The sequence below is a fragment of the Anaerococcus nagyae genome (genome assembly GCF_040364225.1).
Classification (GTDB): Bacteria; Bacillota; Clostridia; order Tissierellales; family Peptoniphilaceae; genus Anaerococcus; species Anaerococcus nagyae.
Map to the genome: position 1 here is coordinate 1,153,431 of NZ_AP031484.1, position 230,686 is coordinate 1,384,116.

Consider the following 230,686-nt stretch of genomic DNA (forward strand, 5'->3'; position numbering starts at 1 on the left):
CTGTCATAGATAGATGTTCACTTGATTTTTCTAAACTCATCTCAAGGCTTACCTGATTTAGCTTAGTAAGATTATTTTCTATATATTTTTTTAATAGTCTATGAACTATAAGGTCTGGATAACGCCTAATAGGACTTGTAAAGTGAGTGTAAAACTCTGTAGAAAGTCCGAAGTGTATATCACGTTTTTTGCTATATTTTGCTTTGTGCATAGTACGAAGCATGAGTAAATTTATGATATTCTCTTCATCTTCTCCTTCTACCTCTTCTAAGATCCTTTGAAAATCTTTAGGATATAGTTCATTTCCTCTAATATTATATCCCATAGTATTTAAAGCACGCTTAAAATTATCTAGTTTTTCAGTAGATGGTTTTTCGTGTATACGGTATATAAAAGGAAAATCCATATAACCAAATAATGTAGCTACTGTTTCATTAGCTGCTAGCATGAATTCTTCTATCATCTTATTACCAGATCCACGTTCATGGACTGATATATTAAGTACTTTACCATCTTCTCTTACGTCTATCTGGCTCTCAGTAAAATTAAAGTCTATAGCTCCTCTTTCTTCACGTTTTCTTCTTAAAATCTTATGAAGTTCATCAAATAATAAAAGTTTTTCTTTTAATAATTCATCATCATAAACAGTTTCATCATTATGATCAATAAAGTTATTTACATCGTCATAGACTAATCTATGGTCTGAATTTATGACCGCCTTATAGAAATCATTAGCAATAACCTTTCCTTTTCCATCTATAGTCATTTTTAATGATAAAGTTAGTCTATCCACATTAGGATTCAGTGAGCAGATTCCATTAGAAAGTTCTTTTGGAAGCATTGGGATTACAACATTATATAAATATGTTGAATTCCCCCTGTCATAGGCATCATTATCTAGGCTTCTTCCTTTTTTTACATAATGGGATACATCCGCTATATGGACGTATAAATCATAGTTGTTACCATTTTTCTCTATTGATATTGCATCATCAAAATCCTTAGAGTCTCTTCCATCTATAGTAACGGTAAATAAATCTCTAAAATCTGTACGATTTTTATAATCATCTGGATTAACTTCTTTATCTATATATAAAACTTCTTTTTTGGTTTCTTTCGAAAATTGATAAGGTACACCATGTTGTGCAACAAGCGAGTATACATCAACATTATTATCATTTTTATGTCCAATTATCTCAACAATTCTACCTTCTGGCTTGCCTTTTTTGGGATAATTAATAATTTCAACTACGACCTTATCCTTATTCTTTGCTCCATGAGATAATTTTTTTTCTATATAAATATCTTGAGTCATTGATTTATTATCTGCTATAACAAAACCAAAACCTTTTGACTCTTGAAAAGTACCTACTACTCTTGTGTTTCCACGTTCTATAATTTCTACAACACGTCCTTCTGCGTTGCGACCTTTTTCTTCCTTTTTAGTAATTTCGATGCGAACCTTATCATTATCAAAGGCGCCTTTGAGCTTATCTTTGCCAATGTATACATCATTAAAATCTTTATTATCTGAAATAAAAAAACCATAACCACCTTGAGCTAATGAAATTTTTCCTAGTAAAGATGTTTCTTCTAAGCTTAATGGCATAATTCTCTTCTTATGGGAAATGCGGATTTTATTTTCCTTTTCTAACTCTTTAAGTTCATCGACTATAGCAGATTTTGTGTATTTGTCAGCTTTCATATAATTTTCAAGATCTTTAATTGTCATTGGTTCATAGTTTTCATCGTAAATAATATTTAACATTAGTTCTTTTAGGTTCATCTCTTATCCTTTTCTCTAATAAAAAAGAGGCTAGAGTTATATCTATAGCCTCTTACATAACTGCAAGCATTATAATACTAGCTAAAAATAGTAGTACTCCTCCTGCAATTACAACTTTATCTAACATTTCGTTTTTAGTTCTATGAGCACTTCTACCAAACACGTTTGTTTCTTGTCCAGTAAGTGTTCCTAGTCCTTCAGTTTTTGGATCTTGCATTGTAACAGCTACAATTATTATAGCAGATGCAATCATCAAAAGTACTGCAAAGAAATTTTCCATCAAGACACCTCCGTTTTCATCACTCATTATAATACCACAGAAAATGTCATTTAGCAATTACCCTATAGATTAAGCTGTTATTATATTACCCATCTTTCTCAAATGAAATAAATAATTCCTTTCAAAAGAAAAAAACGGAGCCTTTAACCCCGTTTTTTTTACTTACCATCAACTTATTTATTAATATTATAAAATGCATCTAATCCTTTAAATTCTGCATTTTCCCAAAGTTCATCTTCAATTCTTAATAATTGATTATATTTAGCTACTCTATCTGTTCTTGATGGAGCACCTGTTTTGATTTGTCCAGCATTAACAGCTACTACAAGATCTGCTATAGTAACATCTTCTGTTTCACCAGATCTATGAGAAACTACTGCTGTATATCCAGCTTGCTTAGCCATTTCAATAGCATTAAGTGTCTCTGTAAGAGATCCTATTTGGTTAACTTTTACAAGTATTGAGTTTGCTACATTTTCTTTGATACCTTTTTCAAGTCTTTGTGTATTTGTTACAAATAAATCATCACCTACAAGTTGAACTCTATCTCCAAGTCTTTCAGTAAGTTTGGACCATCCTTCCCAATCATTTTCGTCAAGTCCATCTTCTATTGAAATGATTGGGTATTTTTCTACAAGGCTTTCTAACCAGTCTATCATTTCTTCTTCTGTGTAAACTGTTCCTTCACCTTCTAAATGATATTTACCATCTTCTTTATTGTAAAATTCACTTGAAGCGCAGTCCATAGCTATATATACATCTTTTCCTGGTTCATATCCAGCTTTTTTGATGGCTTCTACTATAATTTCTAGAGCTTCTTCGTTTGATTTAAGATTTGGAGCAAATCCACCTTCATCACCTACAGCTGTATTGTATCCTTTTTCTTTTAATACTTTTTTAAGGTTATGGAATACTTCTGTACCTATTTGTAGAGCATTTGCAAAGCTATCAGCTCCTAGTGGGAAGATCATAAATTCTTGAATGTCCACTGAGTTATCAGCATGTTCTCCACCGTTTAAAATATTCATCATTGGAGTTGGAAGAAGTTTTGCATTTGGCCCACCAAGATAAGCATAAAGTGGAAGTCCTAATTCATCTGCTGCAGCTTTTGCTACTGCTAAAGAAACTCCAAGGATAGCATTTGCTCCTAAATTTCCTTTGTTTTCTGTTCCGTCTAGTTCTAGCATTCTATTATCTATGCCTACTTGATCAGTAACATCATATACTAAGATTAGTTCATCAGCTATTTTTTCATTAACATTATCTACTGCTTGGATTACTGATTTTCCTAAGAAATAATCTTCGTTATTATCTCTAAGTTCTACAGCTTCCCATTCACCTGTTGATGCACCTGATGGTACTGAAGCACGACCAAAACCGCCAAGTTCTGTTTCTACTTCAACTTCTACTGTTGGATTTCCTCTTGAATCTAGGATTTGTCTTGCATATACACTTGTAATTAAACTCATTATTAATCTCCTTTATATATAAATATTATTTACTAACTATTTTCTATGATTTACTAAATCGGCAAAATCATCAGCTTTAAGACTTGCACCACCTACTAAAGCGCCATCAATATTTTCTTTTGCCATTAATTCTTTAACATTAGCTGGTTTTACTGAACCACCATATTGTATGCGTACTGCTTCTGCTGCATCTTCAGAATATAATTCAGCTATTAGATTTCGGATAAATGCACACATAGCTTCTGCATCTTCAGCGCTTGCAGTTTTTCCTGTTCCTATAGCCCAGATTGGTTCATAGGCAATTATAAGTTTTTTGATATCTTCTTCACTCACATCAGCTAAATCAGCTGTTAATTGTGCTTTTACCTTTTCTTCTTGCTTATTAGCTTCTCTTTCTTCAAGAGATTCACCACAGCAAAGTATAGGTGTTAAATCATGGCTAAATGCTGATAAAACTTTTTCATTAATTAGTTTATCATCTTCACCAAAAATATCACGACGTTCGGAATGACCTAAGATAACATAGTCTGCACCGATATCTGTTAGCATTAGTGGAGAGATCTCTCCTGTAAATGCACCAGATTCTTCATAGTACATATTTTCTCCACCAAAATTTATATCTGTTCCTTCTAGAAGTTCAGCAGCAATTGGTAAATCAACAGCTGGCGTACAAACACCTGCTTCTACTTCTTGGTCTAAGTCTTTTTCTTTGATTTCTTCTAGTAAACTTTTAGCTTCGCTTACTGTCATATTCATTTTCCAGTTTCCAACTATTACTGGTTTGCGCATAATAACTCCTTACTTATCTTCAATTGCAGAAATGCCTGGTAGATCTTTACCTTCTAAAAATTCTAGACTTGCTCCTCCACCAGTTGATACGTGAGTGATCTTATCTTTTAGTCCTGCCATTTCAATAGCTAAAGCTGAGTCTCCCCCTCCTACAATAGTAGTAGCTTCTGATTCTGCTAGAGCTTTAGCAACTTCATTTGTACCATTTGAGAATTCTTTGATTTCAAATACTCCCATAGGTCCATTCCAAACAACTGTTTTTGCATCTTTAATTTTCTCAGCAAATATTTGAGCAGTTTTTGGACCTATATCTAATGCTTCTTTATCAGCTGGGATATTGTCAATGTCTACAATTTCAGTTTCTACTCCAGATTCTATTTCATCAGCTATTACTGCATCAACTGGTAATAAAATTTCTACATTATTAGCTTTTGCTTTTTCAATTAATTCGAGTGATAAGTCCATCTTATCTTCCTCAAGTAAAGATTTCCCTATTTCTTTTCCTTGTGCCTTAAGGAATGTATAAGCCATACCTCCACCAATTAGTATAGTATCAACTTTACCTATAAGATTTTCTATTACACCTATCTTATCAGATACTTTTGCTCCACCAAGAATTGAAACAAAAGGATGTTCTGGGGCCTCTAGGGCCTTTCCCATAACATCAATTTCTTTTTCTATTAAAAATCCTACAGCAGATGGAAGAATACTTGCAACACCTACATTTGATGAGTGGGATCTATGGCTAGTACCAAAGGCATCATTTACATATAAGTCAGCTAGTGAAGCTAATTGTTTTGAGAATTCTTCATCATTTTTAGTTTCCCCAGCTACAAATCGTGTATTTTCAAGAAGTGCTACTTCACCATCTTTTAATTCGTTTACTTCTTCTTTTACTTTTTCATCAACTACTTCTGGAGATGGGATGAAGTGGAATTTTTCTCCATAATGATTTTCTAACCAATCAGCAACTGGTTTTAGGGCAAAGTCTGGATTTGCTTCTCCTTTTGGTCTACCCAAGTGACTCATTAAAATAACTTTAGCATTATTTTCTAATAAGTAATCTATAGTTGGTAAAGCTGCCTTAATTCTTGTATCATCAGCTATTTCACCTTTATTTTCTTTTGAAAGAGGAACGTTAAAATCTACTCTTACAAGAACTTTTTTACCATTAACATCTAAATCTTTTACTGTTTTCTTATTCATAATTCTCCTTAAAAATAAAAGGGCAAGAGATAAATATCTCTGCCCCTATACTATCTCTTAAAGGTTAGCTAAATAATCTAGTGTTCTAACAAGGTTAGATACATAACCTGCTTCATTATCATACCAAGCAACTGTTTTAACGATTTGTGTATCGCCATTTTCAACAACTTTTGTAAGTTGAGAATCAAATACAGATCCTGCTGGGTATCCTACAATATCACTTGATACAACATCTTCTGTTTCGTAAGCAAATGCATCATTTGAGTAATTTTTCATTGCTTCGTTAACTTCTTCAACAGAAACTTTCTTTTCAAGGATTGAGTAAAGTTCTGTAACAGAGCCAGTAATTACTGGAACTCTTAATGCTGTACCATCAATTTTACCATCAACTTCTGGTAATACTTTACCTACTGCCTTAGCAGCTCCTGTTGAAGCTGGGATTGTATTTTGTGCTGCTGCACGTCCCCCTCTAAGGTCTTTTTTAGTTGCTGGTGTATCTTGGATAGCTTGTGTTGCTGTGTAAGCGTGGATTGTTGACATTTGACCTGTAACAAAACCAAATTCTTTATTTAATACGTTTACCATTGGTGCTAAACAGTTTGTTGTACAGCTTGCTGCTGATACTACTGTTTCAGAGCCATCAAGTGTTTCATGGTTTACACCGTAAACGATAGTTTTCATCTCGCCTTTGCCTGGAGCTGAAATAAGAACTTTTTTAGCACCTGCTTTAATGTGAGCTTCTGCTTTTTCTTTTTGTGTGAAAAGTCCAGTACATTCAAGTACAACATCTACTCCTAGATCTCCCCAAGGTAGGTCTTCTGGATTTCTTTCAGCAAAGATTTTTATTTCTTTACCATTTACTTTAAATCCATCTTCTGTTTCTTCAAAGTCTCCATTAAATCTTCCTTGTGCTGTATCATATTTAAATGCATAAGCAAGGCCGTGTTTGTCAATTAGGTCGTTAATAGCTACTACTTCAATATCGTCTTGTACTTCAGCTATTCTTCTAAGTGTAAGACGTCCGATTCTACCGAATCCGTTGATTGCTACTTTTGTTGTCATTATTCCTCCTAAAAGTTTTCTACAATTACATTTAACTATACGTTAGTAATTTGTCAAGGTATGCTACCACGCTTGTCCTTCAAGGTATCTATTAGCTACCACTGCAGCGATGCACCCATCTCCAGCGGCTGTTACCATTTGTCTTACAGACTTTTCACGGGTATCCCCAATGGCAAATACACCTTCGATGTTAGTTTTCATATCATCGTTAGTAACTATATACCCATAATTCATATCAAGCTTACCTTCAAATATTTTTGTTTGTGGTATATATCCTACAAATATAAATACCCCAATTGGGTTATTATTATCACTTTTTAATTCTGTTAGCTCACCAGTCTTAACATTTTCTACAACAACTGATTTTGCTTCTTTATCACCTTTGATTTCATGAACTACAGAATCTAATACAAGTTTAACTTTTCCGTTAGCTTTTATTTTATCCACAACCACTTGACTTGCTCTAAATTGGTCACGTCTGTGAATTATAGTGACAGATTTTGCAAATTTAGTTAGATATAGGGCTTCTTCTAAAGCACTATCTCCTCCACCTACTACAAAAATATCTAGACCCATAAAGAATGGACCGTCACAAGTTGCACAATATGAAACTCCCATATTAGCAAATTCTTCCTCGCCTTTTACGTCAAGTTTTCTATGATCTGCTCCGGTAGATACTATAATTACTTTTGCTTCTAAAGTTTTACCATCTTCTGTATAAACTTTTTTAATTTCTCCTTCTAAGTTAACTTCTATTACATTTGTTGTTAAGAATTCACAGTATTCCTTAGCTTGATCATACATTCTATCTGATAAACCCATTCCAGTGGCTTCTTCCATTGATCCCGGATAATTTTCTACTGTTGCAGTTGTTGCTATTTGTCCACCTGGTATATTTTTTTCTATTATTAGAGTGTTCAGTTTTGAACGGCCTGCATAAAGACCTGCTGTAAGTCCTGCTGGACCTGCTCCTAAAATTATAATATCGTACATTTATTCTCCTAAAAATTAAAATTATTTTGTCTTAAAGCTTCATATAAGACTATAGTTACAGAATTAGCTAAATTTAAAGATCTGTCTATCTTTTTAGTCATTGGAATAGTAATGATTTTTTCATTATATTTATCAAGAATAGCTTGATTTATTCCTTCTTTTTCTCTACCAAAAATTAAATAATCTCCATCCTTAAATTCTACATCAGAATATTTTTTGTCAGTACCTGTTTCTACTAAGTAAAAATTTTTATCTTTTATAAATTCCAAAAACTCATCCATACTATCGTGAATGGTAAGATTTACTTTATTCCAATAATCAATACCTGCTTTTTTTAGTGCTTTATCTGAAAAATCAAATTTAAATGGCCTAACAAGATGAAGATTGGATTCTGTCAATACACTAGTTCTACCAATATTTCCTACATTTCCTGGATATTCTGGGGATAATAAAACTATATTAAACATTTGGATTTTCCTTATTATATTCTAATATTATATTTGCGGCTTCGCTTATTCCTGTACTATTATTATCAGACACTTTATAAGAAGCTATTTTTTTAACTTCATCATTAGCATTGCCCATAGCAAAACCTAAATGAGATTTACTTATCATTGGTAAATCATTGAATGAATCTCCAATTGCAGCTACTTCGTTTACTTTTATACCCAAAAAATCAGCCAACTCTAAGATACCATTCCACTTATTAACAGCAGGCTCCATAATTTCTACTGATCCCCAACCTGATGAGGTAATATATAATCTATCTTTAAACTCATTTTCAATTATTTTAACTGATTTTTCTTCTCCATAAGGATGTTTTGCTAAGCATCCTATTAAAATTTTTGTTGCATTATGATCTTTTTGCTTTAACGTTTTGTAAGGATCTTCAGATATATTTATATTACATTGATAATTTAATCCATAATCTGTATCCCTTTTTAAATGTTCAAGTCTATCAAAATCTAAAGAATTTGAATAAAATGTATCCTCATCATAAAAATGATAAACAAATTTATGATTTTCACAAAAATCTATTATTTCTTTAAGATGCTTATCTTCTAAAGGATGAGTACTTAGAACTTTTTTGCTATTTACTTTTATAATAGCACCATTGTTTGCAATCATCGGATTATCTGTTTGAAGTATATCATTGTTAACTTTAAGAGAAGTCACTACTCTACCGCTACAAAGAACTGTCTTTACGCCAGATTCATTTAATTTTCTTATTGCCTCAATACTTGATTCATTTATCCTATCCTTAGAATTTAGCAAAGTACCATCCATATCTATGGCAAAAAGTTTAATCATTATTACTCCTATAATATAAGCAAAGCTTACTTAGTTTACACTCAGAACATTTTGGACTACGAGCCTTACAAATAGCTCTACCATGGCTTATTAATTGCTTGTGAGTGAGATTCCATCTTTCTTCTTCTACATTCTTTTCTAATTGTTTTTCAGTTTTAGTTACATTATCTGCATCAGCTAGACCTAGCCTATTTGATACACGAAATGCATGGGTATCTACTGGAAAAGCTGGTATATCAAAAGCATTTGCTAAGACAACATTAGCAGTCTTTACCCCTACACCTGGTAGTTTTATGAGTTCCTTTTTTTCCTTTGGGACTTCTCCGTTATATTCATCTAAAAGGATTTGACTTGTGGCTTTTATATTTTTCGCTTTATTTTTGTATATACCTATAGACTTTATCCAATTTTCCAAGTCTTTTATGTCCATTTTAGCAAAGTCTTCTGGAGTATTAGCTTCTTTAAAAAGTTTGCTTGTAACTAAATTTACTCTTACGTCAGTGCTTTGAGCTGAAAGCATGGTTGCTATGAGTCCTTCAAAAGGCGTTTCAAATTCCAACATATTTTCTGAAGGATCCTTATACATATCATCTAAAATATCTAAAACTTCTTTTATTTCTTCTTTTTTTAAAATATTATCACCTTATCCTTTATTAGGACTATACTATATATTTGTATAAAAAAATAAGTAATAATGGTATAATAAGTTCTTAGATATGAGGTGATTGAATGTTTAATTTAAAGAAAAAAAATTTAAAAGAACTTGATTTAATTTTGCTTTTTGCAACTTTAATTTTAAGTATCTATGGTCTAATTGTATTGTATTCGGCTCAAGGAGGAGATTTTTCAGCTATTAAAACGCAAATAGCTTCAACAGTGATTGGCTTTATATTAATAGCTGTACTTTGTACAATGGATCTTGATGTAATAAAAAAATCTTGGAAAGTAATTTATGCTATAAGTCTAGCTCTTTTAGTGATGACACTATTTTTGGGACGTGGACTGGATGAATGGGGAGCCAAATCTTGGGTTTATATAGGATCATTTTCCATCCAACCTTCAGAAATTGTAAAGGTTGGTTTGATATTTTCTTTTGCAGCCTACATTGATAAGTATAAGGATAAGCTAAATGAACCTCTTATTCTTTTAAGAGTGTTAATATTTGCTGCAATACCTGTTGGTCTTATTTTATTACAACCTGACTTTGGTACAGCAATGGTTTATCTTTTCTTCGTTGCTGCTATGCTTTTTGTAGCAGGAATTTCTTGGAAATGGATAGGGTTATTTGCAGTAATTGGACTTGTAGGAGGATATATACTTTTGACTAATCTTTCTGGCTTTAGAGCTGATAGAATTCAAAACTTCCTAAATCCTTCACGTGATATTTCAGGATCAAACTGGCAACAATATCAAGGTATGATAGCCATAGGATCTGGAATGCTTAATGGACGAGGATTTCTAAAAGGTAGTCAGTCTCAATACGGATATATCCCTGAAAAAGAAACAGATTTTATTTTTTCTGTTTTAGCTGAAGAACTAGGGTTTATTGGTGCTATAATTCTTGTAATATTGTTTACCATTATAATTATTAGATTAGTAATGATAGCCCGTAAATCTAATAATACTTTTATAACTATTATGGTAACAGGTGTAGCAGCAATGCTTTTCATACATATATTTGAAAACATTGGTATGACTATAGGAATCATGCCCGTAACAGGTATTCCACTTCCACTATTATCTTCTGGAGGTACTTTCCAATTAATTTGTTTGATTCTAATAGGTCTAGCCTTAACAGCCTCTATGCAAAAATCATATAGGGATCCAGACTTGTTGGATTATGAAACTATGAACGTTATTGATCCTAAATTAGTAAGTAACAGTAAAAAACTTGCTAACAAAAGTCAAGTTTAACTGAAATTAATTAGGTTATTCTGCCATATGGTAATTTAAATTAGAACATAGCAGCATGATCTGTTACAAAAATATGAATAGTTATCATCCCTTCATTAGAAGAAGTTCTCCTAGGAAATTATTTATATAGCCTGCCATCTCGTGGAGAGAAAATTTCTGTATAGGTTCTTCTAATGATTTTGGGACGATTCATTCATTCTACAATAGCCCCATTAATATTTTTTATTCTTATAATCTTTCTAATTAATTTAATAATCTTCATTTTTAAAAATTTCTAGAACTATATGATCTTAGTTTTTGGACGGATATTTTAACTATAAAACATACTAATCTTTCATTGTACAAAAATAGTGCAAGATAGGACTCACTTCCTTTTCTTACACTATGTGGTCATTTACTATCTATCAAAGGGCTATAAAAAAATAATAAAATATAAAATTATCTTTCAAACCACTCTTTCATAGTTCTCATAACTTTTCTAAGTTCATCTTCACTTATTACATAAGGCACCATGGAATAAATATACTTTATAAAAGGTCTTGCAAATACTCCTCTTTTATAAGCAAATTCTTGAAAACCACGAATGTCTTTTTCATCTTTTACTTCAATACAAACGCATCCACCCATAACCCTTACTTCTTCTATCTTAGGATGTGTGAATCCAGCCATCTCTTCTCTTTGTATCTCTTCTATTCTCTTTATTTTTTCCATAAAATTTTCTTCTTCAAAAATTTCTATTCCACTAATTGCTACTGAACAAGCTAATGGGTTTGCCATAAATGTTGGACCATGCATAAGCGCATGAGTTGGATTGTCGTCGTAAAAGGCATCAAAAACTTTTTTATTTGCAACTGTAGCTGCATGACCAATGTAACCTCCAGTTAGTGCCTTTCCTAAACAAATTATATCTGGCAAAACTAAATCTGCCACAAATCTATTTCCCGTTCTACCAAAACCTGTTGCTACTTCATCAAAAATTAAAAGTACATTATACTCATCACAAAGCTCTCTGGCTCTTTCTAAGAAGGAAATATCATACATCCTCATTCCACCAGCTCCTTGAAGGAGTGGTTCAACTATAAATGAATTTAATCTATCCCCATATTTTTCAAAAGCATCTTCTAATGCATCAATTTCTGTTGGTATATGAACTACATATTTGCTTTTTCCATATGCCTTTAAAACAAAATGATAGTCTTCATCATCTCCCACTTCCATAGTTTTAAAAGTATCTCCATGATAAGCGTTTTTTAGCGCAAGGACCATAGTTCGATTTTCTTCACCTTTATTCATATAAAATTGAAGTGCCATTTTAAGAGCTACTTCAACTGCAACAGATCCAGAGTCAGAAAAGAAAGGGTAATCTAAATCTCCAGGCAAAAATTCTTTTAATTTATTAGAAAGAGTTTCTACAGGTTCATGAGTAATTCCACCAAGCATGACATGAGAAAATTTATTTACTTGATTTATAATTGATTCATTTAATCTTTCATTTTTATAACCATAGATATTACTCCACCATGAAGAAACAGAGTCTATCATTTTGTTATCTTCTGTGTAAAGATAAACTCCCTTAGCATCAACAACTTTGTAGGGATCTTTCATTGTTTTCAATTGTTCATAAGGATACCAAATCATAATAACTCCTATTCATAAATTCTCTTTAAATCTTCGACATCGATGTCAAGGTCTTTATCATTCTTTTTAACACAGGCAATAACCTTTGATCCCGTCATGTATTCGCACATTTTTATATTGTCTTCTTGCAATAAATCTCCTGTTATAAAGTTATTAAAAATTATTCCTTTTAAATCTATATTATTTTCTTTCATATAAAAAGCTGTTAGTACAACATCATTTATAGTTCCAAGTCCTGCATCTGCTACTATAACACAAGAAAGATTAGATTTTTTTATAAAGTCTTCTAAAAATATTTTTTCCTCATCAAAGCGAAGAGGACATAAAATCCCACCTGAACCTTCTAAAGTTATATAATCATATTTATTTTTAAGCTTTTCAAAATTTTCTATTACTACATCTAAATCAACTGGATTTCCTTCTATTTGTGATGCCAAATGAGGTGATACTGCCTTCTCATAAATGTAAGGGCTCATTGTATCTAAAGACTGTTCAATATTTGCAAAATCTTTTATAAATTTTGCATCACCTGGAATAAGCTGACCTTTTTCATCTCTTTCATTCCCACTCATTGCCGCCTTATAGTATCCTGATTTTAAATTAGCTTCAGCTAATTTTTTTACCATAAGACCTGCCACATAAGTCTTTCCTATTTCAGTTCCAGTTCCTGTTACAAAAACGTTTTTACTCAATTTTTCCTCCTTTTAATTAAATCCTTTGTTTACCATTGGAATAAGTCTTTTACCAAGTATTGCCCCCAAGATACAAAGAAGAATATCTCCTGGTATTGCAAGTATAAAGCAATATAAAATAAGTGCCTTTACTCCAATTGGCGATCCTAAATAAAAATTACTAATTAAGTAATAATAAATCATCCCAATAGCATAAAGTATAAAAAGACCTGCAAAGTTTGCAATAAGAAGTCTTTTCATACTTGGATTTTTTTCTTTATTAGCAATCTTCCCTGTAACATAAGTCGAAAATACAAAACCTATTATGTACCCAAAACTTGGTTTAAAAACGTATCCAATTCCGCCGCCCTCAGTAAATACAGGAATACCTATAAGACCTAATATTATGTAAACGATTACAGAAGTGGCGCCAAGTTTTGGTCCTAATAATAATCCTGCAAGCATTGTAAATAATAGTTGCAGTGTGAATGGCAAAACTGGAATTGGTATTCTTATAAAAGTTCCAACAATAATTAATGCTACAAACAAAGAGCACAAAACTAAATCTCTTACTTTTGAAATTTTCAAATATTTCCTCCATAGTTATTATTTTGAACATTTACCTTAAATAAGCTATCATCAAAAAGTAGTTTTGTCAACTCATTATTCATTTAGGTCCATTATTTGCAAAAAAAAGAGAGCAAAATACTGCTAATTAATCAGCAGCATTTTTTTGATCTCTAATTTTTTTATCCTTAACCATCTTAGTTTTTGAAAATTCTTCTCTTTCTTTTTCTTCAATCAAAGCAGAAATTGTTTTTATTCTTTCCTCTGTCTTGGGAATTTGAACTTTTTCCAGAGAGTTTACTTTCTTACTTGTCTTTTTTATTTGTCTATCAAGGTTATTAATTGTAGTATCAAGCTCTGCAAGCTTATAAATTTTATCTTTAAGTTCATTAAACGATAACAAAGCTACATCAAACGCCTCATTTGTTTCATAAAATGAATAAGATAAATTTAATTTAGATGGCTCAAAATTTATGTTATAAATTTTTGTTTGCATAAATTCATCTTCTTGCAAACTTATACTATTATCTACTGGTACAATTCTTGATATGTCATCAAGTTTCGATTCCCCCATAGTAATCATAGCGCGTTTAAAATTTTTGCTAACTTTTTCTATTGTTTCATTTACTTCTTCATTTAAGTCATCCCTTTGTTTTATTTTGCTATCATGCGCTTGAATGAGTGCTTTTCTAGACTTATCTAGTATATCTAACCCACCCTGCAATAAGCTTAGATGATCTTTTGCAGCAATTAAATTGGCCTTGGTAGGAGCTGTAGATTTTATTTCCATAATTAATTACCTATGAATTTATCAAGATTTTCTGGACTTACCCTATGAAGTTCTGTTCTTGGTAAGATTTTTAGGATTTCCCAACCTAAATCTAAACTTTCCTCAAGTTCTCGATTTTCAGTAGGTTGTTGGGATAAAAATCTTTTTTCAAATTCATCACCAAATTCAAGATACTTTTTATCTATATCTGACAGATCATCTTCACCAACTATCTGAGCAATATTTCTAACTTCTCCAACATGAGAATATGATTCATAAATTTGGTTCATCAAGTCTTCATGGTCTGCTCTTGTATATCCTTCACCAATACCATCTTTCATAAGCCTTGAAAGTGATGGTAAAACATTTATTGGTGGGTAAATTCCTTTGTTGTATAAAGATCTATCAATTACTATCTGTCCTTCAGTAATATAACCTGTGAGATCTGGTACTGGGTGAGTAATATCATCGTTAGGCATTGTTAAAATTGGTATAAGTGTTACCGATCCATCTACATCTCTAATCATACCAGCCCTTTCATATAAAGTAGCAAGATCAGAATACAAGTATCCTGGATACCCCTTACGGGAAGGGACTTCTTGTCTAATTGAAGATACTTCACGCAAAGCTTCTGAATATGATGTCATATCTGTAATTATTACTAAAACATGGTATCCTTTTTCATAAGCTAAATATTCTGCGGCAGTTAGGGCGCATTTTGGAGCTATAAGTCTTTCCATAATTGGACTATCTGCTAGGTTTTGATACATAACAACCTTGTCACGTACACCTGCTTTATTAAAAGCGTCTTCAAAAAACATAGCTTCGTCTTTTTTAATTCCCATAGCAGCAAAAACAAAAGCAAAGTCTTCATCAGTTTTAAGTTTTGCTTGTCTTACTATTTGGGCTGCAATTTGATTATGTGATAAACCATATCCGGAAAATATTGGTAATTTTTGTCCACGAATTAGAGTTGTTAGCGTATCTATCGCTGATATTCCCGTTTGTATAAAGTCTCTTGGATACTCACGAGCAACTGGATTTAGTGGCTCACCTTCAACTGAATAATTTTTTTCAGAATAGATTTCTCCACCATTATCTATTGGGCGAGCAAGCCCGTCAAATGTACGACCCAAAATCTTTTCATTAAGTGGGATTGCAAGAGGTTTTTCCTCAAAACTTATTACTATATCATCAAGAGAAAAGTCTTGTGTATTACCAAAAACCTCAATTGATATAGTTTCATCATCTATTTTAACAACTTGTCCTACAAAATCCATTCCTAAAGCGTGAACAGAAACAACGGCATTATAAGTTACATCTGCTACATTTTCTATTTCAATAATTGAGGATTCGATTCTTTTAACTTTTGTATATTCTTTACGCATTAATTTCGCCTCCTCCAAGACCTAGGAAATGTGATTCAAGTTTATTGTTTAAAACTGTAAATTTATCTAAATCATCATTTTTTATATTATATTTCATTTGAGTAATATCATTAATTATTTTAGGATCATACACTTTATTATATGGAATACCATTTTTAATTGCTTCATCTGATTTATGATAATAATTCTCTATTACTTTTAACATTTTTATTTGTTTTTCTAGTGGCACATATTTATCAGTATCGTTGTAAGCGTTCTGTTGCAAAAATCCTACTCTAATTAATTCTGCAACATCAAGAATATTTCTTTGACTATCAGATAGGGCATCTTTACCTACTAACATTAATATTGAGCTAACTTCTTCTTCTTGTAATAAGACATTCATTAACTCATTGCGTACACCAATTATATCTTCACCAGTTTCTTCTTGGTAATATGATCTAATGGTATCCACATAATTTGAGTATGAAGTCATCCAGTTAATAGCTGGATAATGACGTGAGTATGCTAATTTTCTATCTAAGCCTAAAAATACATTTACAGCCCTTCTGGTATTTTCGGTTACTGGTTCTGAGAAATCTCCTCCAGATGGTGAAACAGCTCCTATAAGTGTTACTGATCCATCAGATCCATTTAAGTTTGTAAAATATCCTGCTCTTTCATAAAATTGAGATAATCTAGATCCTAGATAAGCTGGGTAGCCTTCTTCTGCTGGGATTTCCTCCAAACGTCCAGAAATTTCACGTAAGGCTTCTGCCCATCTTGATGTTGAATCAGCCATTAAAGCTACGTGATAACCCATATCTCTAAAATACTCAGCAATAGTAATTCCAGTATAAATAGAAGCTTCACGAGCAGCTACTGGCATATTTGATGTATTTGCTATAAGGATTGTTCTTTCCATCAAACCGTAACCAGTATTTGGATCTATAAGTTCTGGGAATTCTTCAAGTACTTGGGTCATTTCGTTACCACGTTCACCACAACCTATGTAGATAATAATATCTGCATCTGCATACTGAGCAAATTGGTGTTGAAGCATAGTTTTCCCAGTACCAAATCCTCCCGGAATAGCTACTGTACCACCTTTTGCAACTGGAAAAAATACATCTAATACTCTTTGTCCTGTATTAAGTAAAAGCTCTAATGGTCTTACTTTTTTTACTGGACGTGGATTTCTAACTGGCCAGTATTGATATAGCTTAAGCTCCTCAATACCTTCATTGGTTTTTACTTTAACTATAGTATCTTCTAGTTTATAAGTGCCTGATGCTTTTACCTCACTAATAGTTCCATCAACAGTACTCATTAACCTATGCTCGATAGTTTTTGTTTCCTTGATAGTAGCATAAATATCGCCAACATGAATGGATTCACCATCTTTAACTTTTATATCAACATCCCATTCTTTTTCTTCATCAAGATTTGTAAAACCAATACCTGATGGTATAAAGGCTCCATTCTCATCCATTATTTTTTCAAGTGGTCTTTCTATACCATCAAACATATTCTTTAAAAGACCTGGACCAAGTCTGACGGAAAGCGGTCTGTGTGTAGATATAATAGGTTCATTTGCTCGAAGTCCAGAAGTATCTTCATAAACTTCTATAGTAGCAAAATCACCATCTACCGAGATTACTTCACCGATAAGTTTAAGGTCACCGACACTTACCATTTCACGAATTTTAAGATCACCAGCATTTTTTGCGATTACTACTGGTCCATTTATTGTTTTAATTGTTGGATTCATTAAAACTCTCTTTCTCAAACAGATTATATAAAGTTCTTCCTATATCATATTTTTCTTCCTCAATTTTTTTTAGGTAGGTGTAATTATATTGGTAGGATCCATCAATGGATTTTAATATAAAACCACCTATATATTTTTCATCTAAGTGACCTAAATGAGGATAGGATATAAGATTCATATCTTCTTTTCTTACTAAGATTTCAAAATTATCACTAGATTCATTTAATTCCTCTAATTTTTTTTCTATGTTAGTAGATAAAGAATTTTTATACTCATCTGTTTTTGTATATTCTATCAATTTCTCTTTTATTTCACCCACTAATTCATTGAGTAAGAATTCCTTGTGGGCATAAAAGTTTGTCTTTTGTTCTTCTTCAAGTTTTGCTATTCTTTCATTTCCACGAATAGTGGCAAAGCTTTTACGAGATTCTAGAGTATTCTTTAAATCTTTTTCAAGTTTTTGTTTCTTTTCTTCTATTTGTTGACTATTTATATTAGTAGAATTGTATAATTGTTCTTCACTTCTTGCTTTTTCTTCATCCCAAACCATCTTTCTAAAGGTTGAGAGTTTTGCATTTAAATCTAGCATATTACCTCCAATTAACCGTCTATGACTACTATCAAAGGAATACTTTCGCTTTCCCTATGAGCCCTAACTTCTTTTTCTATCCAAGACTTGGTGGTTGTTGTAAGTATTAAAACAGCAAGATTTTCATCTTTTATGGATGCTCTAAACTCCTCATCCATCTCTTCTGGATTATTTACTAGGCTTCCTTCAATAGACCCAAGTCTAAACATTACTATAAGACTTGGGTCATTAGTTAATATTTTTGCCTTCATTTTATGCGTTTAAGATTAATATTGAGATAATAACACCAAAGATAGCAATACCTTCTGCTAGACCTACAAAGATTATTGTACGTCCAAGTATTGATTGATCTTCAGAAATAGCACCTAAAGCTGCTGAACCTACTGTACCTACAGCATAACCAGTACCTATAGTTGCAAGTCCTGTTGATAATGCTGCACCAATATATCTAAGTCCATCTACATTGCTTGCAGTACTTCCTGCTGCTACAGCTGCGTCAGTTGCTGCTGCTTTTGTATTTGATGGTAGAAGTAAAACTAAAATCATAGCCATTACTGGCACAAAAGTTGATAAGTTTATTCTAAGTGCTTTTTTAATCTTATCTTTTGATGGATCTTCATTTGTTTTTAGTAGGTATAAACCTGAGTAAATTGTAATAACTACAACTGCTAATGCTAACATTCCTATTTTTAATATCATATTCTTTTCCTCTCTAATTAATTTTCTTTAGTTCTAATTGGTCTAAATAATCGACCGTTTCCTTCATAATACTTGCTGAACATTTCATAAAATTCTAGTCTTAATCCTTGAATGAATACTATCATTCCTTCAAGACCTATTATTAATAGGTTACCTAGAAGTAAGATTACTCCACCCCAGAATCCACCAGCAAGATTCGCCATAACCTCAAAAGCCATATATAAACCAACGTGGTTTATAGCAAAAGCTCCAACTCTTGTAAAAGATACAAGATTTGAAAATACTGATAAAAGTGCTTCTATAATTGAAAATGAACTTTCTATATAGTAATCGCTCTTATTTGAATCGTAAAGTCTTTTTGATCCTGTAATCTTTCTTGCAATTGGTTGCTTAAATACCATCATTATTATTGAAAGTATAAGCATAACAGTACCAATAGGCATTGGTATCGGACTTTTATTTACAAGATTCAGTACTATTATGATAAATGAAATCATCATCATAAGTCCTGCAAGTCCTTCTTTACCAAAGATACCTTCTTCTATATTATTTTGTTTGCTAACCTTATTATAAATGCCTATGATATATGAAATTACCATAAGACTTACACCAAATACAACTGAGGCGATAAGAACAGTCATTACATTATCAAATGGTTTTATAAGTAGGGCAGGAATTAAATCTTCCTTACCAAAAAATGAACCATACATCAGTCCAAAAACAGATGCAGATATCCCTATTCTTTTAAGAAGAGCGCCATAGGTTTTATTTTTCTTAGAAATATAAAAACCTAAAGCTAAAAACACTAATCCCTGACCTAAATCTCCAAACATTAGTCCATACAAGAGCATATAAGTTATTGCAAAAAATGGAGTTGGATCAACTTCATCATAATTGGGAGCTCCATACATATTTACTAAATATTCAAAAGGTCTAAATAAAGGATTATTTTTTAACCTTGTTGGTGGTTGTTCATTGACTGTTTCAACATCACGAGTTGTCACAGTTGTATCTTTATATTCATTCTCTAAAGATTCAAACTCTTTTAGCTCAGATTCTGGAACCCATCCTGATAAGTAAAAATAGTCATCCCCTTTAGCCATCTTTGTCTTTAGCTGATCAGACTTTTTAGTATAATCTAGAGAATATGATAGATTGCCTAAGACATCTTCATATTGGCTATTAATAGCATCAATTTGCTTATTAATCTCACTTAACTCATCTGAGGTTTTCTTAGACTCTTCATTTATTTTTGAGATTACAAAGTCTTCTGGAAGTTCTTTATCGACAAAACCTAGAGTGTTTATAGATCTTGATACATCTTTTTTTACCTTTTCTGGATAAACCAATAAGTAATTTTCTTTTCCTGAAGAAGATTTCTTATCTTTTTTACGTTTATGTTTTTTATTATTTTCTACTTGTTTACTTTCACTAGCTATTTTAGTATTTGGATATTTTTTAGATAAGTCTTCAATAACATTTAAATCAGATTCTGGAACCTGAGCTGAAAAATAAAAATACTTATCACCAAATGCCATGCTATTTTCATAGACGCTAGCTTCTTTGCTAAAATTTAAGTTATAGGATAGATTATCTATTACATCATTATATCTTTGTTTTAAATCATCAATTTTTTGATTTATAGCATTAAGCTTTTCATTATTTTCAACGATTTGACTTTCAATATCATATTCTTTGATATTTTCTGGTAACTCATTGTCAATAAATCCTAGTGAATTTATAGTTCTATTTATATCTTTTTTTACGTTTTTAGCGTATACAAGTAGATAATCTTCTCCATTATTTAGTCTAATATCATCATTTTGTGTGAATTCTTGATTATCTGCCATTACTTTAAATTTTCCTTAATTACTATTATCATCGATTAAATAACCGACAATTTTGTTAACAACATCATCTTTATATTTTTTATAGATATTATCCATATAGTTTATCCTTGATTGATAATCGGCATTAATTGTATTTGCTTTATCATTAGATTCATTCATAATATCATTATAAATTTTATTAGATTGCTCATGTGTTTTTTTACTGTAATCTTGGTCTAAACTCAAAGAGACATTTCTAGTATTATTTTTTTCATTCTCAAGAATATTATCTGTTTGAGTTTTTAGTTTATAAGTAGCTTCATCAAGGGAATAGATTTCATCAAGTGCATTTAAACTTGCTCTATCTACATTTCCATCTAAATGGATTATTAATGATGGTATATTATCATAATTATTTTTCAGTATAAACCTACCATCTTCTGTTACTGAACCATATCTATAATCGAAATATTTCAAATCTTGAATTTTTTCAATATCAATATCATGTTCTTTAAGAGCGTCAATATTTTCTTTATAAATATTAAGCTTTTTAGATTTTTCTTCTAATTCTTGTTTTTTTGCTAATAAAGTTTCAAGCTCATCATAGAGGGCATTTACCCTTTCATGATCCACAAGTTTTCCATTTGGATTATCGGATACATTTAAAGAATTTTTTAATTCCTCTAGTTTTTCTACATAGCCATCTTCGTTTCTGTCAAATCCTGATAATTTATTGATATCTTCAGCAATATCAACATTTTCAGCACTAGCTGTAATGTTAAAAGTCCTATTAGTAACTTGGTTAAAGGCATCAACTGGTTCAATGTCTCCAATTTTTATTACATCTTCTAAAAAGCTGTCCAAATTATTCAGGTCTGATATCATATTTACCAGATACATTTTTTCAACTGCCATTATTACCTCACTATCAAATATTCCATGCGTTCGTCAGCTGTAAAACTATCATCTAGTTCTAACAATGATTCTATATTCTCTCCACTAATAAAAATTATATTCATAGCTGAAATTACATAAAGGATATCTGATCTTTGTCGGGTTATTTCACCTCTATAAAGCTTCAGTTCTCTCTTACGCACTTCTTTATGAATACGGCCATTATTATCAAAAAGAGTCCTATACTTGCTTGATTTCATTTTCTTTAAGAAATCTTCTTTAGATAAAAGAGATAATTCCTTAAGTCTTTGACCATTAAAGGTATTGCCACCTTCTATCAAATAATTAAATATATCACTATCATTTAAATTATAATAGGATTTTAACCTATAAAGCATCTCAAAGTTTAATAAATTTATCTCCTCACCCAAAAAGTTTTCAATAAGTTTTCGCTCTTTGAGTGGAAATTTTTTAGCAAGTTTAAGTAAACTCCTGTAATAAAACTTCATCAATGCATTTGATGATAAAAAAATTACAGAATCCTTCTCCATATTTTTATTTAAATATGGCACTAATGTTCGGTAGTATCTACTATTTTTATTCTTTTCAATAAAAGTTTCCAAGTTCATACTTGGATCTAAATTAAAGTTTTTTGCTAATGGGTTAGATGAAAAGTTTATATAATTTCGCTCAAAATTTTTATTTACTAAAGATTCTATTATCTCTTGTAAAAATAGTATTTCATATTTTGAAAAATAAAGATTGAAAAAATCACTTTCTAATCCCTTTAAGAAATAATCTATACTTTTTAGTTCTTTATACATATTTCTAAAGTTACTATCTTCTAAGCTTTTCTTATCCATCTTATTATCTATTGATGGATATTTTTTAGATAATATATCAATCTTTTTGGATAAATCACTTTCATTAGCAAGACTTATATAAAGATCATTATCCGGAATTTTACCCATTTTTGCTTTTGATTTTACTAATACATCTCTCATTTATCGCCTCTTTTCTCCTATAACATTAAGATAATAACACTATCAAGATAACAATTAAAGGATAATAAATAATGTATATTTTTTATAATCTAATTGATTATTGGTTAACTAAATCTCCTGATATAGTAAATGAAGTATTGTCTGTTATTTTAACCTTAACAATCTCACCAATAAGTTCTTTTGGAGCCTTTACATGAACCAATTTAAAAGTATCTGTCCTACCTGTCAAAACACTTGAATCATTCTTAGACTCTGATTCTAATAATACATCAACAATACGCCCAATGTATTCTTTATTTTTTTCGTTAAAGGTTGGATATAGTTCATCTAAAAGTCTTTGGAATCTATCTTGAACAATTTTATCATCTATAATTGGGTAGGTAGCTGCAACTGTTTTTGGCCTTGGTGAATATTTAAAGGTGAAAGCTGAGTCAAATCCTACCTTACGGCAAGCTTGAAGAGTCTTTTGAAAATCTTCTTCTGTTTCTGTAGGAAATCCTACAATAATATCAGTTGATAAAGCTATGCCTGGAATCTCTTCCTTTAATTTATTTGCCCTTTCTAGGTATTTTTCAATCGTATAGTGTCTATTCATTTTTTTAAGAACACTATTAGAACCAGATTGCATAGGTAAATGGAAATAATTGCATACATTATCATTATCACGGATAACATCAATTAATTCATCTGATAAATCTTTAGGATGACTTGAAGTAAATCTTATTCTTTCTACTCCAGGAATTTTCGCCACACGAGCTAGAAGTTCAGGAAAAGTGAAATCATAATTTGCCTTATTACCATAGGAATTAACATTTTGTCCTAAAAGGGTGATTTCTTTAAATCCTTGATCTACTAGATATTCAACTTCTTCTATAATGGTGTATGGACGTCTAGATTCTTCACGCCCTCTAGATTCTGGAACTATACAATAAGTACAATAATTATCACATCCACGCATTATATTTACATAGGCTTGAAAATCATTAGTAGTATTATATTTTTCAAAATCATCTTTTACATCATCTGTAGATATATCAATTACTCTTTCATTTGTTTCCAAATATCTAAATATTAAATCAGCAAGAGAGTTTATATTCTTGGTACCAAAAATTATATCTACTTCTGGATGTTTGTCTATTATTACACCTCTAGCTGTTGTAGTTTGCATCATACAGCCAGATACAGCAATTATTTTCTCTGGATTTTCTTTCTTTAATTTTTTAAGAGAAGATACCTGACCATATAACTTTAGCTCAGCATTCTCACGAACTAAGCAAGTATTAAAAAGTATAAAGTCTGCATCTTCTCTATTACTTGTATAAGTATAACCTAGATCTTCTAAGATATAAGAAATTCTCTCAGAATCATGTTCATTCATCTGACAACCGAAAGTTGTTATATTATATTTCTTACCCTCAAAATAATCTTTATATTTTTCTTTTTGTAAATTTTGCATATGTCCTCACTTAAAAAAAGAAGATGACCGAAATCATCTTCTTTATTTTTTTGTTATTATAGATATTAATATTCTGTTTCTTCTTCATCAGAATTACTAGCTGCTTGATCTTCATCTTCAGAATCTAATGTAACTATATCTTCATCAACTTTTTCCTCAGTATTTTCTGCTGAATCAAAGTCATCAATAACATTGTCAACTTCAGAATCATCTGAAATTAGATCGCCACCTTGTTCGAATAAAGCTTGTTCTAGTAAATTACCAAGATTATTATTTAAATCATCATCAGAACTGAAGTTTTGAGAATTATTTCTTTCAGATTTTCTTCTTTGTCTATTTTCATTTCTTCTGTTGTTATTGTTTTCTCTTCTTGGTTTTCTTTCTGGTCTTTCTGGAGCTTCTTCAAGTTGTTTGATTGATAAACCAATTTTTTCTTCTTCTTTATCTAAGGAAATGATTTTAACTTGAATTTCATCTCCAATGTTTAATTCGTCAGATGGTTTTTCAACGTGATCCCAAGAAATCTCTGATACATGAACTAATCCTTCAACACCATCCGCAACTTCTACGAAAGCACCAAAGTCTAATAAATTAACAACCTTGCCTGTTACAATATCACCAATTTCATGTTCATTTACAAATGAATCGAATGGTTTATCTAATAGTTGTTTACGACCAAGTGAGATTCTATTTTTCTCTTTGTTAAGTTTAAGTATCTTAACTTCGATTTTATCTCCAACGTTTAAAACATCTGATGGTACTTCTACTCTTGTCCATGCAATATCAGATACGTGTAATAATCCGTCAAGACCATTTACTTCTACAAAGGCACCAAAGTCTGTAAGTCTTGCAACTTCTCCTTCGATTACTTGTCCTTCTTCAAGTTCATCCCATCTATCTTCTAACTCATCTTCAAGAACATCTTTACGAGATAAAACTAATCTATTTTTACGTTCATCAATTGAAACAATTTTAAGGTCCCAAGTTTCTCCAACAAATTTCTTGAAGTTTTTAACAAAATATGTAGCTACTTGACTAGCTGGTATAAATCCGCTTATTCCATTAACATCAACTGTAAGTCCGCCTTTGTTAAATCCTGAAACTGTACCTTCTACTAATTCATCATTTTCATATTTATTAAGAAGTTCTTTCCAGCTTTTCATGCCTTGAACTCTTCTTGTTGATAATGCTACATTACCTTCACCGTCATCTAGTTTGATAACATACACATCAATATCAGTTCCAACTTCAAAATGATCTTTAGGATTTTCGCTTTCTTCTTCTGTCATTTCGTCAAGTTTTATGATTCCGTCTGCACGATATTGTATATCAACAAAAACCTCATCATCTTTCACATCGATTACTGTTCCTGTCACAATATCTTTTGGATAGATTTTCTTTAAACTATCTTCAAGACTATTCATAAAATCTTCTTTTGTAAATTCGTCCATCTTTCTAACTACCTCCTCAATAATCTCATCAGGTGTTGACGCACCAGCGATTATTCCAATTTTATTAAATTCAGAGAGCTTTTGCAAAGGTAGATCTTTAACAGTCTCAATCCTAAAAACATTTTTATTATACTTACTTGCTACTTGATATAGCTTGTTAGTATTAGAACTATTAAAACCACCAACTACAATCATGCAATCTACCTCTTTAGATAAGTCTTTTGCAGAATCTTGTCTAAGCTTTGTAGCATTGCATATTGTGTTTTCTATTACTACACTACCACTATTTCCTTTGAGCGTATTTGCAATATTGTAGTAAAAATCCTTTCTATTTGTAGTTTGGCTTACCACATAGATAGGTTTTTCACTTTTAACATTTTTTGCTTCAGTCTCATCTGTAACTATTATACCATTTTTTAAATAAGAGTCCATAGCTTTTATCTCTGGATGCTCTCTATCACCTACTATTACAACTTGGTACCCTTCATCTTCTTTTTGTCTTATCTTTTTATATATATTATTTAAGACTGGACAAGTTGCATCTAGAATTTCATTATTATTTTCTATAAGCGCTTTTTTAAAGTCTGCACTTTCTCCATGGGCTCTTATAACTATCAACGAATCTTTGATATCTAGAGCTTTTTTCTTAGTTATTAGCTTAAGTCCTTGTTTTTCATAAGACTTTACAAGTTGCGGATTGTGAATTAAGGGGCCTACTGTATATTTTTCTTTATTACTTTCAAGTGCTTCGTTTGCTAGATCAACCGACCTACTTACTCCAAAACAAAAGCCCGAATTATCTGCTATAATTATCTCCATTTATATCACTTCCTAACTTAACCTAGATTGATATATCCCTTTATATATTTCATCAGTAATATCTTTCATAGCTTCTTTTGATTTTAGGGATAGGTATTGATCAATTTTTATTGGTTTATTTATCTTTATAATTGTTTTTTGGAACGGCTTATATGATGAAATAATTTCTATTGGCACTAAATCACATTTTGCCTTTAGTGCTATATATGATACTCCTTCTTTGAGATTAGAACGTGAAATTTCATCTACTCTAGTGCCTTCTGGGAATATTCCTAGAGTCTGATTATCATTAACCAATCCAATAGCATATTTCATTGATTTTAAATCTCTACCTTCTCTATTTATAGGAAAGACACCTAGTTTTCTTAAAAAACCTCCTAGTAATGGATTAGTAAATAGTTCTTTTTTACCCATAAATCTAATAGGCCAGGTCATCATTATTGCAATAAATACCGGATCCCAATTTGACCAGTGATTGGCACATAAAATAAATCCATTATCTTCTGGTAAGTTTTCTGTACCTCTTAGCTCTAGTCTAAATAGAGGTCTTATAAAGACCTTAACAAATACTCTTAAAAATCTATACAACATCATCTTTTTCCATATTATCTAATATAGTTTTTACAGTTTCTTCAATTGTCTGATTTGAATTATCTATTTCTATGGCATCATCTGCTTTTTTAAGAGGAGATATAGCGCGAGTAGAATCATACAAGTCTCTTTGAATTATCGCTTGCTCTAATTCATCAATACTAAGCCCTGACTCATTTTGAAAAAAGCGCCTAATTGCTCTTTGATGAGTATTTGCTGTCAAATAAAATTTATACTTTGCATTCGGAAATACTACTGTACCTATATCTCTTCCATCAAGAACAAAGGATTTTTCATTAGCAATTTCTCTTTGCATTTCAACTAGTCTTTGTCTAACTAATCCATTGGCAGAAACCCAAGATACATTTTTTGTGACAAGGTCAGTTCTAATATCCCCTTCTACATTTTCTCCATTAATATAGATGTTATTTTCTATAAAATCTATATTAATGTCATCTAAAACTTCTGATATTTTGCAATCACTAGCATCTTCTTTAATATTATTATCTAAAAAATACTTAGTAACTGCCCTATACATGGATCCTGTGTTTAAATATTCTATTTTTAATATCTCTGCTAATTTTACAGAAATTGTTGACTTACCTGAACCACTTGGTCCATCTATTGCTAAAATATAAGTCATATCTTCTCCTTAATTGCTTTTGCTGCAGCAAATCCAGTAGTAAAGGCTATTTGCAAATTAAAACCACCTGTTAAGCCATCGACATCTAAAACTTCCCCTATAAAATAAAGATTAGGAACTAATTTTGATTCCATTGTCTTGGGGTTTATTTCTTTTACACAAATCCCTCCACGAGTAATTGTTGCAGTATTATATCCACCAAATTTATCAAAATATAGACTAAAATCTTTTATATTTTCAATTATAGTTAACCTTTCTTCCTTAGTAATCTGACCTGTCTTTTTATCGTCTCTTATTCTTGCTCTAGATAAGATAGGCTTTATTAGAGCTTGAGCAAGTAATCCTTTTAAAATATTTGAAATATCTTTATTTGGATTTTTATCAAATATTTCTATCAATTCTAAATCTAAATCGTAAAAGTTCTTTTCTACCAAGTCAATACTTACTTCAAAAACTTTTTTATCAACTATAAAAGAAGATAAGCTTAAAATAGCAGGTCCAGTCAAAAAGTTTTTGCTTATCAATACTGATCCATGTTGACTAAACACACCCTCATTAGTTTTTGCACTTATCTTAACATTATCTAAATTTAAAGCTTTGATATGATCTAAATCTTTGTCCTTAAAAAATATGGGTACAAGCGATGGATAAGTTTTATCTATCTTATGTCCAAAATTTTTTGCAAAAATATAGCCATCTCCACTAGAGCCAGTATTTGGATAAGAAAGAGCTCCTGTAGCTATTATAAGATATTCGAATTCATATGTTCTATCTTCAGTACTAACTTTAAAAATCTTATCTTTTTTAATATCTACAACCCTAGCTTCACTAATAAGTTTTACATTTTTCTCCATTAATTCTTTTTCGAAAAATTTAACTATATCTGAAGATCTTTGGCTTTTGGGAAATACTCTTCCATTTTCTTCAGTAAATAATTCTATGCCATGACTTTGATAAAAGTCCATAGTTGAATAATTATCGTGCATAGAAAATGAAGAAAACATGAATTTCTTATTTCTAACTATATTATCTAAAAATTCATCATAAAACATTGCATTGGTAATATTACATCTACCATTGCCAGTCATCAAAAGCTTTTTACCTATACTATCATTTTTCTCAAGTAGAGTTATATCTGTACTCTCATTTGCTAAATTAAGAGCAGCATATAGACCACTGGCCCCTGCTCCTATTATTCCTATTTTTTTCATATGCTATAAAAACTTTACCATAAAAAAAGAAATATATACCTACTTCTTTATTAAATTAACAAATTCCATATCTTTTTTATTAAATTTCTGATAATTGCCAAGTTTTAAATCTGTAAGTTTTATAGATCCAATTCTAACTCTTTTAAGATCTATTACTTTTGATCCAAAAACATCAAACATTCTTCTTATTTGACGATTATAGCCTTGACTTATTAAAACTTTATAAGTATTATTTCCTATAAAATATAAATCAGACTCATTAGTAAACTCACCGTTTCCTATATAAAGTCCTGATTTAAATTCTTGGCATTGTTGTTTTGTTAGCAACTTTGTAACTCTTACGATATATTCTTTCTCCACCTTAAAACTTGGATGTACTAGGCAGTTACTAAAGTCACCATCATTTGTTATTATCAAAAGTCCATGACTATCCTTATCAAGTCTTCCAGCTGCAAAAAATTTTTCATTAATATTCATTAAATTATTTAAGTCTTTTCTATTATGCGGATCAAAATTGCTTGTAATATATCCAATAGGTTTATTTAATTTATAATAAAAATAATCTTCTAATTTTAATATTTTTCCATTAATGCTTACTATATCATTATCACCTACATCATAGCCTAGTTTAGTTAATATATTTCCGTTGATTTTAACTTCTCCCCTATTAATAAGCTCATCAGCCTTTCTTCTAGATGTGTAACCAGATTTTGCAATATATTTATTGATCCTCATATAGATTATCCTCTGCTTCCTTAATCTCTGGCAATTCTGATAAGTCTTTTATATCGAAATATTTCAAAAATAAATCTGTAGTTATATAGATTATAGGCTTTCCTATCTTATCTAATCTACCATTTTCTTTAATAAGACCACGATCCAATAGATTATCTATTGTTGATTGGGATCTAACCCCTCTTATCTTATCTATCTCAGCACGTGTTATAGGTTGCTTATAAGCAATAATTGATAGGGTCTCTAAAGCTGATGTGGAAAGTTTTTTTTCTGATGATTTTATTAAATTAGTAAAATACTTATCATGTTCAGCTCTAGTTGTAAACTGATAGGAATTATTAAATTTCTTAATCAATAGTCCACTATCACCGTTTTCTCTTTCATCAATCATTTCCAAAAGAGCAGCTTTTATTTGATTTTTATTTGCATCTACAATAATCTTAGATAAATCTTCTATATCTATCGGTTCACCCCAGACATAAAAAATCTCTTCAATTACTCCTTTTAGGTAAGCATTATCCATTTATAGACTGACCCCTCTTTTTTATATGAAACTTATTACCTTCTTTTTGCTCTAAATAAATTTCTTTTAGTTTAAATAATTCTAATAGTGCCAAAAAACTAGCTATACATTCAGATTTACTGTGAATTTCATTTGTAATCAAATCAAGTCTTAAATCACCTTTTATATCTAAAGCTTTTCTATAAGAACTTAGATAATCATTGACATCTGGTGTCTTTATTTGAGATATTACATTTCTATGTACCTCTTCTTTTTCTAATTTTTTTAATAACTTCTCAAATTGGCTAGCAAGTAGAACAACATCTTTACTGATGAATTCTTCTTCACTTTCAAATTGTGAAAGATCCTCAGCATATTTGCTATGTATTTTCCTAGCTTCTAATTCTAGTTTTTTAAAATCATCTTGAACTGATTTTATTTTCTTGTATTCTATTAGATATGTTAATAAATCTTCTTCAAGGTTATTATCATCTTCATCTTTTGGTAAAAGCTTTGAAGATTTAATACTTAAAAGTATGGAAGCTATATAAATAAAGCTTGAAATATCCTCTAAAGAAGTATCAAGCTTTTCTATCTCTAGCAGGTAATCATTAGTAATATCTTCAAGCTTTATATCATAAATATCAATCTTTTGTTTTTCAATAAGTTTTAATAACAAATCAAAAGGGCCTTGATAGCCCTCTAGTTCAATGTTTAAATTCATTTGCTTTCATGCATAACTGCATATTGTATTGCAATTATAGTTTTTGCATCAGTTATTTCTCCATTTAAAACTTTGTTGTAAAGTTCATCTATCGGATAAGATTTTGCCTCTAAATCCTCATCTTCATCTAAATCAAGCTTTGATTCCCTTAAGTCTTTTGCCAGGAAAAATGAAAGCTTATCATTAGTAAAACCAGGTGATGAGTGCATAGTGAATAAAAAGTCGCAAGTTTCTGGGTAAAATCCTACTTCTTCTTGCAATTCACGACGGGCAGTCTCAATTGGAGTTTCATTAGCATCTATTAGTCCTGCTGGTATTTCAAGCATAACTTGATCTACTGCTTTTCTATATTGGCTTACCATCCATAATTTATCTTCTCCATCATAAGCAATAATTCCAACACCTTTTTGGTGGTCAACTATTTCTCTCTTGGAATATTTTTTATTTTGAAGCTCTACAGTATCAACTCTAAGTTTTAAAATTTTGCCATCATATATTGTATCCGACTTTATAGATGTTTCGTAAAATTTATCTTCGCTCATTTCTTAATTCCTCCGCCATAGTTAACATTTCACTTGCTGAATTTATAGTAATATCAGTAATATTTACACCACCAATTAATCTAGCAATTTCGTTAGTACGATTATCTTCTTCAATTTTTTCAGTAGAAGATATTGTATAATCTCCCACATCTCTTTTTGATATAAGTATATGGTTACTAGCAAGAGAAGCTATTTGTGGTAAGTGGCTTATCGATATCACTTGTCTTCTCTTAGATAAGTCAAGAATCTTCTCTCCAACTATTTGTGCTGTCCTACCAGAAATACCAGTGTCTATTTCATCAAATATCATAGTATCAACATTATCAAAGTCAGCAAATATTTCTTTAAATGCTAGCATAATTCTAGATATTTCACCACCCGATGCTGTCTTTGTAAGGGATTTTAATGCCTCTCCCTTGTTAGTTCTTATGAGAAAATCTACTTCATCAATTCCTGTAGTATCTACAGCATCTTTTTTGTTGAATTCTATTTTAAAAAGTCCATTTTTGATATTTAGATCTTTTATAGATTTATTAATCTTTTCTTCTATAATTTTACTTTTATTTACCCTAATTTCATGAAGTTTATTAGCATTTTCTTCTAATTTTTTATCAAGATCGCTTAAAATATTATCCAAATTATCTCTTAGATCTTCAATTTCGTCAAGTTCCTTACTTCTTTTCGAAATCGTATCATAATATGTCATTATATCATCAATTGTTGCACCATACTTGCGTTTAAGATTAAAAATATGCTCCATCAAATCTTCTAATTCTTGACTGCGTTCTGGATCTCCTACTAAAGTTTCCTCATAGATATCCATATCAGAATATATATCATTTAGTTCATCATTTATGGCAGATAACCTATCATAAAACTCACTAACTTTTTGATCAAAATTTGAGTAAGAAGATAATTCACTCATACTGGTGCTTATCATATTAGATATAGAATTTACATCATAATCACTATTATCTATTATTCCTTTTGCTGTTTCAATGGATTCTCTTAAAGCATTAATATTATTAAGTTTCTTGTATTCTTCGTCTATATCTTCTTCATTTACAGAAAGTAAATCAACCTGTTCAATCTCATCTATTTGATACTTTATGAGATCTCTCTCTCTTTGAATCTCCTCTTCAGATAGATTTAGATTATTATACTTGACTAAATAATCATTTTTTTGATTCACTAAAGCTTTGACCATCTTTTTTAAATCTTGAGTTTTTTTATCATTAGAATAGTTATCTATAAAATAAATGTAATTCGCCTTATTCATAAAGGCATTAGAGTCTCCTTGATTATATATATCTAATAAAATCGGTGAAATTTCTCTTAATATCGTAAGATTTGCTATCCTACCGTTAATCCTTAGTGTTGATGATTTTTTTGATATAGTTCTACTTACAATTAGTTTATTATCATCTTCATCAAATACTACATTATTGTTTTCAAGTATTCTTTTAGTTTTAGGATTAAGCTTAAAAACTCCTTCTATTAATGTTTTTTCTGCAAATCTGCCTACTATATCCTTGTCAGCTCTTTTCCCTAATAATAAATTAATGGCTTCAAGTATAAGAGATTTTCCTGAACCAGTTTCTCCCGTTAATACATTAAAACCATCTTCAAAATATATGTGATTTCTTTTAATAATAACAAAGTTATCAATAAAGAGCTCGGCTAGCATTATCTGACCATACCTCTTATATCTTCTATTAATTCATCTAATTTTTCAAAATCTTTAGGTGTTATAAATATTGTATCAATGCCTGTTACTATTCCACCAATGTTTTTAAGCTTAGAGTTTGTTATGTATTGGCCACAAACTGTTGCACAATATGAAATAGTTTTTATGACACATAGTTGAGCAGATTTCTCTACTGATAATACAGACTCCTTAAAAATCTTCTCCATTCTTTCATTAAGTGTATCATAAACTGTATCTACAACCGTATATTTATACTCATAATCATCTGCCTGAACTTTTGAAATTCTAAGTTCCTTGATGTCTCTAGAAATTGTAGCTTGTGTTGCATTTACCCCATGATCTCTGAGCATTTCAGAAAGTTGACTTTGAGTTTTCACTTCGTTATTTTGAATAATATCAAGAATTAGTCTTTGTCTAGTATATTTTTTCATAATTAATCCTCAATCTTCACGTACTGATAGATAATCTATTAGATATAAAAGAAAATCATTATCAGAAAATTCTTTTATAGTATTTTTTGCAAATAAGTTAATTTTATCTAAAAGTTCTCTAGCTTCATCATTATTCATAATATTTAGGATATTTAATTCATCTTTATAAGCATCTTCTAATAAATCATCCTGAATTTGATAGGCAAGTCCTAAATTATAAGCATAATCACAAAGTTTAACAATCTTTTCATCAGCTAAATTACATACAAGACCAGCACCTACTATAGAGGCCTTGAATAAATCAGCTGTTTTCTTATCATAAACATTTAATAAGTAAGACTTATCATAAATATTATCTCTTCTAAGATCTAGAACTTGTCCTTCTATCATTCCCTTATATCCAGTATGATCAAATAGATATTTACTTGCTTTTATGTATGAACTATCTTTTAGAGATAGCTCAAATAAAAGAGTTGAAGCCTCATTTAAAAGAGCATCCCCTGTTAAAATTCCTATGTCTTCACCAAACTTTATATGTAACGATGCTTTGCCACGCCTAACATTATCATCATCCATAGCTGGTAAATCATCATGTACTAAGGAATATGCATGGATCATCTCAAGACTTAGGGCAAATAATATATCATCACTAGTTGGACTTTTCCCTAACATTCTTAAAGTTTCTAAATATAAATTCGCTCTAATTCTTTTTCCAGAATCAAGAGCATAGACCAAAGGCTCATATAACCTATATGACTTATCAAAAGTTTGGCTAACTATAGAATCTATTAATTTTTTATTTTCTGCTAAAATTTCTTTAAATTCGGTACTATTCATTGCCTGTAATCACTTCAACTTTAGCTTTATACTCACCAAGTTGATCCTTAAGTTGTTTATAAAGTTCATTAGCTTGTTGATAAATTCTAATGCTCTCATCTAAATTATCTTTGTTTTCTTCAAGATCTTCTAAAAGCTCTTCCATTTTTTTATAATTATCTTCAAATGACTTATCCATCGCTAATAATAGCCTTTATCCTTCCATCGCTAAATTCTATTTCTACTAAATTACCAGTTTCAAGAGAATATTTGCTAAATATTTTATTTCCAGAAATATCCTTAATAATAATGCTCTTCTTTTTAGTTTCAATTAAGTTCTTAATGAGCTTCAATCTCTTTTCAGTAAAGTCAAGTTTAGTTTCCATATCTTTATAGTTAGATAACAAGATTTTGTCTAAGTTATTTTTAAGATTATCTATATCCCTAAGCTTATCATCTACTTTTAACTCTGGATTTAAAACCTTTATATTCTTTTCTATTGCATTTAATCTTAATTCATTTATATTAATTTGATTTCTTATAATATCTCTCATAGAATCAAGAATTTTTTCGCTTTCTTTTTCAATATTAGAATAGTTTGCAATTATATAAGAACCTGCTTCTGTAGGAGTTTGTAAAGATAAATCTGCTACTAAATCTAACAAAGTTGTATCTATCTTATGACCTATAGCTGAAATAACTGGAGTGTTTGCCTGATATACTGTTTCTATAATCTCCTTATTATTGAAAGCTCCTAAATCTTCACTAGATCCACCACCACGTGTTATAACTATTACATCTAATTTAAGATCGTCAAGTTTTTTTATAGCATCGACTATTAACTCAATTGACTGGCTACCTTGGACTTTTACAGCAGCTAATTTAATACTTATATCGTTTGGCTTTTGATTAATAACCGATAAAAAATCTACTATAGCAGCTCCGTCTTTTGATGTGATTAAACCTATCTTTTTAGGAAAAGTAGGTATTGCTTTCTTATTTTCAAAATCAAAATAGCCGCGCTCTTTAAAATCCTTTTTCATTTTAAGAAACTCAGCATACTCTTCTGATAAACCAACTTCTTCTATATTACTTGTTACAATAACAATTTTTGACGAGTAATTATTTAAAAATAAATTTCCTTTAACGATTACATCGATACCTTCGTTAAAAGAAAATTCTATATCCTTATCTTCATAGTAATAAATAACACAATCAATTACATCACTATCTTCTTTAAGGGAAAAATATAAGTGATTGTGACTATATCTAATATTTGCTAAACTTCCTTTAATATAAACCCTTGATAGTATTGGATCATGCTTAATATTTGTTTTGAAATATTCATTAAACTGTTTTACAGAAAGCGCTTTTATCATTAGGATCTTACAATCTTTCCTAAAACTGAATTTATCATCTGATAGTCTTTTTCATCTGAGTAAATTTTAGTTAATTCTACAGCTTCATTTATAGAAACAGATACTGGTATGTCCATATATCTCATCTCATTTATACTTAAAAACAATATTGCCTTTTCTACTCTTGATAATCGTTTATATCTATTATTCAAAGTATTTTTTAATGTTTCCTCTATAGCTTCGTAATTTTCATTATAGGAAATTATGGATTCCTTGATAAATTCTTCACCTGTTAAATCATGATTTTCAAGGGTCTTTTCAACATCTTCTATTCTGTTGATACTATCTTCATAGATTAATTTAAAGACCCATTCTCTTTGTTCACTTCTTTTCATTAGATCTCAATCTTTGGTATAGATACATTTACTCTAGCTACTTCTATTCCTGTCATAGATTCTATAACTCTAATAACATTTTCTTGGATATTTTTTACAGTTTTTCTAACATTTACATTTTTATCAAGATTAACTGTAAGGTCAATATGAAGTCTCCCATCATAATTATTAACTACAGCCTTTGGGCTATTAGCTTTCTGATTATGCTTATTTTGATCTGAATTTATACCATAAACTCCATTAACCTCTTCACTTGCTCTAATAGCAAGTTGGTCTAAGATGTCATTGGCAATTTTTACTTGACCATTTCTAAATGTATTAGCCATTAGTATCTCCTTAAACTCTGGATAAGTAATCTCCAGTTCTTGTATCAATTTTTATAGTGTCACCTTCATTAACAAACACTGGAACATTTATAACAGCCCCTGTTTCTACTGTTGCTGGTTTTGTTACATTAGTAGCTGTATCTCCTTTTATACCTGGTTCTGTTTCAGTAACTACTAGTTCTACAAAATTTGGTGCATCAACACTAAATGGTTTACCCTCGTAGAATTTGATTTGAACATTATCATTTTCTTTTACATATTTAATAGCCTCTTCTACTGCTTCATATTCAATGCCAATTTGTTCAAAACTTTCTGGGTCCATGAAATAATATAATTGACCATCATTGTATAAATATTGCATTTCTTTTGTAGATATTACAGCATTTTCAAATTTTTCATTAGGGTTAAATGTTACATCTTTTGTTCCACCACCCATAACTGATCTTATTTTTGCACGTACAAAAGCTGCACCCTTTCCTGGTTTAACGTGTTGGAAATCAATTACTTGATATACATCATTATCATATACAAAAGTAACACCTTTTCTTAAATCATTTGCAGATATCATAAATCCTCCTAAAGTTTTCTATTGATTATTATACCATAATATAAATTATAATAAAAATCATAATAATGGTAAAGAGAACTTTTTATAACCTTTAGAAAATAGAGCTTTTGGGGTATAAATTTATTATGAAAAAATTAGGAATTATCTCAGAATTCAATCCATTTCACAATGGTCATGAATATTTATTAGAAAAGTCAAAAGAAAAAACTAAGGCAGAAATCGCTATAAGTCTTATGAGTGGAGATTATGTTCAAAGAGGAGAAGCCGCTATAATTGATAAATTTAGTAGAGCGGATGCTGCCATGAAAGCAGGTTTTGATATGGTTGTAGAAATGCCTAATTATATTAGTTTGCAATCTGCAGAATATTTTGCTTTAGGATCTGTTAAAATTTTAAATAAATTAGATATAGATTATCTATGCTTTGGTATAGAAAATGAGGAGCCTGATGATTTTTTAAAAAAAGCTTATATATTAATTGATAAAAAAGATGAACTTGATGTTCTTACTAAAAAAAATTTAAATAATAGTTCATTTACAAAAGCACGTTATAATGCTACAGTTGAAATTTTAGGAGATAATAACTTTATAACATCAAATAATATCCTAGCTTTAGAATATATTAGAGCTATAGAAAAAATAAATTCAAAAGTTAAAGCTATTCCTATAAAAAGAATTTCGTCTGCTAACAAGGATATAAAATTAAATAACTCTAAGATCTCATCATCTACAGCTATAAGAAAATATATTTTTGATTCTTATAAAGACCATGTTCCTAGTTATTCCTATGAGTTAATTGAAAAAAGTAAAGAAATTTATGGTTTAGCAAATATGAATTATTATTACGATTTATTTAAATTTCTGATATTAATTGAACATAGACTCATGGATGATATTATAGGTTATGAAAATGGCATAGATAACTATTTAGAAAAAATAGCTATAAAAAACTGCTCTTTTAACAATTTTATTAAAGAAGCCACAACTAAAAGATATACTTCATCAAGGATAAAAAGATTAATGCTTAATTATATATTAGAAAATAAAATTTGCTTTAACAAATACGATCTTGATTTTTATAAAGTACTGGCTTTTAATAAAAAATCAGAATATATCCTAAAAAATGCAAAGGCAAAGGCCATCATCAGAAAGAAAGATTCTTACAATTTGTCTAAAACAGATAAAATAGTTTTCTCAAGAATGATAGATGCATCCAATCTATATAATTTGAGTACAGGACGTAATTTATATGAGGATTTCACAAAAAAAATAAGACGCTATTAGTATTTCTAAGAGCGTCTTTCAAAGTTATCTAGATTCAAGAATATTTCTTCTATTTTTTTCTAGCTGTTGAGCTAATTGACTGAAGTTTTCTGAAGATGATGAGAATAGTTTATCAATATATTCATAAGATTGTTGTCTAATCTTATTTGCTTCAGTAGCAGCTTCTTGTAAAATTCTATCAGCTTCTGTGCGAGCTTGTAAAGTAATTTCATGTTCTGAAATCATCTTTTGATATTGAACCTTAGCTTGTTCTTTGAAGTTTTGAATTTCTTTTTCAGCTTGTGCCAACCTTTGATCAGCTTCTGAGTTAGCTTCACCAATAATTCTATCTTTTTCTTGGTAAGTCCATTCCGCTTGTTTTATTTCTTGTGGTAAAGAATCTTTCATTTCGTTAAGAATTTCATAAATTTCATCTGGATCTACCGATACCTTTCTAGAAAATGGAACAGCACTAGCCTCATCCATAACATCTTCCATCTCATTTATTAATTCTGTTATTGTACTTGCCATTTGATTTCCCCCTTAGTAGTTGTATTTCTCTTTAATTTTATTTTCTACATTTTTACTTACAAAAGGTGATATCTCACCTTTAAAACTTGCTACTTCTTTGACACCACTTGAGCTTATGAACGAATAATTAGAATTAGCTAATAAAAATATTGTTTCAAGACCTTCATATAGACAAGCATTTATTCTAGCTATATTTTTTTCATATTCATAATCAGCTATAAGTCTAAGTCCTCTTGCTATTACTTTGCAATCTTCTTCTTTTGCAAAATTTACCAAAAGACCATCAAATGATTTTATTGTTACATGGGTTAGCTTATTTTCCTTAATCTCAACTCTAAGCATTTCTTCTCTTTCCTTAAGAGAAAACAAAGATTTTTTATCTTCATTTATGAGAATTGCTACTATAACTTCATCATACATACTATCCAACCTTTGAATAATATCAAGATGACCATAAGTTAGTGGATCAAAACTTCCTGGATATATTACTTTCATTTTATATAAATCTTAATTATCTTCCTTCCATATGTTTTTTCTTTATATAGATAAAAATCATATTTTTCACTAAAATTTAATTCTCTATCTGATTCTGTTATTACTATACCTTCCTCATTTAACAATTCATAATCTAATATGAGTCTAAGACTATGGTCTATGAAATCTTTATCATAAGGAGGATCTAAAAATACATAGTCGAATTTTATATCTTTATCTCTATAAGTCTCTAAGGCTAATTTATAATCAAGTTTGTTAAGTATGTAATTATCATCTTTAATTTTGGCAAGATTTGCCTTTAATACCCTAAAACTAGAATTATCTATTTCATTAAAGCATACAAGCTTTAAACCCCTAGATAAGAATTCTATACCAATTTGTCCACTGCCTGAAAAAAGATCTAAGGCAGTAGAATCTTTTTTTATTGGATATAGCATATCAAATATAGCTTCTTTTACTTTATTATCCGTAGGTCTAGTATTTTTATGTTTTGGGGCATCTAAATTAAAACCCTTATATTTTCCTGCAACAACTCTCATTAGTTTAATATTATCCTTCTATCATATGTGAAAAATTTTTCTATATAAGAGAAATTAACTCCCTTATAATCATTATCCTTAAGAAATTGAAAAATTTCAAAACTTTTTTCTATCTCTTCACTTGTCATTGACATATATTCTACTTGGTCTAAATTTTTACCATGTTGGATTGATGATAAAATCTTACCACCACCTCTAAGCTCAAAATCTTTTTTTGCTATCTCAAATCCATTGTCATTATTAACTAAAATATTAAGCTTAGCATCTTCTTTTATATTTTGGGCCACTAAATAGCAATAAGATTCGTAAGGTCCACGTCCTACTCTGCCTCTTAGCTGATGGAGAGATGATAAGCCAAAGTTATTTGCATTATATATAACCATGGTATTTGCATTAGCTACATCAATACCTACTTCAATAACAGTTGTTGAAATAAGTATGTCTACTCTTCCAGCACTAAAGTCCTTTAATGTTTTTTCTTTATCTGTAGCTTTCAAATTGCCGTGAAGCCTTTTTATATTTTTGTTTTTAAAACGTGTTTTATAACGTTTGTATAATTTTTCTACACTATTATCATCATCTGCATCTATATTATTAGAAACTATATATACTTGTCTACCACTGTCTAAATTAAAAGATATCTCATTAAATAATATTTCTTCTCTATTTTTAGCAATAACTTTTGTTACAATAGGTTTTCTACCCCTTGGTAGCTCATTTATTATAGATAAATCTAGTATTTGAGCAAGTCTTAGAGAAATAGTTCTTGGAATTGGAGTAGCAGTCATTGTTAGATAATTCACTGACTCTGCTTTAGCACCTAATGCCTGCCTTTGTCCGACTCCAAATCTGTGCTGCTCATCATTAACTACAAATCTCAAATCTTTAAAACTTACATCATCTTGAATAAGAGCGTGAGTGCCTATTACTATATCAATATCTCCCCTTGCTATACTCTTTTTAAGATCAGCTTTATCTTTAACTGACCCAGTAAGAAGAGCTGCTTTCAATCCAAATGACTCTATAAAAGCTAAATTTTTCTCAAATTGTTGATTTGCCAAAACTTCGGTAGGAACCATCATTGCTGATTGGTAACCGTTTAGACCAAATATTATCATAACAATTAAAGCTATTATCGTTTTCCCTGAACCTACATCTCCTATCAAGAGTCTATTCATGATTATTTCATCTGAAGCATCTTTTAGTATTTCATTTAAGGAAATAAACTGAGATCTTGTAAGTGTAAAGTCTAGCTTTGCTAGGATATTATCTAAATTGTAGTTTAATCTTAGTTCTTGTCTTCTTTGAAGCTTTTTATCTATAAAGTCAATATAAATTAATTCCCTTACAAAATCATTTATTTTAAGTTCTGATTTAGCCTTTATGAGGCTTTTTCTATCCTTTGGAAAATGAACTTCTTTTAAATTATCATACTTACTAGATTGAGAGAACTTCTCTAGCAATTCTTTGTCAAATATTTCTTCTTTGCTATCATAATTCTCTAAAGCTTTTTCTATAAAATCAGATATTTGTTTTTGATTTATACCAGATGTTAGGGAATATATTGCAATTATGTTTCCTATTATACTTTCATCTTTTTTACAAAAAATAGGATTAACCGCTTCATATACTTCCTTATTTTTATTAATCTTTGTATAGAATTTATAGGTATTTGACATAGACAGCTTTTGATGTGAAAATCTATCATTAAACCATAAAATTTTTATCTTTTGATTTGAGTCTTTTTCAAAAGCATAAAGATAAGTTATTATGCCATTTTTCGTTCGAACTTGATAAGACTTGCTGACTATTTCCCATTCAAAATAGTATTTAATATCAGGATTAGCTTTGCTAACTATCATCCTATGAGTTCTATCTTCAAAACTTGTTGGATAATAATTGTATAAGTCACTTACAGTATAAATACCTAGCTTATTAAGTAATTCTTCTTTTTTAGGTCCTATTCCCTTTAAGTCTATTAGTTTCATTATTCCAATGTGATTGTGTAATAATAAACTGGTTGACCACCATAAACTAGATCAACATCAATATCCTTATGTCTTTTACTAAGCTTTTTAACTACATCTTTAGCTTCCTTTTTATCTACTTCTTGTCCGTAGTAAACAGTGACTAAAGAAATAGCTCTATCTTCTTCTAAAGCTCTATCAACAATTTTTAAAACCGAATTTTCAATTTTGCTTTCAGATGCAATTATATTACCATCCAAAATACTAAGGTAGTCATCTTTTTTGATTTCTACACCTCCAACAGATGTATCTCTAATAGAAGTAGAAATCTCTCCAACATGGATATCCTCTATAGCTTCCTTCATGGATTCTGTATTTTCTTCAAGACTACTTTCATAATCAAATTCTAACATAGCAGCAAAAGTTTCTGGTATAGATCTTGTTTCAATAACTACTGCATTTTTATCTGTTAGTTCTGTTGCTTGCTTAGCACTCATGATTATATTTTTATTGTTAGGGAATATTATTATATTTTCAGCATTAACTTTTTCTAAAGAATTATAAATATCCTCAGTTGATGGATTCATTGTTTGACCACCTGAAATAATCTGATCGATATTCATACTTTTAAGTATTGCATCATATCCGTCGCCTCTGCTAACAGCTATAAATCCATACCTTTTAGCTTCTTGTTTTTTCTTTGCTTTTATAGAACTAAGGTCAGGTTTTAGATTTGTAAGCTCAGCATGAAGGATTACTCCATATTCTGTAAGCATTTGTATTAATCCGCTAATATTATCTGTTTTAAGTTTTGCCCTTAAAACTTCATCTTCAAATGACTCTTCAATATCATCAGCTATTGTATCAAGTGATTTTTTTACAGTTTTATAAGATTCATCAGTTGTAGCCAACTCAAAACTAAATTCATAAGCAAGATCTTTTTTATCTTCTTTAGTGGCTGGTATAATTTCTCCTAGCTTGATATCACTATTTAAGGCAGAAAAAGCACCTCTTAACAAGACTATTAATCCTTGTCCACCTGAATCTACTACACCCGCCTCTTTTAATACTGGCAATTGATTTGGTGTATTATCAAGAGCTTTTTGACCTGCACTAATAATTTCATATAAATATTGATCAAGTTCAATATCATTTTTGTATATTTCATTAGCTTTATCAGTCATTTTTTGACTAACTGTAAGTATAGTTCCTTCAGTAGGCTTCATAACAGCCTTATACGCAGTTTTATTAGCTATATTAAATATTTCAGGAATATCCGATAAATCTATAATACTTTTACCTTTAATAGCCTTTGATAAACCTCTTACTAATTGAGAAAGAATAACTCCTGAGTTACCGCGAGCGCCCATCAAAGTTCCTTGCGATAGAGCTTTTGCAATTTCATCAGCACTTGTACCATTTAACTGATTTACCTTATCAACACCTGATTTCATTGTCATGGTCATATTTGTGCCTGTATCGCCATCAGGAACTGGAAATACATTCAGTTCATTTACCATTTCTTTATTTTCATTTAACAATTCATAAGCTCCATGAATCATCTGTTGAAGCTTATTTGCATCGATTTGTCTCATAAACACCTACTTATTAATTCCTTGCACTAAAATATTCACATCTGATACCCTAACATATAAAGACTTCTCTAACTTATATTTCACATTGTCTATAATATTTTGGGCAACTACTGCTATTCTTACCCCATAAAGAATAAAAATAGAAATATTTATACTTAAAGTTCCATCATCATTTCTAATTATTTCTACACCCTTAGACATATTATCCAGTCTTAAGAGTTCATATATATCATCTTTTGTAGAACGAGATGCAAGGCCAACTACACCGTATGATTCCATAACAGTAGCTGCAACTATATTTGCAATCACTGAATCATCGATTGTGACTTTGCCATAATGGTTTACATATTTAATAGCCATATTTCCTCCCTATAGTAAAACTATATACTTTTATTAGTTTATTATACCATAAAGACTTTACTTTAGTCATAATAAATCTGGACATAAAAAAATCGCCAAAATCAATTGGCGATTTTTATTAAATATTCTTATTTTCCAGCAAGTCTCTTATATGTGTTATATCTCTCATTAGCAGCTTTTTCTGCCTCAGCATATAATTCATCTGCTGTTTCTGGGAATGATCTCTTAAGTGAAGAGTATCTTACCTCACCTTGTAAGAATTCTTGGAATGATTCTGTTGGTTCTTTGGAATCTAATTGGAATGGATTTTTGCCCTCGTCAGCAAGTCTTGGGTCAAATCTCCATAAGTGCCAGTAACCAGCTTCAACAGCTTGTTTTTCTCTAAATTGAGATTTACCCATACCAACTCTGATACCGTGGTTAATACATGGTGCGTATGCGATTATTAGAGATGGTCCATCATAGCTTTCAGCTTCTTTGATAGCTTTTAATGTTTGGTTTTGGTTAGCACCCATAGCAACTTGTGCTACATAGATATATCCATAAGATGTCATCATTAAACCAAGATCTTTTTTACGTACTTTCTTACCAGATGCAGCAAATTGTGCTACTGCTGATAATGGAGTAGATTTAGAACTTTGTCCACCTGTATTTGAATATACTTCTGTATCGAATACTAAGATATTGATGTTTTCACCACTTGCTAATACATGATCTACACCACCAAATCCGATATCATAGCTCCATCCGTCACCACCGAAGATCCACATAGATTTTTTGATCATGTAATCTTTAAGTGTAAGAATTTTCTTAACTAAATCAGAAGCTTCTTCATTATCAACTTTTTCATCTTGAAGATTTAAGATCTTAGCTGTAGCTTCTTTAGAAGCATTAACATCTTCTTTTCCTTCAATCCACATCTTGAATGCTTCATTATATGGAGATTCAATGTTAAGTTCTAAGAATTTGTTCATATAGTTTTCAAGTAGGTATTTATTTGATTCTGCTGCAAGTTTCATACCGTATCCGTATTCAGCTGCATCTTCAAATAATGAGTTACCCCAAGCTGGACCCTTACCTGATTGAAGGTTCTTTGTATATGACATAGCTGGTGCACTTGCTCCCCAAATTGATGAACAACCTGTAGCATTTGCAATATACATTCTGTCACCGAATAATTGAGTTACTAATTTAGCATATGGTGTTTCACCACATCCTGCACAAGCACCTGAGAATTGAAGTAATGGTTGTTTGAATTGGCTTCCTTTAAGGTTTTTATCATCCATTACATCTTCTTTGTATCCAACTTCTTCATGAGCATATGCCCAATTTTCTTTTTGTTCTTCAACTTGATCTTCAAAAGGTTTCATGATAAGAGCTTTATTTGGAGCTGGACAGATGTCAGCACAGTTTCCACAACCAGTACAGTCTAATGGAGAAACTTGAATTCTAAATTCATATTCATCCATACCCTTGCCGATAGCTTTTTTAGTATTGAAGTTTTCTGGAGCGTTAGCTTTTTCGTCTTCAGTTACTAAGAATGGTCTAATTACAGCGTGTGGACAAACAAATGAACATTGGTTACATTGGATGCAGTTATCCATTTGCCATTCTGGTACATTAAGAGCTATACCACGTTTTTCATATTCTGTTGTACCTGATGGGAATTCACCATTTTCAAGATCAAGATCTGTGAAAGCTGATACTGGAATATCATCTTCTTTTTGTTCTATCATTGGTCTTAAAATATTTTTAACAAATTCAGAAACTTCTCCGTTTTCTTCTTTTGCTTCGTCTTGCGCATTAGCCCATTCAGCAGGTATTTCTATTTTCTTAGCTGCAGTAAGTCCTGCATCTACAGCTGAATAATTCATGTTTACAATGTCATCACCTTTGTGACCATATGATTTAACGATAGAGTCTTTTAAGTATCCTACTGCATCATCAATTGGAAGTACTTGTGAAAGGTTGAAGAAAGCTGCTTGCATAATCATGTTTGTTCTTGAACCAAGTCCTAAATCTTGAGCAATATGTGATGCGTCAATAATGTAGAAATTGATATCATGTTCAGCCATATATCTTTTCATATTAGCTGGAATGTGTTGGTCTAATTCGTCTTCACTCCATACGCAGTTAAGTAAGAATGTACCACCATCTTTAAGTCCTGCTAATAAGTCATATTGATTAACGTATGCTTGTTTAGAACATGACATAAAATCAGCTTCATCTAGTAAGTATGTTGATCTGATTGGATCTTTACCAAATCTTAAGTGAGATACTGTTAAACCACCTGATTTTTTAGAGTCATAATCAAAGTATCCTTGAGCATACATGTCTGTATTATCACCAATGATTTTGATAGCTTGTTTATTAGCACCAACAGTACCGTCAGATCCGAATCCCCAGAACTTACATCTTGTTGTTCCTTCTTGACGTACTTTGAAATCATCTCTTTCCAAAGATGTATTTGTAACATCATCGTTAATAGCAAGTGTGAATCCTTCTTTAGTATCAGCTTTTGCTAAATTATCAAATACTGCTTTAACGTCAGCTGGAATTGTGTCCTTACCAGCAAGTCCGTAAACACCACTAAAGATTTCTGGAGCATTTTCTTGTCTGTAGAATGCTGATTTAACGTCTAAGTGTAGAGGTTGTCCTTCAGCACCTTTTTCTTTTGTTCTATCAAGAACAGCTATTTTCTTAACTGATTGAGGAATAGCTTTTAATAAATGTTCAGTTGAGAATGGTCTATATAAGTGAACTTCTACTAAACCTACTTTTTGTCCTTCTTCTAATAAAACATCAATTGTTTCACGAGCTGCTTGGCAGAATGAACCCATAGCTACTATGATATTTTCTGCATCATCAGCACCGTAGTAGTTGAATAATTCATAATTTGTACCAATTAAATCATTGATTTGGTGCATATAATCTTCAACTATACCAATCATATCTGTATAAGCTGGGTTAGAAGCAACATATCTTTGGAAATAAGTATTCTTTTCTGCTGTACCCATGTGTTTTGGTCTTTCTGGATTTAATGAATTATTTTTGAATTCATCAACAGCATCATAGTCTACTAAATCTTTAAGTGTGTCATAATCCCAAACTTCGATTTTTTGAATTTCGTGACTTGTTCTAAACCCATCGAAGAAGTTAATGAATGGAAGACGTCCCTTTATAGCTGCTAAGTGAGCTACTGGAGATAAGTCCATTACTTCTTGAACAGAGTTTGAGCAAAGCATAGCACAACCTGTTTGTCTAGCTGCCATAACGTCTGAGTGGTCGCCATAGATAGAAAGTGATTGAGTAGCTACAGTTCTTGCTGCAACATGGAATACACCTGGTAATCTTTCACCAGCGACTTTATACATATTAGGTATCATTAATAATAATCCTTGGCTGGCTGTATATGTAGTAGTAAGTGCTCCTGCTGCAAGTGAACCGTGAACAGCTGCTGCTGCACCTGCTTCAGATTGTAGCTCTTTTACCATTACTTCTCTATCAAAAACATTTTTACGTCCATTTGATGACCAAACATCAACAGACTCTGGCATTGGTGAAGATGGTGTGATTGGGTAAATAGTTGCAACATCAGTAAATGCATATGATACGTGAGCTGCAGCTGTATTACCGTCCATAGTCTTCATTGCTCTAGTAATTGTCATTTAGACCTCCTAAAATAATTATAAGTAATTATCGTTAACACTAATTTAAGTATAATGAAGATTTATAAGAAAGTCAAGGGTAGTTGTTAAAATATATATTATTTCTTAAAAAAGAGAATTTTTATAAAAGTAACGATTGTTAAATTACAAATAAAAAAACAATGACCTATTCGAAGTCATCGCTTTTCTCTACTAATTCTTTGTGAAATATATTATTTGTCATAGCACGAGCCGCATTATAGCCGAAGTTTTTCTCTCTTTGATTCATAGCTGCAACTTCGACAATCATAGCTAAATTTCTTCCAGCCCTTACAGGCACTACTATGTGTGGAACTTTTACATCTAATAATTCTATATAATGATCATCAAGTCCTAATCTATCGTACTCAAAGTCTGATTTCCATTGTTCTAGCTCTATTACAAGTTCAATTTGACTAGTATGTTTTACAGAACCTGTCCCATATAATCTTCTAACATTTACTATACCTAAACCTCTTATTTCCATATAGTGTCTGATATTATCTGGCGCTGTACCCATTAGTTTATTATCCATAGCCATAATGTCTACCATGTCATCAGCTACTAGTCTATGTCCTCTATTTACAAGATCTAATGCTGTTTCACTTTTACCAACTGATGATTTCCCCATAATGAGAACACCTATACCAAAAACTTCAAGAAGCTCTCCGTGAACATTGCTTCTTGGGGCCAATTGATATTCAAGTTCATAAGATATACCAGATATAAGTTTAGTAGTTTTTTCTGGTGATCTTAGAAGAGTCTTATCATAATAATCTGCTAGGTCTAAAATATCTTGATTTAATTCTGCATTATAAGAGAATATAACGGCTGGGATATTATAAGATAATATCCCTCTAAATCTCTCATATTGAAGCTTACTATCAAGTCCTGTTAGATAAGTATATTCTACAGATCCAATAATTTGTAATCTTAAATACGGAAAATCTTCTAGGTAGCCAGCCAATTGCAGACCAGGTCTATTTACATCAGCACTGGATAAGGTAATGTCATAATAATTGCTGGATTGATGGACAATTTCAAGACCTAAATTTTCTACTACTGTGTGTAACTTGATCTCTTTGTTGGTTTCGCCTCTTAAAACCTCTTTTTGAATAACATCACTCTTTACTTCGCTTTCTGTAACGCCATCATCCATTATTTCCTGATTTTTATTTTTATCGTCCATAAATTCTCCTTATCCTTTTAGTCTAAAATATTTATATATTTCTAAGGCTTGTGATTTTCCGACTAGGGGAACTTCCATTAGCTCTTCTACACTAGCTTTCTTAATATTTGTAATAGTTTTAAAATGCTTATAAAGATTTATTCTAGTTTTTTCTCCAACACCTTTTATATTATCAAGCTCTGATTTTTGCATTGTCTTCTGCATTAATTTTCTATGATAATTTATGGCGAATCTATGGGCTTCTTCTTGAATTTCATAGATCAACTTATAAACCGGATCGCGCCTATTTATAGGTATTTCACAACCTTGATAAATTATTGCACGGGTAGTATGCTTATCGTCTTTAACAAGACCTGCTATTTCAATATTTAAATTAAACTCTTTTAATATTTCTTTTGCTGAAGATACTTGTCCCTTGCCACCATCCATAAGGATAAGATCTGGAAGTTTGCCAAAGCCTGTAAGGATATTTCCTGCTTCTTTTTCCTTAAGGCCATTTTTTAATCTACGAGTTAATACTTCTTTTAGAGATCCGTAATCATTTGGTCCTTCTATAGTTTTTATCTTAAACTTCCTATATTCTTTTGGATTTGGATGTCCATCTTCAAATACTACCATAGAGCCTACTGACTGAACTCCAGATGTATTAGATATATCATAAGCTTCTATCCTATTTATCTTAGATATATTTAAAATCTCTTTTAATTGATTTATACCAGCAGACTTTTTTCGATTCTTCTTTTCTATGCGTTTTTCATATTTTATTCGCATATCATTGGCATTAGTTAAAGCCATATTTACTAAATCTTTCTTTCGACCAAGTTTTGTCTGATGAATAGTAACCTTAGTACCTCGTTTTTGATTTAAAAACTCATTTATGGTTCCTATATCTTCTGGCATAATTTCTAGTAGTACTTCTTTTGGAACATACATTATATCAAGATAAAACTGTTTAATAAAAGAGCCTATTATATCCTTATCAGTTTCTACAAAATCATTTTTGATAATAAAATGTTGGCGATCTACAATTTTTCCTTCTCTCATGAAAAATACTTGCATGACTATGACGCTAGTGCCTTTGCTCATAGCTATGATATCCATATCATCACCACCGGTTTCTGTAACTTTTTGACGTTCAGAAATAGTGGATAGTGCTCTATAATAGTCTCTATATTTAGAGGCCATCTCAAAATTAAGCTCACTACTTGCTTGATTCATCTTATCTAGCACCCAGTCTGGAATCTTATCTGACTTATTTTCTAAAAATAATTTAACATCCTCTATATTCTCCATATATCTTTGCTCATCTTCTTTTTTAATACATGGTGCATTACATTTTTTTATGAAATAATTTAAGCAAGGTCTATCTAGGGTTGCTCCCTTATCAAAGTCTAGATTGCAAGTTCTAAACTGATAGTATAAGTGAAACAAATCTATAGAATCGTTTACTGCATAGGCATCTGGATAAGGTCCAAAATAAAGGGCCTTATCATTATAAACTTGTCTTACCTTTAATATTCTCGGATATTTTTCATTAGTTATTTTTATATAAGGATATTGCTTATCATCTCTAAGTACGATATTGTATTTAGGCCTATTTTTCTTAATAAGATTAGATTCTAGAACTAAAGCCTCGACTTCATTTTCTACTATTATATATTCAAAATGATCAATATGGGAAACCATGGCAAGAACCTTGGCTCCCTTGTTTTTGTTATTATCAAAATACTGGCGGACTCTTTTTTTTAAATTAATAGCCTTTCCTACATATATAATCTCATCGCTAGCATTTCTCATTATATAAACGCCAGGTAAATCTGGTAGTTCTTTTAGTTTGTCCTTTACTTCTTGAGTGGTCAAATTTCTTTACAACTCTCTTTCAAATATTCTAAATCTGAGCCTTCTAAGTGTGGTGCTAAAAGTTGTTCACATTTAGCATTGTAATCATTTATCCAGTCTATTTCTTCCAAAGTTAACATTTCTGTTTTTATTGGTCTAGTATCTATTGGAACATATGTTAAGTTCTCAAACTCTAAAAACTTGCCAAATTCGTTATCAAAAGCATGACGAACAAAAGTTTCACTTTCTATTCTTATACCATGACTACCTGCTATATAAAGTCCAGGCTCATTAGATGTCATCATCCCCTCTATAAATTCAACATCACTTGTAGCTGAAATTCTTTGTGGCCCTTCATGAACTGTTAGTAAATAGCCTACGCCATGACCTGTACCATGAAAGAAATCTTTGCCCGCTTTCCATAATGGGTATTTAGCAATTGCATCTAATCTTTGGCCCGTAGTTTTATTTTTAAACTTAGCTAAAAATAAGGAGATATGAGATTTTAAAACTAAAGTATAGTCAGTTTTTTCATCTTCAGTAAGTCTGCCTAAAGCAAGAGTACGAGTAATATCTGTAGTGCCTTCTTTATAATGTGCTCCTGAATCAATTAAGATAAGCCCTTCATTTTCAATTGTTTTTGAGCCTACATTAGATGGTGCATAGTGAACAATTGCCGCATTATCCTTATAACCTATGATTGATTCAAAGGATTCTTCTACAAAGCTTTTGTTCTCTGCTCTAAGCTCATGAAGTTTTTTGCTAGCTACATACTCATTCAAGGTTCCTGTAGTAGATCCTATTTCTAACCAGTTAAAGAATTTTACTAGGCTAACGCCATCTATAATATAAGCTTTCTTAGTATTTTCTATTTCTTTATCATTTTTGACAGCTTTCATATTTGTTGTGATATTTCTATCTGTAGAAATTTTTACATTTGCATTTATAGAATCATAAATTGCTACATTTGTTCTTTCTGGATCTAAGAATATCCTATTTTTGCCAGGTATATCTTTTAATAATGTAAAGATATATTCATATGAATGCACTTTTATATTATTTTCTGATAAATAATCTTTCACTTCTCCATCTAGTTTTGCTTGATCAATACATAAATGAGCTTGATCATGAGAAATTAGCATATAAGATAACACTACTGGATTGTAGTCGATATCATTCGCTCTTATATTAAGAGTCCAACAAATATCTTCAACTGCACCTATAAAATAATAATCATAAGCATTTTTTGCCATTTCCTCGCGTATGCGACTAAGTTTAGAAGATGTAGATTCACCTGCATATTCTTCACCTAAAATCCAAACTTTATCATCTCTTAAGGATGGTCTATCAGTCCATAAAGTTGAAATATAGTCAACATCTGAAACAAGAGTTCTAGATCCCATAGACTCACTTAAACTTTTATACTCTTTTACTGAAAATAAATTGCCATTAAATGCAATTTTGCCAAATTCACTAACACTTTGATCTAGGTATTCTTCTATGGTAGGATAGTCATCCTCACCCATTTTCATAAGTTCAAATTCCGAATGAGCTAATTCTTTTTCAGCTTGTAAGAAATATCTAGAATCCGTCCAAAGTTTAGCTTCATTCATAGTAATTACAGCAGTACCAGCAGAACCAGTAAATCCAGAAATAAATTCTCTTTCTTTGTAATGATCTGCCAAATATTCTGATTGATGTGGATCTGATGTTGGTATTATGTAGGCATCAATTTTTCTATCCGCCATTAAATTTCTTAAATCTTCAAGTCTTTGATTAATATTCATTTAAACTCCTTAAGTCTATATAACTATAAAAAGCGCTGAGGAAAATCTCCTTGATTCCTAGATTTTACAACAGCTCATTTACTTATTTACTATAACTATACCTATTTATAAAGTATTTTTGTAGCGTATCTAATGATTGATTTTTACTTCAAATCAATTATAATTAATACAGTTATGTAAAATTTTTAAAGGGGTGAGTATTTAGATGAAACTTGGAATAGTAGGTTTGCCAAACGTTGGTAAATCAACATTATTTAATGCAATAACAAAAGCTGGTGCACTTATTGCCAATTATCCATTTGCGACAATCGATCCAAATGTCGGCCTTGTAAATGTCCCAGATGAACGACTAAACGTATTGGCGAAAATGAGTGAATCAAAAAAAATAGTTCCAGCTGTAATTGAATTTTATGATATAGCTGGTCTTGTAAGGGGGGCTTCAAAGGGTGAAGGACTAGGCAATCAATTCTTATCAAATATTAGAGAAACAGATGCTATAGTAGAAGTTTTAAGATGTTTTGATGATCCTAATGTTACCCATGTTGATGGATCAGTCGATCCAATTCGTGATATTGAGACCATCAACCTTGAGCTTATATTTGCAGATCTTGAAATGATTGATAAGGTCTTAGAAAAACGAAGAAAAGTTGCTCGTAATGACAAGGATGTAGCCAAAGAAGTTGCAGTTTTAGATAAAGTCAAAACAGTACTTGAAGAAGGAAAATCTGCTAGAATCCTAAAATTAAATAACGAAGAGAAAAAACTCCTACGTTCTTATCAACTACTTTCAACAAAACCAATAATTTATGTATGCAATGTAAATGAGGAAGATGCCGCTAATAATGGTGAAACTAACCAATATGTTAAGACTGTTCGAGACTTTGCAGCTAGTGAAAATGCAGAAGTATCAATAGTATCTGCAAAAATTGAACAAGAAATCTCAGAACTTGAATCAAATGAAGAAAAGAAAGATTTTTTAGAGATGTTAGGTCTTGATGAATCTGGCACCGACAAAGTAATAAAAGATTCCTATAAAACGCTAAATCTAATTTCTTTTTTAACTACAGGAGAAATGGAAACCCGTGCTTGGACAATCACAGATGGCACTAGAGCCGTAGATGCAGCAGGTAAAATTCACACTGATATATCTCGTGGTTTTATAAAAGCTGAAATCGTATCGTATGAAGACCTCGTAGAATCTGGATCTATAAATGGTGCGCGCGAAAAAGGACTCCTTCGTATGGAAGGTAAAGACTATATCATGAAAGATGGCGATGTAGTTAATTTTAGATTTAATGTATAAGGGTATATAATGAAAAAGCAAGGAAGACTAATAGTCCATACAGGCTCCATGTTTTCAGGCAAAACAACATCCCTATGGCGCGAGCTATATAGGATGAAGATTGCAAATTATAAGATTGCTGCCTTTAAACCAGCAGTTGATAATAGAGATGATGAGAAAAAAATAGTATCGCACGATAATCTAGAATTGGATGCTATAAAAGTTGCTGATTTAAATGCGGTACGAGACTATGCTAATAAAAATGAATTAGATGCTATTGGAATAGATGAACTCCAATTTTTCCCAAATGATCCAACAGAAGTAATAGATATATTTAATGAACTTATGAAAAGTAATATAACAATTGTAGTATCAGGCCTTGATATGGATTATAAAACCAGACCATTTGAAATAATAAAGGAGATAATGCCTATAGCAGATGAACTTATAAAGCACCATGCAATTTGTGCAAATTGCGGTGAGGACGCTTGGGCTTCATATAGGAAGTCTACAGATGAATCTAGAATCCAAATAGGTTCTAAAGATAAGTACGAACCTTTATGTAGACAATGCTATAATCAAAAAATGAGCGAAAGAGAAAAAACCAAAAATCAAATTTCACTAGAGGGCTTAGATAACTAGTCCTCTATATTTTAAAAAATAAAATAAATAAGGATGATAAAATGAAAGTTGCTTTAGTTTACGCAGAATACCAAAATATGACAGAAGAAATAAGTAAAGTAAACCCAAGTGCAGATATTACCATGAAAAATATGTTAATGTCAATAACAGAAGCCTTAGAATCCAATAATCACGAAGTTTTCCCAATAGCTGCCAATATAGATATGATGAGAAATATTACGGAGATTGAAGATTTGGATGTGATTTTCATTCATTACGATCCTCTAGAAAATCTTAAGCTTCAAGGAAACGTTTTTGCTTCCATAGAATTGCTTGGCATACCTTTTGTAGGAAGTGGGATGCTTGCCCAAGCCATTTCCTTATCAAAGAAAACTTCAAGTATGATCTTACAATCTCAAGGACTTCCAGTTGTAAAATCACAAGCTTTGTATACCAGAAATGAAGAAATAAATAAAGAACTTTTGAAATCTTTCCCACTTTTTGTAAAACCAGAAGCAGAAGCAGTTTCTGTAGGGATCAATAGAGATTCTTATGTTGAGGATGAAAAATCTTTAAAAAATACTTTAAACAGGATATTCGATGAAGTAAACCCTCCAATAATAGTTGAAGAATTCCTACCTGGTAGGGAGTTTACTGTAGGTATCTTAGATAATATGGGGGATATAAGAGCCTTAGAAATCACTGAAATGACTTTTAAAGAAGAAAACAAAGCAAACTTTAGGACTAAAGATGCAGTTAAAAATAAGTGGACCATAAGAACTACTCCAGCAAATATTGATAAAAATTTAGAAAAAGAAATAAAAGACCTTGCTATAAAATCATTTAACGCTCTAAATTGTGAAACATATGCTAGGGTGGATATAAGGCTTAATAAAGAAGGTCATCCTTACATAATGGAAGTAAACACTATGCCAGGACTTTCTAAAGGCTTATCACCTTATGTTCTTGAAGCAGAAGCATCAGGAATGAGCTATGATAAATTAATGGACATTTTAGTAAAATCTACCTATGATAAGGGTGTAGCTATGAAAAAACTTGGAAGAGGTAAATTCTAATTATTAAATTAAAAAAGATCTTAAGAAATAAATAAACTGACCAAGTAAGTTAATACTAAGATTAACTTCTAAAAATCAGTCCTTAACTTCTTAGGATCTTTTTAAATACTAATCAACTTTATATTTTCGTCTATAAATTCTTTATCAAAAATATTATTATAGGTGTCAAAGTAATCATTTATACCTGCATCTTTAGTAGTAGACATTAGCTCCATTTCGATACCAAAGTAGTCTACTTTATCTTCCAAAACTTTAAAACCATTTCTAATATAAAAAGCTTTTCTTCTATTTCTTAAATGATAATCATCAGAATCTTTTAGATCTGTACTTTCTATTTCTATCATCAAGTCCTTATAAGTATTTTTTAATAAGTTCAATGACTTGCTACCTAATCCTTTAGATCTTAAGTCAGGTTCTATAGCAAAATAGGATAAAAGATGGACATTATCACTAAAATAAATCACAGCAAATCCAATATCTCTATTATCATCGCTTATATTAACTATATCTATTAATCCATCTTCTTTTAAGCTATATAAATCAGCTAGATCTATTCTCTCATCTTCTGGGAAAGATTTTATATAAAGAGTTTCGAAATATTGTTTTCCCGAAGCCTTACTGATATCTAATAAATCCAAAATATCTCCTAATTAGAATTTATAATTTTCTATGAACTCTATATCATCTTCAGTTAATGCATATTTACTTTGATCTGTTATAATCTCTGGCCCATCTTCATGAATTATAAGTTGATGTTCAAATTGTGCACAAGTTGATCCATCCTGAGTGCGAGCTACCCAACCATTGTCATCGAGTTTCATTGGCCACTTACCGCTTGCAATCATTGGCTCAATTGTAAATACCATTCCTGCTTGTATACGTTGTCCGTGATTAGCTTTTCCATAATGAGGCACCTGTGGATCCTCATGCATTTCTTTACCTATACCATGACCTATAAAATCACGAATAACAGAAAAGTTATTTTCCACTTCTGCATACTCTTGGATAGCATGACCTATATCACCAATTCTATTGCCTGGCACTGCTTGATCAATTGATTTATTTAATGATTCTAAAGTAACATCCATAAGTTTTTGATCGCGATCTGATAATTCTCCTATGGCATATGACCAGCAAGAATCAGCAAGTCCCCCATTGTATTCAATAACATTATCAATCGATACAAGATCACCTTCTTTTAGGACATAATCTCCTGGAAAACCATGGCAAATCTCATCATTAACTGATATACAAAGTGTATAAGGAAATCCTCCATAGCCTAACTGTGCTGGGATAGCCCCTTTATGATCAACTATAAATCTATTAGCAAAATCATCTAATTGCTTGGTAGTTATTCCAGCTCTTATTACTTTTTTAATAGCTAAATGAGTTTGACATAGTATTTCAGCTGCCTGTCTCATCTTTTCAAAATCTTTTTCTGTATATAATCTTATCATTGTAACCTCTCAACTAAAAAAGGCGCATAAGCGCCTATGTTTACATCTTTGTCATACCGATATATGTGTATTTATCTGAACCAATCTTTGGTTCAACTTCAAATCCTAATGGCATTGCATAAGCCTTGCTTAATTCATCTATATAATACATCATTATACCTGCATCTATTAAATTTACATCTCCCTTATAGTCCTCTATATAAAGAGATAATTCATCATCTACTATTAGAAATCTCCAAGGTTGAGCATTATTAGTGGATGGTGCAAATTTTGCATAATTGAATATTTCGTTTAATCCTCTTTGTTCAAGGTCTTCATCAGTAGCTGGTGTATCAAAATCGCCTAAAAATACTAAATCTTCTGTAGCACCTCTATCGATGTAGGAATGTTCACGTCTTTCATCATCTAAAGGATATCCAACTGCTAGAAGTATATTTATATCACCTTCTGAATAGTTAAAGGCATTTTGTTTTACAACTTCATCAACTTCACTTACTGTTATCCAGCAAGTACCAAGACCTAGTTTATGAAGTTTTGTGATAATTTCTTCTACTCCATAAGCACCTTTTACGATTGTAGCAGGATCGTTATTACGAGCATCAAGCGCTATATAAGCTGGAGCCTTGATCATTACACCTCTATAACCTGCAACTCCATTTAGAGCCTTATATACTGATTCTCCATCTGTATTTAGTAGAAATGCTAGATTTTCCCTACCTAATTTTTCTGCTTCATCATTTACAATTTCATAAACTTTTTTAGCAATAGCTTCATCTAATTTTTCGTCTTTATAGTCTCTAGTAGAAGTTCTAAACTTCAATAGGTTTTTTGTATCCATTGTTACCCCCGTATATGTATTCTATAAACATCATACCATATTTTTATAAATTTTTGTATGGTATGATAATTATATGAAACTAACAGAAAAACAATTCCAAGCAGCAAATCACATAAATGGACCGTGTCTAGTACTAGCCGTACCTGGAGCTGGTAAAACAACAATGCTTTTGAAAAGAATTAATATACTAGAAAAATATATAGATCCATCTCATATTCTTTCTCTAACCTTTTCTAAAACTCAGGCTAATGATATGAAAATAAGATACAATGGTCTTAAGACAAACTTTATGACTATCCATGCCTTTTGCTATCTTATAATAAGAAACTATTATAAAAAGAAAAATCGCAGAATAAAAATATTAGAAAGTGATGATCTATACAATAAATATAACTTAATAAAACAAATTTATTTAAACATAAACGGTAAAATTATTTCTTCTGAAGATCTTGATGACTTCTTTAGTCATGTTGGCTATATGAAAAATTCTATGGATGATATTTCATACCTTAAAAACTCTCAAATAAAAAATATAGAAAAAGTTTATATAGCATATGAGAAATTTAAAAAAGAAAATTTCTATATAGATTTTGATGATATGCAAGTTATCGCCCTAAAACTCCTAAATGAAGATAATCGTTTATTAAGATCTGTTAAAAGCAAGTATAAATATATTCAACTTGATGAAGGACAGGATACTTCTCTTATACAATTTAAAATTCTAGAAAAAATAGTTTATCCGGAAAATAACCTTATGGTAGTAGCAGATGATGATCAATCTATTTATTCCTTTAGAGCAGCAAATCCAGATTACTTGCTAAATTTCAAAAAAATATATCCTGATTCTAAAATACTTACTATGGATGAAAATCATAGATCTCAAGCAAATATAGTAATTGGATCAAAAAATTTCATTAATCAAAATCAAAATAGATTTAAAAAAGACCTATATACCAACCATCCAGCTACTACACCCATTAGACTTGCTAGATTAAAAAATAGCAAAGATGCTTATAAGTATATAATTAGTCATTTAGACTCAAATAAAAAAACAGCTATTTTGTATAGAAATAATATTTCTTCATTAAATATGGTAAGCTTTTTATTGAAAGATAACCGAGATTTTTCTATAAACAATGGATCCTATGATTTTTTTGATTCGAAAATCCTAAAAGATATTATCAATATAATTAGTTTTAGTGAAGATTTTGATGATGTAGAATTATTTTCTAATATTTACTATATGATTAAAACGTACCTAAACCGAGAGGATATAGAAAAACTTAATCAAAAGCCAATTAACTACGATATATTTGACTATCTACATGAGATTGTCGATGATGAAAAGTCTTATAATCTAATGAGAAAAGAAAAAGAATTTAAATACTTAAGAAAGCTAAATTTGGATAAAAAAATAGCCTATATTTACTCAAATATGGGTTATAGAGATTATATAAAAGTTTTTTCTAATAAATACTATGAAGTAATTATAAATAAAGCCTTGTATGTAGAAAGTCTTATAAACTTTACTAAAGGTTTAAAAGATCTTGATCAATTTTATGAAAAAAAGTTAATATTCGAAAAGATTCTAAATAAAAGAAATGATTCTAATCTTATATTATCAACTATCCACAAATCAAAAGGCTTAGAATATGATGATGTATTTGTAATAGATTTAATAGAGAATGAATTTCCTATGCTTCTAGATATGAATGATAATTATATGAGAATAGAAGAAGAAAGACGAATGTTTTATGTTGCTATGACTAGAGCTCGTTCTAATCTTTATCTTTTGAGTCTAAAAAATAGAAATGGGATGAAAGTAAAAGCTTCCATTTTTTATGAAGATATTAAAAATCAATAATTTGGGTATATATAATTTAGATTAGATGATGAAACATAAAGGAGATTACAATGAAAAAAATTGCAATTTTAGTTGAAAATAATTTTGAAGAATCAGAATTAATCTATCCTTATCATAGATTTAGAGAAGATTATGAAGTAACACTATTAGGTAGTGAAGCTGATACAGAATATACAGGAAAAGCTGGTGGTTGGACTATAGAATCTGACAAAGCTTCTAGTGAAGTTAGTGCATCCGATTTTGATGCAGTATATATACCAGGTGGGTATTCTCCAGATGCGATGAGACAAAATAAAGATACAGTTAAATTTGTAAAAGAAATGCACGAAGCAGACAAAATAGTAGCAGCTGTATGCCATGGTCCATGGGTATTAGCAGAAGCTGGCATACTTGATGGAGTAAAAGCAACATCAGTCTCAACAATTTCTACAGATATTAAAAATGCAGGTGCAAACTGGGTAGACGAAGAATGTGTAGTTGATAATAATATCATAACTGCAAGAACACCAGTGGATCTACCTGTTCATGTTACAACAGTAGTTAAAGAACTTGGTAAGTAATACAAATAATTATGGTGCTGCTGTAAATTAATAGATATCCATCGTTCCATCATTGGGTGTCCTATTAGAAAGTTTGATATTTAGCCCGCTGACTCATAGAGTCCAAACTTTTGATAGGATGTTCCAATTATTTTGGAACAATTTATTTGTCTCTAAAACTCCCTATTTTTTTCTTTATAATGTTTTTTTATATCATCTTATAAAATTATGAGATACGAACTCCCAACTTTAGCTATATTTTTGTAAATTGATTATATAAATAATAATATAAATGTTATAATAAAGTTATGAAAAGAAATTATAATTTAGACAAGTTCCGTGGATTTACAATTATTTCCATGGTTTTATTTCACTTAATGTATAATATAAATTTTTACTGGAAAATTTCTTGGTATGATGGAACACTTTTTAATAAAATATGGCAGCTATCTATAGCCTGCTCATTTTTTATCATATCAGGAATTACCTCTAATTTTTTAAGCTCAGAAAAAAATATAAATAGAGGATTAATTACATCTTTGATTGGATTTGCTATAAGTCTTACTACCTATTTTTTTGCTCCCGAGCAAATGATTGTTTGGGGAGTACTCAATGGACTTGGCGCATCAATGCTTATAACAGGGATTTTGCAAAGGCATCTTGATTTTGATTTTAAATACTTCTTTATATTTTTAGTGATCTTTATATTTACTTATAATATACCAGAAAGAAGTTTATATACTTATAACTTTTTTAAAAATCTCTATGATAGTAATTTAGCCATACTTGGTTTCCCTGGAAGTAATTTTGCCTCAAGTGATTATTTCCCTATGATTCCTTGGATATTTATATATTTATCAGGTTTTTCTTTAGGGAAGTTTTTAATTTCAAATAACTTTTATTATAAATACGGTAAGGATAATTGGCTGGCAAAAATTGGCAGACATGCTATGATCATATACTTAACACACCAAGTTGTTCTCTACCCTATTGTTACTTTAGTATATAAGCTCACTATATAAATTTAGATACTATAAAAAAGCCGGGTATGTAAAATGACCCAGCTTTTATTTGATGCTTATTGTGTATTCTTCTGCTATAATAGGATTAATGTTTAATATTTCCTTTATAGCTTTATCTGTTTGTTGACTAGCTTGTTTTAGCAATCCCTTTTTTACAGCTTCTTTTTCTACCTTTGCTTCCTCTTCTTTTCTAAAGTTGGTATAATCTTCAAGTTCCATAGGATTAAATACCGAGTTTTTTTCATCAAATATCATTATAGAATCTTCATCTATATCATGACTTAAAATCTTAGCATCTGGTAGCTTAATGGTAATAATCTTATTATTCTCATCTACACTTGCATTCGCTTGATCAAGATCTACCCCTGCATTTATATCACCTTCATAGGTATATAAGAAACTTTTAGTTGTAAATGGAAGTTTGATTCCTTGAAATTGTTGACTACTTTCAAATGAAGCTACATTTTTATAATGGTATTTTAAAGTTGTAAGTTCTTTTACTTCTTTTAGGGAAGATTCTACGATATCCGATGTGATCTCGTCATTTTCTTCCACTGCAAACTTATCTTTTATTAAAAATCCAAAAATACCAGCTATAGCAGTTACTATAAGGGCTGCTATAAGTCCCTGAAGAAAACCATTCTTTCTTTTAGTCATATTAATTCCTTTATTTATGTTTTGATAATATTATACAGTAAATATAAATAAATTAAAGTCCATGTTAAATAAAATTAAGTTTCTTTACTTATAACTTTTCTTTAATACAGATAAATTAAACTAATATATATAATAAATTTATCTAGAAATGATTTATCTAAACTTAGCTTTTGCATAATAAATAGGCTTATTTCTATCTCTCCATTTTTTCTCATATTCGGTTACTATCGATTCTTCTTCTAAAAGATCATAATTCTTGTACAAAATTTCCATGCCAAAATCTTCATAGTATTTTAAAGAATCATCAAAAAATCCTCTATCATCTGTTTTTTGCTCAACTATTCCTCCATCTTTCATAATAATCTTATATCTTTCTAAAAATCTAGGATGGCTCAAACGTCTTTTGTGGTGTTTTGTCTTTGGCCAAGGAGTTGAAAAATTTATGTAAATATGATCTATCTCATTTTCTCCAAAAGTTTCTGTTAATTCCTCTCCATAATCTACTAAACCTATTACATTCTCTAACTTTTCTTCTTCAATTTTTCTACTAGCTATAACAAAAGCATTAGTATTCATTTCAAGTGCTATGAAGTTAATTCCTGGATTTCTCTTTGCCATCTCCACTATGAAATCACCCTTTCCTGCACCTATTTCTAAGTGGATTGGATTTTCATTATTAAATACTTCACACCACTTATCTTTCATATCCCTAGGATAGAAAAATATTTTATCATTCCCTTTCATTTCTGGAATAGCATTTGGTTTAAATCTTAATCTCATAATTCTCCTTACAAAAAACTGGCAATTATTAATTGCCAGACGTATAGCTTACTTTACTTTTCTTATTGTTTTTATCAATTATATATCCAATTACAAAACCAATCAATGCTAACAAGATCCAACCAAATCCCAAATCAAATCCTGGTAAAAATCTCTTAGGCAAGGCTAAAGTTTTGCTAACTAATAAGCTATCGGCTAAACCATAAGGTAAATTTGATAAAAGATCAAAAAATGCAGCTATTATTGTAAATATAAGGGTCCATTTGTATATATTATGGTTTTTACCTATCTTTAATGAAAATAGAGATAGTATTATAAGAACTATACAAATAGGATATAAGAACATTAATACTGGAACCGATAATGATATTATCGTATTAAGTCCTAGATTTGCTATCAAAAATGAAACTATAGCAAAAATCACACAGTATTTCTCATAGGAAATATCAAATTTTAAAAGCTGGTTAAACATTTCTGAACAGGCAGATATTAGACCAATAGCTGTTTTAAGACAGGCTATAAATACTATTAAACTAAACAAAATGTGGCCATATTTACCTAAATAATGATTACTAATAGCGGCTAAAACCAAGGCTCCATTTTCTTTAATATCCATAATAGATGTTGATGCCGAGCCCATTATAGCAAGAGATGAATAAACAAGACTCATAGCAATTAGACAGATAAGACCTGCTTTTAACGTTTCATTAGCAATATATTTAGGCTCCTTTACACCAAGTTCTTTTATAGCTGCTATTATTATTATAGCAAAAGCAAGAGATGCGGGAGCATCAAGGGTATTATATCCATCTATAATTCCTATAGTAAATGGACTTTGTTGATACTTTTCTATTGGCGGTATTGATTTTGTTGGACCCATTGGATTTACTATAGACATTATAAGTAATATAGCTAATAAAATCAAAAAAATTGGTGTCATATACTTACCGATTGTATTTATAAGATTTCCTTTTTTTAAGGAAAAATACAAGGCTAAGCTAAAAAATACTACAGAAAATACTAAGAGCATAGCTTTATCGCTTACATTTGTAAGACCTTTGAGTCCAATTTCATATGACACAGTAGCAGTACGAGGAATTGCAAAGCCAGGGCCTATTGTTATATATAATAATACAGTTAAAAAATACGCAAATTTTTTGCTAGCGGGCCTTGCAAGTTCAAATAATGATTCGCTATCACTCATTGCAGCTGCGGTAACACCAATAATAGGTAAACCAACACCTGATATTAAAAAGCCTACAATCACAGGATTTAGATTATATCCAGATTGTTGACCCAATTCTAGAGGAAATATTAAATTTCCAGCCCCAAAAAATAATCCGAATAATAATGATCCCACTAATAAAACTTCTCTAAAGTTTAACTTCTTTTTCATAAATTCTCCTTTAATATTTGAATAATTATATCAAAAAAAGAAAAAAAACACAAAAAGAAGACATAGGCCTTCTCAAAATTCTTCATATATTTTCTCTTCGATTAGTTTAGCTATCTTTGTGAAACCCTCAAGCTCTATATCAGTAAATCTATTTTTTATAGGAGAATCTAAATCTAGGACTCCATAAACTTTCTCTTCATTGAAAAGTGGAAGTACAAGCTCACTTTCTGATTGACTATCACAAGCTATATGATCAGTAAACTCATGGACATCATCAACCTTTATAGTTTTCTTATTACAAAATGCTTTTGCACAAACTCCTTTATCTAAGCTAAGTCTTGTGCAAGCAGGGAGTCCTTGAAAAGGCCCTAAGATAAGCTCATCTTCTTTATAAAAATAAAATCCAGCCCAGTTTAGATCTCTTATGGAACCCATAATAAAAGCTGATATATTACTCATCAAAGCTAATTTATCACTCTCATCATCTAATTGTATTTTTATAAAATTTATTAACTCATCCATACGTTTTCTATCATCTAAATTTACTAAGCCTTTTAACTCAAAAGTCATCAGTTCTCCTTGTTGTTTTTACCTAATTTATCTATTATTTCCTTATTTTCTATAATAGTATCTCTAATAATCCCATCTAAGAAATTATTTAAGGCATTTTGCCCATATGAATCTACTAAATAAGTCTTTAAATCATGAATCAGCTCAAATCTATTTATCCCATTAGGATTTTCTATAACTTTTACATCAGTTATAACTTCTGGCTTATTTTGACTATCCTCTGTAGGAGCAAGCTTGGTATTTACTATTTCAAACTCTGCTCTCTTATATCTTACCTTCACAGGACTGCCTTCTTGATTTAGTATTATTTTTAAATTATCATTTATCTTTAGTTCCCTATCATCTGGATAAGTATCTATTAGACCTCTTATCTTTTCGTAAGTTTTTTCATTATAAAAGAACGAATTAAGTGCATCTTTATCCTTTTTAATAAGTCCCTTTAGTTCATTTGTAGATTTTTCTAAATCTTTTATATTTTCTGATACTATTTCATCTCGCGTTTTTTCTTTATTAGTAAATGGATGACTTATTACAAAATGATAAGCAATAACTAATATTATTAGATATATTATATAACGCGTTATGTTAAATTTATATCTTTTTTTCATAAACTTTCTATATATTTCTTTACATCTGGTCCTACAAAAATTTCTCCCTCATCAGTGAAGAGTATTGGTCTTTTTACAAGCATCCCATCAGTTGATAAAAGATCATAAGCCTCATCTAAACTCATATCATTTACCTTATCTTTTAAATTATTTTCTCTATAAATCTTACCAGAAGTATTAAAGAACCTTTTTATTGGTAATCCTGTTTTTTCATGCCAAGATTTAAGTTCACTTGATTTTGGATTATCTTCTTTTATATCACGATAATCATAAGAAATACCTTTTTCTTCTAACATTTTCTCTACGCCCTTACAGGTAGTACATTTTTTATAACAAATTAATTTCATATTATCCTCCTCATTTTTTTAATTAATAAAGCGGGTATTAGATGTCTACCCACTTTTATCTTCTATAATTCATCTAAATTATCATGATATGAAGGATGTAGGTATTGACCACGACCCTTAGTCTTCTTTCCATAACTAATAGCATTTGTCGGACAAGCATGCAAGCACCTTAGACAAAGTAAACATGATTCTTTTACCCAAGTAGGTCTATCCATAGTTATCTTAATTGTATCTACTGGACAATCTCTAGCACAGATTCCACAAGATATACATGCATTGCTTACCTTAAATTTATCAGTTAATCTAAACTTCCCATAGGCTGATTGAACTGCACTAGCAATGGCTTTTGGTAATTTTGATTCAACAAAATCACCTATAGCTCCACTATCAAGCTTTTGCTTTATATTTAATATTTCTCTATCGGCTTGTTTATTAATTCGGTTTATCTTTTCTTTGTCATTTACGTCTGTTAAAAGAAGAAATGCATCTGGCATTTTTATTGAAAAGCTTGCTTCTAGCTCCATTCCCTTTTTTATAAATATATCCCTTAGCTCTTTGCTACTAAAACCTGTAGAGCCACCACAAGTTCCTATGTAAAATGTATAAGGATGACTAGTATAGTTTATAATTAAATTTTCCAAAAAAACTTTTAAATTTTCTGGAAGTCCTCCTGCATAAGTTGGAGCTAATATTCCAAGCCTATCATTTTTTCCTAAATTAATTTCTTTTATCTTATCTGCATTATCTATTGCAATTATTTCTTCATCTTCATAGGCAATTTCTTCTACTAAATGCTTAGTATTGCCTGTTGCTGAAAAATATATTAGCATATTAAATCCTTTCTATGTAATAATCAGTTATTTCTATTGGATATTTTATCTCTATTCGATTAACTAACTTTTCAAGAATAGTTTTAGCTTTATCATTATCATTTGATATGGTTACAAATCCTAAATGGGCAAAATTTCTCATATCATTATCTGTAAGCCCTGCAGACGATATCTTAAGAGAATTTCTAGCATAATCTATGATTGATCTGATAACTTCCCTCTTAATCTTTGAGGCTAAAACTACAATCAATTTTAAATTTTATATCTAATAAATATATATACATCAAATATCCTAACTATGTAATTCATCTTTTTTTAAAGCTGTAATAAAAAATAACGCCATATTGCTTATATTGATAATAAATTTAAATATTTCATCAAGCTCTAATAAATACGACTAGTAATTATTATAATTAATAATCAAAAATTTGCCAATATAAATATTAGAAAATTATTTAAAAGAATTTTTATATTATTTTTTTATTTAAATATTTTAAATAAAAATAAAGTAAGCCCTAAGGACTTACATAATAATTATATATAGTATTTAACTAAGAAAATGATACTATTTTGATATATTACTTAATAATATCTGTGCTACTTTTCTAGCTGATTGAGGGTTTTGACCAGTAATTAATCTACCATCTTTTATTACATATTCTGTAAAAGGCAAATATTGATTAAAACTTGCTCCTCTTCTACGAGCTTCATTTTCAGTTAAAAATGGAAGCTTATTAAACTTTCCTCCTAATATTTCTTCAGCATTAGTAAAACCTGTGACATTTTTGTCTTTAATAAAATATCCACCTTTCATATCTAATAGATTTAGTATCCCTGCTAGTCCATGGCAAACTGTAGCTATGTAGCCTCCATGATTATAAATATATGAGGCTAGGACTTGTACATTATAATCATGAGGATAATCCCAAAGTACACCATGTCCGCCAGCATAATAAATGGCTATATATTCACTGGGGTTTATTTGATCTGGTCTTAGAGAATTTGTTAAAGCACGATTTTTAAAATCAAAACTTTCCATAATCTCTATATCACGTTTTTTCACATATTTCTTTTCTAGACTTCGCGGATCTAATGGAACTTTTCCTCCTTTGGAGCTTACATAATCAATCTCATAACTAAAATTTACTTCGTCTATAAATTCGGTAGCTTCACTCAGCCACAAACCTGTTTTTTCAAAACCATTTTCATATCTGGATCTATTTGTAAGAACCATTAAAATTTTATTTTTCATAATATTCCTCTATAATTATAATAACCATTTTATTGACTTTTATAACCTATAAAAGTATTTTTAAACATTTAATTACTCGAAAAAAAGAGGACCATAAGGTCCTCAATCATCTAAAATACTTGTATAATAGAAGGATATTATAGAAGAAATTATTCGTTAATTTCTATTGTTTCGTTTTCTTCTGGAGCTTCTGGAATTTCTTCTGTATTTTTAGTTTCTTCTTCTGTTGCTTCAGAAGTTTCCTCTGCTTCTTCTTCAGATTCTTCAGGAGTTTTTTCTGCTTCTCCTGTTTCTTCTGGCTCTTCCACATCAGTAGTATCTAAATTTTCAAGATCAACAAGATCAGAATCCTCTTCCTTTGTTACATCTTTATCGTTGAATTCTGGATCTATAGTTTCTTCTTCAGTAGGATTTTCTACTTTACCAATTGTAAAGTTATCTAAGAAATTTTGTAGTTTAGCTTGTGCAGCAGTGATTTCTCCAACGGTAACTCTAGCTTGGTTTTTAGTATGAACTGCTTCTTTGATAGCTTTATTTAATTCAGCTTTTTGATCTTCTGTAAGATCTTTATTTCTTCTAAGTTTTCTAGCTTCTTCTATTAAATTAGCAAGAGGCTTTTTAACATATATTGTAGCAACGTCTTGCGCAGTAATATCTGCTGATTCTTTTGCAGTTTCTATAGCTTTTTGTAATTTCTCGCTAGCTTTTGCTATTTTTTCATTACTTGCATATGGATCAACCATAACTAATGCTGCTTTTGTTATTTCAACTCCTATATCAACATGAGCTTTCTTAGTTTTATTTTGAATATCTTTAATTGAAAATCTGATTGCTTCAATTGTATCAGAAGCTAGTTCTACTCTTGGGCCTGCTTTTGAAGGATCAAGATTTTTAAGAGTTCCGATAATTTTATCTAAAGCTTTAAGGTAACCACCTTTACCTGGAACAGGTAAATTATTTACAATTTTCTTTAATGATTCAGCTCTATCTATAACATCTTTGATTTTTTCTGGATTTATTGCACTTGGATCAATTTGTGTTACAGCATAATTAGATGTTGCTACATCTTCTGCACTAGCTGATGCTACTGCTGGAGCTAGAGAAGATAATACAAATGATGCTGATAGTGTTAGTCCTAATAATTTTGTTTTTGTGTTTTTCATAATATTTCCCCCTTGTGTTTATGTTATATGTCCTTGTCGATTATTATGATAACACATACTGAAAATATTAAAATACACATTTTTGTGGTTACTTATTAAATATAATATATTGAATTTTAAAATTAAAATACTTCTCATATTTTATAACTATTGTATGCATCTATAAAATCCTTGAAAGCTAGTATTTATAGCAAATATATATGAGTAAAATTTATAATTAAAATTTTATTTTAAAAAATATAAAACAAAATCTATATAATTCTAGAGATAAGAACAATAATTAGAAATGTAGATTTTAATAATGCTATGAGAAAACTATAGTTATGAGATCAATATAGGTGAAATAAATTAAAAAGAAATTATGTATTTTAGATGTTAATTGACAAGTTTATAAAATAAGCTATCTTACTATAATTCCATACCTTACATAAAAAAAGGTGCTGGTGCAGAATGAATAAATCGTCCCAATATAATTAGAAGAACATCTATGGAAATTTTACCTCCATGAGCTTGCAGGCTATGTAAAAAATTTCTTAAGAGAAACTTCTGATGGTGGGACGATAATTATTCACAGTTTTGCAACAGCCCCTTTTATTATTTTTTATTTTCTTTATATGAATGTAAATGATATTCTTTTTCTCTGTGCCATACAGGATCTTCTATTCCTTCATCAAGTTGTCTCTTATAGTCATTAAGTACCATTCTAACATCCTTAAATAATAGGAATAAGGAAATTACGTTGATAATTACAACTATACCAACAAATACATCTATGAATCCCCATACAAGTTCTAGATCCATTTGTGTAGCTACAATAAACATGATAAATGCAATAATCCTATAAATCCAAAGTGGGACTTTATATTTTTCCTTAAAGATAAGAATTATATTACTTTCACCATAGAATAAATCAGCTATAAGAGTTGTAAAACCAAACATTAGCATAGCAAAAAATACTAACCATCTACCAGGTATTCCCATTATAGTTTGGAAAGCATCTTGAACTAAAACAATTCCATCACCATTAGCTGGATCGCCAACAACTCCTGTCAAAAGTAGGGAAAAAGCTGACAATGAACAAATAATAATTGTTGTTACAAAGGTACCAAACATACCTAAAAATCCTTGTTCAGCAGGATGTTTAACATCAGCAGCTGCATGCATGATACCAGCTATACCATTCCCAGCATCATTTGAAAATAATCCACGAGCAACACCATGTCTAAAGGCATCCATAACTGTATGGCCTATAATACCACCAACGGCTGCTTGAGCAGTAAAAGCACTTTTAAATATAAGGCCAATAACCGCTGGAAACTTTGTTATATTTGTTATAACTATTATCAAAACTACAAGTACATAAGCGCCAGCCATTACTGGAACTACTCTTGAAGAGAAGTTTGTAAGTCTTTTAACACCACCAATAGTAATGATTGCAGCAGCTATAGCCACAACTATACCAGGCCAAATTGGATTGGCATCTACAACTCCTGTAAACGCTTGACTGATAGAGTTAGATTGCATAAAGGCTATACATAAGCCTACACCTATTATGTAGAAGAATGCTGTTATTACGGCAAAAACTCTTGAATGAAGACCATTTTGTACGTAATAAGCAGGACCTCCTCTGTATGTACCATCATCTAATTTCACTCTATATAATTGTCCTAAAACAGTTTCAGCAAATGTGATGATCATTCCCAAAAGAGCTGTAATCCACATCCAAAAAATAGCACCAGGTCCACCATAAGCTATAGCTGAGGCTACCCCTACTAAAGAACCTGTACCAACCTGTCCACCAACTGCAGTTGCAAGTGCTGCAAAACCACTGACACCTTCAGAACTTTTTAAGTTTTTTCTTAAAACTTTCTTAATTTGTCCAGAATATTTAAATTGTGGAAATCCAAGTCTTAATGAATAGTACAGTCCTACCGCAAGTAAAACGTAGCCAATGACATGGGACCACAAAAAATCTGCTGCATTAAGCAAATATTGCATATAATTCCTCCTAACTTAATCTTATATGAAATACTTACCTATTATATAAAATTTTTTTAATTATTGCAAGTAATAAAAAAGATTGTGCTAATATATTGCAAAGATTTACAAATATATAACAATTGTTATAAGGGTAATAAATTATATAGTATATATTTTATTATTATCTGCTGGCTTATTTTTAACTTTTATTTAATAACAATGATAATAAGAAAGATTTATAATTTGCCCATTTCAACCAAATCTAGTTAGCGCAGAAACCACACGAGATCTCTACGTTCATTCGCTTACGCTCATACTAAAACTCGTTTGCAAAGCAAACTTTTCCGTGCTCTCGCACTAGTTTTAGGGATGAATGTAGTAAATCAAGCTACATTCATCTAGTCGAGATGGAAAATCCTAACTCATTTCGACCGAACGTAGTGAGCGGAGAAATCCCACGGGATAGCTCAATACATTCATTTCTTCACCTAGTTGAGATTAGGATAGCTTAATTTTAAATTACTAATGAATTATATGATTATACTATTTCAACCGAATGCAGTGAGCGCAAAGCCACACTAGATCTCTCCATGCGCTCATTTCATTCGCTTAGTCGAGATGGTGAACCATAACCCATTTAGACTGGAGCGCAACGTAGTGTAGCGGAATGGAGAAGTCCCAAGAGATCTCTCAGTGCGCTTATTTCATTCGCACTAGTTTTAGAGATGAATGTAGCAAATCAAGCTACATTCATCTAGTCGATATGGGAAAGCATAACCCATTTCGACCGGACGTAGTGAGTGGAGAAATCTCATGGGCTGTAGCTTAATTAGTCTAAATCTTCACCATTGCTAGCTATAACTTTTTTGTACCAATCAAATGATTTCTTCTTAGATCTATCTAAGCTTCCATTTCCATAATCATCACGGTCTACATAAATAAATCCATAGCGTTTGCTCATTTCTCCAGTTCCAGCTGAAACTAGGTCTATAGGTCCCCAAGTTGTATAGCCAAGTAAATCTACGCCATCAACTTCTACAGCATCTTTCATATTTTTAATATGATCTCTTAGATAAGCTATCCTATAATCATCCTCAACATATCCATTTTCATTAGGAGTATCCTTGGCACCTAGACCATTTTCTACTACAAATAATGGCTTTTGATATCTATCCCATATTTCATTTATAGTTGTCCTAAATCCCAGCGGGTCTATTTGCCAACCCCATTCAGTTTTTCCAAGATATGGATTATCAACAGTATCTACAAGATTAGATTCATCAAAGTTAGATGCGTCTGATGAAATAGTTCTAGTTGTATAGTAAGAGAAAGATATAAAGTCAACTGTGTTCTCTCGTAAGATTTTTTCATCTTCTTCATGCATTTCTGGCATTATTCCTGACAACTCATATTCTTTTAGTTTATATGATGGATAGTAACCTCTTGATTGAACATCAACGAAGAAGTAATTATCACGATTATATTTTTGTGCTGCAAATACATCCTCAGGCTTACATGTTGCTGGATAGTATGTACCTGCTGCTAGCATACATCCGATTTTTATTTCCGGATCAATCTCATGGGCGATCTTAGTTGCATAAGCACTTGCCAATAGTTCATGATGAATTGCCTGAGCACGTACCTTATTTATATCTTCTCCTTCTTCAAAATATAATCCTGCTCCCATAAATGATGCTGCAAGTATTACATTTATCTCATTAAATGTTAAATAATATTTCACCTTTCCTTTAAATCTAGTAAAAATAGCTGTAACTAAATTTTGATAGAAATCTACAATTTTTCTATTTCTCCATCCACCATATTCGTGAACTAAGTGCATTGGGAAATCAAAATGAGTTATAGTTATAAGTGGCTCAATATTATATTTATGACATTCATCTATCAAATTTTCATAAAACTTAAGTCCAGCTTCATTAGGCTTACTCTCATCTCCATTAGGAAAAATCCTTGTCCAAGCTATAGAAAATCTATAAACTTTAAAACCCATTTCTGCAAAAAGAGCTATATCTTCCTTATATCTGTGATACATATCTATAGAATTTTTAGCAGGATAAAAATGTTCTTTATCAAAGTCAAACATCTTTTTTTGACCTGTAATTATAGCTTGCCTATCGTCACCAACAGGACAAAGATCTACATTAGCAAGCCCTCTACCATCTTCATCAAAAGCACCTTCACATTGGTTAGCAGCAGTAGCGCCTCCCCATAAAAAATCTTTTCTAAAAGCCATATTTTCTCCTTATATTTCTTATCTAAAGTTTAATCTTATTCTATTATTTTATCTTGATCTTTATCATCAACTATCTTGACCTCATCGTTTTCTTCATCAACAACTACATTTTCAACGGACACATCATTAGCGGCAGCTAATTCTTCTCTATATAGTTCATTGTCACGTTTTTTAAAGAATGGATAGTATATCAATCCAGCTACAGCAGCACATATTAATGATAAAATTATAGCCTTCCAGTCACCACCTGTTGCTATAAAACCTCCAATACCTACAGGCGTTGGCCATGGTTGTTGGGCTATTATAGGGTGAATCATTCCAAGTTTAAATGCCCAATAAGCAATTGACATTGAAGCAATTGGTGCTAATACAAAAGGTATAGCAAAGTATGGATTATAAACTATAGGCAAGCCAAATATGATTGGTTCATTGATATTAAATATTGCTGGTACAAATGATGCTTTCCCAAGCATCTTAAATTGCTCAGACTTTGACATGAAAGCCAGCATAAAGATAAATACTAAAGTTGATCCAGATCCACCTATAGTAACAAAGGCGTTGTTAAACTCTCCAGCAAAAGGAAAAGCTGCTCCTTCTGCATTTTGTTGCATATTATATAAAACTACTGGTGTAAGTAATGATGTAATAATAGTAGCTCCATGAATACCAACAAGCCATAGTGCTTGCATTAAGAAGTAGATAATAATTAATCCTCCCCAACTTCCAGCAATTTTTGTAACAAATCCAAAAGGTACTGCTATAACCTTAAATATATCTGTACCAGCTTTAATTAATAAGCCATTTATAATCATTACTATCAAAGCCAAGAAAAAAGCTGGCAATAAAGCTGTAAATGAGTTTGCAACTCCATCTGGAACGGCATCTGGCATTTTTATAATAATATTTTTTTCTACACAAAACTTATATAAATTTACCGCAAACCACGAAATAATAATAGCTGTAAATATACCAATAGCACCTAATCTCAAAGGTGCTGCTCCAATCTCCCAACCACTTATGATATTATTATCAAGATCAGTTAGATAGTGTAATCCATCTGTATTTGAAAATTGTGGAACAAGCATAAAATACGCAAAAACTGATAAGAGCATTCCTGTAATAGGATTTAAGTCCATATCTTCTTCATCTGCAATTATTTTCGTGTATTCATAAGGTATTACCACCAAAAAGTACAAAGCTATAATAGCCATAGTCGCATTATAAGCAAGCATATAAATATCATTTACTTTTATAAGAGTAGCATCATAAAACCCTTGTAACGGAGTTATAACTGTTGGTAATACATTAAGTACTAAAAACATAGATCCTACAATAGAAAAGGTAATTGTTGCCATGCCAGCTGCAGTAATTGCCCTAACAAGTCTATAATTTGACAATTTTGTTAGAGGACCCATTAAATATTTTTCTAAAAATTCAAACATATTTTCCTCTTTTATTTATTTTTATATTCTTCGATTTTCTTATAAGTTTTATCGGTCATGTTCTTTATTCTGTAAACTCGATAAAAACATAAAACAACAAGAACTATAAGTAAAGATAAAAATATCAAAGCGAAATTTTTGCTAGTTAGATATGGGAAAATCTTTTTATAATTATTTCCTGCTATTATCAAAGTTATCACTAGTAAAATTATATCCAGCAATAATATATAATATGATTTAATCAATCTTCCATCATTTCTAAATTGAATTGCATTATACATCTCAGAATTCACTAATATTTGACTAATTCCAACAATAATAGGAATTAATAAGTCTAAATCTCTATTAGCCAAAAAGCTACTAATAAACCAATACAAGGATAAAAAAAAGACTATTGTTGTAAAATATCTTAAAAAAGTGTACCTACTTATTGTAAGAGATTTTATGACTTGTTCTTGTTGTTTTTTCTTTTCAAATGGTTTCATCCTAATCAATATTGTCTAAAACTAGTTTTCCCATTTTTTCTATACCAGTTGGAATAGGAGCATAGGCATCAAATCCAACTTGAACTATATTTTTTCCAGTTTTATTAGCTTTTGCTTCAAATTCCTTATATCTCATTCTAATTTGTGGACTTATTAATATAAGATCATATTCATCTGATTGAAATGGCTTATCACCAGCAGCTACAGTTGTAGCCTCAATATCTATATCATGACCATTTTCTTTAAGCCAAGTGGTAGTTTTCTTTGCCATTACTGAGCTGCTCATTCCTGCGTTACAAATTATAAGTGCTTTTTTCATATTATTTCTCCTCCAATTTTTCTAATTTCTTATATACATTCATAAATCTTTTTGCATTATCCATAGCCATTGTTGCCATTGTTAGGTGATCTTGTGAGTGAACTAATATTATATTAACTTCACTACTTTCTCCATTAGCTTCTGCTGTTAACAAATCTGTTTGTATCTTGTGACATTGTAAAAATTCTTGATTTGCTTTATCTAAAAGTTCGTTAGCTTTATCAAATTTACAATTTTCTATTGCATCCATTGCTTCACTTGAAAGCGATCTGGATTCTCCCGCGTGGACAATTATTTTAAAAGCAGTTTCATAAATCTGTTCATTATCCATTCTTATTTATTCCCTCCTAAAAAAACATTCATAAATTCAACTTTATCTTTACTATTGCAAGCTTTTTCTATTAAAATATCATCATTTAAAAATTCAGATAACTTTTCATAGTAAAAGCTCATATCTCCTATTTCTTTTCCAACAAAAAGTGAATATATTAACTTCACATCATCGTCATTCCACTTGACACTTTTTTGGGGGATTAAGATTATAGAAAAACTTTCTGTATCAACCTGTTCTAAAATATGTGGGACTGCTACATTTTTATAGGATGTAAAAGCCATTTTTTCACGTTTTTTATATTGTTTTTTTATATTTTCTTTACTTATGTCAAGGTCTTTACTTGCAAGTTCTGATAGTATATCTAAGGCATGGTCCATATCATTTACCTCTACATCTTTTATGAATATGGAATTTTTAAATATTTTGTTGATTTCATCCATAGCATCTACATTTATGATGTCATCTATATTATCGAAATCTTTTTGTTTAAAAATTATATCCACATACACTATAGGAGTTTTAGTATTACTCTTTATATCTACTGAAGAAACTATAAAATCAAATTTATCTAGGTTATATAGGTCGATATTACTTAAATCTGTAAGTGTTAATGTATTGATCTCTTCTTTATATTTTTTTTCTATTTGTGCTTTCATCATCTGAGCTGATGAATTTCCTGAACCACAAACTACTAAAATATCCCTTTTTTGCTTATAATTGTTATCCATAGCACTAGCGATATGAAGTGCTAGATAACCAACCTCATCATCACTTAGTCTTGTGTGATATCTAATATTTATAGGACTTGCTGCAATTGTTGCAAGCATAAAAGCAACCTGATTGTCTTTGATATCCTTAAGTATAGGATTTTTCATAGTTAATCCATACCTTATACGTTCTATAAGTGGACCCAAATGCAGAGAAAGTGCAAAGAATAAATCTATATTTGATCTAAAGTCATATTTAGTAACTTTATATATCTCATCTATCATAATCTGAGCTAATTCAGATATTTCTGGCGAAACTTTTTCAAAGTTTGTCACTGAGTTCTTTGTTATCAAGTGCATAGTTAGATAAAGAATCTCGTCTTGCGGAAATTCTATATCAAGCTTTTCATTAAGCTCTGATACTACTAAATTCGCTATGTTAAATTCTTCATAAGTTACAACTCTTTGAGATAAATCATCAGTAAGTTCTATATACTGACCTTCCCTTATTCTAAGTATTGATATATAAATATGGACTACTAGATTTTTAAAGTTTGCATATGTTATATAAAATGATTCAGGAAATTTTATGCCATCTATAATTTCTTGTATTCTTATAAATAATTCTTTTTCCTCATCATTTCTAAAAATTTCTGGATCTTCTCCAATTTCATTTCTAATTGCAAGCCTTATATCTTTTTCATCTCCAGCTACTTTCATTCCATAATAAGGTTTACTAATCAATCTTATATTGTAAACTTCAAGAAGCTCTCTAACCTTTTTGATATCCTTGTTTATTTGAGAAAGTGATACATAAAACATATCAGCAATTTCTTGTTGCTTAATATAAGAGTTGGAAAATAATAGTAACTTCAAAATACTTTCAATCCTCAAATCCTTATTTGCATTTTCTTGATGAAAATATGCATATTTAAACCAGTCATGCCTTAAAAAATCCTTGAACTTATCTTCGTCTAATATAGTAAACTGATATCCTTTTCCAGTCTCAGAATTTATTATCGCCCCCTTTTCTCTGATATAAGAGTTTAATATATTTATTTCCTTTTGAATAGTCTTAGAGCTAAGCTCTAAACACCTTCCTATTTCTTCAGAGCTATGAAATTTATAATCTGCAGTTAAAAAATCAAAAATCTCTTTTGTTCTAGTTTCAATCATATCATCATCCTTTAGTAATATTATATATAACCTGATTTAAAGCTCTACACAAACATTTTCCTTAAATCTTTGTAAATTGTTGTGAGAAGTTTATTGTAATCATCCAGCTATAATTGGAACTTCAAATTTTAACTATGAACTTATACTTATATAAACTATATTATAATAGAATGAATATCCTGATAACTATTTTATTAATCATAATTTATTGGTTGAAATAAAAAATCTGAGATTAGACTGTTGCAAAAATATAAACTTAACTATTTAGACCGAATGTAGTTAGCAGAGAAGTCCAAAGAGATCTCTCCATGCATTCGCTTACGCTCATTTAGTCGAGATGGAAATCATAGCACATTTCGACCGAAGCGGAACGAAGTGCAGCAAAATGGATAAGTCTTATGGGATCTCTTCATGCATTCGTTTCACGTATTTAGTCGAGATGGTAAATCATAACCCATTTCGACCGAACGCAGTGAGCGGAGAAATCCCTTGAGATCTCTCCATACCTTCGCTTACACCTATTTAGTCGAGATTGGATGTAGTGTAATTTTAATTTTAATATATAAGTGGTTTTATTTCTTTTTCCATCCAATTTGAGTCTTTAAAAACTGATCTTCCTACTCCAACTAAATCACATACATTGCGATTTAAAATGTCTTCTACGTCATTACCAGTCTTAACTCCACCTGTTAATATAACTGGAACTTCTACTGCATCATAGATAGGTTTGGATAAAAAGTCAAAGAATCCTGCAGATTTATCGTCAATAAGAAACATACACATTCCTCCAGAAATATCTAATACATCTACTCCGGCTTTTTCAAATGCCTTAGCTGCATAAACTGAGTCTTCTTGTGATAATCCGCCGTCCATATTATCGCCTGCACCTAATCTTAAAAATATTGGATAATCCTCGCCAACTTTTTGTTTAATTTTTTTTATTATTTCTAGATGAATTCTAATTCTTCCCTCAACATCTCCACTATATTCGTCAGCTCTCTTATTAGTAAGTGGTGATAAGAATTGATTTAGTAGATATCCATGAGCAGAGTGGATCTCAACTCCAACAAAGCCAGCTTCTTTTGCACGATAAGCTGCATTTACAAATTTATCTTCTATTTCTTTTATTTCTTCAATGCTAAGCTCTCTTGCTAATGCAGCATTTTCTTTAGATGGATTTTTTACTCTAGATGGAGCAACTGGACCTTGCCCTATGACATCTTCATTTGTAGAGCTACCTGCATGAGAAATTTGTACTATTGCATGTGTTCCATTGTTTTGAATAATTTCTGCAAGTTTTTTTAGACCATCAATACAATAATCATCTGCTATTGATACTTAATTATGACTTGCTTTGCCAATAGGATCAACAAAGTTATGTTCTACTATAACTGTGGAAAAGAGCTTATTACTAGTTTTTTCTTGATAATAATCAAGTAGGTCATCAGAAACATGACCCATGTCATCAGCTTTTGAGGTTGCCATAGGCGGCATAATAATTCTATTTTTAAAACTTATATTTTTAGTTTTTATTTCTTCAGATAATTTCATCTATACCTCTACTTTCATTTTTTATATCAATATTGGTTTAGTAAATTGCTATTTAATTTCTTATAATATGAGTATACCAAAGTGATATTGTTTGATAAATCCCTATAAAATAACCCCTAAAGAAGTATCTCCACTCACTTTTGTTCGGTTGAATTGCTTGAATAAAAATTAATATTTTCGTTGACTATTATCCATTTTAAAATTTATATTATAATATATGATAAATATAAAAAAGCAAACTCTGTTAATCTTGAGTTTGCTCTTTAAATATTGTTGAATTTTCTAGATAGTCGTTGGGATATTTTTCTAATAAGTCTTTTAAGTAGTTTAAAGGAACACTTTTATCTAGCTTAGCATCTTATACTGGTCTAATATTCCTAAAAACTCTTTTCTTTCTTCTTTACTAGCCATTTATTTTTTTCAATATTTCTGGAACTTGATCTAAAGTATGAATGGTGTAGTCTAGTTTTACGTCTAGGTGATTTTTCTTTGCGTGTGGATTGTACCAAATATTTTTTATGCCAGCATTATTAGCTCCACGCATATCTGATGTTAGAGAATCTCCTATTAGTATATATTCATCTCTTTTACTTGATCCTATATCTTCAAATACTAGATCAAAAAATTCTTTATATGGTTTATCATAGCCTAAATTTTCAGATATGAAGACTTTCTTAAATATCTTATCTAATCCAGAATTAACTACCTTAGCATCTTGGGCAATCTTTGATCCATTGGTTACTGCATATTGGTCATAATCTTTATTTAGATATCCTACAGTATCCCAAGCTTTGTCATTAAAGAATATTTGTCTACCTACTTCTTGTTGAAAGTATAGATTAAAGTCATCTATCATTTGATCATCATAGTTGATATTGTAGAAATCGAAAAACTCCCTAAATCTATCTCCTAGTATTTGCTTGCGAGTCATCTCTCCTCGCTCTAATCTCTTCCAATATTTATCATTAATTACTTTATAAGCTGCTAGTGCATTATCATCTTTTATATCTAAATTAAATTTAGAAAATCCATTAGTCATAGCGGCTTTTTCTGCTAAGTCAAAGCTTAGTAATGTATTATCTATATCCCATAATATATATTTAATCATTATAAATCACTTTTACCTATTATCTCCTTAAGAAGTCTCGTTGACTCATCCATTCTCTCTTTTTCTGTATCAGTTAATGGAACTTCTATAACCCATTTAGCTCCATCTTTTCCTATAACTGTAGGAACACCAACATATAAATCCTTGACTCCATATTCACCATATAGATATGAAGATGTTGAATACACGGAGTTTTCATCATTTATAATAGCTTTTACTAGCCTTGTTATAGCCATACCTATACCATAAAATGTTGCTCCCTTCTTCTCGATTATTTCATAAGCAGCATTTTTGGATTTTTCAAAGGTATCTAGTAGTGCCATCTCATCTATCTCACTTTGACTTTTTACCCATTCATAGATTGGAAGTCCACCTATATTTGTATGAGACCACACTGGGAATTCAGTATCTCCGTGTTCTCCAAGTATAAAGGCATCTACACTCCTTGGATCTATGCCTATTAATCCTGCAATTTCCTTTTTAAATCTTGAGGAATCTAAGGTAGTACCAGTTCCTATAATTTTACTAGCTGGAAATCCTGAATATTTCCATGTTGCATAGCTAAGAACATCTACAGGATTGGTCGCAACTACAAATATGCCATCAAAACCACTTGCTACTACATTTTTTATCATACCTTTGAAAATAGCTAAATTTTTTTCTACAAGATCCAATCTAGTCTCTCCAGCTTTTTGAGCAAGTCCTGCCGTAATTACAACTACTTCTGCATCTTTGCAGTCACTGTAGCTTGCCTTGTATATATATTTAGGCGAAGTAAAACTTATAGCATCTGATAAATCCATAACTTCTCCTTCGACCTTTTTTTCGTTTATATCAATGATGCCTAGCTCACGTCCTACGCCCAAGATTGTTGAAGCATAAGCAAATGATGAACCTACTGCACCATCACCTATTAAAATAATTTTACTATCTTTCATAATAACTCCTTATAGTTAAATTAACTTACAAGTATATTGTACTGGATTACTATGAATTGGTAAGTATTATCTTAAATTAAAATGATATTTTAAATATAAGTGCTAGTAGAGTTAGAAGTATAGATATAGGCACATATACATATTTCCCAAGTCTATACCATCTTTCTTTATATTTATGTTTGCTATTAAGATTGATTTCTTTTAATAATAGATCTTTTTTAAGTACATAAAACCAAGTTATAGCACCAATAGATGCGCCTATTGGAATGATATATATGGAAATTATATCCATGTAAGGTCCAAAATTATCAATTGTTTCTAAATTAATACCTAGCAAAAACACTGCTAATCCTAGTATTATAAATACTGCCTTTCTAGATAAATGTCTGTATCTATTTGTGATTGATTCTGCCATAACCTCTAGCATATTTTGTAGAGAGGATATACCTGCGAATACTACCGCTAGATATAATAGTATGGCAAAAATTCTACCAAATTTTATGTTATTTAAAATAGTAGGGAGGGTTACAAATAGTAATGATGGTCCACCTACTTCTTTCATAGCAAAAACACTTACGGCTGGAATTATAACAAATGATGATATCAAGCCAGCTAATGTATCAAAAATACCTGTTTGTATAGATGAGCTAACTATATCTTCATCTTTGCTAATATATGCACCAACTACTATCATACCTGATCCTGTAATAGATAGGGAAAAGAATGCTTGTCCCATAGAGTCCAATATAGTCTTCATATTTAGAGTCTTTGGGTCGTATAGAAACATATTCTTATAACCTTCTATAGAATTAGGCAATGAGCCTACCTTAATAGCTAGTATTAAAAATAAGACAAAAAAAGTAGGCATCATTATTTTATTAGTCTTCTCAATTGATGATGCTCCTCCAAAACATGTTAGTATAGTAATTATAATTATAATAGCATGATAAGGTATGACTGAGTGAGGAACACTTGCAAAACTATCAAACCAAGCTTGTGATTGTTGGGTAAATATTTCTCCTGTAAGTGAATCTATAAAACCCTTTAGTACATAAGCAACAATTACTGAATAGCCAATAGCTATTAGAAATGTACCCATCAAGGGAATAAAACCTACAACTCTTCCTATCTTGGTATTTTGATTACGGGTCTTATATGAATATTCATAAGCCCCCAATGTACCAGTTTTGGCAAGTCTTCCTATAGCAAATTCGGAAGATAAGCCAACTACAGAAAAAATTACTGAAAATAATATGTAAAATATTAAAAAAACTAGACCACCTGATTGAAATTTATAAGGAAAACCCCATATATTTGCCATTCCCACTGCAGAACCTACTGCAGAAAGAATAAGCCCTAGTTTAGATGAAAATTCTTTGTTCATAATTTACTCCTTTAAAGTGACATTGATTAACAAAAGAATTATATCATATTTTCCTTATTTTCCCAAAATTTCATATGTTTTATAAAGGATCTATTTCATGACAATATATCATTAATTATTCTCTTTAGATCAACTATATTTTTTTCTTCAAACCAAGGATTTTTCTTAAGCCAACCTATAGTTAGAGGACTTGGGTGGACTATTGGAAAATATTTTGGCAAATATTCTTTATAATTTTTGACAGTTTCTGTAAGATTTTTCTTAAAATCTTTGCCTAAATAATATTTTTGAGCATAGGCACCAATTAATATAGTTAGTTCAATTTCAGGCATTGTTTTTAATATTTTTTCGTGATAATCATCTGCAATAAATTTTCTTGGAGCCTTATCTCCTTGCTTTGCCTTTCCAGGATAATATAAATCCATTGGAACTATGGCTATTTTTTTGGAATAAAATGTATTTTTATCAACACCCATCCATTTTCTTAACTTTTCTCCAGATTTATCATTAAATGGTATACCTGTTTCTTCTACTATTCTACCTGGTGCTTGACCAATGAGGAGTATTCTTGCTTTAGGATCCGCCTGCAAAATCGGATCAATTCCCCTATCTGTATATGATTTATTTCTAGGATCATTTTTCATTTGTTCTATAACTTCATTTAAATCCATTCTTACTCCTTTTTTATGATAAAATTATAATCAGATAAATTTAATAAAGAGGCTATCGCAATAGCCCCTCATACAATTATTTAGTATATTTTTTTTTGATTTCTTTGATATAAGTATCATCGCTAAAGTAATCTATGCCCATGACTTTCTTAACTTCCTCTATCTTTGCTCTGCCAACTTTTCTTGCTTCTTGTGTTCCTTTTTCTAATATTTCTAAAACCTGGTCTAAGTTTTGTTCATAGTAAGCTCTTTTTTCTCTAATCGGCGCGAGCTCTTCTTCTAAAACTTTGATTAGGAATTTCTTGCATTTAACATCTCCTAGGCCACCTTTTTGGTAATGCACCTTAAGTTCATTAAGATTTTTATATTCTGGTAAGTATTTTTCAAAGTGACTTTCATTTGAAAATACATCTAAATAAGTAAATACTATATTTCCTTCTACCTTACCAGGATCATCTATGTTTATATGATCTGGATCTGTATACATAGACATTACTTTTTTCTTTACAGTAGCCTTATCATCTGCAAGATAGATAGCATTACCTAAAGACTTGCTCATCTTAGCTGCCCCATCTATACCAGGCATTCTACGTGCTTGCTTATTTTCCGGGAGTATTGCATGAGGCTCTGTGAAAATCTCTCCATAGATATTATTAAATGATCTTGCAAGCTCTCGAGTCTGCTCTAACATTGGTTCTTGGTCTACACCAACTGGAATAATATTTGCATCAAATAGTAATATATCAGCTGCTTGGCTTACGGGATAGATCAAAAATCCTGCTGGAAGACTTGTTTCAAAGTTGCGTAGTTTAATCTCAGACTTTACTGTTGGATTTCGTTCCAGTCTAGAAAGTGTAACTAGATTTAAAAAGTAAAATGTAAGCTCTGTAAGTTCTTCTACTTGTGATTGAACAAATATATTTACCTTTTCTGGATCTATTCCACAGCTTAGATAATCTAGTGCTACTTCAATAAGATTTTCTCTAATTTTTGCTGGATTATCAAAATTATCTGTAAGTGCTTGGCTATCAGCAATCATGACATACATCTTTTCATAATCACTTTCATTTTGCATCTTTACTCTATTTTTTAAACTTCCAACATAATGACCTAGATGAAGTCTACCTGTTGGTCTATCACCAGTTAATATGATTTTTTTATCTTCCACAATATACTCCTATAAAAAATGAGGGAATATTATTTCCCTCTAATTATCTTTATTACTTTCTGCCAGGTAAGCATCAATAAATCCTTGGATATCGCCATCCATTACTGCTTCCACATTACCTATTTCATAGTTTGTTCTATGATCTTTTACTAGGGTATAAGGTTGGAAAACATAGGATCTAATTTGGCTTCCCCAAGCAATTTGACTATACTTACCTTGGATATCCTCGATTTTTTCTCTCTGCTCTTCTTCTTTGATTTGGATAAGCTTTGATAAAAGTAATTTCATAGCATTATCTTTATTTTGCATCTGGCTACGTTCTGCTTGAGAACTTGCTACTACCCCTGTTGGGATATGGGTAATTCTTACCGCAGAATCAGTCTTATTTACGTGCTGGCCCCCTGCTCCACTTGCTCTATAAGTATCTATTCTTAGGTCTGATGGATCTATTTCTACCTCAGTATCATCTGGAAGTTCTGGGAATATATCAATAGATACAAATGATGTATGCCTACGTGCTCCACTATCAAATGGTGATATACGAACAAGCCTATGGACTCCTTTTTCTCCTTTAAGATAGCCATAAGCATAAGCTCCACTTACTTTAAGAGTAGCAGATTTGATACCACCTGCTTCTTCATTATTGATATCAGTGACTTCATATTTGAATCCATTATGTTCAAAATATCTAGTATACATACGTAAGAGCATATCAGCCCAATCAGTTGCTTCTAAGCCACCAGCTCCTGCATTTATTGACATATAGGCATTATTTTTATCATATTCTCCATCAAGTTGGGTTCTAAGTTTCATTGATGAAACGTCTTTTGTAAGTTTTTCTAAATCTTTTTCAACTTGATTTAAGATATCTATTTCTGGGTTCTCACTCATTTCAACTAAATCAATCATGTCAGTATTATCAGATAAGCTATTCATAATATCATTATATTTACCTAACTCATCTTTTTTGTTTGATAAATCTGCCATAATTTTTTGAGCTTTTTCACTATCATTCCAAAAGTCAGGAGCAAAGGTACTCTTTTCAAGTTCCTTTACTTCTTCTTCTAAGCTAGTTGGGTCAAAGAGAGTCTCCGATTAGTTTCATAGTGTCGGTTAATTCTTCAATTTTTTCTCTTAATTGATAAATTTCTGCCATATTATTTCTTTACATTGCTTTTCTTTGCTTCACGTTCTAATCTTCTACGTTCAGCACGATTTAAGCCTTCTGTTTGATTATCTTCACTTGCATTTAGTGTATCTACTGCATCCGTGCCATCATCAGATGGTTGTGATTCATTTTGTGGGAATAGCACTTGCTTTCTTTGAATATTTTGTCTGATTTCTACATTCATCATGTATCTAACAGTCTCTTCTTGGATAGCTTTTGTCATTTCCTCATACATGTCGAATCCTTGATTTGTATAAGCACGAACTGGATCCTCATTACCCATTGCACGAACACCAATTTCTTTTCTCATTTGATCCATTGCATCTATATGATCCATCCATTTTTGATCTATTACTCGAAGCATGATTACTCTTTCTACTTCTCTCATGTTTTCTGAACCAAATTGGGCTTGCTTATCTTCATATTTTGCAAGTGTAGCTTCTGTTATATAGTCAATTAAATCTTGTTGACTATAATCATTTATATTTTCAAAGTGAAGTTGAGTTACAGGTATACCTAAACTATTTAAATGGTTAAGTAGAGCTACCATTTCCCAATTTTCTGGTTTTACTTGTGGATTAGTAAATGAATATACAGAATCTTCTATAACTTCTTTGATCATACCAATAATTGTTTCTTTCATGTCATGACCATATAAAACATCTTGTCTTTCATTATAGATAATTGTTCTTTGCTTATTCATAACATCATCGTATTGAAGGACTCTCTTACGAGTCGCAAAGTTGTTTGCTTCTACTCTTGTTTGAGCCTTTTCTACTGACCTACTTACCATCTTAGATACTATAGGTTCGTCTTCATCAAAGTTTGCATTTGCTATGAATTTTGCTACTTGTTCTCCGCCATTAAGTCTTATAAGGTCATCTTCAAGAGATATAAAGAATCTTGAGTGTCCTGGATCTCCTTGACGACCTGAACGACCTCTTAACTGGTTATCTATACGACGTGACTCGTGACGTTCAGAACCTATTATATATAGGCCACCTGCTTCTTTAACTTTTTCTGCTTCTTCTTTTACACCTGGTCTAATGAGATCTTTATAGTGTCTGAATTTCTTGCGAGCTTCTAAGATTTCTTCGTTATCTGTTTCAGCATATGAATCTACTTCTTCAAGCAACTCATCACTCATGCCTTCTCTTTTTAGTCTTTGCTTGGCCATATCATCAACATTACCACCAAGCATAATGTCAGTACCACGACCTGCCATGTTTGTAGCTATTGTAACAGCTCCTAAGCGACCTGCTTCGGCAACTATAGCAGCTTCTCTTTCGTGATTTTTGGCATTTAGGACTGTATGCTTGATACCTGCTTTTTTAAGAGCTTGTGATAATCTTTCACTGGCTTCGATAGAAATTGTACCTATTAGTATTGGTTGTCCTGTTGGATGTATCCTATTAATTTCATCAATTATAGCATGGTATTTACCATTTTCATTGATATATACATAGTCAACATCATCTACCCTTTGTATAGGTTTATTTGTGGGTATTTCTACAACATCTAAGTTATAAATTTCATCGAACTCTTCTTCTTCTGTTTTTGCAGTACCAGTCATGCCTGATAACTTGTCATACATTCTAAAATAATTTTGGAAAGTAATTGTAGCAAGTGTTTTACTTTCTGCCTTAACTTCTACACCTTCTTTAGCTTCTATAGCTTGGTGAAGACCATCAGAAAAACGACGACCTTGCATTATACGACCTGTAAACTCATCTACAATTTCTACCTCGCCATTATTTACTACATAATCAATATCCTTATGCATAGTTGTGTTTGCTTTAAGAGCATTGTTTATATAGTGAGATAATTCTAGGTTAGCTGAATCTGATAAGTTCTCTATATCAAAGAATTTTTCTGCTTTTGCTGTTCCTTTCTCTGTAAGATTAGATGTTTTTCTTTTTTGGTCTACAAGAAAATCTACATCTTCTACCTTAAACTCTCTATCAAAAGGATCAATTTCTGCATCTTCGTTTGGATCTAGAATTCTACCTTCTAGAGTTTGGATAAATTCATTTGCTTGACTATAGGTATCAGTAGACTCATCGCCTTGACCTGAAATTATAAGTGGTGTACGAGCTTCATCTATAAGAATTGAGTCAACCTCATCAACTATGGAATAGTTTAATCCACGTTGTACCATATCATCCTTATAGATAACCATGTTATCTCTTAAGTAGTCAAAACCAAATTGATTATTAGTACCATAGGTAATATCAGCAGCATAGTTCTCTTTTCTTTCACTATTTGTAAGTCCATAAACTATACATCCAACTTTCATACCGAGGAATGTGAAAATCTTACCCATCCACTCTTGGTCACGCTTAGCTAGATAGTCATTTACTGTAACTATGTGAACTCCCTTACCAGTAAGAGCATTCAAATAAGCAGGGCAGGTTTCAACAAGTGTCTTACCTTCACCAGTTCTCATTTCTGCTATCTGACCATTATGTAGAACAATACCCCCAAGTAATTGAACTGGATAATGTTTCATTCCTAAAACTCTATCACTAGCTTCACGAACAGTCGCAAAAGCTTCAGGAAGTAAGTCGTCTAAACTTTCACCTTGATCTAACCTTTGTCTAAATTCATTAGTTTTATCTTGTAATTCACTATCACTTAGTTGCTGCATTGACTCATCAAGAGCTAGGATTTTATCAACTATTTTCTGATTGTTGTCTATTTCCTTTTCACTAAATGATTTAAATAATTTAAATCTTGCCAAATTATTCACCTTCCAATTCTCTTAATTATTCGATAATCTTTTGATAATTAAGTTTTACCACTATTATATTAAAGTATATTAACTTTTTTGTAAACAATAAAATGAGTGGCCTTTGTTTTAATTCGAAATTTAATTTACTTAACATATAAAAAACGCAGAAGACTTAGTCACTTAAGACTCTGCGTTTCACTTAAGTATGTTTATAACTTTCTTTAGATAATAGTACCTTTATAAAGATAAATTTTCAAACAAAAAGAGCCTAAGCAAGTTAAACTTATTATATTAATATAATAAGTTTAACTTCCACTAGACTCTTATATATTATCTAGATGGAATTATTAATCCATAGTCTCCCTTACGTCTCTTATAAACAACCCTTACACCCATATCTTCTTGGTCATAGTATACGAAAAAATCATGGCCTAAAAGCTCCATCTGCATAACCGCTTCTTCTGTACTCATAGGTTTTAGAGAGATCTCCTTAGTCCTAGCTATATTTATATCAGAATCATATGAGTCATCTATGCCATATTCATTATCAAATGATTCATTAAAGTTTTCAAATTTTATAGAATCTTGATTTCTATCTTTTATAAGTCTTGTCTTATGCTTTCTGATTTGTCTTACTAAAGCATCTATAGTTCTATCAATGGCATTTGGATAAGACTCATCACTAGCCTCTGCCCTAAGTATAGGTCCTTTGTTTAAAAACATTGTAGCTTCAACTTGATAGTCATTGCCCTCTTTAGAAAATAGAAGATTTACTTCTTGTTCACCTGAAAAGTATTTATCTAATCTGTCATACTTTCTCTCTGCTTCGTACTTAATATCATCAGTAATATTAATATTTTTACCTCTAAGATTAATCTTCATAAAATCATCTCCTCTTTTCTTTTTATATAGATACCCTAAACCGTAATTATGCAAACGTATGCAATTTAAAATATTTATAAAATAATGTATAATTAGATTAATAATTGGAGGAAACTATGAGCAAAACAAAGATTAAAGATATTTTAGCCTATGACTTTTTATCAGAACTTCATATTTCTGATGATGGAAATAAGCTAGCCTATAAAAAAACTAACGCTAATTATGATAATAATAAATACGAATCTGACCTTTGGATTTATGACACTAATGATAATAAAAATTATCCTGTGACCAACCAAAAGAATGCCTCTATTTTTACTTTTAATAAAGATTCTAATTTTATATATAAAGTAAAATCAGAGGAAGATAAAGACATTTTTAACATAATTGATGGTCCTGGCGTAGGAAAAAAAGCCTTTGAAATTAAAAAAGATGTTTCTTCTATAAAATGGCTTAAAAAAGATTTATTCCTAGTAAGAGCAAGCGAAAAAAAATCTAAAGAAGAAAAAGACAAAGAAAAAGAAAATAAATATTTTGAGGAGTTAACTAGCCTACCATTTTGGAACAACGGCAGTAGTTATGTAAAAGATCATAAGGGTGCTTATTATTTATATAATAATGCTAAGAATGAACTTAAAAAAATTACAAATTTTGATCTATATAATGATATATATAGCATTGATCTAAATAAAGATAATAGCAAAGCTATTTATATAAGAACTAGGTATGATAAAAATAAAGTAATGGAACTTTATGAAGACCTAATACTTTTAGATATCAAAACAGGTAAAGAAAAAATCATAATAGAAAATAGTTTCTCTTACTTTACTGCAAATTTCATAGAAAATAAGATTATCTTCGTAGCTACGGATATGAAAAAAGGTGGAGTCAATGAAGATTCTTTTATATATGTATGCGATTATGATGGTAACTACGAAAAGATAACTGATAAAAATTTTGATATGGCCTTTGGCAACAGCCTAGGAACTGATGTACGATTTGGTGGTAGCAATACTTTTACTGTAGAAAATAATAGATTATATTTTGTAGTGACAGAAAAAGAAACTACTAAGCTTTATTCTATTGACATCAATGGTAATCTTAAAAAAGAAATCAATGCAGAAGTTGAAGATTTTGCCATCAAAAATAATGAACTTTACTATCTAAGCATGGAAAAAGATACTTTAAGTCAATTAAAGAAAAAAGATTCAGATGAAATTCTTCTAGAAAATAAAATCGAAACTAAACTAGGCAAAATAGAAACTTTTGAATTTGAATCCAATGGTGATAATTTAATTGGATTTGTACTTTTACCTACTAACTTTGATAAGAGCAAAAAATATCCTACCATTCTAAGCGTACATGGTGGACCAAAGACTGAATTTAGTCATATTTTCCACCACGAACATCAAGTCCTTGCCAATGATGGATATATAGTTATCTATACCAATCCTCATGGATCAAGTGGTAATGGAGTTAAGTTCTCTGATATAAGAGGAAGATACGGAGAGGTAGACTATAATGATCTTATGAAATTTGTAGATATTGCTATAGAAAAATATCCACAAATAGATAATAAGAACCTAGGAGTCTACGGAGGCTCTTATGGTGGATTTATGACTAACTGGATTATAGGACATACTGATAGATTTAAGGCTGCCTGTTCCCAAAGATCCATATCAAATTGGACAAGTTTTTATGGAGTAAGTGATATCGGGTATTATTTTGGATTAGATCAAACAAATGCCAATCCGTGGGATTCTTTAGAAAAAATGTGGGATCAGTCTCCTATAAAATATGCTGATAAGGCTAAAACACCAACCCTATTTATTCATTCAGATGAAGACTATCGCTGTCCACTTGAACAAGGCTTGCAAATGTATAATAAGCTAAAGCTAAATGGAGTTGATACAAAAATGTACGTATTTCACGGCGAAAACCACGAACTATCTAGATCTGGTAAACCACACGCTAGAATAAAGAGACTAAAAGAAATTAAAAAATGGTTTGATGGATATTTAAAATAATGAAAATTGAAACAAAAGTAAAATTTAAAAAGACTGCCAGTAATATGGTCTATAGATTTAAAAATCATGAAATTACTAATAATTCTGCAGCCTTGTCTTTCTACTTTTTACAAGCATCCATTCCTTTATTGATGGTGCTTGTAACAGTAGGTTCTAAGGTTTTAGAAAATAATGTAAATGCTATTTACTCCTTGATAGATTTTTTACCATCCTCGTCTCAAGATATGGTAAAGTGGGTTATAGACACTATGTTTGTTAATACAAGCTCTGCATCAATAACAGTAATAACTGTTTTATTTGCTTTATGGTCAGCTACTAAAGGTATAAATAATCTTATGACATCCATAAATAAAGCTTATGGTTTACAAGGTGAAACTAAATATGTAAAACAAAGACTTTTATCAATACTCTATACATTAATTTTTGTAGCATTTATAGTATTTATTCTTGTATCTCAAATTTATGGACCAAGTATCTTAACCTTTATAAATGATAAAGTACTAACACGACTTTCTGATAGAGCCTTTGGTGGAATTTTTGATAAAATTCTAAAAACTCTAAAGTCACCTTTATTTAGACTAACAGTAATCCTAGTACCTATACTAATAATGTCTTTAGTTTTTGGAATTTTTTATAAATTTGCACCAAATAATAAAGAAGATAGAATCCCATTCAAAGAAGCTGTTTATGGAGGTATATTTGCAACAGTTACTATTTATATAGCTACATTTATATACTCATTTTTCTTAAATAACTTCTCTAGACAATCAGTAGTATATGGAGCTTTAGCTGGTATACTTGCCTTATTTATCTGGCTTAATTTAGTTTCAACTATACTTATCTTAGGAGCTGAGCTAATTGATGCTGTTAGAGAAAACTATGAAATAGATTCACAAGAAGAAATTATAGAATTTGAAAAATCTAATAAGTCGTTTAAAGAAACAGTTGAAAGTACAATAGAAGGTCAGGAAATGAAAAAATCAATTGATAGTCCAAAAAGAAATAAAAAGTCATTTAGAAAAGAATTTAGAAATAAAAGATACCATATGGATCCTAATAAGAAAAATATGGCAGACTATTCAATATTTACTAAATTTTTAAACTCATATCTATTTAAAAAAGCTGATTCTATATTTATCTATGTTTCAGTTGCAGATGAGGTAGATACCCTAGAAATAATAAAAAAATCGCTAGAACTAGGTAAAAAAGTCTATGTGCCTTATATAACTAATAGAGAAAATTTTGAAATGAGACCGGTTAGAATTTATAACATAGATAATTTAGAGCTTGGAGAATATAACATACCAACATCTTATAGTATGGAATTTGAAGACAATCCAGATATTTCAATCATACCAGGACTAGGTTTTGACAAAAATAAAAACCGTATAGGTTATGGCGGAGGTTATTACGATAGATTTTTAAATAAATCAAAGACAACTTCCATAGGTCTCTTTCAAAGCAACTATCAAGTAGAACAAATTCCAGTTGATGAATACGACCATAAATTAGATTATATTATTACAGAAAAAGAAATATTCTAGCTTAGAGACCTTATGGCCTCTTTAATTAAGGAGTTTTATGAAAAAAAAGATATTAATATTACTATTAGCTATTTTAAGCTTAAGTGCTTGTAAAAACGAAAATATTCCACAAAATAAGGATTATAAATATATTTTTAATAATATTGTCACTGATAAATCTAAAGATGATGTTAAAAATATAATGGAAAGTAGTGGTATTAGCCAAAAAAACATAGATAGATTTTTCAATCAAGTTGATTTCTTTAATGCAAATGTAGATAATAGCTTATTAATAGAAAAAGACTACAAAAAAGCAAATAAAATACCAGACTATGATGTATATACCATGCAAGATGAACTATTTAAAAAATATCCAGAATTTGCAGGAATAAATTGTAGGATAACTACTTTTGGTTTAGTATCAGATAAAATAAATATAAAAAACATAGAAAATCCAAGCTTATCTGCTGTAGAAATCGATAATTCAACTTTTAGCAATCCACCTGTCTCAACTTTAGAAAAAAACGAAATTGATAAATTTAATAAATTTTACTCAGCTATAAAGACTAAAAATACAGGAGATCCAAACGTCCATCTAGAAAAAATTAAAAGCTTTTGGAATGAAAACGGAATTACTTTTTCTAATAACAATAAGTATTCAGTAATTTCGGTTTATATCTTTTCAGAACTAGATGAAAATGATAACGAATTATTTGTAGGCCACACTGGAATATTATTTCCTCTAGAAGATAGCAGAATAATGTTAGTAGAAAAATTAGCATTTACATCTCCCTACCAAGCAATAATATTCAAAGATAGGAAAAACCTATATGATTATCTAATGAAACTATACGACTTCTCTAGTGAAAGTTATCCTGCCAAACCACTAATATTTGAAAATAATGATTTGCTAAAGCACTAAAAAGGGACTGTTGCATACGCTGACCCATCAAGTCAAACTTAAACAGATTTTAAGGGTCAGCTCATCAGCACAGTCCTTTTTTTATATTTCTTTAATAGCAAAAGTTTCTTTACTTAATTTATTTAAGTACTTATTTATTTTTATCTTCCTTCTTAAGGTCCAATCTTTTTCATAAACTAAAGGATTAGTTGAATTATTTTTTCTCTTATTTTTTTCAAATTCGTCTCTTAAACCATCTTCTAAATTATCTATTGTCTGAGCTAGGTCAAGGTTATAGTATCTAAAGGATTTATCTCCTATGATCTCCTCCTCTCTTCCAAAAATCTTATCTTCTATAGCAAGCTTACTTGTATTTACACCATTAAGTGTTGCAAAATAGTGGCTTCTACCTTGGCGTAGGTTAATCTCAAATGAATAAAACTTACCTGTTCTAATATCCTTTTTAAAGTCAATGTTAAAAAGTCCATAAACACCTAAAATCTTAACTATATCCCTAGCGTAATCAAATAAGATCTTTTCATCTGAATCTACTTTGGCTACAAAGTTACCAATCCATTCCACTCTCTTATCTAGCAAGATATTTTTTGACATAGCCATAGAAATTGTATTCTCTGATCTATACCCTTCTATAGTATATTCACTGCCATCTCCACCAACTACAAACTCTTGAACTAAGATATTGTAATCATAACCCGCATTAAAAATTCTTTCTAGAATTTTAATAGTTTCATCTATAGATTTTGAGTGGTAGCCTTTTTGCTGACCTTCAAAATCAAGAGATTTATAAAATACATCATTATCTGGCTTTATAAAAACTTCGTTAGGGTAAGATAAGTCCTTATAATTTTCTTTACTAGCTATAAATGTCTTAGGAGCAAGACCTAATTCTTTAATTTTTTTATAAAAGTCATTTTTAGTAGAAAGATCTTTTATGACTTCAATTGACGCGTAAGGCATGATAGGATTAAAATCTAATTTATCAATATTTTTTAAAGCATAAGTTCTCATAACATCATCTGGGGCAAATATTATAAAGTTCTTATATGTATCTTTATTTTCCTCATAAATTCTATCTAATACTTCTTTAAATACTTCTGAATCTTTTGAAAAGTTTTCTTTTTTATAAATATTAATAATTTGTGAATCTATACAAGGTAGTAAAATCATTGATGTTGCAACTACTGGTTTTATTTCATAAGCTTCATAGATTTCTCTTGCTATAGAATATGTATTTAGGTCTGAACCTAAAACTATTGGTAAAAATTCTTCCATTTTTCTCTCCATTTATCTTCTTTTAACTCATAGAGTAATATACTATAAAAGCGTATAATGTAAAAAGCTAAATAAAACCAAGGAGGGATATATGAATAGATTAGGTGTTTTAGGTGGTATGGGCCCATTATGTACTGCAAGTTTTTACAATAAGCTCGTAAAATATACTAAGGCCGATAAAGACCAGGACCATATCCCAACTGTTATTTTATCAGATACACTTATGCCCGATAGAACAGAGGCTATCTTAAACGGAACTTATGAACCATTACTATTAAAAAAGGCAAAGGAAGATATCAAAGCTTTTGAAAATTTAGATGTAACAAATATAGCTATTCCTTGTAATACTATGCACTATTATATAGATAAACTAGATAGTTATACAAACATAAATATAATTAATATGGTATATGAAACTGTCAAATATTGTAATGATCATGGTTATAAAAATATTGCAATTCTGGGAACTTTTGCTACTATGGATTATGGTATATATGATAAGTATGCAGATGAATTTGGAATAAATATTTATAAGCTAAATGATAAGCAAAAAAATCTTTCAATGAAGACTATTTATGATATAAAAGAAACGAACAATACCTCTGCTCCCCAATTTTTAAAACTAGTTGAATCGTTGAAAAATGAAAGTGTAGATAGTGTAATTCTAGCTTGTACTGAACTTTCAATAATTGATGACATAATGAACTACAATTATGTAATTGATGCTATGGACATCTTAGCAATAGAATCAATAAAAAAAATGGGTTTTAATGTTAAAAATAGGATCTAAAAAATAGAATAACATTTTATATCTATATTGAAAGCATATAATTTCTTTATAAAAAATTAATAAGTATTTTGCTATAATTATACGTTACAGAGGTAAAAGTATGAGAAAAAAAAGAAAAGTAAAAAAAGAATATTATACACTAAATATTTTAAGAGCTGTAGCATTTCTTGGAGTAAGCTTATTTCATAGATACGCCCACTTTGTACCAGGTGGATATTTAGCTGTTATAATATTTTTAACCCTATCTGGATTTCTTACTATGAGATCTAGTGAAAATAAAAAAGAAGTTTCATTAAAATCTATTATAAGAAAATTCATTTCTATAATGTCTCCAGTTTATTTTATCATGGCTATAGCCATGGTTATTTCAATTTTCTTTGCAAGGGATATATTTGATGATAGTATAAAATCGGTAATACCAGTCGCCTTAAATTTTGAAAATATAAGAAGAATACTTGCGGGTGATGATTATTTTAACCAATTAGGTAATTTTAATATTTTCCTTCATATGTGGTATGTATCCATCTACATGCAATTTATAGCAATATTCACTCTAATAGATAGATTGATAACTAGAAATAATAGAAATAAAACTAGATTAATTCTTTATTCTATTATAACTATTATAAGTTTTAGCTTATTGATCTATTTTGCAAAAAGCCCAAAAAATATAACAAGAATTTACTATGGAATAGATACTAGAATATCAGCATTTTCTTTAGGTATAATTTTATTTTTACTTGGAAGCTATCTTAAAGATAAAATAAATCTTGATAGAAATACTCATAAAATAATTAATATGGGCTTGGGAGTGCTTACCATATTGCCTTTCTTTTTTATAGATGGTAGCAAGATATCTTCATATAAAGTATTTTTTATTGCTTACACTATACTAGTAGGATTATTGATTTTAAGCTTATATAATTACGAAGATATGTACCTTAAGGATATCAAAAGCCACAATATTCCTACGGATATACTACTTTATATAGGTGATAGAAGCTATTTCCTATATATATGGCAATATATAGTTCAGATATTTTTTGTATACTTTATAGTTGGAAAAATCAATAGCTTTGTTTCCTTTTTATTAGAAATTATAGTTTTAGTAATGTTATCTGAACTAACTTATAAGATATTCAAAAGAAAAAGTAAACAAGTAAATTTTCTAATAATATCTGCTGGTTTACTTATAGTACTATCTATTGTTTCTCTATTTATAGGAAATAAAAAAGATAAGGAAATAAAGGAACTTAAAAAAGAGATCGAAAGTAACCAAAGTGAAATAGAAAAAAGAAATAAAGCTAGTATAAACAATAAAAAATCATCTACAAAAACAAGCTCAGAGCAAAAAAACAAAACAAATAGAAAATCTAGAAAAAAGTATCCAAGTGTAAAAACTATAGATCCAAACTTTAAAGCTAAGGACTATGACAATTTCGATTTTACAGATAAGGAAAAGGAATATTTGGCTGATTTGCATGTTACAGCTATAGGCGATTCTGTTATAATAAATGCTGATTCATATATCAGAAAATACATTCCAAACTTTTATCTAGATGGTAAAGTTGGACGTGACATGGTGGATGGTCCAGCTGTTTTATCCAGCGTAAAACAAAATGTTGGACTTGGAGATATAGTTATTGTATCTTTAGGATCTAATGGATCTGCTAATGAAAAAGATCTTAAGCAAATAATGGAAATATCTGATGGGCGCGATGTATACTTTGTAAATACCTCACATACTCAATCATATATGGACTATGTAAATAAGTGTTTAAAAGAATTTACAGATAAAACTCCTAAAGCCCATCTAGTAGACTGGAGAGAATTTGTAAAAGATAAGCCAGAACTTCTTGCACCGGATAGAACTCATCCAAATGTAGAAGGCTCTGATTACTTTGGGAAGCTTATTATGAGAAAGATTTTGAATGTTAATAAGGTTAGAGCATAAAAAATGGTGATGTTGCAGAATAGGCAATTCTATTCTGCAATATCACTTTTTTCTTGAATATTCATATTAAGCTAATCAAATAGCTTGTATCTAAAGATGGATTTTTATCTTATATCCACATTTCCCTTAAAAATAGGTTCAATTAATAAAGCTAGTTATTTGGATATTTTTTAAGTAGCTTTGTATTTTATGATTTCTAAATATTCAATTCTCAAATCATATTTATAAGACTTAACTTAACATCATCGTAAACGTATATTTCAGTGTTAAAATTCATTTTAAATTGAATTGCACATCAACTAATGTAAAATTAGTTAGTGATGATGCATCGTTTTAACATTGATCATAAATGCATACTATTAGAAAAAGACGAGGTTTTTTAGATTCCTCGTCTTTTTTATGCTAGAACTTATACAACAGCTCAACAAGTCAAACTTTTTGAGATCACCTTAGGATTATCCTTAACTTAGGGGATTAAGTGTTATAATCTTAATATTCATTTAAATATATATTATTTATTATCTTTAAATTGAAATCTTTCTCTGTTAAATTCTACTTGATTATTATATATCTCGTTGTATCTATCGTATCTATCTGAGTTTGATGATCGTGTAGTGATTTGGTCAAATAACTTTGAAGAATTTGGACCTGATACTAGCAAACTTCCATCTGGTTGAGCAGATGCAGTCATAACATACGCTTTACCAACATCAGGCAAGCTGTCATTTTCATATAATACTAAATCTCCTGTTTCAGACAATCCTCCTGCCTTTGTGATTGTTATATTTTTATTCATTGGAAGATTTCCCTTTATATTTTTTATTACTTTTATTTCATAATTAGTATATGGAGATGTAACCTCTTCAGTACCATTTTCAGTTTCCACATTAATAGGATCTCTATATTCTGTATTTTTCTGACTTATAACTTCGCCAATGAAATAATAATCAGAATATCCTACCAACTCATATGGATTCTCTACATCTACAGCAAAATCACCTCTCATATATTCTACTTTAGATTCCTTATTGATATTTTCTTTACTGCATGAAACAGTAGCTAAAACGATAAATAAACTAAATATTATTGATATTATTTTTTTTATATTAAACTGTTTGTTCATATATGTCTTCCTTTCATATCAATATGTTCTGTAAGCTTCATCATAGGATTTTTTGTCTGTAGATGATAAGCTTGTAATACTCAACTGACCTTGTTGCATAACATTATACTTTCCATGGGTATGATCCAAACCAAGTGCATGTCCAAATTCATGAGTAACAGTTTTAGTTCGTTGATCTTTTGACATACTTTTAAAGTTATAATCATTTAATTTCATTGTTCCCCTGGGACTTGTTACTCCTAATGTATTGCTTACTTCATTATAATCGCTTATAAAAACATCTTGCCATTTATTCCACGAATCTCTTCTAACTACTCCTTGGCGATATCCTTCTCAGATTCCAACACTTCTATTTATTATAGAAATATATTTGGAATTGCTATCCCAATCAAGATGCTTTCCACTATCAACTAAATCCCAACCTAGTAGAGCAGCTTCTACCTTCAATGGTACTAGAAAACTTACACAAATAAGAATACTCAAAACAACCTTCTTAAAATTTTTTCCCATATAAACCTCCTATCTTTAATAATTAATTATCCTGTTTTTACTTAATTACCCACTTCTTAATAATCTAAAAAAATCAGTATAATTCCAATAAAAAAGATATTTTTCACATTCCTTTATAAGAAGTATCCTTTATTATCTAGAATCCTAACTTATCTATATCTATCATACATTTATGTCTTTTTTTATTATGATAAATCTATCCATCAATTATAATTTTTACAAGCCTTAACTTAACATCATCTTTTATATATATTTCAGTGTTAAAAAACATTATATCAGAAAAAGACGAGGAATTTTAGTTTCCTCGTCATTTTTCTATTTTGGGACTTTTGCAACAGCCCCATCTTTTATTTATTCTTAGGTTCTAATTTTTCCTTACCACCCATATACATTCTTAATGGTTCTGGGATCTTTACTGTACCATCTTCTTGTAATAGGTTTTCAAGGAAAGCTATTAGCATTCTTGGTGGTGCTACTACTGTATTGTTTAGTGTATGAGCAAAGTATGTTCCGTTTTCTCCCCTTAATCTAATTCCAAGACGTCTAGCTTGTGCATCTCCTAGATTTGAACAAGATCCTACCTCAAAATATTTTTGTTGGCGTGGGCTCCATGCCTCTACATCGCAAGATTTTACTTTAAGGTCAGCTAGGTCTCCAGAACAGCATTCTAGTGTTCTTACTGGAATTTCTAGGCTTCTAAAGAAATCTACTGTATTATTCCATAACTCATCATAGAATTTCATAGAATCTTCTGGCTTACAGATTATAACCATTTCTTGTTTTTCGAATTGATGGATACGATATACTCCACGTTCTTCTATACCATGTGCTCCTACTTCTTTTCTAAAGCATGGAGAATAGCTTGTCATCTTAAGTGGCATATCGTCTTCTTCGTTAATTGTATTGATGAATTTACCAATCATTGAGTGTTCAGATGTTCCGATTAGATATAGATCTTCACCCTCAATTTTGTACATCATATTTTCCATTTCCTCAAAGCTCATTACACCTGTAACTACTTCAGATCTTATCATAAAAGGTGGGATGTAATAAGTATATCCTCTATCAATCATAAAGTCTCTTGCATAAGAAAGAATAGCTGATTGAAGTCTTGCTATATCCCCTTTTAGATAATAGAAACCAGATCCTGAAGTTTCTCTTGCTGCATCTAGCTCAATACCATCAAAGCTTTCCATAATATCAACATGATATGGCACTTCATAATCTGGCACTATTGGTTCTCCATATTTATCATTCTCCACATTTTCACTATCATCTTTTCCTAGCGGAACTGTTTGATCTATAATTTGTGGGATTTTTTGCATGCGAGATTTTACTTCTTCACCTAATTGTCTAGTTTCTTCTTCAATGTGTGTTAGACGATCATTAATTTCATTTACATGAGCTTTAGCTTCTTCTGCAAGGTCTTTTTTACCTTGTCCCATCAAGGCACCTATTTCTTTTGATACTTTATTACGCTCAGCCCTTAAGTTATCTCCTTCAGTTTTTACAGCACGAACTTTCTCATCTAATTCTACTACTTCATCTACCAAATGTAATTTTTCTTCTTGGTATTTCTTTCTCATATTTTCTTTAACAAGTTCAGGGTTCTCTCTTAATAATTTAATATCTATCATTTTTTTCTCCTTTTTAGCATAGAAAAAGACCTTCATCCTACATGGGACGAAGGTCTCGTGGTGCCACCCAATTTTTATGTAATCACATACTCAATTTATACAAGCTAAAGGTAGATTCACTAGGATCTATCAAAGATTTTCACCAACCATCTTCTCTCTAAAGATTTACTCCTAGTTACTATGTCTTATCATTGCTTTATTCAATTAATAATAGTATACATTCAAATCTTAATTAATTCAATAGCTTTTTAATTTACTTATTATATTAGCTAAGATAAAGCTTATTATGAATATAAATACAAAAGCAAAACCATAGCTTGCTAGAGGAAGTTTACCTACCATGTTAGTATAGAAGTTATCTATATGTAAAACTTTAAGACTATCAGCCATACTAACCAAAGCAACTGCACAAATTACAATTTTATAGATTAAAGGATCCATATTCTCCTTATCGATAAGATTTAGTAAATATAAACTTATAACTATAGGGTATATAAATAAAAGAATTGGAATAGATATTTCCATAATCTTTTCTACTCCTAATATAGAAAGGACAAATCCTATAGTTACGCCTAATCTCACATAAAATTCATAGGTAAATTTATACCCTAGATTTTTTGAAAAGCTAGAAGCAAATGCTGATAATAAGCCAACTGCAGTTGTTATACAAGCAAAACCAACTACTAAACTTAAAGCTATTTGTCCCATTTTCCCAAGATAATTTTTAGTAAGAGATAGCAAAAGACTTGTTCTTGATATAGAAGGATCAACAAATGATGATGACTTTGCACCCAAATAACTAAGTCCTGTGTAAACAATAGCAAGACCTAATACAGCAATAATTCCAGCATAAATACTAGCTTTCTTTAGATCATCATCGCTTCTAAAACCCTTATTTCTAAAATCTTCTAGGATAACTACTGTAAGAAATACAGGCCCTAAGGAATCCATAGTTTGATAGCCCTCAATAAATCCATCTGAAAGTCTATTGTTTTGGCTTGTTGCTAAGTTTACGCTTGGAGCACTTATACCTGCTATTATTAAAACAACTAGTATTATAAGTAAGATTGGTGTTAGGTACTTTCCCACCCTATCTATAACCTTAGATCCATTGATAGTAATTATGTAAACCAATATAAAAAATATTAGTGAAAATAATACATTATTAAAATCTGGTATAAATGGTACTATTGCAACTTCAAAGGTGGTTGCTCCTGTCCTAGGAATTGATAATAGCGGGCCTACAAGAGTAATACAAATCAAATTTAAAATAATACCAAAGTTAGTACCTATCTTCTCCCCAAATTTCCTTGGGTCTGCTCCTCTTTTGCTCATAGCAAGTATACCTAAAAGGATCAAAAAGCTATCAGATAGATTAAATCCTAATGAAGCTAAAAACCATCCTTGACCAGAATTAAGACCTAGATAAGGGGGAATTATTAAATTCCCTGCTCCAAAAAATATTGCAAAAAGTGCAAATCCAGATATTATTACTTGTTTTATATCTAATTTATGTTTTTTCATTATATAACCTCTTTATATGTTAAGATTATACATTAAAATCTATAAAAATAAAATTTATAGAAAAAGGAAGATTACTCTTCCCCATTTGAAAGTTTTTTCTCTTTACTTTTCTTTATGATATAAATTATAATTATAGCTACTAATATTAATGGCCAAATAGAAACAATAGCTACAAGTAAGTCTTGCCAAAATTTAGAAAATATATGAATAGAATCTTTAAAAGCTTCCTTTATACGGCTAGAAAAATCAGGATTGTTATTAGCATAGTTATTATAATCATATACTTCATTTATATTTATATCAAAAGTATCATAAGTAACTTTACTATCTACATCTTTTATCATTGATTTCATCTGATCAATCTCATCTTCGACTTCTAATATACGAGCTTGTATAGCCATAGTTTCATCAATATTTTTTGCATTTTTCATAAGATCATTGAGTTTGTCAAGCTCTTTTTCTTTTGAACTAAGTCTAATATTTATATCTTTATAATATGAGGTAAGATCATTTGTATATGAACTTTGATATATAATTTTTCCTATCTTAGCTATTTCATTCTTAAACTTATTACTTTCTTCTTGTGGTATTTTTATACTTGCACCAAAGTTTCTTATATTTTCATCACCATTTCTACCAGTATCTATATTAAGATTTGATGATTCTATATAGCCTTTATGATCATCAACGAGCTTGGTTAGTTTATCATAATCTTGATCATAATTTATGCTTTCAAATGTATAATCAAAAATATTTTCTATCTTTCTATCACTACTAATATCACTATAGTCTATATCCTTAGATATTTGTTTATCTTCTACTTCATCTGTTGAAGAATCTAGGCTTTCATTAACAGGCGTGCTTTCATCATTTGTTTCATAGGTCTTGTTATTAGTTGTATCATATTGATGAATATTCTCATTATTCATTGTGTTAAGATTAGATGAACAAGATGATAAAGTAAATATAAGTAATAGATTAAATAGATGATTTTTATTTATCTTCATAAACTTTATCACTTCCATTTTCTTCTAGTAGTTGATCTAGCTTTTTGTGAATATCTCTAATAATTATTTCTGTTTTAAGATTAACTATATAATCATCTTCTGCCCTTTGTCTATCCTTTTCTTCTTGTCTATTTTGACTCATCATAATTAGTGGAGCCTGTATAGCAGCTACACAAGATAAAACAAGATTTAAAAGTATAAATGGATATGGATCAAAGGCTTTATCATCCATTTTATTATTAATTATCATCCAACTAATTAAAACAATAATAAATATAATTATAAAAGTCCACGATCCAGCAAACTTTGCTATTTTATCTGCTGCCCTATCACCAAACGAATATTCGTTTTTTTGCTTATCTCTAGGATTACTATTTATTTTTTCTTTGATCAAAGTAATTGCTTCTTCATCATCCAAATCTAAATCATTATTTAATATATAATCCAATAATTCCTTTTCTTTTTTATCTAAATCGTCCATAAAACCTCTTTCTTTAATCATACTATTATTTATATTAAGTTAATATAAAGTTATCCATAGAAAAATTCTTAAACAAAAAAGATGGCTATTTACCATCTTGATTTAATACGTGGTTTATTGCCTTTTCTGGTATACCTATATCTTCTACTACACATCTACTTTTATAGGCCGATCTATCAAATACTCCTTTTTTCATAAGTTGCATAGAAACTATTAGATCACAATCAACAATTTCACCCCAGGAATCTCCAGTACTAGAGTCTAAGCCACTTGGTAGATCTATTGAGATTATATATTTCATACTCCTATTTATTATAGATATCACGTAAGCATAAGTTCCTGATATAGTCCTATCAAGTCCAGTCCCAAAAATACCTTCTATAATAGTAGAAACTTTAGATATATTATTTTCCATATTCTCTAAATCTTCTATAGTGTCTACTAGATAAATATTTTCTGTCAAAGTTTTGACTGCCTTATGATTTAGCTTAAACTCGACACTTGCCTTAGTAATATCTCCTATTATGTAAATATCAACATAAAAATCTCGGGCTAATAGATTTCTTGCTACAGCCAGAGCATCTGCACCATTATTTCCAGTACCAACTACTATAGCAAAACTCTTTCTTATTTCAAGATTAATATTTTTTATAATAGCTAGACTTGCCCTCTCTACTAAACATAAAGCTGGAATTTTCAGTTCATCTATAGCATATCTATCTATTGCTATCATTTGATCTTTATCAACAACAAGCATATTCACCTCAAAAGTTTCTATTTTTAAGTCTTAAATCTTCTCCAAAAATTTCATATACTTTGCTATTTCCTACAATTCTAGAAAATATCCTAGGACCATACATATCCTCTAACATGGATTCATCATAATTTGTAGAAAATATTATTGGTTTTTCTGCTATCATTCTAGAATTCACTACTTCAAATAAGTTTGAAGCGTCATTCTTAGTAGAAGCTTCACTACCTAGGTCATCTATAATAAGTAAATCACAATTTAAAATAAAGTCAAATTGATCTTGATGTTTTGCTCTAGCTTCCTCAAAAGCCCAATTATAATCATTTAGAAATTTAAAGATACTTGAGGATGTCATATAAAGGACTGAGTAATTTCTGTCTAATATTTCCTTTGCTATAGAATTAAGTAGATAAGTCTTGCCACGACCCACGTCACCAAAAATATAAATATTTTGATTTTGATTTTCAAAATTGTCTATATATTTTTTTAATTGACGTTTGATAAATTTTATATTTTCATAAGGACTTATAGGATACCCTTCAAAATTATTATCTGAGAATAAGCTATCATCAAAGTTATCAAAATTTTCTTTACTAAGCAATGATCTGATATTTGACTGACTATAGTTTTCATCAATTATAATCTGTTTTCGACAAGAGCACATTTTAGTTCCAACAAAACCTGTATCTTTACAAATTTCATGAAAATATCTTATTTCCATATAATCATTATCAAATCCATTTTCTATGAGTAAGCTTTTTTTATATTCTCTAAGTTTTTTTAGCTCATCTTCCAAATTTCTACTATCTTTACCTTTAAGGTTTTCTTTTATAATAGTGTATCCTAATTCCTTAATATTCTTATCAAGAGATTCCATAGTAGGAATTTTTTGATAAACTTCCTTTATTCTATCTTCTTGATCAATTTTATCTTTTTCTCGACGACGTGCCAAGATTTGGCTAGCTTTTTTATTAGGATTCACTATTATCCTCCGCTTCTAGCATTCTTCTAAAGCGTTCTTCTCTAGCTTTTTGAGCATAGTTTTTGCTATTAGATGTTTGATTTGTGCTTGATGATTTCCTATATTGACGTGGGGAATTTTGTCTTTTTAGTTTTTGTCTTTGTTCATGAATTTTTAAATCATTAAGAGTAAAAGTACCTTGATCTCTCCATGATTTTAAATATCCCATTACATATTTAACATCCATATTTCCACCTTCTTTAGCTTGTCTAAAAGCTTCTGTTACCAATTCTGGGTCTTGATTATATTCAGATAGTGTTTCTTGTATACGGGTTATATCTGCTGGAGTTAAGCTTCTATCTATAATTCTTTCGACATTATCAAACATAATAGCTTTACGACTTGCCTTATCAAAACTCATTTCATTAGATGATTTTGTATTATCTCCAAAATATGATTGGCGTAAGGATACTATTTCTATATATTTTTTCCCAGATTTATCTATTTTTTGACGAAACATTCCCATATTGATCCAAAACTCTATACACTCATTAAATTTTTCATCTGTAAAAGATAGTTGTTTTTTTATCTTACCTATATCGACTTTCCCCTCATTGTATAAGTCTTTATAAACTAAAAGATATACTTTAAGCGCATCGCCATCAGCCATTTGTACATAAGTATTTAAAAACATATTTTCAAATGCTGTAGTTCCTAAATCTAATTTTACATCTTGCATCTTAAAGTTCATAATAATCATCCTTTGTTAAAGTCATCTTTAGTATTTTTGAATAAATCAGGCCGTGATCCATTTCAAAAAATCTATCGTCGTAGTCTATATCTTGGTTTTCGAAAACTTCTTCTGTATATCCATCTTCCTTAAAGCCCAATTTTTCATATAATTTAATTGCTCTACTATTAAAAAGATTAACTTCTAATATCAACTCTTTAAAATTTATCTCATTAAAATAATAATCTAAAAGTTCTCTCATTGCATCGTAACCATATCCATCTGAGACATAATTAGGATCAAATACTATACCAAGTTTCGCTCTTTTTGTTATAGGATTATAGTTTTTAAGCCCTAAAAATCCTATAAATCTATCGTCATCTACCTTTTTTACAGCAAAATACTTTTTTCTTGGTGTAGTTACAGTACTAAACCAAAAGTTGATCTCAAAATCTGTTAAGTTTCCATAGTTATAGCCAGAAAGTCTTGGATCATCAAAACCCCCCCAATTTTTAAATTCCATTGCTGTTTGACGAGTGATTTTTTCGATATATACTCTTCTTGTTTGTCTAGACATTTTCTTCCCTAAAGCTTAGATCTCTAAATGTTGTACATGGTTTATTAAAAAATAAATCTAGAGTACCAGTAGCTCCATTTCTATGTTTAGCTACTATTAGCTTGGCAATGTTTGGATTATCTTCCTCATCATAATAATCCTCCCTATATAATAGCATAACTACATCGGCATCTTGTTCTATAGCACCTGATTCCCTAAGATCTGAAAGGATTGGCTTATGGTCTGCCCTTTTATCAGCCTCACGGGAAAGTTGAGCAAGCGATAATATTGGACAATTAAGCTCTTTTGATAGGCTCTTTAAACCACGAGATATTGATGCGATTTCGTTTTGTCTATTTTCTTGACGGCTATCTGCTTGCATTAATTGTAGATAATCTATAACTACAAGATCTAGGCCTTTTTCAGCTTTTAGTCTCTTAAGCTTTGATCTCATTTCTGATAAAGTAATTCCCGGTGTTTCATCAACATATAAATCTTTGCTTGCTATCTCACGTGTAGAATGAAATAATAGTTCCCACTCATCATCCTTGATTCTACCATTCATAACTTGCTCCAGATCAATCATGCTAACCATAGATATTAGTCTATAGCTTAATTGTAGGGTACTCATCTCAAGTGAAAAAAAAGCAACCGATTTATCTTCTTTTGCAGCATTCCAGGCCATAGTAAGACCAAGTGCAGTTTTACCCATAGCAGGGCGTGCAGCAAGTAATATTAATTGCGCTGGTTGTAGACCAGATAGCTTATTATCTATAGTATCAAGTCCTGTAGTAACTCCTGTAATGTTACCATCATTCATTGATAATTCGTTGATAACTTGGATAGTTTCTTCTAGAGTATCTCCTACTTTTATAAGACCTTCGTTTAGTTTATCTTGAGATATATCAAATATTTTACTTTCAGCCATGGATAAAATGGAGCTAACATCTTCACTTTGCCTGTAGCTTACATCCATAATATCTTCACTTGCCCCTATTAGACTTCTAAGCAATGATTTTTCTTTTACAGTTTTTGCATATGTATCGATATTTGGAGTATAAAATGAGGAGAGGGTAATCTCAGTGATAAACTCCTCCCCTCCAACTTCTTGTAATATGTTTTCGTTTCTAAGCTGGGATATCAAGCTCACCTCATCTACCTTGATGTCTTTATCAATCATGGTAATGATAGATTTATATATCCTCTGTGTCCTAGAATCATAAAAGTCTACAGGTTTTATTATTTGATTTGCTCTATCGAAAGTTTCATTTTTCTTTAGAATACTTCCGATAATGGCTTTTTCTGCTAAGAAGTCATATGGTAGAGGCCTACTAGCCTCTGTCACTATTCTACCTCAGCTACAACTTCTACTTTAAGATCTGCATTAACTTCTGGATAAAGTCTAACGTTTAGGTTAAATTCACCAGTTCCTTCGATGGTTTCAACACCTTCGATTCTTTTTCTATCTATTTCGATTCCTTGTTCAGCTAAAGCTTCAGAAAGGTCTTTATTTGTTACAGATCCAAATAGCTTTCCATCTTCTCCAACATTTACTTTTTGAGTAATTGTAAGTGCTTCGATTTTTTCTTTTAATTCTTCAGCTTCTTTTCTATTTTGTGCTTCTTCTTCTTTTAACTTAGCTTGCATTTCTTCTAGTTCAGCCATATTTTTTTTATTAGCTTCTACAGCTAATCCTTGTGGATTTAGGTAGTTTCTGTAATATCCTGGTTTTACATCAACTAAATCTCCTTTTACACCTACTCTTACAATATTATCTGTTAGTATTACTTTCATCTTCTTCTTCCTCTCTTAAATATTCAATTATTGCTTTTTTAAGCATATTTTCGGCATTTTCCATGCTCATATCTAATTGGGTAGCGGCAGCTGTTAAATGGCCTCCACCTCCGATACGCTCTAGGATTAATTGTACCGACAAATCGCCTAAGCTTCTACCTGAAATGTGGATTTTATTATTAGCTTTTGTGAGTACAAATGAAGCCTTAACTCCCTTTATATTGAGCAAATCATCAGCAGCCTGACTTGCAATTAGGGTTGATCCATCAATATCTCTGTTAAAGTGCGCTATGGCAATCATATCATTTACTATACTCGAATCTGCTATAACTTCCGACTTATATTTTATTATTTCAAAGTCATCTTTAAACATTCTTTTTATATATACTGTATCAGCACCCCAGCGCTTTAAAATACTAGCTGCTTCAAAGGTTCTAACACCTGTTTGATATACAAAGTTTTTAGTATCAACAGTAATTCCTGCAAGCAATGATTCTGCTATAGATGTCCTTGCCTTAAAGTCCTCATCTAAATAATTTAATATTTCTGTAACAAGCTCAGATGCACTTGAGGCGTAAGGCTCTATATAAGAAATAGTTGCTTTTTTAATATAATCATTACCACGCCTATGATGATCTATAATAAATATCTGATCTGTCTTTTCTATAAGGCTTGGAGCTTCAGTAGAATGTTTTCTATGATTATCACATACTACAACTAATGATGAAGGTTTAATTCGTGCCAATGCTTGATCTTCTGTCAATATATGTTCTGATAATTCTTCTAAAGAACTTGTAGCACTAGAATACATATTTTCTATCTGACGAGGAACCTCATTTAACACAATGTAGGCATCTTTTCCTAAAAAATTCACACCTTCATAAACTCCAAGTGATGATCCAAAAGAATCCATATCTGGATTATTGTGACCCATAATATATACATCACTAGATGAATTTATCATTCTCTTAAGAGCACCGGAAATCACCCTAGATTTTACCTTGCTAGTTTTCTCTGTAGCTTTTGATTTACCACCAAAATATTCGTAGTTATCCTCAAGCTTTACTACTGCTTGATCTCCACCACGTGATAGAGCTATATCTATTGCAACCCTAGAATCATCGTATATTTCGTTAGGATTAGCACCAGAAATTCCAACACCTATAGATAAAGTAGGATTTATTGTATTACCAAAATCTATATCACGAACATCATCTAGTATAGAAAACTTATTATCGTGGATTTTTTTGTACTGTTGATATTCCATGACAACCATAAATCTATCATTTTCGTATTTTCTAACTACACCATTGTATCTTTTGAAATACTCTGTAATAGTTCTATCAATAGATCCTAAAACTTGTGGTCTATTTAATGAATCTGTTGAGTTTCTCAAATCCTCGTAATTATCTAAAAATACCGTAAAAAATACTAGTCTTTTATCCTTAAATAACTGCTTAATAGACTCATCATAAGTGTTATCCAAACCATATAAAAAGGTTTCAGTTGTTTTTAATCCTTCATTAAATACACTTGTAAAATAAAACTGCATGATTTTTCCATCTATAGGGATGTTTATTGGCTGAACAACTTGCTTGTCAGTAAAATCAATATCCTTAAAATCAGCAGCAAGGTTTCTAATATCTACTCCAACTAAATCTTCTTGGGGGAATAGATTTCTAAAATAACCATTGTGCCATTTAATATCTCTTCCATTATTTAATACAGCAATTGGAAATGGCATTTCAAATACCAAATTTTTGGTTATACTATCAAAACTTAAATCAACCTCATCCACATATCTTTGTATAGCCTTCTCGTTATAGTCAAGTTGCTTTTGTAAGTAAAAATAAAGTAAACCACACGAAAGTATGGCTATAGCACCAAGCATTTGGTTATAATAAAATAATAGTATTGATGTAAGAACTGGTAATATCATTACATATACTATATACTCATATCTTGATTTTTTATTATCTTTCATACTTCTTCCTTTCTTGCTCTAAAATCTACAAATATATCAGCTAATCCAAATCCAATAAACATTATTGCAAAAAAATAAAAAAATATTATAACAAAAAACCATTGCATACCACGAGATAAACTAGATCTACGTCTTCTCATTATGTAATCATATACTAGCATACCATTTAGAAGCAATATGCTTGCAATAATCCATATAACATTTGCTATAACAAAATCTTTCTTAATAGCAAAAATAGTTGGTAATAGTAGCTCCATCAAAGCTGCAAATCCTATGATTATAAGAGCATCTTTTTTACTAAGCCTTAGATTATTTAATGCTAACATATCCTTACCCTTATTCCTATAGGCCATAAAATTTCTAACAAGCTTTAGTGAAATTACAGCATAAATTAAAGATAAGCTAGATAATACAGCTGGATACATTGCGAGAGATAATTCATAAGTCTCATCTGCAATAGCATAATCTGCATTTTGTTCAAAAATCTCTTTTAAGTCTTCTGCCATAGACTTTAAGTCAAGACCTTGATTTACCATCTGGTACCTATAGATACCTATAAAAATAATGCTAGCTATCAAGAAATTGATTGCAATCTGCCCCTTATCACTAATACTTATTTTGCTTAATATGATTAGAGTAAGAGTCAACAAAATAATCGGAACAAATTCCAAAACTAGGTTTTTAGTATCTATAAATAAATAGCTAATTAAAGCTACAGCTATTATAATGGATAAAAATTCAATCCTTTCGTAGTCTATATTTACTGCAGTAAGCATTATAGGTATACTTAAAAGCAATATCAAACTATCGGATGAAACGATTACCAATACACTTATTAAGCAAACAGCAAATAATATGTTGATAATCTTATTAATATTCTTAGTAATATTCATAAAAATCCTTTCACTTAATTTTAGCATAAAGCTTTCATTTGGACAATGTAAGAATAGTTAACTTCTATATCTTACTCTATACTAAATAACTATCAATTTATAATTTATTTGTAAATGCAAATTATAAAATACTTAGATTTTTGTACCACTTATTGAATATACTTATAATAAATTAAAATCAGACAAAAAAATGCACTAAGTAATGAAGTTTTAATTTCATCCTTAGTACAATTTAAATTTATATATCCAATATATTTAATAGTTCATTTCTATAATCTGTAAACTCCTTGCTAGTTCTATTTCTAGGAAAATCTAGATTAATAGGAACTATTTTTTTTACCCTTCCTGGCCTTGGCTCCATAACTATTACCTTCGTTGACATATAAACAGCTTCATCAACATCATGGGTGACCATAATTCCCATATTTTTTTCTTCATTCCACAAGTTTAAGATTTCATCTTGCATATTCATTCTTGTAAAGGCATCTAATGCCCCTAAAGGTTCATCTAGAAGTAAAACTTCTGGTTTATTTACAAGTGTCCTAATAAGTGAAACTCTTTGTGCCATACCTCCTGATAGATTTGATGGGTAGGAATCTTTAAAATCATAAAGTCCTATTTTCTTAAGCATCATATCTATAGTTTCATCTGGTATATTATCTTCATTTTTTAAACTTCCAGAAAATCCAACATTTTGCCCAACTGTAAGCCAAGGAAATAGTGTTGATTTTTGAAATACCATACCTCTTACACTAGATGGGCCTGTTATCTCTTTATTATCAAGTTTAATCTGTCCTGTTGTCGGGAATATAAGTCCTGCTATAAGTCTTAGTATTGTAGACTTACCACAACCAGAAGGACCAACTATACTTACAAATTCACCATCATGGATTTCAAAATTAATATCTGAAAGAGCATCAGTAATTGTGTCGCTATCATTTCTAATAAATGATTTTGATACATTATTAAATTCTAATTTACTCATCTAACAGCTCCTCCACTTCTCCATTTTAGTGCATTTTTACTTATTTTCTTTATTATTATATTTACCAATATGAATGTTATAGCTAGTAATATTATTGCTCCATACATTGCAGAATAATCTGCCCACGAGCTCTTCCAAGTTATATACCATCCAAGTCCGCTTTCTACACCAAGCATTTCAGCAACTATCAAAGCATTACAAGCAGCTGACATACCTGCAATAAGACCTTGGAAGATATTTGGTGTTGCTGATTTGATAGCAATTTTTCTTACAAGCTCAGAATTTGTAGCACCTAAAGTTTGAGCTGCTTCATAGTATGAAGGATCTACGTTATGAATACCTGTAATTGTTGCAAGTGTTGTTGAAAACCATACTCCAAGCTGAATAATAAATACTGCACCTTGGAATAAGTTAATAGCAATTACCATTACTACTGGTAGCCATGTAGTTGTAGGTATTGGTCCTAAAAGTTTTAAGAATGGATCTACCCAGTAATTAACCTTATCAAAATATCCTGCAAGTATACCTGTTATGATACCTAAAATTGCACCAATAAAGTATCCAGTAAATAATAATTTAAGTGAGCTTAAAACTGAATCTGTCAAAAAGCTTGCATCTTCTTTCATAGAATTAAATATAATATCCATCCATGGGAAATATGGCAAGTCAAGCTTAGCAGTCTTTAAGGTAAGCACATCGTAAATTAAAAGCAAGATAAAAACAAAGGTATAGAAAGGTGACTTATAAATAAGCCTATCTCTTAAATTTTCATTCTTAAAAGAAATAAGTAAAACTATACCATAAATAGCAAGAAGTATCCACAAAAATCCATTATATAAATTAGTCTTTACAGCACTTGAATTATGATCTGGTAAATATACATATTCAAATATAGCTATTAACCCCGCTATAATAGGAAGAATTAATTTGAAAATATCATGAGTCTTATTTCTCGGTTTAGACTCAAGCTTTATTAACTCTTCTTTAGTCAAATTATTTGTAGATTTGCTCTTTTTAAAGCTTCTAGATTTTTTAGAGCTTTTATTTTCTTCCATCTACTTCTCCTTATTTATTCTTAACTACTTCAACTTCTCCATTTCCTAATGGTCTCCAAAGTTCTTCGACTAATTGATCTGTAGATTTTGAAGGATCGATTAAATCAAGTTCTTTGTAATCGTCAAAGTAGCTTCTAATTGTTGTTTCTCCATCATCATTTGTTAGAGTATAATCATATGCTTTTAGTAAATCTGTAGCAACTTCTGGGTCTCCCTCAGCTAAGTTTTTCTCTTGAAGTACTTTTACAGCATCTTCTGGATTAGAAGCTGCATATTGATTACCTTCTTCTATAGCTTCTGCTACAAGTTCAGCAAGCATTGGATTATTATCTACAAAATCTTTGTTAAAAGCTGTTACACAGCAAACTTCTTTACCAAAATCTTCATCTGTTGTAAGAGATCTAATAGGCCTAATAGTTCCATCTTTGAGGAATTCTTGTGCAAATTGATCATCTAAAATTGCACCTTCTATCTCCCCACTTTTTAAGGATTGTATAACTGCTGCTGCATCAACTGGTTTTATATTTACATCATCTGGACTCATATTATCATGTATTAAGAATCTTAAAAGTGTATTGTGTCCGCTATTTCCTATGCCGTTAGTTACTGCAACTGATTTTCCTTTTAGATCAGCTGTTTTTTGTAAATCTTTATTCTTATCAAGTACATAAAGTGATTTGCATCCTGAGTGAGATGCTGTTGAGAATACATAGTTAAGTCCTTTAGTTGCGGGAACTATTAATGATCCAAACTCACCTGTCATAGCATCTAATTGTCCACTTGATAGAGCGTCTTTACCAGTTTTTGTATTAACGAATTCTACTTCTACACCTTTTTCTTTAAAATATCCATTAATCTCTGCAAGATTTTGACCTGCTATACATAAGTCTCCGTCAAATCCAATTTTTACAGGTGTACCATATCTTGGTTCTTCTTCAAGGCTTGCTACCTTTGATTCTTTGTTATCCTTTTTATTTGTATCAGTAGTATTTTCATTTGTCTTACTTGTATCTGTTTGTTCAGTTTTATTTGATTTATCATCAGCATTTTCATTTGTCTTTACACAGCCTGTAAGAGCTATGCTACCTACTAGTAATAAAGCTATAAGTTTGTTATTTTTCATTAATCTCTCCTAAATGTATTATTCATCACAGCAACTGTGTTGTTCTATCTTACTCATATCAAAGTTCTCATCCATAAAGTTTACTTTTTGCAAATCATCTACTGAATTTTCTTCATTATTATGATGTTTTTCATGCATTTGATGATGGCTGGTACTTTGTTTAATAGATGTATTATTAGTATCTGCACTTGAATTGCTACAGGCAGATAAACTTATCCCAGTAATTAGGGCTAAAGAAAGCACTTTTACATTTTTCATGCTTTTACTTATTCCTTTCTATATTTTTCATGAACATATAAAAACCCCGTCCTAAAAGGACGAGGTAATCGTGGTTCCACCTTAATTTATTTTAAGAATATCTTAAAACCTTAATGTACTTAACGGGTACAAGCGTTATAGCCTACTTATTTTCGGTATAAAACTCAAAGATGCACTTCCACAGATCTTTCAATGATTATTCTCAGCATACTAACCTCTCTGTATAAGAAAATATCTGTGTACTCTTCTTATCACTGTTATTCATGTAAGATAAGTATACCACAGGAGAATTTACTGTCAAGAATTATTTTTATAATATTTTGCAACAAAAATAACTCTATAAAATCATGTATAAATAATACAACTATTTAACTAAACTTAAATGCAGGTATACTAGTTGTAGGTAAAAATATATAGAGGTAAAGATGAATTTACAAAGTATAGATAAATTTGATATATCAATCATTAGCGATCCTCACGTGCTAAGCTATGATTTGATAGCTGATACAGAAGATTTTAAAAAAGAAATAAAAATAGACAGGAAACTTCTAGTTGAAAGTGAGGCACTCTTAAAAGAAGCTATATCCATGGTAGAAAATGTAGAAAGTAAGTTTATATTTTTACCAGGTGATTTAGTAAAAGATGGTGAATATAAATCTCATGAAATTGTAAAAAAATATTTACTCGAGTGGAAAAATAAAAAAAATGATCGTGAAATATTTATGATCCCTGGAAATCATGACATTAACAACCATAAGTCCTATGATTTTAAAAAAGATAATAAAACGAAAAATATAAGTCCAAAAGAATTTTATGAACTATATTCATTTGTTTATGAAAATCCTTATGTATTAGAAATGTATAAGGATTCAGATATTTTTAAAGATTACTTATACAGAAGCAATATAAAATATGAAAGAGAAAAAAAGTATAGCTACTATGCTCATGGGTATTTCTCATATGTTTCAAGGATACCAAGCGAGGAAAATACTAGCGGTCTTACAATAATATCCCTAGACACATCAATCTATTCAGCTGATACAGAGCAAAACAATAGAGATGGTAGAGAAAACATACCAGGGTCTGTCACATTAGAACAAATGCGCTGGACTGTCGAAAAAATAGAAGAAGCCAAATCTCGCAAGGATTTAATATTTATAATGGCCCACCATGCCTTAGTTCCTAATTTTAGAAATCAAGAGTTAGTTTTTTCTCCATTTATAATTAAAGAATGGCGAACAAAGTTTATTGATGCCGATCCGAGGATAAATAATAAGACACCCATAGAAGTTTTAGCAGATAATGGAGTTAAGTTTGTATTTACAGGTCATCTACACGAAAATGGTACTGCAAAGTACACTTCTGAAATGGGCAATGTTATATATGATGTTCAAACAGGATCAACTGTAACTTACCCCCTACCTATAAGACATATTAAGCTAATTAATATGGTGGAGGAAAACAATGCTTATGAAGTATATATAAAAACTGAGTTAATTAAAAAGTTTACCTACAAAAATTTAGCAAATGAAATAGAAGTTGTAGATGATGCTATTAATTACACTATCAATAGGCAATTATCATTAATGGACGTCCTCCATAATTACATCAGAATACAAGCAAATAATCCAAAATTTACTCACTTTGATATCCAAAGTGAAGCGAATAAATATGCAAGTGCTTATTTAGAAAAAGATATCCCAAGCCATGGATATATGAATCAAATAGTCTTTCCTCTAATAGAGGATAAGTTTCCAGTGTTAAAAAGATATATAGGAAAGATAGATGTAATAAAACTCAATGGTGAATATGAGTTTAAAATTAGAGCTATAAAAAATACCCTACACATAAAAGCAAGCAATATTGAAGAAGCTATTGATATAATCCTAGATCAAATTGAAGATAAAATACTTATTCCTTATAATATCATCAAATATTGGGATAAAATAATAAATAAGGCTTGGCAAATGCCCATAGATAAAAACGGTAATAATTTTTATGACTTTGCAAATTATATTTATCAATATAAGCCATTAGGAGAAGAAGAAAGACCAAAATATGTTTCTAAAATGATTGATAACCTAAATAATCCAGATTATGATATTATAGATATCGTGCTAAATTATGTGGCTGATGAAGTTAATGAGGCCTTTGATAAATTTACTAGTTCTATAAAACTTGAAAAAGATGGAAGCAAGGATAAATTTTTTGATGATCTTATACAAACAAAAGGACTGACTTCAAATTTAACTTATAAATATATGAAACATAAGGTCAATAACTTGAGAGATTTGCTTGATTTCTTTTCAAGATATCTTACAAAGAAAAAAGACTTAAGTGGGGTTGATTTAGCTAAGAGAATAGTTAAGTCTAGCTCAGTTAGAAAGGCTAAAGCAAATTTCTCAGATAAGATGTTTGGACAAACAAGCCTTAGAAAATTTGTTATAGATATGGTAAACTCCATGAGCGAAGAAATGGTTGAGATTTATCAAAATGAAGATTTAAACGAACTTGAGAAGTACTTTAATTATATTGAATACGATGATACTAATAAGTGAGAGACTGGAGTTAACTTTACTCTAGTCTCTTTTAATTTAATTTTTAATAGCCACTATCATCAGTAAAAACTGGATCTTGAGTAAAATTCAAGCCTAGTTTTCTTAGTTCACTTTTTTCACTATCATTTAATATGACTGTGCTATGAGCGTCTAGGTTTTTAAGATTTTTAATCTCTTCTATAGCCATATGAGTAAGTGGATTTGTTGTTGCTGATATAGCAAGGGCTATTAACATTTCATTTATTGAAAGGGAGGGTTCGTTTTCTCCTAATGCTTTTGTTTTAAGATTTGAAACTGGTTCTATTATATGAGGGCTTAGTAGTAAGATATCATCATCAATTTTCCCAAGTTTTTTAAGGGCATTTAAAATACAAGCGGCTGGTGCTGAGAATAATTCGGATTTTTTTCCTCTCATTATTCTGCCATCTTCTAATTCAATTGCAAAAGATTCTCTGCCTGTTAATTTTTCTTTTTCACGAGCCTTTACTGCAACTTTTCTATCTTCTGCTTTTAGGTCAAGATTACTCATAAGAGTCTGAATTTTTTCTACACTTGTATGAGACTCTTTGGCAAATCTATAATCAACTAAAGAATTATAGTATCTTCTTATAATTTCTTCTTTACTAGCTTCTATTGCAACATCTTCATCAACTATGCAAAAACCAGCCATATTAACACCCATATCAGTTGGTGATGAATAAGGTGCTTCTCCCATAATTTTTTCTAACATTCTTTTTAATACAGGAAATGCTTCTACATCTCTATTATAATTTACTGCAAGCTTTCCATAAGCTTCTAAGTGATATGGATCTATCATATTCACATCATTTAAGTTTGCAGTAGCAGCTTCATAAGCTATATTTACTGGATGCATAAGCCCTAGATTCCATATAGGAAAAGTTTCAAACTTTGCATAAGAGGATCTCTTACCATTTTCGTTGTCTAGATACATTTGGGAAAGACAAGTAGCCATTTTACCAGAACCAGGACCTGGACCTGTTACTACTACCAATTCTCTTTGTGTCTTTACATAGTCATTCTTTCCAAAACCTTCATCTGATAATATGTGACTTATATCATTTGGATATCCTTTAATATCATAAGTTCTATAATGATTAATTGATAGATTATCAAGATACTTTTCAAACCTCATAGCCTTTTCTTGGTAATTAAACTGAGTTATTATAATAGAACTTACAAAAAATCCTTTTTGTTCAAATGATTGTTTAAGTCTTATACTCTCGGTTTCATAAGAGATACCACTGTCTCCTCTAATTTTGTTAAATTCTATATCATTAGCATTTATAGTGATTAGAATTTCTGTTCTATCTTTTATATTATCAAGCATTTCTAGTTTACTATCTGGCTTAAAACCAGGTAGAACTCTTGCGGCGTGTTCATCATCAAAAAGTTTGCCACCAAATTCTAGATAGAGTTTATCAAAATGGCTAATTCTTTCAAGGATCTTTTCTGATTGTAATTTTATATATTTATCATTATCAAAAGCTAAATTTTTCATTTCCCCTCCATTACCTTTATTATTATATCAAATTATAAGCATAAATAAAAAATCGGGAACCCTCCCGATTAATCTTCTATATTTTTGTATCCATCTGTACGATATTCATTAAAATCATTATCAATCCAGAATACTTCTGCTCCATATTTTTCCGCTATCTTTTTACCTGTTTGTACATCAACAATAAATAAATAGGTACTAAGTGCGTCAGCTAGAGCTATATCATTGTGAATAACTGATACTGATTTAAAATATTGTGACGGATAAAGAGTATCTGGATCTATGATATGATGATATACTTTTCCATCAACCTTAAAAAATCTTTGGTAATCCCCACTCGTTACTACTGTCGTATCTTTTAGGTTAATTATACTTGAATACGGATCTTCTGCGGAAAGATCTGGATTCTGAATGGCTATTTTAAACTCTCCATTTTCCTTAGTAGGATTATCTCCAATTAGAACATCATCTCCACCTATAGAAAGTATAGCATGATTTAAACCTTCTTTTCTAAGATTTTCTTCTATTTTCTTTAATCCATATCCTTTACCTATTGCACCAACATCTATTTGTATATCTGGATCCTCTATAAATACTGTGCTATTTTCCTTATCTATAATAATCTTATCTATATCATTATGACTAGCAGCTTCTTCCAACAACTCCTTTTTAGGTAATTCTGCCTTTTTAGGATTTGCTATAGCTAATTCTCTTTCATTATGCCATACTTTTATAAGGCTACCAAGAGCTATATTAATTTTTCCGTCTGATTTGTCATAAAAATCTTTACAAAATTCCAATAGCTCAATAATATCTTTATCAACTTTAACTGGCTTTTTGCCTGCATTTTTGTTAATAGTACTAATATTATTTACTCCATCAAAACTATCATAGGTATTGTAAAGTTCATTATATTTCTTAAGGTTTTTTTCTAAAACTTCCTTATACTTTTCAAATTCTTTTTCATCTTTAGTGTATGCAGCAAATGTAGTAACAGTATCAAAATAATCATAATAAACAGTATCATACTTTATTAATTCATCAGAAGTTCCATCAGATTTATCTTCACTTTTTAATACTTTCTTACTAGTTTTATTTTCACTAATAGATACTTTATTATTTTCATCTACTTTTGAAATATCATTTGTTTTACACGCAGCTAGACTTAGCATTAGTGCTAAGCAAGTAATAATTTTTTTAAAATTCATATTTTATTTATATTTATGGTTTCCATATCCTTTTTAATTTGTATGCCTTCATCATCTGCCCAGTAAAGGAGTATATTAGCAACGACTTTATTTCTAAAGTCATTATATTTTTCTTCTAAGCCTAAAGAATACACTGCATCCTTAAACTCCTCATGGGGAGAATATCCTTCTATATCGTCTATAAATTGATCTTTTTCATATCTATCTAAGGTTTCTATGAATGCTTCACGTAATTTTGATTGATCTAAAGATTTTCTATCAGGCATAAGCACATAATGTTCTATATCATTATCTATATCTATATAATTTTCCATTATATCTTCTTCAGTTTGACCTTGATTAATTCTTATAAAATCTAAACTTTCTGTGTTAATCCATATAGACTTTAAATATGAATCCTCATCTAGAAGGGTCCATTTTTCAACTAACCAAGATAAATTAATTGGTTTTTTCATTTTTTTCTTTTATCTCAAAAATGCAAGCTTCATATTCCCAAAGCTCCAGTTTAAGAACTTCTCCTTTCTCAATTTCTATTTGTCTATAATCCACCTTAGCTCCACCATATTTTGGCGCAAAGCTATTTATTTTTTCAATAAATTCTAAATCTTCATCAAAAGGGAATTCATACGCACCATGATACATATTTGCCATATTTAGTACTACTAAAAATCTAGAATTTTCTGCATATCTTTCATAGGCAAAAACAGAAGTATTAGCATCATCTACTACAGTCCATTTGAAACCATCCTCTTTATAATCATTAGCATAAAAAGCTTTATTTTCTTTGTAAAGATAATTCAAGTCTTTTAGATACCTATTAAAGTCATCATGAGTTGGATAATTAAGTATGTTCCAATTAATACTCTCATTCTCATTCCATTCATCAAATGTAGCTATTTCGTTTCCCATAAAGTTTAATTTTTTACCAGGATGAGTCATTTGATAAGTATTTAAAACTTTAAGCTCCTTAAATCTATCTTCATAAGATCCAAACATTTTATTTATCATAGGCTTTTTAAGATGCACTACTTCATCATGACTCAGTGGTAGTAAGAATTTCTCATTATAAAAATAGAACATAGAAAAAGTCACCTTACTATGATACATTGAGCGATTATAAGAATCAACTTCAAAGTATTTTATTGTATCATTCATCCAGCCTAAATCCCACTTATAATCAAATCCTAATCCGCCATCTTCTACAGGATGGGTCACTCCTGGATAAGCTGATGAATCTTCTGCTATACGCATAACACTTGGATATGCAATTTCTAGCGTTTTATTTAAATCACTTATAAAATTTATATTATCATCATGGATACCACGATTTTCGTTACCATTATAATAAATCATATAACTTACAGCATCTACTCTAATTCCATCTAAGTGAAAGTTATCAATCCAATAAGCAAATGAAGATTTCATAAAGCTTTTTACATGACCTTTGGAATAATCAAAATTAATTGACCCCCATTCTGAGTATGTTAAATCTTCATATGAGGACTCATACATATGAGTTCCGTCAAACATCTTTAGCCCATAATAGTCATTCGCAAAATGAACAGCTACTACATCAAGAATAACTCCTATACCATTTTGATGCATAAGGTCTACAAATTTTTTTAAATCCTCTGGTTTACCATATCTGGAGGAAGTTGCAAAAAATCCTGTTGATTGATAACCCCAAGACGGATAAAATGGATACTCTGTAACTGGCATTATTTCTACATGAGTATAGTTCATTTTTTTTATATGATCTATAAGCTTATCTACTATATCTAAAAAATTGACCCTATCAGACAATCTCAACCAACTTCCCATATGAATCTCATAAATATTCATAGGCTTATCAAAATTCTTGTTTCTATTTTTTATAAAGTCTGAGTCGGAAAATTCATATGATTCATCTACAATTAGTGAAGCAAAGTCTCCCTCTAAGTCCATAGCTCTTGCAAAAGGATCAGTGTGTTCAACCCACTGATTATCTTTTACTACTACTAATTTATAATAATCTCCAACTTTAGCATTTTCAAATATATAAAAATATCCGTACTCTGGGTTTTTAATCATTTCATGGATATCCCATCCTGTAAAATCGCCCTTAATATACATTCTATCTGCATTAGGAGCATACACTCTAAATATATAACCATCTTTATAAGCAATAGGACCAAAAAGTTCATGACCATTACTAGAAAAACCCGCTATATAGTTTTCTATAGCCTCATGGTCTGTTTCAAAAATATTTATTTCCATTATTAATCCTCTATCATATCAGTAATATGCCTTGTAAGTATTTCTATACCCTTAGTATTTTTTGCTCCACGCGGTATTATAATATCGGCATATTTTTTAGTAGGCTCTACATATTTTTCATGCATAGGCTTAACTTGCTTTATAAATTGTTCAAGGACAGATTCTAAAGATCTATCACGTTCTTTAGTATCTCTTAGGATTCGTCTTTGAAGCCTTACATCACTATCTGCATCTATAAACACTTTGGTATCAGTTATATTTCTAATTCTTTTATCTTCTAGAACTAAAATACCTTCTATTAAAATAATTTTAGTAGGATTAATAGTTACTGTTTCGCTACTTCTAGTATGAATTCTATAATCATAAGTAGGCATTTTTATAGATTTACCAGCTTGTAATTTCACTAAATCCTTATAAAATAGATCATTATCGAAGGCTCCAGGATAGTCATAATTAAGCTTTGATCTTTGTTCAAAATTAATATCATCATGAGCCTTATAATAGTTATCATGACCTATAACTGTCAAGTCGTCTTTGAAATAATCATCTATATATTTTACAATAGATGATTTTCCAGAAGCAGACCCACCTGCTATAGCAATAATCTTTACCTCATTCATAGTTTGATCTCATTGATGACATTGCCATCAAGATATTTATATATATTATCAAAAACTATTTTAGCTCTATTTTCCATAGCTTCTTTTGTATAAAAAGCAACATGATTTGTTAATATTACATTCTTAGCATTTCTTAATGAATAGTCTTTTGGAAGAGGTGGTTCCATATCGAATACATCAATACCAGCACGTAGCTTATCTTCATTTAATAGCTTTGCAAGATAATCATTATCCACAACTGGTCCTCTTGCACAATTTATAAGAATAGCATTATCTTTCATCTTATCAAGCTCATCTTTTCCTAAAAATCCCTTAGTTTCATTATTATTTGGTATGTGTAAAGAAACAACATCTGATTCTTTAAGTAAAGTATCTAAGTCTACGTAGCTTACGCCCATAGCTTTTACATCTTCTTTTTCCGTTCTAGAATATGCTAAAATATCACAACCAAATACTTTTAATAATTCTATAAGCTTGATACCTATATTACCTGTACCAATTATTCCAATTTTTTTGCCTTTTAATGTTTCTCCCATTAATGAATTATTTGTATCTTCAAAAATATTTTCTTTATTTTCATTAAACTTTCTCATAACTGCTATAATTAAGCCAATTACAAGTTCTGCTACAGAATCATCAGAATAACCACTTGCATTTAATAAAGTTATGCCATTCTTCTTTACTGCATCCAAATCCACGTGATCTACTCCAGTAAAGGCAACATCAATCATTTCTAGATTCTGACAATTATCTATTACATTTGCACTTAATGGCTTATTTGTAATTATAGCTATATCACTATCTTTTAATCTTTCAATTATTTCATCATCATCTTTTGCTAAAGAATCATAGTAATCAAATTCATGACCCATTTCTTCTAATTTATTTTTATTATCTAATATTATCTCTTCTTTTACTTCTAAAGGATTTAATAAAGTTATTTTCATGCTAAACTCCTAACTATTTTGTTACTTATATAAAATTATTATACTATAATCTACATAAATTTAGAGATTGTAGCAAACAAAATTATATACTTTTAAATAATAACGTTTTAACATATTGAATTAGATATCTATAAATGATATTCTTATGTATGAAAAGAAAAAGGAGTAGGAATGGCAGTTGGAATTACTTTTAAAAATGGTGAATGTTTGGATGCAGTAGATTACTATTGTGAAGTATTTGATTTAGAAAAACCTAAAACAATTTTTAAATATAGTGACTTCAAGGAATTTAAACATCCGGAAAAAATAAAAAATAGAATTTATCTTACTTATTTAGAAATATACGGCAACAAAATTTACATGCAGGATACAACTATAGATGAAAACCTAAGCAATGGAAATAATGTAAAGATAGTAATAGAAACAAGTGCAGATGATTTATATAAGTCCTATATGAATTTTAGAAAAGATTCCCGTGTAATAATGGAACCGCAAAAGGTAAATAGTAAATTACTTACTACCTTCTTGGTAGATAAGTATGATATAGGATGGCAATTTATAGCAGACTTACCAAAATAAAAAGAAGTTTAAATCTTAGATTTAAGCTTCTTTTTTTCTTTGCTTCTTTTTCTAAGCATTTTAAAAAATGTTTGAAGCTCATACTTTGCTTCTTCTTTCATTAAGCCAAATTCTGCATCAATATAATGAAGTTGACCCCTATCACCTGTAACATTTGTATAAGATCCACAAGCTCCTCTCTTATAATCAGAAAGACCAATAACAAGCCTATCTATTCTAGAATTAATAATAGCCCCTGCACACATAGAACATGGTTCCATAGTGATATACATAGTGCATTCTTCTAGCCTAAAATCATCCATAAACTTACTAGCTTGATCTATAGTAATTATTTCTGCATGCTTTAGGGCAGACTTGCCTTTATAAGTAAAATTATGGCCACGTCCAATAATTTTCCCTTTATAAACAATAACGCATCCCACTGGCACCTCTTCAATAAATCTAGCAAGACGAGCTTCATATAAAGCTTCATTCATAAAAAAATAATCATCTTCAGTAAAATTATTAATAATATCAGTCATAAATATCCTTTTTTATTGCAATAAAAAGAGGTAATATGCAAGAATCACCCACATATTACCCATAAACAAATTACAAATCATTGAAATCTAAGCATTCAATCAGTTTTACTGGTGTTCCAGAGAGGATTCGAACCTCCGACACCCGCCTTAGGAGGGCGGTGCTCTATCCAGCTGAGCTACTGAAACCTATAAAGCCTAATCCGATTTACTAGCGAACCTCTGTACTATAAGTAAGGAATACCACAAAAAATGGAGAACTAATTAGAAATCCGTAGACACAATTTTTAGCTGTGAACTTAAAAATCACACTCAGAACACAGCCTCAAATTTTACCTCTTCCAGCGTACTTAAAGAATCTGAAAGAATTTATGCAGTCTTAATACTACAATATTGACCTACAATCCTTACCTTGCAATAACAAGCTTGAGTAAAAAGTTTGCTGCATCTTGACCTGTTCTTATAATTCTTGAAAATAAAGAAGCCTCTTTTAAATCTGTATTTGAAACTAGGGCAACCTTATATTCATCATCTCCATAAGTAACGATAGCTTGTCCTAATTCTTGACCTTTATTTATTGGCGCTTTGATGTCATCTTTTATATTATACTTTATTGATGGATTTTGACCATCTTTTAAAATAATATTTACGTCTTCAGCTGGATATATATCTATGTACCCCTGACTTGCTGTATTTATCTTTATAGAATCAACAGCTACATTTTTATCAAGAACACTTTTTGAATCATAATACCTACTGACATAATATATTAGATCACTCATAACACTATTTCTAGTATTCTTTTGATCAGCACCCATTATGACTCCTATAGTTCTAAAATCATCTTTACTGTCAATTTCTTTCATATTCACTGTAGATATCAAACAAGCTCCTGCATCATCCGTAGTTCCTGTTTTAAGGCCATCTACACCTGGAATCTCCCCTACAAGAGGAATTGTACTTGCTACTTTTATATCATGCTTAGGATCAACAATCTCACGCACTTTTGCATATTCTAATATTTCTGGATATTTTTTTATAATATATTGACTTAGCTTAAATAAATCTTTTGCAGAAGAAGAATTCTCTTGGCCTTCTTCCGTCTGTACTCCGCTAGCGTTATAGTAAACTTGACTATCTAATCCAAGCTTTGATGCTTTCATATTCATGCTTCTGGCAAATTCTGCTTCAGAGTCATCCACAGTCACCGCAAGTTGATAAGCACAATCATTGCCACTTACGACCATTAGCCCTTGTAGTAATTCTTCCACAGTAAAAACTTGCCCTTCTTTAAGGCCTAATGCTGAGTACTCCCAACTATTAAATTCGGCAGCCTCTTTACTAACTGTAACCTTATCATCTAGGCTAATTTTTCCTTCATCTATAGCCTCTTTAGTAAGTAAATATGTCATTAGCTTACTTAAAGATGCCATAGGATGAGGTTTATCAACATTTTTTTCATAGTAAATATCGCCTGTTTTTTCATCCCCTATTAGATAACTTTCTACATTATCGTCTAGTCCTACTATTTTATTTTGATTAGCTGCAAAAGAAGTACTTGGAAAAATAACCAATATCGCAAAAATAACAAAAGATAATAATTTATTCTGTTTCATTTTAGCCCCTAACTTAAGAAAGATTCGAGCTTTTTATAATTGCTCCTTAGAAGCTTCATAGCTTCTACATCAATTTGTCTAGGATATGCAAATCCATTAGTATCACACAATCCCATTGCAAGATTTCTAAATAATACACAAGATCTAAATAAAGAATTATATATATCCATAAAATCTTCATGATGGTAACTTAATAAGTAATCTTCCTTAACATCTAATTCTAAAGTACTCTTTAAATTTTGACCATCATAACCCATATCTTTAGTGTAAGAGTATTTTTCTCTTATATAAAAATTAATCACACTTACAAGATATGACCTTAACTCTTCCATCTTTAAAGAAGCTGCTATCTCATCTTTTTCGTTGACATACATAGAAACTTCTATTGCACTAGCAAAAAAATTTCTAATGGTAGATATTAATTCATATTCCTTTGGTCTATCATATTTAAAATTTTTATTTACATCTAGCCTTTCAAAGCCAGGTTTATTGTAAATAAATTCTATATTATTTGGTAAGGTTTTTATAAATCCATCTGCATACTCACTTGAAATAATACTTTCACTTATCTTTGAATTATCTTTTTTATAAATATTAATATTTGTATATGGTATCTTTGCCTTTTCGAAATTAAACTCATCTTTAGTCCTATTAACAAGAATAACATCATCGAATAGCCCTACAAATTCATCTTCAAGTTTGCCTATAATAATATCGTTTACTACAGAATAAACCTTATAAAATGAATTATAGTTTTCATTTTTTATATAAAACATGGATTCAATAGTATTATTTTTTTGCGCATAATCTATGAGTTTATTACTTATATCATTTCTCATCTTAATCTAAGCTTCCTATATAATTTTTAAGTAATTTTGCTGTAAGTCCCCAAATAACTGGATTTGTATCGTAAAAATACATATCATGAAATCCTGTTACAAATTCATAATCTTTACCATTAGGAATTTTATCAAAAGGAAAATCCTCAGGAAAGACCATCTCATAAGGGGCTCTATACATTATTGGTTCATTTTTCTTGAAATAATCAACATCTACTGCAAATATTGATGCTACTTCTTCATTATACTTTATTTCTTCTATATTTTTATTAATCCTTCCATAAAATGCTTTAATATGACTATAGGTAGAACTTAATATCATAGAAGAATAACCTTGATATTCAATATCTTTACGATCTAAAAGAAGCTCTTCCATAGTTTCTCTTATAGCAGCATCTTTAAACTCTTCTCCTGGCTCAACTCTGCCTCCTGGAAAGCTTACCTCTCCAGGTTGAGCAATATGTTGACTTCTAACCTCAAGTAAAATATGATCTTTACCATCAACTTCAATCGTTGGTATAAATACAGCGTAATTTTTTATTTTTGCATAAAATTCATCATCAACAAGTAAATTTTTCATAAATACCTCTATTAATTTATAATAGTAAAATAATCTACACAAGTCAACTTTGTTATTATAGTATTTATCTTAACATATTATTAATATCAATAAATTCATAAATTTATTTGACTAAAATTTAGATATTTTCAATTTCCCATGACAAAATTTGTCAAACTCTTTATGTGAGAGTAATATAATTATGAATTATATTTTCTATAATTCCAATTACAATAGAAAGGAAAAATTATGATAAAAGAATTTAAGGAATTTATTGCCAAAGGAAATGTTCTAGATATGGCAGTAGGTATTATTATGGGTACTGCTTTTACAGCTATAGTTAATTCAGTTGTAGAAGACTTATTAATGCCAATCATTACAGGTCTTACAGCAGGAGTAGATTTTTCAGACCTCTATGTAACAATTGGTGGAGCAAAACTAATGTTTGGTAATCTAATTAATGCTATTATCACATTCTTAATCATATCCTTAGTAATGTTCTCAATTGTTAAAGCATTTAATAGACACAATAATGATGCTAGTGAAGATGATACAAGTAAAGAATGCCCATACTGTAAATCAGAAATTCCAGTAGAAGCAACAAGATGTCCTCACTGTACAAGTGAACTTGATGGATATCATAATGAAAATGCACACTCTAACGATGATAGAGTAACAATCATATAATAATACATTTCTTAGAACCACACTATGTGGTTCTATTTTTTTTACAAAATTTTTGACTTTAAAATTTTAAATGCTATAATAAGCATAAGATAGTTAATTACTCAAGCAACTAACTAGTAAGGAGGATGTATGAATGGATTCCAATAAATTGATATTTGAACAAGTAGCAGAAATAGTAGAAAATCAAATACTGAATGGGGTGCTTAAAGCAAATGACCAATCCCCTTCTACAACAGAATTCTCAAATGTATACGGAATTAATCCTGCAACAGCTAGGAAGGGACTTAATATTTTAGTAGATGAAGGAATACTTATAAAAAAGAGAGGTATGGGGATGTTTGTTACAGAAGATGCAAAAATGATAATAGAAAATAAGAGAAAAAAGGAATACATAAATAATATACTACCAGATCTTATAAAAAATATGCAGCTATTAGGTATTGGTAAAGAGGAATTATTAAAGGAAATAGAAAAACTATACGAAAAGGAGTCAGCAGATGATTAGGTTAAAGAATGTTAGCAAATCATATGATAAAAATATTGTCTTGGATAATATAAGCCTTGATTTAAAAGATAATCGCATATATGGCCTTATAGGTAGGAATGGTGTCGGTAAAACTACCCTCATGAAGATTCTAAGTGATCAGATTATAAATTATCAAGGTGAGATTTATTATAATGGAACTAATATAAAAAAAGATAAAAATTTCAAGGAAAATTTAGCTATAATAAACGATGGTTTTATAGGAGAATACGAAAGTCCTAGTAAGCTGAAATCTCTTACTTCTACATTTTCTATGCTATCACCTAACTTTAACCAAAGTAGGTATGAAGAGCTGATGTCTATGTTTAAATTAAATGAAAAAATAAAATATAGAAAGTTATCCTATGGTAACCAAGCTTTATATAAAAGTATTATAGGTCTTTCAAGTGGTGCTAAAATAATTTTTTTAGATGAACCTACCAATGGTTTAGATGAGATTAATCGTGATAAGTTTTATAGAAAACTCCTAGAATATCAAAACCTTGATGAGTCTTTAATTATGATATCATCACATATCCTATCAGATATAGAAAAGATTGTTACTGATATAGTATTTCTTACTGATACAAAAGTTACATTAAACGATCCAGTTGAAGCTCTAGAAGAAAAGTCCTATATTATAACAATTGATCAAGCTAATGTAAATCTATTAGATAATAAGAATATCCTAAATTATAAAAAGATTGGTAACCAATTGGTAGTTATGGTTTATGATGATTTTACATATGATGAGTATTTAAAGCTAAAGTCATGTGCATCAGTTTCACCTATGAGTTTGCAAGAACTATTTATAGCATTAAACAAGGAGGCATAAAATGTCAGGAGCAATTCGTGTTTTAAAAGCAGATCTAAAAGAAAATATCAAAAACTTTAGTGGAGCCATAGTAGGTTTATTAATAGGTATAGGCTTTCTTTCATTATTTTTAGCAAAAATAGTAATGGGTAGAGAGGGCATTAGTTACGGAGAATTTTTACAAATTATTCTTGTAGTAATGATGTTATTTTGTATTGGTGTTACCTTAGCCCTAGGCCAAGCTTATTCTATCAGCGATACCTATCCTATAGCAAATAAACTAGGAAACAAAAGATCTGATATCGCTATTGGCTTAATTTTGAAAGATATTATTATTTTTACTGTTACTGGTCTTTTTATGTATATATTTAACAGACTAATATTATCAAATGTAAAAATGGATACCTTAGAACAACTTGGAAAAGTTTTAGATCCAAATTTTGTTATAAGCTTCGTAATAGGTATATCCAGTGTATCTCTAATAGGGTCAACTATTGCATACATATTAAAGGTAACTCCTGTTACAGGATCGCTATTAGGTATAGTATTTGCCTTTGCACTTTTTATTAATGGAAATATAATAAATATTCTATATATTGACAATATTTGCTTTGTCCTAGTACTGCTATTATTAAGTCAAATCCTAAGATACTTTATAATAACAAAATTAGATACAAGATTCTAGCCAATATAAAAGAGATGAGCAAAAACTCATCTCTTTTTCTCTTTTATATATCCACAGTTAGCACACCTAATCTCATCGACTTTTCTATTCTTCTTATGGACTAGAAGGTCACCACATTCTGGACATTTTTCTCCTGTTGGTGGGTCCCATACTGCGTAGTCACAATCCGGATAATTATTACAAGCATAGAATCTCTTACCTTTTTTGCTTACTTTCTCTATTATCTCTCCATCCTTACACTTTGGACAGTCAACTCCTGTTGTTTTCACTATAGATTTAGTAAAGTCACAGTCTGGAAAATTAGTGCAACCTATAAACTTACCATTTCTTCCATGTTTGATAGCTAAGGCATGCCCACATTTTGGGCACTTCTCATCTAGCACTTTATCTTTTACCTTATAGTCTGTATTATCTTTTTTAACACTAGTCATGTCTTTCTCAAAGCCTTTATAAAAGCTTGATAATACATCTTTCCAATAAACCTTATGCTCCGCTATTTTATCTAATTGATCTTCCATTTCTGCTGTAAATTCAACATTTATTATATCATCAAAGTTTTCTTGCAAAAAGTTATTTACAGTAATACCAAGTTCTGTTGGATATATTGACCTACCTTCAAACTCTATATAATTTCTATTTACTATTTGATTTATTGTTGCAGAATATGTTGATGGACGTCCTATACCAAATTCTTCCAAGACTTTTACTAGACTTGCTTCTGTGTACCTTGCTGGAGGATTAGTAAAATGTTGAGCTTTCTTAATTTCACTAGCTGATATTACATCTCCATCTTTAAGTTCTGGGAGGATGTTTTCATTCTCTAGTCCTCCACTTATCTTATTAAAACCTTCAAAGGTTGTTATCTTACCATTGGACCTAAAGATTAAACCATTGTTATCAAAATTGATTGTGGTTGATAGGTACTCGTAGTTTGTCATTTGAGATTGAACAACCCTTGTCCATATTAGCTTATAAAGCTTATATTGTTGATCTGTTAAGTATTGCTTAACTGATATAGGATCTCTATATATGGATGTTGGTCTGATTGCTTCGTGGGCATCTTGACTTCCCTTCTTCTTTGCCCCATGAGTATTACCCTTAGATGCATATTCTTTGCCATATTTTTCATTTATATATGATAAGGACTCTTTTACTATCTCTTGGCTGATTCTAGTAGCATCAGTTCTCATGTAGGAAATAAGGCCTACAGACCCATCATAGCCAAGTTCTATACCTTCAAATAATTGTTGAGCAAGCTGCATAGTAAATTTTGTTGAATACCCTAATTTATTGGATGCATCTTGTTGAAGTGTTGAAGTAGTATAAGGTTTTGGTGGCTTACGGGATTTTTTGCTCTTTTTAATTTCAACTACCTTAAAGTTATTTTTATCAACTTTGTCTAAGACCTTTTTAGCACCAGCTTCATTGGATATTTTCATTTTCTTACTAGTACTTCCATAAAATTCTGACACAAATTTAAGCTTATCTATCTCATGGTCAGCTGTAATAGTCCAATATTCTTCTGGAACAAATGCATCTATTTCCTTTTGTTTATCCACTATAAGCATAAGTGCAACTGATTGGACACGACCTGCTGATAGACCAGATTTTACTCTTTTCCATAATATAGGACTTATCTCATAACCTACTATCCTATCCATAACACGTCTTGCTTGTTGGGCGTCAACGAGATTTTGATCAATTGTCCTAGGATTCTTGATAGCATTTTTTACATTATCCTTAGTAATTTCGTGAAATTCAACACGATTCTTTTCATTTGGATCTAGACCCAGTAGGTATTCTAAATGCCAGCTGATGGCCTCTCCTTCCCTATCAGGGTCAGTTGCAAGATATACCTTGTCAGCCTTTTCTGCTTCTTTTTTAAGTTCATTTATAGTTTTGGCCTTTCCCCTTACTTTTATATACTCAGGTTCAAAATTATTTTTAATATCTACACCAAATTTTGACTTTGGTAAATCTCTTAAATGTCCTACAGTAGCTCTTACTTTATAATTGCTACCTAACATCTTTCCTATTGACTTTGCTTTAGTTGGAGACTCTACTATTACTAAATTTTTAGCCAACTAATCACCTCTTTACTGTAAATTCATTATTTCCAATATTTTCTATAAAATCTCTTAACTCAAGTGATGTTAAGAGATAGTTAATTTCGTCTATATTTATATTCAAATTAGCTGATAAAATATCCGCTGTGGAATTTGGGTTTTCCTCGATATACTTTACTATATTTAGCTCATCTTTTTCAAGGCTAGAATAATCTATTTCATTTTTTATTTCACTAAATTCTAAAAGGTAATCTAATTCTTCTAAAATATCATCAGCACAGGTTATAAGCTTACTGCCTTCTTGAATAAGTTTATTAGTACCCTTAGAATAAATAGAATTGATATTACCAGGAATTGCAAAAACTTCCTTACCTTGATCTAAAGCACATCTAGTAGTTATCATAGTACCTGATTTTTCCTTGGCTTCTATAACCACTGTAGCAAGTGAGATACCTGATATTATCCTATTACGTCTAGGAAAGTTAAAACTCCTAGGATCAGTTCCTAAAGGAAATTCTGATAAAATTAGACCTCTTTCTTCAAGTTGTTCATATAAATTTCTATTTTGTTTAGGATAAATCTTATCTATACCACATCCTATTACTCCAATAGTCCTTCCCGAAACTTCTAGAGTCGACTTGTGACACATAGCATCTATCCCATAAGCAAGGCCTGACACCGTAGTTATCCCGCTATTAGCTATACCTTCAGTTAAATTCTTGCAAGCCCACTTACCATAATCAGTACACTTTCTAGCTCCTACAAAGGCTATAGAATTTCTATCTTTTTCATAATCTAGATCTCCTTTATAAAATAATAAGGCTGGTCTATCTTCTATGTACCTTAGATTATGTGGATAGTACTCATCAAGCATTGTCACATAATCATAGCCAAATTTATTTACTTTTTCATTATAATATTTAAAGCCTTCTAGATTTTCATCATTAAATATTTTCCTATAAATCTTATCATCTAAAAAGTCTAATTGATCTCTAGATTTTTCAAAAAATCCATCAAAACCTATTGTCTCCCATATCAATAGGATAATTCTATTATCTAAATATATATAGTTTAAGTATAAAATAGTTTCTCTTGGACTTAATTTAAAATGCATTTTCAATATAATTTATCTTTCTACTTTCAGTAAAAACTTCTGCCACATCAAATCTTATTATACAATCAGCAAGCTTATTCTCTATTAAATATGTTTGGCTTGCTTTTATTATTCTCTGTTGCTTATAGTAATTAACAGCTTCTCTTGGATACCCATACTTAACAGACTTACGAGTCTTAACTTCTACAAAACATACTACGCCATCTTTTAGGGCGATTATATCTATCTCTCCATAAGGCTTAGAATAATTGCGCCCTAGAATTTGATAATTTCTTTCTAAAAGATAATTATAAATTATCTCCTCCCCTGTATCTCCAATTCTTCTTTTTTCCGTCATAGAAAACTTTCCTGCCTTGCATAGTATTTTTTAAGAAAAGTTTTTCTATGGATAGAAGTAATGCCATAGTTATCAATTCCATCATAATGCTTTTTTGTACCATAGCCCATATTTGTATCAAAAGAATAGTGAGGATATATTTTCGCAAAGTTAATCATAATATCATCTCTTCTAACCTTAGCAAGTATAGATGCACATGAGATCGCATATTCATTAAGATCTCCTTTTACAATATTTAACTGTGGAATATTAGAATCTATCCTTTCGGCATCAATCAATAAAATATCTGGTATTATAGATAGGCTATCCACAGCATTTTTCATAGCTTTTAATGTTGCTTGTCTGATATTAATCTCATCAATTACCCTATTATTAGCATAACCATATGAAATATCAAGAGCATCTTCTAGTATCTGCTCTTTTAGTTTAAGCATCTTAGGACGGGTAAGTTTTTTTGAATCGGTAATTCCATCTATGTTAGAATCCTTTTTCATGATAACTGCACAAGTTACAACAGGTCCAGCCAAAGGCCCTCTTCCTACTTCATCAATACCTGATATATGCTCGTAATTTTCGTATATTTCTTTTCTTATTTCATCATTGTATAAAGAATATTTCATGGTCGCTCTAAACTAATTCTTCCTAGTTTACCAGATCTAAAATCTGTCAAAATTATATTTGCTGTTCTTGTATAGTCAAAGTCTCCACCCTTAGTCACAGCTCCGCGCTTTCTAGCTATATCCTCATAGATTTCTAAGGCTGGATTTGCTGGATCTACGCCATATCTTTCGGTCAAACTTTCAGGATAAGTTTTTTGAAGATCTTCCAAAAATTTCAATGTCAAATCTTCTACATTTAAAATTTCATCTTTTATAGCATGAGTATAGGATAGGTTTAGGCCTGTCTTTTCATCAAATTTTGGCCACAAAACTCCTGGAGTATCTAAGAGCTCTATATTAGCTCCAGTTTTTATCCATTGTTTAGTCTTTGTAACTCCAGGCCTGTTTCCTACATTTGCAGACTTTCTTTTTGCTACATTGTTTATAAAGGTTGACTTGCCAGCATTAGGTACTCCTACAATCATCATACGGATGACAGAGTTTTCTATATTTTTTGACTCATTTCTCGCAAACTTATCAGCTAGCTCTGTCTTAGCTAGATCATAAATTCTAGAAACATTAATCTTTTCCTTAGAATTCATAGTAGTAGCTGGGATGCCTTCTTCTTTAAATTTTTTTATCCATTTTCTATTTATATCTTTGTCAGCCAAATCTGACTTATTCATTATAATCATACGTGGCTTATTGCCTATAATTTCATCTATCATTGGATTTCTGCTAGATTCTGGTATTCTAGCATCTATAATCTCTAAAACTATATCCACTAGCTTAAGATTATTTGCGATTTCTTCCTTGGTCTTTTTCATATGACCAGGATACCAATTTATATTCATTGCCATAACTATCTCCTTATTTTCTAGATATATTATACATAATATGTTGTTTTTTATCTAGAAAGAGCTAGTTTGTATATTTAATATAAGAATTTGAATAAAGTTGAATAATCATTATACTGATTATATATTATTGTTATGTAATTACCTACTAAAAGTTAAAATAGGAGACAGAAATGACAAAAACATACGCTAAATTTTTATTAATAATTTTTGTACTAATATTAATTGGATCTATATATACTTATGATAAAAACGCCATCTTATGGAGCAGCCTGACTATAATGTTTTTAATATCAAATTACTTTTTAAATACCTTTACAGATATAATTAAGGATATACCACTACTAGCTATAATAGTCATCGATATTTTATATATTATAATGATATTTCGGAAAATTAGATTTATGAAAAGTAATGAATAAATTTAAAGTAGTTAAGATAAGGAGTAGATAAAAACTATAATATAAACGGTTTAAAATACTAATATGATAAATTTTTATTTAAATAGCATTTTATTATCCTTGTTTTTAACCAAGTTTTGATATACAATTAATAAAAATTATCAATAAAATTAGAAAAGAAGAAAGAATGGAGAACAAAATGAGTAAAGAATTTTCAATTACAGGAAATAAAGCTATCTTAAATTTATCAGAACAATTTTTTAATGATGTCAATGAGCTTTTAAATAGCGATTCTTTCCTTGAATTAACAAAATCATTTATAAATTATCATAAAAAAGAATCATCAAGAGTATACACATATATAGAACAATTTTTTATTAATTCCTCTGTAGACTCTCTTTCAAAAGAATTAGTTGATATTTTCAAGCTACTTACCGTCATGAATATTGACGAAGTTTCATCGAAAATAAACAAATATCACAATCTAAATAAGGAAAAAGACGGACTATTAAAGATAGTTGAGGAATTCTATAATTATTGGAGAAATCTTGAAAGATATTCAATAATAGAACAAAAAAAAGATTCTCGTGGAGTTGGAGTTGTAAATTTTGTTGAAATTAATGAAAATTTAAAGAATATGATCCTTCAAGCCTACAGAAGAGTTGAAATGTCTATAATAGGAGAATGGCCAAAAGTTTATAGACAAGTTCCTGCTGCAGCTGATGCTTCTATTATGATAAGATATTTTGATAAAGACTTTCCAAAAATTTATGGAGATTTAAATAAAATTCCTTTTATAACTAAAGTTATGATTGAAACTCCATATATCACTTATACTAAATCAAATAAAAGAGATGGAATATTTGAAGAAGTTTATGAAAATCCAATTTTTGATACAGATATAAATTACAAACACTTCTTCTGCTATCCAGCAAAAGTGGGAGATAATTTAATATATATTTTCTTTCATAGAGATCTTCTCACTCATGAAGTCTCAGCATCAAACCTATTTGAACTCGCAGATGTTAAAGAAATAGAGGAAAGAACTCCTGATGCCATTTATATTTATGGACCAAAAGATAAAGGTGATAGGAAAAATTCTTTCTATTATGATAAAGAAAATAAATTATATGTTGGATATATTGCCTATAGCGATAAAATTGACTATTTTGGTTATTTGAAAAAAATGGTTTTAACCTTAAACAATGTAATAAATATAAAAAAGGGATATTTACCAATACATGGGGCTGGTCTTTCAATAGTTTTACAAAACAATAAAACAGTAAATATAGTAATTCTTGGTGATAGCGGAGCTGGAAAGAGCGAATCAATAGAAGCCTTTAGATCTCTTGCCAAAGACTATATAAAAGAGATGACCATAGTCTTTGATGATATGGGATCATTTAGAATAAAGAATGAAAAAGTTTATGCTTATGGTACAGAAATAGGTGCTTTTGTAAGACTTGACGATCTCGATGCTGGCTATGCCTTTAAGCAAATTGACAGATCAATTTTTATGAATCCTGACAAAGTAAATTCAAGACTTATAATGCCTGTGGCAAGTTTTGAAGAAATAAATAAGGGATATGAGGTTGACTTTTTCCTATACGCTGATAACTACTCAGCGGTTTTAGACAATGAATCTTCAATAGAAATATTTGATGAGAAAAAAGAAGCTCTAAGAATCTTTAAAAGAGGAGCAAGGCTTGCCAAGGGAACTACAACAGAAACTGGTCTTGTTCAAACTTATTTTGCAAATCCATTTGGACCTGTTCAAAAAATGAAAGAATGTGACAAATTATTAGACCAATACTTTGAAACTTTATTTGAAAATAATGTAAAGGTAGGAACAATAAGGACTCAATTAGGACTTGAAAATATGCAATTTGAAGGCCCAAAAGCTGCTGCCATTGAATTATTTGAACTAATTAAAAATATGTAAAAATTATAAAAACTCAAGCAAATATAAAATATCTTGCTTGAGTTTTTATTTTTATCTATTTACTTCATCAATAGCTTCTTTTATAAGTTCTGGTGAAATCTTACATTTTTCTTCACTTACTGCACAAACAGCAAATCTTAGTCCATTTTTATTTGCAACTATATACATATCCTTTTCTTTTAATTTTTTTGCAACTTCTTTTGGATTGTTACATGGAATTGATATGAAAAATCCTCCAAAATATGGAAGATGAACAAGATCTATTTCCTTTGCCTTTTTTACAAAAACTTTAGCTCTTTTTTCAAGCAATAGCCTATTTAATTCAAGCTCATTTTCATAGGACTTCTTCATTTCTTCATCATTTTCTATATCAACTAAAATATTCATACCAGCATGGGTTATATTTGACAAGTTTGCTCTATTTGAATGTTTCATTGAATCAAAGGCCCTATTTGCCATATCTTCATTTGATGAAATTATTATACAAGCACCAGCCCTTAAACCGTAAGCTGTGTAAGATTTACTCATAGAATAGGCAACTGTTGTTATAATATTTTCTGGTAAGGAAGAAAATTTTTGGAAAAATTTCTTTTGAGATCCATCACCTGCAAATTCTATATAGGCAACATCAAGAAGAATATTGATGTATTTCCCATCAACTGCCCTATTCTTTATTACATCAAGTATCTTATCCCACATAGAATCTTCTATGCTAAAACCTGTAGGATTATTGGCAGGAGAATTAAATATACAAACCACTCTATCACGTTTCTCTAAAGCGAAGTCTAAACTTTTGGTAAATTCTTCTAGATTGAAATTAAAGTCCTCATCTAAAAATTCATAAGTTTTAAATTTCCTGTCAAATTCTTCACACATTGTAAGATAAGCTGGCCAATACCAATTCGGACAAATTGCATAATCACCCTGATTTAAGAATGTCCACAAACTGTGCCTTACAGCTCCAGTTCCTCCAGCAGTTGCAACAGTTTTTATATAAGCTTTTGGTTTATAAGGGCCAAAACACTTATCAACTGATAAGTCAAGATAAGCTTCATCACCTTCAATTGCCCCATAGCTTGCTATTGATTTTTTATCCATGTTTTTTAATGTATCATATACACTATTAAAAGCAATTAGATTTCCATCATCATCTATCAAAGTTCCAAGAGTTGAATTTATAATCTTATCCCTTCCCTTTTCTTTTATTGCTCTTTTACATTCTTCACTTACTTTGAAAATTTCATCTTCAAGTCTTGGCCATCTTGCATGATCTGCTATAATATCTTTTCCCATAATATCTCCCCTTTTTCATTATTTAAAATATTGTATCATTTATTAATATTTTTTTAAAGAAAAGAAAATTGTTGTCTACTTAGTAGTATTTAGTTAGCAAAATATTTGTGAGGAGAACATTATGAATAAAAAATAAAAAGAAGGAATATTTAAAAAGCTATCTAAGCTTTATTTCAAATTCACCAAAAATTCTTAAGCGAAAAAACCTTTCCTCTAGTATGGAGGATAATTTTTATAAAGAGAGAATATATATTCAATGGAGATGTTTTATTTCCATCTTTAGACAAAGTTTGATTCAGGTTATAGCTAGTTTTTATTTCTAGACTCCTACCTAGAAGATAATATTAAAAATGAAATTTCTAGATTAAATATGTTGTAACCCAAACTACTATCTTAGCTGATAGTTTGCACATCGCCTATAAGATACAAATATAAATGTCTCTATTATGTATGGATTCCAAGTATTTGGCAATACGTAACGCTGTTCCAACTACTAATTAAGCAGTTTTTTATTTATTTTACTTCTAACTTGTTCATAAGTGGATCTTCGTATTTTTTATACTTATTTAATCAGTGTATTAAATTTCTTTTAATTGATTTTGTATATACTATTTTATTTCTTGCCTTCTAAATTTTGCTGCAAGTATTATGCGATATTTATATCTTCATTTTGTATGCGATAAATTACGTTATCCAATTTATTATCCTTATTTAATTATGCCTGTAGTTATCATAATTATATTACAAGTGAGAATTTTTTGGCTTTAAACTAAATCTAAATTGTTCCACATGCATAGCACATGATCTTTGTTTTATCCGCATTCGTTCTTTCAACTAATTTAAATTATCAAATAAAAAAGGACTATTGCATCATGAATAAATAGTCCCAAAATCATTAGAAGAACCTCTACGAAAATTTTACCTCCATAAGTCGGCAGGCTATATAAAAAATTTCCTAAAAGAATCTTTTAATGATAGGACGATAATTATTCATAGTTCTGCAACAGCCCATTTATATTAATAATTTGTTTTTTCTTTTACTTTTGTAGCCTTACCTTGACGATCTCTTAGGTAGTTAAGTTTTGCACGACGTACTTTACCGTGTCTTGTTACTACAAGTTTTTCAATTCTTGGTGAATTATAAAGGAATGTTCTTTCAACACCTACACCGTAAGAAATTCTTCTAAGTGTGAATGATTTGTTGATTCCACCTTCTTTAATTTTGATAACTGTTCCTTCAAAGTCTTGAAGTCTAGTTTTGTCACCTTCTTTGATTCTATAAGATATTCTAACTGTATCCCCTACGTTAAAATCGAATTGATCTTCACGTGAATTTTCTTGATCTATTTTTTTAATTAAGTCCATTTTCATTCTCCTCTCTTAGGAATTTTTCATATAAATCTGGTCTGACTTTTTTTGTTTTTTCTATTGCTGACTTTTTATTCCAAGCTGCAATTTTCTTATGATCTCCGCTTACCAACTCATGTGGCACGAAGTAGCCGTTAAAATTTCTTGGCTTGGTATATTCATCTTGTTGCAATAATGTATTGTAATGGGAATCTGTTTTTAGGGATTCTTCCTTACCTACTACTCCATCTATAAATCTTGACATGGAGTCTATTAGTACCATAGCAGGAATTTCTCCTCCTGTTAGCACATAATCTCCTATAGATATTTCATAGTCTACATAGTGGTTTATTATTCTTGCATCTATGCCTTCATAGTGACCACATATTAATATTAGATGCTCTATATCTGCTAAGTTGATTGCTAATTTCTGATCTAATACTCTACCAGTAGCTGACATGTAAGCTACTTTAGAGTTTGGTTTTTTTACAGACATTAAGGCATCGTAGAGAGGCTTTGGCTTCATAAGCATGCCTGCTGCTCCCCCATAAACTGTATCATCTACATGATTGTGCTTATCATTTGAAAAATCTCTAATATTTACAAATTCTAATTCTAGTAATCCTTTTGATATAGCCTTACCTATGACTCCATAAGTTTTAAGAAACTCAAAACTTTCTGGAAATAGGGTAAGAATGGTTATTTTATTCATAGTCACTAAAGTTTTCTATTTCTATAAATCCATTTTCTAAATCAACTTTTTTTACAGTAGCATTTAAAGCTGGAAAGTAAACTTCATCTTTATCTGTTTTTATAACATAAACATCATTTGGATATACACCTGTTATTACCTCCTTGATTGTACCGACTTTTTGCCCATTATCGTATACATCAAGTCCTTCTAATTGAAAAACATAATACTCATCTTCGTGAAGTTTTCCTAAATCTTTATCTTCAATAGTTATATCTTTGCCTATAAATTTTAGAACGTCATTTATATTATCATATTCTTCAAATTTAATAACTTTTAGACCCTTTTGGTCAAATGAGGACTCTACTGTAAGTTCTTCATTGTCTATGAGTAGCTTTTCCCCATTTTCAAATCTTTTTTCATTATCACTTAAGTTTTTCACTTTAAGATTGCCATTGATGCCATGTGTAGTTACTATCTCTGCTACTGTTATTCTCATATTTTTATATTAACCTTGCAATCTTCCTTTATAGCAGCTGCTCTTGCTATGGAACGGATGGAATTTATTATATTGCCCCTTACTCCTATTACACGTCCTTTGTCAGCTTCTGCTACATGGATAATTATATTTACTTCGCCATCATTGCGAGTTTCTTCAATCTCAACGGATTCTTTATCTTCTACAAGTTCTTTTACTATTACTTCTACTAATTCTTTCATGATATTAAGCTAAGACATCATTATCATTGAAAAGTTTTTCAACGATTGATGTTGGTTTTGCACCTGTACCAACCCAGTATTTGGCTCTTTCATTGTCTATTTTGAACTCTTTTGGCTCGCTTACTGGATTATAGTAACCAATTTCTTCAATGAATTTACCATCTCTTGGGCTTCTTGAATCTGCTACAACAACTCTATAGAATGGTCTTTTCTTTTGTCCCATTCTTTTTAATCTAATTTTTACTGCCATTTCTTCTTCCTTTCATTCGTTTCTTTTGATGAATTTCTAAATATTATATATGATTAAAATGGTAATTTAGGCATCCTAAATCCTCTACCTTTTTTACCCTTTGGATTCATATTAGATACTTGTTTCATCATTTTTTTAAGTTCTTTAAATTGCTTTAAGAGCTTATTTAATTCTCTTACATCTACTCCAGATCCCTTAGAAATTCTTTCTTTCCTCTTCTTACCTATGATCTCTGGTTTCTCACGCTCTTGTTTAGTCATTGAATTGATAAGAGCTTCTATTTTTTGAAATCCTAAATCATCTACATTGATTTGTTTAAGCATTTTGTTATTTACTCCAGGAATCATTGCTAGTAAGTCTTCTAACGGCCCCATATTTTGGATTTGTTTTATCTGATCCATAAAATCATCTAGGGTATAAGTTTGATTTCTCATTTTTTCTTCTAGCTCTTTAGCATTTTGCATGTCTATTTGAGCTTCGGCTTTTTCGATTAGAGAAAGTACATCACCCATACCCAGGATCCTATTTGCCATCCTGTCTGGATAAAATGGTTCTAGATCTTCTAATTTTTCACCTACACCGACAAATTTGATAGGCTTGCCTACTACTTGCCTAATTGATAGTGCTGCTCCACCTCTTGCATCACCGTCAAGCTTTGTGAGTATTACACCCGTGATGTCAAGATATTCATCGAAAGTCTTAGCAACGTTAACTGCCTCTTGACCTGTCATAGCATCTACTACAAGTAGGATTTCATCAGGCTTAGTAGCTTCTTTTATACTTCGAAGTTCTTCCATCAAATCTTCATCAATTTGTAAACGTCCTGCTGTATCGAGGATTACTGTGTCATAATTATTTGCTCTTGCATAATTTTTAGCATTTTGAGCCGTGACTACTGGATCCTGTTTACCCTCTTCAAAAACAAATGTGTCCGCTCTTTTTCCAACAACTTTTAGTTGTTCGATAGCTGCTGGTCTATAGATATCTAGGGCAGCGAGCATTGGATTTCTGTTTTCTTTTTTTAACATATGGACAAGTTTACCAGAGTGGGTAGTTTTACCTGAGCCTTGGAGACCAACCATCATAACCATATGAGGTGTGCTACCCTTTAGGTCTAATCTGGAATTCTCTTTTCCCATCAAATTGGTTAGCTCTTCATTTACTATCTTAACTACCATTTGACCTGGAGATAGAGATTGCATTACATCTGCGCCTAGCGATCTCTCTTTAACTGTTTTTACAAATTCTTTTACAACTTTGTAATTAACATCAGCTTCAAGAAGTGAAAGTCTTATCTCTCGCATTGCAGCATCGATGTCTTTTTCTGTTAATTTTCCTTTTCCTGTTAGTTTTCCAAGTGTTTCTTGGAGTCTATCAGATAGGCCTTCAAACACCATATCATCACTCCCTAAATCTTTTCTATTTCTTGTGTTATTCTTTCAATTGCTTGTTCATAATTTGAACTTTCCATCAGCTCTCTTATACTCATAAGAGCATCTTTGAGCTCCTCTTGTTTCTTTAGTAAAGAAAGCTCATCTTCAAACTCAAATAATTTATCAACTGAACGAGTCATCATATCTGAAATAGCTTGTTTTGACTTATCATTATTATCAGCTATCTCTTGCAAGGATAAATCTTCATTGTAATAGCAATTTATAACATCACGTTGTTTTTCATTTAGAAGCGGTCCATATATGTCGAATAATTCGGCCACTTTAACAATTTTTTCCATATTATCACCAATTGGGATCACTTTTTTTCTGGATTGATTTAATTGTCCCTTAAATATATTTTCATAAGGGTTACTTACCTGCCCCGATTTTATAGTAATGTTTCTTACAAAAGTTCCATTAATAGACAGGTCTATCGTCAAGAAAATTACTTGACCGATACATTATACAATGGTTTTATAATCATGTCAAGATTTTTCCTTGACATTTATTTTCCCTTATTTATCAATCATTAGAATTATTTAATAACACTTTTTCACATAAAAAGAGCCTACAATTTTGTAAGCTCTAGTTTATATTATGGTAGGTTAAAGAATGGACTTAACTTACCTTTATCACTATCCTTATTATTCTCAACTTTATTATCAGGACTTGCCTTTTTATATTCATCTACATTAGATGAATCTATTTTAAATTCAAAGTCAATATTCTTTTCTTTTCCATCTCTTATTATGGTTATTTGGGCAGTTTCCCCAACTTGGTATCCTAATAACATTTTTCTAAGACTAGCCATATCCGTTACCTTATTTCCATCAACAGCTGTTATTATATCTCCTTGTTTAAATACTCCATTATTATCAAAATCAGAGAATACATAAACACCTTCTTTATCAGCTAAATTACCTAGTTTAGCTTGAGGAAATTGAGCTAAATAACTTACCGATTGGCCATTAATTCCTAAGTACACTGACTTATACTCACCAGTTTTTTTAATTTGTTCAATTACCGGCTTTACAATATTTATAGGAATTGCAAATCCTATACCATCACTATTACCAGCCTTAGCAGAGTTAATACCTATTTGCTCTCCTCGTGTATTTAGTAATGCTCCACCAGAGTTACCAGAGTTAATTGCAGCATCAGTTTGCATTAACCCATCCATTTGTGCTCCTGTTTGAAAACTTACAGTTCTATTAAGACCTGAGATAATACCACTTGTTACAGTAGATTGAAGCTCAAATCCTAGAGGGTTACCTATAGCTACCACCCTATCTCCAACTCCAACCTCATCACTATCAGCAAGTTCCATTACAGGAAGATTATCTTTTTCTACCTTTATAATAGCAAGATCTAAAGTTGAGTCATTCCATACAAGCTTTGCAGGAGTAGTAGTTCCATCGTTAAATAAAACACTTATTTCACTAGCATCTCCATCACTTACAACGTGAGAATTAGTTAAAATATAACCATCACTACTTACAATAGAACCAGAACCTATACCTTCAACATAGCCAGATTGTGGACCCCATATAGTTTGTTGAACAACCTCAGACATTGTAGTAACTCCTACTACACTATCAATTGATTTTTTTACAACCAAAGATTCCATAGAAGTATCATTATCATTAGAATTTAATTTACCCAAACTCTTATCCACTTCTTCTTTTTTCTTTTTTTCTCTAGCTTTATCTTCATTCTGAGTTTGTGGACTAGGGCTTACAGCTTCATTTTTATCGTTATTCTTAGCAGAAAATCCGCCAGCCAAAAAGTAAACCAGTAAACCACCAACTATCGCTCCAATCAAAGCAGATAAGAAAGAAGGCATACCATTATTTTTCTTAACTTTATTATCAGACATATCAATTCCTTTCCATCAATATAAATTAATATTTATTTATAAATATATGATACTCTTATTTGGATTAATTTAGTATAAAGTTTCAGAATGAACAATCAATTGTTGTAAAAATAAGTTTATTATTAAACTTATAAAACATAACTTAATTAGGTGATGCTATTTTTAATACATATTATCTCAATTTACACCTCCGTATAGGAGGTGACCGCATTTTTTAGGGATTTTTAATTATTATTTTAGTAAAAAAATGCGGAATTTACTAAATATTGTTATATATTATACTCATATACAGCGCGAGTCTACTAATATTTTATGAGTAATTACGATTGTCTATACTAATAATAAATCTTTATCTGAATAATAGCTATTATCTTTTCCAATATTTTCTACCTTATTTTGCCAGTTTTTTCCTAAATTATAAAATCTAATACTATCATTTTCTTCATCTATTATATCTAATAGTTTCTTTTTTTAAATTAACTAATTGAGCAGGTTTAAGTGAACATTCAAATACAGAATTTTGAACTCTTTGACCATAATTGACGCACTGTTTTGCTACTTTCCTTAGTCTTTTAGTACCTGATTCTGACTTTGTATTTACATCATAAGTGATCAATACCATCATAATAATTAACCTTTCATCAGAAATAGTGGATATGCTTCTAAATCTCCTCGGATGTACTATTTAGAAACATAGCTTGCACATGTGGTAATAGTCCTATCTTTATCTTTTCGTTAATAAAGGGATGCAATCTTGCTTTCTTTTTTGCCAATTTTCTAGAACTTTTGCTCTTCCTTTAGCGTTTAATAGTACTACCCCTGTTTCCTTTTTTTCAAAATCTTTGGAATTATATATACTTATAGTGTATGGTTGGAGTTTGTTTAATAAGATTTTGATTTCATTAATTTTTTCTTTGTTACCATCATAACCTCTAAATTCTTCTATTGCTGCTAATAGTTCTTCTATCAAAGCGTAACTTTCATCATAGTAAACAATTACAGAATCACTATTATCCTCTATAAGGCTAAACTTATCAGAGGCTTCTTTTAAAGCTTGGGCATTTTTCCTTCAATATCCCCACTTTGTCTAATTTCTTTATTTAAAGAAAGTAAATCCAGTAGTGTTTTATTATCTACCACCTTTTTATCTAGGTCATCTAGGTTAGAAAATAGCTTAGCATAATATTTTTTATTTAAATCTTCTATATTAAAGTTTCCATCATAGTTGTCTAAAACTTTTTTTGTTATATTCTTTTTATTTTCAATAGATTTTAGATTACCTAGCTTTTCATCATCCTTATCTAGATTTACTAAGTAGGCCTCGCCCTTATCATATTTTCCTTCTCTATTACACCTGCCCATGGCCTGGATAATAGAGTAAGCCTGCATATGACCTATATAATCTTCTAAAATCTAAATTCACCCCTTCTTCTATTAAGGAAGTGCTAATAACTATAACATTTATGTCATTATCTAACTTATCTTTTATCTCATTTATGATATCAAGCCTATGTTTTGGGCACATATTGGTAGTTAAATAATATAATTTGCTTTTATCATCCATAGCTTCTTCAAACATTTCATACAAGTTCATTACAGATTTTTTAGTATTTAAAATTATAAGGGTTGATTTTTGGTTATCATTTAATACAGAGTTATATATGTCAGCTAGCTTGGATTCTTTGCCATCATTTAATAAACTTACCTCTACTCGGTCAAAGATATGCTTTTGCCTATTATCTAGTTGTATCAGGTTATAATCTTCATTATTAGAGCCACCATATATAATTTTATGGTTAATAGAATATTAGAGCCACCATATATAATTTTATGGTTAATAGAATATTAGAGCCACCATATATAATTTTATGGTTAATAGAATCATGGTCTAAGCTAGGTTGAGTAGCTGAACATAGGATAATTACAGAATTCATCACCTTACTTATAAAATTGAACATTAGATTAAAGATATGGGTCATCTCATCTTGTAAAGATTGGATTTCATCTAAGATAATTACACTATTGCTTAAGTTATAAAATCTTCTAAGATTTGATGATCTTGATTTAAATAAGGTATTGGAGAATTGTACCATAGTAGATAGGATTACTATTTGATCCCAGGATTCTTTTATATACTCTTTCATAGCAGCTTTATTATCATCATCATTATCTTCATTATCAAAAGGAGTATTATCACCTACATTTGAGTGATGCTCTAATATATACTTATCATTTGCTAAAGTTTTTCTATATTCAGACGCATTTTGTTCAAGAATTGATAAGAAGGGAGCTATATAAATCATCTTGCTTTTATGATTATTTTTCATTTGATGGAGGGAGTATAACAATGATAGCTTGGTTTTGCCAGCCCCTGTAGGTAAATCCAGTTTATAAATCCCGCTACTATCTGTGTCACACCTAGTTCGAATATTATCTACTATGCTTGCCCTTACCTTATTAATATCGTTAGTTGGTGGAGGGTAAGATCCATACTCAGCTTCTATTTGATGGTAAAAATATTCTATAATTTCTTGACTTTCATCATATGTTTTTTTATCAATAATCTTTTCATAGGCATTTATCGTGTCATAAATATCTACATTTTTTAGTATAGATAGGATAAGTCTAATTATACAGTGGTTATAATAATTAAAGTCTATATCTGGATTATCTGATTTTTCTAATTCTAGCTTTTCTATAATATTCTTATATTCTTCAAATCCTTTTGTAAAGGTTTCCTCAATAGAAAGCTTATACTTTTTATTACAATATTCATATATAATACTATTTGCATAATCCCTTACTAAGTTATAACTATATTTTCTATTTAGAGTATAATTTCATTCTTTGGTATATACTATTGATAACTTGTTTATTATAAGTACCAATATCAAAAACTCCATGGTGGGCCTCTATAGCATACATTAGAATTTCTGCATACGACTGGCATATAGGGCTTTTAAAGTCCTCATTTTTCTCGCCTACTTTACAATAAATTTGATATAAATATTTTGCACCAGCTGAAGAGTGGTTTACACTGGTATTTTTATTATTCATTATTTTATCTTGAAACAAGGGGTCTGCCTTACCAAGATCATGTAAAAGACCAACTATCAAGGATATATACTCAATATCTAGTTGCTTATCTAAATTAAAACTTCCATTACCTACATTTATTAAATGATTAAATAGTGATTGTTCTCTACCGTTTTCATCTTTGTGAGCTATAATCATAAATCCTCCTAGTAATATAAAAGATATTTAATTATTACTTTAATATATTTTTAAATACAAGTACATTAGCATTTTTTTGAAAATCAATAAAAAAGTAGGTATGCTAACTAAAGCATTACCTACTTATATATATCCATTATTATAACTATATTTATTATCATAACGCATATTCTAGTATATTTGAATTACACTTATAATTTGCAGCTTATTCTATAACTAATAAATTAGATATAAATCTAATTTATATTTCAATTACTAGAATATTGGATGTAGCTAAAAATCACACTCCTCTTTTATCCGGATCCCAAATATATTTATGAATCTGAAGCTGTAATTTTACATTATCATAACCCTTTATTTTCATAAACTCTACAATATCAGCTGTATCAATTGAATTATAGACTGGTGATAAGAATATTTGACTCTTTGGTTTATATTTATCAATAATTTTATAAGTAAATTCTAAATCTTCGATACTTCCAACAACAAATTTACATACATCATTACCTCTTAGATAATTTAAATTTTCATATAAATTTTCTTGATCCATATTTGAATAGGGTGTTTTAATATCTAAGGTTATAATTGTTTTATCAATATGAATAAGCCCTTTTACACTTATACTACCATTAGTTTCTATATTAACCCTATAACCTCTTTTAGATAATTGCTCAATAAAATCAATAATTCCTTGTTGATATAAAGGTTCTCCACCAGTTATTGTAATGTTTTTAGATGGATATTGATTGATAATATCAAATATATGATCAAAATCAATATAATTATTTTTTGCTTCTAGGGCATAAGAAGTATCACAGTAACTGCATCTTAAATTGCAAGAATTTAATCTAATAAATATAGCAATCTGTCCAGCAGTAATGCCTTCACCATCTATACTATAAAAAATTTCATTTATATCTAGTTTTTTATCTTTCATATATTGCCAAGTTACCTTTTGACTCAGCTACTTTTACTTTGTAGCATTTAGGACCAAGCTGTTCACAAATCCAGCGAGCAATATTTTCGGCAGTTGTAGGTACGTCTAATATTTCATTGAGATTTTTATGATCTAGTTTATCCATTACCTTTTTCTTAATATGAGTAAAATCTAAGACCATCCCATTTTCATCAAGTTCTTCACTTTTACAATAAATGTTTATATCATAATTATGACCATGAAGTTCATTACACTTGCTTTCATAAGGCAAATGTAACTGATGGCTTGCACTAATTTCTATATTCTTTTTTATATAATACATATTACACTCCTAAAATAAAATATTAATAGTAAAAAAGAGTACTTTAAAAGTACTCTAATTTGGCGCGTCATTGAGGATTCGAACCACAGGCCTTCTGGTCCGTAGCCAGACGCTCTATCCAGCTGAGCTAATGACGCAAATATACAAATATATAATTTTTATATTATAAAAGATTTAACAATAATATAATTCACAAAAAATACTAAAGCCTATATTTCTTTAGCTAGTTCTTCGAAAATCTCTTAGTTCTTCTTAAAGATTTCAAATGTATAATATTTGAAACACTATAAGTAACTTGGAGCGGGTGAAGGGAATCGAACCCTCGCAACCAGCTTGGAAGGCTGGGGCTCTACCACTGAGCTACACCCGCATATAAAAAACACCATGACCAAACATCTATTGTTCGGGACATCTGGTGAATTTGTGGAGCGGATGACGAGATTCGAACTCGCGACCCTCGCCTTGGCAAGGCGATGCTCTACCACTGAGCCACATCCGCATAAATAAGAGTTATTCGATTTGGAGCTGATGATAGGACTTGAACCTACAACCTATTGATTACAAATCAATTGCTCTGCCAATTGAGCTACATCAGCGCATTGGATCACTGTTGCAATCCAAATGGCGACCTGGATGGGATTCGAACCCACGACCTCCGCCGTGACAGGGCGGCATTCTAACCAGCTGAACTACCAGGCCATAAATCATTAGTTTTTATTCTAATACTTATGTCTTACTACATTACTCTAAATGATATCTCTAGAACTAAGTAGATTATAAATTTGGTGGAAGTAACAGGGCTCGAACCTGTGACCCCCTGCTTGTAAGGCAGATGCTCTCCCAACTGAGCTATACTTCCGTAATTAAAATTCAGCATTTAGTATACATTTTAATCAGCTAGTCGGCTTGCTGACAAAGTTGACAAGCAACTTTGAAACGCTGCGACATCTGACCTTCAATCCATTTGCTTTTGCAAATGGCGATAGGTCATTATGGTGACCCTACCGAGATTCGAACTCGGGATACCACCGTGAAAGGGTGGTGTCTTAACCGCTTGACCATAGGGCCTTATTAAATAATGTATCATATACTTATTATCCTTAAAGATTTGCTTTAAGATGTCTTAGTCGACTTCGTTAGCCAAATCAGTCCTAAGTGTAGTGGATAGCTTATGCTTGAGCTTTGCGATATTCTTCGACCTATCTTCAATCCAACTTACTTGTGTTTAGTTAGGATCAAAAAAACTCTTTACGCACTAATTAGTGAACTATATGGTGACCCCATCGGGATTCGAACCCGAGAACCCGCCGTGAGAGGGCGATGTCTTAACCGCTTGACCATGGGGCCAAAGATCAATAAGGATCACTCCGTTGATAATCTCAACGAAGCAAAAGATATTAAAAAATGGTAGCGAAGAACGGACTTGAACCGTTGACACTCCGGGTATGAACCGAATGCTCTAGCCAGCTGAGCTACTTCGCCATATAAAATAAAAATTATTATTGATTTTTTCAAAATCACGAATACTTCATAAACAATATAAGTTGAAATTTATTAATATTTGGTTGCGGGAGCTGGATTTGAACCAACGACCTCCGGGTTATGAGCCCGACGAGCTACCAAACTGCTCTATCCCGCGACACTTGGCGCTCAGGGTGGGACTCGAACCCACAACCTACCGGTTAACAGCCGGGTGCTCCACCATTGAGCTACCTAAGCATATCATACTTAATTAAATCTATACCATATTTTTCATTTTATATCTCACTAGCCAAAATGGCTAGCTGATATTAAATGTTCAGCAGCTTCCTACTCTACCGGGAGGTCACCCTCCGAGTACCATCGGCGTTAGTAAACTTAACTTCTGTGTTCGGTATGGGAACAGGTGTATCCTTACTGCCATCGCCACTGTATTTCTTGACCTAACCTGAAAACTTGTTTTCGTTGGTAGATCAAATGTCGCGAAATAGAAAACATGATGTCCGCACGCTATAGGACTGATTTCGTTCTGTAGCCGACCTGCCACGTTTTAAAGTTTTGGTTAGTATTTTTGAACCTATTAAATAGCCGCTCAGTTAAACTTACCATCATACGGATTGATTGTCCATACGATTGGTTCGTAAGTGTCTGCCAATCTTAAGACCTTCGCTCTTAACCATTGGGACACTCTGAACGAGGACCTACCATCATTTCATTTTTGATCAATTGGGTTAGGTCTCTCAACAATATTTCCAGTCAAGATTTAAAGTTTAGTATCCATTAGCTTAATACATTACTGCACTTACACCTTGGACCTATCAAACGTATTTTCTTTACGTACTCTTAGAAATCTTATCTTGAGGGTTGCTTCGTACTTAGATGCTTTCAGTACTTATCAGTGCCATACTTAGCTACCCAGCTATGCTCCTGGCGGAACAACTGGTACACCAGTGGTATGTCCATCCCGGTCCTCTCGTACTAAGGACAGGTCCTCTCAAATTTCTTACGCCCACGCTGGATAGGGACCGAACTGTCTCACGACGTTCTGAACCCAGCTCGCGTGCCTCTTTAATGGGCGAACAGCCCAACCCTTGGGACCTACTTCAGCCCCAGGATGAGACGAGCCGACATCGAGGTGCCAAACCTCCCCGTCGATGTGGACTCTTGGGGGAGATAAGCCTGTTATCCCCGGGGTAGCTTTTATCCGTTGAGCGATGGCCCTTCCATGCGGTGCCACCGGATCACTAAGTCCGTATTTCTACTCTGCTTGAGATGTATCTCTCGCAGTTAAGCTCGCTTTTGCCTTTGTACTCTTCGAATGGTTTCCGTCCATTCTGAGCGAACCTTTGAACGCCTCCGTTACTTTTTGGGAGGCGACCGCCCCAGTCAAACTGCCCGACTGACAATGTCCTTTGCCCCGATTAGGGGTCAATGTTAGAATTTTGATATTAGAGGGTTGGTATCCCAAGGTTGACTCAACCTACACTGGCGTGCAAGTTTCTTTGTCTCCCAACTATCCTGTACGTCTAATCTCAAAATCCAATATCAGCCTACAGTAAAGCTCCACGGGGTCTTTCCGTCCTAGCGTGGGTAAGTCGCATCTTCACGACTACTACAATTTCACCGGATCCTTTGTTGAGACAGTGCCCAAATCGTTACACCTTTCGTGCGGGTCGGAACTTACCCGACAAGGAATTTCGCTACCTTAGGACCGTTATAGTTACGGCCGCCGTTTACTGGGGCTTAAGTTCTAGCCTTCGCTTATGCTAAGCCTTCCCCTTAACCTTCCAGCACCGGGCAGGTGTCAGCTCCTATACTTCATCTTTCGATTTTGCAGAAACTTGTGTTTTTGGTAAACAGTCGCTTGGGCCTGGTTTCTGTGGCCAGATCGCTCTGGCTCCCCTTCTCCCGAAGTTACGGGGACATTTTGCCGAGTTCCTTAACAAAGGTTCTTCCGCGCGTCTTGGTATTCTCTACCTCCCTACCTGTGTCGGTTTTGGTACGGGCGCTTTTGTCTTGATAGTGACTTTTCTTGGCAATTTGAAATCGACTACTTCTCTACTCATGTTTTCGATACCTATCACACATCAGCTTTATGATTAGCGGATTTGCCTACTAATCGGCCTTTGTGCTTAGACTGCCTTCCATCGGGCAGATAGTTTATCCTCTTGCGTCATCACGTCTCTTATTGCGACTTTAAGCGGTACAGGAATATAAACCTGTTATCCATCGGCTACGCCTTTAGGCCTTGCCTTAGGTCCCGACTTTCCCTGAGGGGACGAGCCTTGCTCAGGAGTCCTTAGGGTTTCGACGGGAGTGATTCTCACACTCCTTATCGCTACTCATGCCAGCATTCTCTCTTGTATTAAGTCCACACTTGCTTTCGCTTAGGCTTCTTCCCTAATACAATGCTCCTCTACCACTGATAGAGTATTTAAATGCTTGGGTAAATACTTTGACGATATTTTAACCAGTTGTCATCTTAAACTTTTTGTTTTATGACTGTTCATTCGGTGATATCGTAGTTATATACAACTTACCATTTACTTGTGATATTTGCGTAAATAATTTTCGTTTATAACTCGTTTATCTTGATTGTATTGTTCAATATTTCCGTCTAAGTTTTACCTTTGTTTGCGCGTAGCTTTCTTGCCAATCGAGCTTTGCTCTCTTGGGAAAGCCTGCGGCTGACCTACTTTTGATTTATTTCATAAATCAAGTTAGGTCAAGCATTTAAATCCTCTATCAATCCGAAGCTTCGGTACTGAATTTTAGCCCCGTTTATTTTCGGCGCAAACCCACTTGACCAGTGAGCTATTACGCATTCTTTAAATGTATGGCTGCTTCTAAGCCAACGTCCTGGTTGTCTTAGTAGGTTCACATCCTTTTCCACTTAATCCAGATTTTGGGACCTTAGCTGTCGGTCTGGGCTCTTTCCCTTTCGACTTAGGAGCTTATCCCTCTAAGTCTGACTCCATGATCTGATTTTTTGGCATTCGGAGTTTGATAGGCTTTGGTACGGTTAGCCGCCCTAGGCCAGTCAGTGCTCTACCTCCTTAAATCTTTAATCATAGGCTAGCCCTAAAGCTATTTCGAGGAGAACCAGCTATCTCCGGGTTCGTTTGGTTTTTCGCCCCTATCCACAGTTCATCCGATGCGTTTTAAACCGCACCCGGTTCGAGCCTCCAGTGAATTTTACTTCACCTTCACTCTGACCATGGATAGATCACCCGGTTTCGGGTCTATCATATCTAACTTTCGCCCTATTAAGACTCGCTTTCGCTTTGGCTTCATCTCTTAAAGATTTAACCTTGCTATATATGATAACTCGCTGGCCCATTCTACAAAAGGTACGACATCAGGCTTTTGCCCTCTGTCTGCTTGTAGGCTTAAGGTTTCAGGTTCTGTTTCACTCCCCTTTCGGGGTTCTTTTCACCTTTCCCTCACGGTACTTGTTCGCTATCGGTCACATGTTAGTATTTAGCCTTAGGGGATGGTCCCCCTATCTTCACAGCAAATTTCTCGTGTTCACTGCTACTTGCCCCCACAATATATTTTCTTTTGTTTACAAGACTTTCACTTTCTTTGGTTCATTTTCCCAAATGATTCTACTAGAATATATATTTCTTACTGGGTTGGGCTGTTTTCTTTTCGCTCGCCGCTACTTGGAAAATCGAGTTTTCTTTCTTTTCCTCCTGCTACTTAGATGTTTCAGTTCGCAGGGTCTTACTTCATAAAGCTATGTATTCACTTTATGATGTCTGTGTCTTCCACAGACGGGTTTCCCCATTCGGATACCTAGGGGTCGATGCTTTTTGTGAGCTTTCCCTAGTTTTCGTTCACTTACGTCCTTCTTAGTCTTCATGTGCCAAGGCATTCACCTTAAGCCCTTTTCTTCTTGACTGGAAATATTGTTTGCTATTTAGTTTTAAGCTTATACTGAGTGAGTTCTAAATCTTAGATTTTGAATCATTTTAAAACTTATCCTTTACGATAAATGATAAGATATAATAATACATCTATATTTCAAAGAACGGTAATTTCTCATAGAAATTTAAAAATCAGTATAGCGGTTCAATATATTAAGTGTAATATTAACTTTACACTCATTTTAATTTTTTTCAATAGTTTAAGTATTAAACCTTGGTGGACCTGAGTAGACTCGAACTACCGACCTCACGCTTATCAGGCGTGCGCTCTAACCACCTGAGCTACAGGTCCAAGCAATTATCAAGTAACACTTTTTTTCTAAAGTTAGAGAATAACGTATCATTCTCTACCAATGGGAGCGTACCCCCATTGGTGTTCTCTTAGAAAGGAGGTGATCCAGCCGCACCTTCCGATACGGCTACCTTGTTACGACTTCACCCCAGTTACTGACCCTACCTTCGACTGCTGCGCCCCAAAGGGTTCGCTCACAGGCTTCGGGTATTGCCAACTTCCATGGTGTGACGGGCGGTGTGTACAAGACCCGGGAACGCATTCACCGCAGCATTCTGATCTGCGATTACTAGCAACTCCAACTTCATGCACTCGAGTTGCAGAGTGCAATCCGAACTGGGACAGGCTTTTTGAGTTTTGCTTAACTTCACAGTCTTGCTTCCCTGTGTACCTGCCATTGTAGCACGTGTGTAGCCCAAGTCATAAAGGGCATGATGATTTGACGTCATCCCCACCTTCCTCCGGTTTGTCACCGGCAGTATTACTAGAGTCCCCAACTTAATGATGGTAACTAGCAATAGGGGTTGCGCTCGTTATGGGACTTAACCCAACATCTCACGACACGAGCTGACGACAACCATGCACCACCTGTATTTTAGTTATCCGAAGATATAGGCAATTATCTCTAATTGCTTCTAAAATATGTCAAGACTTGGTAAGGTTCTTCGCGTTGCGTCGAATTAAACCACATGCTCCGCTGCTTGTGCGGGTCCCCGTCAATTCCTTTGAGTTTCACACTTGCGTGCGTACTCCCCAGGCGGAGTGTTTAATGCGTTTGCTGCGGCACCCAGATTTGACTCCAGACACCTAACACTCATCGTTTACGGCGTGGACTACCAGGGTATCTAATCCTGTTTGCTACCCACGCTTTCGTACCTCAGCGTCAGAAAATGGCCAGAAAGTCGCCTTCGCCACCGGTATTCCTCCTAATATCTGCGCATTCCACCGCTACACTAGGAATTCCACTTTCCCTTCCATCTCTCAAGCTAAATAGTTTTAGAAGCTTACTATAGTTGAGCTATAGCCTTTGACTTCTAACTTTTCTAGCCGCCTACGTACCCTTTACGCCCAATGATTCCGGACAACGCTCGGTCCTTACGTATTACCGCGGCTGCTGGCACGTAATTAGCCGGACCTTATTCGTATAGTACTGTCATTTTCTTCCTATACAAAAGATTTTTACAACCCGAAGGCCTTCTAAATCACGCGGCGTCGCTGCATCAGGGTTTCCCCCATTGTGCAAAATTCCCCACTGCTGCCTCCCGTAGGAGTCTGGGCCGTGTCTCAGTCCCAATGTGGCCGTACACTCTCTCAAGCCGGCTACTGATCGTTGCCTTGGTGGGCTTTTATCTCACCAACTAGCTAATCAGACGCAAGTCCATCTTACACCGCTATCACTTTGACCATAATTGCATGTGCTTTTATGGTTTTATAGGGTATTATTCTTCGTTTCCAAAGGCTATCCCCTTGTGTAAGGCAGGTTACTCACGCGTTACTCACCCGTTCGCCACTAATCCGCTTTAATTCTCCCCGAAGGGTTCATTAAAGTTTCATCGTTCGACTTGCATGTGTTATGCACGCCGCCAGCGTTAATCCTGAGCCAGGATCAAACTCTCATGAAAAATATTTTATCTACTTAACGTAGTTTTATTTTTTTATTCATAAAAGCTTTTTTGATTCAAGCTCTTCATTTACACTGATTTTTTCAATCAATGCGTGATTTATATTTATCCTAATCTATATACAAATAGATTGGAATCATTATTTAAGGTTACTCAAATTAATTGCTTTAAGTTTAATTACTATTTAATTATAGATAAGCTATTGCTTATCTGGTTCATTGTGTCATCAAATATAAATTTGATGGATGAGTACCCATTTTTTGGATATTTCATCAAGTTTTTTCGTCGTTTCTTAACGACAAGATATATAATACCATGATATTTTTACCTTGTCAACAGTTTTTTTATTTTTTATTAAGTATATTGTACATCACCCAATATTAGTATAAGAAAGTACTAGATTTCTTTGTTTGCATATCTTATAATATTTTTTTATATAATTTATAATTTATTTTTCAAAATTTTTATTTAGCTTATATAAATAAAAACGTGTATATAAAATAAAAGCTGTTACAATTAAACAAATAACTATCATTTAATTGTTTGATTAAACTCATATATAACTTGAATCTTGGATCATAAGTAATTAAAACAAATTATCATAAAAAGTTCCAAACAATAATGAATTGATTTATTTATTATGCAACAGCCTTTTTATCATCTTATTATTTTAAGCTTAATGCCAGCCATTTATCTTAATTTCATTCCAAAATATTATAAGAAATTAATAAGTAAGCCTAACATAAAATCAAGAAATGCTTTTTATAGTTTTAATAAAATATTAATTATCTTCTTCTATTAATTTTTTCAAACCCATTATTTCTTCTTTAAAAATCGTTTCGTCCATAGTCTTTACATCTTTTACTATTGGTTCAAAATCCATTAAATCTAAAATATCTTTATTTATATCTATACCTGGAGCTATCTCCTTTAATTCTATACCTTCTTTTGTCAATTCGAAAACTGCTCTTTCAGTTATATAGAGTACTGGCTGTCCTATTTCCAAAGCATAGTCTCCAGAAAAAGTTATTTGATCTACCTCATTTACAATTTTTTTTATTTTTCCTTCTTGATCTATTATTATCTTCTCATTTTCAATGTGAGATTTAAAACCGCCAGATGTAAATGTTCCACAAAAAACTACTTTCTTAGAATTTTGACTAATATCAATAAAGCCTCCACACCCTGCTATATTATCTCCAAACTTAGAAACGTTTATATTTCCTCTTTTATCCATTTGAGCAAGACCAAGAAATGTAACATCTAATCCTCCACCATCATAAAAATCAAATTGTGTAGGTTCATCAAGAATACAATCAGCATTTACAGTAACGCCAAAATCATTTCCGCCAGCAGGTATACCTCCAATCGTTCCAGCCTCTGTGGTTAATCTCATACTGTCTAGATCTTCCTCTTTTGCCACTTGTGCAACTCCTTCTGGCATACCAATTCCAAGATTTACTATTGAATTAGGAACAAGTTCCATAGCAGCTCTACGAGCAATAATTTTTCTATCTGAAAGTTCCATTGGTTTTAGGATATCAAGGTCTTCTCTAACCTCACCTGAATATGCTGGGTTATACCAAGTACCTAATGTTTGTTTGTGGTTTCCTTCTTCTGCTATAACTATAGCATCAATATATATACCTGGTATTTTTATTAATCTAGCATCAAGAGAATCTTTTTCTACAACATTTTCTACTTGTAAGATAACTTTTCCACCAGAATTTTTTGTAGCTTGAGCAATTTGTAAGCTTTCAGTATAAACACCTTCTCTAGATAATGTAGCATTGCCTTCTATATCAGCATAACTAGCTCTAATAAAGGCTACATCAATCTTCATGCTTGGATATAAAAGTCGTTCTTCACCTTTGATATCAATTAACTCAACTATATCCTCTTTTGCTAATTCATTTAACTTGCCACCTTCTATTCTTGGATCAACGAATGTTTTTAAACCCACTTTGGTTATCAAACCGTCAGAACCAGATGCAATTTCTCTAAATAATTTAGAAATAACGCCTTGTGGTAAATTATATCCTGCAGCCTTATTTTCCATTATTAATTTTTTGAGTCTAGGTTCTAAATTAAAGTGACCTCCAATAACTTTTTTAACTAAACCCTCTTCACCAAAATGATTAAGTCCAAGCTTATCTCCATCTCCTTGTCCTGCAGCGTATATGAGAGTTAGATCCTTTGGGTGACCAGTATCTAGATACCTTTTTTGTAAATCTAAAGTTAGCTGTTCTGGATGACCAGCGCCAACAAATCCTCCGACTGCTATTACGTCTCCATCATCTACAAATTGTTCTACCGCTTGTCTACCTGTCATTATTAGTTTTTCCATAAAGACCTCCTTTTAATTGAAAAGAATTACCTAACAACTCTTTTGGAAAACGATTTTCCTAATACGTTAGAACTTTGCTTAATTTAATTATAACTAAAAGTGAATTTTTTGTCAATTTATAATGCTTCCAGCTAAATAAATTAATCAATATTTGTATACGAATTTTTATAAGTAACTAAGAATCTATTTTACATATATTATTACGATTATATTAATGAAGATAAAAATTTTTATAAGAAAAAAGAAAAATAAATTAATTATTATATCGTAAGAACTATACATTAGTATTTTTTTCATTTTTCACTTAATATTATTAGACATCTTTAGATAAAATTTGTTCTAATTTATAAGTCTTTCTATTTTAAGATATTGTTTATGCTAAACTTTGATATACTATTACTAAATAACCCTACTTAATCTTATTTTTATTATAATACATTTAAAATCATATTAATTACAAGCCGTATAATGATATGATTAAAGACATTAATACAACTTGTAATTATTTTTAAAGTCATCTTAAAATTAATTACTTTAATTATAATTAAATATTAGGCCTATCATTTAAATTGATATGGCAATAACCAGTTGGATTTTTTTCTAAATAATTTTGATGGTACTCTTCTGCAAGTACAAAGTTTTTTAATTTTTCTACTTCTATTTGGATCTCTTGATTTTCTTCTTTTTGCTTTTTACTTATAAATTTTCTTACAAGTTCTAGAGTATCTTGATCTTGTGAATAAATCCCCGTTCTATATTGGCGACCTCTATCATTGCCTTGTTTGTTGACACTAAATGGATCTACTATATGATATAAATATTCTAAGATCTTTTCTAGACTTATTATCCTATCATCATATTTTAAATAAACAGTTTCTGCATGGTCTGTTTCATTTACTTTTTCATAAGTTGTAGCATCAGTTTTTCCATTAGCATAACCTACTTTGGTATCTACTATGCCATCTATACTTTTAAAGTATGCTTCAACACCCCAAAAACAACCGCCAGCTAAATATATTTCTTTAATCATGTTTTTTTCTTCTCCTCAAATAATTTGTTCTCTTTGTAGATCTTGTTCTATACGATTTTAGTGATTTCGAGAATGAACTTGCTAATAATACTCCAAACGCAATAGAACCTGCTATAGCAACTGCTTTATAAAAGCTTGTTATTGCATTTACTGTTTCATTATTTATAAAAAATTTCATTGTATTGTATATCGCTTCACCTGGACATAAATTAATTATTCCCGGAAATATAAAAACTGATGCAGGAAATCTCAATTTTCTAGCTAGTATTTCTGAAAGGATTGCTATTATCATTGAAGATATAAAATTTGCCAAATATATATTACCTAAATTATTTAATATGAACTTATAAATTATCCAACAAATTCCTCCATTTATGCCTGAAACTAACAAAGTTTTCTTGGGTATAGAAAACACCAAACCAAAACCTATTGACGATAATACACTTACTACAAATTCTAATAGATACTTCATTATATTAAATATTCCCAAATTCCTATTGGCATAGCAACTCCTAAAGCTAGAGCTGTAGAAATTAATATTGCCATGGTTGCGGCTGTCATTCCACTTAGTGCATCTCCACTCATCAGATCTCTTACTGCATTTGTTATCATAATACCTGGAACGAAGGCCATCATAGCACTAATTATAACTACATTTATAGTCACTCCTGTAAAAAAGTGTAATATTAGAGTTACAAGTGAAACTAATGCTCCATATAAGAAATGAACTACGAAATAATTTAGTTCATTTTCAACTAAGAATAATGAGAATACATATCCTATAAAACCTACAACAAGGGAAGATATTATCTCACTTATACCTGCTCCTAGAAGAATAGAATAAGCTCCTGCAGCTACTGTAGCTCCTAAAATCTTTAAAGCTGTAGAGGTGCTTTTTGACTTTTTAATTTTATCTATCTCTAAAAGAGCTTGGTCTAAAGTATACTTACCTGCAGCAAAATTTCTTGAAAAGGTATTTACTTTATCTACATAATGTAGATTATTTCCGCGTTCCTTAACTCTCCTCATGTTGCTATAAATCTTTCCATTATAGCTAAATGATATCATTATTACATTAAAAGATGAAAATACATCTACATCTTTCATGGATTCTTTTGACCTTAAGATCCTTTCAACAGTATCCTCAACTCTGTATATTTCTGCGCCATTTGCAAGCATCAAAGCTCCAGCATCTGCTGCTATCTCTGATAATACAACAGCATCTTCTATAGAAGTTAATTTTTCATGAGCCATATTAATTCCTAACTAAAATTTTGCTTGTACTTTCTAATATTTTCTTCTGTTAAAAATTCGTAAGCATCATTAACTTTTGTAAACATGTCAGTAGCGTTTGGATCCTTGTTTATATCTGGATGATATTTTTTAGCAAGCTTCCTATAGTTTAATTTTACTTCATATATATCAGTATCATAGTTTAGTCCTAAAACCTTACAAGATTTCTCATATTTTTCCTTAAAACCAATATTATTAACTCCAGAATAGTTTCCACCAAAATTCCCTTGATCATATGAGCCACCTTGATATCCGCCAGAATAAGTTCTCTGATTACTATATCCAAATCCTCTCACAAATTCTTCGAATTTACGATTCATCTCTTCTTGCTGACGACGAGCTTCTTCTTCTCTTGCTCTTCTTTCAGCTTGTTCCTTTTCATATTTATATTTATTTGAATAATCAGAAATACTATCATAACCTACTTTTGTTCCAGTAATCATTGAGTCTGCTCTATCATACATCCACTCAGTTATTGTATAGTTTAAGTACCTTAATAAAGATATAAATTTGGGTCCTAATATAGGTATAAATATTACTGCAAATATAAAATAAGTTACATCCTTAGGTAGGAATAACGGTATTATAGGAAATATAAAAATTGTTGAGCATCCTATAATAAATATTCCAAATAGTAATTGTCTAATGCCCTCAAAGGTAACTACTATTACGTTCATTATATTAATCAGGACATTAAATATCGTTCCAAGAACTGTGGCAAGTCCATGTATAAATTTTCCAAAAAACTTCATTTTATTAATTCTCCATTCTCTAAAATTATATCAGAGATTTCAAAGTTTCCAAATTAAAAAGGGATTTTGCAATAGATCGATTAATCTATAGATCTATAATGCAAAATCCCCTATATTTTATCCAAATAATTCTTCGTTATTACTATTATATAAATTGTAATATTTACCTTTTTTAGCCAGTAATTCCTTGTGATTTCCTCTTTCTACAATTCCATCGTAGGTTAATACAAGTATTTCATCTGCATTTATAATAGTTGATAATCTATGAGCGATAGTTATTGTTGTCCTTCCTTCAGATAAATTCTCCAAAGACTTTTGAACTATTGCTTCGCTCTTATTATCTAAGGCACTGGTTGCTTCATCTAAAATTAGTATTGGAGGATTTTTAAGAAAAACTCTAGCTATAGAAATTCTTTGCTTTTGTCCACCGGAAAGTTTTACTCCTCTTTCTCCTATATAAGTATCAAATCCATATGGTAAATCATTTATGAATTCTGTGGCACCAGCAAGTTCTGCTGCCCTTATTATCTCCTCATCTGTAGCATCATCCTTACCATATCGAATGTTATCCTTAACTGTTCCACCAAATAAATAAACATCTTGTTGGACAATACCTATATTATCTCTCAACGATTCTAAAGTAATATCCTTAATATCCTTATCATCAATTTTAATTGACCCTCTATCTATATCATAAAATCTTGGAATTAACTTTGATATAGTTGTCTTGCCAGCACCTGATGGCCCTACAAGAGCAATGTTTTCACCCACATTTACATTAAAGTTTATGTTCTCTAATACATATGGTTCATCTTCTCTAGTTTCTGGATATTTAAAGTATACATTATCAAATTCTATTTTACCTGAAACATCATCTAACTTTATAGCTTGATCATCATCAAAAATAGTATTATCCATATCCATAACTTCTACAAATCTTTCAATACCAGTAGCTCCTGCTTGGTATACATCTGTAAAATTAATCAAGCGTTCAATTGCTGCAACAAGCATATTTAAATACATTGTAAATGCAATCAAATTGCCTGGACTTATTTTGTCATTAATAACAAAATAACCACCTACAAAAATCAAAATAGCATACATCAGACCTGAAAAGGCTTCATTTATCATAAAGAAACCAGCCATATCATAGTATCTTTCTTTTTTGATATCTACAAATTTATCGTTACTTATTTCGAATTTTGATTTTTCAATTTCTTCATTGGCAAAAGATTTTACCACTGATATACCTAATAATGTATCTTCTACCCCTGAGTTAATATCTCCTATCTGTTTTTTTACATTCAAAGTAGCTTCTCTAAATTCTTTACGTTTTTTACTAGAAACTACAAACATAATTGGAATAATAACATATATGATAAGTGCTAGCTTCCAATTAATAGTGAGTAAAACTATAAACGATATAATAAGCTTAAGAGCTCCTACCAAAAATTCCTCTGGAACATGGTGTGCAAATTCTGTTATATCGAATAAATCAGTAGTAATTCTACTCATTAACACACCAATTTTTGTTTCATTAAAAAACTCAGTATCCATGGTGAGCAAATGATTAAATACATCAGAGCGCATATCTCGTTCAATCTTTGCCCCCATTATATGACCTAAAGATTGCATAAAATATCTAGCAGCTAACTCAAGTATTTTAGTTAAAACAAATATAATACCTACTTTAGTAACTCGACTAACATCGAGTAGACCCATCTGGGCCCAATCAGTAAGATATGATAAAAGAATTGGTAATACTAAGCTTGATACAGTAGTTAAAGCTGCAGCTAATAAATCAGCAGTTAATATATTTTTATAAGGTCTATAATATGGTTTAAACCTTTTTAGCAATTCTTTATTTTTATAAGATTTCTTCTCCATTAATCCTCCTTAACTAATAATAATTATTATTTTCAATAACATAACTTTACCATACTTTATGAAAAATTACTAAGTATATCTATTGAAATTTAAAAAATGCTTTGCTAATATAATAACAGGAGGTTATATGGCTAGAATAATTGAAAAAACTAATCTTAATGAAAATACAATTAAATTTGTAGTCAATGCTCCAAATATTGCTAGGAGAGCTTTACCAGGGCAATTTATCATACTAAGATTAGATGAAAAGGGAGAAAGAGTTCCTTTTACAATATCATCTACAGATGAAGAAAACGTTACAATAATTGTTCAGATTGTAGGCAGAACTACTATGAGAATGGATAAACTTAAGGCTGGTGATGGATTCTTAGATTTTGTAGGACCGCTGGGAATACCCACAGAATTAGATAATCTAAAAGGAAAAAATGTTTGTGTAGTTGGAGGAGGACTCGGAACTGCTATAGCCTACCCACAGGCTAAGTACTTACATGATATAGGAGCCCATGTAGATGTTATAACAGGATTTAAAAATAAAGACTTAATACTTTTAGAAAATGAATTAAGGGAAAAAAGCGAGAACTTATATATAAGTACAGATGACGGTTCATACGGCTATCACGGATTTGTAACTGAGATTTTACAAGATAATATTGATAAAGGCAAGAAATACGATCATATCTTAGCAATAGGTCCGGTCATAATGATGAAAAATATTGTTGAAGTTGCTAGGCCTTATAAAATTCCTACAACAGTTAGTATGAATTCTACTATGGTTGATGGAACAGGAATGTGCGGATGTTGTAGGATAAGTGTAGATGGAGAAATGAAATTTGCATGTGTTGACGGTCCGGATTTTGATGGCTACAAAATTGACTTTAATGAAGCTATGAATAGATCTAGAACTTACATAAAAGAAGAAAGAGATCATGTGTGCAATATAACTGGGGAGATTAGAAATGGCTGATTATAAAATAAATATGAGTAAAGAAAAAGTTAAGATGCCAGAGCAAGACCCAAATATTAGAAATAAAAATTTTAAAGAAGTCACTCTAGGCTATACTTTAGAAATGGCTCAAAAAGAAGCCACTAGATGTTTACAATGTAAAAACGCACCATGTATGAGTGGATGTCCAGTTTCAGTTCATATCCCAGAATTTATAAATTACTTAGTAGCAGGAAATCTAGAAAATGCTTATGACGCAATATCTTTTACAAATAATCTTCCAGCAATATGCGGCAGAGTTTGTCCTCAAGAAGTTCAGTGCGAAGGCGTATGTACTCGCGGTATAAAAAGTGAACCAGTTGCTATTGGTAGACTTGAAAGATTTATAGCAGATTGGTACATGAACAATTCCTACAATAAACCAGTAGAAGTCACAAGCCAAAATGCTAAAGTAGCTGTAATAGGAGCTGGACCATCTGGACTATCTGCTGCGTCTGATCTTGCAAAAATGGGCTATCAAGTAGTACTTTTTGAAGCTTTTCATGCAGCTGGTGGTGTATTAATGTATGGTATACCAGAATTTAGATTACCAAAAGAACTCGTTCAAAAAGAACTTAAAAACGTTATAGGACTAGGTGTTAAACTTCAAACTAATACTATAGTAGGAAGAACAATATCCTTAAACGATTTATTCGACCAAGGATTTGAATCAATCTATATTTCAACTGGGGCAGGACTACCATCATTTTTAGGAATAGATGGAGAAAATTTAAATGGTGTATACTCTGCAAATGAATTTTTAACAAGGATAAATCTAATGAAAGCATATAAATTTCCAGAATATGATACACCTGTGCATATAGGAAAAAAAGTATGCATTGTAGGTGGAGGAAATGTAGCAATGGATGCAGCAAGATCAGCTAAAAGACTTGGTGCAGATGTAACTGTTGTATATAGAAGAAGCTTTGATGAAATGCCAGCTAGAATTGAAGAAAGCCACCATGCTATGGAGGAGGGAGTAAATTTTATGAATCTCCATAATCCAGTAGAAATATTAGGCAATGATGGATGGGTTAATGCTGTTAAACTTGAAAAGATGAATCTAGGTCAAGCAGATAATTCAGGAAGGCGCCGTCCTATTCCAACAGGAGAATATGAAGAAGTAAAATTTGACTCTGTAATAGTCTCTATAGGACAAAGTCCAAATCCTCTTATAAAACAAACTAATGATGATATCAAGACAGAAGATTGGGGCGGAATAATTGTTAATAAAGACTCTACAATGACAAGTAAAGATGGAGTATTTGCTGGTGGAGATGCAGTTAGTGGTGCAGCCACAGTAATACTTGCCATGGGTGCTGGTAAAAAAGCAGCTATTAATATTGATAAATATATAAAAGAGAAAAGAAATAAAGTAAAAGAAGAGCTCAATTAAATTTGAGTTCTTTTTTTATCACAATATTTATAAATCTTTATATATATTTAATAATTTTTACATATATTTTACACATTTATATTACTGATTTTATAAATATCTTTTACAATTATTTTGAAAATATATTAGGAGGATGTTGATGAAACAAAATAATAAACTAGTAGTTGCCCTACTTATTGCAGGTGTAACAAGTGCAGTATTCCCTGCTACAACTTCATTTGCAGATGATGCTAATGTAGAATCTAAAGAAATGATTGTAGATGATGTAAAAACTAATGAAACAAGTGATAATCTAAGCTTAGATTCAGCTCAATCTAGTGAAAATAATTCTAATGAAGACGAAAAATCAATAAATAAAAAAATTGAAAAAGATTTTTTTGAATTTCAAGATGATGAAGTAACCTTCCCTAAAAATGAAAAAAACACTAGAGAATCTGATGGAACAAATAAATTTAATAGAGCCACAGAAACTGAAAGAGAAACATTTGGAGAAGATAAAAACGTCACAAATATAGATCCAGCAGTTAGCAAAAAATTAGAAGAAACTAATGGAGAATACGGTAAAAAAGACGGAGCTTATGCTAACAATAACCTTAAAGCAATAACAACAGACATTAAAGATGTTGTTGTAAATCCAGGCAGAAATGAAAATGAAGTAGCTATTACTTGGTTTGCAAAAGGCGATGTTAATAAAGATTCAAGATTAATATTTGATGGTAAAGCTTATACTCCTATAAGATCAAGAAAAACAGGTGACTCAAATGGATATAGTACATATACATCACTTGTAAGTATTACACCAGGAAAAAGCTACAAATATCATGTGGAAACTGGTTCTTATAAGTCTAAAGAATATACACTAAAAACTAAAGCTTTAGGTAAAAATAATGAATTTAATGTTTCCTATTTTGGAGATCCTCAAATAGGATCTGGCGATAGTGTTTGGTCTGCTGCTGGCTTAGATAAGAACACTCAAGCAAAAATTGAACAAGATAAAGTTGACTTTGCAAAAACACTAGAAACAGCAAAAAAAACAGATCCACACTTCTTTTTATCAATGGGAGATAATGTAGAAATTGCAGGATACGAAGCTGAATATGATTATTTCTTAGATAATGATATGTTTAGAGAAAGAATATTCTCATCAGTTGTAGGAAATCATGAAACATATATAGATCCAGAAGATTCCACTCAACAAAATACAACATTCTCTGATCATTTTTATCTACCAAATGAAAGTAATCTTGGTTCTATTTCAAGAATAAATGAAGATGGTACACCATTTTATATACCTGGTGATTACTATTACACATATGGAGATACTCTTTTCCTTAATATTAACTCAAATGTAATAGATTCTAATCAACACAAGGCTTTCATTGAACAAGCTATAGCGCAAGCTACAAAAGATCATGGTAAAAATTTCTCATGGAAGGTTGTATCATTCCACCATGCTCCATATTCTACAGCAACACATACTTCAGATGTAGATATACTACTTAGAAGAAAAGAATTAGTAAAAATTTTTAATGATAATGGCATCGATGTTGTACTAAATGGACACGATCACATTTATGCTAGAACTGGCCAAATGGTTGCTGGAGAACAAGCACTAAGCTTTGTTGATGCATATGGTACAGAACCTAGTGATGAAAACGCTGGTATAGAAAAAGGATTCTCTAAAACATATAATAATAAAATTTATAAAAATGGAAAAGTAATAGTAGATGGAATCAATCTTGACTATGACAAATACGAAGTAACAAACCCACGTGGAACAATGTTCTTAACAATGTCTACATCTGCTGGTTCAAAATACTATAATCCAATCGGTGAAGATCAATGGTTTGTTGTTAGAAGTCTAGACGATAGAAGTCAATTATTCTCTAACTTAACATTTAGCAAGAACCACTTTAGTCTAGTAACAATGGATCAATCTGGAAAAGTTGTCGATAGATATCGTATTAATAAAACTGATGAATTTATCAATAATCCTAATATGAATACCACAAAAGTTTCTAACGATAAACTAGAAGCTTGTATAAATCAAGCTAAAAATTTAAAACCAATTTCAGATAATGAAAATGTAAGCTTATATGTAGATGCAATTCAATCAGCTGAAACAGTATTAAATTCAAAAACAGCTAGTCAAGAAGAAGTAGATGCTGCGATCGGCGCACTACAAACTAGATTATCATCAGTTGAATTTATAGAAGAAAATAAAGATAATATAGACAATAAAGAAAATATTGCTGATAAAACAGATAATAAAGCAGATAAAAATACTACGAAAGTAGTAGATAATAAAACTAGCAAAAAATCTAAAAAGGTAGCAACAACATCAATCAAAGCTCCAAAATCAAACAAAAAAATAGCAAGTAAATCAAGTAATAAAATAGCAAATAAATCAAACAATCCAAAAACTGGTATAGGTGCCCTAACTGGTGTATATGCAACATTATCACTAGCAAGTGCTGGTTTGTTTGCAAGCAAGAAAAATAAAAACTAAAATTTAAAAATACATTGCACCTCTATTTGATAGAGGTGTTTTTATTATACAATTAAAATATCACTTATATATTCAGGAGAAAAACTAATGAAAAATAATAATAAATTAATCGTTGCTCTAATCATAGCTAGTACAGCTACTACCCTATTACCTACTAGTAATTCATATGCAACAGAAAAAATAGAGCAAACAGAAACGAATCTAGTTGAGAGCAAATAGCAAGTAGATACTAATATTGATAAATCTTTAGAAAAAAAATCAGATAAAGAAAATCCTCAAAATGATAATGACATTGAATTTCCAACAGAATCTGCCAAAGATGATGAATTTAACGATGAAATAAATGAAAGTTCATTAAGAGAAGATGATGGAACAGATATTTCTAATAGAGCTCAAAGCACAGATAGAAAAACTTTTGGTCAAGATAAAAATATAATAAATATTGACCCAGAAGTTAAGAAAAATCTTAAAGAAACCAATGGCGAATATGGAAAATCTGGTGGAGCTTATGCAGATAATAATCTAAAAGCTATAACTACACCAATAAAAGACATTGTCGTAAATATGGGTCAAAATGAAAATGAAGTAGCTATAACTTGGTTTGCCAAAGGAGATGTAGATAATAATTCAAATTTAATCTTCGACGGCAAAACTTATCCATCTATAAGATCAAGAAAAACAAGTGATTCTAATGGCTACAGCACATATACTGCAATTGCAAATGTAAGGCCAGGAAATACTTATACTTATTATGTTCAAACAGGAAACTACAGATCAGATGTTTATACTTTAAAAATTAAATCTTTTGGCAAAAATAATGAATTTGACGTTGTCGCTTTTGGAGATCCACAAATAGGATCAGGAGATAGTGTCTGGAAATCAGTTGGGCTTGATAGTAATACTCAAGGAAAAGTTGATCAAGACATAATTGATTTTGGAAAATCATTAAAGAAAGCAAGAGAAATCAATCCATCTTTCTACTATTCAATGGGAGATAATGTACAAGTAGCTGGATTTGAAGGAGAATTTGATTATTTCTTAAATAACCCAATATTTAGAGAAAGAGTTTTTTCAACTATAGCAGGTAATCATGAGTTAAAAGTAGATAAAAATGATACTAGTCAGGAAAATACAGCATTTGCAGATCATTTTTATCAACCAAATTTAACAGAATATGGTCAAACTTTAAATATAAATGATGACAGAACAAAAACATTTATTCCTGGAGACTACTATTACACATATGGTGATACACTTTTCTTAAATCTAAATACAAATAACAAAAACTCACTAGAGCATAAAACATTCATTGAAGAAGCTATCAAAGAAGCTACAAAAAAACGTGGAAGTAACTTCTCATGGAAAGTTGTAAGTTTCCACCATGCTCCTTACTCAACAGCAACTCATACTGAAGATCAACTCATACTGAAGATAAAGATATCCTTCAAAGACGTCATGAGTTAGTAAGAATTTTTAATGAAAATGATATAGATATAGTACTTGGAGGCCATGATCACATATATGCAAGAAGTAATCAAATGCTAGCCGGAGAACAAGCGTTAGAATTTGAAAAAGCCTACGGAATTAAAGAATCTGATAAAAATGCTAAAGTCGAAAATAACTATACAAGTACATACAATAACCAAATATATAAAAACGGAAAAGTTGTAGTCGATGGTATAGGTCTAGACTATAATAGAAAAGAAGTTACAAATCCACGTGGAACCTTATTTTTAACACTAGCCTCTGCATCAGGAAGTATCCAATTGGTGAGCAACAATGGTTCGTAAATAAAAGTTTGGATGATAGAAACCAATTACTAACACATTTTACATTTAATAAAAATCAATTCAAACTAGAAACCATGGATCCATATGGAAAAATAATTGATCATTACACAATAAATAAAACAGATGATTTTATAGCAAACCCAAATATGAAGGATCGAAGTATTACAAAAGCAAAACTTGCTGATTTTATAAGTGAAGTAGAAAAATATAAACCAGTAGATAATAAAGACAATTTAAATTTATATGAAAAATCTCTAGCTAGTGCAAAAGAAGTTTTAAATAACACTTACACAAGTCAAGAAGAGCTTGATGCTGCAATTGAGGTATTAAATACTAGACTATCAAGCGTAGAATTTTTAGCAAAAAAAGTCGAAAATAATACAAAAGTTTCTAAAGAAATTAAAGGAGAAAAAGTACCAAAATCTAATATAAGAAAAGATAAAAAAATAAATAGAACTAATAAAAAATCTACAAATATCAATAAAAAAATATCTAGAAAATCAAACAATCCAAAAACTGGTATATCAAATCTAACAGGAGTTTATGCTAGCCTATCAATTGCAACAGCAGGGCTATACGCAATAAAAAGAAAATAATTTATCAATACAATCTAACTAAAAGGAACCAATCATAATGATGGTTCCTTTTTTGTATTTACATATTACGAATCTTTTCTAGCCACACCTTATCTTCAGGATCTGAAGAATATCTAGACTTTTTATCAATACTTGCTAAAGAGTTCATATCTTCATCAGTAAGATCAAAATCAAATATATCTATATTTTCTCTAATTCTATAATCATGAACAGATTTTACTAAAACCATAACCCCACGCTCTATGTTCCATCTCAAAGCAACTTGGGCAGGGCTCTTTCCATATTTATCAGCTATCTCTTGTAATACTTTCTCTCCTAATAAGTCACTATTTGCACGAGCTAGCGGACTCCAAGCTTGATGAAGTATATTATTTTCTTTTAAAAATTCATTAGTATCCTTATCCTGTAAATGCAAATGACTTTCCAATTGATCTATAGCTGGTTTGATTCCAGTATCAAGCAATTCAGTTAATTGGTCTATAGAAAAATTACAAACTCCTATTGTTTTAATAATTCCTTGATCTTTGTATTCCTTAAAAACTTCCCAAGTTTCTTTATAGTCTTTTCCATACCAGTGAAGCAAAGCTACATCTAGATAATCAACACCTAAGTCTTTCATAGAATCATCCAAAGATTTCTTTGTTTTATCGGCTCCATAAGAATTCGGCCAAACTTTGGTAGCTATTTTATAATTACTCCTATTTTTTCCGTATGACTTAAGATATTTTCCAAGTAACTTTTCATTTTCATAAAACTTAGCAGTATCAAAATATGTGTATCCTGCATCTAAGGCTGAGGAAATTCCAACATCCATATCTTTTTCATCTGTTATCTTATACGTTCCAAAACCTATAGCTGGAAGCTTATTGCCATCATTTAAATCATAATATTTCATTAAATAAATCACTCCTTATAATCTTTATCTCTTTATACCCATATGTTATAATCATAATTATGAAAACAGTATTAATAACAGGTTCTTCTAGAGGTATTGGTGCTGCAATCGCTAGAAGACTTAATGATAAATATAAAATTGTAATAAATTATAACAACAGTAAAAAAAAAGCATTTGAACTTTTATATGAACTACGTAAAACAAATCCAAATGTTATAGCTATAAAAGCAGATGTATCTAAAGAAGATGAAGTTAATATGATGTTTGATGTAGCTGAGAAAAATTTTTCTAATGTAGATATACTCATAAATAATGCTGGTATATCCCACTTCTCCCTCATACAAGATATAGAGTTTGATATATGGAAAGATGTTATAAATACCAATCTAAATTCAGTATTTCTAAGCAGCAAGAGAGCTATTCCTAATATGATATCAAAAGGCGAAGGAGTTATTATAAATATGAGTTCAATTTGGGGAGATTTTGGAGCTAGCATGGAAGCTCTTTATTCTACAAGTAAAGGGGCTATAAATACATTTACAAAGTCTATGGCAAAGGAACTTGCCCCTTCTGGCATACGTGTAAATGCTATTGCTCCTGGCATAGTAGAAACCGATATGATGAAAAATGATTTTACAGAAAATGAACTTGATAAATTAAAAAGTGAAGTTCCTACAAATAGATTTGCAAAACCAGAAGAAATTGCAGGACTTGTTAGATACTTAATTTCAGATGAAGCCAGTTATATAACTGGAGATATTATCCATATAAACGGAGCTTTTTATTAAAATTAAAAATCTCATAAGCTAAAACAATAGCGTATGAGATTTTAATCAATATTCAATTATATTATTGGTACACAAAGCTCGCACAAGTGATTATCGACTAAACTTTTTTTATACCTTTCTACAATAGGCCTTTTATAATCCTGAGAGTATCCTTTCTGGATCAATACTTTATGATAATTTATCCAGATACTTTGTATACTCTCTTGATTGTGTGGAATTAAATATACCAGATACTTGCCACCTCCAATTTTTCTAGAATAAATTTTTTCTTCTATGTCGTTTTCTATAAAATCATCTTTAAAAATCATTCCTACATCATATCTGCACTCATTTGGACTAACCAATTCTGGGTTATCTAAAGCAATAGAAAGTATAGTTGTGTTTTCATCAGATGTAACATTATTCTTTAACCAACTTTTAAATCTTTCCATTAATATTTTATTTTCTGGTCCATATTCACCCACTCTTCTCATATATATAAATTCTGAGTCAGGGATGTTTTCCAATTCACATTTTAAATAAAAATTCAATTTATATTCTCCAATATTTGTTAGTACATCGATGTCTAAGGAAATTGTATATCGATTTAAAATGGATTTCAAATGAATTTTAAAAATTATTATTTACTTCTACTAGTTCGGAAAAGTTGTACCAATATATATAAGATTTAATTACTTTTTTTCCTAAACTCTCTTCTATAGCTTGTTTATAAATCTTTAATTGATCATTATATACGCCTTCTCTTTTTATAGTATCTGTTTTAAAATCCAAAAGCACTATTTCATTAGCAAATTCAAACATTATGTCTATTTGGCCGTTTACATAATAATCTTGATATTTCATCAAAAAAGATTCTTCTTTTCTTATACTTTCTGCGCTTTGATAAAGACTTATAATTTCTTTATTATTAAAATACTTTATAATTTTATCATTCTCTACAACATCTAGTTCATCTCTTTTGATTTTATTTTCTATAACTAATCTATCAAATGCTCTATTTAAACTTTTCTTATCGTATTTTTGATAATTGAGTCCTTGGAAAATTTTATGAATTATAGTTCCCCTATCAGTTGGCTTATACTCATGTTTTTCTGATACAAAGTTTGGCTTTCTATATTCCCCCACTAGATTAAGTTTATTATATGATGGCACTTGATAGCCATCTTCTTCTGGATTAAAATTTTTAGTTATTTCTGTTACAGACTTTTTAATAGAATCTCTAGTATCAGATTCATATTCATATGGTATTGTGTAAATATTTTTAAATTTCTCATAAAGTTTATCATGAACGCTTAACTCTAATAAATTACCTATCTCATAATTTTTATTATCTTGATATTCATTCTCTTCATTTATTATCTTAAGACTCGCTATATCTCCTAATTCATCTGAATTTAAATCTTTATCAAATAAATCAATGGAAATCTTATCTTGCGAAATAGCAGCTATAAGCCAATCCATATAAGTAGACATATTTAAATAATCATCTCTGCCATATAGTTTATCTACCGTATTAAGGTTTCTATTACCTACTATTACAAGCTTATTTATGGCTCGAGTCAAGGCAACGTAAAGTACTCTCATCTCTTCTCTTTTATTTAAAACAGTTATCTTCTCAGTAATTAAATCTTTTTTAAGCGAGGATAGTCTAACTTTATTTTCATAATCAGCTACATTTATACCAATACCTATTTTATCATCAAATACAATATTTTCTCTAAGATGCTTATTATTAAATCTCTTAGCTGCATCAGCCAAAATTACAACAGGAAATTCTAATCCCTTAGATTTATGTATAGTCATAATTCTCACCAAATTTTCGTTTTCTGATAAGTCACGGGCAGGATTGATATCATCAGTTTGGTATAAGGATAGATTTTCTATATAATCCAAAAAGCCATATAGACCATTATCATTATTGGATTCATAATCTGCCATCAAATCTATAAATGCTTCAACATTAGCTATCCTATCACCTCCTCTATCTCTTGCCATAAGAAACTCATAAAAATTGGATACTTCAAATACATAATTTCCAAATTCATAAAGATTCATCAAAGATAACTGATAGGAGAAATTATCATAGGAAGTTTTAAAGTCATTTATTTTATTTAATAAGCCATTGTTTTCATTATAATTTTCAAATGCTTGATAAAATCTAATATCATTTGATGCTAATCTTATATTTGCTATATCTTCTTCAGAAAAATTATAAATTTCACTTCTTAGAACTGATAAAAGCGTAATATCGTCTTTAGGATTAGCTATAAGTTTTAGTATATTTATAAAAAATGCAACCTCAGTCGCCCCAAATGATACTTTGTTTATATCATTAAAGAAAGGTATATTAGCTAATTTCAATGAATTTTCATATAGATAGGACTTGGATCCACTTCTTAAAAGTATAACTATATCCCTATACTCATAGCCTTCTTCTGTAAGATTTTCAATGACATTTGCTATATGATTTTCTTCATTTAGCTTGTCATCTAAAATATGTATTTCCGATTTAGGATATTTTTTATCAAAAGTTTGAGTTGGATTTAGCCTATGTCCTCCATTTTTATAATCAATTGCTGATTGATCTTTAGTCATTATCCTATCAAAAATATAATTAATAAATTTGATTATATCCTTATCAGTCCTAAAATTTTCATTAAGATTAATTCTTATAGAATTTTTATTTTCTTTACTTTCATAAGAATCTAGCTTGTTTAAAAATATCTCAGGTTCAGCTCTTCTAAATCCATAGATAGATTGCTTGACATCCCCTACAAAAAATAAATTATTTTCTCCTGCTAGTTTTTCTATAATATAGTTTTGAATTTCATTACTATCTTGATACTCATCAAAGAAAATGTATTGAAATCTTTCCTTTATAATAGAATTCGCTTCTCTATTTTCTAAGAGATTTATGAATTTTTCTTCCATATCATTAAAATCAAGATAGGATCCATCCAATTTTTTCGCCTTATATTTTTTCATAAATCTCTTTGTAAGATAGTTAAGCTCAGAAAGTACAGTTATCTCTTTTTTACTAAACTCCCTTATAATATCTGAGCTTGTATTTAGTACTAATGAAGAAATATTGGATAATTCTTTTTTATACAAATCTCTATTTGCTTTAATAATTGATTGAATATCTTTTTCATCTTTTCTAGCTCTTACCATTGTAGAAAATTTAACTTTTTTTATTTTTTCTATAAATAAATCCCAATCAGTATATATTAAATTATTAAGTTCATTTACTAAGCTAAAATCTCCCTCGATCATTTCTGTATATTTATCACGCATGTTATTGTCAAAAACTAAAGACCTATTTTTTCTTATATCTTCTAAAAGCAGATCAATGCGTTGTCTTATCATATCTTTAAAAGTATTAAAATCAAAAGGATTCTTTGTTTTCTCATCTAGCCATCTAATTGGACTTATTTCAGATGTAATCTTATCGTAAGTTTTTAGGACAATAGATTTAGCTTCTCTATCACTCCTACTTGTGGCAAAATTATGAATGAAGTTATGAAAATCTTGATCTGCTTTTTTATATTCTTCATAAAAAACTTCATCAATAGCTTCCTCTTTTAAAATCACATTTGCATTATCACTTATCACTGTGAAATTTGGACTTAGACTATCAAAATAATAAAAATACTCTTTAAGCATATCAGTAGCAAAGGCATGTAGGGTTTGAATGTGAGCGTGCTTTAATAACTTGAGTTGATTTTTCAAAAATTTATCTGAAGGATTTTTTTCTATTTCTTCTTCTAGAGCAATCCTTATCCTATCTTTCATCTCTATAGATGCTTTGTTGGTGAAGGTAACTATAATCATCTTATCCACATCAACTTTTTCAGTTAATATAAGATCGATAACCCTATCTACCAATACCCTAGTTTTCCCAGATCCTGCAGCGGCGGATATAATTATATTTTTTCCTCTTTCTTTTATAGCTCTCTTTTGGCTAGCTGTGTAAATTATATCAGCCATCTATATCCTCCTCATTTTTATAAAGATCAGTGATTGCTTTACTCTTATCAAAATCTCTATACTTATCGCTATCAATGCTCTCATCAAACTTACAAATGCCCCTAAAGTCACAATATTGGCATTCATTTTGACTTTCGCTATATCTAATAGGATTAAGCTTAATATTGCCCATTTTTATTTCTTTTATATATTTACTTACAAGATTTTTTGCAAAATTATTGATAAGATCTTCTTCCTCAATAGTTAAAATATTTGTATTTCTCCTATCAATTACACCAATATTTTTATTATCAAAGTTATCTTTATCTATTAGCCTAAAAACCTCCTCATTTACTTTTATTATTAGACCGTTCATCCTAAATTTGTCTTCATAAATTTTTTCTATATTAGATTTATCATAAGTATCATCCATCTTTTCTAATTCATCAGAAAGTGGCATATAGAATGATCCCACTGGAATGATACCATCACTCATTGCTTTAGCACTCATCATGTAAACTAATAATTGCAAGTCTAATCCATTTAGTATATTTACTATCTTAAAAACCTTCTTGCCTGTTTTATAGTCTACAATCCTAAGATAGTTACCAGCTCTATCAATCCTATCAATTCTTCCTATTAAATAGTTTTCATCATCTACGTATACCCCTGGCAAACTATTTTCTTTATTATAACCAAAATCTATTTCTACATCTAAAACATTAAATTCTCCCTTTTTAAGTTGGCTTATAACTTCCTTTGAATTATTTTTTGTATTTTTAGCTAAATTACTTAGTATAAATTGATTACGAGGATCATCCCTACGGGTTTTATCTAAGTAATTATTGATACTAGAATTAAAATTTTGAGCAATTAATTTATCAAGTTCTTGGTTAGTTATTTCATCTAAATTACTATCTTTTATAAGTCTTGATACATCTTCTAATGAATTATGAACTATAGACCCTAACTCTCTGGCATCTACGTCATAATTTTCATCATAATATGGCTTTATGCCAAAGTTTACAAAATATCTATAAGGACATTTAGAATAAGTCTCTATCTCCGTTACGTTAAAGTGATTTTTAGGATATAAGGACTTAGCCAAACTTTGATCGATACTATTTTTATTATTGGTATAATAAATCCCAGCTAATATAATTTCAAAATCTCCGTAATCTTTTAGATAAGATATATAGGACTTGGTAAAATCAATATCTTGTCTTTCTACTTCTTCCCCTTTGTGAATCTTCCATAAAACTTCCAAGCTATGTTTTTGAGAAAGTTCTCTAGAATACATCATTTCTGATAAAGGAATACTTGTAAGATCTGTTATTTTTAAGTTTGGAAATATCCTAAGGATCCCATTTAAAACGACAGATTTATTTATTGCTGATCCATCTTTATCGCTTAAGGCAAAAGAAAAATATATCTTTTCACTACTACTTATCATCTTATATAGGTTGAGCTTTTCTCTTTCTTCTAAATCTTCTTCATAAATTTTAAGGTCTAGATTTATATTAGTTAGTTTGTCTTTTTCATCTTTACCTAATAAAAAATCTCTCTTAGACTTAGATGGAAAAAACGTATCATTTAGACCCAAAGCAAAATTAATAGGTCTTTGTGACACCCTAGGTCTTCTAAAATTAGTTATAATAATATGATCTTTAGTAGGTGGTATAATCCCTATATCCACATCATCTGCAGTAGCTTTTATTGTATTATAAATTGACTTTAAAGAAGATTTTCTATCGCCCATAAGACTTGCTAATTCTTCCAAGATAGATATAAATTTATCCCAAACTTGATCATTTTCATTATAATTATCAAGATCTCCTTCTTCTAGGAGAATATTCTGATAATTATTGATACCTTTAATAAAACTAGAATTAGCTATCATAGCATAAATTGCAATAACCATATCATAAGTTTTAGAATTTTCTTTATCAATATACAATAATGGATCTAAAAGTTTTAGTATCTTTTTTCTTATATCATTTACTATTTTTTCTTCATTTATTTTATATATTAACTTTTCATCTCCAGATGGATCATCCTTATAGAGATTTTTGTAATAATCTATATCAAGCTCAAAATACTTATCTTCTTTGAACATATCTCCTTTTATTTTTCTGCTTATAATATAATTTTGAAATATTATAATTTTATCAACAGAATTTTCTCCAAAATCAAATATATTCGACCTTAAAAAATAACTTAAATCATGGCTATTAAAGCCATAAATAATAAGTCTAAGAGCTGCAAGCCAAGTTTTTACTATGTGATTATCAGATAGTTTATTAGTCTTATCCATAAATACAGGTAAATTATACCTATTAAATACCTTACTTATTTCATTTTCGTATTGCCTTTCATCAGAAATATATATAGCTATATCCTTATATCTAATATTTTTTTCATAGATTAGTTTATTAATTATTAAAGCAATATTTTCTACTTCTGTTTTAGAAGAAATAGACTCTAAAACATGAATATTGGCTGGTTTCATTCTATAAAAACTTGGATTATATCTCTCGTAATTTGAACACAAGTGATTTATATCTTCATTTTTATTTAAAGATGCGTTTAGATTTATTTCCTTGATTTTATCAAGATCACTAAGTCTATAGTAAAACTTATTAGCCATATCATATATTTCTAAATCCTTTGCCATAGGATTATTTATAAATGTTTTATCAAGAGTTAAGGCTACGTTGATATTGGAACCTAGTCTTAAGAGTTCCCCTATAAAATCCATTTTGATATCAGAAATATAATCAAATTTATCAAAGTAAAAATTAGCTCCTTTTAAAAAGTCACAATAAGAAAGTCTAGTAATAACTTGATTTAACCTATCTTCAGTATCGAGATATTTATCGGCTATTTCCTTTTGATAAGCATCATAAATGAGCTTTGTTTCTCTAAACTTTAGCTTAAGTATCTCATCATCTAAGTCTTTATCTATCGTTTTAAAAAACTCTTCATCAAATTTGTTGTCCTTTATATCAGTAATAAAAGATTCTATGTCATTTATAAAGTCGATGTTGTGACTCTTTCCCTTAAACAAAGTAAGATCATCATTTATATCTCTAAGAATATTAGATAAAAGTATAATTTTTCCACTTTTACTTAAAATGTTATCAGAAAGCCCTCCGGTCTTATCAATAATATGTCTAGAAAGGGATGAAAATGATAGCACCTTAGCATCCATAACAGTATTATAAGAGATATTCTCCATAAGATTGATATCAGATTGTAAAGTATATTGTTCAGGTACAATTAAAAACGCCTTTTCTTTATTATCTAAATTTTCTTCTATTTTTTTATAAATATATTTGCTATTAGCACTAGGAGATCTTGAAATAATTGTAGTAATCATGCTATTACCTCTATATTGCTTCCCTTATCTTGGCTATATTTTACTAAAATTTTCCCATCTATAGCCTCTTTTAGTTCACTTACATGGCTTATTAGACCTACGAATTTGTTATCGTATGAAAGTCTTTCCATTTGTTCAATTACTTTTGCTAGGTACTCATCAGATAAAGTTCCAAAGCCTTCGTCTATAAATATAGTATCAATTGTAATACCACCATTTTCTGCAGATATTTCATCTGATAATCCTAAAGCAAGTGATAGGGAGGCTAAAAATGATTCCCCTCCAGAAAGAGTTGATGCTGGGCGAGTCTTGCCAGTATTAGCATCCAAAATCTCTATATCTAAACCTGACTGAGATTTAAGATTTTTCCCTTCTGAACTACGCTCCATACTGAATTGACCATTTGACATTTGAAGTAACCTCTTATTTGCATAATTTAAGATCCTATCAAAGTAATAGCTTAATACAAATGTTTGAAAATCAACTTTTTGTCTGCCAGCTACCTTACCTATAGCTCCATTTGCAATTTCAGATAGTTTATCAAGGATTACACTCTCATCTGATAATTTTTCATATCTATAATTTAGATTTTCAATATTAGCGAAAATCTCATTTATTGAAATGATTTTGACTTTAATATTTGAAATTTCCTCATTAAGTAGCTTTATAGAATCTGATTTAACCTTAATTTGACTATCTATATGCTCTAAGTCAACCAATTTTTTATCTTCATATTGTTCTAAGTTTTTATAAGTAATTCTTAATTCATTTAATTTATTAAAATAACTATTAATTAATTGATCTTTACTCTTAATTTCCATATAAATATCAAGATATGACCTATACTCATCATAGCTTGTAAACTTTTCATTAATCTTTTTTTCTAAATCAACTTTCAAATACTCAATATTTTCACAAGTCTTAATAATATTTTTTTTATAATTAGAAATCTCTGTTTTAATTTTGGTTTGTTGATTAAGTAAATCATTGTGCCCTTTAATTATTTTTTTTATTTCAGTATCTAAAGACATTATTTTTTTATCAAGCTCTTCTAGATCTTTATTTAACTTATCAAAATTTAAATTCTTCATACCATCTTTATTCGACTGATAGTAATTTATAATATTTTCAGAGTCCTTAGTCTTTTCTTTTAAATCTATCAGTTTATTTTGATTTTTTTGAATTTCATAGCTAGTCTTATTTAAATTTTCTTTTTTGCTTGTAGATAACTTTTCTAGTTCTATTAACGATTTTTCTAAGCTTTCTTTTTCTTTATTTATATCACTAATTTTTATTTTCAAGCTTGTTTTATCTGTTATGATTTCCTTTATATCTCTTGTTTTACTTATAGATTCCTTATAAAGCTGATTTTGAGTTCTTAACTTAGTAATCTCCTTATTAATTTCCGTTAAATTATTATTGACTTTTTTAATATCAATATCATTAATTTCTATTTTTTCAAAATGATATTCATGTGTATCTCCACAAATTGGACACTTTCCTGTTTCATTTAGTTCATCTATTAGATTATTTATAGCAATTATTCTTTTGTTTTGCTCATATAAATCTATCTTTACTAATAATTTAGATTCTTCTCTTTTCTTTTTAGCAATTATAGTATCATTATTATTTATTTTTTCTCTAAGCTTCTCATTTTTCTCAAAATTATCTATTTCCATATTTATTTCTCTTTGTCTATCTAAAAGAGAAGATAATTCTTTTTCTGTTGACAGGATCGTATTTCTTTTATCATCTATATTATTATTTACTTCATAAAGATTCTTGCGATTATTTTCTAAATATTCTTTTAAAATTTCAATCTCTCTATCTATTTTTTCTGCTTGCTGTAAATACCTTTCAATTTGAAAATATTCTTTTTCTTTTTGCTTAAATTGATCTAATTTATTTATAGATTCATTTATTTTAGTTTTATAAATTTTAAGCTCATCCAATTTTAAACTTTTTTCATCTACAAGAGAATAATCCTTATAACTTTTTAGAATATCATCTTCAATCTCTTTTAAGAGTTTACGAGAACTTTCTAAAAGTTTATTACTTTCTTGTAAGTCTAACTTATTTCTATCTAAATTATTTTCTATAAACTCTATATTTTTTGCAAAATTAGCTTTATCTTTTTTTTCTTTAAGATCTATATAATAATCTTCCTCTTTTTCTAATTCTATTAAATCCTCTCTTACTTTTTGAAATTTAATAATATTAGTATTTATGCTCTTGCATTTTTCCTTTTGTTCGATCAATGCAGTGTAGGATTTATTCGTATACTTATAGGAAGATTGTTTTTCTTTCAAATTATTTTTATAATTATTATTTATTTTTTCTATCTTTTCTTTTATAATTTTAAATTCATGATTTATTTTCTCACCGCTATCTATAGCTTCGTTTATTTCCTCATCTTTATTAATCTCATTTTCCAAATTCTTATCTATATATTTTAATTCTTTTTTACTATCAAGAGACTTTTCCTTAATTATTTCTTGGATAGTTTTATACTTATCAGTTCTAAAAATCTTACCTAAAAGTTCAGTTCGCTCTTTAGAACTAGCATTTAGAAATTGCTGAAATTCTCCCTGTGCTAATAGCATAACCTTAGTAAATTGATCTTTATCTAAACCAACTATATTTTTTATCTCTTTTTCTACATCATTTATTTTTTCAGCTATAAGAGTTTTTTCATTGCTGGCGTCATAAAGGCTTGCACTATGACTTATCTTTTGATTAGACTTGGATTTTCTTGCTATTTGCGTTGGAATTCTTTCTATTTCATAGTATTTACCGTCTACTTCAAAATAAAACTTTACATATGTATAATAATCCTCTGGAGTCAAAAAGTCTGACCTTAATTTTTCCATAGGTATATCCCTTGAGGTTTTTCCATATAAGGCAAAACTAATAGCATCAAATAAGCTAGTTTTGCCTGATCCTGTATCTCCAGAAATAATAAATATTTTCTTATGATAAAGTTTAGTAAAATCTATTTCAATTTTCTCTTTATATGTGATAAAGCCTCTAAATTCTAACTTGATAGGCTTCATTTTATAATCCTCTCTATGACAGAAAGTTCTTCTTTACTCAATTCTTCATCCATCTTATATTTGTAAAATTCCTTAAATAAGTCTAAAGAATTTTTATTTTCCAAATCTAAATCCAAACCACTAGGTGAATTAAATATTCCTCTATCTTTATAAGTTACTTGAACGGCATGAGGAAATTTTTCTTTAAGTTTACCCATGGCATTATCAATTGTATGTTCATCTTCTAGTATAAACTTTATATAATCATCACTTGCATTCATTTTTACTATTTGATCAAATTTTTCCTCAATAGTTTTAAAATCTCTTAAAGGCTTTATGCCTATGTCATAAGTCTTAACTTGATCTGTAATATCAACAACAGTTACACTCTTACAAGCTTTAGTTTCATCAAAGGAATATGGCATAAATGTACCAGCATACCTAATTTTAGGATCTATAACATAATGTTTACCATGTAAATGTCCTAGGGCTACATAATCAAATCTCATAAATAAGTGTCCATCCATAGCGTCTGAACCACCAATTATTAAAGGTTTTTGCCCTTCATTGTATTCATCACTCTCTTCTATACCTATATTGTTTGCATAGCAATGAGTAATAAGAATATTTCTATCTTCATAAGTTTTATCTTTTAATAGAAACTTATAAAGGTCTGTAAAATTTTCTATATTCTCATCAAATAAAATTTTCGCGTGATTTAATGAAATATAGGGAATTAAGTGAAAGTTAATCTTACCATATTCATCCTCTAAACTGACTATTTCATCCTTGTATTCCCCGAATATATGATAATTGCGTTCAGTGAAAAAGTTCGTATTAATATCAAGCCTTTTTGCTGAATCATGGTTTCCGCTTATAGCGAGAACAGGCTTTTGTCTTTTAAAAATTATTTCATCTATAAAATCTGAATATAACTTTAGGGCATCTACACTTGCAATTGAATTATCAAAAATATCTCCGGCTATCATAACTGCATCAATTTTCTCCCTATCTATAATATCTATTATCTGATTTAAGGCATACTTTTGATCTTCTATAAGTGAGTAATTTCCTATGTATTTTCCTAAATGTAAATCTGATAAATGAAGTAGTCTCATGAATGACTCCTAATGTACACATATTCACTTTCAGTTGAGTTATAAGGATCATACTTATAATCATTTACACTAAGTTTTTTTATTTCTTCTACATTTTCAACTTTTTTCGTAATTATTTCTTTTAGCATTTGACCTCTAGCCTGCTTCATCCATGCTGTATAAGATCTAAGTTTACCATCCTTATTGTCTTTAAAGCTTAAGCTTAAAAACTTATCCTTATCTTTAAGAAATGGTCTAATAGTTTTAGTGTATTCTTTACTAGCTAAATTTATTACTAATTCATCATCTTTAAATAACTCATCATACAAATCTCGCCCCCAAAATTCATATAAATTTATATCAGAATTATCAAAATATAGTCTATAGTCAGATATTCCAGTTAATGGTTTTAGTAATCCATATAAGGCTGAAATTATATATACATGATCATTAAGATAGTCTAAATCTTTAAAATCTTTACTAGAAAACTGTTTAAAAACTAAGCCATCATAGGCAAAAATTGCTGGGTTATTTAGATGATCAAAATTAAATTCTTGATAATCGTAATAAGCTTTTTCTGTTAGCTTATCGTTGGTTCGATTTAGATTGCCCATTTCATTCATGGTATATTTTTTAAATTTATCTACTAAGATTTTTGTTTTTTCTTCAAATAAAAGGTCTTCTGTCTTAAAACCTTTATTTTCCTTAAAACTTTTTGCTGGTGATAAAATTATTTTCATATTATCTCTCTTTCCTATCTTAATTATAACATAGAAAAAAAGTAGGCTATTAACCTACTTTGAATGTTTGTTTTTTATTAAATTATTTTTTATAGCAAGTATTATGCTAACTATAATCAAAAATCCTATCCCTACCAATACTATAGCTCCACCTGGCTTTATACCTATATAATAGCTAGCACTTATTCCTATCATAGTAAATATTACTGAAAATATCAAAGATAACTTATAAGTACTTTTATAAGACCTTGCTAAAAGCAAAGATAAAGCAACAGGTATTGTCATTAAAGAAGTAATCATTAAAGCACCTACAGTTTTTGAAGATATGGCTACAGTAACTGCTGTAATAAATGTAAATATATTATTAATTGTATTTATTTTTACACCAGCAAGTCTAGCCATAGTTGGATTTATTGAATTATATAATAGTGCATAATAAAAATAAAAGGAGATTAATGACACAATAATAAAAATAATTCCTACTATTATTACATCTTCTCTGCTAACTGTAGCTATTGATCCAAACATAAAGGATTCAAAAGTTGTTCCTCCTGGCGTGTAGTCAGAGAGTATAGCTGCAATACCAATTCCTGTACTCATTACAAGTGCTGTGGCCATATCACCATAGTTTTTAAACTTTGATCTGATTAACTCTATTGCAAAGCTTGCTAGTATGCAAACTAAAAGTGAAGTCCAGATTGGATTTATCCCTATTATAAGGCCAAATCCAATCCCTGCTAGAGAGCTATGACTAAGAGCATCACCAATCATAGACGTTTTTCTATTTACCATTATCACCCCAATCATTGGGATAATAAGAGCTATCATAAGTCCTACTAAAAGAGAGCGTCTCATAAAGTCAAATTCAAGCATATTTTAATTCACCATCCTTTAGCTCTACATTTTTTGCTCCAAGCTTTTTATTAAAGTCACTTTCATGGCTAATCATTAATATACTCTTGTGATAATTTTGGTTTACGTGTATGAGCAGTTTAATCAAATCATCCTTACTTTTTTTATCAATACCCACAGTAGGCTCATCAAGTATTAGAAACTCCGGATTATTAACAAGAGCTCTAGCTATCATAACTCTTTGAGCTTGTCCTCCTGAAAGCTTATTTATAGGAATGTCCCTAAGCTCTTTGATATTAAGCGATTTTAATACACTATCCACCATAATCCAGTTATCTTTTGTAGGTCTATTAAATTTATTAAAGCTATTATACAAATTTAAAACTACATATTCACGACTAGTTATAGGGAAAGAAAGTCCTGATGCTTCTCTAATTTGCGGTACATAGCCAATTTTTTCAAAATCAGTAAATTTTTCAAGTGGATCATTAAATAATTTTATATATCCATTATTTGCTTTTAATTGACCTAATATTAATTTTATCAAAGTAGATTTACCAGATCCATTAGCTCCGCTTATAGTAACAAATTCACCTTCTTTGATAGTTAAATTTATACTTTCTAAAATAGGACTTTTATCATAAGAAAAACTTAAATTATTTATTTCTAGTATATTCATTATTTAAACATTGATTGATATAAGGCTTCTAGATTAGCTTTTACAAGGTCTTGATAGCTTATATCATTATCTAAGTCTTCGTCAGTTGCATACTCCATAGTATTTAGAGGAGCTACATCTCCCTTTATTTCATCTGCTAAGATCTTTGCTTGTTTGTCAGATCCTCCCATTTCATAAAAGATGGTATTAATATTTGAATTTTTAGCATCATTAACTGCATCTTTTAATACATCTGGATTAACTTCACCTGTTGACATTAAACCTGTAAGTGCCATTTGATTAAGACCAAAATCACGTGCTAAATATGAAAATGCTTTATGAGTTACCATGAAGTCCTTATTATCTACTCCATCGAATTTTTCTTTATACTCATCAATCATATCATCAAGTTCTTTTTCAATTTTTTTGTAATTATCCATGTAATAATCTTTATTATCTGGATCTATTTCTGCTAATTTATCTGCAATGACTTTAGCTTGTTCTTTACCATTTACTGGTGAAAGCCAAATGTGTGGGTCATACATTCCATGATGATGGTGATGTTCTTCACTTTCTTCGTGATCATGACCAGCATCTTCATGTTCGTGATCAGCATCTACGTGTTCACTTTCATCATGGTCACCATCAGCATCCTCATGTTCGTGATCATGATCTTCATCTGATGCTTTAATTAAATCTATATTTTCACTAGTGTTAATTAAATCAACATCCGATGAATCTTCAACAGATTCTTCCCACTCTTCCATTCCTGCGCCATTTATAAACATGATATTAGAAGCAGATAAGTCTGCCATGTCTTTTGCTGATGGTTCCCAACCATGACTTTCAGTTTTTAAATTAGTGAAAGCTTTGACATCCATTTTATCTCCAGCAATTTGTTTTGTTAAGTTATATATAGGATAAAATGAAGTGTATACTACTTGTTTACTTTCATTATTTTCTGTATCTTTATCTTCATTATCTATGTTGCTATCTTCTTTTTCTATATCATTATCTTGCTTGTTATCGCTATTTTCTGTATTTACTTCTTCTTGCTTTTGGTTAGTAGCTGCCTTATCTGTATCTTGATTTTGATTTGAATTACCACAAGCAGCTAAAGTAGCTGATAGTGCTAAAATTAATGCTATATTTTGTTTTTTCATAATTCCTCCTTATATAGATGCAAATGATTTGCATCTATAATTATATAATAATTTTTTTCTCTGTCAAATAATTGTATAATATTATTTAAGAGGTAATAATGAGTATTAACCAAATATTAAAAGATAAGAATTTAAAAGTCACAAAACAAAGAAAATTAATATTAGAAATTTTAGAAAAAGAAAATAATCCGCTAGCAGCTGAAGAAATTCACAATAAACTTAGTAAAAACTTTTATATAGATTTATCTACAGTTTACAGAAATTTAAATTTACTTGAAGAAAAAAATGTTCTTTTAAAATCTACGATTGACGGAGTAAGTTTTTATCAGCTAAATAACGAGGATCACAAGCACTTTATAACTTGCAATAATTGCCACAAAAAGTTTGTAATAGAAAATTGTCCAGTTCATAATCTAGAGAATATTATAGAGAAAGAGACTGGATTTATAATAAAAGGACACAACTTTGAATTCACAGGTATCTGCCCAGATTGCCAAAAAAATTTATAGAACTTCATACGAAAGTTTAAAATTTAATAAATAATATAGACTGATATAAACCAATATTATAGTACACTTTTATTTATTATTAAAGCTATAATAATATAAATAATAAATTATTAAGCTTTAAATTTTAAAAATTCTAAATAATATAATCATAAGAAGAATTTACTATTTGTAAATATTTTATATGCATAAGAGCCCGCTATTGATATTTATCAATAGCGGGCTCTTATTACATATTATTTTTACTTAAAAATACTTTTCGTCTGTAATTCCATTAGCTAAAAATGCTTTTTTCCTATCTATACATGTTCCACATTCACCACAAGGCTCATCACCGCCAACATAGCAACTATAAGTTAACTCATAAGGAAGATTTAATTTTAAACCAGTTCTAACTATATCTTCTTTTCTTTTATTTCTAAAAGGAGTAACTACTTCTACCTTTGATCTAGTCCCTATATCTATAGTCCTTGTTATAGAGTCTATAAACTCTTCAGAAGTATCTGCATAAATGGCTCCGCTATCGTCTAAATGGGCTCCATAATAAATCTTATTAGCGTCAAATTGTAGAGCTAAAGATGCCATTACAGTTAAAAATACCCCATTTCTAAATTCTACTTCGGTATTTATATTTTCCTGATCAGCATAGTCTCCCTTGCTAACCTCTAAGTTATTATTCTTATTAAGCGATGATTTTGATGCATTAAATATATTAGATAGATCAATTATCCTATGATCTACCTTATAATAATTTGCTATATCTTTTGCAGCTTGTAATTCTCTTTTACCATGACTTTGTCCATATTCAATTGAAATTGCTATAACTTCTTCCTTATTATCTAATGCCATAGCTAGACACGTGGAGCTATCAACTCCTCCACTAAGTAATACTAATGACTTCATTTATTTTCCTTTCTATTTGGCACGCCAAGAGGGAATCGAACCCCCATCTTAGGCTTCGGACACCTTTGTTTTACCACTAAACTATTGGCGCAAGAGTAATATTACTATACTCTATTTGATCCAAAAATCTTAATGGTAAAAACGTATTTCCCAAACCACTATCTACATATATAATTGAGTCTTTGTAGTTAAAGACCCCTTTATCATAATTAGGCAGCACTCCTTCTCCTGGAGCTATTAATCCACCAATTATCGGCATTCGTACCTGTCCGCCATGAGTATGACCAGAGAAAATAAAATCTTCGTTTCCTATATAATTATCTCTAACAATTTTAGAATAGTGACTAAGAATTACATTTATGCTATTTTTCTTAGGTTTATAGTTTTTATAGGAAAAATCAAGCATACTAGTTCCATATAAATAAATATCTTGATTTCTTATATTAAGTTCGTAACATTCATTATATAAATATACAATTCCTAGCTTTTCTAACTCAAATAAAAATCTATCTAAATTAGGACCCGTTTCCTCATGGTTACCAGTAATATAGAAAATTTTTTTATTAAGTCCTGCTAATTTTTTTAAAAAATACAGGCTACGGTCAATCTTAGCATCCGTTCCATAATCTATCATATCACCTGTAAGTATGATAAAGTCAGGATCAAAATCTTTGACATTTATTAAAAGTTCATCCAAATTTTTGATAGCATTGGAATGGAAATCTGATATTTGTGTTATTCTAATAGGATTTTTAATTTTCTCACTTTTTAATATTACCTTTTCTTCCTTGGCCACAAAACATTGTTTATCTATATAGGCTCCTATAAGAATACCTGCGACAATTAAACCCGTGCCTAACTTTACTTTATTTTTATTGTTCATCTAGTCCCTCTATATAAGATGAGAAGCTCATATCGGATGCTATTTTAAACCCTGCACGTGGACTAAATGACCTACCTGTCATATTTGGTCCATCTACGCTAGTAGATCGCTTAAATTGACTAGAAGTAAACCTTTTAAAGTAAGAAATAACCCATTTTCTAATAGTCTGTCTATCATATTTATCAGAGAAAGCTGATACAGCATCTTCTAGTATTTCTTCAGCTGACAAATGGTAAGTTAAATGTTCATATATAAAAAAATCTATTAACTCATAAGGTCCTATTATGTCCTCAGTTTTTTGGCTGATTTCACCCTTATCTTGGCTAATAAGTTCTGGAGATATTGGTGTATCTAATATTTCGTTCAATACTAATTTAAGCTCTATATTCTCAGTGCTTTCAGCTATAGCAGCTACTATATATCTAATTTCTGTTTTTGTAAGAGAAGCATTTAGAGAATAATTACTCATTTGATCTCCATTAAAGGTAGCAAAACCTTGCATATTTTCAGATAGGTCCCCAGTACCTATGACTATACCGTTGTGCATATTAGCTAGATCAAATAAAATTTGTGTACGCTCTCGAGCCTGGGCATTTTCATAAGCAGTATCTTGAGTAATTCCATCATGACCTATATCTCTTAGGTGAATTTTTACAGATTCACTTATATCTATTTCATTTAAAGTAAGTCCTAAAGCTTTACATAGTTTAAAGGCATTAGATTTTGTCTTATGGCTTGTTCCAAAAGCAGGCATAGTATAGCAATGTATAGATGATAAATCAAGATCCTTTTTTCTATAAGCATGGACTAAAATTAAAAGAGCCATGGTAGAATCAAGTCCACCAGATACACCTAAAAATACATCCTTAACTCCAATATGATCCATTCGAGTTAAAAGCCCTATAGCTCCAATATCTAAAACATCTTGAACATACCTATCCCTATCCTCATAATCCGGTAAATAAGGAAACTTTTCAATTTTATACCTTTTATTAGTAAATTCTTTATAAAATAAGCTATCGGTATCTGAGTTTAAATAATATTTGTCTATATAATCACTGGAAATATTTGTAGCACAGGAGATTATCTCACCGTTATTTGCAATTATATTTAAACCATTATATACAAAGTCTGTTGTACTTTCTCCCCTACCTGCAGATGTATAAACATAAGTTATATCTTTAGATAAGAACTTAACTCTATTTATAATTTCATCTTCATTAAGTACTAATTTTACTTGGGCAGAAGGATTTAAGATAATTTCTTGCTGAGCTTCTGTTATTGTTTTATAAGCTAAACTTCTAGGAATCGTCATTAGCTCATCTTCTCCTATAGTAATAGCTATTGAAAGACCGTTAACTGTATACCAATTCATATTTATATCTTGCCATCCGTCCATAGCATTAATGCACTCATCTTCTGGCATATCATTATCAAATACATTTTTTTCTAAAACCCCAAGATTTTTTTTAGTAGTAATAGTTGCAATGCTGCCATTTATTATTAAGGCAATGGCGTTGTATATCTTATTATTATAGGAAAGCGGAAATCCTACAGTAAAAAATACCATATGTTCTTTAGAAAATTCTATTAAATCATATAAAGCTTGTTCACATTGATTAGTTAAGTCTTTGTATCCATCATATAAACTTGCTCCTGTTAAAGAAAGTTCTGGTAAAGATAAGATATCTACTCCTTCTTCATCTGCTTTTTTTACTAATTTTTTTATCTCTTCCTTATTTTTATTTACATTACCAATACTAACTTCAAAATTGGTAGATCTAATTTTTAAATTTTTTCTCATAATTTTACCTCTTGATATCATTTTACCCCAAATAAAATATGTGATTTTATAGTCTTATTAGTAGTATTTTTACTTTCAATTTACGCTAATATATTAAAATATTCGATAATGTTTGCTTCTACAAAATAACTTTATTTACTTTTTAACAGTTGTATAGTATTTATATGAGTGATTTCTATAAGGAGGAATTATGCATAATATTAGAGAAATATTAGATAATGTGTATTATGTCGGTGTAAACGACAGAAGAATTGATAGATTTGAAAATATGTTCCCTCTAGAAAATGGGGTTGCATACAGTTCTTATCTTATAAAAGATGAGAAAAATATTTTAATGGATAGCGTTGATGCAGCTTTTGGTAGACAATATATTGAAAATGTTGAAGCAGCATTGGATGGTGAAGACCTAGACTATATAGTTGTTCATCATATGGAGCCAGATCATTGTAGAAATATAGATGTTTGTATGAGAAGATGGCCAAATGCTAAACTTATTGGTAATACAAAAACTTTCAAATTATATGAACAGTTTTATAATGATGAGTTCAAAGATAGATATTATGAAGTAAAAGATGGTGATGAATTAAATATAGGAGATCATAATCTTAAATTTGTTTTTGCTCCAATGGTACACTGGCCAGAAGTGATGATGTCTTATGAAACAAATAACAAGATCTTATTTAGTGCTGATGCTTTCGGTTCATTTAATGCTATAGAAGGACACTTAAAAGCAAAAAATGTAATTCACAAGGGCAATTGGTTAGATCAAGCTCGTAGATACTATATCAACATTGTTGGTAAATTCGGTAAACAAGTTCAAGCACTATTTAAAAAAGTGGAAGGGCTTGAATTTAACGCTATCTTACCACTTCATGGACCAGTCTATGATGATCCAGAATCAATAAAATTTATCCTTGATAAATATAATAAATGGTCAACATTTACTCCAGAAGAAAAAGGTATAGCAATTGTTTACGCATCAATGTATGGAGATACAGAACAAGCAGCTGATATACTTGCAGGAGAACTAGCTGATCTAGGAGTTAGCGAAGATATTAAATTATATGATGTATCTGATTGGGATCCATCTTATATAATCTCAGATTGTCATAGATATAGTCACAGTGTTTTTGCACCAATTAACTATAATTCAGGTCTTTACTACAGAATGGAGGCCTTCTTAGAAGAATTAGTAGGAACAGGTTATCAAAATAGACATGTATCTTTCTTAAATAACTGGTCATGGGGAGGTACAAGTCTCAAAAAATCTAAAGAAATTCTAGAAGCTGGCAAACATACTTATATAGGTGAAGATGTACTTATTAATTCATCTGTTAAAGAGGAGCAAGTAAAAGAAATAAAAGCTCTAGCAAAAGCTATTAAAGAAGATTTAGACAATACAGAAATCTAATAAAAATAGAGAGCAAGGTCTACGAAACCATGCTCTCTATTTTTTATATATTATTTTAATTTTCTAAGTATTCTTAATCTAGTATCATCATAAGGAGGGTATTTAATTTTAACTTCTATATTTGAGGATGCATTCATTATTGATTTTCTATTAGAAAAATTTTGGAATCCATAATAACCATGATATCCACCTTGACCGCTATTGCCAACACCTCCAAACTGTAAGTATGGGTTAGAAACCATCATTAATGTATCATTTACCATTCCATTTCCAAATTCCATATTATACATAACCTTGTCAACTAGCCTTTGATTCTCTGTAAACAGATATAAAGCTAATGGTTTTGGAAGTGTTTTAATCTTATATAAGACCTCGTTGACATTACTATAAGTTATTATTGGAAATATTGGTCCAAATATCTCTTCATCCATTAGTTTATTATTAAAATCAACATTATCTACTATAGTTGGCTCTATCTTACATAATTCTTTATCATATTTACCACCATAAATAATATCTTGATTTTCTAATAAAAAAACTAATTTTTCTAAATGACTTTCATCAATTATTTTTGGATAATCATGATTATTTAGAGAATCTGGACCATAAAAATCAAATAAAGCCTTTTGTAATTCATTAATAAATTTCTCTTTTATAGATGCATGCACTAAAATATAGTCAGGTGATACGCAAGTTTGACCAGCATTAACTGTGTTACCCCAGGCAATAGATCTTGCTGCAAGCCCAATATTTGCTTCTTTATCTACTATAGTAGGAGATTTTCCTCCAAGTTCTAAAGTTACTTTTGTTAAGTTTTTACTAGCAACTTCCATAATGTGTTTACCAATCTTATAGCCACCTGTATAGAAAATATGGTCATAATTGTATGATAATAGTTCATCGTGAGATACTTGATCGTTATCTACCACAAATAAATATTCAGGATCAAAATTTGCATTTAATATGTCTTTTAATAGTTCTGTAGTATTTTTTGATTTTCTACTAGTCTTTAAGATAATAGTATTACCAGCAGCCACCGCTCCAATTATAGGATCTATAGAAAGTAAAAATGGATAATTCCATGGTGATAAAATGAGCGCTACACCCAAAGGTTCATAAAGAGTATAAGATTTAGCAGGCATAGATGCTACTGAAGTTTTTTCTTGAATTGGCTCCATCCACTTTCCCAAATTTTCTATAGCCAAGTCAATTTCATCATAAACCATAGTAAGCTCTGATGCATAAGCTTCAAAGTTTGATTTACCTAAATCTTTGCTTAAAGCCATCAGTATATTATCCTCAAACATTTCAAGTATACTATTAAGTTTTTTGAGATTTTCTATTCTAAATTCTTTAGTTTTTGTTTGCCCACTAAAAAAATATTCTCTTTGTAGGTCAACAACATTTGATAAGTTCATTAGATAAACTCCTTTATATTAGTAAGTCTTATTCTTATTTATTATTGATACCCTAAATAAGCTGTTTAAATAGATTGAATTTAAATTATCATATTAAAGTAAATATATTAACTTATTATAAGTACTAGATGAAAAATTAAAAAACTTACAGATTTTGTTTTGGACAATATTTTCTGAATAATAAAAATCCCCCAAGTTACACTTGGAGGTAAGTATTTTTATAGATTTTCTATTAGTTCTTCTACATCAGGCAATTGTGAAGGTTCATAAATTTTAACCCATTGAATTTTTCCATCTTCATCAATGATTACATTCGCTCTTTGACTAGCTCCATTTTCTTCGTTGAATAAACCATAGGCCCTTGTTATTTCTGCATATGGGAAAAAGTCTGAAGCTATTTTTACATTTTCAATACAAAGTATGTCAGCCCATTTTTGTTTAGCTGGGAATGGATCTATGGAAAGTCCTATAACAACTGTATCAGCTTTTTGTTGAATCTTATCGTAATTTCTTTCAAGACTCCTCATTTGATCAGTACATACTGATGTAAACGCCAACGGATGCCATGATAAAATAACCTTTTTACCCTTTAAGTCTGCTAATTTTACTTCTTCTTTATTTTGATCTTTTAATCTAAAATCTGGAGCTAAATCACCAATTTTAACTGTCATAACTATCTCCTTTATTATTTACTTCAATAATCTTATACCCAAAGTTAAGATAAATAAATACTGGCAAATTTTACCATAGACTTTATAGCTATAGATATAGACCTTTCGTCAATATCAAAGTACTCATTGTGATGCTCAGCCCCTGATCCTAGCTTATCATTCTTTGTTCCTACTAGAGCAAACATAGTCTTGGCAATCTTATTGTAATCAGAAAAACTTTCTGATCCAAACCATATAACATCCTCTTTTACAGAATTTGGCATAATATCTTCACTGGCTTTTCTAGAAAGATCAGATAGACTTTCATCATTTATAACCGGATTATACTCCACTCTTATATCGTTAGCTATAAATTCACATTCATTGGCTTGTGCAGTAAGTTTACCAACTTTTTTAATTAAATCAACAGCTTTTTCTCCTTCTTTCCTATCAAAAAATCTAATAGTTCCTGTAACCCTAACTTCGTTTGGTATGACATTAGCAATTGTACCTCCATTAATAGATCCTAAGCCAAGGGTAACTGTCTTTGTTACATCAAGCCTATTTACCCATGCACTTGCAAGGGAATTTATAATATTACTTGCTGCAAATATAGGGCTAACTGATAAGTCTGGTCTAGATCCATGTCCACCCTTACCTTTAACTGTAAAATCTACAATTCCAAATCCAGCCATAACGGGGCCAGCATCTAATCCTATTTTTCCAGTTTCTAGAAATGATGCTAAATGATTACCATATATGGCATCTATTTTTTCATTTTTTAAGGATTCTATCATAGGAGATATACCACTACCTGTTTCTTCTCCTTCTTCAAAAATAAAAATAATCTTACCGTTTAATTTATCTTTATTCTCTACTAAAATTTTCATTACCCCCAAAAGAATTGCCATATGTCCATCATGCCCACAAGCATGAAATACACCATCATCCTTAGACCTACAAATTCTTGCTCCATTTAAGTTATTCCTATTTTCTAAAATTGGCAAGGCATCTATATCTGTCCTAAGACCTAGGGTTTTGCCTTTCCTACCTGTGTCAAGGATTGCATAAAATCCAGTACCAAGAACTTCTTTTATATCAAGGCCTAATTCTTTTACCTGCTCTTTTAGAAACTTACTAGTTTCAATTTCCTTACCAGATAATTCTGGATTTTCATGTAAATATCTTCTAGTATTTATTAAATAATCATTTAAATTATCCACACTTTTTATAATTTGCTTATTTTCTATAGCCATATTTCCTCTACTAAAAAAGGTGGGATAAACCCACCTTGATTTCAATCTTTAAAAGTTAAATTATAAAGTTGCTATTGCTTCAATTTCTACTACTCCACCTAATGGAAGTGCTCCTACTTGGACAGCTGATCTTGCTGGTTTATGATCTGTGAAGAATTCTTTGTATACTTCATTTACTGCAGCAAAATCGTTAATATCTGCAAGATAAACATTGCACTTTACAACTTTATCCATTGATGAACCTGCTTCTTCTAGAATAGCTTTTACATTTTCTAATGATTGTCTAGCTGCAGCAGAGATTTCCGTAATTAATTCTCCATTTTCTGGATTAAGTGATAATTGTCCAGATGTGAAAACAAATTGTTCTGTTCCTATAGCTTGAACATATGGTCCTACTGCTGCTGGTGCTTTATCTGTGTGAAATGCTTTCATATTAATCTCCTTTAGTTTTAGTAATAATATTATCTTACTTTAAATAATTTTTATGTAAATTATTTAAGCTTTAAATATTCTTCTAATGTAAGGTCATTCTCGTATATTTCTTTGGCATTTTCTACACCTACAAATCTAAAATGCCAAGATTGTGCCTCATGACCAGTTTTATCTTCTTTACCCTTTGGATAACGTTCTATAAATCCATACTTATAAGCATTTTTTGATAGCCATTCATATTGGGCAGTCTTTTCAAATTTATCGTTATATTTGCTACCTTCTGTAAAAAAATCAAATGCTTGACCTGTTTGATGTTCATTTTCGCCAGGAAGAGAGCTATCCGGTTCGTTAGCTTCGTGCATTCTTTTTTCAAGATCATAATCCCTATAATCTGAAGCAATCTTAATATCTAGGCCGTCTCTAGCCATATCTTGTCTCATTGTTTCAAAAGATCTTCTTGCTGTCTTATCTACTCCTGGATTAAAGTCAGCTGGAAGAGGATATTCTTTACTCACATAACATAGACCATTTACAATCTTTATTTGTTTATCATCATCAAGCTTTGCTAAGCCAAATTTGTTTACATAATAATAGGTATCATCAATTTTGACTTTGGAAAATCCATTCTCAGTGCCATAATATGGTATATATGATCCCTTTGTTATGTACTTTTCTGTCTTTGAAAAATCATTGGGGTATTGGTAGGCATATTGTGTTTGCTCACACAAGACGTAGGATATAAGTTTATCTTGATATTTATCATCTTCTATTGCATGAGATTTATCTACATTTGCATCATCAAAACCTGCTTGAGTAGCTACATGAATTTTATCATTTGTTTCTTCTTTTGTTTCTTCTTCTAGTTCACTAAAATTACCAGCAGCTTGCCTATATTCTGAAGGTCTTGTGATCTTAAAGTCATCATTGTTACTTTTAATTCCAAAATTAAATATTGCTGCAGCAGTAATTGCCAAAGCTGAGCCTCTAAAAATTTTCTTGTTACGAGCTTTTCTTTTGCGTTCTTGTTTTCTCTTCTTTTCTCTGATACCTTTGTTAGACATAAAAATTCCTATTCATTTATTTCAATAATATAGTTGTATTGACTGTGGGAAAATAAAGTTTTCATCATAAAATATATTTCAATTTTAAATATAGATGAATCTTTTATTACTTAGTTTCATTATAGCATGTTTTATAATAAATTAATAGGGCTAAACCTAGAAATCACTTACTTTTATAAAAAAAAATCGATCCATAGGATCGATTTAGGCATTTTTTTATAATTATATTTATCTTCTGAAGATATCTATGATTCTTTGGAAATAATTTTTCTCTTTTACTAATTTTTTTCTTTCTTCGCTCATTATTTCTTCATTACGTTTTCTATTTTTATTAGCTATTCTTTGTAATGATTTGGCTTCTTTGGCTTCAATTGTACGCTTTTTAGCATCCTCTACAAGTTTTACTTGAGCATTGATATTATGAATATTTTGAACTTTTGTATATTCTCCATTTGGAAGCAGTCTTCTAATCTTTACATCATCTGATAACATTACATCCATAAATTTTAATATGCGTTTTTTGATGAATTCATCATAGATTGGAACTGCAACTTCCATCCTATTTCTTATATTTCTTGTCATAAAGTCAGCAGAAGATATATATAATTTACAATTATCAGCTCTTCCAAATTGATAGACTCTATGATGCTCTAAATATCTTCCTACAAGTGAATATACTTGTATATTTTCTGTACGATCTTTTATACCTGGAAGTATGCAACATATACCCCTTACAAGCATTACTATCTCAACACCCTCATTAGATGCTTCAGATAATTTATCTATTAGTTTTCTATCGGATATAGAATTAAGCTTTAATCTTATATAACCTTCTCCACTTGTTCTTTGAATTTCTATTTGCTCATTTATTAATTCATCAAGTCCTTCTTGCATAGACTTAGGACTAACAAGCAGATTGTTATATTCACCCTCTAAATTACCTAGCATAATATTATCAAATAAGTCTTTAGCATCTTGTCCGATTGCCTCATTTGATGTCATTAGAGAAAAGTCAGTATAAAGCTTAGCTGTCTTTTCGTTATAATTTCCTGTAGCTACTTGGCTAATATAGTTAATATTTCCATCATTATCAACTCTTGTTATCAAACATACTTTCGAGTGCGTTTTGTAATTATCAAAACCATATAGAATTTTGCATCCTGCATCTTCTAATCTTGATGACCATAATATATTGTTATCTTCATCAAATCTTGCGCGTAGCTCCATAAGAACAATTACATCTTTGCCATTTTCGCTTGCTTTTATAAGTGCTTTTGCAATTTTACTATCACTTGCAATTCTGTATAGGGTTATCTTTATAGAAACGACATTTTCATCATCAGCTGCTTCTTCAAGAAGTCTTATAACTGGATCCATAGATTCATAAGGATATGAGAGTATAATATCTTTTTTATTAATTTGATCGATCATTTTCTTATTATCATCGACCATGACTGATTGTTGTGGATAAAAAGGTTCGTAAGTGTGCTTTGCTATTATATTTTCTGGAAGATCATCTACTAGTCCAAATAAAAATCCTGCCTGCATTAATGACTTAGTTACAAATATATTTTCTTTATCAAGATCAAATTGAGCTGTCAAAAACTTTATGGAATCATCATCAAGATCCGTATCAACTTCAAGTCTTACTGGATGAAGTCTCTTCCTTTTCTTAAGTTTACTTTTCATATAGTCTCTAAAATCTTGATCTATATCATAGTCATCGTCGTCATAACTTATGTCTGTATTACGAGTTAAAGATATGGTATATCTATTTTCTACACCATAGCCTTCAAAAACTTGGTCACCAAACTCTTTAATTATATCTTCTATAAATACAAAGCTTGTATCATTAATTTTTAAATATCTTTTAATCTTATCTGGAACCTGAATCAAACCTACATGTTTACTTTTATCTTCCTTATTAGTAATTAATGAAAATACTACATACAAGGCGAGATTCGGCAATCTTGGAAATGGATGAACTCTATCTACAACTTGAAAATTTAAAATAGGTTCTATCTTAGTATTAAAGTAATACTCAACATATTTTCTATCTTTCTCATTTAGTTCAGATACTTTAAGTAGATTTATACCATTTACTTTTAACTCATCTACAATTTGATTATATACTTGATCTTTCCTGCGATATAAGTCTAAACATTCACGAAGTATAGCTTCTATTTGTTCATCACTAGTAAGTCCTGATTTGTTATCAATTGGCTTTTTCTTTAAATTTTTAAAATCTGTTAAACTTCCAACTCTCACCATAAAGAATTCTTCAAGATTGGTATCAAATATTGAAAAAAACTTTAATCTTTCAAGGGCCTCTACGTCTTTATCATTGGCTTCTTCTAAAACTCTCTGGTCAAATTTTAACCAAGATAGTTCTCTATTTTGAGTAAAAGATATGTCATGCATGATTAATTATTCCTTCCTAATAGTTTACTATATACATACCCTTCTCTTACCCCAGTTTGGCTAATACTAATTTTTTCACAATAAAAATATTTACATAAGCGATTAAGTATTGCCATACCAGGTAATAATGTATGTACCCTATCGGGTTTAACTGCAAGGATAGAATCCAATATTACTCTAGGTTCCTTATCTATGACTTCTTTTAGCATACTATTAAATTTACTAGCATCCATAACAGTATTTGATGAGTCCAAATCATAATATTCGTTATAGTACTTAAGACTAGCTCTGGCTGATCCACCCACTGCACACAATAAGTCATGATCTTCCCTATATAACTTACTTGATTCTAATAATGATTTTACTTCACTATCAATTGCTTTTTTCTCATCTTTGCTAACAAATAAGCCATTTACATAATCATTAAAAGCAGAAAGGGAGCCGATATTTAATGATGTTGATTTTATGACCTTACTTTGTTCAATGATTACTACTTCCGAAGACCCACCACCTATATCTGTAAGAACACCTCGAGAAACATCCACTGATGAGCTAGCTCCTATAAAGGAAAGTTTAGCTTCTTCTTCTCCGCTTATAATTTCAATATCTAGATCTAATTCATCTTTTACTCTTTTAAGTATCTCTGTCCTATTTGCCGCATCTCTTATAGTTGACGTTGCAAAAGGATGAAGCTCATCTATATCTCCAAAGTTATCTACCACCAGCTTAAATTTCCTAAGAGTACTAATAAGTCTGTCTATTCCTTTTTCTGTTAAAGAACCATTATCTACATAAGACCTTAATGATGCTTGCTCTTTTTCATTAAAAAGATTAATCACCTTATCCTCAGAAATTTTATAAACAGAAAGTCTTACTGTATTTGAACCGATATCTATTACTGCGTAAATCAATTATATCTCCTTTAGTTTTAAGCTGTAGTCAGTATCTATAAATTTATCTATTATAATTTTTGTAGAATCATTTATTTCTGTAAAGAATATATCTATATTATTCTTCTCAGTCTCATAAAAATTAACCTCGCTAGCAAGACATGTTGCAGGATTAATTATATTTGCATTATAAGTTAAGTTCTTTTTTATTGCCTCCTTTATAATAGGGTAATGGGTACAAGCTAAAATCAGATTAGGAATCTTTTTTTCATTAGCTATTGATAGATATTTTTTTAAGTTATCATCAATTTCTTTTCCTTCTATTATTCCTTCTTCTATAAGAGGTACTAAATTCCTAGCTGCTACTTCATAAACTTTTGACTTACCAGGAGTTTCTAAATAATGTTTATAATAGTGACTATTTACTGTTGTTTCTGTTCCTAAGACAATAAAGTCTCCTGAGTATTTACTTGCCTGCTTTATTCCATAAATTGGAATTGGATAAAATTTCTTCTTATACTTTTCACTTAGATAATCTGTAGCTATAACTGATATAGTATTACATGCTATAACATACTCATCTATATCATACTCTTCTAAAAAATTAACTATTTCATCAGCAAATTTTATAATTTCATCCTCATCTCGCGAACCATAAGGTGCTCTTTTTGAGTCTCCAAGATAAAAGTAATTTGCATTCTTTTTTTTAATAAGTTCACTTAATACGCTAAGACCACCCAGTCCTGTATCAAAAACTCCTATATTAGTCATCTATAAGCTCTACTTTCTCTACAATATTATATTTATTAGATAAAACCTTATATGCATTTTCGTATAAACTATCATCAAAGAATATTGCAAAAATACTAGCTCCACTACCACTTACTAAAGTTTTGTTAGCTCCCAGTTCTAAAAGATTTTCTTTGATTTTCTCTAAATGAGGATAATTCTCAAATATAACATCCTCCATAACATTCTCAAAGTCATCTATAATTTTCTTATTACCATCCTTAAGTCCCTCTACAATTTTATTGTTTTCTATGTGACCATAATCTTTCATATTTTTATATACGAAAGCTGAGGAGATCTCTGTCCCATCATTTATAATAAGAATTTTCATTTTAAGTCTATTCTTAAAGGGATAGATTTTTTCACCTACGCCCTTAGCTCTAGCCATTTTTTCTTCAAAGAAAAATGGTATATCTGCTCCAAGCCTTGCTCCTATATCCATCATTTCTTTTTTGCTTAGATCAAGTTTCCAAAGTTCGTTTAGACACTTAATCATTTCAGCCGCATCAGTTGAACCACCTGCAAGTCCTGCTGCTATAGGGATTTTTTTATTAAGTTTGACATCTATTCCTGGATTATCTACTCTATCTTTTAAAATATTCCAGGCTTTGAAAATTAAATTGTCCTCTAAACTACAGATATCTGGTAGGTTGGATATATAGTGAAAACTACTATCTGAGCTTTTATTAATTTTAAGTTCATCAAATAAGCTTATACGAGCCATTATAGTATCTATCTCATGATATCCATCTTTCCTTAAGTATAAGCTATCTAAGCTAAGATTTATTTTCGCAAAACATTTTCTGTTCATTTTAACCTCAGTAATAATTATAACAAAAGTTCCTAATTTTAAGCAAAAAAAAAGTGGATAATCCACCCTTATAATTGTTGGTGCAGGATAGAAGACTTGAACTTCCACGACCTAAAATCGGTCACAAGATCCTTAGTCTTGCGCGTCTGCCAATTCCGCCAATCCTGCATAAAATACTTATTTAATATACTCCCATTTTTTTCATAAGTCAAATAAATGTAAAAACATTTATAAGACTTGTGATAGGAATTGTTTACTACGTTCATTTTGGGGATTTGTAAAAAATTCATCAGGATTATCCGATTCTTCTTCTATATATCCGCCATCCATAAATATAACCCTATTTGAAACTTCTCTAGCAAAACCCATCTCATGGGTTACTACGATCATTGTCATACCTTCTTCAGCAAGTTCTCTCATAAGTTCCAAAACTCCACCAACCATTTCTGGATCAAGAGCACTAGTTGGCTCATCAAATAGCATAAGCTTTGGTTTCATCATAAGTGCTCTTGCTATGGCTACTCTTTGTTTTTGACCACCGGAAAGGCTTGATGGATAATTGTCTTTTTTATCTAAAAGCCCTATTCTATCTAAGAGATCTGATGCTTCTTTTATAGCTTGATCTTTTTTCATCTTTCCTCTCATAACTGGTGCAAGTGTTAAGTTTTCTATTATAGTCATATTGGAAAACAAATTAAAGTTTTGAAAAACCATACCAATTTCTTCTCTGAGTTTGTTTATATCTATGTTTTTGTCATTTATTTTTTTATTTTCAAAATAAATATCCCCTGCTGTTGGTTTTTCTATAAGATTTAAGCAACGTAAAAAGGTAGATTTTCCAGAGCCTGAAGGCCCAATAATTGATATGACATCATTTTCGGATACTTCTAGATTTATATCCTTTAAAACCTTAAGGTCTCCATATAATTTTTCTAATTTTTTCACTTTAAGCATATATTTGTCCTTTCTCCAATTGTTTGAAGATTTTTTCTATTATCAATACTATTAATAGATATATAAAAGCAGCTGAAAAGTATGCTGTGGCTGCATCAAATGTTTGACTTATTACAATAGATGCTCCGCGAGTTAGATCAGCAAGTCCTATGAAACCAGCTATTGAGGTTTCTTTAAACAAGGTGATTACCTCATTTCCAAGTGCAGGTAGTGAATTTTTGACAGCCTGTGGCATAACTACCTTTTTCATAGTTTGAAAACTACTTAAGCCAAGGCTTCTTGCTGCTTCCTTTTCTCCTTTGCTTACAGAATTTATACCACCTCTAAACAACTCTGCCATATAAGCAGATGAATTTAGAGCAAAAGATATAATTGCTACAAGCATTAAATTATCTAAGTTTACTAGTATTACATTAAACATTATAAGCAATTGGATTGTAGATGGCGTACCGCGAATTATAGATATAAAAAGACCAAATATCTTATCAAGTATCTTTATTAATATGCTACCAAAACCTTTACTAGAAGTATCCATATTTATATTCGCCTCTCTAACAAGAGCTATTATTAAACCTAGGACAAAAGATATGATAAGTGCAAAAAATGTTACTGTTAATGTAATTTTTAATCCATCTATTAAATATTTATAAGCTCCATTGTCTATAATAGTACTCTTAAATCTTCCAAATAGACCTTTAGATTCTTCAGAAGTTTCTGAATTTTGATATTTATCCATTATCTTATCTATTTTCCCTGATTTTTTTAGTGCTGATATAGCTTCATTCATTTTCTCTAATAATTCTGGGTTATCTTTACTAATAGCTATTGCATATTCTTCTTCAAGGTAAGGTGTATCTATAATTTGTAGGTCTTTATTTGCATTTAGAAAATTTTCTGCAGAATGTTTATCTAATATAATAGCATCAATCTTATTAGACTTTAGGGACAAAATAGCATCAGGAACTTTATTAAAGGCACTAACATTTTCTTCTCCAAAGTCATCCTTTGCTAGGGTGTCACCTATTGTTCCAAGCTGAGTACCTATGGTTTTATTATCTTCTAAATCTTCTACTTCTTTTATGTCAGAATCTTTTTTTATAATAATAACTTGACTTGTCTTTGCAAAAGAATCAGTAAAATTTACTGATTTCTTACGCTCTTCAGTTACTGTAAAGCCTGCTGCTCCACCATCAATTTTTCCTGATTGTATGCTTGCTATTATAGTATTAAAGTCCATATCGTGAAGCTTTACTTCAACTCCCATATAATCTCCTATAGCCTTTAATATGTCAGGATCTATACCAACGATTTCGTCGCCTTCATAGTATTCATAAGGTGGAAAATCCGCACTTGTTCCAAAGTCTATAACTTCTTTTTCTGCATTTGACTTAAATGGTAATAATATTACCATTATAAGTAAAAATGCAAATACACTCTTTATTTTGTTTTTCATTCTAACTCCATTTTATCTAACTATTTTTAAGCTCATCTAAGACATAATCTATTTGTCTTTTAACTTCTCCTTTAGCAGGTCCCCCTAAAGAATTTCTTGAGTTAAGACATTTTACTATATCTATATTATCATAAATGTCATCTTCAAATAAATCTGATTCTGATTTGTAAGTATTCAAATCAATTTCTTCTAAGGTTATACCGTTATCTGTAGCATATTTTACAAGTCTAGCAGATATATGATGAGCATCTCTAAATGCAAGACCCTTATTTACTAGATAGTCTGCTACGTCAGTAGCATTTAGGAAGCCTTCCTTACAGGCTCTTAACATTTTGTCTTTATTAACAGTCAAAGTATCCATTTGACCTTTCATAACCTTTAAGGATATTTTTACTGTATCTATACTATCAAATATAGCCTCTTTATCCTCCTGCATATCCTTAGCATAGGCTAAAGGAATACCTTTCATCATAATAAATGACTGATTCATATTTCCTATAACTCTTGCTGGCTTACTTCTTAAAAGTTCAGCCATATCAGGGTTTTTCTTTTGAGGCATGATTGATGATCCTGTTGAGTACATATCATCAATTTTTACAAAACCAAAAGGTTGAGATGATCAAATTATTAACTCTTCTGATAGTCTTGATAAATGTATAGCTATAATAGATAAGACAGATTCTAACTCCAATACATAGTCTCTATCACTGACTGCATCCATAGAGTTTTGCATTATACTATCAAAACCAAGTTCTCTTGCGCTAAATTCTCTATCAATAGGATAGGATGTGCCTGCTAGAGCACAAGCACCAAGCGGAGACGAGTTAAGTCTTTTTTTATAATCTTTAATTCTATCAATATCACGAAGTCCCATCATAGTATAGGCCATAAGATGATGAGCAAATGTTACAGGCTGAGCTGCTTGAAGATGGGTATAGCCTGGCATAATAGAATCAGTATTTTTTTCAGCTAATAAGCAAAGGGTTTTAACATAATCTTTTAAGATATTTTCGATAATCTCGCACTCATCTCTAAGGTTAAGCTTAAGATCAGTTGCTACTTGATCATTTCTAGATCTTGCAGTATGCATTTTTTTACCAAGATCTCCAATTTCATTTATGAGAGTAGCTTCTATAAAAGTATGAATATCTTCACTAGACTCATCTACTTCTATTTCACCTGACTTCAACTTTCTATTAATTAATTCTAAACCATTGATAATAGTTTCTGCTTCTTCACTTTTAAGGATATTAGTTTTTTCTAACATTTTGACATGTGCAATTGATCCTTTTATATCATCAAAGACCAATCTCTTATCTACTTTTATGGATGAGTTAAGTTCTTCTGCAATATTATCTAAATCGCCTGATAACATTCCACTCCAAAGTTTCATATTATTTATCTTCACTTTCTTGAATTGCTTTAGAGTATATTTTTGAACTTAGGCCAAATAAGTTTATAAAGCCTGTAGCATCTGATTGATTGTATACATCATCCTCCTCAAATGTTGCATATTCCTCTAAATATAGAGAATTTTTTGCAGTAATTCCAGCAGGTTGCATATTTCCCTTGTATAATTTAACCTTAACCTTACCTGTAACATTTTCTTGGGTTACATCAACAAATGCATCCATAGCTTCTTTAAGTGGAGTCATCCATTTTCCTGCATATACTAGTTCAGCATAATCATGTGCCATCTTTTGCTTATATTGTAAAGCATCAGGATGGATAGTAACTGTTTCTAGCTTCTCATGAGCAAAGTATAATACAGATGCTGCAGGATTTTCATAAACTCCCCTTGATTTCATACCTACCATCCTACTTTCGACTATATCATCAATACCGATCCCATGTTTACCGGCTATCTCATTTAATTTCTTAACCAGTTCAAATCCTTTTAGTTTTTCTCCATTTAAGGCGACTGGGATACCTTTTTCAAATTCTAATTCTACAACTTCTGCATTATCAGCTGCTTTTTCTGGCGGTGTTACCCAATATAGTACTTTTTCTAAATCCGCCGAATTTGCTGGATCTTCTAGGTCAAGTCCTTCATGTGATAAGTGCCAGATATTCTCATCCATAGAATAATCTTCTTCTTTGGTTACTTTAAGCTCAATACCATGCTCTTTAGCATAAGCTTCTTCTTCACTACGTCCTTTGATATCCCAGAACCTCCAAGGTGCTACTACTTTAATTTCTGGTGCTAAGGCCATTATAGATACTTCAAAACGTATTTGATCATTTCCCTTTCCTGTGCAACCATGAACTATAACTTCAGCTTCTTCTTTTTTTGCAATATCTACCAATACTTTTGAAATTAGTGGACGAGCAATAGCTGTTCCTAATAAGTATACATTCTCATATTTTGCATCTGCTTTTAATGATTTAAAGGCATATTGATCTATAAATTCTTCTTCAACATTTATATTATAAAACTTACTAGCTCCTGATCCCAAAGCTTTAGTTTCTAATGCATCTGGATCTTTTACTTGACCTAAATCAACTGAGACACAAATAACTTCTTTTACTCCATGTTCTTTTAGCCAAGTTACCATTACGGACGTATCAAGACCTCCAGAATACGCTAGGACTACCTTGTTTGCTTCTTTTAAAATTTCATATTCGCTTTTTAACATAATTTCCTCCATATAATTTATTATCAAATTTAGTTATCTGTGTCTTTTTGGGTAATAAAAAAGAGCTTTCATCCCAAAAGGGACGAAAGCTCGTGATACCACCCATATTTATTTATTTTTCACAAAATAAACCTCATCAAGTACTAACATACTCTAACTCTGTAACGGGAGTTCCCGTATGAATCTCCTTGTATCGACTCATAAGCTCAGAGGTTCTTTTTTCTATCTTACTACTTATCCTCTCACACCAACCAGGACTCGCTTGAAGCTTTAGGATAGATACTCTTCTCTTCAACACTTTTATAAACTAATGATTTGATTAAGAGCATTATAACCTCATTTATATTTTTTGTCAAATAAAATTACTATTTAATATTATTTTAAAAATTACATTTATAAATATTGCTTTCACATAACTTATAATAAATTCTTATTATCAATTTTCAATATTTTCCGATACAATGATTTATAAAGTTTATTACAAAATTTAATATTGCTTATTTTATATGAATAAAAGATATCTTTATTTCCATCAGATTTATAAATCTACTTACTTAAGTAAACAAAAAAAACGGAGAATTAATTCCTCCGTTTTTAAAAATTTTATTAAACAAATAATCCTGCAAATACTACAGACACTATTGTCATAAGTTTGATAAGGATATTTAGTGATGGGCCTGATGTATCTTTGAATGGATCACCTACTGTGTCACCTACTACTGCTGCTTTATGAGCATCAGATCCTTTACCACCTTCTACACCAGATTCAATGTATTTTTTAGCATTATCCCATGCTCCACCAGCATTTGACATAAAGATTGCCATCATAACACCAGTTACAAGAGCACCTGCTAGTAGACCACCTAAAGCATATGGTCCAAGGATCTTACCAACTATAATAGGTACTACTATAGCAAGTATTCCTGGAACAACCATTTCTTGAAGTGAAGCTGTTGTTGAAATACTAATACAGTTTTCATAATCTGGATCTTTTTTACCAGCTAAGATTTGATCGTCTTCTTTAAATTGTCTCCTAACTTCTTCTATCATCTGGCTTGCTGCTTTTCCTACTGAGTTCATTGTTAGAGCTGAGAATAGAAATGGTAGCATACCACCAATAAACATACCAGCAACTACTTTACTATCTAGAATTGATATTTCTTCTAGGTTAATTGATTCTGAATAAGTAATAAATAGTGAAAGTGCAGTAAGAGCTGCAGATCCAATAGCAAATCCTTTACCGATAGCTGCTGTAGTATTACCAATAGAATCAAGACCATCTGTAATATCACGTACATTTTCTGGTAAGTAGCTCATTTCTGCTATACCACCAGCATTATCTGTAATAGGTCCGTAAGCATCTACTGTTACTGTAATACCAGTAATTGAAAGCATACCTACAGCTGCAAGTGCTATACCAAATACTCCCATAAGGTTAAATGCAAGCATTATCGCAATTGCTACTACTAATATTGGGAATACTGTTGAAAGCATACCTGTTGAAAGACCAGCAATGATGTTTGTAGCAACACCAGTTGATGATTCTTTAGATATATGTTTAACGTGTTTATATTTATCTGAAGTATAAACTTCTGTTAAAAGACCTATAATAATACCTGCAACAAGACCTGTAATTACTGCAAATGCAGCTTGATAGTTACCAAAATATTTATTTGATAGGATAAATGCAGCAACTAATACTATTATTCCTGAGATATATAATGTTCCCATTAAAGATTTTTGTGGGTTTTTATGTTCTCTTGCTAAGAATATTAATGATGCTACTATTGAAGCAAGTATACCTATAGATGCTAGATATAAGGTAAATCCTACACCAGCTTCTGCAAAATATACTGCACCAAGTGTCATTGAAGAAATTATAGCACCTGAATATGACTCAAATAAGTCTGCACCCATACCAGCAACGTCCCCAACGTTATCTCCTACGTTATCAGCGATAACTGCAGGGTTTCTTGGATCATCTTCTGGGATTCCTGCTTCTACTTTACCTACAAGGTCAGCTCCAAGATCGGCAGCTTTTGTATAGATACCACCACCAACTCTTGCAAAAAGAGCAACTGATGAAGCACCTAGAGAATATCCCATTAGGATAGTTGGATCTTTAAAGTAAAGGTAAGTTAAAATGATTCCTATAAAACCTAATCCTGTTACAGCCATACCCATAACTGATCCACCAGAGAAAGCTACTTTTAGGGCACCATTTTGACCACTTTCTTTTGCTTCATTGGCACATCTAACATTGGATGCTGTAGCAACTCTCATTCCTATAAATCCAGCAAGCATTGATAAAACTGAACCAAGGATGTAGCAAACCATAGTTTTTACATTTATAAATATTCCAAGTAAGATTGCTACTATAACAACAAATATTGCAATGAATTTGTACTCTCTTTTAAGAAATGTCATTGCACCATTTCTTATATAATTAGAGATTTGCACCATACGATCATTACCAGCAGATAATGGCATTATCTTTGCTTTTACAGTAAAAAGCATAAATAATACAGCTAGTATGGCAACTATTAGAGATAAAATCTCAACTGACATATTTCCTCCTTTATAAATTTTGTTCTTATATATTATAACATAAGAATTTATATATTATTAATTTAATAAAAAAGATGCTAAGCAGAAATCTTATAAATGACCACTTAGCATCTAATTTGCTTATTGAATGTATTTTATATTAAAATTTTCTTAGTTTTCTTCGTATGGTAATAATGCAACTTGTCTTGCTCTTTTAATAGCACGAGTTACTTCTCTTTGATGTTTTGCATTAAGGCCAGTTACTCTTCTTGGTAAGATCTTTCCTCTATCAGAAATAAATCTTTTTAAAGTTTCAGTATCTTTATAATCGATAACTTTAGAAGGATCTTTTACAAATGGATCAACCTTTTTTCTTGGTTTATATCTTCTATTTCCTGCCATGATATTCCTTTCCTTATATTTTAGAATGGAATCCTGCCATCATCTTCAATTTCGGTAAAATCATCATCAAAGAAATCATCACTACTATCAAAACCTGATTGATTTTGATTATAAGAATCATTATTGTTATTATAATTATTATTTTGATAACCAGTTTGGGAATAGTTGTTGTTGCCGTAATCTTGGTTGTCACCATAATTAGATCCATTATAGTTTCCATTTTGTTGATTATCGCTTCTAGATCCTAGAAATTCAACATTATTAGCCCAAACATCAGTTGTATAGACTGTTTTGCCTGTTTCTTTATCTTGATAGCTTCCAGTATTGATGCTACCTTCCACAGCGCATTGACTTCCTTTTCTTAAATATTTAGATGCATTTTCACCTTGCCAACCCCAAACGGTTATACGTATGAAATCAGCTGTAGGACGATTTTGAGATTCTGCTTCTTGTCTTTTTTCCCTGCTCATTCTTTTATCAACAGCTAGGGTAAATGTAGCGACCGCCTGATTATTTTGAGTATACCTTAATTCGGGATCTCTAGTTAGTCTTCCAATAAGTATAACTCTATTCATAGATTAGTCCTCTTTTCTGATAACCATGTATCTGATTATGAAATCTGAAAGTCTAAGTCTTCTTTCAAATTCTCTGATATGATCAGGTTCAGATTTAAACTCTACGATATAATAATATCCTTCTCTGATATAATTAATTTCGTATGCTAATCTTCTTTTTCCCCAGTCATCAACATTAGTAACTTCACCTTTTTCTTCGATGATTGCTTTGAATCTATCAAATAGTTCAGTTCTATCTTGATCACTCATGTCAGGTTTGAAAATTAAAACTGCTTCGTAATTGTTCATTCTTTTTCACCTCCCTATGGTCTATGACCCCGCTAATTTATTGCGGAGTAGAGTGTACTGGTATATTTTACTATCAATACTATATTAAGTCAATAGATTCTTTCTTATTTGTTGCGTATATTGCATTAGCTATAGCACGACTCATAGCATTTGCTGCCATAACTCCCACCATATTTAAATCAGCTTCTATCTCATTTGTTGAAAGTGCAAAGATTGTATCTCCATCAAAACCAGTATGCACTGGGTTAATTGATCTAGCAAAACCATCGTGAGTCATTTGCGCTATTTTTGTAAGTTTTGTCTTATCAAACTTAGCATTAGTTGAAACTATTCCTATCGTAGTATTTTTATCGGCTAAATCTGAAAAGTCATTTATTATCTTGCCCATGACATCAACTGTTTTTATTATTTTGCCATCATCAATAGGACCTGCTATTTGCTTTCCTTTTTCGTAATCATATATATCACCAAATGCATTTACAGCTACCATAGCAGAAACCACCAAGTTTCTTTGACATATACTTGCAGATCCCAAACCTGATTTCATAGACTTATCCATTCCTAAAATTTTTCCAACAGTAGCACCTGTTCCTGCTCCTACTATTCCTTGGCGATTCTCATTAATGCCAGCATTTTTATAAGCAAGTTTTCCCATATTACTATCAGGTCGACACTTGTAATCTTTATATGCTAGATCAAATAATACAGCCTGGGGAACGATAGGCACAATGCCTACTCCTACATCAAGACCTAATCCATCTTCTTCTAAAGCTTGCATTACACCACTAGAAGCATTGAGTCCGTAAGCTGATCCTCCACTTAAAATAAGAGCATTAACACTTTCTACAGTATTAACAGGATTTAGTAAATCTGTCTCTCGTGTACCTGGAGCTGAACCCCTGACTTCTACTGCACAGCTATTTCCACTTGGAGGAATTATAACTGTAACACCTGTTCCTCCCTTGATATCCTCAGCATGACCAACTTTAATTCCCTTAACATCTGTTATATAACCTTCATACATAATTTTTCCTTTCAAAAAAAGATTCCAATTATCTTGGAATCTCTAAATTATTTATTAATGTGCTACATTTTGATTACGATATTTATCCATCATTTCTCCAAATACTTCTGAACTGGATGGTGGAGTATAACTAATAGCATTTGCTCCAGCATTTATAGTTTCGAGTATTTGTTCTCCAGTTTTGCCACCCGTTGCAATTATTGGAAATTTAGGACCTATTTCGCTCCTAACCTCCTCTACTAAATCTGCAGTATATTTCCCTCCTGAAATATTTAAAATTTCAGCTCCGGCTTCAATCTTGCCAATATAATCATCTTTTGAATTTGTAACGGTTGCTATAACTGGAACATCGACGAAACTTGCAATTTCTTTTAAATCTTTATTAGGCATAGGTGAATTAACTACTACCCCATAAGCCCCTGATAATTCTGCATCAATTGCCACATATTTGGACCTTAATCCTTGAGTTGTCCCTCCTCCAACGCCGATAAAACATGGTACATTGGATACATTTAAAATAGCATTTGAAATTGAGCTTTGAGGTGTATAAGGATACACTGCCATAATGCTATCTGCATTTGTATTTCTTATAATAGCCAAGTCTGTTGTAAATAATAAAGATTTGATACGTTTTTCAAATATTACTATTCCAGATGCTTTATAAATTTCTTCTGGAACTTTTATAAATGATTTCCTTAATTTTGAATGAACCAAGGGTATGTATTTTTCTTTCTTTTCTGTCATAGAAGCACCTGCTTTCCCAATCAATTTTTAATATAATACCCAGTGTTATCAAAAATTAATCTTTATTAAATATATCCCTTGTGTATACTTTATCTGCAACATCCTCTAGTGCATCATCTAGTCTATTAGCTACAATAATGTCTGATTTCTTGAGCTCTTCCAAATTATTTATAATTTTTAATCCTTCAAAAGATTGACCTTCAAGATTGGGTTCATAAATCACTACATTTGTTTTATCTTTAATATTATTGATTACATCAAAAATAGCTGATTTTCTAAAATTATCAGAATCTTTTTTCATAATAAGTCTATAAATTCCAACTATTTTAGGATTATCCCTTAAAATTCTTTGGCTAATATAGTCTTTCCTTATCTTATTAGATTCAATTATAGAACCAAACATAGCATTAGGAACGTCTTCAAAGTTTGCATAAAGTTGTTTAGTATCTTTTGGCAAGCAATATCCACCATAGCCAAAGGAAGGATTATTATAATAATTGCCAATTCTAGGATCTGCAGAAACCCCTTCTATAATATCTTTAGTATTTAGATCTTTCATTTCAGAAAATGTATCAAGCTCATTAAAGAAAGATACGCGCATAGCAAGATAAGTGTTAGCAAATAGCTTTACTGCCTCAGCTTCTGTAGAATCCATATATAAAACTTCTGTATCATTTAAAGATTCTTTTTTATAAAGATTAGCTATATTTTTGCCTATATCTGTCTTATCTCCAACAATTATCCTAGAAGGATTTAAACTATCAGCTAAGGCTTTACCCTCTCTTAAAAATTCTGGAGAAAATATAATATTTTGGCAGGCAAATTTTTCCCTTTTTCCTTTTGTATAGCCTACAGGTATCGTAGATTTTATTAATATTGGCAAATCTTCATTATCATTTTTTATATTTGTTATTACATCATCTACAAAGCTTGTATCAAAATATCTGGTATTTTCATCATAATTTGTAGGTACTGCAATAATTGCTAGATCACTATCTAATAAATGATCCTCATAGTTTTTTGTAGCTATTAAATCTAAATCTTTATTATTTAAATAATCAATAATCATTTCGTCATTTAGGGGAGATTTTCTTTGATTTATCAGATTTATTTTTTCTTCATCTGTTTCTATCCCTATGACTTCGTTTGATTGGCTAAGTAAAATAGCATTTGCTAGTCCCACATAGCCTAATCCAAAAACTAAAATTTTCATAAACTCTCCTTAAAATAGTTAAGATTATTTTACAAGAAAAGTTAATTTTTACAATAAAAAAAGCCTGGTAAAAACCAAGCTTTTATTTTTTGTTAGGCTCTATTAAATACTTCTCTATTTAATTTATCCTCACTTGCTGCTACTATAAGTGCTGATGAGTTTGCAGCTGTTACATTTGTAGCTGTTCTGCCCATATCTGCAAGTGTTGAAATTGGAGCAAGAAGTACTACCATTTCTAGTGGCAATCCCATAGCTGCAAATAATGCTGTTGTTGTAATTGTAGCTGTTCCTGGTACTCCTACTGTTCCTAGGGAAACTAAAAGAGCAATTAAAACTAATTTTACATAATCTCCTGCTCCCCAGCCAAGTCCCATCATATTTGCAACAAAAATCGCGTTCATTACTGGCCAAAATCCTGCACAACCAGGCATGCCAATGGTTGCTCCAAGTGGAGCTGTAAATGAAGCTATTTCTTCAGCAACACCTTGTTTTTCCCTAAGATTTTCAACATTTGCAGGAATAGCTCCCATTGATGATTGAGTTGTAAAGCCAATCATTGTTACTGGCCATACCTTTTTGAAATACGCTATAGGATTTACTTTTGCAAATGAAGAAACAAGGATACCTGTTCCAAGGAAAGTGTGGATTACTGATGCTACATAGTTTAATACCAAAATTAATATAAATGGTGCAATAGCTGTAGAATCCACTCTACCAACAGCATTTGTCATTAAAGCAAGCACTGCATATGGAGTTAAGCTTGTAATCATACTTGTTAATTTAAAAATAACTTCTGCAAAAGAATTTATAAATTCAGCAAAAGGACGAACAGATTCTTCTTTGCCAGATTCAATTAATTTTAAAGTAGCAACACCAACTAAAACGGAAAATATAATAATTGGTACAACTTGACCTTCAGCTGCATTTGAAACTATATTTGAAGGGAAGAAGTTAGTAATAGTTTCACTAACAGTTGGCACTTCCTTAACTTCTGAATCTACTGGTACATCAAAATGTACTCCTTGACCAATTTTAAAAGCAACTGCTAGAATAAGACCTACAATAGAACCCATTACATTGTGCAAACTTAAAATCCCAATTGATTTTAGACCAACTGATCTAAGTTTTGTAAGAGAACCAGTATTTAACATAGTTCTTATAATAGTAGTTAGAAGTAGCGGAATAACCATTGCGTATAGCAAGTTTACATAAATACTGCCAAAAACAGATACATACTCGGTATTGTCTTTAAAAATAAATCCTAAAATAAGACCTACAATAGTACCTGTTATTACTCTGCCACCAAATGAAATACCACGCTTTTTCATTTGATAGAGTACATAAAACAATACTAGGGTCACTAGTACAGCCACAAATTGCATATATTTCCTCCTGATTTGTATATATTTTATCTATCAGATATTATTTTAACACTTTAGCATAAAATATACAATGTTTTTATATAATATTTCACTTATACAATATATTTACAAATCATTTTATAAAGGCTATAAATTCATAAGGTCTAAGTAATAAATTTTTAACTATTTTTCTTCTACCATAATTGCCAAGTAAATAGTGAAAATCATTTCTATCTATAAAATGAAATCTAATATCAGCAAGAATTTCCTTTTGAGTAAAATTTGCGAATACAATAATTTTCTTATTTTTAAAAGTTCTTATAAAGGCGAATATATCAGGATCTTTATCAAAAATTTCCCTGTATTTTCCTTCTATAATGGCCTCTTTTTGGATTTTTATTTTAATAAGTTTTTGATAAAATTCAAAAGTTTTATTAGTTTGATCTAAAACTTTATAATCATTGCTGTAGTTAGAAGATGAAAATATGCCTAGCTCCTCAAAATCTTTTAAAATAATCGCTCCCTTTAAAAGAAAACTTACTCCTGCAAGTAAAGAGCTAGTTAAAAACGGGAAATTTTCATTATTTGTAAAATTTTTTAAATTATTATCTGTAGTATATATTTGATTTATATTTCTATCCTGTATAGCTGATAAGCATTTTTTGCTATCTAAAAAATCATTTGAATTGTCAATTAAGTTTTTATTAAATACATATGAAAATAATCCACTCTTTCCATGGGATAAGTAATTTTGATAGTTCAAATCATCCGAATCCACTTCAACAATAGAAGTTATTTTATTCGTAGCTAGTATATTTTTGCTCATTTCTCTTAGATAAAAACTTGAATTGTCAAAAAACAAATCTTCAAAATTACTAAAGTAAAGTCCACTTATACCATGTTTTTTCAAATAGTTAATAAATTGATAAAAAGACTTGCGTATTTTAGGATCATTCCAATGCAAATCCTCTTCTTTAGTGCCCAGTAGTAAGCTAGATATTTTTTTTATATCAATTTTTACAAATAATTTTATGCTCTTATCTGCAAGTAAAGAGTTTATATATAGAACTTTTCCTATAATTTCTTCATCTAATTTTATAAATGGATCTAGCAAAATAGCATTTATACCAAGTTTTTTATAATATGTGATTTTTTTTATAATATCTATTTGATTCTCTTTATAAACTACTAAATCTCCCATATTTGCCCCTCTAAAGTATATTATATTTTACTTTACTTTTGACAAATTTTAAGGGTATAATATTTTGATTACAGAAAGAAGGAATAAATGTTAACTCTAAAAAATATATCTAAAATTTACAAGACGGGAGATTTTGAGCAAAAAGCTTTGGATAATATTTCCATATCTTTTAGGCAAAATGAATTTGTCTCTATTTTGGGTCAGTCAGGAGGTGGTAAAACCACTTTGTTAAATATAATAGGTGGGCTTGACCACTACACTTCAGGTGACCTTTTAGTAAATGATAAATCAACTAAAAATTTTACAGATAATGATTGGGATTATTACAGAAATGTATCAGTAGGTTTTGTTTTCCAATCATACAACCTTATTAGCCATCAAAACATATTATCAAATGTAGAACTTGCTCTAACCTTATCTGGAGTTTCCAAAGATCAAAGAAAGAAAAAAGCTATAGCAGCCTTAGAAAAAGTGGGGCTTGGCAAACATATTAATAAAAAACCTTCAGAATTATCTGGTGGGCAAATGCAAAGAGTTGCCATTGCAAGAGCTTTGGTAAATAATCCTGATATAGTACTTGCAGATGAACCAACAGGAGCCTTGGATACGGAAACTAGCCAGCAGATAATGAAATTATTAAAAGAAATCTCCAAAGATCGCCTAGTAATAATGGTAACTCACAATCCAGAACTAGCAGAAACTTATTCTACAAGAATAGTTCGCATAAAAGATGGACAAATAATTGGTGATAGCAACCCTTATAAAGAAATAAATGAAAATGATAATTTTAAAACAAGAAAAATAAAATTAGGATTGCCTACAGCTATAAGCCTTTCTTTTAATAATCTTTTAACTAAAAAGGCAAGAACAATTTTAACGGCATTTGCGGGATCTATAGGAATAATTGGTATAGCTCTTATTTTATCAATATCTACTGGTGCCAATGATTTTATAGCTGATAGCCAAAGAAAAGCTTTAAAAGCTTATCCCATACAAGTACAAAAAGAATCAGTAAATATATCATCTCTTATAACACCACCAAAAACCGAAGAGAAAAATCACAAGGACAATAAAATATACACCAATAACTTCATCTTGGATCGTAGGTCAGATTTTGCTTCAAATGTAAAGGAAAATAATCTCACCCCTTTTAAAAAATATATAGAAAAAAGCAAAGACGATTTAAATAAAAATGTAGGACCGCACTTTGTTAGCTATCTTTATGATATGAACTTTGATATATTTACCAAAGATCCAAAAGGAGAGCTAGTAAATACAAACGGAGAAGATTTTGAAGAGGATAATCGTCCAGAATTTGCTAGTATGTTTGAGCCTAGCCAAGATAATAAAAATTTCACTCAATTAATAAGCAAAGATGATAGGAGTATTAGCCCAATAATAACAGATGAATATGAAATAATAGATGGCCACTGGCCAAAAAAATCCAATGAGCTAGTGTTATTTACCGATTATAATAATGAAATCCTAACATCTCATATGTATGAACTAGGATTTTTGCCAGCAAAAGACTATAAAAATATTATTGCAAAACTAGATAATAATGAAAAAGTTAACCTAGATGAAATCGGGATAAAATCATCTGATATTTTAGACCATGAATACAAAATAGTATCCCCTTCCGATTACTATGAAAAAAATGGTGATAGTTTTGTAAACATAAAAGATGATGAAATAAAAGTAGATGAAATAGTAAAAGATGGCGTAAGTGCAAAAATAGTTGGTATAGCAAAAAGAAAAACTAATGAAGATAATCAAGTTGTAAATGGTACTATTGGATTTACAGAAGGTCTAACTGATATGATGATAGAGCACGCAAATGCATCTGAAATTGTAAAAGCACAAATAGCAGACAAAGACAAAAATATTCTAAATAATCTGCCATTTAAAGCACAAAATGATGATGACAAACAAAAGGCAGCAAAATATTATCTAGAAAATTTAAATGACAAAGACTCATTAGCCTTTTCTACTTGGATAGTTAAAAATAAGCCAAAAATTGCAGAACAAGCACAAAAAAAAGCTGGAGAAATGCAAAAGCAAGCTATGATTAATCCAAGTCTTATACAAGCACAAGATAAAAATAAGCAAAATGTAGGTATTAAAGATCAAAACCAACTTGCCCAATACGTTTTAGAGGAAAACAACAAAGATACTCTAATTGATATTTACGATGAGTTTTTATCTGGCAATTCCTACAACAAAAACTTAGAAGATCTAGGAGTTGTAAGCAAGGATGCACCAGCAGAAATAGACATTTATGTAGAAAACTTTGAAAATCGTGAAAATATCAAAAATGTAATAGATAAATACAATCAAGGTAAAAGTGAAAACGAGCAAATAAACTATACAGATATTATTGGACTAATAACAAAATCAATCACAGATATAATTAATGCTATTTCCTATGTGCTAATAGCCTTTGTTGGAGTAAGTTTGGTAGTTTCTTCAATAATGATAGGAATTATAACTTATATATCAGTTTTAGAACGTACTAAAGAAATAGGCATCTTAAGATCAATTGGTGCCAGCAAAAAAGATATAAGAAAAGTATTTATGTCAGAAACATTTATTATAGGATTACTATCAGGAATAATAGGAATAGGACTTACTATGCTAATAAATATTCCTATCACAAATCTTATAAGAAATCTAACAGGAATAGACTATATAACATCCACCCTACCAGCAAAAGCTGCTGGTATACTAATACTAATATCAGTAGTCCTAACCCTAATAGCTGGAATCATACCATCATCTATGGCAGCTAAGAAAGATCCTGTCGAGGCACTTAGGGAGGAATAAAATATAAGGCAAAAGAGCCAAATATAGCTTTTTAAGCAAAGCTATTTGGCTCTTTTTTTACATAAATTAATTTAAATTTATCATATATCTTTTCTAAAACATATCAATTAGGTTAGCCATTTCAATAGCAGATAGAGCAGCATCGCTTCCCTTATTTCCTGATTTTACACCTGCTCGCTGTATTGCTTGATCTATGGTATCTGTTGTTATTACTCCAAATATTACTGGTTTTTCAGTATTTAAGCTTACATTTGCTACACCCTTTGATACTTCTGCACATACATAATCAAAATGTGGCGTATCTCCTCTAATGACTGCTCCAAGTGTAATTATGGCATCGTAGTCTTTTTCACTTGCTTTTTGAGCTGCTAGTGGGATTTCAAATGCTCCTGGCACTCTTATAATTTCTATCTCTTCTTCTTTTACACCATGTCTTTTTAGTGTATCTAGACATCCTTCTACTAGTCTATCTGTTATAAAATGGTTAAATCTTGCTACTACTACTGCGTATTTTTTGCCTACACTTGTTAATTCTGCACTATATTCTTTCATTAATTTGCTCCTTTAAATTCTTGTAAGTCATGTCTCATTCTATCAGCTTTTGTTTTTAGGTATATTTTATCAATATCATTAGAATGAATTTCTATTGGAACTCTATTATTTACTTTTATATTATATTTTTCTATTTGCTCAATTTTATCAGGATTATTTGTAAGAAGTCTTACAGATTTTACCCCAAGTTCTTCTAGAATATCTGCAGCCACCTTATAATTTCTCATGTCTGCAGGAAAGCCTAACTTAATATTGGCATCTACAGTATCATAACCTTCTTCTTGAAGTTTGTAGGCTTTGATTTTATTAAATAAACCAATACCTCTACCTTCTTGCCTTAGATAAACTAAAACTCCAGATCCTTCTTTTTCTATCATTTCTAAGGACTTATGTAATTGTGATCCACAATCACAACGGTGTGATCCAAATACATCTCCTGTTAGACATTCAGAATGTACCCTACATAAAACGTCTTCTTTGTTTATATCCCCTTTTATAAGTGCTATATGTTCTTCTCCATTTTCTTTATCTAGAAAACTTAGAGCCTTAAATGTTCCATAGTCTGTAGGTAGATTTATAACATCTGTTTGTTCTATTAACATTTCTTCCTTACGAAGTTTTTCTAGCTTATATTCTTTTATGGCTTCAACACTTGTCATTTTAAGTCCAAGCTTTTCTGCTAGATCTTTAACTGCTTGGCCTTTTAACATATGGCCATCATCTGCCATTATTTCACAGCAAATTCCAACTTCTTCTAATCCAGCAAGTTGCATAAGGTCAATTGTTGCTTCTGTGTGTCCATCTCTAACTAAAACTCCACCTTCTCTTGCAACTAGTGGAAATACATGGCCTGGTCGTCTCAAGTCACTTGGCTTAGTAGATAGTTCACTTAGGCTTCTGATAGTGTCTGCTCTTTCATATGCTGATATGCCTGTTGTAGTATCAACATGGTCTATAGACACTGTAAAAGCTGTAGAATGATTGTCAGTATTTGTAGCTACCATTGGCTCTAGATTTAATCTTTCAGCAACTTTGCTGCCAATAGGTGTACAGATAAGCCCTTTCCCGTAGCAAGCCATTAGATTGATCATCTCTCCTGTTACGTTTTGACCTGCACAGATAAGGTCTGCCTCATTTTCTCTATCTTCATCATCTGTGACTATTATTATTTCATTATTTCTTAGTGCTTGTAATATTTCTTCCATAATATTTAAAAACCATTTTCTAATAAAAAGTTTTTGTCCACCCTTTCTTTATCTTCTGTCAATTTTTCTATATATCTTCCTATAATATCAGTTTCTATATTAACTGAATCATTTATCTTCTTGTATTTAAAAGTCGTCGCTTCCAATGTTTCTGGAATAAGAGAAACTTCAAAAATATCCTTATCTACCATTGATACGGTAAGTGATATGCCATCAATGGCAACTGATCCTTTTTTTACTATATATTTTGACACTTCTCTATCTGTCTTTATCCTAAATACATTCTTATTTATAGCTATTATGCTTCCTTTACCATCTACATGACCTTGAACTATGTGCCCATCAAGCCTAGAGTTTATTCTCATAGCTCTTTCAAGATTAACCTTTTTTAATAAGATAGACCTATCAAATTTAGTAACTTTTAAGGATTCATTCATTATATCAGCTGTATAAGATTTATCAGTAAAAGACGTAACAGTTAGGCAAACTCCATCAGTCATTATAGAGTCCCCCATCTTTATTCCATCTAGAACTTTACTTGCTTTAACCTCTACACTTACATGGTCAGATTTTTGAGTAAAAGCTACAACCTCTCCTATTTCTTCAGATATTCCAGTGAACATTCTTTGCCTCTATCAAAATGTCAGTATCAAATCTATTTATATCCTCTATCTCAAAATTATAAGCATCACTCATAAATTCGCATCCCTTTCCAGTAAAAGGAGAAATAGACCTTTCCCCAGAAATGATTTTTGGACTAATAAACTCATAAATCCTGTCTACTAGACCAGCTTCTAGAAAAGCATTATTTATATGGGATCCACCTTCTACTAATATTGAACCTATATTCATAGCATAAAGCTTTTCTAGTAAATCATTAATATCTACTTGTCCATTCTTTTCCTTACATCTGATTAAATCTGCTTTGTAAGGATTTTCTTTATCTGAACAAGTTGCTACGTAAGTCTTTTTATCAGACTCTAGATCAAATACCTTTAAATCCATTGGTAGTTCTAGTTTACTATCTATTATTATCCTAACAGGATCTATACCAGCTTCTATTCTAGAATTAAGGGAAGGATTATCATGTATAGCTGTAGCCTTACCTACTATAATCGCATCGTATTTGCTACGTAATTTGTGGACATACTCTCTAGATTTTTCATTGCTAATCCATTTAGAATCACCATTGGCACAAGCAATTTTTCCCTCTAAAGTCATGGCATACTTTAAGGAAACAAAAGGCCTATCATATTTCATATTATAAAAAAATACTTCGTTTAACTTTTTCCCCTCTTCTTCAAGTATGCCGCTATGAACTTCTATATTATGGCCTTTAAGCTTTTCTATACTATCTACCTTAGGATTGGTATCAAGATTTGAAATATAGACCTTACTAATACCTTGTCTTATAACTTCATCAACACATGGTGGTTGTTTCCCTTGGTGAGAACAAGGCTCTAAGTTCACGTATAAGCTTGCACCCTTGGCATCTTCAGTAAGGTTATTAAATGCATCTTTTTCTGCATGAATATTTCCATAATTATGGTGATAACCTTCTCCTATGATCCTTCCATCTTTTACAACTACAGCTCCAACCAAAGGATTTGTTAGAACTTTTCCTTCACCTTTTTTTGCAAGTTCGAAAGTCCTTCTCATTAATTTTTCATCATTCATCTTGCCTCCTTATAAGCTTCAGGCAATTAAAAAAGCCCCTAAACTCAGGGACTTAAATAGTGAGATTATAAGTAATACACACGGTATTACCTTATACTTCTTCTCTCATCCAGACTATAACTGTCGGTTTAGGAATCACGCCTAATCAGCTTACGCTCGCAGACTTTACTGCCGGTGGAGACTTGCACTCCGCCCTGAAGAATTTGATATTTAATTTACAATTATATTGTAATAGATAATAAATTATTTGTCAAATCGATTGCATAATATATTTTTAATGAATGCATCAATAAGCATTTATAATAAAAAGAAGAGACTCTATTAGAGAGCCTCTTGAAATAAATTTGTTATTCAGTTTTTATTTAGTTTTCATCTTCTTTTTTCTTTTTACCTAATCCAAGACTTGCAAGTATTGAAGAAATTGCTACACCAACTATACCTGCTGAAGATCCTACTCCTGTTTTTGGATTGTTAGATTTGTTATTAGATTTTCTAGTAATAGCTTTTTCTACTTTTTGAGGAGCCCTTGGAACTTTTATAACTTCAGTTTTTTCATGAGTTTCTGAAACTTCTGGATCAACTGAATCTGCTGGTTCCAATGGAGTTAATGGAACACCTTGATTTTCTGGCTTGGAAGGTTTTACTGGAGTTTTTACTATTTTTTCGTATACATAAGTGATTTCTTGTTTTTTACCTGGTACATAATTGCCTGCTGATTCACTTCCGTCTTCATTTACTATTGGAGTATTCTTTGCATCTTCTGTACGTACAAATTTATATCCATCTTTTTCTTTTTTACCTGTGTTGTAGAATTCGTGGATTGTTCCTTCACTTTCTTTACCATCTACTTTTTCACGTGTTATTTCTTTGCCATTTTCATCTTTTGTTATATATACGTGATGTTCTTGGAATGTTCCTTTTTCTTCTACTGGTTCTTCTGGTGTTGGATTTTCTTTTCTTACTGTTTTTTCGTATACGTATGTGATTTCTTGTTTTTTGCCTGGTACATAATTGCCTGCTGATTCACTTCCGTCTTCATTTACTATTGGAGTATTCTTTGCATCTTCTGTACGTACAAATTTATATCCATCTTTTTCTTTTTTACCTGTGTTGTAGAATTCGTGGATTGTTCCTTCACTTTCTTTACCATCTACTTTTTCACGTGTTATTTCTTTGCCATTTTCATCTTTTGTTATATATACGTGATGTTCTTGGAATGTTCCTTTTTCTTCTACTGGTTCTTCTGGTGTTGGATTTTCTTTTCTTACTGTTTTTTCGTATACGTATGTGATTTCTTGTTTTTTGCCTGGTACATAATTGCCTGCTGATTCACTTCCGTCTTCATTTACTATTGGAGTATTCTTTGCATCTTCTGTACGTACAAATTTATATCCATCTTTTTCTTTTTTACCTGTGTTGTAGAATTCGTGGATTGTTCCTTCACTTTCTTTACCATCTACTTTTTCACGTGTTATTTCTTTGCCATTTTCATCTTTTGTTATATATACGTGATGTTCTTGGAATGTTCCTTTTTCTTCTACTGGTTCTTCTGGTGTTGGATTTTCTTTTCTTACTGTTTTTTCGTATACGTATGTGATTTCTTGTTTTTTGCCTGGTACATAATTGCCTGCTGATTCACTTCCGTCTTCATTTACTATTGGAGTATTCTTTGCATCTTCTGTACGTACAAATTTATATCCATCTTTTTCTTTTTTACCTGTGTTGTAGAATTCGTGGATTGTTCCTTCACTTTCTTTACCATCTACTTTTTCACGTGTTATTTCTTTGCCATTTTCATCTTTTGTTATATATACGTGATGTTCTTGGAATGTTCCTTTTTCTTCTACTGGTTCTTCTGGTGTTGGATTTTCTTTTCTTACTGTTTTTTCGTATACGTATGTGATTTCTTGTTTTTTGCCTGGTACATAATTGCCTGCTGATTCACTTCCGTCTTCATTTACTATTGGAGTATTCTTTGCATCTTCTGTACGTACAAATTTATATCCATCTTTTTCTTTTTTACCTGTGTTGTAGAATTCGTGGATTGTTCCTTCACTTTCTTTACCATCTACTTTTTCACGTGTTATTTCTTTGCCATTTTCATCTTTTGTTATATAGATGTGGTGTTCTTGGAACTTTCCTGTTTCTTCTATTGGGGTTTGTTCTTTTTCTTCTTTTTCGTATACGTATGTGATTTCTTGGGTTACACCTGGTTTGAAGTTTCCTGTTGTTGTTTCACCTTGTTCGTTGTAGTTTGGTTCTTCTACTGGGTTTTCTGTTCTTACAAACTTGAAGCCGTCTTTTTCGTCTTTACCTGTTGTGTAAGTCATGTCTTTTGTTCCACCACTTACATCACCGTCTACTACTTTTCTGTCTATTTCGTTTCCATCTTTATCTTTTGTTATATAGATGTGGTGTTCTTGGAACTTTCCTGTTTCTTCTATTGGGGTTTGTTCTTTTTCTTCTTTTTCGTATACGTATGTGATTTCTTGGGTTACACCTGGTTTGAAGTTTCCTGTTGTTGTTTCACCTTGTTCGTTGTAGTTTGGTTCTTCTACTGGGTTTTCTGTTCTTACAAACTTGAAGCCGTCTTTTTCGTCTTTACCTGTTGTGTAAGTCATGTCTTTTGTTCCACCACTTACATCACCGTCTACTACTTTTCTGTCTATTTCGTTTCCATCTTTATCTTTTGTTATATAGATATGATGTTCTTGGAACTTTCCTGTTTCTTCTATTGGGGTTTGTTCTTTTTCTTCTTTTTCGTATACGTATGTGATTTCTTGGGTTACACCTGGTTTGAAGTTTCCTGTTGTTGTTTCACCTTGTTCGTTGTAGTTTGGTTCTTCTACTGGGTTTTCTGTTCTTACAAACTTGAAGCCGTCTTTTTCGTCTTTACCTGTTGTGTAAGTCATGTCTTTTGTTCCACCACTTACATCACCGTCTACTACTTTTCTGTCTATTTCGTTTCCATCTTTATCTTTTGTTATATAGATGTGGTGTTCTTGGAACTTTCCTGTTTCTTCTATTGGGGTTTGTTCTTTTTCTTCTTTTTCGTATACGTATGTGATTTCTTGGGTTACACCTGGTTTGAAGTTTCCTGTTGTTGTTTCACCTTGTTCGTTGTAGTTTGGTTCTTCTACTGGGTTTTCTGTTCTTACAAACTTGAAGCCGTCTTTTTCGTCTTTACCTGTTGTGTAAGTCATGTCTTTTGTTCCACCACTTACATCACCGTCTACTACTTTTCTGTCTATTTCGTTTCCATCTTTATCTTTTGTTATATAGATATGATGTTCTTGGAACTTTCCTGTTTCTTCTATTGGGGTTTGTTCTTTTTCTTCTTTTTCGTATACGTATGTGATTTCTTGGGTTACACCTGGTTTGAAGTTTCCTGTTGTTGTTTCACCTTGTTCGTTGTAGTTTGGTTCTTCTACTGGGTTTTCTGTTCTTACAAACTTGAAGCCGTCTTTTTCGTCTTTACCTGTTGTGTAAGTCATGTCTTTTGTTCCACCACTTACATCACCGTCTACTACTTTTCTGTCTATTTCGTTTCCATCTTTATCTTTTGTTATATAGATGTGGTGTTCTTGGAACTTTCCTGTTTCTTCTATTGGGGTTTGTTCTTTTTCTTCTTTTTCGTATACGTATGTGATTTCTTGGGTTACACCTGGTTTGAAGTTTCCTGTTGTTGTTTCACCTTGTTCGTTGTAGTTTGGTTCTTCTACTGGGTTTTCTGTTCTTACAAACTTGAAGCCGTCTTTTTCGTCTTTACCTGTTGTGTAAGTCATGTCTTTTGTTCCACCACTTACATCACCGTCTACTACTTTTCTGTCTATTTCGTTTCCATCTTTATCTTTTGTTATATAGATGTGGTGTTCTTGGAACTTTCCTGTTTCTTCTATTGGGGTTTGTTCTTTTTCTTCTTTTTCGTATACGTATGTGATTTCTTGGGTTACACCTGGTTTGAAGTTTCCTGTTGTTGTTTCACCTTGTTCGTTGTAGTTTGGTTCTTCTACTGGGTTTTCTGTTCTTACAAACTTGAAGCCGTCTTTTTCGTCTTTACCTGTTGTGTAAGTCATGTCTTTTGTTCCACCACTTACATCACCGTCTACTACTTTTCTGTCTATTTCGTTTCCATCTTTATCTTTTGTTATATAGATGTGGTGTTCTTGGAACTTTCCTGTTTCTTCTATTGGGGTTTGTTCTTTTTCTTCTTTTTCGTATACGTATGTGATTTCTTGGGTTACACCTGGTTTGAAGTTTCCTGTTGTTGTTTCACCTTGTTCGTTGTAGTTTGGTTCTTCTACTGGGTTTTCTGTTCTTACAAACTTGAAGCCGTCTTTTTCGTCTTTACCTGTTGTGTAAGTCATGTCTTTTGTTCCACCACTTACATCACCGTCTACTACTTTTCTGTCTATTTCGTTTCCATCTTTATCTTTTGTTATATAGATGTGGTGTTCTTGGAACTTTCCTGTTTCTTCTATTGGGGTTTGTTCTTTTTCTTCTTTTTCGTATACGTATGTGATTTCTTGGGTTACACCTGGTTTGAAGTTTCCTGTTGTTGTTTCACCTTGTTCGTTGTAGTTTGGTTCTTCTACTGGGTTTTCTGTTCTTACAAACTTGAAGCCGTCTTTTTCGTCTTTACCTGTTGTGTAAGTCATGTCTTTTGTTCCACCACTTACATCACCGTCTACTACTTTTCTGTCTATTTCGTTTCCATCTTTATCTTTTGTTATATAGATATGATGTTCTTGGAACTTTCCTGTTTCTTCTATTGGGGTTTGTTCTTTTTCTTCTTTTTCGTATACGTATGTGATTTCTTGGGTTACACCTGGTTTGAAGTTTCCTGTTGTTGTTTCACCTTGTTCGTTGTAGTTTGGTTCTTCTACTGGGTTTTCTGTTCTTACAAACTTGAAGCCGTCTTTTTCGTCTTTACCTGTTGTGTAAGTCATGTCTTTTGTTCCACCACTTACATCACCGTCTACTACTTTTCTGTCTATTTCGTTTCCATCTTTATCTTTTGTTATATAGATGTGGTGTTCTTGGAACTTTCCTGTTTCTTCTATTGGGGTTTGTTCTTTTTCTTCTTTTTCGTATACGTATGTGATTTCTTGGGTTACACCTGGTTTGAAGTTTCCTGTTGTTGTTTCACCTTGTTCGTTGTAGTTTGGTTCTTCTACTGGGTTTTCTGTTCTTACAAACTTGAAGCCGTCTTTTTCGTCTTTACCTGTTGTGTAAGTCATGTCTTTTGTTCCACCACTTACATCACCGTCTACTACTTTTCTGTCTATTTCGTTTCCATCTTTATCTTTTGTTATATAGATGTGGTGTTCTTGGAACTTTCCTGTTTCTTCTATTGGGGTTTGTTCTTTTTCTTCTTTTTCGTATACGTATGTGATTTCTTGGGTTACACCTGGTTTGAAGTTTCCTGTTGTTGTTTCACCTTGTTCGTTGTAGTTTGGTTCTTCTACTGGGTTTTCTGTTCTTACAAACTTGAAGCCGTCTTTTTCGTCTTTACCTGTTGTGTAAGTCATGTCTTTTGTTCCACCACTTACATCACCGTCTACTACTTTTCTGTCTATTTCGTTTCCATCTTTATCTTTTGTTATATAGATGTGGTGTTCTTGGAACTTTCCTGTTTCTTCTATTGGGGTTTGTTCTTTTTCTTCTTTTTCGTATACGTATGTGATTTCTTGGGTTACACCTGGTTTGAAGTTTCCTGTTGTTGTTTCACCTTGTTCGTTGTAGTTTGGTTCTTCTACTGGGTTTTCTGTTCTTACAAACTTGAAGCCGTCTTTTTCGTCTTTACCTGTTGTGTAAGTCATGTCTTTTGTTCCACCACTTACATCACCGTCTACTACTTTTCTGTCTATTTCGTTTCCATCTTTATCTTTTGTTATATAGATATGATGTTCTTGGAACTTTCCTGTTTCTTCTATTGGGGTTTGTTCTTTTTCTTCTTTTTGATATATGTAGGTTACTTCTTGCTTAGTATCTGCTATATAGGCTGCTTCTTTTAGACTTCCGTCTTCATTGAATTGTCCACCATTTTTAGATTCTACTTTTACTAGTGTGTAACCTTCTTTATCTTGTTTTTTAGTTTCGTAGTTTTCTTTTTCAGTTCCTTCTGTTACTTCTTTATCATCTCTTGAATCTTCTACGATTGTTCCGTCTAGTTTCTTTGTTTGATAGATGTGATGTTCTTGGAATGAACCTCTCTTTTTAATATCTGTTCCTGATGCATCCCCTCCTCTATTTATTATTCCATTTCCTAATACAAGATTTTCTTCTCTTTGTGGGTTTCCATAAATGGTTCCCTTTGAAAATAAAGTATATGGACCAATTCCTGCTGGTGCTTTTGAAGTTACAGTAACAACATATGAACTA

At 30.7% G+C, this 230,686-nt stretch carries 207 protein-coding genes, 15 tRNA genes, 3 rRNA genes, 3 pseudogenes, 1 riboswitch and 3 other annotated features (2 of these 232 only partly in view); of the genes and pseudogenes, 32 read left to right on the forward strand and 196 right to left on the reverse strand.

The window, feature by feature from the left end; genetic code table 11:
• From rnr to nth, 10 genes are all read right to left on the reverse strand, one after another.
• Positions 1-1,786, reverse strand: the 5' portion of a protein-coding gene (rnr, locus tag ABXG81_RS05650; RefSeq protein ID WP_353528491.1) for a ribonuclease R. Its footprint begins 338 nt before the window's first position; 1,786 of the gene's 2,124 nt are visible here — the first part of the coding sequence; its start codon is at positions 1,784-1,786; its stop codon lies beyond the left edge, outside the window.
• Between the two features lie 52 nt (positions 1,787-1,838).
• Entirely contained in the window at positions 1,839-2,066 is a 228-nt protein-coding gene (gene secG / locus ABXG81_RS05655) for a preprotein translocase subunit SecG (RefSeq protein ID WP_209813874.1), read from the reverse strand.
• A gap of 173 nt (positions 2,067-2,239) precedes the next feature.
• The gene (gene eno, locus ABXG81_RS05660; protein WP_316111993.1) at positions 2,240-3,535 is read right to left on the reverse strand and encodes a phosphopyruvate hydratase; all 1,296 of its coding nucleotides are present in this window, start codon (positions 3,533-3,535) and stop codon (positions 2,240-2,242) included.
• 36 nt (positions 3,536-3,571) lie between these two features.
• Positions 3,572-4,324 (reverse strand): triose-phosphate isomerase, encoded by a 753-nt coding sequence (gene tpiA, locus ABXG81_RS05665; protein WP_117521440.1) that lies wholly within the window; start codon positions 4,322-4,324, stop codon positions 3,572-3,574.
• 9 nt (positions 4,325-4,333) lie between these two features.
• On the reverse strand, positions 4,334-5,530 hold the full coding sequence (locus ABXG81_RS05670; protein ID WP_117521438.1) for a phosphoglycerate kinase: 1,197 nt from the start codon (positions 5,528-5,530) through the stop codon (positions 4,334-4,336).
• A gap of 57 nt (positions 5,531-5,587) precedes the next feature.
• The gene (gene gap / locus ABXG81_RS05675; protein ID WP_117521436.1) at positions 5,588-6,592 is read right to left on the reverse strand and encodes a type I glyceraldehyde-3-phosphate dehydrogenase; all 1,005 of its coding nucleotides are present in this window, start codon (positions 6,590-6,592) and stop codon (positions 5,588-5,590) included.
• A gap of 63 nt (positions 6,593-6,655) precedes the next feature.
• On the reverse strand, positions 6,656-7,585 hold the full coding sequence (gene trxB, locus ABXG81_RS05680; RefSeq protein WP_316122370.1) for a thioredoxin-disulfide reductase: 930 nt from the start codon (positions 7,583-7,585) through the stop codon (positions 6,656-6,658).
• An 8-nt stretch (positions 7,586-7,593) separates the two neighbouring features.
• Positions 7,594-8,052: a tRNA (cytidine(34)-2'-O)-methyltransferase gene (locus tag ABXG81_RS05685; RefSeq protein WP_209813867.1), complete on the reverse strand. Its 459-nt coding sequence runs from the start codon at positions 8,050-8,052 to the stop codon at positions 7,594-7,596.
• Complete coding sequence (locus ABXG81_RS05690; protein WP_353528493.1) at positions 8,045-8,896, reverse strand: HAD family hydrolase; 852 nt, start codon at positions 8,894-8,896, stop codon at positions 8,045-8,047. The genes ABXG81_RS05685 and ABXG81_RS05690 overlap by 8 nt, the downstream gene beginning before the upstream one ends.
• Positions 8,889-9,530: an endonuclease III gene (gene nth / locus ABXG81_RS05695; RefSeq protein ID WP_353529244.1), complete on the reverse strand. Its 642-nt coding sequence runs from the start codon at positions 9,528-9,530 to the stop codon at positions 8,889-8,891. Before nth ends, ABXG81_RS05690 begins: the two co-directional genes overlap by 8 nt.
• Positions 9,531-9,625: 95 nt before the next feature.
• On the opposite strand from nth, the gene rodA reads away from it, so the two are divergent.
• Positions 9,626-10,810 carry a rod shape-determining protein RodA gene (gene rodA / locus ABXG81_RS05700; protein ID WP_353528494.1) on the forward strand — a complete coding sequence of 395 codons (1,185 nt, stop codon included), beginning with the start codon at positions 9,626-9,628 and terminating at the stop codon, positions 10,808-10,810.
• 438 nt (positions 10,811-11,248) lie between these two features.
• On the opposite strand, the gene bioA is transcribed toward rodA, so the two are convergent.
• From bioA to efp, 29 genes are all read right to left on the reverse strand, one after another.
• A complete protein-coding gene (gene bioA, locus ABXG81_RS05705; RefSeq protein WP_353528496.1) occupies positions 11,249-12,448 on the reverse strand; it encodes an adenosylmethionine--8-amino-7-oxononanoate transaminase in 1,200 nt (399 codons plus the stop codon).
• An 8-nt stretch (positions 12,449-12,456) separates the two neighbouring features.
• Positions 12,457-13,140, reverse strand: coding sequence for a dethiobiotin synthase (bioD, locus tag ABXG81_RS05710; RefSeq protein ID WP_117521422.1), 684 nt, complete (start codon positions 13,138-13,140; stop codon positions 12,457-12,459).
• Positions 13,141-13,152: 12 nt separating this feature from the next.
• The gene (locus tag ABXG81_RS05715) at positions 13,153-13,707 is read right to left on the reverse strand and encodes a biotin transporter BioY (protein WP_117521420.1); all 555 of its coding nucleotides are present in this window, start codon (positions 13,705-13,707) and stop codon (positions 13,153-13,155) included.
• Between the two features lie 127 nt (positions 13,708-13,834).
• Positions 13,835-14,476 carry a V-type ATP synthase subunit D gene (locus ABXG81_RS05720; RefSeq protein ID WP_117521418.1) on the reverse strand — a complete coding sequence of 214 codons (642 nt, stop codon included), beginning with the start codon at positions 14,474-14,476 and terminating at the stop codon, positions 13,835-13,837.
• A 2-nt stretch (positions 14,477-14,478) separates the two neighbouring features.
• Positions 14,479-15,843: a V-type ATP synthase subunit B gene (locus tag ABXG81_RS05725; RefSeq protein WP_117521416.1), complete on the reverse strand. Its 1,365-nt coding sequence runs from the start codon at positions 15,841-15,843 to the stop codon at positions 14,479-14,481.
• Positions 15,836-17,593 (reverse strand): V-type ATP synthase subunit A, encoded by a 1,758-nt coding sequence (locus tag ABXG81_RS05730; RefSeq protein ID WP_117521414.1) that lies wholly within the window; start codon positions 17,591-17,593, stop codon positions 15,836-15,838. The genes ABXG81_RS05725 and ABXG81_RS05730 overlap by 8 nt, the downstream gene beginning before the upstream one ends.
• A complete protein-coding gene (locus ABXG81_RS05735; RefSeq protein WP_209813856.1) occupies positions 17,577-18,182 on the reverse strand; it encodes an ATPase in 606 nt (201 codons plus the stop codon). Before ABXG81_RS05735 ends, ABXG81_RS05730 begins: the two co-directional genes overlap by 17 nt.
• Before the next feature lie 11 nt (positions 18,183-18,193).
• Positions 18,194-18,433 carry a V-type ATP synthase subunit F gene (locus tag ABXG81_RS05740; RefSeq protein WP_117521410.1) on the reverse strand — a complete coding sequence of 80 codons (240 nt, stop codon included), beginning with the start codon at positions 18,431-18,433 and terminating at the stop codon, positions 18,194-18,196.
• Between the two features lies 1 nt (position 18,434).
• Positions 18,435-18,881: an ATP synthase subunit C gene (locus ABXG81_RS05745; protein WP_117521409.1), complete on the reverse strand. Its 447-nt coding sequence runs from the start codon at positions 18,879-18,881 to the stop codon at positions 18,435-18,437.
• A gap of 17 nt (positions 18,882-18,898) precedes the next feature.
• Positions 18,899-20,731, reverse strand: coding sequence for a V-type ATPase 116kDa subunit family protein (locus tag ABXG81_RS05750; protein WP_288222811.1), 1,833 nt, complete (start codon positions 20,729-20,731; stop codon positions 18,899-18,901).
• A gap of 15 nt (positions 20,732-20,746) precedes the next feature.
• A complete protein-coding gene (locus tag ABXG81_RS05755) occupies positions 20,747-21,625 on the reverse strand; it encodes a hypothetical protein (RefSeq protein WP_209813853.1) in 879 nt (292 codons plus the stop codon).
• A 2-nt stretch (positions 21,626-21,627) separates the two neighbouring features.
• The gene (locus ABXG81_RS05760) at positions 21,628-22,608 is read right to left on the reverse strand and encodes a V-type ATPase subunit (RefSeq protein ID WP_353528499.1); all 981 of its coding nucleotides are present in this window, start codon (positions 22,606-22,608) and stop codon (positions 21,628-21,630) included.
• Between the two features lie 97 nt (positions 22,609-22,705).
• On the reverse strand, positions 22,706-24,064 hold the full coding sequence (gene miaB, locus ABXG81_RS05765; protein WP_353528501.1) for a tRNA (N6-isopentenyl adenosine(37)-C2)-methylthiotransferase MiaB: 1,359 nt from the start codon (positions 24,062-24,064) through the stop codon (positions 22,706-22,708).
• Between the two features lie 65 nt (positions 24,065-24,129).
• Entirely contained in the window at positions 24,130-26,334 is a 2,205-nt protein-coding gene (locus ABXG81_RS05770; protein ID WP_117521401.1) for a bifunctional 4-hydroxy-3-methylbut-2-enyl diphosphate reductase/30S ribosomal protein S1, read from the reverse strand.
• A 12-nt stretch (positions 26,335-26,346) separates the two neighbouring features.
• Positions 26,347-26,925, reverse strand: coding sequence for a lysophospholipid acyltransferase family protein (locus ABXG81_RS05775; RefSeq protein WP_117521399.1), 579 nt, complete (start codon positions 26,923-26,925; stop codon positions 26,347-26,349).
• The gene (gene cmk / locus ABXG81_RS05780; protein WP_316122151.1) at positions 26,915-27,568 is read right to left on the reverse strand and encodes a (d)CMP kinase; all 654 of its coding nucleotides are present in this window, start codon (positions 27,566-27,568) and stop codon (positions 26,915-26,917) included. Before cmk ends, ABXG81_RS05775 begins: the two co-directional genes overlap by 11 nt.
• A complete protein-coding gene (locus tag ABXG81_RS05785) occupies positions 27,565-28,779 on the reverse strand; it encodes an NAD(P)/FAD-dependent oxidoreductase (protein WP_353528503.1) in 1,215 nt (404 codons plus the stop codon). Before ABXG81_RS05785 ends, cmk begins: the two co-directional genes overlap by 4 nt.
• 39 nt (positions 28,780-28,818) lie before the next feature.
• Positions 28,819-29,514 carry a pseudouridine synthase gene (locus ABXG81_RS05790; RefSeq protein ID WP_353528504.1) on the reverse strand — a complete coding sequence of 232 codons (696 nt, stop codon included), beginning with the start codon at positions 29,512-29,514 and terminating at the stop codon, positions 28,819-28,821.
• Positions 29,501-30,037 carry an SMC-Scp complex subunit ScpB gene (scpB, locus tag ABXG81_RS05795; RefSeq protein ID WP_117521391.1) on the reverse strand — a complete coding sequence of 179 codons (537 nt, stop codon included), beginning with the start codon at positions 30,035-30,037 and terminating at the stop codon, positions 29,501-29,503. The genes ABXG81_RS05790 and scpB overlap by 14 nt, the downstream gene beginning before the upstream one ends.
• Positions 30,030-30,740 carry a segregation/condensation protein A gene (locus tag ABXG81_RS05800; protein ID WP_353528505.1) on the reverse strand — a complete coding sequence of 237 codons (711 nt, stop codon included), beginning with the start codon at positions 30,738-30,740 and terminating at the stop codon, positions 30,030-30,032. Before ABXG81_RS05800 ends, scpB begins: the two co-directional genes overlap by 8 nt.
• Positions 30,737-31,282: an NUDIX hydrolase gene (locus ABXG81_RS05805; RefSeq protein ID WP_117521387.1), complete on the reverse strand. Its 546-nt coding sequence runs from the start codon at positions 31,280-31,282 to the stop codon at positions 30,737-30,739. The genes ABXG81_RS05800 and ABXG81_RS05805 overlap by 4 nt, the downstream gene beginning before the upstream one ends.
• Entirely contained in the window at positions 31,269-32,969 is a 1,701-nt protein-coding gene (gene recN, locus ABXG81_RS05810; RefSeq protein WP_316115937.1) for a DNA repair protein RecN, read from the reverse strand. Before recN ends, ABXG81_RS05805 begins: the two co-directional genes overlap by 14 nt.
• A complete protein-coding gene (gene argR / locus ABXG81_RS05815; RefSeq protein WP_117521383.1) occupies positions 32,969-33,421 on the reverse strand; it encodes an arginine repressor in 453 nt (150 codons plus the stop codon). The genes recN and argR overlap by 1 nt, the downstream gene beginning before the upstream one ends.
• Positions 33,422-33,430: 9 nt before the next feature.
• A complete protein-coding gene (locus ABXG81_RS05820; RefSeq protein WP_117521381.1) occupies positions 33,431-34,258 on the reverse strand; it encodes a polyprenyl synthetase family protein in 828 nt (275 codons plus the stop codon).
• Positions 34,251-34,436, reverse strand: a complete 186-nt coding sequence (xseB, locus tag ABXG81_RS05825; RefSeq protein ID WP_117521379.1) for an exodeoxyribonuclease VII small subunit — start codon at positions 34,434-34,436, stop codon at positions 34,251-34,253. Before xseB ends, ABXG81_RS05820 begins: the two co-directional genes overlap by 8 nt.
• Entirely contained in the window at positions 34,429-35,616 is a 1,188-nt protein-coding gene (xseA, locus tag ABXG81_RS05830) for an exodeoxyribonuclease VII large subunit (RefSeq protein ID WP_181965120.1), read from the reverse strand. Before xseA ends, xseB begins: the two co-directional genes overlap by 8 nt.
• On the reverse strand, positions 35,616-35,990 hold the full coding sequence (gene nusB / locus ABXG81_RS05835; RefSeq protein ID WP_117521377.1) for a transcription antitermination factor NusB: 375 nt from the start codon (positions 35,988-35,990) through the stop codon (positions 35,616-35,618). The genes xseA and nusB overlap by 1 nt, the downstream gene beginning before the upstream one ends.
• The gene (locus tag ABXG81_RS05840; protein ID WP_117521375.1) at positions 35,990-36,316 is read right to left on the reverse strand and encodes an Asp23/Gls24 family envelope stress response protein; all 327 of its coding nucleotides are present in this window, start codon (positions 36,314-36,316) and stop codon (positions 35,990-35,992) included. The genes nusB and ABXG81_RS05840 overlap by 1 nt, the downstream gene beginning before the upstream one ends.
• A 10-nt stretch (positions 36,317-36,326) precedes the next feature.
• Positions 36,327-36,884, reverse strand: coding sequence for an elongation factor P (efp, locus tag ABXG81_RS05845; RefSeq protein WP_117521373.1), 558 nt, complete (start codon positions 36,882-36,884; stop codon positions 36,327-36,329).
• 125 nt (positions 36,885-37,009) lie between these two features.
• On the opposite strand from efp, the gene ABXG81_RS05850 reads away from it, so the two are divergent.
• Entirely contained in the window at positions 37,010-38,167 is a 1,158-nt protein-coding gene (locus ABXG81_RS05850; RefSeq protein WP_353528508.1) for a nucleotidyltransferase family protein, read from the forward strand.
• Positions 38,168-38,191: 24 nt separating this feature from the next.
• Here ABXG81_RS05850 and ABXG81_RS05855 read toward each other — a convergent pair whose 3' ends face one another.
• The 10 genes from ABXG81_RS05855 to ABXG81_RS05900 form a co-directional block, all read right to left on the reverse strand.
• Positions 38,192-38,677, reverse strand: coding sequence for an ATPase (locus ABXG81_RS05855; protein WP_117521369.1), 486 nt, complete (start codon positions 38,675-38,677; stop codon positions 38,192-38,194).
• Between the two features lie 12 nt (positions 38,678-38,689).
• Positions 38,690-39,172, reverse strand: a complete 483-nt coding sequence (coaD, locus tag ABXG81_RS05860; RefSeq protein WP_117521366.1) for a pantetheine-phosphate adenylyltransferase — start codon at positions 39,170-39,172, stop codon at positions 38,690-38,692.
• Positions 39,169-39,711, reverse strand: coding sequence for a 16S rRNA (guanine(966)-N(2))-methyltransferase RsmD (rsmD, locus tag ABXG81_RS05865; RefSeq protein WP_353528509.1), 543 nt, complete (start codon positions 39,709-39,711; stop codon positions 39,169-39,171). Before rsmD ends, coaD begins: the two co-directional genes overlap by 4 nt.
• The gene (locus ABXG81_RS05870) at positions 39,711-41,699 is read right to left on the reverse strand and encodes an ATP-dependent DNA helicase RecG (RefSeq protein WP_353528510.1); all 1,989 of its coding nucleotides are present in this window, start codon (positions 41,697-41,699) and stop codon (positions 39,711-39,713) included. Before ABXG81_RS05870 ends, rsmD begins: the two co-directional genes overlap by 1 nt.
• Positions 41,699-43,273 carry a DAK2 domain-containing protein gene (locus ABXG81_RS05875; protein ID WP_117521360.1) on the reverse strand — a complete coding sequence of 525 codons (1,575 nt, stop codon included), beginning with the start codon at positions 43,271-43,273 and terminating at the stop codon, positions 41,699-41,701. The genes ABXG81_RS05870 and ABXG81_RS05875 overlap by 1 nt, the downstream gene beginning before the upstream one ends.
• A 6-nt stretch (positions 43,274-43,279) precedes the next feature.
• Complete coding sequence (locus tag ABXG81_RS05880; RefSeq protein ID WP_117521358.1) at positions 43,280-43,633, reverse strand: Asp23/Gls24 family envelope stress response protein; 354 nt, start codon at positions 43,631-43,633, stop codon at positions 43,280-43,282.
• 128 nt (positions 43,634-43,761) lie between these two features.
• Positions 43,762-47,301 (reverse strand): pyruvate:ferredoxin (flavodoxin) oxidoreductase, encoded by a 3,540-nt coding sequence (nifJ, locus tag ABXG81_RS05885; protein ID WP_353528512.1) that lies wholly within the window; start codon positions 47,299-47,301, stop codon positions 43,762-43,764.
• A 166-nt stretch (positions 47,302-47,467) separates the two neighbouring features.
• The gene (gene hprK / locus ABXG81_RS05890) at positions 47,468-48,478 is read right to left on the reverse strand and encodes an HPr(Ser) kinase/phosphatase (RefSeq protein WP_117521706.1); all 1,011 of its coding nucleotides are present in this window, start codon (positions 48,476-48,478) and stop codon (positions 47,468-47,470) included.
• Between the two features lie 39 nt (positions 48,479-48,517).
• Entirely contained in the window at positions 48,518-50,368 is a 1,851-nt protein-coding gene (uvrC, locus tag ABXG81_RS05895; protein WP_353528513.1) for an excinuclease ABC subunit UvrC, read from the reverse strand.
• Positions 50,365-52,134, reverse strand: coding sequence for an aminopeptidase P family protein (locus tag ABXG81_RS05900; RefSeq protein WP_316115928.1), 1,770 nt, complete (start codon positions 52,132-52,134; stop codon positions 50,365-50,367). Before ABXG81_RS05900 ends, uvrC begins: the two co-directional genes overlap by 4 nt.
• A gap of 205 nt (positions 52,135-52,339) precedes the next feature.
• Between ABXG81_RS05900 and ychF the strand changes: the two genes are divergently transcribed.
• Genes ychF through ABXG81_RS05915 form a run of 3 tightly spaced genes read left to right on the forward strand, consistent with a single transcriptional unit; the run spans position 52,340 to position 55,113 of the window.
• Complete coding sequence (ychF, locus tag ABXG81_RS05905; RefSeq protein ID WP_316115926.1) at positions 52,340-53,437, forward strand: redox-regulated ATPase YchF; 1,098 nt, start codon at positions 52,340-52,342, stop codon at positions 53,435-53,437.
• A 9-nt stretch (positions 53,438-53,446) separates the two neighbouring features.
• Positions 53,447-54,058: a thymidine kinase gene (locus tag ABXG81_RS05910; RefSeq protein WP_316115924.1), complete on the forward strand. Its 612-nt coding sequence runs from the start codon at positions 53,447-53,449 to the stop codon at positions 54,056-54,058.
• Positions 54,059-54,099: 41 nt separating this feature from the next.
• Positions 54,100-55,113: an ATP-grasp domain-containing protein gene (locus ABXG81_RS05915; RefSeq protein WP_353528515.1), complete on the forward strand. Its 1,014-nt coding sequence runs from the start codon at positions 54,100-54,102 to the stop codon at positions 55,111-55,113.
• 101 nt (positions 55,114-55,214) lie between these two features.
• Here ABXG81_RS05915 and ABXG81_RS05920 read toward each other — a convergent pair whose 3' ends face one another.
• From ABXG81_RS05920 to ABXG81_RS05930, 3 genes are read right to left on the reverse strand one after another with little or no spacing between them, the layout of a single operon-like run.
• On the reverse strand, positions 55,215-55,751 hold the full coding sequence (locus tag ABXG81_RS05920; protein ID WP_353528517.1) for a GNAT family N-acetyltransferase: 537 nt from the start codon (positions 55,749-55,751) through the stop codon (positions 55,215-55,217).
• Positions 55,752-55,763: 12 nt separating this feature from the next.
• Positions 55,764-56,570 carry a type I methionyl aminopeptidase gene (gene map / locus ABXG81_RS05925; protein WP_117521342.1) on the reverse strand — a complete coding sequence of 269 codons (807 nt, stop codon included), beginning with the start codon at positions 56,568-56,570 and terminating at the stop codon, positions 55,764-55,766.
• 40 nt (positions 56,571-56,610) lie between these two features.
• Entirely contained in the window at positions 56,611-57,408 is a 798-nt protein-coding gene (locus ABXG81_RS05930) for a nitroreductase family protein (protein ID WP_288222819.1), read from the reverse strand.
• Between the two features lie 73 nt (positions 57,409-57,481).
• Between ABXG81_RS05930 and ABXG81_RS05935 the strand changes: the two genes are divergently transcribed.
• From ABXG81_RS05935 to ABXG81_RS05945, 3 genes are all read left to right on the forward strand, one after another.
• A complete protein-coding gene (locus ABXG81_RS05935; protein WP_353528519.1) occupies positions 57,482-59,272 on the forward strand; it encodes an ATP-dependent helicase in 1,791 nt (596 codons plus the stop codon).
• A gap of 50 nt (positions 59,273-59,322) precedes the next feature.
• Positions 59,323-59,832 carry a type 1 glutamine amidotransferase domain-containing protein gene (locus tag ABXG81_RS05940; protein WP_353528521.1) on the forward strand — a complete coding sequence of 170 codons (510 nt, stop codon included), beginning with the start codon at positions 59,323-59,325 and terminating at the stop codon, positions 59,830-59,832.
• A gap of 287 nt (positions 59,833-60,119) precedes the next feature.
• A complete protein-coding gene (locus ABXG81_RS05945; protein ID WP_353528522.1) occupies positions 60,120-60,833 on the forward strand; it encodes a heparan-alpha-glucosaminide N-acetyltransferase domain-containing protein in 714 nt (237 codons plus the stop codon).
• Positions 60,834-60,878: 45 nt separating this feature from the next.
• Here the strand turns inward: ABXG81_RS05945 and ABXG81_RS05950 are convergent, their stop codons facing one another.
• The 27 genes and pseudogenes from ABXG81_RS05950 to raiA form a co-directional block, all read right to left on the reverse strand.
• Positions 60,879-61,490, reverse strand: coding sequence for a DUF4230 domain-containing protein (locus ABXG81_RS05950; protein WP_117521332.1), 612 nt, complete (start codon positions 61,488-61,490; stop codon positions 60,879-60,881).
• 153 nt (positions 61,491-61,643) lie between these two features.
• Positions 61,644-62,270 carry a tRNA (guanosine(46)-N7)-methyltransferase TrmB gene (gene trmB, locus ABXG81_RS05955; protein WP_117521330.1) on the reverse strand — a complete coding sequence of 209 codons (627 nt, stop codon included), beginning with the start codon at positions 62,268-62,270 and terminating at the stop codon, positions 61,644-61,646.
• 28 nt (positions 62,271-62,298) lie between these two features.
• Positions 62,299-63,666: a branched-chain amino acid transport system II carrier protein gene (gene brnQ / locus ABXG81_RS05960; RefSeq protein WP_117521328.1), complete on the reverse strand. Its 1,368-nt coding sequence runs from the start codon at positions 63,664-63,666 to the stop codon at positions 62,299-62,301.
• 72 nt (positions 63,667-63,738) lie between these two features.
• On the reverse strand, positions 63,739-64,236 hold the full coding sequence (locus tag ABXG81_RS05965) for a GAF domain-containing protein (protein WP_117521326.1): 498 nt from the start codon (positions 64,234-64,236) through the stop codon (positions 63,739-63,741).
• Positions 64,236-64,844: a hypothetical protein gene (locus tag ABXG81_RS05970; protein ID WP_117521324.1), complete on the reverse strand. Its 609-nt coding sequence runs from the start codon at positions 64,842-64,844 to the stop codon at positions 64,236-64,238. Before ABXG81_RS05970 ends, ABXG81_RS05965 begins: the two co-directional genes overlap by 1 nt.
• Positions 64,841-65,191 (reverse strand): Spx/MgsR family RNA polymerase-binding regulatory protein, encoded by a 351-nt coding sequence (locus ABXG81_RS05975; RefSeq protein ID WP_209813831.1) that lies wholly within the window; start codon positions 65,189-65,191, stop codon positions 64,841-64,843. Before ABXG81_RS05975 ends, ABXG81_RS05970 begins: the two co-directional genes overlap by 4 nt.
• A 62-nt stretch (positions 65,192-65,253) precedes the next feature.
• Entirely contained in the window at positions 65,254-66,021 is a 768-nt protein-coding gene (locus ABXG81_RS05980) for an EFR1 family ferrodoxin (protein WP_117521320.1), read from the reverse strand.
• A 1-nt stretch (position 66,022) separates the two neighbouring features.
• Complete coding sequence (locus ABXG81_RS05985) at positions 66,023-66,271, reverse strand: DUF503 family protein (protein WP_117521318.1); 249 nt, start codon at positions 66,269-66,271, stop codon at positions 66,023-66,025.
• Positions 66,272-66,586: 315 nt separating this feature from the next.
• A complete protein-coding gene (locus ABXG81_RS05990) occupies positions 66,587-67,273 on the reverse strand; it encodes a type 1 glutamine amidotransferase domain-containing protein (protein ID WP_288222825.1) in 687 nt (228 codons plus the stop codon).
• 149 nt (positions 67,274-67,422) lie between these two features.
• Positions 67,423-68,436 (reverse strand): CAMP factor family pore-forming toxin, encoded by a 1,014-nt coding sequence (locus tag ABXG81_RS05995; protein ID WP_288222826.1) that lies wholly within the window; start codon positions 68,434-68,436, stop codon positions 67,423-67,425.
• A gap of 594 nt (positions 68,437-69,030) precedes the next feature.
• On the reverse strand, positions 69,031-70,434 hold the full coding sequence (locus tag ABXG81_RS06000) for a sodium:alanine symporter family protein (RefSeq protein ID WP_209813822.1): 1,404 nt from the start codon (positions 70,432-70,434) through the stop codon (positions 69,031-69,033).
• 811 nt (positions 70,435-71,245) lie between these two features.
• Positions 71,246-72,667, reverse strand: coding sequence for a 6-phospho-beta-glucosidase (locus ABXG81_RS06005; protein ID WP_353528524.1), 1,422 nt, complete (start codon positions 72,665-72,667; stop codon positions 71,246-71,248).
• 35 nt (positions 72,668-72,702) lie between these two features.
• Positions 72,703-74,109: a PTS cellobiose transporter subunit IIC gene (celB, locus tag ABXG81_RS06010; RefSeq protein ID WP_353528526.1), complete on the reverse strand. Its 1,407-nt coding sequence runs from the start codon at positions 74,107-74,109 to the stop codon at positions 72,703-72,705.
• 11 nt (positions 74,110-74,120) lie between these two features.
• Entirely contained in the window at positions 74,121-74,462 is a 342-nt protein-coding gene (locus ABXG81_RS06015) for a hypothetical protein (protein WP_353528528.1), read from the reverse strand.
• A 133-nt stretch (positions 74,463-74,595) separates the two neighbouring features.
• Positions 74,596-74,913, reverse strand: a complete 318-nt coding sequence (locus ABXG81_RS06020) for a PTS cellobiose transporter subunit IIB (RefSeq protein ID WP_288222831.1) — start codon at positions 74,911-74,913, stop codon at positions 74,596-74,598.
• Between the two features lies 1 nt (position 74,914).
• Positions 74,915-75,244, reverse strand: coding sequence for a PTS lactose/cellobiose transporter subunit IIA (locus ABXG81_RS06025; protein ID WP_209813817.1), 330 nt, complete (start codon positions 75,242-75,244; stop codon positions 74,915-74,917).
• Between the two features lie 2 nt (positions 75,245-75,246).
• Positions 75,247-77,130, reverse strand: coding sequence for a BglG family transcription antiterminator (locus ABXG81_RS06030; protein ID WP_316111381.1), 1,884 nt, complete (start codon positions 77,128-77,130; stop codon positions 75,247-75,249).
• Between the two features lie 555 nt (positions 77,131-77,685).
• Positions 77,686-78,681, reverse strand: a pseudogene (locus ABXG81_RS06035) (NADH:flavin oxidoreductase).
• 244 nt (positions 78,682-78,925) lie between these two features.
• A pseudogene (locus ABXG81_RS06040) lies at positions 78,926-79,021 on the reverse strand (hypothetical protein); the annotation flags it as partial.
• A 63-nt stretch (positions 79,022-79,084) separates the two neighbouring features.
• Positions 79,085-79,789 (reverse strand): YjjG family noncanonical pyrimidine nucleotidase, encoded by a 705-nt coding sequence (locus ABXG81_RS06045; protein WP_316111383.1) that lies wholly within the window; start codon positions 79,787-79,789, stop codon positions 79,085-79,087.
• Positions 79,789-80,727, reverse strand: coding sequence for an L-lactate dehydrogenase (locus ABXG81_RS06050; protein WP_117521294.1), 939 nt, complete (start codon positions 80,725-80,727; stop codon positions 79,789-79,791). Before ABXG81_RS06050 ends, ABXG81_RS06045 begins: the two co-directional genes overlap by 1 nt.
• A 76-nt stretch (positions 80,728-80,803) precedes the next feature.
• The gene (locus tag ABXG81_RS06055) at positions 80,804-82,111 is read right to left on the reverse strand and encodes a sodium-dependent transporter (protein ID WP_353528529.1); all 1,308 of its coding nucleotides are present in this window, start codon (positions 82,109-82,111) and stop codon (positions 80,804-80,806) included.
• 95 nt (positions 82,112-82,206) lie between these two features.
• A complete protein-coding gene (locus ABXG81_RS06060) occupies positions 82,207-82,782 on the reverse strand; it encodes a uracil-DNA glycosylase family protein (RefSeq protein ID WP_209813810.1) in 576 nt (191 codons plus the stop codon).
• A 76-nt stretch (positions 82,783-82,858) separates the two neighbouring features.
• Positions 82,859-83,950 (reverse strand): tryptophan--tRNA ligase, encoded by a 1,092-nt coding sequence (gene trpS, locus ABXG81_RS06065; protein ID WP_245949645.1) that lies wholly within the window; start codon positions 83,948-83,950, stop codon positions 82,859-82,861.
• 39 nt (positions 83,951-83,989) lie between these two features.
• Positions 83,990-85,106 (reverse strand): peptide chain release factor 2 gene (prfB, locus tag ABXG81_RS06070; protein WP_353528530.1). Its coding sequence is split into 2 segments (ribosomal slippage): positions 83,990-85,030 and positions 85,032-85,106, totalling 1,116 coding nucleotides; the frame shifts between segments, so codons are not numbered across the junction.
• A gap of 1 nt (position 85,107) precedes the next feature.
• A complete protein-coding gene (secA, locus tag ABXG81_RS06075; protein ID WP_117521286.1) occupies positions 85,108-87,858 on the reverse strand; it encodes a preprotein translocase subunit SecA in 2,751 nt (916 codons plus the stop codon).
• Between the two features lie 321 nt (positions 87,859-88,179).
• A complete protein-coding gene (gene raiA, locus ABXG81_RS06080; protein ID WP_117521284.1) occupies positions 88,180-88,731 on the reverse strand; it encodes a ribosome-associated translation inhibitor RaiA in 552 nt (183 codons plus the stop codon).
• A gap of 116 nt (positions 88,732-88,847) precedes the next feature.
• Between raiA and ABXG81_RS06085 the strand changes: the two genes are divergently transcribed.
• Genes ABXG81_RS06085 through ABXG81_RS06095 form a run of 3 tightly spaced genes read left to right on the forward strand, consistent with a single transcriptional unit; the run spans position 88,848 to position 93,203 of the window.
• The gene (locus ABXG81_RS06085; RefSeq protein ID WP_353528531.1) at positions 88,848-90,758 is read left to right on the forward strand and encodes a S9 family peptidase; all 1,911 of its coding nucleotides are present in this window, start codon (positions 88,848-88,850) and stop codon (positions 90,756-90,758) included.
• Positions 90,758-92,302, forward strand: coding sequence for a 5-formyltetrahydrofolate cyclo-ligase (locus ABXG81_RS06090; protein ID WP_353528532.1), 1,545 nt, complete (start codon positions 90,758-90,760; stop codon positions 92,300-92,302). The genes ABXG81_RS06085 and ABXG81_RS06090 overlap by 1 nt, the downstream gene beginning before the upstream one ends.
• Positions 92,303-92,339: 37 nt before the next feature.
• On the forward strand, positions 92,340-93,203 hold the full coding sequence (locus ABXG81_RS06095; RefSeq protein ID WP_353528533.1) for a DUF4300 family protein: 864 nt from the start codon (positions 92,340-92,342) through the stop codon (positions 93,201-93,203).
• Positions 93,204-93,284: 81 nt separating this feature from the next.
• Here the strand turns inward: ABXG81_RS06095 and ABXG81_RS06100 are convergent, their stop codons facing one another.
• Entirely contained in the window at positions 93,285-94,475 is a 1,191-nt protein-coding gene (locus ABXG81_RS06100; protein ID WP_353528534.1) for a carboxylate--amine ligase, read from the reverse strand.
• A 91-nt stretch (positions 94,476-94,566) separates the two neighbouring features.
• On the opposite strand from ABXG81_RS06100, the gene ABXG81_RS06105 reads away from it, so the two are divergent.
• Together ABXG81_RS06105 and ABXG81_RS06110 are read left to right on the forward strand one after the other, a co-directional pair.
• Positions 94,567-95,265, forward strand: a complete 699-nt coding sequence (locus tag ABXG81_RS06105; RefSeq protein ID WP_209813800.1) for an amino acid racemase — start codon at positions 94,567-94,569, stop codon at positions 95,263-95,265.
• Positions 95,266-95,365: 100 nt separating this feature from the next.
• A complete protein-coding gene (locus ABXG81_RS06110; RefSeq protein WP_353528535.1) occupies positions 95,366-97,219 on the forward strand; it encodes an acyltransferase family protein in 1,854 nt (617 codons plus the stop codon).
• Between the two features lie 511 nt (positions 97,220-97,730).
• On the opposite strand, the gene ABXG81_RS06115 is transcribed toward ABXG81_RS06110, so the two are convergent.
• From ABXG81_RS06115 to ABXG81_RS06205, 19 genes are all read right to left on the reverse strand, one after another.
• Positions 97,731-98,342 carry a hypothetical protein gene (locus tag ABXG81_RS06115; protein WP_117521269.1) on the reverse strand — a complete coding sequence of 204 codons (612 nt, stop codon included), beginning with the start codon at positions 98,340-98,342 and terminating at the stop codon, positions 97,731-97,733.
• An 18-nt stretch (positions 98,343-98,360) separates the two neighbouring features.
• Positions 98,361-98,615, reverse strand: a complete 255-nt coding sequence (locus tag ABXG81_RS06120; RefSeq protein WP_117521267.1) for a matrixin family metalloprotease — start codon at positions 98,613-98,615, stop codon at positions 98,361-98,363.
• Positions 98,616-98,675: 60 nt separating this feature from the next.
• Positions 98,676-98,852 (reverse strand): hypothetical protein, encoded by a 177-nt coding sequence (locus ABXG81_RS06125; RefSeq protein ID WP_181965118.1) that lies wholly within the window; start codon positions 98,850-98,852, stop codon positions 98,676-98,678.
• 347 nt (positions 98,853-99,199) lie between these two features.
• Positions 99,200-100,489, reverse strand: a complete 1,290-nt coding sequence (gene serS, locus ABXG81_RS06130) for a serine--tRNA ligase (protein ID WP_353528536.1) — start codon at positions 100,487-100,489, stop codon at positions 99,200-99,202.
• A 39-nt stretch (positions 100,490-100,528) separates the two neighbouring features.
• Positions 100,529-100,690: a binding site (T-box leader), on the reverse strand.
• A gap of 36 nt (positions 100,691-100,726) precedes the next feature.
• Entirely contained in the window at positions 100,727-102,013 is a 1,287-nt protein-coding gene (gene brnQ, locus ABXG81_RS06135) for a branched-chain amino acid transport system II carrier protein (RefSeq protein WP_316111115.1), read from the reverse strand.
• Positions 102,014-102,084: 71 nt separating this feature from the next.
• On the reverse strand, positions 102,085-103,020 hold the full coding sequence (locus tag ABXG81_RS06140) for a DUF4349 domain-containing protein (RefSeq protein WP_353528537.1): 936 nt from the start codon (positions 103,018-103,020) through the stop codon (positions 102,085-102,087).
• Positions 103,007-103,501 (reverse strand): DUF1003 domain-containing protein, encoded by a 495-nt coding sequence (locus ABXG81_RS06145; protein ID WP_353528538.1) that lies wholly within the window; start codon positions 103,499-103,501, stop codon positions 103,007-103,009. The genes ABXG81_RS06140 and ABXG81_RS06145 overlap by 14 nt, the downstream gene beginning before the upstream one ends.
• An 85-nt stretch (positions 103,502-103,586) precedes the next feature.
• Positions 103,587-104,258 carry an NAD(P)H-hydrate epimerase gene (locus tag ABXG81_RS06150; RefSeq protein WP_117521257.1) on the reverse strand — a complete coding sequence of 224 codons (672 nt, stop codon included), beginning with the start codon at positions 104,256-104,258 and terminating at the stop codon, positions 103,587-103,589.
• A 7-nt stretch (positions 104,259-104,265) separates the two neighbouring features.
• Positions 104,266-105,234, reverse strand: a complete 969-nt coding sequence (locus tag ABXG81_RS06155; protein ID WP_288222840.1) for an ATP-binding protein — start codon at positions 105,232-105,234, stop codon at positions 104,266-104,268.
• Entirely contained in the window at positions 105,224-105,964 is a 741-nt protein-coding gene (locus ABXG81_RS06160; RefSeq protein ID WP_209813792.1) for a DnaD domain protein, read from the reverse strand. The genes ABXG81_RS06155 and ABXG81_RS06160 overlap by 11 nt, the downstream gene beginning before the upstream one ends.
• Positions 105,954-106,520, reverse strand: a complete 567-nt coding sequence (locus ABXG81_RS06165; protein ID WP_353528540.1) for a GNAT family N-acetyltransferase — start codon at positions 106,518-106,520, stop codon at positions 105,954-105,956. Before ABXG81_RS06165 ends, ABXG81_RS06160 begins: the two co-directional genes overlap by 11 nt.
• Positions 106,513-107,844, reverse strand: a complete 1,332-nt coding sequence (dnaB, locus tag ABXG81_RS06170) for a replicative DNA helicase (RefSeq protein WP_209813790.1) — start codon at positions 107,842-107,844, stop codon at positions 106,513-106,515. The genes ABXG81_RS06165 and dnaB overlap by 8 nt, the downstream gene beginning before the upstream one ends.
• Complete coding sequence (rplI, locus tag ABXG81_RS06175) at positions 107,844-108,293, reverse strand: 50S ribosomal protein L9 (protein ID WP_353528543.1); 450 nt, start codon at positions 108,291-108,293, stop codon at positions 107,844-107,846. The genes dnaB and rplI overlap by 1 nt, the downstream gene beginning before the upstream one ends.
• Positions 108,271-110,277, reverse strand: coding sequence for a DHH family phosphoesterase (locus ABXG81_RS06180; RefSeq protein WP_117521246.1), 2,007 nt, complete (start codon positions 110,275-110,277; stop codon positions 108,271-108,273). The genes rplI and ABXG81_RS06180 overlap by 23 nt, the downstream gene beginning before the upstream one ends.
• Positions 110,274-111,197: a hypothetical protein gene (locus ABXG81_RS06185; protein WP_353528544.1), complete on the reverse strand. Its 924-nt coding sequence runs from the start codon at positions 111,195-111,197 to the stop codon at positions 110,274-110,276. Before ABXG81_RS06185 ends, ABXG81_RS06180 begins: the two co-directional genes overlap by 4 nt.
• Before the next feature lie 211 nt (positions 111,198-111,408).
• On the reverse strand, positions 111,409-112,155 hold the full coding sequence (locus ABXG81_RS06190; protein WP_353528546.1) for an ABC transporter ATP-binding protein: 747 nt from the start codon (positions 112,153-112,155) through the stop codon (positions 111,409-111,411).
• Positions 112,152-113,210, reverse strand: coding sequence for an ABC transporter permease subunit (locus ABXG81_RS06195; RefSeq protein ID WP_353528548.1), 1,059 nt, complete (start codon positions 113,208-113,210; stop codon positions 112,152-112,154). Before ABXG81_RS06195 ends, ABXG81_RS06190 begins: the two co-directional genes overlap by 4 nt.
• A gap of 10 nt (positions 113,211-113,220) precedes the next feature.
• The gene (locus tag ABXG81_RS06200) at positions 113,221-114,333 is read right to left on the reverse strand and encodes an ABC transporter substrate-binding protein (protein WP_353528550.1); all 1,113 of its coding nucleotides are present in this window, start codon (positions 114,331-114,333) and stop codon (positions 113,221-113,223) included.
• Positions 114,334-114,351: 18 nt separating this feature from the next.
• Positions 114,352-114,591, reverse strand: a complete 240-nt coding sequence (locus ABXG81_RS06205; RefSeq protein ID WP_209813784.1) for a hypothetical protein — start codon at positions 114,589-114,591, stop codon at positions 114,352-114,354.
• Between the two features lie 52 nt (positions 114,592-114,643).
• Positions 114,644-114,855: a binding site (T-box leader), on the reverse strand.
• Between the two features lie 161 nt (positions 114,856-115,016).
• On the opposite strand from ABXG81_RS06205, the gene ABXG81_RS06210 reads away from it, so the two are divergent.
• Positions 115,017-117,149, forward strand: a complete 2,133-nt coding sequence (locus ABXG81_RS06210) for a metallophosphoesterase (protein WP_353528552.1) — start codon at positions 115,017-115,019, stop codon at positions 117,147-117,149.
• A 43-nt stretch (positions 117,150-117,192) separates the two neighbouring features.
• Here the strand turns inward: ABXG81_RS06210 and ABXG81_RS06215 are convergent, their stop codons facing one another.
• From ABXG81_RS06215 to ABXG81_RS06240, 6 genes are all read right to left on the reverse strand, one after another.
• Positions 117,193-118,668: a DUF1846 domain-containing protein gene (locus tag ABXG81_RS06215; RefSeq protein WP_117521235.1), complete on the reverse strand. Its 1,476-nt coding sequence runs from the start codon at positions 118,666-118,668 to the stop codon at positions 117,193-117,195.
• A 68-nt stretch (positions 118,669-118,736) separates the two neighbouring features.
• Positions 118,737-119,876 carry an FAD:protein FMN transferase gene (locus tag ABXG81_RS06220; protein WP_353528554.1) on the reverse strand — a complete coding sequence of 380 codons (1,140 nt, stop codon included), beginning with the start codon at positions 119,874-119,876 and terminating at the stop codon, positions 118,737-118,739.
• Positions 119,873-120,331 carry a UPF0158 family protein gene (locus ABXG81_RS06225; RefSeq protein ID WP_117521231.1) on the reverse strand — a complete coding sequence of 153 codons (459 nt, stop codon included), beginning with the start codon at positions 120,329-120,331 and terminating at the stop codon, positions 119,873-119,875. The genes ABXG81_RS06220 and ABXG81_RS06225 overlap by 4 nt, the downstream gene beginning before the upstream one ends.
• Positions 120,315-122,132 (reverse strand): 1,4-alpha-glucan branching protein GlgB, encoded by a 1,818-nt coding sequence (glgB, locus tag ABXG81_RS06230; RefSeq protein WP_353528556.1) that lies wholly within the window; start codon positions 122,130-122,132, stop codon positions 120,315-120,317. The genes ABXG81_RS06225 and glgB overlap by 17 nt, the downstream gene beginning before the upstream one ends.
• Positions 122,133-122,134: 2 nt before the next feature.
• The gene (gene udk / locus ABXG81_RS06235; protein WP_117521227.1) at positions 122,135-122,752 is read right to left on the reverse strand and encodes a uridine kinase; all 618 of its coding nucleotides are present in this window, start codon (positions 122,750-122,752) and stop codon (positions 122,135-122,137) included.
• Positions 122,749-123,699 carry an NAD(P)-dependent oxidoreductase gene (locus ABXG81_RS06240; protein ID WP_209813776.1) on the reverse strand — a complete coding sequence of 317 codons (951 nt, stop codon included), beginning with the start codon at positions 123,697-123,699 and terminating at the stop codon, positions 122,749-122,751. Before ABXG81_RS06240 ends, udk begins: the two co-directional genes overlap by 4 nt.
• Before the next feature lie 171 nt (positions 123,700-123,870).
• Between ABXG81_RS06240 and ABXG81_RS06245 the strand changes: the two genes are divergently transcribed.
• Entirely contained in the window at positions 123,871-124,278 is a 408-nt protein-coding gene (locus ABXG81_RS06245; RefSeq protein WP_209813774.1) for a hypothetical protein, read from the forward strand.
• Between the two features lie 8 nt (positions 124,279-124,286).
• On the opposite strand, the gene ABXG81_RS06250 is transcribed toward ABXG81_RS06245, so the two are convergent.
• The 5 genes from ABXG81_RS06250 to ABXG81_RS06270 form a co-directional block, all read right to left on the reverse strand.
• On the reverse strand, positions 124,287-124,799 hold the full coding sequence (locus ABXG81_RS06250; RefSeq protein WP_117521220.1) for a nucleoside deaminase: 513 nt from the start codon (positions 124,797-124,799) through the stop codon (positions 124,287-124,289).
• A gap of 109 nt (positions 124,800-124,908) precedes the next feature.
• Positions 124,909-124,985: transfer RNA gene (locus ABXG81_RS06255), tRNA-Arg, on the reverse strand.
• A 218-nt stretch (positions 124,986-125,203) separates the two neighbouring features.
• A complete protein-coding gene (locus ABXG81_RS06260; RefSeq protein WP_353528558.1) occupies positions 125,204-126,412 on the reverse strand; it encodes a D-alanyl-D-alanine carboxypeptidase family protein in 1,209 nt (402 codons plus the stop codon).
• A gap of 8 nt (positions 126,413-126,420) precedes the next feature.
• The gene (locus ABXG81_RS06265) at positions 126,421-127,251 is read right to left on the reverse strand and encodes an aminoglycoside 6-adenylyltransferase (RefSeq protein WP_117521216.1); all 831 of its coding nucleotides are present in this window, start codon (positions 127,249-127,251) and stop codon (positions 126,421-126,423) included.
• Between the two features lies 1 nt (position 127,252).
• Positions 127,253-127,831 (reverse strand): CoA pyrophosphatase, encoded by a 579-nt coding sequence (locus tag ABXG81_RS06270; protein WP_117521214.1) that lies wholly within the window; start codon positions 127,829-127,831, stop codon positions 127,253-127,255.
• A 228-nt stretch (positions 127,832-128,059) separates the two neighbouring features.
• Between ABXG81_RS06270 and mscL the strand changes: the two genes are divergently transcribed.
• From mscL to ABXG81_RS06290, 4 genes are all read left to right on the forward strand, one after another.
• Positions 128,060-128,497, forward strand: a complete 438-nt coding sequence (gene mscL, locus ABXG81_RS06275; RefSeq protein ID WP_353528560.1) for a large conductance mechanosensitive channel protein MscL — start codon at positions 128,060-128,062, stop codon at positions 128,495-128,497.
• A 133-nt stretch (positions 128,498-128,630) separates the two neighbouring features.
• The gene (locus ABXG81_RS06280) at positions 128,631-129,002 is read left to right on the forward strand and encodes a GntR family transcriptional regulator (protein ID WP_316115899.1); all 372 of its coding nucleotides are present in this window, start codon (positions 128,631-128,633) and stop codon (positions 129,000-129,002) included.
• Positions 128,995-129,855 carry an ABC transporter ATP-binding protein gene (locus ABXG81_RS06285; RefSeq protein WP_353528562.1) on the forward strand — a complete coding sequence of 287 codons (861 nt, stop codon included), beginning with the start codon at positions 128,995-128,997 and terminating at the stop codon, positions 129,853-129,855. The genes ABXG81_RS06280 and ABXG81_RS06285 overlap by 8 nt, the downstream gene beginning before the upstream one ends.
• A 1-nt stretch (position 129,856) precedes the next feature.
• Entirely contained in the window at positions 129,857-130,519 is a 663-nt protein-coding gene (locus tag ABXG81_RS06290; protein ID WP_353528564.1) for a hypothetical protein, read from the forward strand.
• Between the two features lie 26 nt (positions 130,520-130,545).
• On the opposite strand, the gene topA is transcribed toward ABXG81_RS06290, so the two are convergent.
• The 5 genes from topA to ylqF are packed head-to-tail and all read right to left on the reverse strand — an operon-like array spanning position 130,546 to position 135,489.
• Complete coding sequence (gene topA, locus ABXG81_RS06295; RefSeq protein WP_117521202.1) at positions 130,546-132,603, reverse strand: type I DNA topoisomerase; 2,058 nt, start codon at positions 132,601-132,603, stop codon at positions 130,546-130,548.
• Between the two features lie 4 nt (positions 132,604-132,607).
• Complete coding sequence (dprA, locus tag ABXG81_RS06300) at positions 132,608-133,699, reverse strand: DNA-processing protein DprA (RefSeq protein ID WP_353529245.1); 1,092 nt, start codon at positions 133,697-133,699, stop codon at positions 132,608-132,610.
• Positions 133,689-134,036: a YraN family protein gene (locus tag ABXG81_RS06305; protein ID WP_117521200.1), complete on the reverse strand. Its 348-nt coding sequence runs from the start codon at positions 134,034-134,036 to the stop codon at positions 133,689-133,691. The genes dprA and ABXG81_RS06305 overlap by 11 nt, the downstream gene beginning before the upstream one ends.
• Positions 134,033-134,656: a ribonuclease HII gene (locus ABXG81_RS06310; RefSeq protein WP_117521198.1), complete on the reverse strand. Its 624-nt coding sequence runs from the start codon at positions 134,654-134,656 to the stop codon at positions 134,033-134,035. The genes ABXG81_RS06305 and ABXG81_RS06310 overlap by 4 nt, the downstream gene beginning before the upstream one ends.
• Positions 134,653-135,489, reverse strand: coding sequence for a ribosome biogenesis GTPase YlqF (ylqF, locus tag ABXG81_RS06315; protein WP_117521703.1), 837 nt, complete (start codon positions 135,487-135,489; stop codon positions 134,653-134,655). Before ylqF ends, ABXG81_RS06310 begins: the two co-directional genes overlap by 4 nt.
• A gap of 176 nt (positions 135,490-135,665) precedes the next feature.
• Here ylqF and ABXG81_RS06320 point away from each other — a divergent pair, with 176 nt between their 5' ends.
• Together ABXG81_RS06320 and ABXG81_RS06325 are read left to right on the forward strand one after the other, a co-directional pair.
• A complete protein-coding gene (locus ABXG81_RS06320) occupies positions 135,666-135,914 on the forward strand; it encodes a hypothetical protein (RefSeq protein ID WP_353528565.1) in 249 nt (82 codons plus the stop codon).
• A 178-nt stretch (positions 135,915-136,092) separates the two neighbouring features.
• A complete protein-coding gene (locus tag ABXG81_RS06325) occupies positions 136,093-137,835 on the forward strand; it encodes a phosphoenolpyruvate carboxykinase (protein ID WP_353528566.1) in 1,743 nt (580 codons plus the stop codon).
• A 51-nt stretch (positions 137,836-137,886) separates the two neighbouring features.
• Here the strand turns inward: ABXG81_RS06325 and ABXG81_RS06330 are convergent, their stop codons facing one another.
• From ABXG81_RS06330 to ABXG81_RS06515, 38 genes are all read right to left on the reverse strand, one after another.
• Complete coding sequence (locus tag ABXG81_RS06330; RefSeq protein WP_353528567.1) at positions 137,887-139,128, reverse strand: aminotransferase class I/II-fold pyridoxal phosphate-dependent enzyme; 1,242 nt, start codon at positions 139,126-139,128, stop codon at positions 137,887-137,889.
• 1,017 nt (positions 139,129-140,145) lie between these two features.
• Complete coding sequence (gene rplS, locus ABXG81_RS06335) at positions 140,146-140,493, reverse strand: 50S ribosomal protein L19 (RefSeq protein ID WP_117521189.1); 348 nt, start codon at positions 140,491-140,493, stop codon at positions 140,146-140,148.
• Positions 140,480-141,187 (reverse strand): tRNA (guanosine(37)-N1)-methyltransferase TrmD, encoded by a 708-nt coding sequence (trmD, locus tag ABXG81_RS06340; protein WP_288222854.1) that lies wholly within the window; start codon positions 141,185-141,187, stop codon positions 140,480-140,482. The genes rplS and trmD overlap by 14 nt, the downstream gene beginning before the upstream one ends.
• Positions 141,180-141,665 carry a ribosome maturation factor RimM gene (gene rimM, locus ABXG81_RS06345; RefSeq protein WP_353528568.1) on the reverse strand — a complete coding sequence of 162 codons (486 nt, stop codon included), beginning with the start codon at positions 141,663-141,665 and terminating at the stop codon, positions 141,180-141,182. Before rimM ends, trmD begins: the two co-directional genes overlap by 8 nt.
• A complete protein-coding gene (locus ABXG81_RS06350; protein ID WP_117521183.1) occupies positions 141,662-141,886 on the reverse strand; it encodes a KH domain-containing protein in 225 nt (74 codons plus the stop codon). The genes rimM and ABXG81_RS06350 overlap by 4 nt, the downstream gene beginning before the upstream one ends.
• Before the next feature lie 4 nt (positions 141,887-141,890).
• Positions 141,891-142,136 carry a 30S ribosomal protein S16 gene (gene rpsP / locus ABXG81_RS06355; protein ID WP_101540903.1) on the reverse strand — a complete coding sequence of 82 codons (246 nt, stop codon included), beginning with the start codon at positions 142,134-142,136 and terminating at the stop codon, positions 141,891-141,893.
• Positions 142,137-142,189: 53 nt separating this feature from the next.
• Positions 142,190-143,533: a signal recognition particle protein gene (gene ffh / locus ABXG81_RS06360; RefSeq protein WP_117521181.1), complete on the reverse strand. Its 1,344-nt coding sequence runs from the start codon at positions 143,531-143,533 to the stop codon at positions 142,190-142,192.
• A gap of 11 nt (positions 143,534-143,544) precedes the next feature.
• Positions 143,545-143,868, reverse strand: coding sequence for a YlxM family DNA-binding protein (ylxM, locus tag ABXG81_RS06365; RefSeq protein WP_117521179.1), 324 nt, complete (start codon positions 143,866-143,868; stop codon positions 143,545-143,547).
• A 296-nt stretch (positions 143,869-144,164) separates the two neighbouring features.
• The gene (locus ABXG81_RS06370) at positions 144,165-145,445 is read right to left on the reverse strand and encodes a trypsin-like peptidase domain-containing protein (RefSeq protein ID WP_117521177.1); all 1,281 of its coding nucleotides are present in this window, start codon (positions 145,443-145,445) and stop codon (positions 144,165-144,167) included.
• A 442-nt stretch (positions 145,446-145,887) separates the two neighbouring features.
• The gene (gene cas2 / locus ABXG81_RS06375; RefSeq protein ID WP_353528571.1) at positions 145,888-146,070 is read right to left on the reverse strand and encodes a CRISPR-associated endonuclease Cas2; all 183 of its coding nucleotides are present in this window, start codon (positions 146,068-146,070) and stop codon (positions 145,888-145,890) included.
• A 99-nt stretch (positions 146,071-146,169) separates the two neighbouring features.
• Positions 146,170-146,415, reverse strand: a complete 246-nt coding sequence (locus ABXG81_RS06380; protein ID WP_353528573.1) for a hypothetical protein — start codon at positions 146,413-146,415, stop codon at positions 146,170-146,172.
• A 77-nt stretch (positions 146,416-146,492) separates the two neighbouring features.
• On the reverse strand, positions 146,493-146,834 hold the full coding sequence (locus ABXG81_RS06385; RefSeq protein WP_353528575.1) for a hypothetical protein: 342 nt from the start codon (positions 146,832-146,834) through the stop codon (positions 146,493-146,495).
• Positions 146,794-147,246 carry a helicase-related protein gene (locus ABXG81_RS06390; protein ID WP_353529246.1) on the reverse strand — a complete coding sequence of 151 codons (453 nt, stop codon included), beginning with the start codon at positions 147,244-147,246 and terminating at the stop codon, positions 146,794-146,796. Before ABXG81_RS06390 ends, ABXG81_RS06385 begins: the two co-directional genes overlap by 41 nt.
• Entirely contained in the window at positions 147,242-148,228 is a 987-nt protein-coding gene (locus ABXG81_RS06395; RefSeq protein WP_353529247.1) for a DEAD/DEAH box helicase, read from the reverse strand. The genes ABXG81_RS06390 and ABXG81_RS06395 overlap by 5 nt, the downstream gene beginning before the upstream one ends.
• Before the next feature lie 40 nt (positions 148,229-148,268).
• A complete protein-coding gene (locus tag ABXG81_RS06400; protein WP_353528577.1) occupies positions 148,269-148,679 on the reverse strand; it encodes a CRISPR-associated endonuclease Cas3'' in 411 nt (136 codons plus the stop codon).
• Between the two features lie 280 nt (positions 148,680-148,959).
• Positions 148,960-149,616, reverse strand: a complete 657-nt coding sequence (locus ABXG81_RS06405) for a radical SAM protein (protein WP_117521167.1) — start codon at positions 149,614-149,616, stop codon at positions 148,960-148,962.
• Positions 149,606-149,938 carry a 6-carboxytetrahydropterin synthase QueD gene (gene queD / locus ABXG81_RS06410; RefSeq protein ID WP_117521165.1) on the reverse strand — a complete coding sequence of 111 codons (333 nt, stop codon included), beginning with the start codon at positions 149,936-149,938 and terminating at the stop codon, positions 149,606-149,608. Before queD ends, ABXG81_RS06405 begins: the two co-directional genes overlap by 11 nt.
• A 60-nt stretch (positions 149,939-149,998) precedes the next feature.
• Positions 149,999-150,075 (reverse strand) — tRNA-Arg (locus tag ABXG81_RS06415).
• Positions 150,076-150,234: 159 nt separating this feature from the next.
• Positions 150,235-150,308: transfer RNA gene (locus ABXG81_RS06420), tRNA-Gly, on the reverse strand.
• A 54-nt stretch (positions 150,309-150,362) separates the two neighbouring features.
• A tRNA-Gly gene (locus ABXG81_RS06425) sits at positions 150,363-150,437 on the reverse strand.
• Positions 150,438-150,458: 21 nt separating this feature from the next.
• A tRNA-Thr gene (locus tag ABXG81_RS06430) sits at positions 150,459-150,534 on the reverse strand.
• A gap of 26 nt (positions 150,535-150,560) precedes the next feature.
• A tRNA-Asp gene (locus ABXG81_RS06435) sits at positions 150,561-150,637 on the reverse strand.
• Between the two features lie 84 nt (positions 150,638-150,721).
• Positions 150,722-150,797, reverse strand: a tRNA-Val gene (locus ABXG81_RS06440).
• Between the two features lie 134 nt (positions 150,798-150,931).
• A tRNA-Glu gene (locus ABXG81_RS06445) sits at positions 150,932-151,006 on the reverse strand.
• 204 nt (positions 151,007-151,210) lie between these two features.
• Positions 151,211-151,285 (reverse strand) — tRNA-Glu (locus ABXG81_RS06450).
• A 58-nt stretch (positions 151,286-151,343) separates the two neighbouring features.
• A tRNA-Met gene (locus tag ABXG81_RS06455) sits at positions 151,344-151,420 on the reverse strand.
• An 80-nt stretch (positions 151,421-151,500) separates the two neighbouring features.
• Positions 151,501-151,577: transfer RNA gene (locus tag ABXG81_RS06460), tRNA-Met, on the reverse strand.
• Positions 151,578-151,582: 5 nt separating this feature from the next.
• Positions 151,583-151,657 (reverse strand) — tRNA-Asn (locus ABXG81_RS06465).
• 77 nt (positions 151,658-151,734) lie between these two features.
• Positions 151,735-151,851: ribosomal RNA gene (gene rrf, locus ABXG81_RS06470) — 5S ribosomal RNA — on the reverse strand.
• Positions 151,852-152,169: 318 nt separating this feature from the next.
• Positions 152,170-155,321, reverse strand: a 23S ribosomal RNA gene (locus ABXG81_RS06475).
• 240 nt (positions 155,322-155,561) lie between these two features.
• Positions 155,562-155,638, reverse strand: a tRNA-Ile gene (locus tag ABXG81_RS06480).
• A 93-nt stretch (positions 155,639-155,731) separates the two neighbouring features.
• Positions 155,732-157,260, reverse strand: a 16S ribosomal RNA gene (locus ABXG81_RS06485).
• Together the 16S, 23S and 5S rRNA genes with 12 tRNA genes alongside form the textbook arrangement of a ribosomal RNA operon.
• Before the next feature lie 781 nt (positions 157,261-158,041).
• Positions 158,042-159,607, reverse strand: a complete 1,566-nt coding sequence (locus ABXG81_RS06490) for a CoA-transferase (protein WP_353528579.1) — start codon at positions 159,605-159,607, stop codon at positions 158,042-158,044.
• Between the two features lie 544 nt (positions 159,608-160,151).
• The gene (msrA, locus tag ABXG81_RS06495; RefSeq protein ID WP_117522067.1) at positions 160,152-160,637 is read right to left on the reverse strand and encodes a peptide-methionine (S)-S-oxide reductase MsrA; all 486 of its coding nucleotides are present in this window, start codon (positions 160,635-160,637) and stop codon (positions 160,152-160,154) included.
• Positions 160,630-161,109, reverse strand: coding sequence for a threonine/serine exporter family protein (locus tag ABXG81_RS06500; RefSeq protein WP_117522124.1), 480 nt, complete (start codon positions 161,107-161,109; stop codon positions 160,630-160,632). Before ABXG81_RS06500 ends, msrA begins: the two co-directional genes overlap by 8 nt.
• Positions 161,109-161,891, reverse strand: coding sequence for a threonine/serine exporter family protein (locus tag ABXG81_RS06505; protein ID WP_117522068.1), 783 nt, complete (start codon positions 161,889-161,891; stop codon positions 161,109-161,111). Before ABXG81_RS06505 ends, ABXG81_RS06500 begins: the two co-directional genes overlap by 1 nt.
• Before the next feature lie 8 nt (positions 161,892-161,899).
• Positions 161,900-162,682 (reverse strand): J domain-containing protein, encoded by a 783-nt coding sequence (locus tag ABXG81_RS06510; RefSeq protein ID WP_117522069.1) that lies wholly within the window; start codon positions 162,680-162,682, stop codon positions 161,900-161,902.
• 117 nt (positions 162,683-162,799) lie between these two features.
• Entirely contained in the window at positions 162,800-164,569 is a 1,770-nt protein-coding gene (locus ABXG81_RS06515) for an ABC transporter ATP-binding protein (RefSeq protein ID WP_209814583.1), read from the reverse strand.
• 127 nt (positions 164,570-164,696) lie between these two features.
• Here ABXG81_RS06515 and ABXG81_RS06520 point away from each other — a divergent pair, with 127 nt between their 5' ends.
• The 7 genes from ABXG81_RS06520 to ABXG81_RS06550 all read left to right on the forward strand — a co-directional run bounded on the left by ABXG81_RS06520 (position 164,697) and on the right by ABXG81_RS06550 (position 171,842).
• Positions 164,697-165,533 (forward strand): sulfide/dihydroorotate dehydrogenase-like FAD/NAD-binding protein, encoded by an 837-nt coding sequence (locus ABXG81_RS06520; RefSeq protein WP_353528581.1) that lies wholly within the window; start codon positions 164,697-164,699, stop codon positions 165,531-165,533.
• Entirely contained in the window at positions 165,526-166,947 is a 1,422-nt protein-coding gene (gene gltA / locus ABXG81_RS06525) for an NADPH-dependent glutamate synthase (protein ID WP_353528582.1), read from the forward strand. Before ABXG81_RS06520 ends, gltA begins: the two co-directional genes overlap by 8 nt.
• A 139-nt stretch (positions 166,948-167,086) precedes the next feature.
• Positions 167,087-169,456: a metallophosphoesterase gene (locus tag ABXG81_RS06530; protein ID WP_181965152.1), complete on the forward strand. Its 2,370-nt coding sequence runs from the start codon at positions 167,087-167,089 to the stop codon at positions 169,454-169,456.
• An 87-nt stretch (positions 169,457-169,543) separates the two neighbouring features.
• On the forward strand, positions 169,544-169,675 hold the full coding sequence (locus tag ABXG81_RS06535) for a hypothetical protein (protein WP_281063114.1): 132 nt from the start codon (positions 169,544-169,546) through the stop codon (positions 169,673-169,675).
• A gap of 345 nt (positions 169,676-170,020) precedes the next feature.
• Positions 170,021-170,920, forward strand: coding sequence for a metallophosphoesterase (locus tag ABXG81_RS06540; protein WP_353528583.1), 900 nt, complete (start codon positions 170,021-170,023; stop codon positions 170,918-170,920).
• A 74-nt stretch (positions 170,921-170,994) separates the two neighbouring features.
• Entirely contained in the window at positions 170,995-171,246 is a 252-nt protein-coding gene (locus ABXG81_RS06545; protein WP_353528585.1) for a hypothetical protein, read from the forward strand.
• Between the two features lie 8 nt (positions 171,247-171,254).
• Positions 171,255-171,842 (forward strand): hypothetical protein, encoded by a 588-nt coding sequence (locus ABXG81_RS06550; RefSeq protein WP_353528587.1) that lies wholly within the window; start codon positions 171,255-171,257, stop codon positions 171,840-171,842.
• 58 nt (positions 171,843-171,900) lie between these two features.
• On the opposite strand, the gene ABXG81_RS06555 is transcribed toward ABXG81_RS06550, so the two are convergent.
• Positions 171,901-172,737: an aldo/keto reductase gene (locus ABXG81_RS06555; protein WP_117522076.1), complete on the reverse strand. Its 837-nt coding sequence runs from the start codon at positions 172,735-172,737 to the stop codon at positions 171,901-171,903.
• Positions 172,738-172,796: 59 nt separating this feature from the next.
• On the opposite strand from ABXG81_RS06555, the gene fabG reads away from it, so the two are divergent.
• Complete coding sequence (gene fabG / locus ABXG81_RS06560; protein ID WP_288223206.1) at positions 172,797-173,525, forward strand: 3-oxoacyl-ACP reductase FabG; 729 nt, start codon at positions 172,797-172,799, stop codon at positions 173,523-173,525.
• A 56-nt stretch (positions 173,526-173,581) separates the two neighbouring features.
• Here the strand turns inward: fabG and ABXG81_RS06565 are convergent, their stop codons facing one another.
• From ABXG81_RS06565 to ABXG81_RS06605, 9 genes are all read right to left on the reverse strand, one after another.
• On the reverse strand, positions 173,582-174,055 hold the full coding sequence (locus ABXG81_RS06565) for a GyrI-like domain-containing protein (protein ID WP_117522078.1): 474 nt from the start codon (positions 174,053-174,055) through the stop codon (positions 173,582-173,584).
• A 79-nt stretch (positions 174,056-174,134) separates the two neighbouring features.
• Positions 174,135-177,512, reverse strand: coding sequence for a helicase-exonuclease AddAB subunit AddA (gene addA, locus ABXG81_RS06570; protein WP_353528590.1), 3,378 nt, complete (start codon positions 177,510-177,512; stop codon positions 174,135-174,137).
• Positions 177,505-180,870, reverse strand: coding sequence for a PD-(D/E)XK nuclease family protein (locus tag ABXG81_RS06575; RefSeq protein ID WP_209814575.1), 3,366 nt, complete (start codon positions 180,868-180,870; stop codon positions 177,505-177,507). Before ABXG81_RS06575 ends, addA begins: the two co-directional genes overlap by 8 nt.
• On the reverse strand, positions 180,867-183,923 hold the full coding sequence (locus ABXG81_RS06580) for an AAA family ATPase (RefSeq protein ID WP_353528592.1): 3,057 nt from the start codon (positions 183,921-183,923) through the stop codon (positions 180,867-180,869). The genes ABXG81_RS06575 and ABXG81_RS06580 overlap by 4 nt, the downstream gene beginning before the upstream one ends.
• Positions 183,920-185,020 carry an exonuclease SbcCD subunit D gene (locus ABXG81_RS06585; protein ID WP_117522082.1) on the reverse strand — a complete coding sequence of 367 codons (1,101 nt, stop codon included), beginning with the start codon at positions 185,018-185,020 and terminating at the stop codon, positions 183,920-183,922. The genes ABXG81_RS06580 and ABXG81_RS06585 overlap by 4 nt, the downstream gene beginning before the upstream one ends.
• Positions 185,017-185,739 carry a YaaA family protein gene (locus tag ABXG81_RS06590; protein WP_209814574.1) on the reverse strand — a complete coding sequence of 241 codons (723 nt, stop codon included), beginning with the start codon at positions 185,737-185,739 and terminating at the stop codon, positions 185,017-185,019. Before ABXG81_RS06590 ends, ABXG81_RS06585 begins: the two co-directional genes overlap by 4 nt.
• A 54-nt stretch (positions 185,740-185,793) precedes the next feature.
• Positions 185,794-186,612: a metal ABC transporter permease gene (locus ABXG81_RS06595; protein ID WP_117522084.1), complete on the reverse strand. Its 819-nt coding sequence runs from the start codon at positions 186,610-186,612 to the stop codon at positions 185,794-185,796.
• Positions 186,605-187,270 carry a metal ABC transporter ATP-binding protein gene (locus ABXG81_RS06600; RefSeq protein ID WP_117522085.1) on the reverse strand — a complete coding sequence of 222 codons (666 nt, stop codon included), beginning with the start codon at positions 187,268-187,270 and terminating at the stop codon, positions 186,605-186,607. The genes ABXG81_RS06595 and ABXG81_RS06600 overlap by 8 nt, the downstream gene beginning before the upstream one ends.
• On the reverse strand, positions 187,270-188,412 hold the full coding sequence (locus ABXG81_RS06605; RefSeq protein ID WP_117522086.1) for a zinc ABC transporter substrate-binding protein: 1,143 nt from the start codon (positions 188,410-188,412) through the stop codon (positions 187,270-187,272). Before ABXG81_RS06605 ends, ABXG81_RS06600 begins: the two co-directional genes overlap by 1 nt.
• A gap of 98 nt (positions 188,413-188,510) precedes the next feature.
• Between ABXG81_RS06605 and ABXG81_RS06610 the strand changes: the two genes are divergently transcribed.
• Complete coding sequence (locus ABXG81_RS06610; protein ID WP_209814571.1) at positions 188,511-188,921, forward strand: Fur family transcriptional regulator; 411 nt, start codon at positions 188,511-188,513, stop codon at positions 188,919-188,921.
• A gap of 243 nt (positions 188,922-189,164) precedes the next feature.
• On the opposite strand, the gene queC is transcribed toward ABXG81_RS06610, so the two are convergent.
• The 4 genes from queC to nadE all read right to left on the reverse strand — a co-directional run bounded on the left by queC (position 189,165) and on the right by nadE (position 192,508).
• Positions 189,165-189,821, reverse strand: a complete 657-nt coding sequence (gene queC, locus ABXG81_RS06615) for a 7-cyano-7-deazaguanine synthase QueC (protein ID WP_117522088.1) — start codon at positions 189,819-189,821, stop codon at positions 189,165-189,167.
• A gap of 17 nt (positions 189,822-189,838) precedes the next feature.
• Positions 189,839-189,912: transfer RNA gene (locus ABXG81_RS06620), tRNA-Arg, on the reverse strand.
• On the reverse strand, positions 189,898-190,704 hold the full coding sequence (locus ABXG81_RS06625) for a metallophosphoesterase (protein WP_316116131.1): 807 nt from the start codon (positions 190,702-190,704) through the stop codon (positions 189,898-189,900). The genes ABXG81_RS06620 and ABXG81_RS06625 overlap by 15 nt, the downstream gene beginning before the upstream one ends.
• Positions 190,694-192,508 carry an NAD(+) synthase gene (gene nadE / locus ABXG81_RS06630; RefSeq protein WP_316116132.1) on the reverse strand — a complete coding sequence of 605 codons (1,815 nt, stop codon included), beginning with the start codon at positions 192,506-192,508 and terminating at the stop codon, positions 190,694-190,696. The genes ABXG81_RS06625 and nadE overlap by 11 nt, the downstream gene beginning before the upstream one ends.
• 190 nt (positions 192,509-192,698) lie before the next feature.
• Between nadE and ABXG81_RS06635 the strand changes: the two genes are divergently transcribed.
• Positions 192,699-193,919 (forward strand): FprA family A-type flavoprotein, encoded by a 1,221-nt coding sequence (locus ABXG81_RS06635; RefSeq protein ID WP_209814569.1) that lies wholly within the window; start codon positions 192,699-192,701, stop codon positions 193,917-193,919.
• Positions 193,920-193,969: 50 nt separating this feature from the next.
• Here ABXG81_RS06635 and ABXG81_RS06640 read toward each other — a convergent pair whose 3' ends face one another.
• The 24 genes and pseudogenes from ABXG81_RS06640 to ABXG81_RS06755 form a co-directional block, all read right to left on the reverse strand.
• Positions 193,970-195,337, reverse strand: a complete 1,368-nt coding sequence (locus ABXG81_RS06640) for an aldehyde dehydrogenase family protein (protein ID WP_353528594.1) — start codon at positions 195,335-195,337, stop codon at positions 193,970-193,972.
• A 218-nt stretch (positions 195,338-195,555) separates the two neighbouring features.
• Positions 195,556-196,008 (reverse strand): redoxin domain-containing protein, encoded by a 453-nt coding sequence (locus ABXG81_RS06645; RefSeq protein ID WP_117522093.1) that lies wholly within the window; start codon positions 196,006-196,008, stop codon positions 195,556-195,558.
• A 44-nt stretch (positions 196,009-196,052) separates the two neighbouring features.
• Complete coding sequence (locus tag ABXG81_RS06650; protein WP_245325744.1) at positions 196,053-197,243, reverse strand: amidohydrolase; 1,191 nt, start codon at positions 197,241-197,243, stop codon at positions 196,053-196,055.
• 60 nt (positions 197,244-197,303) lie between these two features.
• Entirely contained in the window at positions 197,304-197,675 is a 372-nt protein-coding gene (locus ABXG81_RS06655; RefSeq protein WP_117522094.1) for a RidA family protein, read from the reverse strand.
• Between the two features lie 59 nt (positions 197,676-197,734).
• Positions 197,735-198,736, reverse strand: a complete 1,002-nt coding sequence (locus ABXG81_RS06660; protein ID WP_117522095.1) for a M15 family metallopeptidase — start codon at positions 198,734-198,736, stop codon at positions 197,735-197,737.
• A 228-nt stretch (positions 198,737-198,964) separates the two neighbouring features.
• Positions 198,965-201,157: an RNA degradosome polyphosphate kinase gene (locus ABXG81_RS06665; protein ID WP_288223195.1), complete on the reverse strand. Its 2,193-nt coding sequence runs from the start codon at positions 201,155-201,157 to the stop codon at positions 198,965-198,967.
• 2 nt (positions 201,158-201,159) lie between these two features.
• Positions 201,160-202,068, reverse strand: coding sequence for an exopolyphosphatase (locus ABXG81_RS06670; RefSeq protein ID WP_353528596.1), 909 nt, complete (start codon positions 202,066-202,068; stop codon positions 201,160-201,162).
• Positions 202,069-202,818, reverse strand: coding sequence for a glutamate racemase (murI, locus tag ABXG81_RS06675; RefSeq protein WP_288223194.1), 750 nt, complete (start codon positions 202,816-202,818; stop codon positions 202,069-202,071). It abuts the gene before it with no gap.
• Positions 202,811-203,647 carry a 4-(cytidine 5'-diphospho)-2-C-methyl-D-erythritol kinase gene (gene ispE, locus ABXG81_RS06680; protein WP_353528597.1) on the reverse strand — a complete coding sequence of 279 codons (837 nt, stop codon included), beginning with the start codon at positions 203,645-203,647 and terminating at the stop codon, positions 202,811-202,813. Before ispE ends, murI begins: the two co-directional genes overlap by 8 nt.
• A 78-nt stretch (positions 203,648-203,725) precedes the next feature.
• Positions 203,726-203,815 (reverse strand) — tRNA-Leu (locus ABXG81_RS06685).
• A 60-nt stretch (positions 203,816-203,875) separates the two neighbouring features.
• Complete coding sequence (locus ABXG81_RS06690) at positions 203,876-204,601, reverse strand: amino acid ABC transporter ATP-binding protein (protein ID WP_353528598.1); 726 nt, start codon at positions 204,599-204,601, stop codon at positions 203,876-203,878.
• Complete coding sequence (locus tag ABXG81_RS06695) at positions 204,594-206,054, reverse strand: ABC transporter substrate-binding protein/permease (protein ID WP_209814564.1); 1,461 nt, start codon at positions 206,052-206,054, stop codon at positions 204,594-204,596. The genes ABXG81_RS06690 and ABXG81_RS06695 overlap by 8 nt, the downstream gene beginning before the upstream one ends.
• Before the next feature lie 16 nt (positions 206,055-206,070).
• Positions 206,071-206,544: a hypothetical protein gene (locus ABXG81_RS06700; protein WP_353529248.1), complete on the reverse strand. Its 474-nt coding sequence runs from the start codon at positions 206,542-206,544 to the stop codon at positions 206,071-206,073.
• 15 nt (positions 206,545-206,559) lie between these two features.
• A pseudogene (gene argH, locus ABXG81_RS06705) lies at positions 206,560-207,447 on the reverse strand (argininosuccinate lyase); the annotation flags it as partial.
• Between the two features lies 1 nt (position 207,448).
• Positions 207,449-208,690, reverse strand: a complete 1,242-nt coding sequence (locus tag ABXG81_RS06710; protein WP_117522103.1) for an argininosuccinate synthase — start codon at positions 208,688-208,690, stop codon at positions 207,449-207,451.
• Between the two features lie 75 nt (positions 208,691-208,765).
• Positions 208,766-208,994, reverse strand: a binding site (T-box leader).
• 302 nt (positions 208,995-209,296) lie between these two features.
• On the reverse strand, positions 209,297-211,258 hold the full coding sequence (locus ABXG81_RS06715) for a sodium-translocating pyrophosphatase (RefSeq protein WP_117522104.1): 1,962 nt from the start codon (positions 211,256-211,258) through the stop codon (positions 209,297-209,299).
• Between the two features lie 150 nt (positions 211,259-211,408).
• The gene (gene rpsR, locus ABXG81_RS06720; protein WP_117522105.1) at positions 211,409-211,639 is read right to left on the reverse strand and encodes a 30S ribosomal protein S18; all 231 of its coding nucleotides are present in this window, start codon (positions 211,637-211,639) and stop codon (positions 211,409-211,411) included.
• Positions 211,640-211,659: 20 nt separating this feature from the next.
• The gene (gene ssb / locus ABXG81_RS06725; RefSeq protein WP_209814560.1) at positions 211,660-212,214 is read right to left on the reverse strand and encodes a single-stranded DNA-binding protein; all 555 of its coding nucleotides are present in this window, start codon (positions 212,212-212,214) and stop codon (positions 211,660-211,662) included.
• Between the two features lie 3 nt (positions 212,215-212,217).
• On the reverse strand, positions 212,218-212,502 hold the full coding sequence (gene rpsF, locus ABXG81_RS06730) for a 30S ribosomal protein S6 (protein ID WP_353528600.1): 285 nt from the start codon (positions 212,500-212,502) through the stop codon (positions 212,218-212,220).
• A 79-nt stretch (positions 212,503-212,581) separates the two neighbouring features.
• Entirely contained in the window at positions 212,582-213,526 is a 945-nt protein-coding gene (locus ABXG81_RS06735) for a P1 family peptidase (protein WP_117522108.1), read from the reverse strand.
• Between the two features lie 54 nt (positions 213,527-213,580).
• Positions 213,581-214,270: a hydrolase gene (locus ABXG81_RS06740; RefSeq protein WP_117522109.1), complete on the reverse strand. Its 690-nt coding sequence runs from the start codon at positions 214,268-214,270 to the stop codon at positions 213,581-213,583.
• 55 nt (positions 214,271-214,325) lie between these two features.
• Positions 214,326-215,483 (reverse strand): nucleotide sugar dehydrogenase, encoded by a 1,158-nt coding sequence (locus tag ABXG81_RS06745; protein WP_316122375.1) that lies wholly within the window; start codon positions 215,481-215,483, stop codon positions 214,326-214,328.
• 92 nt (positions 215,484-215,575) lie between these two features.
• Positions 215,576-216,865, reverse strand: a complete 1,290-nt coding sequence (locus ABXG81_RS06750; RefSeq protein WP_353528601.1) for a dicarboxylate/amino acid:cation symporter — start codon at positions 216,863-216,865, stop codon at positions 215,576-215,578.
• A 112-nt stretch (positions 216,866-216,977) separates the two neighbouring features.
• The gene (locus ABXG81_RS06755; RefSeq protein ID WP_353528602.1) at positions 216,978-218,045 is read right to left on the reverse strand and encodes a hypothetical protein; all 1,068 of its coding nucleotides are present in this window, start codon (positions 218,043-218,045) and stop codon (positions 216,978-216,980) included.
• Between the two features lie 87 nt (positions 218,046-218,132).
• Here ABXG81_RS06755 and ABXG81_RS06760 point away from each other — a divergent pair, with 87 nt between their 5' ends.
• Complete coding sequence (locus ABXG81_RS06760; RefSeq protein ID WP_353528604.1) at positions 218,133-220,868, forward strand: ABC transporter ATP-binding protein/permease; 2,736 nt, start codon at positions 218,133-218,135, stop codon at positions 220,866-220,868.
• Between the two features lie 93 nt (positions 220,869-220,961).
• Here ABXG81_RS06760 and ribE read toward each other — a convergent pair whose 3' ends face one another.
• From ribE to ABXG81_RS06785, 5 genes are all read right to left on the reverse strand, one after another.
• Positions 220,962-221,420, reverse strand: a complete 459-nt coding sequence (ribE, locus tag ABXG81_RS06765; protein WP_353528605.1) for a 6,7-dimethyl-8-ribityllumazine synthase — start codon at positions 221,418-221,420, stop codon at positions 220,962-220,964.
• On the reverse strand, positions 221,420-222,625 hold the full coding sequence (gene ribA, locus ABXG81_RS06770; RefSeq protein ID WP_353528607.1) for a GTP cyclohydrolase II: 1,206 nt from the start codon (positions 222,623-222,625) through the stop codon (positions 221,420-221,422). Before ribA ends, ribE begins: the two co-directional genes overlap by 1 nt.
• A gap of 5 nt (positions 222,626-222,630) precedes the next feature.
• Positions 222,631-223,248 carry a riboflavin synthase gene (locus ABXG81_RS06775; protein WP_353528609.1) on the reverse strand — a complete coding sequence of 206 codons (618 nt, stop codon included), beginning with the start codon at positions 223,246-223,248 and terminating at the stop codon, positions 222,631-222,633.
• Entirely contained in the window at positions 223,229-224,302 is a 1,074-nt protein-coding gene (gene ribD, locus ABXG81_RS06780; protein WP_353528611.1) for a bifunctional diaminohydroxyphosphoribosylaminopyrimidine deaminase/5-amino-6-(5-phosphoribosylamino)uracil reductase RibD, read from the reverse strand. Before ribD ends, ABXG81_RS06775 begins: the two co-directional genes overlap by 20 nt.
• A gap of 93 nt (positions 224,303-224,395) precedes the next feature.
• Positions 224,396-224,508, reverse strand: a riboswitch (FMN riboswitch).
• A gap of 156 nt (positions 224,509-224,664) precedes the next feature.
• Positions 224,665-230,686: the 3' portion of a MucBP domain-containing protein gene (locus ABXG81_RS06785; RefSeq protein WP_353528612.1), read on the reverse strand. It continues 359 nt past the right edge of the window; the window shows 6,022 of its 6,381 coding nt (coding positions 360-6,381); its start codon lies beyond the right edge, outside the window; its stop codon occupies positions 224,665-224,667.

Excerpts from the sequence above, each read along its gene's own strand:
- ABXG81_RS05720 (WP_117521418.1), bottom strand. The coding sequence starts at position 14,476 with ATGGAAATAAAATCTACAGCTCCTACCAAGGCCAATTTAATTGCTGCA.
- rpsF (WP_353528600.1), bottom strand. The coding sequence starts at position 212,502 with ATGAACAATTACGAAGCAGTTTTAATTTTCAAACCTGACATGAGTGAT.
- ABXG81_RS06640 (WP_353528594.1), bottom strand. The coding sequence starts at position 195,337 with ATGAACTTATCAAATGTTGTTGACCTACAAAGAGAATATTTTTTTAGT.
- ABXG81_RS06260 (WP_353528558.1), bottom strand. The coding sequence starts at position 126,412 with ATGAAACAGAATAAATTATTATCTTTTGTTATTTTTGCGATATTGGTT.
- ylqF (WP_117521703.1), bottom strand. The coding sequence starts at position 135,489 with ATGAATATAAATTGGTATCCTGGTCATATGAAAAAGACCAAGGAAGAA.
- hprK (WP_117521706.1), bottom strand. The coding sequence starts at position 48,478 with ATGGATGATGGCGTTACAGAAAGCGAAGTAAAGAGTGATGTTATTCAA.
- ABXG81_RS06710 (WP_117522103.1), bottom strand. The coding sequence starts at position 208,690 with ATGTTAAAAAGCGAATATGAAATTTTAAAAGAAGCAAACAAGGTAGTC.
- ABXG81_RS06055 (WP_353528529.1), bottom strand. The coding sequence starts at position 82,111 with ATGAACAAAGAATTTTCATCTAAACTAGGGCTTATTCTTTCTGCAGTA.
- ABXG81_RS06405 (WP_117521167.1), bottom strand. The coding sequence starts at position 149,616 with ATGAAAGATAAAAAACTAGATATAAATGAAATTTTTTATAGTATAGAT.
- ABXG81_RS06165 (WP_353528540.1), bottom strand. The coding sequence starts at position 106,520 with ATGTCTAGACAAACAAGAAGAGTATATATCGAAAAAATCACTCGTCAA.
- ABXG81_RS06505 (WP_117522068.1), bottom strand. The coding sequence starts at position 161,891 with ATGGCTCATGAAAAATTAACTTCTATAGAAGATGCTGTTGTATTATCA.
- ABXG81_RS05875 (WP_117521360.1), bottom strand. The coding sequence starts at position 43,273 with ATGAGACAAATCGATGCAAATAAGCTTCAACAGATGATTCATGGAGCT.
- ABXG81_RS06745 (WP_316122375.1), bottom strand. The coding sequence starts at position 215,483 with ATGAAAATTTTAGTTTTTGGATTAGGCTATGTGGGACTAGCAAATGCT.
- trmD (WP_288222854.1), bottom strand. The coding sequence starts at position 141,187 with ATGAATAAAATAACCATTCTTACCCTATTTCCAGAAAGTTTTGAGTTT.
- ABXG81_RS06660 (WP_117522095.1), bottom strand. The coding sequence starts at position 198,736 with ATGTCTAACAAAGGTATCAGAGAAAAGAAGAGAAAACAAGAACGCAAA.
- ABXG81_RS05880 (WP_117521358.1), bottom strand. The coding sequence starts at position 43,633 with ATGGCTATTAAATATGTAAACCATTATGGCAAAGTCACAATCGATGAT.
- ABXG81_RS05930 (WP_288222819.1), bottom strand. The coding sequence starts at position 57,408 with ATGGATACAAAAAACCTATTGAAGTTTAGAACTTCTACTAGAGACTAT.
- argR (WP_117521383.1), bottom strand. The coding sequence starts at position 33,421 with ATGAAAAAATATACTAGACAAAGACTAATTCTTGATATTATTCAAAAT.
- ABXG81_RS05800 (WP_353528505.1), bottom strand. The coding sequence starts at position 30,740 with ATGAATTTAAACATTGAACTAGAGGGCTATCAAGGCCCTTTTGATTTG.
- ABXG81_RS06605 (WP_117522086.1), bottom strand. The coding sequence starts at position 188,412 with ATGAAAAAACAAAATATAGCATTAATTTTAGCACTATCAGCTACTTTA.
- ABXG81_RS05740 (WP_117521410.1), bottom strand. The coding sequence starts at position 18,433 with ATGAAGGCAAAAATATTAACTAATGACCCAAGTCTTATAGTAATGTTT.
- ABXG81_RS06775 (WP_353528609.1), bottom strand. The coding sequence starts at position 223,248 with ATGTTCACTGGAATATCTGAAGAAATAGGAGAGGTTGTAGCTTTTACT.
- ABXG81_RS06555 (WP_117522076.1), bottom strand. The coding sequence starts at position 172,737 with ATGAAATATTATGATTTAAATGATGGCAATAAGCTTCCAGCTATAGGT.
- ABXG81_RS06540 (WP_353528583.1), top strand. The coding sequence starts at position 170,021 with ATGGGTCAAAATGAAAATGAAGTAGCTATAACTTGGTTTGCCAAAGGA.
- ABXG81_RS06220 (WP_353528554.1), bottom strand. The coding sequence starts at position 119,876 with ATGAATTTTAAAAAAATTATTACTTGCTTAGCACTAATGCTAAGTCTA.
- ABXG81_RS06145 (WP_353528538.1), bottom strand. The coding sequence starts at position 103,501 with ATGGACGATTTAGATAAAAAAGAAAAGGAATTATTGGATTATATATTA.
- ABXG81_RS06690 (WP_353528598.1), bottom strand. The coding sequence starts at position 204,601 with ATGCTTAAAGTGAAAAAATTAGAAAAATTATATGGAGACCTTAAGGTT.
- ABXG81_RS06530 (WP_181965152.1), top strand. The coding sequence starts at position 167,087 with ATGAAACAAAATAATAAACTAGTAGTTGCCCTACTTATTGCAGGTGTA.
- mscL (WP_353528560.1), top strand. The coding sequence starts at position 128,060 with ATGATAAAAGAATTTAAGGAATTTATTGCCAAAGGAAATGTTCTAGAT.
- ABXG81_RS05900 (WP_316115928.1), bottom strand. The coding sequence starts at position 52,134 with ATGAATATTAATCAAAGACTTGAAGATTTAAGAAATTTAATGGCGGAT.
- ychF (WP_316115926.1), top strand. The coding sequence starts at position 52,340 with ATGAAACTTGGAATAGTAGGTTTGCCAAACGTTGGTAAATCAACATTA.
- ABXG81_RS06750 (WP_353528601.1), bottom strand. The coding sequence starts at position 216,865 with ATGCAATTTGTGGCTGTACTAGTGACCCTAGTATTGTTTTATGTACTC.
- nadE (WP_316116132.1), bottom strand. The coding sequence starts at position 192,508 with ATGAGAAAAAATTTAAAAATTAGATCTACCAATTTTGAAGTTAGTATT.
- ABXG81_RS06050 (WP_117521294.1), bottom strand. The coding sequence starts at position 80,727 with ATGAAAGATAGTAAAATTATTTTAATAGGTGATGGTGCAGTAGGTTCA.
- msrA (WP_117522067.1), bottom strand. The coding sequence starts at position 160,637 with ATGATTAAAGAAATATATTTAGCTGGCGGTTGTTTTTGGGGTGTTGAA.
- ABXG81_RS06585 (WP_117522082.1), bottom strand. The coding sequence starts at position 185,020 with ATGAGACTACTTCATTTATCAGATTTACATTTAGGAAAATACATAGGA.
- ABXG81_RS06250 (WP_117521220.1), bottom strand. The coding sequence starts at position 124,799 with ATGACTGATATTATTAATAATTTTACTGAAGATGATTATTTTTTTATG.
- ABXG81_RS06310 (WP_117521198.1), bottom strand. The coding sequence starts at position 134,656 with ATGAAATATTCTTTATACAATGATGAAATAAGAAAAGAAATATACGAA.
- dprA (WP_353529245.1), bottom strand. The coding sequence starts at position 133,699 with ATGCATTTTAAATTAAGTCCAAGAGAAACTATTTTATACTTAAACTAT.
- addA (WP_353528590.1), bottom strand. The coding sequence starts at position 177,512 with ATGGCTGATATAATTTACACAGCTAGCCAAAAGAGAGCTATAAAAGAA.
- ABXG81_RS06590 (WP_209814574.1), bottom strand. The coding sequence starts at position 185,739 with ATGAAAATAATTTTATCACCAGCAAAAAGTTTTAAGGAAAATAAAGGT.
- gap (WP_117521436.1), bottom strand. The coding sequence starts at position 6,592 with ATGACAACAAAAGTAGCAATCAACGGATTCGGTAGAATCGGACGTCTT.
- ABXG81_RS05750 (WP_288222811.1), bottom strand. The coding sequence starts at position 20,731 with ATGGCAGATAATCAAGAATTCACACAAAATGATGATATTAGACTAAAT.
- ABXG81_RS06645 (WP_117522093.1), bottom strand. The coding sequence starts at position 196,008 with ATGACAGTTAAAATTGGTGATTTAGCTCCAGATTTTAGATTAAAAGAT.
- murI (WP_288223194.1), bottom strand. The coding sequence starts at position 202,818 with ATGACTAATATAGGAGTTTTTGATACAGGACTGGGTGGTCTTAGCGTA.
- ABXG81_RS06545 (WP_353528585.1), top strand. The coding sequence starts at position 170,995 with ATGCTAGCCGGAGAACAAGCGTTAGAATTTGAAAAAGCCTACGGAATT.
- udk (WP_117521227.1), bottom strand. The coding sequence starts at position 122,752 with ATGAATGAGGTAAAGATTATTGCTATAGCAGGTGGGTCTGCTTCTGGA.
- ABXG81_RS06195 (WP_353528548.1), bottom strand. The coding sequence starts at position 113,210 with ATGGAAGAAAATAAAAGCTCTAAAAAATCTAGAAGCTTTAAAAAGAGC.
- ABXG81_RS05995 (WP_288222826.1), bottom strand. The coding sequence starts at position 68,436 with ATGAAAAACACAAAAACAAAATTATTAGGACTAACACTATCAGCATCA.
- ABXG81_RS06060 (WP_209813810.1), bottom strand. The coding sequence starts at position 82,782 with ATGGATTTAAATGAAGTTATAGAACAAATGAAAAATGATCCTAGAAAT.
- ABXG81_RS06350 (WP_117521183.1), bottom strand. The coding sequence starts at position 141,886 with ATGAAAGAATTAGTAGAAGTAATAGTAAAAGAACTTGTAGAAGATAAA.
- ffh (WP_117521181.1), bottom strand. The coding sequence starts at position 143,533 with ATGGTGTTTGAAGGCCTATCTGATAGACTCCAAGAAACACTTGGAAAA.
- queD (WP_117521165.1), bottom strand. The coding sequence starts at position 149,938 with ATGTATTATATAAAAAAGAATATAGAAATTAGTGCAAGCCATCAGTTA.
- ssb (WP_209814560.1), bottom strand. The coding sequence starts at position 212,214 with ATGAATAGAGTTATACTTATTGGAAGACTAACTAGAGATCCCGAATTA.
- rpsR (WP_117522105.1), bottom strand. The coding sequence starts at position 211,639 with ATGGCAGGAAATAGAAGATATAAACCAAGAAAAAAGGTTGATCCATTT.
- ABXG81_RS06635 (WP_209814569.1), top strand. The coding sequence starts at position 192,699 with ATGCATAATATTAGAGAAATATTAGATAATGTGTATTATGTCGGTGTA.
- brnQ (WP_117521328.1), bottom strand. The coding sequence starts at position 63,666 with ATGAAAAAGAAGTTAAACTTTAGAGAAGTTTTATTAGTGGGATCATTA.
- ABXG81_RS06330 (WP_353528567.1), bottom strand. The coding sequence starts at position 139,128 with ATGGGAAAAGATATTATAGCAGATCATGCAAGATGGCCAAGACTTGAA.
- ABXG81_RS06045 (WP_316111383.1), bottom strand. The coding sequence starts at position 79,789 with ATGATTAAATATATATTATGGGATATAGATAATACATTACTAAGCTTT.
- xseA (WP_181965120.1), bottom strand. The coding sequence starts at position 35,616 with ATGATAAAAGCGCTTTCTGTAAAACAGTTTAATGAATATTTCAAAACA.
- ABXG81_RS06600 (WP_117522085.1), bottom strand. The coding sequence starts at position 187,270 with ATGAATATACTAGAAATAAATAATTTAAGTTTTTCTTATGATAAAAGT.
- efp (WP_117521373.1), bottom strand. The coding sequence starts at position 36,884 with ATGATATCTGCAAATGATTTAAGAAAAGGTGTTACTTTTGTATATGAT.
- ABXG81_RS05760 (WP_353528499.1), bottom strand. The coding sequence starts at position 22,608 with ATGAGAGATGTATTAGTAAAATCAAAAGCAAAAATGGGTAAAATTCCG.
- ABXG81_RS06160 (WP_209813792.1), bottom strand. The coding sequence starts at position 105,964 with ATGAACTTTAAGATGCAAGATGTAAAATTAGATTTAGGAACTACAGCA.
- celB (WP_353528526.1), bottom strand. The coding sequence starts at position 74,109 with ATGTTTGAATTTTTAGAAAAATATTTAATGGGTCCTCTAACAAAATTG.
- ABXG81_RS05735 (WP_209813856.1), bottom strand. The coding sequence starts at position 18,182 with ATGCTAGATTTAAATGCAAAACTCTCAACCTTTAGAAAGATGGTTTGG.
- brnQ (WP_316111115.1), bottom strand. The coding sequence starts at position 102,013 with ATGAAAAAACATAAATTAGATATAAAACAAGTAATAATATCTGGATTT.
- recN (WP_316115937.1), bottom strand. The coding sequence starts at position 32,969 with ATGCTAGCCGAGCTCTTTATTGATAACTTTGTTATTATTAAAAGAAAT.
- ABXG81_RS05940 (WP_353528521.1), top strand. The coding sequence starts at position 59,323 with ATGAAAAAAATTGCAATTTTAGTTGAAAATAATTTTGAAGAATCAGAA.
- ABXG81_RS05730 (WP_117521414.1), bottom strand. The coding sequence starts at position 17,593 with ATGAATCCAACAATTAAAACAATAAATGGACCAGTAGTAATCGCAAAA.
- ABXG81_RS06280 (WP_316115899.1), top strand. The coding sequence starts at position 128,631 with ATGGATTCCAATAAATTGATATTTGAACAAGTAGCAGAAATAGTAGAA.
- ABXG81_RS06290 (WP_353528564.1), top strand. The coding sequence starts at position 129,857 with ATGTCAGGAGCAATTCGTGTTTTAAAAGCAGATCTAAAAGAAAATATC.
- ABXG81_RS06000 (WP_209813822.1), bottom strand. The coding sequence starts at position 70,434 with ATGCAATATTTGCTTAATGCAGCAGATTTTTTGTGGTCCCATGTCATT.
- bioA (WP_353528496.1), bottom strand. The coding sequence starts at position 12,448 with ATGATTTGGTATCCTTATGAACAATTGAAAACAATGAAAGATCCCTAC.
- ispE (WP_353528597.1), bottom strand. The coding sequence starts at position 203,647 with ATGAACAGAAAATGTTTTGCGAAAATAAATCTTAGCTTAGATAGCTTA.
- ABXG81_RS06400 (WP_353528577.1), bottom strand. The coding sequence starts at position 148,679 with ATGATTATAGCTCACAAAGATGAAAACGGTAGAGAACAATCACTATTT.
- gltA (WP_353528582.1), top strand. The coding sequence starts at position 165,526 with ATGGCTGATTATAAAATAAATATGAGTAAAGAAAAAGTTAAGATGCCA.
- ABXG81_RS05725 (WP_117521416.1), bottom strand. The coding sequence starts at position 15,843 with ATGCGTAAAGAATATACAAAAGTTAAAAGAATCGAATCCTCAATTATT.
- ABXG81_RS06285 (WP_353528562.1), top strand. The coding sequence starts at position 128,995 with ATGATTAGGTTAAAGAATGTTAGCAAATCATATGATAAAAATATTGTC.
- ABXG81_RS06595 (WP_117522084.1), bottom strand. The coding sequence starts at position 186,612 with ATGCTTGAATTTGACTTTATGAGACGCTCTCTTTTAGTAGGACTTATG.
- map (WP_117521342.1), bottom strand. The coding sequence starts at position 56,570 with ATGATAAGATTATATACAGAAAAAGATTTTGAAAAGATGAGACAGGCA.
- ABXG81_RS06185 (WP_353528544.1), bottom strand. The coding sequence starts at position 111,197 with ATGCTAAAATTAAGTGAAAGGATTTTTATGAATATTACTAAGAATATT.
- ABXG81_RS06580 (WP_353528592.1), bottom strand. The coding sequence starts at position 183,923 with ATGAAGCCTATCAAGTTAGAATTTAGAGGCTTTATCACATATAAAGAG.
- serS (WP_353528536.1), bottom strand. The coding sequence starts at position 100,489 with ATGATAGATATTAAATTATTAAGAGAGAACCCTGAACTTGTTAAAGAA.
- ABXG81_RS06245 (WP_209813774.1), top strand. The coding sequence starts at position 123,871 with ATGGCAGTTGGAATTACTTTTAAAAATGGTGAATGTTTGGATGCAGTA.
- ribD (WP_353528611.1), bottom strand. The coding sequence starts at position 224,302 with ATGAATGATGAAAAATTAATGAGAAGGACTTTCGAACTTGCAAAAAAA.
- ABXG81_RS05690 (WP_353528493.1), bottom strand. The coding sequence starts at position 8,896 with ATGATTAAACTTTTTGCCATAGATATGGATGGTACTTTGCTAAATTCT.
- ABXG81_RS06200 (WP_353528550.1), bottom strand. The coding sequence starts at position 114,333 with ATGAAAAATAACAAACTTATAGCTTTATTACTAGTAGGTAGCATAGCT.
- ABXG81_RS05945 (WP_353528522.1), top strand. The coding sequence starts at position 60,120 with ATGAAAAGAAATTATAATTTAGACAAGTTCCGTGGATTTACAATTATT.
- trmB (WP_117521330.1), bottom strand. The coding sequence starts at position 62,270 with ATGAGATTAAGATTTAAACCAAATGCTATTCCAGAAATGAAAGGGAAT.
- ABXG81_RS06270 (WP_117521214.1), bottom strand. The coding sequence starts at position 127,831 with ATGAAAAATTTACTTGTTGATGATGAATTTTATGCAAAAATAAAAAAT.
- rplI (WP_353528543.1), bottom strand. The coding sequence starts at position 108,293 with ATGAAAGTAATACTAACAGATAATATTGTAAGAGTAGGTGTAAAAGGA.
- ABXG81_RS06665 (WP_288223195.1), bottom strand. The coding sequence starts at position 201,157 with ATGCATGACATATCTTTTACTCAAAATAGAGAACTATCTTGGTTAAAA.
- nusB (WP_117521377.1), bottom strand. The coding sequence starts at position 35,990 with ATGAAAAGAAGTGAACAAAGAGAATGGGTCTTTAAATTAATCTATGAA.
- ABXG81_RS06215 (WP_117521235.1), bottom strand. The coding sequence starts at position 118,668 with ATGAAAAATTTAGCTTTTGATAATGATAAATATATAAAATTACAATCA.
- ABXG81_RS06090 (WP_353528532.1), top strand. The coding sequence starts at position 90,758 with ATGAAAATTGAAACAAAAGTAAAATTTAAAAAGACTGCCAGTAATATG.
- cmk (WP_316122151.1), bottom strand. The coding sequence starts at position 27,568 with ATGACTTATATTTTAGCAATAGATGGACCAAGTGGTTCAGGTAAGTCA.
- coaD (WP_117521366.1), bottom strand. The coding sequence starts at position 39,172 with ATGAAAGTAATATATCCAGGAAGTTTTGATCCACTAACTTATGGTCAT.
- ABXG81_RS06210 (WP_353528552.1), top strand. The coding sequence starts at position 115,017 with ATGAATTTACAAAGTATAGATAAATTTGATATATCAATCATTAGCGAT.
- ABXG81_RS05965 (WP_117521326.1), bottom strand. The coding sequence starts at position 64,236 with ATGACTTTTGAGTTAAAAGGCTTAGTAAATTTAGATGATAGAAAACGT.
- ABXG81_RS06025 (WP_209813817.1), bottom strand. The coding sequence starts at position 75,244 with ATGGATAATGAACAGATTTATGAAACTGCTTTTAAAATAATTGTCCAC.
- cas2 (WP_353528571.1), bottom strand. The coding sequence starts at position 146,070 with ATGATGGTATTGATCACTTATGATGTAAATACAAAGTCAGAATCAGGT.
- ABXG81_RS06740 (WP_117522109.1), bottom strand. The coding sequence starts at position 214,270 with ATGACAGAAAAGAAAGAAAAATACATACCCTTGGTTCATTCAAAATTA.
- raiA (WP_117521284.1), bottom strand. The coding sequence starts at position 88,731 with ATGAAGATTAATCTTAGAGGTAAAAATATTAATATTACTGATGATATT.
- ABXG81_RS06610 (WP_209814571.1), top strand. The coding sequence starts at position 188,511 with ATGAGTATTAACCAAATATTAAAAGATAAGAATTTAAAAGTCACAAAA.
- ABXG81_RS05685 (WP_209813867.1), bottom strand. The coding sequence starts at position 8,052 with ATGTTTAATATAGTTTTATTATCCCCAGAATATCCAGGAAATGTAGGA.
- ABXG81_RS06110 (WP_353528535.1), top strand. The coding sequence starts at position 95,366 with ATGAGAAAAAAAAGAAAAGTAAAAAAAGAATATTATACACTAAATATT.
- ABXG81_RS06095 (WP_353528533.1), top strand. The coding sequence starts at position 92,340 with ATGAAAAAAAAGATATTAATATTACTATTAGCTATTTTAAGCTTAAGT.
- ABXG81_RS05775 (WP_117521399.1), bottom strand. The coding sequence starts at position 26,925 with ATGTTGTATAGATTTTTAAGAGTATTTGTTAAGGTCTTTATAAGACCT.
- secG (WP_209813874.1), bottom strand. The coding sequence starts at position 2,066 with ATGGAAAATTTCTTTGCAGTACTTTTGATGATTGCATCTGCTATAATA.
- ylxM (WP_117521179.1), bottom strand. The coding sequence starts at position 143,868 with ATGGAAAAAATTGTTAAAGTGGCCGAATTATTCGACATATATGGACCG.
- ABXG81_RS05850 (WP_353528508.1), top strand. The coding sequence starts at position 37,010 with ATGAAAAAATTAGGAATTATCTCAGAATTCAATCCATTTCACAATGGT.
- ABXG81_RS06320 (WP_353528565.1), top strand. The coding sequence starts at position 135,666 with ATGACAAAAACATACGCTAAATTTTTATTAATAATTTTTGTACTAATA.
- ABXG81_RS06030 (WP_316111381.1), bottom strand. The coding sequence starts at position 77,130 with ATGATTGAAACTAGAACAAAAGAGATTTTTGATTTTTTAACTGCAGAT.
- ABXG81_RS06650 (WP_245325744.1), bottom strand. The coding sequence starts at position 197,243 with ATGGCTATAGAAAATAAGCAAATTATAAAAAGTGTGGATAATTTAAAT.
- ABXG81_RS05745 (WP_117521409.1), bottom strand. The coding sequence starts at position 18,881 with ATGATATTAAAAATAGGAATGTTAGCATTAGCAGTTGTAGTTATTACA.
- rplS (WP_117521189.1), bottom strand. The coding sequence starts at position 140,493 with ATGGACTTAATTAAAAAAATAGATCAAGAAAATTCACGTGAAGATCAA.
- scpB (WP_117521391.1), bottom strand. The coding sequence starts at position 30,037 with ATGGATAATGCTTACCTAAAAGGAGTAATTGAAGAGATTTTTTATGTC.
- ribA (WP_353528607.1), bottom strand. The coding sequence starts at position 222,625 with ATGGAAGAAATATTACAAGCACTAAGAAATAATGAAATAATAATAGTC.
- ABXG81_RS05840 (WP_117521375.1), bottom strand. The coding sequence starts at position 36,316 with ATGGCTAATACATTTAGAAATGGTCAAGTAAAAATTGCCAATGACATC.
- ABXG81_RS05975 (WP_209813831.1), bottom strand. The coding sequence starts at position 65,191 with ATGAAATTAATTTGTTATAAAAAATGTACTACCTGTAAGGGCGTAGAG.
- ABXG81_RS06655 (WP_117522094.1), bottom strand. The coding sequence starts at position 197,675 with ATGAAAGCATTTCACACAGATAAAGCACCAGCAGCAGTAGGACCATAT.
- ABXG81_RS05755 (WP_209813853.1), bottom strand. The coding sequence starts at position 21,625 with ATGGCAGTTGAAAAAATGTATCTGGTAAATATGATATCAGACCTGAAT.
- tpiA (WP_117521440.1), bottom strand. The coding sequence starts at position 4,324 with ATGCGCAAACCAGTAATAGTTGGAAACTGGAAAATGAATATGACAGTA.
- ABXG81_RS06325 (WP_353528566.1), top strand. The coding sequence starts at position 136,093 with ATGAGTAAAGAATTTTCAATTACAGGAAATAAAGCTATCTTAAATTTA.
- ABXG81_RS06535 (WP_281063114.1), top strand. The coding sequence starts at position 169,544 with ATGAAAAATAATAATAAATTAATCGTTGCTCTAATCATAGCTAGTACA.
- ABXG81_RS05980 (WP_117521320.1), bottom strand. The coding sequence starts at position 66,021 with ATGCTAATATATTTTTCAGCAACAGGCAATACTAAGCATTTAGTAGAA.
- eno (WP_316111993.1), bottom strand. The coding sequence starts at position 3,535 with ATGAGTTTAATTACAAGTGTATATGCAAGACAAATCCTAGATTCAAGA.
- ABXG81_RS05805 (WP_117521387.1), bottom strand. The coding sequence starts at position 31,282 with ATGAGCGAAGATAAATTTTACGAAACATCTATAAAGTCGGATACAATA.
- ribE (WP_353528605.1), bottom strand. The coding sequence starts at position 221,420 with ATGAAAGAATATAGTGCAGAATTAACAAGTGTAGGCAAAAAATACGCA.
- ABXG81_RS06625 (WP_316116131.1), bottom strand. The coding sequence starts at position 190,704 with ATGAACAATAAAAATAAAGTAAAGTTAGGCACGGGTTTAATTGTCGCA.
- ABXG81_RS06715 (WP_117522104.1), bottom strand. The coding sequence starts at position 211,258 with ATGTCAGTTGAGATTTTATCTCTAATAGTTGCCATACTAGCTGTATTA.
- ABXG81_RS05820 (WP_117521381.1), bottom strand. The coding sequence starts at position 34,258 with ATGAATAGTACCGAATTTAAAGAAATTTTAGCAGAAAATAAAAAATTA.
- ABXG81_RS06125 (WP_181965118.1), bottom strand. The coding sequence starts at position 98,852 with ATGGGAAAAAATTTTAAGAAGGTTGTTTTGAGTATTCTTATTTGTGTA.
- ABXG81_RS06205 (WP_209813784.1), bottom strand. The coding sequence starts at position 114,591 with ATGAAAAATGTAAAAGTGCTTTCTTTAGCCCTAATTACTGGGATAAGT.
- ABXG81_RS06695 (WP_209814564.1), bottom strand. The coding sequence starts at position 206,054 with ATGAAAAACAAAATAAAGAGTGTATTTGCATTTTTACTTATAATGGTA.
- ABXG81_RS05990 (WP_288222825.1), bottom strand. The coding sequence starts at position 67,273 with ATGAAAAATAAAATTTTAATGGTTCTTACAAATAGATCCAGATATGAA.
- ABXG81_RS06500 (WP_117522124.1), bottom strand. The coding sequence starts at position 161,109 with ATGAAGTATCTATTAGAATTTGTAGTAAGTGTATTATCGTCAATAGGT.
- ABXG81_RS06225 (WP_117521231.1), bottom strand. The coding sequence starts at position 120,331 with ATGAAAAAACCAATTAATTTATCTTGGTTAGTTGAAAAATGGACCCTT.
- ABXG81_RS06385 (WP_353528575.1), bottom strand. The coding sequence starts at position 146,834 with ATGCAGGCTTACTCTATTATCCAGGCCATGGGCAGGTGTAATAGAGAA.
- ABXG81_RS06005 (WP_353528524.1), bottom strand. The coding sequence starts at position 72,667 with ATGGCTTTTAGAAAAGATTTTTTATGGGGAGGCGCTACTGCTGCTAAC.
- ABXG81_RS06190 (WP_353528546.1), bottom strand. The coding sequence starts at position 112,155 with ATGAGTAAATTAGAATTTAATAATGTATCAAAATCATTTATTAGAAAT.
- ABXG81_RS06140 (WP_353528537.1), bottom strand. The coding sequence starts at position 103,020 with ATGAAGATAAATAAAAATCATCTATTTAATCTATTACTTATATTTACT.
- ABXG81_RS05790 (WP_353528504.1), bottom strand. The coding sequence starts at position 29,514 with ATGAGGATCAATAAATATATTGCAAAATCTGGTTACACATCTAGAAGA.
- ABXG81_RS05670 (WP_117521438.1), bottom strand. The coding sequence starts at position 5,530 with ATGAATAAGAAAACAGTAAAAGATTTAGATGTTAATGGTAAAAAAGTT.
- glgB (WP_353528556.1), bottom strand. The coding sequence starts at position 122,132 with ATGGAAATAAATATTTTTGAAACAGACCATGAGGCTATAGAAAACTAT.
- nifJ (WP_353528512.1), bottom strand. The coding sequence starts at position 47,301 with ATGACAATTACTAGAGCAATGAAGACTATGGACGGTAATACAGCTGCA.
- rodA (WP_353528494.1), top strand. The coding sequence starts at position 9,626 with ATGTTTAATTTAAAGAAAAAAAATTTAAAAGAACTTGATTTAATTTTG.
- ABXG81_RS05770 (WP_117521401.1), bottom strand. The coding sequence starts at position 26,334 with ATGGAGATAATTATAGCAGATAATTCGGGCTTTTGTTTTGGAGTAAGT.
- ABXG81_RS06180 (WP_117521246.1), bottom strand. The coding sequence starts at position 110,277 with ATGAAAGATAATAAAAAATCAAGATATGAGTATATAGTATATGTAATG.
- fabG (WP_288223206.1), top strand. The coding sequence starts at position 172,797 with ATGAAAACAGTATTAATAACAGGTTCTTCTAGAGGTATTGGTGCTGCA.
- ABXG81_RS06265 (WP_117521216.1), bottom strand. The coding sequence starts at position 127,251 with ATGAGAAATGATATAAGTAATAAACTCATAGATTATGCGCAAAAAAAT.
- ABXG81_RS05785 (WP_353528503.1), bottom strand. The coding sequence starts at position 28,779 with ATGAAAAAAATAGGAATAATAGGAGCAGGGGCCAGTGGTCTATATGCT.
- ABXG81_RS06100 (WP_353528534.1), bottom strand. The coding sequence starts at position 94,475 with ATGGAAGAATTTTTACCAATAGTTTTAGGTTCAGACCTAAATACATAT.
- ABXG81_RS06085 (WP_353528531.1), top strand. The coding sequence starts at position 88,848 with ATGAGCAAAACAAAGATTAAAGATATTTTAGCCTATGACTTTTTATCA.
- ABXG81_RS06755 (WP_353528602.1), bottom strand. The coding sequence starts at position 218,045 with ATGGGAGATTTAGTAGTTTATAAAGAGAATCAAATAGATATTATAAAA.
- ABXG81_RS06240 (WP_209813776.1), bottom strand. The coding sequence starts at position 123,699 with ATGAAAATAACTTTATTAAATCCTTTAGAAGTAAAAGAAGAGATAATA.
- ABXG81_RS06515 (WP_209814583.1), bottom strand. The coding sequence starts at position 164,569 with ATGGAGAAGAAATCTTATAAAAATAAAGAATTGCTAAAAAGGTTTAAA.
- ABXG81_RS06105 (WP_209813800.1), top strand. The coding sequence starts at position 94,567 with ATGAATAGATTAGGTGTTTTAGGTGGTATGGGCCCATTATGTACTGCA.
- trxB (WP_316122370.1), bottom strand. The coding sequence starts at position 7,585 with ATGTACGATATTATAATTTTAGGAGCAGGTCCAGCAGGACTTACAGCA.
- xseB (WP_117521379.1), bottom strand. The coding sequence starts at position 34,436 with ATGGATAAGTCATTTGAAGATAATTATAAAAAAATGGAAGAGCTTTTA.
- ABXG81_RS06520 (WP_353528581.1), top strand. The coding sequence starts at position 164,697 with ATGGCTAGAATAATTGAAAAAACTAATCTTAATGAAAATACAATTAAA.
- ABXG81_RS06575 (WP_209814575.1), bottom strand. The coding sequence starts at position 180,870 with ATGATTACTACAATTATTTCAAGATCTCCTAGTGCTAATAGCAAATAT.
- ABXG81_RS06305 (WP_117521200.1), bottom strand. The coding sequence starts at position 134,036 with ATGACGGAAAAAAGAAGAATTGGAGATACAGGGGAGGAGATAATTTAT.
- ABXG81_RS06760 (WP_353528604.1), top strand. The coding sequence starts at position 218,133 with ATGTTAACTCTAAAAAATATATCTAAAATTTACAAGACGGGAGATTTT.
- ABXG81_RS06020 (WP_288222831.1), bottom strand. The coding sequence starts at position 74,913 with ATGAAAAAAGCACTTATAATTTGTAACGCAGGAATGAGCAGCTCAGTA.
- ABXG81_RS05950 (WP_117521332.1), bottom strand. The coding sequence starts at position 61,490 with ATGACTAAAAGAAAGAATGGTTTTCTTCAGGGACTTATAGCAGCCCTT.
- rpsP (WP_101540903.1), bottom strand. The coding sequence starts at position 142,136 with ATGGCAGTAAAAATTAGATTAAAAAGAATGGGACAAAAGAAAAGACCA.
- ABXG81_RS06735 (WP_117522108.1), bottom strand. The coding sequence starts at position 213,526 with ATGTATGAAGGTTATATAACAGATGTTAAGGGAATTAAAGTTGGTCAT.
- ABXG81_RS06370 (WP_117521177.1), bottom strand. The coding sequence starts at position 145,445 with ATGTCTGATAATAAAGTTAAGAAAAATAATGGTATGCCTTCTTTCTTA.
- rsmD (WP_353528509.1), bottom strand. The coding sequence starts at position 39,711 with ATGAGAGTTGTTGCAGGAAAATATAAGGGTTTTAATTTAGATGCCCCA.
- ABXG81_RS05910 (WP_316115924.1), top strand. The coding sequence starts at position 53,447 with ATGAAAAAGCAAGGAAGACTAATAGTCCATACAGGCTCCATGTTTTCA.
- ABXG81_RS06490 (WP_353528579.1), bottom strand. The coding sequence starts at position 159,607 with ATGGAAAAACTAATAATGACAGGTAGACAAGCGGTAGAACAATTTGTA.
- ABXG81_RS05935 (WP_353528519.1), top strand. The coding sequence starts at position 57,482 with ATGAAACTAACAGAAAAACAATTCCAAGCAGCAAATCACATAAATGGA.
- queC (WP_117522088.1), bottom strand. The coding sequence starts at position 189,821 with ATGAAGTCATTAGTATTACTTAGTGGAGGAGTTGATAGCTCCACGTGT.
- ABXG81_RS06700 (WP_353529248.1), bottom strand. The coding sequence starts at position 206,544 with ATGAATCAGTCATTTATTATGATGAAAGGTATTCCTTTAGCCTATGCT.
- miaB (WP_353528501.1), bottom strand. The coding sequence starts at position 24,064 with ATGCAAAATTTACAAAAAGAAAAATATAAAGATTATTTTGAGGGTAAG.
- ABXG81_RS05915 (WP_353528515.1), top strand. The coding sequence starts at position 54,100 with ATGAAAGTTGCTTTAGTTTACGCAGAATACCAAAATATGACAGAAGAA.
- ABXG81_RS05855 (WP_117521369.1), bottom strand. The coding sequence starts at position 38,677 with ATGGCAAGTACAATAACAGAATTAATAAATGAGATGGAAGATGTTATG.
- ABXG81_RS06510 (WP_117522069.1), bottom strand. The coding sequence starts at position 162,682 with ATGAAGTTTTTTGGAAAATTTATACATGGACTTGCCACAGTTCTTGGA.
- ABXG81_RS06150 (WP_117521257.1), bottom strand. The coding sequence starts at position 104,258 with ATGCTTGTTGTTGATAAAGATCAAATGATAGCAATAGATAGATATGCT.
- ABXG81_RS05870 (WP_353528510.1), bottom strand. The coding sequence starts at position 41,699 with ATGAAACTAATAGACTTAAAGGGAATAGGACCTAAAAAAGAAGAATTA.
- ABXG81_RS05970 (WP_117521324.1), bottom strand. The coding sequence starts at position 64,844 with ATGAAAAAAAGATATAAATTTAACATAACGCGTTATATAATATATCTA.
- ABXG81_RS06115 (WP_117521269.1), bottom strand. The coding sequence starts at position 98,342 with ATGAACAAACAGTTTAATATAAAAAAAATAATATCAATAATATTTAGT.
- rimM (WP_353528568.1), bottom strand. The coding sequence starts at position 141,665 with ATGAGAATAACAGTAGCAGAGATAGTAACTACACATGGCATCAATGGC.